Below are 230686 nucleotides of genomic sequence, written 5' to 3' on the forward strand. Positions count from 1 at the left end.
TAAAACGCTTCAAGATTACATCTTCGGGCAAAGTGCTTCGCAGAAGCCCCGGCAAACGCCACCTTCTCAGCGCAAAGTCCATCAAGCAGAAGCGCGCGATGGGGCACGACAAAGAGGTAACTCCCGGCGTCGCCGCCAACGTCAAAAAGGCAATGCCTTTCGCGTAGTAATCTAAAAAGCACAGACAATAACTCGCCGCAAGGGTGAAGGCGACCCCCAGGCAATCAAAAATATAAGGAAATACAAACATGCCAAAAGTGACAACTTCGGTTGCGTCCCGCAAACGCAGACAACGCACATTGAAGGCGGCAAGAGGCTATTTCGGCAATAAGTCCAGACTCTTCCGCTACGCAAAAGACGCCGTGCAACATGCCGGCAAATACGCATATCGCGACAGACGCGTGCGCCGTCGCGAATTCCGCAGCCTCTGGATTACCCGCATCAACGCGGCGTGCCGCGCGGCTGGGCTTAAATACAGCGTATTCATGGCGGGTCTGAAAGCCCTCAATGTCGAGCTTGACAGAAAGCAGCTTTCGGAACTTGCAATTAACGACGAAGCGGCTTTCGCGGTTCTCGTTAAGAAGGTTATCGACTCCGTCAAGAAATAAGTCTTGTAAAAACTTTTTCGAAAAACTCCGAACGATTTGTTCGGAGTTTTTTTGTCGGCTAATTCCACGCCCATTAAACAGTTTACCAAGTTTCAATATTTGGAGGCTTGCGTGCGCCCCCAAGCGACGCCATTATTTAAGCATGAGATTTTTCCTTGCAATGCTCGCCGCGACAACGCTCGCGCAGGCGGCCTCCGTCCGCCCGTGGGACTACCCTCTTTACCTCGACTTCGGCACGCCCGCCGCAAAGCGCGTGAAAGTCGAAATCGAAAATAAAACCGACGCGGATTTTAAAGCCGAACCAGTCCGAATTTCGGCAAAAAAGCTCGGACTCGTCGGCGAAAAAACAAACGCAATAAGGGTCGTCCAAAAAAACGGCAGGGAACTGCTATTCGCGGTCTCGTCGAACGCCGAAAAATTTTCGGGAGAAACGTCCCTCGTACTGCCCGTCGATTGCCCCGCAAAAGGCTCAGCCGAACTCTGGGTATATTACAGCAACCACGACGCGCTCGAAGTGCCCGACTTCTTCATAGAGCCGCGCATGGACGAAAACTTCGACGCCGACGACGGCGCGGCAAACCGCTGGACATACCTGAACAAGCCGAACAAAACAGCCGTCGGAATCTCGACAAAATACTCGCGCAGCGGCAAAAACTCCCTGCGCGCGGCGAGCTGCAAAAAAAGCCCCTACGCGCATAAAATGCCCCTGCGCTTCGACACAAAACGGGCAATAGAAAAACGCGGATTCCCGCGCGAGGGAAGCTTTGCGGCAAACGACACCCTGAAAATTTCGGCATATGTAAAAACCGACGCGCTTAAAGCGGCGAAAAACGGCGGCGCGGGAATCGGCGTCGTCTACACGTTCGGGGACGGGAAATACAAAATAGAAGAATCCGAACTGCTGTCGGACGCGTCGGACTGGACAAAAATTTCGTTCACCTCAAAAATCCCCGCCGACGCGACTTCGGCGTCGCTTGCGGCGGTCGCCAAAATCGGCGCGGGCGAAGCGTTTTTCGACGACATAAAAGTCTCGAAAATCGTCCCCAAAAACAACTACGCCGTAAAAGTTTCGGAGCGCGAAACGCTCGAACTGGCAAAGACGATTCCGCCGAAAAATGGGAAACGGACGACAAAAATTTCAACCTCCGCATAAAAACGTCGTTCTTCAACTTCGGCGAAAAACCGACGGGCGAGGCGGTCGGGATAATCCCGATAAGCATTGCCGCCCGCGGCAATTTCAGACCGTCCGACTACAAAGTATACAAAAACGGAACTGAAGTTCCTCACGCGCTCCTCAACGGCGAAATGCTGGTTTTGCTCGACGGAATCGCGCCGAAAACGGAGGCGGTCTACAACGTCTACATCGCCGAAAACAGGAAGAATATAGAGCCGAAAATCGCGGTTTCAAAACAGGCAAGCTACATTCTTAGCGACCTCGTCTCCGAAATCGACAACGGCTGCGACGCCGCGGGGCTTGCCAAATTGACGGCGTCAAGCGCAAACAAAATCGAGAACGCAAACTTCGAAAAGGGCTTCGACGGCTGGAATTTCCGCTCGCACAAGGGAAGGGAAAACACGGGCGAAATTTCGCTTGTTGACGGCGGCGTTTTCGGCGGCAAGGCGCTTTCGATAAAATTCAACAAAGACATCGCGATTGAGCAAAGCAGGGAGTTCAAATTCCCAGGGGGCGCGTCGTCGGGAAAACACAAATACGCCCGCCAAAAATTCCCCAACCACTGGTTCGGAATCAGGCGGAAAATCGAAACCGAAGCTGGGCGCAAATACATAAACATCGCGTGGGTTAAGGGGCTTGAAGAGTCCGTCTATCAGTCGATTCCGCGAATGGCGGTTTTCAGCGGAGGCAAAAATTCCTACGCCCGCGCGGCAATAAAACCGACCTCCGAATGGAAAGTCAAAAGCTGCACCTACACGGCAAAAGACGGCGACGAAATTTGGATTGACGCATTCGGCGTGAACAAAGCCGACATTCTAATCGACGGGCTTTTCGCTGCGGAATGCATCGACGCCACAAAATTCGAATACCAAGCCCGCGCCGACTTCGAAAAGCCGCGCACAATCGCGTGGAGCGTAAGCCCGATAGTCAAGGTATTCGACTTTTTTGCGCCGCCCGCCGAAAGCGGGGAAGCCGCAATTTCGCTCGCAAAAAACGAACAGGAAAACCTGCAATTTGCCCTGCGCTCTAACGAGCCGTTGCGGCGGCTCGAAATATCGGCGACCACCCCGAAACTCGTCGGCGGAAGCGCGACGCTCGAAGCCCCGACCGTCTCCGTGGCGCGGAATGTCGTGTGCGACGCGCCGAGCCGCTACCAAATCTTCAACGGCGTAAAATTCAACGAACGCTGCGTCCCCCGAAATTCGATGATACAACTCTACCCCGACCCGCTCGTAAGGCAGAATTTCGTCGAACTTTCGCCGAACAAAACGGAGTCGGTGTGGCTGAAATTCGGCGCGGACGAATCCGCGGCAGCAGGCGAATACGAGGGAAAAGTCGAGTTCAAAGACGGCGGCAAAACCGTGCTCGCAGTGCCCTACCGCGTAAGGGTGCGCAACTTCGCAATCCCGAAATCGCCGAGCCTCGGCGCAATTTTCGACTCGCGCGGAAGCGGCTTCAACGGCGGCTGGCGGCAGCCGTTGAAAGCCGCGGGCATAACAAGCAAATTCTACGACATCTCGCAGCTTCAAGAATTCATGGCGCAATACAGAACGTCGATAAACAAGCCGCCGCGAATCAAATTCTACACGAAAGACAGCAAGCTGTCCGCCGATTTTTCGGACTTTGACAAGTTCTGCGAAAACGCGTTCGGCAAACTCGGCACGCGCCTCATGTACCTGCCCAATCCGATGGGTGGTTTCGGCTTCGCAAACCCGATAAACAGGATAAAGCGCGACGACCCCGACGCCAAGCCGATTGCCCCCTACGACGGCGAATACCCCTACGCCGAAGCCGACAAAAAAATCCTGCGCCCCGAATTTGTCGCCGAATTGCAGGCGCAGGCAAAACTCGTCTACAAGCACCTCGACGAAAAGGGGTGGCGCGACCGCTTCCTCTGGTACGTCTGCGACGAACCTCACTGCGACGCCGACGGAATCGCCGACATGACAAAAGCCTATTGCGCGGCGGTCAAGGCGGCCGACCCGAAAGCGCGTCTGTATTCGAGCACTTGGGCGTACATTCCCATGCTCGAAGGCGGAATCAGCGTATGGGGCATAGACATGTCGTCCGACAGAACGCCCGCCGACATCGAAAAAATCGAAAAGCGCGGAGAGGAAAAAGCGTTCACCACCGACGGCAACTACTGCATCAACACGCCCTACTGCGCACAGGAGCGGCTCATTCCGCTCTACTGCTTCGCTGGCGGATTCATCGCGCACGAGTACTGGGGCGTTGACTGGTACACGCGCGACCCGTTCAAATGGGGCTTCCACTACGACAGAATCAGCTCGCCGTCGCCTACCGTGCGCAACAGAACGCGCTACCCCAACGGCGACGGATACTTTGTGTATTCGGGCGAAATCGTCGGGCGCAGCGAAATCTTCCCGTCGGTGAGGTTCGAATCGGTTCGCGACGGACAGGAAGACTACGAATACTTCAAGATTCTCGAAAAGCTCGCCGCAAAAACGGGCGACGCTTCCGCGCAAAAAACGCTCGAAAAAGTGAAGTCGCTCGCGGTCTACCCCAACGCGCGGGGCACGCGCTCGACGGAACTTCTGCCCGACCCCGCAAAGCTCGAAAATTTGCGCGAAGAAGTTGCCGGGCAAATCGAAAGGCTGAACGCCGAAAGCCCGCAAAAGTAGGCGCAAACGCCGCAAAAAAATTCCGTTTCGAAAGTCCGCGGTTTTTCCGCAGACTTTCCCTTTTTATGCGCTCAAAAAATGCTTGCCAAATTCCGCGCTTGAAATTGAATTTACCGCTAATTTGCAAGCATTCGCGCCGAATTTTTCGGACGCGCTAAATATCAATTTATGGAAAACAAAATCAACGAAATTTTGGCGAAGGCGAAAACGTCGCTGCCCGCCGCAAAAACAAAAACGGAAGTCGCAAACATAGGCGCGGCAATCACGGGTCCGAACGGGGAGCTTACGGCTCTGATGAAGCTCATTCCCACGCTCGACAAGGCGGAACGCCCCGCAATGGGCAAGCTCATCAACGCCGCAAAGCGCGAAATTGAACCGTTGATTACCGACGCCTACGCGAGAATCGAAAGCATGGAAATGGTGTCCGCGCTCGGCGAAAAGCCCGACATCTCCCTGCCGAATATCGACACACCGCGCGGGACAATCCACCCGCTCTCGCTGACAATCCGCAAAATTTGCGACATCTTCAAACGCGCGGGCTTCACCGTCGCCGAGGCTACGAACCTCGAAACCGAATGGTTCTGCTTCGACGCGCTCAACACGCCCGCCGACCACCCCGCGCGCGACGCGCAGGACACGCTTTTCATGCCGCGCGAAACGGTCGCAAGCAACGTCGAAAAACACGCCGACGAGCTTTACCTTCTGCGCAGCCACACGTCGTCGGTGCAAATCCGCGCGATGGTAAAGGAGGGCGCACCGATAAGAATCCTAGCCCCCGGCCGCGCGTTCCGCCGCGACACGGTAGACGCGACCCACTCGGCGAACTTCCACCAAATCGAGGGGCTGTACGTAGACAAAAACGTAAAGCTTACCGACCTCAAAGCCGCGCTCGACTACCTCTTCAAAAACCTGTTCGGCTCGTCGGCTAAAACGCGCCTGCGCCCAAGCTTCTTCCCGTTCACAGAACCGAGCTTCGAAGTTGACTTCATGAGCGCGGACATGGGCAAGCTCAGCAACCGCTGGATTGAAATTCTCGGCTGCGGCATGGTAGACCCCAACGTAATCGCGAACGTCGGTCTCGATCCGAAAGTGTACAGCGGCTACGCGTTCGGGCTGGGCGTCGAAAGAATCGCAATGCTCATGCACTCTATAGACGACATACGCCACTTCTACTCGAACGATACGCGTTTCCTCAAACAGTTCGCGTCAAGATAAACAAAGAAAAATTTTCCGAAAATGAAAGTCAGCTTAAAATGGTTAAATAATTACGTCGATCTCTCGGACGTGTCGGCGGAAGCTATTGCGGAGGCTCTGCCGATGCTGGGTCTGGAAGTCGAAAGCGTGGAAACGACGGGCTTGAAGCCGCTCGAACACGTGGTCGTGGGCGAAATTCTCAGCCGCGAACAGCACCCGAACGCCGACAAACTCGGCGTGTGCATGGTAAAAATCGCGCCAGACAAAGAGCCTATCCAGATTGTCTGCGGCGCAAAAAACTACAAAGTGGGAGACAGAGTTCCCGTGGCTCTCGAAGGCGCAAAACTTCCCGCTCCCGACGGCGGAATTTTCGAAATCAAGATTTCGCAACTGCGCGGAATCACAAGCAACGGCATGATGTGCTCGGCGAGGGAGCTTGGGCTTGGCTGCGACCACAGCGGGCTGCTTATCCTCGAAATGCGCCCCGAAGTCGGCACGCCCATCAACGACGTGTTTACAGACTCCGACACGGTATTCGAAATCGAGCTTACAGCAAACCGCGGCGACTGCCTCAGCCATATCGGCGTTGCCCGCGAGCTTGCCGCAAAGTTCGGCAAAAAACTCAAAAAGCCCGAACTCAAATACGTCCCCGAATACGCCGACAAGCCCGACGGCACGCTTCTCGACTCGGTGGAATCGCACACAAAGAACTGCCCGCTCTACACGGCTGTTTCAATCAAGGGCGTAAAAATTGCCCCCAGCCCCGAATGGCTTCGCCGCGACTTGGAGGCGGTCGGTCTGCGCTCAATCAACAACGTCGTGGACGTCACAAACTTCGTCCTCATGGAATACGGACAGCCCCTGCACTCTTTCGACGCGTCGAAAATTCGCGGCAGGAAAATCGTAGTGCGTCAGGCGGCGGACGGAGAGGAAATCCAGACGCTCGACGAAAAGAAATACAAGCTCACTCCGGAAGCAACCCTTATTTGCGACGGCGAGGGCGCGACCGCGCTCGCGGGCGTCATGGGCGGGCTTGACTCGGAAGTGAGCGACTCCACTGCCGACGTCGTGATTGAATCGGCATATTTCAACCCCGGAAACGTCCGCGCGACAAGCCGCAAATACGGAATCAACACCGATTCCTCGTACAGGTTCGCCCGCGACGTAGACCCGCAGTCTACGCTCGACGCCTCGCGCCGCGCGGTGGATTTGATTCTCGAAACGGCCGGCGGCACGGTCTGCGGCGCAACCTGCAAAATCGGCGAAGCCCCGCGCGGAGACCGCACGGTTGAAATCGACATGCCCTACATTGTGGACAGGCTCGGCTTCGAAGTCTCGCAGGCGGACGTTGTCGGCGTGTTCGAATCGCTCGGCTTTTCGGTCGAGGAAAACGGAAACGCGATGAAAGTAAACGTGCCGTCGTTCAGAAGCGAAGTAGACAGACCCGTAGACTTGGTCGAAGAGTTCGTGAGAATCTACGGAACGGACAAAATTCCCGAAACGGAAATGACCGCCGTTGCGCACCTGCGCGACGACGACCCGCTTTTCAAATACAACCGCGCGGTTTCGGATTTCCTTGCCTCGCGCGGCATGAACGAGTGCCAAAACTACTCGCTTAAAGACAGCGCAAAGCTCGCAAAGGTGCACGCAAACGTGGACGCGCTCAAACTTGCGAACCCGCTTACGTCCGACCAAGACTGCCTGAGACCCTCGCTCGTAGACGGGCTGCTCGACGTCGTGCGCCTGAACATCTCGAACGGAAACGACTTCTTCGGATTCTTCGAAAACGGAAAAATCTTCCGCGCCGACCCGAAGGGCAAAATCTGCGAACTTGCCTCAACCGCGTTCGTTATCGCGCCCGACCCCGCAAAACGGCTCTGGAAAAAGCGCGAAGCCCCCGACTTCTTCACTGCAAAGGAATTCGCCTCCGACATTTTGGGAATACTCGGCGTCGACGCGTCGCGCCTGAACTTCGCCGAAACCGACGAGCCGCTCTGGCAGAACGGTTTTGCGGCGGCATGCGGCTCGGAAAAGCGCGAGGGCTTTGTAATCCGCTTCGGGGCAATCAGCGCGGCGCACCTGCGCGAACGCGGAATCGAACGCGTTGTCTACGCGGGCGAAATCATGTTCAAGCCCGACGTCGCCGCCCGCAAGAAGAGCGCGGAAAAATTCAAGGCGTTCAGCCTGTTCCCCGCCGCGCCGCGCGACATCGCGGTAATCGCGAAGGAATCGGAAAGCGCGGAATCGGTTGCGTCGGAAATCAAGAAAGTCGCCAAGCAGAAACTCAAAGGCGCGGACTTCGACATAGAGTCAATCGAGCTGTTCGACTCGTACAGCGGCAAGGGCGTCGACGAAGGCTGCAAAAGCCTTGCGTTCGCCCTCTCCTTCCGCTCGCAGGACAGAACGCTGCCGACCGAAGACGTAAACAAGGTCTTCGACGCAATCTGCGCCGAACTCGGCAAAAAGCGCAAGCTCAGAATCTCGTAATATGGCGAAGAAAAAGACAAACAGCGACGGAGAAATGACGTTCCTCGAACATCTCGAAGAGATGAGGGGCGTGATGTTGAAGTCGCTGCTTGTGTTCGTAATCGCGCTAATCGGGGTCGGGGCGGGATTCTCGTATTTCAATACGGTCATGCTCTACCCGCTCAACGCGGCGAAGAAAATAATCTCGACGACCTCGTTTTTAAGCGGCGGGAAATCGGAGGACGCGGCGGCGGAAAAAGTCGGCCCCGTCTACCTTGTGGACGAAAGCGCGCCCGACAAAAAATCAGGCCCCTACTTCATCGTCGCAAAGGACGAAAACTCCGTGCTGCTCGGCGGGAAAAAGGGAAACTGGTACGACTCGATAAAACTCAGGTCGATGTCGTTTGTGACGCCCATTGTCGTCTGGTTCTATGTGAGCTTTTTGGGCGCACTCTGCATCTCCCTGCCCGCCATTGTGTACTTCGTAATTCAGTTCGTAGCCCCTGGACTTACGGCGGAGGAAAGGAAACTGCTAAGGCCGGGAATGTTTGCGGCGGTCATACTGTTTTGCGTGGGGGCGGCGTTCGCGTTCTCGTTCATGCTGCCGATGGGCATAGCGTTCATGTCGAGTATGTCGGAATCCATGCAGATGGAGATGTTCCCCGACGCGCAGTCGTATTACAGCATGGTGCTTTTCCTGACGCTCGCGGTGGGCGTGGTGTTTGAAGTGCCGCTTATCGAGGTTATTCTAATCTACCTCGGCGTGCTGAATGTCGAGTGGTTGAAGAAGAACAGAAGAATCGTCTTCATGGTGATTCTGATTTTCGCGACTGTCATTACGCCGCCCGACTTCATCACGCAGGTAACGCTTACAATCCCCCTCTACATGATGTACGAGCTTGCCCTGCGGATAGGCTCGCGCATGCGCAAAAACAAGCTCCGCCGCGAGGCGGAGCGCGAAAAGCGCGAAGAGGAGGAGGACGAAAAGGAACGCCGCGAATACGCCCGCATGGTTGCAAAGGAAAGAATCGCCGAAGAGGAGGCGGAAAAAGCCGAGGAAAAAGCGGAGGAATTCGAAATCGACAAATCGCACTACGGCGAGGAAGGCTCAATTCCCGACGACTACGACCCAAACAAAATCGACGGCGACGACTACGACCTCTACGGATACAACGAAGAATTCAACGAAGACGAATACGGGCTTGAACCCTATGTGGACTACGGCAGGCTTTCGCGCCCCGTGCCCGACTTCCAGCCCGATTGGGATTTAAACCGCCCCGACACAAGCTTCATGCAGCCCGACTGGAACCTTAATTCCGACGAGCCGCAGAACGATAATAAACCGTAATGAAATGCTTTGGCACAATTTCGCGGGCGGCGGCGGCGTGCGCGCTTCTGTCCGCCCTTTTGTGCGCGTGTTCCGAACCGCCGAAAATCGAACGCGGGCAGTTCCCGCTTCCGAAAGGCGCGGAAACGGCGGAATGCGAAGTCGGCAAATACGGCGGCATCTTCGTTTTGTCCGATGCGCAGGAGCCTAAAACATTCAACCTGTTGATGGCGTCCGACGCGTACTCGGCGCAGTCGATTTCGCTAATGCTCTCGCCGCTCGTGAACTACGACCCCATGAAAGAGGAGGTCGTGCCCGCGCTCGCGGAATCGTGGACGGTTTCGGAGGACGGCAAAACCTACGTCTTCAAACTGCGCGAGGGTGTGAAATTTTCGGACGGCGCGGAGCTAACCGCAGACGATGTGGTTTTTACGTTCGACGCAATCTTCGCACCGCAGCTCGACGCCGACGGCAAGCCCGTCTTGGACAAAGCCACAAAACGCCCGTTGCTCCGCTATCCGTCGCGCTACGCGGGGCAGTACACAATCGGCGGCGAGCCAATCAAATACAGGAAAATCGACAAGTACACGGTCGAATTCAAGACGAACAAAGTGTACGCGCCGTTTCTAAACGACATCGGGTTCATCGAAATTCTGCCGAAACACAAGCTGCAAAAAGCGGCGGACGACGGCTCGCTTCAACAGGCGTGGTCTACGCAAACGGCGATAAACTCGCCGTCGGAAATAGTGTCGTCGGGGCCCTTCATGCTGTTTTCGTACAAGCCGGGAGAAAGGCTCGTCATGCAGCCCAACCCGCACTACTGGCGGGCAGACAAAAGCGGGCAACGCCTGCCCTACATAGACTTCCTAGTCTACAAATTCGTAGCCGACGTTAACACCGCGACAATCCTCTTCGCCACGGGGCAATGCGACGCCTCCGCCGTCGGCGCAAACGACTACGCGTGGGTGGCAAAATACGCAAAAACCTACGCGTTCAAAATCTACGAGCGCGGGCCGGAAGCCAGCATCTCATTCCTCTGGTTCAACCAAAACGGCGGCAAAAACGAAAGGGGCGAGCCGTTCGTAAAACCCTACAAATTCAAGTGGTTCTCGAACAAAAAATTCAGGCAGGCGGTAATGCGGGCAATCGACCGCGACGGACTGATTAAAAGCGTGTGGTTCTCGCGGGCGAGAAAGCTCGATACAATCATAAGCCCCGCAAACAAAAAATGGCACAACCCCGACACGCCCAAATACGAATACTCGCCCGAAAGCTCGCGGGAAATCCTGCTCTCGGAGGGCTTCAAATACGACGCGTCGGGCGCGCTGCTCGACCCGGAGGGCAACCGCGTGGAATTCGAATTCGTCGTTGCCGACGGCTCGCAAAACTCTTCGGTAATCGCGACGACGTTCGTCGAAAACATGAAATCCATAGGCATTTCCGTGAAGCTTAAATTTCTGGACTTCGGCACGATTATCTCGAAAATCGACAACACTTTCGACTACGAGGCCGCCATGATGGGCTTCACGGGCGGCGGCGACCCCTCCGGCGGCAAGGCAATATACCGCTCCAACGGCTTTCTGCACGTCTGGAACCCGCGCCAAAAATCTCCCGCAACAGACTGGGAAAAACGCATAGACGAAATCATGGACGCGCAGGAAATCGAGATGAACCCCGAAGCACGCAAACGCCTGATTTTCGAAATGCAGAAAATCTTTTCGGACGAGCTTCCCCTGCTCTACCTAATCACGCCGACGGGGTATTCGGGAATCGCGGAAAAATGGCGCAACGTGAAAATTCCGCCATTAGGCTCAATCATCTGGAACATCGACGAACTGTACGAATCGGACGAAAACTAAAACATGTTAAAATTTATCACAAGACGGGTATTTTCATTGATTCCGCTTCTGCTCGGAATCAGCCTGCTTGTGTTCCTTTTGATGTACCTTGCCCCCGGAGATTTTCTGAGCGAGGCGCGAAACTCGAAGGATATTTCGCCCGAAATCGTCAAGCAGGAGGAGGCTCGGCTCGGCCTCGACAAACCGTGGTATGTACAGTACGGACGCTGGCTCAACGGCGTCTCGCCGATTAAAACTTCGCTGCTTCTGCCCGAAAACATGCGCAAGGGCAAAGCTCCGATATATTTCGGCGCGCCGGATTTCGGATATTCGTGGAGCTATAAAATCCCCGTGTCGGAGCTTGTGGGACAGCGGTTTTTCCCGACGCTCTGGCTTGCGCTTGCAAGCACGCTGCTGACGTACGCGGTCGCAATTCCCTTGGGCGTTCTGGCGGCGGTGAAGCGCGATTCGCTCTTCGATAAAATTTCGTCGTTTGCAGCGTACGGCGCGCTCAGCGTGCCCTACTTTTTCCTCGCGCTTCTGGCGGTTCTCTTTGCGGCGACCACGGGCGTTTTCCCGACGGGCGGGCAGGTGTCAATCATGCACGACTTCATGTCGCCGCCCGCACAGCTCGCCGACTACCTCGACCACCTCGTTCTGCCGACGCTCGTTTTGTCGCTCGGAGGAATGGCGTCGGTAATGCGCGTAATGCGCGGGAATTTTCTGGACTATTCAAAGGCGGAATTCGTTACAACCGCGCGGGCAAAGGGGCTTTCCGAAAACGCGATAATGTTCAGGCACGTCTTGCGGAACGCGGTAAACCCGATAATTACATCGTTCGGCTTCGCGTTCGCGGGGCTGCTATCGGGCGCGTTGCTTGTCGAAAACGTCATGAACTACCCTGGGCTCGGGCAGCTGATTTATTCGGCGATAGTAAAGCAGGACCAGTACGTTGTAATGGCGGGCGTGGTGATTGGCTGCGCCATGCTCGTGGCGGGGCAGACGCTCGCCGACGTTTTGCTTGCGCTCGCCGACCCGCGAATCAGGCTCGACAACGAGAAAATCCCGCACGTGAAACTTGCGGCGTTTTTCGGTGCGGCACTCGCGGCGACTGCGCTTTTGACGTGGATTTCGGAGGCGCACCCGCAGGTTTTCGACGCTCTGAAAACTGCGGCAAAATGGATTCTGTTCGCAATGCTCGCAATCCTCTGCGCGGTAATCGCGGCGGGACTTGCGCGGGCGGCGGCGTACTTCGCAAAAAACCTGCTTCGGGCAACGCTCAAACGCCCGCGCGGGGCGGTCGCGCTCTGCGCCCTTGCTGCGATGTACATTGCCGCGGCGCTCGCGCCGTTCATCGCGCCCTACGAGCCAACGCGCCAGTGCCTCGACAAATCGTTCCACCCGCCGACGGGCTTCTTTTTCAAGGACGGCTCGCTCTACGCAAAAGTCTACCGAAACGCCGACCCGAGCATCGCCAAATACGAAGCGGTCGAGGGCGAAGGCGTGCGCGTAAAATTCTTCGCGCGGGCGGCGGATTCCGACTACAAAATTTTCGGGCTTGTTCCCTTCCCCTACAAGCTTTTTGCGGCGGATTCGCAACAGGCGGACGCGCGTATTTTCCTGCTTGGATCCGACTCCACTGGGCGCGACGTTTTCTCGCGCCTGCTCTACGGGGCGCGGGTGTCGCTTAGCATAGGCTTTGTGGGAATTGCAATCACGCTCGCGGTGGGATTCGTGGTCGGCGGGCTGTCGGGATACTTCGGCGGCACGTTCGACTTCGTTTCGATGAGGCTTGTCGAATTTCTCATGGCAATCCCAGGTCTGTACCTGCTTCTTGCAATGCGCTCGGCGCTTGCGCCGCATTTCGACAGTGCGCAGATGTACCTGATGATTGTCGTGATTCTCTCGTTCGTGGGCTGGGCGGGAACTGCGAGGGTAATACGCGGAATGTCGCTTTCGCTCGCAAAAAGCCAGTACGTTCAGGCGGCGAAAGCCATGGGCGAACCGCCTCTTAAAATAATAACGAAGCATTTTCTACCCAACGTGCTCGGCTACCTGATTGTGGGAGCCACGCTCTCGATTCCCGCGTACATTCTGGGCGAGGCGGCGCTGTCGTTTTTGGGGCTGGGCATTCAGGAGCCGTCGGCGTCGTGGGGGCTTATGCTCGCGCAGGCGCAGAACGACACAAAGGTGCTCATGCTCGGCTTCTGGTGGCTGCTGTCTCCCGGGGTCGCGATTTTTGCGACGGTGCTTGCCTTCAACATGCTCGGCGACGTTCTCAGAGACATCGCCGACCCGAAACAAAACAAATGAAAAAATCGCTTTTAATCACATTTCTTGCGCTGTTTTCCCTGTCCGCATTGGCCGATATTGCGCCCGATTTTACGCTGCGCATGCGCGCTCCGAAACCGTTTTTCGAAAAAATCTCCTCGCTCTACCGCAGAATCCACCCCGACCCGAAGCTTGAAATGCAGGCGGCGTTCGCGCTCATGCCCTTCGGGTATCCCGACTTCGGCGGAATCTCGAAGCGCGAAAACGCGGTAGTCTGCGGGTTCGCGACGGAGACCGAAAACCCCGTCTACGTCCTCGGATTCAAGTCGGACGGCAACTCGCGCATGGAAAAAACGCTCGCCGCGCGGAACATCAAACCCGTCAAAAAAGGCGGCTACACGTTCTTTTCGCTTCCGACCGACGCCGATGCGCGGTACATCGACGCGGCCTTCGGAGAGTTTTCAAAAGTCGGGCACTCGCTCGCGGAAATCGACGCGACCCCCGAAGCGTTCAACCGCCTTGCAAAAGGCGCGTTCGGTAAATACACAGCGGACACCGAAAGCGCGAACGTGAAAATCGACGCCGACGCGCGGACAATAAAACTCTGCGCAACCGTGAAGCTCAAAAAAGGCTCGCCGCTTTGCAATGCGGTAAACGAAGTGCGCCGCGTAAAGGAGGCGGAGGAAGCCGAATTCCTGCCGCGCGACGCCGAAATTTTCGCGATAACAAAGGCGTATCTCCCCGACGGAATTTTCGACACGCAGGCGGCAAGGGGCGTCCTGCCGCAAAGGCTCGCCGAACGCATAGATTCGCTCCGCTCGAAAAACGCGGGCACATACGCGGCGGCGGTCTACCTCGGCGGCACCCCGAAATCGCTGGGAATCGGCGCGACGGAAATGACGGAGCGCGAGCTTCTCGCCCTCGCGGAATCCGAACCCGAAGTTTCCGTCTTGGGGCTTAGCGCAAAAAACCGCGCCGAAAAAATCGGCGGCACCGCGTGCCTCGCAACAGAATGCCCCAACGGAAGCACCGTCTATTCGGCGGTCGTAAACGGGCTTTCAGTTTCGTCGGACGACAAAAACCTGTTTGCGGAAGCCGTCGCCAAAATCAAGTCGGCGCGCGGGCAGGCCTACCCGCTGAAAAAATACGCGCGGGACGACTCCGACTTCGTGGCGGTACTCAACAACAACGCGCTCTTGAAGTCCATGCTCGGAAGAATCGGCGCAAGCCTTGACAAGGCGGCGTTCGAAAACACCGTTATTTCCGCCGACGTCGGCTTGGGGAAAATCGAAATCACGGCGTCGATTGACATAGACTCCCTCAACCTTTACTGCGACTTCCTGCGGCTTTCGAAAAATGGACGAACAAGGTAAAATAGCCTCCATAACGCTTTTCAGCGGCATCGACAGGGAGCTTTCGTACATCGCGCCCGACTCCGTCGAAGTCGGCTCGATGGTGCGCGTGCCCCTGCGCGGCGGCTCGGCGGCGGGGGTCGTCACAAAATTGACCGACGCAAAAGACTTCGACTCGTCGGGCTTCAAGCTCAAAAAAATCTACTCGAAAGTTCAGGACGAACCCGTGCTCACGCCCGACCTCGTGCAGCTCGCCCGCTGGATTCGCGACTACTACGGCTGCGGAATCCAAACCGTGCTCGAAACGATGATTCCCGCCGTCGTCCGCGCGGGGAAGTCGGCACTCGAAGCCTTGGAGGTTGCGCCGCTCGCCCTCCCCGACGCCGACGCCCTCGAAAAGCTACGCCGACGCGCCCCCCAACAGGCGGCGGTTTGCGCGTTTCTTGCCGACAACCCCGAACCGCTTTTGAAAACCGCCCTCATGAAACTTTCGGGCGCGCCGTCTCAGGCGATTGACGCGCTCGCAAAAAAGGGAATTCTGGAAATCCGCAAGAGGGTCGTCCAACGCTCGGCATACGACGACGAGCTTTCGGGCGCGGAGGCGGTTTCCTCCGAGCCGCACAAGCTAAACGGCGAACAGCAGGCGGCATTCGACGCAATAATCTCCGACACAAAATCGGGCGGATTCAAAACGCGCCTGCTCTACGGCGTGACGGGTTCGGGCAAAACGGAAGTGTACATGAGGGCAATGCGCGAAGTGCTCGACGCGGGGCGCTCGTGCATATTCCTCGTGCCCGAAATCGCGCTGACGCCGCAGACTGTGGGACGCCTCAGAAGCAGGCTCGGCGAATACCAGCTTGTGGTCTGGCACAGCAACCTTACCGACGGGCAGCGGCTCGACGCGTGGAGAATGCTCGCGTCGGGAAAGGCGAGAGTAGTTGTAGGGGCGCGGAGCTGCATTTTCGCGCCGCTCGAAAATATCGGGCTTATAATAGTTGACGAAGAGCACGACGGCGCGTACAAGCAGGACAAAAACCCGCGCTACAACGGCAGGGACGTCGCCGTTCTGCGGGCTAAAACCTGCGGCGCGGTCTGCGTCTTGGGCTCGGCGACGCCGTCGCTCGAAACGCTCAACAACGCAAAAACGGGCAAATACGAGCTGTCGAGAATTTCGAAGAGAATCGACGGCTGCAAGCTTCCGCTCGTGCACATAGCCGATATGAAGCGCGAAAAGCCCGGCGCGTTGGTGTCGGGAATACTCCGCGAAAAGCTCGCCGACAGGCTCGACAAGGGCGAACAGACGATATTATTTTTAAACAGGCGCGGATACTCAAAGGTGTTCGAATGCCCCGATTGCGGATACGTCGAGGAATGCCCCCACTGTTCTGTCAGCATGACATGGCATAAGAGGGAAAATATAATAAAATGCCACATTTGCGGATATACTGCAAAAGCCCCCGACGCGTGCAAAAAATGCGGCTCGCCGAAGGCCAAATGGCGCGGGCACGGCACGCAGAAGCTCGAAGACGCAATCGCTGCGATGTTCCCGTCGGCGCGAATCGGGCGCATGGACAGGGACGCCATGAAGCGCAGGGACAACTACCGCAAGGTGCTCGGCGACTTCCGCACGGGCAGGCTCGACATACTCATAGGCACGCAGATGATTGCCAAGGGGCTTGACTTCCCGCGCGTCACGCTCGTTGGAATCGTAGACGCCGACATTTCGCTCCACATGCCCGACTTCCGCGCGGGCGAAAAAACCTACCAGCTTGTAGTGCAGGTCGCGGGTCGCGCCGGGCGCGGCGACGGCGAGGGCGAAGTCGTAATCCAGACAATGCAGCCCGAAGCCGCGCCGATTCAGTACGCCAAGCGCGACGACATGGAATCGTTTTTGGAGGAGGAGCTGGCGAACAGAAACGAGTATTCCTACCCGCCGTCGATGAGGCTTATCAGGCACATTTTCCGCTCTCGCAGCGAGCAGAAGCTCGAATTCTACACGGAGGAATGGGCGAAACGCGCGGTCGAGGAATTCGGCGACATATGCCAAGTGCGCGGCCCCGCCCCCGCCCCGCTCGAACGCAGCGAAGACTTTTATAGGTGGCACATCTGGTACTTCTGCAAGAGCGTAAAGCCCGTGGTTTCGGCAATCCGCAGGCTCAAAGACGACTTCAAATTCGACGAGGACGTAGATGACGTTCTCGACGTAGACCCGATGTCGCTCATGTAGGCGCATTTTTTCGGGAATATATGTTTGCGTTTTTGCGGCGGATTTTCAGATAATGCCGAAATGAAATTATTGTCCAAATTCGGCGGCTTTGCAAAACGCGAGCCGCTCGGTTGCTGTTTTGCGGCGGCGTTTTCGCTCGCGCTCGTGGGCGTGTTCGCGACGGCGTTCGCGTTCGTCTTCTACGCGGTCTTCGCGCCAGCGCTCATGCGCAACGCGGTGAAATCCGCAACAGGCTTCGACGCAACCGCCCAGCGCGTCTACGCAAACCTCTTCACGGGCTACTGCGAAATCGAAAACCTCTCAATCGACAACGGCGAAATCTACAACCTCGGCGACGCCCTGCCCGACAAAAATTTTATCACGGCGAAGAAAATCGAGATGGAGCTTTCGCCGCTCGCGCTCCTGCGCGGCAAACTGCGCGTCTCCGAATTCCGCGCCGACGTTCCGCACATCAACTGCATAAGGCTCAACAACTACACCTGCAACGTGGACGAATTTGTCGGCGGAATGAGGGAAATCACGGAAGCCGCCGCGGGGCTGTCGTTCTCGCTCCGCCTCGAAACCGCCGTGTACACCGACTGCTCCGCATCGGCGAAACCCATTTCAAAAAAACAAAACATCGATATGTCTTTCGAAAGAAACGGCGTCTCCGACACCGCAAAAATGCTCGGAGAACTGGCGGCTGCGTTCGACGCCGCCGACGCCATGTTCATTTCAAACGCACTCCTGAAACAATGAAAGCCGTAATACTTGCAAGCGGACGCGGTTCGAACGCGGAAACGCTTTTTTTGAAAACGCAAAACGGGGAGATTCCGAACACGGAATTTACCGAGCTAATCAGCGACAAGCCCGACGCGCCCGCGCTGGGCGTAGCAAAAAAATTCGGGATAAAGTCGCGCTATATCGACACGCAAAAGGCGGGCGCAAGGTTCTCGCCCGACGGCGCGCAAAGCTACATTTCCGCAATCAGGGAATCGGGCGCGGAGCTTGTCGTGCTTGCGGGCTTCATGAAAATACTTCCGCCCGAATTCGTGGCGGCGTTTCCGTCGCGCATAATCAACCTGCACCCCAGCCTGCTGCCGTCGTTCAGGGGCAGGGACGCAATCAAGCAGGCATTCGACTTCGGCGTAAAAATCTGCGGCTGCACCGTCCACTTCGTAAACGACGTGCTCGACGGCGGCGAAATCATCGCGCAAAAGGCGGTGGAAATCCCGCCCGAATACGACTTGGAAAAACTCGAAGAAAAAGTCCACGAAGCCGAGCACATTCTGCTTCCGCGGGTGGTGGCGGACATCGCGCAGGGGAAAATCAAAATCGGATAGAAAATGCCGCTCGAAATCAAAGAGTATCAAGGCAAAAACCTGAGCTGTTTCAGGACGTTCAACCGCGTTCCGCGCTACGCGGAAATCGGCTCGGCAGACGACGCGGCGGAGGCGTTCGAATACGCGGCGAAAAACGGGCTGAAAGCCTTTGTGCTCGGCGGCGGCTCGAACGTGTTTTTCAGGCGCACAAACATAAAATCTTTTGTGATGAAAAATGCGCTGCCCAAGAAAATCGAGAATCTCGGCGGCGGACGCTACGAGGTTTCCTCGTCGGTGCGCATGCTCGAAATGCTCAAAACCGCGTACGCCGACGGGCGCGACGCCTGCTATTACTTGGCGAGCGCGCCGTGCGAAGTGGGCGGGGCAATCGCGATGAATGCGGGCACCGGCCCGCGCGAGGGACGCGCGATTTTCGACTTCGTGGAGTCGGTAAAATTCGTCCGCAACGGAAAAGTCGAGGAGCGGAAAGCATGCGAAATAGAGCACTCGCACCGCCGCACGGAGCTTTCCGAAAACGCCTTTATACTCTCGGCAATCTTCAATTTCCCGAAAGCGGAAATCGCCGACGACCCGATAAAGGCACGCCTCGACTGGGCGAGGGAAAATCAGGATTTGTCCGTTCCGAACTGCGGGTCGCTCTGCAACAAATACGACGCGCGGATTATGAAATTCACCCGCGCCCTATTCTCGCCCCTCCCCGCGGGAATGAGCAAAAAAAAGCTCAACTGGACTTACAACAAGGCGGACAACCCCGTTTTTCTCGGGGCGTTTTTGTTCGTGCTGAAAGCCCTGCACAGGCTCTTCGGCAGGGAGATAAAATTCGAGATAAAATCGGTCGATTGATTTGCAAAAAAATCGGACGGCACCTTTCGATGCCGTCCTTTTTTTGTAATAGCAAGTACCGCGCGGCGCGTTGCGCCCGCGCGTGGAGCGCCGACTACGACCAGCGGCGGTCGTTCGACCATTCCTTGTCCCATTGCGAAGTATCGCCCCAAGCTTCGGGGAAATCTTCGTGCAGCTTTTCCTGAATGAGTTCCTCGTTCAAAGATTCGATGCCCAAGCCGGGGGCTGTCGGAACGTCGATGTAGCCGTCCTTGATGAGCGGCTTCGGGAGTCCGTTTACGAGGCTGTCCCACCACGGAACGTCCACGGAGTGGACTTCGAGAGCCGTGAAGTTGCGCGTAGCCGCCGCGACGTGAACCGCGCCCATGCACGCAATCGGGCTTTCCGCCATGTGGATTGCCATCGCGGTGTGGTAGTATTCGGCGAGGTCGCCGATTTTCTTCGTTTCGAGAATGCCGCCCGCCGTGAGAATGTCGGGGTGGACAACCGCCAACGCGCCCGATTTCAGCAGGGGCATGAAGTTTTCTTTAAGGTAGATGTCTTCGCCCGTGCCGAGGGGAGTTGTGGTGGCGTTCGCCATTCTGACGTACTGGTCGGTGTACTGCCACGGAACGGGGTCTTCCATCCACGCGAGGTTGAACTTTTCGAGCCTCTTGCCGAGCTTTATGCAGTCCTCGACGGGAATGTGCCCGAGGTGGTCGATTGCGAGCGGAATTTCGTAGCCGACTTCCGCGCGGCACTCCGCCATGTACTGTTCGAGGTAGTCCAGACCCGTTTCCGTGATGTGGATACCCGTGAACGGGTGCGCCGTGTTGAAGAGGTCGTACGCCTCTCCGCGCATTGCGCGGGGGTCGATGGAGCCGTGGGGGGTTGTGAATACTGTCTTTTTGTATTCGCGCATTTTTTCGAGGAATCCGAGCGGAGCGGAAAGCGCGCCGGGGACGTCCATGAGCAGCTCGATACCCAAGTCCATTTTCAGGAATGTGTATCCCTGCGCCTTGCGTTCGCGGAGAGCCTTGCCCATGTCGCGGCCGCCGCCCTCGCTGTCGGTGTCGCAGTAAATGCGGATTTTGTCGCGGTATTTGCCGCCGAGGAGCTGCCACACGGGAACGCCCCAAGCCTTGCCCGCCAAGTCCCAAAGGGCTACTTCAATGCCGCATACGCCGCCCGCCTGACGCGAGTCGCCGCCGAACTGCTTGATGCGGTTGAAGATTTTTTCTACGTTGCAGGGGTTTTCGCCGAGGATTCTGCTTTTGAGCATCGCAGCATACGTTCTGCTTGACGCGTCGCGGACTTCGCCGTAGCCGACGATTCCCTGATTGGTGTAGAGTTTAATCAGCGTGCAGCGTTTCGGAGCGCCGTCGATGTCGGCGAAACGCATGTCGGTGATTTTAAGTGTCGAAGGGTCGATTTTCATATTCGTTCCTTATTTGTGTCAAAATTTACGGTTTAGAAATAGCCGCCTTTCTTGGTAATCGAGTCGATTGATTCGCCCGCGTTTACCCATGAGAAAATCTTTTTCTCGTTCTCGCGGATTTCCTCGGCGCGTACGAGAACGTCCCAAGCGATTTCGCGGGGAACGCAAAGCACGCCGTCGATGTCGCCCATGATGATGTCTCCGGGCTTGATTGTGACCTTGCCGATTTTAATCGGAATCTGGTAGTGCGTGATGAGGCAGCGGCCAAGACTTCCGTTGGAGACGCGGTAGCGGTAGAATACGGGGAAGTCCTTTTCGAGGATTTGGTGCGTGTCGCGGATACCGCCGTCGATGCAGGCGGCGCGGACTTTCTTGCCGGCGGCGGTCGCGGTCATGACGCCGCCCCAGAGAGTCGCCTCTTCGTCGAGGCTCGTGTCCCAGACGACGAACGCGTCTTCGTGCATGGCGTCGAGCATTTCGGTGCGGAATGTCATTTCGCCGGTGATTTTAACGTTCGGCGCGCTCTTGACGGTGAACGCCAAGCCCGCGACGGTGCGTTCGGGGCGCAGGGGAATGATGTTGTGCGGCAGAGCCTGATCGAGCAGGCAGAACTCGCGCATGACGTCGTTGATTGCGCCCGTGTAGAGGGCTTCGTAGCGGGCGAGAACCTCCTTGACGGGAACGGGGAACTCTTTCTTGCAGATTCCCTCGCGCGTGCGAATGAGGTTTTCGAGCTTCATCATTTTCGCTTCCTTTTGAAGCATGTTTTCTTCTTGATTGTCGGACATAATTTTTGTCTTTTGGTTATTGGTTTTTAATTGAAATTATTTGAGAATGGGAATCAACCGGGGAGGCGCAGGCCGCCGTCGATTACGATGTTCGTTCCCGTGATGTACCTGCCCGCATTCGAGCACAGCAGCACCGCAGCTCCCGCGGCGTCGGCGGGTTCGGCGTAGGTGTGCGACGGAATGCAGTCGGTAACGCGCTTTGCGTAGACGGGGTTCGAAAGGGCTTCGTCGTTTCGGTCGGTCGCAAAAACTCCGGGGGCGATGTTGTTTACGGTAATACCCTCGCAGGCAACCTGTCTTGCGATGTTGCGCACGAGGTTTTCCTGCGCCGACTTGCTCGCCGCGTAGACCGCCATTTCGGGGTGCGGGCGGAACTCCTGAACGCTCCCGATTGTTACGATTCGTCCCCATTTTTGCGCCTTCATCACGGGGAAGAAAAGCTGGGCGAGCATGAGCGTTGAATGGAAGTTCACCTGCATTTGGAGCAGCGACTCTTCGAGCGGAATTTTATTCCACGGAGTTCTGAACTGCACGGAGGCGTTGGCGATGAAAATGTCGGGAAGTTCGGATTTCGCCGAAATTTGGTCGGCAATTTTGCGCGGCGCGTCGGGGTCGCCCAAGTCGCCGACGACCGAGAAACTTGCGGGGCTGAGTTTGCGGACCGATTCGAGCGCGGATTCGAGTTTCGCGCTTTCCTTCACGCCGTGAACAATCACCTGCGCCCCATATTCCGCCAAGCCCAATGCGATTGCCCTGCCGATTCCGCGCGCGGAACCCGTGATGAACGCCCTGTGCCCCGAAAGGTCGAAGCGTTCGCGAAGTTTGATGTCGTCTGAATATTCCATATTGTCTTATTTGTTAAATTTCCTCGTAGTCGCGTTTGAAGAAGAGATTGCGGCCGAGCAGGATTATCACGCCGCCCGCCAGATAGAACGCCGCAAGCGACGCTATGCCGTAGTTCATTCCGAAATTGTCGCGAATCCAGCCAAGAACCATCGGCGCGGAAGAGCCGATAATGAACGCAAAACAGAGCATAAGCCCCGAAGCCGACGCGCGGTAGCGCGGCGCAACGACGTCGAAAAGGGACGCGAACAAGTTGGAGTCGTACACGCCCCTGAACAGCCCGAACACCAGCATGCCGAGGCAGCAGAGGGTCTCCGAGGACGTGTTCGCCATGAAATAGATGAACGGCGCGCCGCAGAGAAGCCCGATAATATTCGCCTCGAAGCGCACGGTTTTGCGTTTCGCCGCAAGCTTGTCGGTAATGCGCCCGCCGAGCATCACGCCGAAGAACGCGCCCGCATAGTGCCAAACCACGGCGTTTGTGGCGGCAACCGCCGCGTCCATGTGGAAGTGCTCTTGGAGGAATGTGGGCATCCAAGTTTTGAAGCCGCAGTCGACGTAAATCATCATGCCGAAGCCGAGCGCAAGCGACATCGCCGCGGGCTTGCGGAACATTACCATGAACGCGTCCTTAAACGACGCCTTTTTGATTTCGCCCTCGGTGTGCGTGTGGGTAATCGGCTTGGTGTCGCGCATGAGGAATATGAGCATAAACGCCCAGACAATGCCGATTCCCCCGAAAAGTATAAACGGAATGCGCCAGCCGTCGAGCGAGCCGACCGACGGAATGTCGGCGAACATTCCCGACACGCAGCTGCAAATTACAATGCCCGCGTAGAGCGCGGTCTGGTGGATTGCCAACGCCGTCGCGCGGGTCTTTTCGTGGAGCTGCCCCAGAAGCGAGCACGCCGCGGGATAGTAGAACGCCTGCCCCGCCCCGTTGAGAAGCCCGTAGAAAACAATCATCATGCCTATGCACGAAACCCAGCCCGAAAGGAAAATGCCCGTGCAGAAAACCCCCAAGCCGACGATTACCATGTATTTTCTTTTGAGGAAGTCGCTCGCAAAGCCCGAAAGCGGAGCGCAAATGCCGTATGTCAGCGTGAAAATAGTGCCGACAATCCCCATCTTGACCGAGTCGACCCCGAATGTTCCCTGAATTTGAGGCAGAATTGCGTTGTAGATTTGCCTCGTTCCCTGGTGCAGAAAAAACGCCACCCACAGGAAAAGCAGAAGAAACCATTTGTAGTAGTCTTTCGAGCTGTCGTTTGTCATATAGTGTTTGTCCCCCGTTGTTATGTTTTTTAATTAAAAGGAAAAATGCGGCGCGTTCAATAGCGTTGATTGCCAAATTTGGAAAACTGTTTACCTCGCGTAAAATCGGGCTTTCGCGGGCGGTTTCGGGCGTCAGTCTCCGACGGGGTTGTTCCATTTGGGAAGCACGATTGTCGCCGTCCGCACGTCGGCGTCTTTCAGATAGACCGGCGCGTTGAGGGCGGTGAAAAGCTTGCGAACCGCTATGCGCCCGACCATTTCGTAGTTCTGGTCTATCCCCACCCAGTCGTTCTTGCCGCATTTGCGTTCGAGGTGTATCACGGGCAAATCCTGCGGAACGGCGGTGGCGCGTTCGGAAAACCATTCGCTTGTGGAGTTCGAAATCGAGAAAATCACGTCGGGCTTGCGCTCGGAAAGCCAGTCGTAGAGAATTTGCGGGTTCTTTTCGGCTGCGGCGATGTCCAAAAACGGCGGAATCCTGTCCTCTTCGGGAAGCTCCAGCTGGGCGCGGAGAAAGCCGCCGACAAAACGGCCCTCGACAAGCTCGTCGATGTGCTCGGCAAGAATCAGCGCGGGACGTCGGTAGCCAAGCTCTATAATTCTCTGCGTGGCGTAGTGGGCGATGAGGAATTTGTCGGCGGAAATGAAGTCGAGAATGGGATTGAAGGTTTTAAGCCCCGCGGAGACGAATTTGAAATTCTGCCAAATGGGCGCAAATTTGTCGGGCAAGATGTTGTCGTCGACGTGCCCTATGATGATTCCGCCGCGGATTCCGCGCGACTCCAAAATGCGCTGGAGCTTCGTGGGGTTGAGGCGTTTGTCGTGCAGCCAGATTTCGTAGACGGCGTAGCCGAGCTCTTTTGCCTCGTCGCGTATGCCCGCAATGTATTTCGAAAAAATCGGATACTTGTGCGGCGCGTCCTGCGATTTGTTCGCGTTGATGAGGACAATCGTTTCCAGAAAGCGGTTTTCCTTCGAGCCTTTCAGCCCCGCCATGACGCTCGAAACGAGGGCGTTCCTGCGGTAGCCGAGCGTTTGCGCCGCCTTGCGGACTTTGGCTTTCGTCTTTTCGGAAATTTTTTTCGAATCGTTCAGCGCGAGCGAAACCGACCCTTTCGAAATGCCGAGTTCCTCCGCGATGTCCTGCATGCTGACGGTTTTTTTCATGATTAGCTCCGAACTTGGCGCAACTTTACGGCTCTTGTTTTGCCGTTTGCCGCGCTTTCTGGGGTCAATTAAATTGCGGAACGCAAAAGAATCAAATTAAAAATCCCTAAAAATAGGTAAACAGTTTACCTCTTCTGTTTTTCGGGCATTGCGGGGGTATGAACCCCACCCCGCTGACGGAAAAAACGAGGAACGCTCCTACGCGCCCCGCGATAAAAAAACCGTTAGTTTTCAGAATCTTCCCCGCCGGCGCGGAGGCAAGCGCAACAATGCGGTTGCGGATTCGGCAAACGCCTATTTTCCGCCCTGCCGCTCGACTTCCTCGGCAATTTTCAGCTGTTCGGGCGTGCGCGGAGAAGTCGTTACAATGTAGACGCCCGCGAAGACGAGGAACGACGCAAACAGCTTGCTCCACGAAAACGCGTCCTGCCCCACGAAAACCGCTATCGCCGACGACACCACTGGCTGCACGTAAATGTACATCGCAACCGTCGCGGGGCGAATGCGCTTGATGCCCATGTTTTGGAAAAGATAGGCAAGGAAGGTCGCCCCGCCTACGACGTACGCCAAGCCCGCGATTTCGCAGACGCCCAGCGTCGCCTTAATCGAATCCTCCGACGCAAACGCCTTCGGCATGAGCGGCACGAACATGAGCGTCGAAAAAAGGAACATCCACTTCATGATTGTAATAGGCGAATATTTGAGCGTCAGCGGCTTTGCCGTTACGAAGTAGATTGCCGCGCACACCGTCGCCAGAAACACGAGCCCGTCGCCGGACGCCGAACCCGAACCCAGTCCGCCGCCGGACGCCGAAAGCAAAAGCCAAACCGCGCCCGCCGCGCCCACTCCCGCGCCGAAGAGCTTGCGCTTTGTGACGGGGTCGCCGACGAGAATCGCGGCAACCGCCATCGCCGAAAACGGGGTCGCAGTGAGGATTACCGAAGCGTCCACGGGGGACGTCATTCCGAGCGCGAAAATGAACACGCCCTGATTGAAGACAATTCCCATGAGCGCGAAGAAGAAAAACCACAGCAAGTCTTTCGGCTCGACTTTTCTGTCTTTTATAAACAGCGACGCCGTCCAAAACAGAACGGTCGCGCCGATGAATCTGCAAGTGGTTACAAACAGCGGCGACATAAAGCCGTGCATGAGGTATTTCGATATCGGAATGAACACCCCGAACATCAGGTTTGTAGTCAGCACGCAGATGTGCCCTTTTGCTCTCTCGGAAATTGCCATGTTTGGAAATAAAAAATCGACGCACCGATTCCGATACGTCGGACACAAGCCAACGCCCTGTTCGGACGTTTCGCAAGACTATTTTTTCGGAAATCCCGCAAGGCGGCTTGCGTTTTTTGCCCGCGCCGCGCGGCGTCAGAGCGAGGCAAGCAGACTCCTGCACGCCGCGGACACGTCGCGCCAAGTTTCCTCGAAATCTCCCGAATACCACGGGTCGGCAACTTCCGCATGCGGTTTGCCGGCGTACTCCATGAGCATTTTGATTTTTCCTTTCGGGTCGCTTCCGACAATGCGCATGATGTTGCGCATGTTCGAATTGTCCATGACGAGAATGAGGTCGAACCTGTCGTAGTCTGCGCGGGACATTTTCCGCGCGGTTTTGCCCTTGCACGAAATTCCGCGCTTTGCGAGAAGCTCGCGCGCGGGCGGATAGACGGGGTTTCCAAGCTCCTCCGAGCTTACCGCCGCCGACTCCACAAGAAATTCGTCAGCCCTGCCCGCCTTTGCGGCCAGGTCTTTCATGGCGAACTCCGCCATCGGGCTTCTGCAAATGTTGCCGTGGCAGACAAAGAGTATCGATTTTTTCTCCATTACGCGACATTGAATGCAATCGCCCCGACAAATCAAGCCTTTCCAGATTCCCCCGTTTTTACTAATTGACACGGGCTTCCGTTTCCGTTTTTAATTCAAGACGTTTGCATGCCGCAATATTTGCGGCGCACAGACACCATACAACACGCAACAAAAGAAAAGGAAATCAATATGATGAAGGGAAAAACAATACTCGCCGTTTCGGCGGCAACGCTTGCGTCGGTGCTGTACGCAGAAAATTTGGACGTTAAAATAGACACTTCCAAAACATACCAGACAATCGACAACTTCGCCGCCGCGGACGCATGGTGCGGAAACCTTGTCGGACGCTATTTCGACGACGCGCAAAAAGGGCAAATCGCAAAATGGCTGTTCTCGCAGAAGCTCGGCGCGGACGGAAATCCCGAAGGCATCGGGCTTTCGCTTTGGAGGGTGAACCTCGGCGGCGGCACGGCGGAACAGGACGGCGCGGACATCTCGCGCTTCCACTACCGCGAAGAGGCGTTCCTCACAAAAGACGGCAGAAACTACGACTGGGGCAAATGCGCAGGCCAGCAGTATTTCATGAAAAAGGCAAAGGAATACGGGTGCGATAAATTCCTGCTGTTTTCAAACACCCCGCCCGTTCACTGGACGCGCAACGGCAAGGGCTACGGACAACCCGGAGACCCCAAGGCAAACATCAAACCCGACTGCTACGGAAAATTCGCAGACTACATGGCGGACGTCGCAAAACATTTCCAGGACGGCGGCTACAACATAGCCTACATCAGCCCCATCAACGAGCCGCAAGTCAACTGGGACAGCAACCGTCAGGAAGGCTCTACGTGGGAATGCTCGCAAATGAAAAAAGTCTTCGTCGAGCTTGACCGCGCAATCACCCAAAAGGGCGTCAAGACGAAAATCCTCATCGGCGAAACCGCCGCCCCCGCCTACAACTACGCCGAAAGCAGGGCGGGCATGCCCGCGCACTTCAAGAAATCCGCGCCCGAAGAACGCCCGAATTTCATAATCAAAAAATTCTTCGACCCCAAGAGCAAGTTCTATGTGGGCGACCTCAAAAACATGCCGAAATTCCTCGCGGGGCACAGCTACCACTCGCACAACAAAAACGCCGACATGCGCAAGACAAACAGGCTGCTCCGTGCGGAGGCCGAAAAATACGGAATCGGCTTCCAGCAGTCGGAATGGTGCATGCTCGGCTACTTCACGCCGAAAACCCACGAGGGCCTCACGCCCGACTGGTACAGCGACAACAAAGTGGACGACCAAGTCGCGCTCGTGATGGGCAGGGTCATCTGCTCCGACTTCATCGACTCCAACGCCCTCGCGTGGGGCTACTGGAAAGGCATGGAGCTTAAAGGCGATAACGCCCTCGTAGGCGTCTATCCCTTCGACGGAATCTTCGAAAAAGGCGGCGTTGCGCGCGCAAACAAGCTCCTCTGGGCTTTGGGCAATTTCAGCTTCTTCGTGCGCCCCGAATTTAAGAGAATCGAAATGTCGGGCGCGGACAACCTCGACAAGACGGTAGGCGTCGCGTTCGTTTCGCCAGACGGAAAGCGGATAGTGGCGGTGTTCGTCAACTCCTCTTTCGAATGCGACGACGCCGCACTCTCGCTGCCCGCAGGCTTCAAAAACGCCCGCGCGGGCGCGTTCCGCACCGACAGAAACTCGGACTTGACAAACCTGAGAATAGACGAGTCCGCACGGAAAATCAAGCTCGCGCCGCGCTCGATTACGACCGTCGTTTTCGACAGGTAAAAATGCGCATTCCAAACGCGCCGAACGGCGGGAGGCGGGACAGCCCCCCGCCCTTTTTGTCTTGACGCCCGCGGGCGTTTCAAAAAAATCCGAATCCGCATCTTGTACCCGCTTATGAATAAAACAGTATTTGCATTCGCAGCCGCAGTCGGAGCGTTCGCGCTCTCGTGCCGCGCAGCCAATTTAACGGAAATCGCCAACGCCGACTTTGAAAGCGGCGACGAAGCCGCCGTGCTTGCCGCGGGCATCGCGCCGTCGCCGAACGTGAAAATAGTCGGCGGTTCGGACGCAATCGACGGCAAGTATTCCGTAATGGTCTCCGCCCCCGAAAAATCCCACCACCTGGCGATTAAATTCCCCGTGAAAAACGGCGCGGTCTACCTCTACGAGCTGAGATACAAGGTCAGGAAAACCGGCAAATACTCGCCGTTTTCGGTGCGGCTTTGCAACCCGAACGGAACGTCAGTAAAATACTCGGGCGAAGCGCGAGGAGTGAAAATCAAAAACGTCAAGCTCACCGCAAAGGAGGGCTTCAAAGTTCCGTCCGACGGCAAAAGCTACTATTTCAGGCTCAACGTGCCCTGCGGTTCGGAGGTCGTTTTCGACAACATCAAAATCTACGAAATAATCCCCGACGAAACGAACTCATACCTCTTCGTCGAAAACCACGACAAATACGACATCTTTTTCGACAAGACTTTCCCGGGAATGTACTACTCGCCTACGGCGTTCTCGTTCCTCGACCCGCACAGCCCGATTCTCGACATGCCGAAGGAAAAATTCTTCCCGTTCATCGACAAGTGGGGACAGTACAAATACGCCGACTGGCCGAACAAAATAAAGTCGGACGAAGACCTTGCGAAAGCCCACGACGAAGAGGTTGCGCGGTACAAAAAGTTCGGGAAAATTCCGAACCGCGACAAGTACGGCGCGCTCGAAAACTCGTGCGGAGACTTCAAGCCCACGGGGCGTTTCTGCATCGATAAAGTCGGCGGCAAGTGGATTCTCCGCGCCCCCAACGGCAACCTATTCTGGGCGTTCGGGCTGAACTCGGTCGGCAACTTCGCATCGACCGTCGTAGACGGCAGGGAGCACTTCTTCGAAGACATCGACCCGAACAACTGCCCAGCAAAAGACATAAAACTCCTCCGCAAAACGACGCGCCCGATTCTCCACTATCCGCCCGAAGAACGCCCGAACGTCTTTATCCATTCGATACGCACTTACGCATGGAAATACGGGCTGAAATCGCGCAACGAAATCTTGGCGAAAATCAAGGAAATTTCCGACTGGCGCATGAAAAACTGGGGCGTATCGACCTACGGCTGCTGGGCGTTCCCGACCATTCTGGACAACCCTACACACCCCTACATTCTCAATACCGACGCCCCCAAGCTTACCTGCGCGTCGCAGAAAATCTGCATTCAGCCCGACCCAGAACAGCGCAAGCTTTTCAGAATGGTTCCCGACGTGTGCGACCCGCGTTTCAGAAAAATCGTTGCGGGGGGAGTGGCACGGCTCGCGAAAAAGCTAGACAACGAATTTTGCGTCGGGATTTTCATCGACAACGAAATCACCTGGGAAACAAAGGAGGGATACACGACGGAGGCAATCCTCACAAGCCCCGCGACGCAGGCGGCGAAAATCTCGTTCCGCGAATTCCTCAAAAAACGCTACCCCGAAATCGCCGAGCTTAACGCCGCATGGAACGCAAAATACGCCGACTGGGACGCATTCCTTTCCGAGCGCAAATTCATTCCCGCGACCGAAAAAGGCAAAAAGGACATCGACGACTTCGACGCCGTCTTCCACGAAAAATACTACAAAATTTGCAGGGAGGAATTGAAAAAAGTATCCCCCGACACGCTCTACCTCGGCTCGCGCTTCGCATGGCGCAACAAACACGCGCTCAGAGCCGCCGAAAAATACTGCGATGTCGTAAGCTTTAACCTCTACCGCGACACCGTAGAGAACTTCGACGAAATCAAGGACAAGCCGATAATCGTGGGCGAGTTCAGCTTCTCGCGCTCCGACTATGGGCACTTCTGGAAAGGACCGCGTCAGGTTGCCAACGGCAAAGACCAAGCCGCCATGTTCGACCACTACATGCGCGGCGCGCTCAAACACCCCAACTTCGTCGGCGCGTGCTGGTTCACCTACGGCGACCAACCCACCGCCGCCCGTCCCGACGGCGAAAACGCAGCTTTCGGAGTGGTCGATATTTGCGACACCCCGCACTACGACCTCGTAAGGGCGTTCCGCAAAATTTCCAAAAAAATGTTCGACATCAGGTTCGGCGACACGGCAAACGCGGGCAAATAGCCCGCTCCCTGCCTCTGAAACAAAGCGCGAACATTTCGTCAGCCCCGCAAAACGCCGCGCTTTCCTGCGGCGTTTTTTGTTTTCCGCAAAGAAAAATCTTGCAACGCAAGAAAAGACTACCATTTTAGTATTCATATGAATCAAAAAATTGAAATAGTCGATTACCGCCCCGAATATAAAGACGATTTCGTAAGACTCAACTAAGACTGGATTTCCGAATATTTCAAAATCGAGGAAGCCGACATAAAAACTTTCGACGACCCCGAAGCATATATAATCGGGAACGGCGGATTCATATTCTGCGCCCTGCTCGACGGAAAAGTCGCCGGAGTCTGCGCGCTGATGAAAATGGAAAACAACCCCGTCTACGGCTACGAACTCGCAAAACTCGCCGTCGATAAAAGCGCGCGCGGGCTGGGGCTTGGCGAAAAACTCTGCCGCGCGGCAATAGCAAAAGCGAAGTCGCTTGGCAAAAAGCAGATATACATTGAAAGCAACACCCGCCTGAAACCCGCAATCACCCTTTATAAGAAACTCGGATTCCGCGAAATAAAAGACGGCAAACCTATTTTCGAGCGCGTCGATATTTAGCTGGCGTTGTAAAAGCGCAAAAACGCGCTACAAGCCGACAATTCCCAAATGTCAATCGATTGAGGTGTTGTAAAATTTTTTAAAATCGGCAAAAAAAACTTGCATATCGCCCCGCAGAGGCTATCTCTTGAAACAATAAGGTAGCAGAAAAGGCAATTCGGACAAACGCTTTTCGTCCTCTTTTGTTATTTATTCGATTATTTCCCCGAATCACACAAAATTCACAACTATTTAATAGTTAAAAAAATAAAATGAATATTCACGAATATCAAGCAAAGGCATTGTTCAAGGAATTCGGTGTTCCGATTCAGGACGGTGTTGCAGTAAAATCCGCCGACGAATTCGAATCGGCAATCGCGTCTCTCCCCGGCGACCACATCGTCGTAAAGAGCCAAATCCACGCGGGCGGACGCGGCAAGGGCGTCTTCGCGGACGGCTTTCAGGGCGGCGTAAAATACGTTGCGAAGTCGGAAGCTGCGGACATCGCAAAGAAGATGCTCGGCAACACGCTCATCACAAAACAGACCGGCCCGCAGGGCAGAACGGTCGGCACGCTTTTCTTCGCGGAAGCCGTCGACATCGACAAGGAGTACTACCTCTCGATTCTCGTCGACAGAGCTTCGAGCAAAATCGCAATCGTGGCGTCGGTCGCGGGCGGCATGGACATCGAAAAAGTCGCGGAGGAAACTCCCGAACAAATCATGACAATGCTCGTAGACCCCGACATCGGTCTGCAACCCTTCCAAGTGCGCAAACTCGGCTATTTCTTCGGCTTCGGCGCAAAGGAAATGATGAAACAGTGGTCGGCGGTAATCAAGGGGCTCTACAAGCTCTTCTGGACGAAAGACTGCTCGATGGTCGAAGTCAACCCGCTGGTTCTCACAAAGGACGGCAGAATCGTTTGCCTCGACGCGAAAGTCGCTTTCGACGACAACGGACTTTTCCGCCACCCCGAAGTTCAGGCTCTCCGCGACCCCCACGAAGAAGACCCCAAGGAAATCGAAGCCGGCAAGTACGGCCTCAACTACATCGCGCTCGACGGCAACATCGCGTGCATGGTTAACGGCGCGGGCTTGGCAATGTCCACGATGGACATCATCAAATTCTTCGGCGGCAACCCCGCGAACTTCCTCGACGTTGGCGGCGGCGCGAACGAAGAGGCTATCACGCAGGCGTTCAACATTCTCCTCAAAGACAAAAACGTCAAGGGCATACTCGTGAACATCTTCGGCGGAATCATGAAGTGCGACGTAATCGCCGCGGGCGTAATCGCGGCGGTAAAGAACGTCGGGCTGAAACTCCCGCTGGTCGTAAGACTCGAAGGCACGAATGTCGAAACGGGCCGCAAGATGCTCGCCGAAAGCGGCATCAAGCTCACCACGGCTGATTCGCTCGCGGACGCGGCGGAAAAGATTGTAAAAATCGTCGCAGCCGAAAACAAATAACCCCTAAATTTATACAACAATGAGCGTACTCGTAAACAAAGATACAAGAGTAGTCGTCAGCGGTATTACCGGCAACACGGGCGCATTCCACACCCGCCAGTGCATGGAATACGGCACAAACATCGTTGCGGGCGTGACCCCCGGAAAAGGCGGCCAGCTCTTCGACGAAAAGGTTCCCGTTTTCAACACAATCGCGGAATCGGTAAGCAAGGAAGGCGCAAACGCATGCGTTATCTACGTTCCGCCGCCGTTCGCAGCCGACGCAATTATCGAGGCTATCGACTCGAAAATCCCGCTTATCATCTGCATTACGGAAGGCATTCCGGTTAAGGACATGGCGGTTGTAAAGTCGCGCCTGATGCAGAAAGACTGCGTTTCGCGCCTCATCGGCCCGAACTGCCCCGGCATCATCACCCCCGGAGAATGCAAAATCGGCATCATGCCCGGCTACATTCATAAACCCGGCACTGTCGGCGTAGTAAGCCGTTCGGGAACTCTCACATACGAAGCCGTTTGGCAGCTCACATGCCTCGGATACGGTCAGAGCACCGTTATCGGCATCGGCGGCGACCCCATCAACGGAACGAGCCACCTCGACGCAGTAAAGATGTTCAACGACGACCCGCAGACGGAAGCAATCGTCATGATTGGCGAAATCGGCGGCAACGGCGAACAAATCGCGGCGGAATGGCTGAAAGAAAACTGCAAAAAGCCCACGGCTGCGTTCATCGCGGGACGCACGGCACCCAAAGGCCGCAGAATGGGGCACGCAGGCGCAATCGTTTCGGGCAAGTCTGGCGGCGCGGAAGACAAAATCAACGCGCTGAAAGCTGCGGGCATCGCGGTTGCGGACACCCCGTCGGTCATCGGCGAAACGCTCCTCAAACACTGGGGCAAAATGTAGCATACCCAAAGCGCGGCGGAACTCCGCCACGCGCTTTTGCAAAAAAACGGCATTCACGCGAATGCCGTTTTTTTTGCGCATGCGCGCCGCGCAGCTTAGCCTCTTGCAAAGAAGCCAAAAAACGACAAAATACAGCAGTCCCGCCCCGCGATACCGCAACCAGACCCAACTGCCGCGCGCCCCGATCCGCGGCGCGCGCCGAATGTGGATTCGTCCGCCCTCTACGGAAAAAACTACGCCGCCCTATTCCGCAAAATTCCTTTCAAGTTCCGACAAAGCGGCGAATATACTTGAAAAATTTTTCGGGCGCGGACTTAATTTCGATATATAAATTTACGGTTTACAAAATGGATTTCATGAAAAGATTTTTCGCATTGCTGACGTTCACCGCAGCCGCGCTCGCGTGCGCGGCGCAACAGGGCGCGACCGCCCAAGCCGCCCAAACCAACGCCGCGCCGCAGGCGGCGCAAGCGGCGGCTCCGCAACCGCAGGCCGCGGCGAAACCCGCGCAAACCGCCCAAGAGACGCCGAGCGAGCAGCTGCTCGAAAAGCTGAAATCGGACAGCATGACCGATTCGAAAAACCTGCACATGTTCATGCGCGGCATCGTAAAATTTACCCGCAACAACATCTCGGAAAAGGCGGCGGACTTCCTCTTGACCAAAGTTTGCGGAATAAGGGTTGTGTCTGTCGTCGCGATTTCCGCTACAATAGCGTTTGCGTGGATTTTACAGCACTACATAATAGCTTTTGCGTTCAGCCTGTTCCTGCGAGAGAAAAACGGCAGGACGGTTCGCGACAGCAGGCGGATTCTTGCGCGTCTGCGCTCGCCCGTATCGTGGTTCGTGATTTTGGTCGCGGGCGATTCCGCCGTTTTGCTTTTGACGAAAAACCCCGACGTGGCGTTCCTCACCCGCAGGGTTTCGACGGTGCTTTTCTTCTTCCTGCTAAGCTGGGCGTTGAAGATTTTTAGCGACGCCGTGTTCAAAATGCTCGAAGAAAACATGGCAAAAAAATACGTTGCCGCGAAAAACCTGCTGACGCTCGGCAACCAAATCACGAAATACACAATCTACACGATTTCGTTCCTCGTGATTCTCGACACGCTGGGGGCAAACATCACGGCGGTGGTCGCGTCTCTGGGTATCGGCGGCGCGGCGTTGGCGTTCGCCTCGAAAGACACAATCGCAAACTTCTTCGGCTCGGTCTCGCTGATTGTGGACAGACCCTTCATTGTGGGCGACTGGATTACCGCCGCGGGCGTCGAGGGCGTTGTGGAGTTCATCGGCTTCCGTTCCACGCGAATCAGGACATTCCCGCGTACGGTGGTTTCCATTCCGAACTCGGTTTTGGCGAACGCGACGGTCGAAAACTGGTCGAAGCGCAACAAACGCCGCTACTCGGCGACGCTCGGAATGACGTACTCGGCGACGCCCGAACAGATGGAGGCGATTGTGGAGGACATCAAAACGATTCTGCGCAATAATTCGCGCGTGGACCAGTCGGACATTCGCGTTAGCTTCTCGGGCTTCGGGGATTCGTCGCTCGACATATCCGTGCTCTACTACCTTTTCGACATTTCGCCGATTCCGTTTGCGGAGGACGTGCAGAAAATCAATCTGGACATCATGCGGGCGGTGCAAAAGCGCGGGCTGTCTTTCGCGTTCCCGTCGAGGTCGATTTACGTCGAATCCGTCCCGCCGAGCTTCGGCAAATAAGCGGGTCGCACTTCCCGCCGAACGGCAAATCACGAACGCGGACAAAACGTCCGCGTTTTTTGTCGGCGCGGCTGGCTAGTAAACAGTTAACTAAAAAAGCTTCAAAAAACGCTTCCGTCCGAGCCGAAAGTTTAGGACAATGGGTTTTCGCAAAACAAGACAATTATACTGTGATGGACAAACTGAAAAAAATACTTGCAACCGCAATTCTGTGCGCAATGCCGGCGGCATTCGCCCAGCAAAAATACGAACTTACGCCCGCCGATTCGCCCGTAGAAAGGCTGACGTCGAAACGTTCGCAAATGGTGCTCAACGGCGTGTGGGAATGCGCCCCGATGGCGGTTCGCGGCGAGCCTATGCCGGCGGACGGCGAATGGGGCAAAATGCTCGTCCCCGGCTTCTACTTCGCGGACATCGAAAAGAAGCCCACGCTTCCGTGCATTGCCGAAAGGGGAAAAACGCAACGCTGGAAGGCGGACAACAAATACGAACGCTGCTGGATAAGGCGCGACGTGAAAATCCCCGAAAACTGGCGCGGGGAAATTGTGCTGAAAGTAGAGCACGTCATGACCGTCGCGCGGGTTTTCGTAAACGGCAAAGACGCGGGAATAGTCTCCTACATGGACGACAGCCTCGACATCTCGAAATTCGCGAAAGCGGGCGAAACGGTTTCAATCGCGCTTTTGGTAGGCGCACACAGCAAGCCCTCCGACATCTACTACAACAAGCCCGCCTCCAAAAAGGAAAAGCCCGACCCCTACGGCGGCATCAACGGCGACGTCTTCCTGATTTCGCGCCCCGCGGGCGTGCAGATTTCCGACGCATTCGTAAAGACGAGCGTCGAGCTTAAAAAAATCGACATCGACCTTAAATTCGAAAACCTCCGCCCCGCCGACTACGAAGTGTCGGTGAAAATTTCGGACGCCGACGGCAACGTCGCAAAGACATTCTCGCGCAAGGCGAAAATCGAAAGCCCCTTCACGACGGTGTCGGACACTTGGGAAAATCCGAAACTTTGGGACGTCAAAGAGCCGAATCTGTACTGGGCGGAAATCTCCGTAAAAAAGAACGGCAAGACGCTCGATACAATCAAACAGCGTTTCGGATTCAGGGAATTCAGGGTTGTCGGAAAATACTTTTTCCTCAACGGCAAAAAAGTGCGACTGATACCCCTGCACAATTTCTACGAAGACCAATCGGGCGGCGTAAGGGAGGCTATTTCGAACGTGCTCGACTCGATGGCGGAATGCAACTTCAACGCGCTCGAACTCTGGCCGTGGGTGCACTCGGCAAAGGCGAGGGAGTCGCGCAAGGTGTGGGCGGAAATCGCCGACGAAAAGGGCTTTCTTATTCTCTACCCCGCAAACGCGGGCAACGCAGACCTAAAATGGGACTGGGACGACATCGACGCCCGCGACAGATGGCTCGCGCGCTTCAAGCACGACTGGAACGAAATCAAAAACAATCCGTCGGTAATCGCGCTTATGACGATTTCGAACACCTTCAACAACCACGACAGCGCAAACCCGATGAAGCTCGGAAACTCGCTCCGCTACAAGCTTGTTGAAGACATGCTTCCGCAGTCGGCGCAGGGTAAAAGGCTTGTCGCCGCAATGAAAATGTACGACCAAACCCGCCCCGTTTCGGGACACCATTCCTGCGTTGCCGGCGACTTCGAATCCACAAACAACTACCTCGACTACACGCCCCTGCAAGAGCGCGAGGAATGGCTCAGCGAATGGGCGAAAAACGGCAATGTGCCCTACTGCGCAATCGAGTTCGGAACGCCGTTTTTCGGCAACTTCACGCGCGACAGGCGCGGCCCGTATTCGTCGTATGTGTCCGAACCGCTGCTTACCGAATTCGTCGTGCCCTACCTCGGCACGGCGGCGTACGCGGACGAATCGGACGCCTACCGCAAAATGGTCTCGGACGACTACGTCGAAAAGAGCAAGCAGTGGAAGCCGATGAACGAAACCGACGCAATCCGCTACGCAAAAACGATGTCGGACTTTCAGGCAATGTTCAACAAGAACACTTGGCGCTCGTGGAGGGCGTGGGGAATCCCCGGCGGAATGGTTCCGTGGCGCGACGCCTACGGCTGGCCGTCGGTAAACGGCAACGTCGATTTGCCGTTCAAGCACGGCGCGCTCGGCTGGCAGCCGAAGCAGGCGACCCGCAGGGGCTTCTACGGAATGTCGAAAAACGGGGCGACCCCCAACGCGTCGGGCAAGGCTCTCATCGAAAACCAAAAGCACGGCCTTGCGTGGATAGGCGGCAAGCCATTCACCGACAAAGCCCACCACTTCTACGGCGGCGACAAAATCGAAAAGAGCGCGGTCATAACAAACGACCTCCGCAAGGACGCCGAATACTCGCTTGAATGGACGGCGACGTTCGGCGGCAAAAAAATAGCATCTGGCAAGCTGGAGGGCGTCGCTCCCGTCGGCGAAACGGCGTTCGCGCAGTTCGCCTTCGGCGCGCCACAAACCGACGCAAAGGCAAAGGGCAAAATTACGCTGAACGGCAAGGTCGGCGGAATCGAAAACTCCGACGAATTAGAATTCACCGTCTACCCGCAGACAAAATTCCCCTCGGCAACCGTCAAGGTATTCGACCCCGACGGCAAGACCGCAAAATACCTCGAAAGCCTCGGCGTAAAAACCGTTCCGTGGGACGGCTCGTCCGACGGCGGACTCCTTGTGATAGGCGAAAACGCATTCGCCGAAAAGCCCGCGGGCAAAATACAGGCTTTCGTCAAGGACGGCGGAAGCGTGCTCGTGCTCTCGCAGCCGGAGGAAATTCTCGAAAAAAGCTGCGGACTGCGGCTCTCGCAATTCGTCTCGCGCAGAATGTTCGTAGTGCCGACGGTGAAAGACCACCCCGTTGTGGCGGGGCTCGACTCGGAGGACTTCCGCGACTGGCGCGGTGCGGGCACGTTCGCGCCCGAACGCAAAATGGTCGATACGCTCGGCGACCCAAGCCCGAAATACGGCTGGCACTGGGGCAACCGCGGCAGCGTGGCGTCGCAGTCATTCGAAAAGCCGCACAGGTCGGGCTGGCGTCCGCTCTTGGAAGGCGAATTCGACCTGTCGTTCTCGCCGCTTATGGAACGCGAAATCGGAAAGGGCGTGGCGGTCTTCTGCGGGCTCGACCTCATCGGGCGCACGCAGCGCGACCCCGTGGCGGACATCGTGCTTTCGCGCCTGATTTCCACGCTTTCCGACCGCAAACCCGCGCAGAAAGCCGAACGACCGACATTCTACATCGGCGGCAAACGCGGCGAACAATTCCTTTCGAGCCTCGGAATCAAATTCGAAAAGACCGACAAAATTCCGCAGTCGGGCTTGGTAATAGTCGGCGAAGACTCGAACGCCTCCGACGCCGAAATGCTCGCGGCAATGGAAAACGGCGCAAACTTCGTGCTCATCGAACGCGCAAACGCCGCCCCGCGCTTCGGAATAGCAAAGAAAGACGGCAGGGTTTCGAAAGTGCTCGACCTCCCCGACTGGCGCGAATTCCGCGGCGTGTCGCTAAGCGACGCCCACACGCGCGCAGACATTCCCGCAAAGATTTTCGACACAAAGGATTCGGCTTTCGGCGGAATCTGGGCGGTTTACAGGCACGGCAAGGGCGCGGCGTTCATGGCGTCGCTCCTGCCCGACGAATTCGACCTCGACAAACAGCCCTACCTCAAATACACGTCGTGGAGAATGTACCGCACGTTCTCGCAGCTGGCGGGCAACCTCGGCGCGAAGTTCGACTTCGACGGCACGCTGTTTGCCAAAAACGCAAACACGAACGACATTCCGCTCGACGGCGAAAAGAACGCGTGGAAATGCCTCCCCGCAAAATACGTCAAGGGCGACGCGTCTAAGGCGGACTTCGACGACTCAAAGTGGAAATCGCTCTTCCTGCCTTCAAACACCGACCAAATGGGAACGCCGCTTTACCCGCAAAAACGCCCCTACTGGGCGCGCAAGCAGGTATTCGTTCCAAAGAGCTGGAAGAACGACAAGCTTGCAATCAAGCTCGGTAAAATCGTGGGCTGCGACGAAATCTACTTCAACGGCGTAAAGCTCGGCGAATATACGGGCGACCCGTGGAAGGGCTGGCTGTTTGAACGCAGCTTCGAGCTGCCGTCGGACATCGTGAAATTCGGCGACTACAACACGGTTTCGATATTCGTAAAACAGCCCGTCTCGACGGGCAGAATATCGGGCGGCCCGCTTAAAATCACGCGCGGCGCAAGCGAAAACCAGTACATGCCCAACTACTCCGACGACCAGCACTACGGCGACAGCCCGTTTAGATTCCTCGGCTGGTAAAACGCGGAAAAAACTTCCGAGAGGACGCCCTCAACGGGCGTCCTTTTTTTTGCGCAAAACCGCCAAAAACCTCGCCCGAAAACGCCAAAAAGGAGCCAGCGCGAAAAAAGTTGAAAAAAAAGCTTTTCAAAAAGAAATATATGGTATTTCTTTCATGCTTTTCTCATCAGGAAATGGGCGAGTTTTTCGAATTTAAAAATATTGAAAAATACTACGGAGACACGCACGTCGTAAAAAACGTGAGCTTCGGCGTCCGTTGCGGCGAAGTGTTCTCCCTGCTTGGGCCGAGCGGCTGCGGTAAAACCACAATGCTCAGAATCGCGGGCGGCTTCGAAGACCCAGAAAGCGGCGAAGTTTATTTGGACTCCACCAATATTACAGACCTCGCGCCCAACAAGCGCAAAATCAACACGGTTTTCCAAAACTACGCCCTCTTCCCCCACATGAGCATTTGGGACAACATCGCGTTCGGCCCGCGCACGGCGGGGCTGCCGGAAAAGGAAGTCTCGAAAAAAGTCGAGAGAATGCTCGAAATCATCCGCCTCGAAGGGCACGGCGACCGCATGCCCAACACAATCAGCGGCGGGCAAAAACAGCGCGTGGCGATAGCGCGCGCGCTCATAAACAACCCCAAACTGCTTCTTCTCGACGAACCGCTCGCCGCGCTCGACCTCAAACTCCGCCAGTACATGCTGCTTGAGCTTGACCGTATCCACGACGAAGTGGGCACAACCTTTATATACGTCACGCACGACCAGGGCGAGGCAATGAGCCTTAGCGACAGAATCGCCGTCATGAACAACGGCGTGATAGAGCAAATTGGCACTCCCGCCGAAATCTACGAAAACCCGCGCACAAAGTTCGTGGCGTCGTTCATCGGCGACACAAACTTCTTCGACGGGAAAATCGTCGGGCAAATCGACGGCGAAAACTGCAAAATCGCGATGGAAGGCTTGGGCGAATTTCCGTCGTTCAACGAGCACAGGCTCCTCAACGGCGCGAACGTCACGGTCAGCATACGCCCCGAAAAATTCAGGATTTTCGGAAGCCGCGCCGAAGCCGAAAACCTCAACGCGGTAGAGGCGGAAGTAATCGACATCGTCTATCAGGGCGCGCAAACGCGCTACTGGGTTCGCGTGAACGACCACCGCATCAACGTGCTTTCGCAGCACAACCGCTGCTATCTCGACTACAAACAACCCACTTGGGGCGACAAAGTTTGGCTCGCGTGGCACCGCGACGACGTAACAACCATCCCCGCGGAAAATCCCCATTAGGTTATAGGAAATGAGCCACGGAATTTCGCATACGGGCGCGAGAAACGCCAACTCCAAACTATCGGAATACTTTCTGACCGCGCCGTCCCTCCTTTGGTTGTGCCTGTTTTTCGTAATTCCGTCGATTCTGGTGTTCGCGATTGCGTTCCGCACGGCGGACCCGTCGGGCGGCATAGATTCGGGCTGGACGCTTTCGACAATAGAAAACGTGCTCAAAAACACGTATCTGGGCGTGCTGTGGCGGACGGTCTGGGTAAGCTGCGCGGTGACGGCAATCTGCCTGTTTTTGGGCATTCCCGTCGGCTACTGGATTGCCCAGCAAAACCCGAAATACCGCTACTGGTTTTTGCTGGTGATAATTATCCCGCTGTGGACGAACTTCCTGATTAGAATCTTCGCGTGGCGCGTGCTGCTGCACCCCGACGGATTCCTGCGCCACACGCTGATTTGGCTCGGAATAATCCCCGAAGACTTTTTCCTGCTCAACAACGTGGGGGCTGTGATAATCGTTACGGTCTACACCTGCCTCCCGTTCGCGATTCTGCCGATTTACGCGGCGGCGGAAAAGTTCGACTTCTCCCTGCTCGAAGCCGCGCGGGACTTGGGCGCGTCGAGGTTCAAGGCGTTCAGGCAGATTTTCATTCCCGGAATCAAACGCGGAATTTTCACGGCGATTCTCGTGGTGCTAATTCCCGCGCTCGGCTCGTACGCGATTCCCGACCTCGTCGGCGGCGTAGACGGCGAAATGCTCGGCAACAAAATAGCAATCAAGGCGTCGGCATACCGCAACCTGCCCGAAGCGGCGGCGTTGGCGGCGTTCCTTTCAATCATCATAACGATACCCGTCTTACTGTTCCTTGTTAAACAGAAACGGCTTATAAAGAGCATTATCTCAACAAGACGCTCCGCGGGAGACTCCACAAAATGAGGACGCGCTACACATCGCTGCTCGTCACGCTGTTCGTGATGGCGTTCATGTATTTGCCGATTGTAATGCTCGTGGCGCAGTCGTTCAACGCGTCGCGCTACGGCGGCAAATGGCTGGGCTTCTCGCTGAAATGGTACGAGGCGTTGTTTCGGGACTCGGCGGTAATCAACGCAACGCTCAACACGCTTGTAATCGCCTGCATAGCGACGCTGTTTTCCACGGCAATCGGAACGTGCGCGGCGTGGGTGCTCAACAAATACAAAAACTCGCGCATGCAGACAATCCACTACGGGATAGTCTACGCGCCGCTGATTGTGCCCGACGTCCTGATGGGCATAAGCCTGTTGCTGATGTTCGTGAGCCTGAAAATCCAGCTCGGAATGTTCACGGTTATACTCGCGCACATAACGTTCTGCGTAAGCTTTGTTACGTTCACGGTGCTGGCAAGATTGCAGGATTTCGACTTCAACATTATCCAAGCTGCGCAGGACTTGGGCGCGGGGAATTTCAGAATATTCGTGAAAATCCTCATGCCCCTGCTCGGACCGGGGATTGCGGCGGGCGCAATGATGGCGTTCACGCTTTCGATGGACGACTTCGTTGTGACGTTTTTCGTCGGCGGCCCGGGAAGCACGACGCTTCCCGTCAAGGTGTACAGCATGATGAAACACGGCGCGCCCGCGATAATCAACGCGCTGTCGGTAGTGTTCATGGCGCTGACGTTCACGGTGGCGATACTCGGACAGTTCTTTACAAAAAAGAAATTTTAGGACAATTTTTCGACCCTTTTTTAACCCCTAAACAAAGAACAAATAGAGGAAAAAATAAAAGGAAATGAAGAAATACATAACAGCATCTGCGGTTGCGATTGCAACAATCGCGTGCGCGTTAATCTCGGGCTGCGGGCCCGCAAAGCCCGCGCTCAACGTCTATATGTGGTCGGACTATATAGACATGGACTTGGTTCGGGAGTTCGAAAAGCAGAACGACTGTAAAGTCGTCATCGACATTTTCGACTCGAACGAATTTATGTATTCGAAACTCAAAGCGGGCGGCACGGGCTACGACGTAATCCTGCCTACCACCTACATGGCGAAGGTTATGTTCGACCAGAACATGCTCGAAAAGCTCGACCATTCCAAGCTTCCCAATTTGAAGTATATCAACCCCAAGTACCTTGCAGACTTGGCGTTGGACAAAAAGATGGAGTACAGCGTGCCATACATGCTCGGCTTCACCTGCGTTGCCTACAACAAGGAAAAATGCGGCACGCTCCCCGAAACTTGGGACGTGTTCTCGAACGAAAAATTCGCGGGCAAAATGACGCTGCTCAACGACCACCGCGAAACAATCGGCGCCGCCCTCTTCTTCCTCGGCAAAAGCATGAACGACACAAACGACGCCGACCTGGCGAAGGCGAAGGAAGTTCTGCTCAAATGGAAAAAGAACCTCGCGAAATTCGACAACGAGCTGTATAAAGTCGGAATCCAGTCGGGCGAATTTCTCGTCGTACAGGGATACAGCGGCGACCTCTTCCAAGTGTTCGCCGAAGCCCCGAACCTCACCTACATGTGCCCGAAGGAAGGCATTTCCATGAGCTGCGACGACTGGGTTATCCCCGCGACGGCAAAGAACAAGGAGCTTGCCTACAAGTTCATCAACTTTATATGCGACCCCAAGAACGCCGCCAAGAATATGGAATTCACCTGTTATAGCGCGCCCATTCCCGAAGCCCGCAAATACGTCTCCGAGGAAAACAAAAACCACCCCGGAATGTTCCTCCCCGACGATCTCTACAAACGCGGCGAACTTATCCGCGACTTGGGCGAGGACAACGCCAAATTCAACGCCCTTTGGGACGCAGTAAAAGGCAACTAAGCTTCACACAAAGCCAAACGCGGAGCGCAACAACGCCCCGCGTTTTTTTTTGCGGGCAATAAATTCCGCAAAAAATTTTCATATAGACTTGCCAAGCCCGAACACTTGGCGAAAATAGGAAAGATAATCGATAACCAATCTTTATGAGCGATTCTATCAAACACGAATGCGGCATTGCTTTAATCAGGCTTTTGAAGCCCCTAAAATACTATAAAGACAAATACGACGACCCGATTTACGGATTCCACAAGCTGTTTCTGCTCATGGAAAAACAGCATAACCGCGGGCAGGACGGCGCGGGCATCGGCGCGGTGAAAATCGGCGTAGAACCCGGTCAGAACTACATCTACCGCGAAAGAAACGCAAAGCCCAACGGCCTCTCCGAAATCTTTACGGACCAGTTCGAGAAATACGCCGAAAACATCAAGAAAGGGATAATCCACCCCGAATTTATCGACACCGTCAAGGCGAATTTCGACTACGCCGCGGAACTGCTTATCGGACACCTCCGCTACGGAACAAGCGGATCGTACCACAAAAGCAGCTGCCACCCCTTCTTCCGCAAAAGCACGTGGCCGGCGCGAAACCTCATGCTCGTGGGCAACTTCAACATCACGAACACGGAAGAGCTTAACAACGACCTTATCGAACGCGGAATCCACCCCGTTTTCAGCACAGACACTCAGGCGATTTTGGAGGAAATCTGCTTCCAGCTCGACATCGAACACGCCGAAATCTACCGCGAACTCCGCGACGAGGGAATCGCGGGCGAGGACATTCTGCGCATGATGAACGAACGCCTAAACCCGCTGAGAATCGTAAGCAACGCAGCAAAGACGTGGGACGGCGGCTACACAATCGCGGGGGCAATCGGCAACGGAGACGCTTTTGTTTTGCGCGACGCAAACGGCATACGCCCGTGCTTCTACTATAAAAACGACGAACTCATAGCTTTCGCCTCGGAAAGAGTCCCGCTGATGACGGTCTTCGAAGCGGAGGAGGAGGACATCAAGGAAGTCGCCCCGGGAAACGTTTTCGTTATGAAATGCGACGGCACATGCTACGAACACTCGTACCGCAAGGCGGGCGAAAGGAAGTCGTGCACGTTCGAGCGCATTTATTTCTCGCGCGGCAACGACCCCCAAATTTATCGGGAAAGAAAGGCTCTCGGCGCAGCTCTCTGCCCGAAACTCATAGAGTCAATCGACAACGATTTCAAACACGCGGTGTTCAGCTATATCCCGAACACGGCGGAAACCGCATACTACGGAATGATGAGCGGGCTTAGGGTAATCCGCCGGCAGGAAGTCAGGGACGAACTCCTCGAACTCGCGAAATCGGACAGACCGCTCACGCCCGAAATCATCGAAAAACTGGTGATGGACAACTGGCCGCGCGGCGAGAAAATCGCGCATAAAGACATCAAACTGCGCACGTTCATATCGCAGGAGAAAGACCGCACGCAGCTGGCGTCGCACGTCTACGACATCACCTACGGCGTGGTCTCGCCCAAAGACGTGCTCGTCTGCCTTGACGACTCCATCGTGCGCGGCACAACCCTCAAACGCCAAATTTTGAGGATTCTCAGCCGCACGAACCCGAAGAAAATCGTCATCGCCTCCACCGCTCCGCAAATCAGATACCCCGACTGCTACGGCATCGACATGAGCGAAATAGGCAAGTTCATCGCATTTCAGGCGGCGATTAAACTGCTCAAAGAAACGGGCAATTCGGAGGTCGTAAAAGAGGTTTACAGGCTCTGCGTGGAGCAGAAAGACAAGCCCGCAAACGAAATGGTAAACCACGTCCGCAAAATCTACGACAGATTTACCGACGACGAAATCACCAAAAAGGTAAGCGAACTCGTCTACCCGAAAAACGTGGAATGGAACGGCGAAGTGGAAATCGTCTTCCAGACTATCGAAGACCTCCACAAGTCGATTACATCGTGCACGGGCGACTGGTATTTCACGGGAGACTACCCCACCCCCGGCGGATACAAAGTGCTCAACAACGCTTTCATAAACTACTACGAAAATCGGGAAGGCCGCAGCTACTAACACGGCGGCGGCTCGCGCCGACAGCGTAAATAAGATGAAAAGCGACAGTAAAATCGCCGATTTTTCGTGGCACGGCGGACGGGCTTCGGGCGTGTTTCTACACATATCGTCGCTGCCGTCCGAATACGGAATCGGAAACATCGGAAGCGCGGCCGACGCGTTTTTGGACTTCCTCGAAAAATCGGGAATGACGTGGTGGCAGATTTGCCCCTTGGGCCCTACGGGCTACGGAGACTCGCCCTACCAGTCGTTCTCGACATTCGCGGGCAACCCGTATTTTATCGACCTTTCGGAGCTTGTCGAAAAGGGATTGCTTGAAGAGTCGGAACTCGAACCGCTCAAAAAACTCCCGCGCGACAGGTGCGACTACGGCGCAATCTACAACAACGTGCCCGCCCTGCTGCGCCGCGCCGCATCGCGCTGGAAGGCGTCGAAACCCGACGGAAAAAAGTTCGAAAAATTCTGCGCCGAAAACGCCGACTGGCTCGACGCCTACGCGCTTTTCACCGCCCTCAAACGCGAATTCGGCGGCAAGCCGTGGTACGGGTGGGGCAAAAAATCCGCAAACTACCACTCGGCAAAAAACGCGGAAATCTCCGATGGGGCGCGGGAGGAGGAGTTCGCCGCAAAATTCGCGCAGTGGGTGTTCTTCGACCAGTTCGAACGCTTCAAGGCAAAGGCGAAAAAGGCGGGAATAGGCATTTTCGGAGACCTGCCGATTTTCGTCGCCCACGACAGCGCGGACGTATGGGGCAACGCCGAAATTTTCGAGCTTAACAAAGACGGCACGGCGCGGAACGTCGCGGGGGTAGGCCCCGACTATTTTTCGGCGGACGGACAGCTCTGGGGCAACCCGCTCTACGACTGGAAAAACAAAAAGGCGGAAGTCTACGAATTTTGGCGCAGGCGCGTGGCTGCCGCGGCGAATATGTACGACGCAATCAGGTTCGACCATTTCAGGGGTTTTGCAGACTACTGGTCGATTCCCGCAAAAGCCGCCGACGCCCGCAAGGGTTCGTGGAAAATCGGGCCCGGGGTCGATTTCTTCAACTTTCTGAAAAGGCATTTCCCCGACGAAAAGTTCGTCGCCGAAGACCTCGGGCTGCTCTCGGAACGCGCATGCAATTTGCGCGACAGCCTGAAAATTCCAGCAATGGCGGTAATGCAGTTCGCGTTCGGAAGCGACGCGTCGAACCCGTATTTTCCGCACAACGTCAAGCGCGACTGCGTGTACTACACTGGCACGCACGACAACGACACCGCGTGCGGCTGGTACGCGTCGGCGGACGAAAAGGCGAAAGACCAGCTGCGCCGCTACTTCCGCTCGGCGGGCGACGTTCCCAACTGGGACATGATACACGCGGTAATGCTGAGCGTGGCGCGCCTTGCGGTAGTCCCGATGCAGGACATTCTGGGGCTGCCGTCAAGCTGCCGCTTTAATACCCCCGGGAATCCCGACGGCAACTGGCAGTGGCGCATGACCGCCGAAAGCTTGGAGCTTGCAAAATCCCAAAACTCGCCCTATTTGAAATCGCTGGCTGTTTTGGGAGGCAGATTTGCCGAAAATAATGTTGAAAAATAGAACCGTCGAAAAAAAATAAAGACAATGAGCGAAAAACATCAACAGGCGGAACGCGAGTTAAAGGGATTGCCCGTGTCGAAAGGCATAGCGCAGGGCGAGGCGTTCGTTATGTTGAGACGCGAACTCGATACGCCCGTATACGAAATCCGCGACTCCGACAAACCCGCGGAAATCGAACGCTTCCAAAACGCAATCCTCAAAACCCGCGCCGACATACAGCAGATAAAATCGGAGCTGTCCGAAACGGTCGGCGACGCGGAATCGGGAATTTTCGACGCGCACCTGCTTGTGCTCGAAGACGTGGCAATCATGCAGGAAACGCTCGCGACGTTCCAAAAGGAGCATTTCAACATCGAGTACTGCTACTCGAACGTAATCAACAAATTCATCGACGCGTTTGAGAAAATAGACGACTCGTTTATCCGCGAAAGAATCTGCGACCTCAAAGACGTGTCGCGGCGCGTGATAGCAAACATGCTGGGAATCGAGACGTCGAAAATCGGCGCGCTTTCCGACCCGCTGATTCTTGTAAGCTCCGACTTCGCGCCGTCGGACTTCGCGCTCGTAGACAAGAGCAAAATCCTTGCAATCGTTACGGAAAAAGGCTCGCAGACAAGCCACACGGCGATTCTCTCGCGCTCGCTCGGCATTCCGTGCATTGTGGGCGTGGACGGCGTTGCCGACAAAATTTCGTCGGGCGAATTCCTGCTGGTTGACGGCTACAACGGAAACGTCGTTGTGAACCCGTCGCGCGACACGCTCTGCCACTTCACGGAAATAGAGTCGGTGCACCGCGAAATCCAAAAGGTTTTCGACACGTCGCTGCCCTACCCCTCGATAACCTCCGACGGCAAGGAATTCAAAATAGAGCTTAACATAAGCTCCGCAGCCGACATTCCCGAAGGCGCAATGAGCTACTGCGACGGCGTCGGGCTTCTGCGCACCGAAAACTTTTTCCTCGACAGCGGCTCGTTCCCCGACGAGGACGCGCAGTTCGAGGTCTACAAAAACGCGGCGGTCGCCGCATGCGGCAAACCTATAACAATCCGCACGCTCGACCTCGGCGGAGACAAAAACCTGAACCTCATGAAAATGGTAAACAAAGAGGAAAATCCGTTCATGGGGTACAGGGCAATCAGGTTCTGCCTCGACCACAAGGACATTTTCCTCACGCAGCTGAAAGCAATACTCAGGGCGAGCGCGTTCGGCAAAGTGAAAATCATGCTGCCGATGATAAACTCGATTCGCGAGGTCGAACGCTCGCGCGTGCTGATTGAGCAGGCGAAGGACGAGCTTGCGGCGGCGGGAATAGCCTTCGACAAAAACATTCAAGTCGGCGCAATGATTGAAGTTCCGAGCGCGGCAATTACAGCCGACATCATCTGCGACGTCTGCGATTTCATAAGCATCGGCACGAACGACCTTATCCAATACATTCTGGCGGTTGACCGCGTTAACGACATGGTAGCCTACCTCTACGAGCCTACCCACCCCGCGGTAATCCGCACGCTCGACATGGTTGTATCGGCGGCGCAAAGGGCGAACATTCCCGTATGCGTCTGCGGAGAGCTTGCGGCAGACCCGATTTTCGCGCCGCTTCTGCTCGGCATGGGCGTTAGCGAGTTCAGCATGAGTCCGAAGGCGGTCAACGAAATCAAATTTTTGCTGAGAAAAACGAAATATGAAACCGCCCGCGCGCTCAGAAACGAAATACTTTCGCTCAAACGCGCGCGGCACATCGTAAGCAGGCTGCGCACGTTCCACTACGAATCAATGCAGCCGTATCTTAAATAGCATGCCCGATTTATGCGAAATGCTCCGCAGACTCAAAGAATGCGGAATTGCTTGCGCGACGGACAAACACTCGCGCTTTGCGGCGTCGCTCGACCAAATGCGGTACAGCTTTTTGCCCGACGCCGTGGTCTACGCAAAGTCGGAGGCCGACGTTTCGGAAACGATGAAGGCGGCGTCGGACTGCGGCGTTCCGATTACCGTAAGAGGCTCGGGAACGGGCTGCGCGGGCGGCTGTGTGCCGACATGCGGGGGCGTTGTGCTCGACATGTCGGGAATCGACTTCATCGAAATCGACGCGGTCTCGCGCATGGCGCACGTCGGCGCGGGCGCAATCACGGCAAATGTGGACGAGGCGGCAAACAAATTCGGGCTGTTCTACGCGCCCGACCCGTCCTCGCACAAATTCTCGTCGATAGGCGGAAACATCGCGTGCAACGCGGGCGGACTGCGCGCGCTCAAATACGGCACGACGCGCGAAAACGTGCTCGCACTGAAAGCGGTGCTCGCCGACGGCCGCGCGGTATCGGGGGCATTGCCGCTGAAAAAATATTCTGTGGGAATCAACCTGCGCGACATTTTCATAGGCTCGGAGGGCACGCTCGGAATCGTAACGGAGGCGTGGCTGAAACTGCTTCCGCTCCCGAAGTCGCGCACGGCGGCGCTTGCGTTTTTCAAAAGCGATACAGAGGCGTTCAAGGGCGTCGGGAAAATCATGCGGGCAAACCTCTCGCCCTGCGTGCTCGAATTCATGGACGTCGAAACGGTCTCGTGCATTCGGGCAAGACACCCCGACTTCGGCGTGCCCGCAAACTCGGCGGCAATCCTCGCGGAATTCGACGACGACGACAGCGCGGAACAGGCGCGGAAATTCGCGCAAACGCTCTCGCCCGAAGCCGACGCAAAATACGCCGCCGACAACGCCGAAACCGAAAGGCTTTGGGAAATCCGCCGCAAGGCGTCGCAATCTATGTTCGAGCTTGGCGACGGAAAAATAAATCAGGACATCGTTCTGCCCGCGGAATCGCTCGACGCGTACTTCGAATATTTCAAAAATTTGGGCAGGGAATACAAGCTCGCAACACCCGTATTCGGACACGCGGGCGACGGCAACTACCATATCCACTTCATGTACAAATCGTCGGATCCGACGGGACGCGCCCGCGCGCTCGCGGCGATGGACAAGGCTATTTCAAGGGCTGTGGAAGTGGGCGGCGCGGTGTCGGGCGAACACGGAATAGGCTTTTTGAAGTCGAAATACATGTCCAAACAGCACACGCCGACCGAGCTTGAACTGATGCGCTCAATAAAAAAAATCTTCGACCCTCGGGACATTCTGAACAGGGGGAAAATCCTTGTCCCTGTTGACACGTCGAATCTCCGCCCGCTAAGCGGCGTAAAACTTCCGTGGGACTAAGCGCTCGCCCCGCCGCATTCGATTGAGGCGAGATTTGCGGTTGACAATTACGCCCCTCAAAATAGAGTCTTGCGCATGAAGAAATGTCTTTTGCTTGCGGGATTATTTGCGTGCGCGGCGGAACTGCTCGCGGCGCAGTTTACACTTTTCGACAAAAACGGCACGGCGCAAAAGGGGATTATCCAAAACTTCACGCTGATAAAAAACGCGGCGAAATCTAAAAAAAGCTTTAATAGCTTTGTCGAAAGAGTCAAAACCGACACGGGCAAAGTGAAAAACCGCGACCCTGAAACGGAGCGAATCTGGCGGCAATTTCTCTCCGACATGCACTTCGAAAAGGGAACATTCCCCGAAAGGCTTGCGCACATCTCGAAGCAATCGGCAAATTTCGAAAACGCGGTTGCGGAAATCGAAAAATCGCTTCCAAGCCTGCAAGAACCGTCGCGGAAATTCCTGCGGACAAACCTGCTTTCACACGCGCTGATAATGCGGGCGTGCTCCGACATCTACAAGCATTCGACCTCCTCAGTCATCGCGCTCTCAAAACGCGACTGCGCCGCCGCGCAGGCTGAGCTTGACAAGGCCTTGGAGGCATTCGGATACTTCGACCGCGCAAAGGAAATCAACACCGAGGGCGGGTGGAAAAACTGGTACAGGGGCGAGTTGAAAATGAACTTCGCCGAACTGTTAAAACTTGCGAAATCCGCGCGTGAATCGGCGGATAAAATCAAAAATTCGGATTTTTAAACAAAACGCAACTTTTGAAAAAAATGAAAAAAACAGCATTCGGATTTATCGCAATGGGAATCGCCTCGGCGGTCGCGTCGGCGCAAAGCTACATTGCAAACGAAGATTTTGAAGGGGCAAAACCGACGCTCGAAATCGGGGCGCAATCGCGCATAACCGACGCGAAAGACGAAGCCATCGGCGGCTCGCGCTCGCTTTTGTGCGACGCCGCCAACGGCAAAGACGAGACCGCGTTCGAAGTGTCGAGCGACAAATTCAACGTCTTCGAAGTCTCGTTCAACTACAAAACGCTCAACGGCGCGAAAGGCGCGCCGCAAGTCGGCTTTATCGACCGGAACGGGAAGTACACCGACTTCCGCAGCGAACGCCCGTTTTTTCTGCACAACGACGGCGACATCGAAACGTTCAAGGCGCTCTTCCACGGACGCGCGGAGCAAAAGTGCACTCTGCGCGTTTGCGTGTCGGCGGGCGGTCGCGCCGTGTTCGACAACGTTAAAGTACGCGGCTTCAACGCCCCCGCGAAAAGCGACTGGGCGGTGCACAATGCAAAAGTGTTCGCGTCGTGCCGCAGCAATCCGTTCAAGAACTACTATCTGAAAGCGGACGACAAAATTCTGTCGATGTCGGAAGCCGAATTTTTCCCGTTCATCGACAAATACGGGCAGTACAAGCACCGCGACTGGACCGACAAGGTTCACTCCGACGCCGACTTGAAGGCGCAGGCTGCGCGGGAGAAAACGCTCGCCGACGCCCTGCCCGACTCGCGCCCCGACCGCGACAAGTATTTTGGCTTTGTCTCGCCCGACAAAAAATTCGCGGCGACGGGCAAATTCAGGACGCAGAAAATCGACGGCAAATGGTGGTTCATCACGCCCGACGGCAATCCGTTCTTTGCGGTGGGCGCGTGCAAAGCGGGCTTCGGGTGGAGTCTGAATCCGCCGAAACTCGACGGGCGCGACTGCGAAAAGCGCACGCCGTCAACGCCCATTGAAGGGCGCGAAAAATTCTTCGAAAAACCCATCGGCGAAAAGTACACGCTTGCAACCGCGCCTTTCAAACGCTCATACTTTCAGGGCAAGCCCGCAAAAAGCTTCAACTACTACGCCCGAAATATCGACATAAAATACGGCAACCCCGACGCCGACTTTCTCGCAAAAATCTTGGCGCGGCGCGCAAAGCTTTTCGGCGTAAACCTCGGCGGGCATTTGAGCGAGTACCCGCTTCTCGAAAAGGCGAAAGTGCCCTACACCGTTACGGTTTACTCCGCGCCAGAAGAGTTGATTGACGGCGACTACAAGCTCCACGGCTGGTGGCAGCTGCCGCCCGACTGGTTCTCGCCGAAGTTCGAAAAATCCGTGCGCGAGCGGCTCGCCGAATGCGCCCCATACATAAAGAGCGCGTACTGCTTCGGCGTGTTCGTAGACGGCGAGCTGCCGTGGGTCGAAAAGCGCGCCGAAATTTCGAAAGGCGTGCTCTCGTGCGGAGAAACGCAGAGCGCGAAAATCGCGTTCTGGCAAATGCTCGAAAAAAAATACAAAACGCTCCGAGACCTGAACGACGCGTGGGGCTCAAAGTACGAATCGAAAGCCGGATTCCTCAAAACAAAAAACTTCTTCCCGACCACCGAAAAAGGCATTGCCGACTTGTACGACTTCGAAGAACTCTACACGCGCCAATATTTCAAAGTCTGCCGCGATGCAATCAAGAACATCGACAAAGACGCTATGTACTTGGGGTGCAGCTTCGGAACATACGGCTCGGCGTGGGAATACGCCGCGATGATTTCGGCCGACTACTGCGAAGTCGTTACAGCCAACATCTACCGCTACAATATCTCGAACCTCGCCCTGCCCGCAGGCTCGAAAGACCGGCCGATTCTCATCGGCGAATACCACTTCACGCCCTACGACGGGGGCACGTTCGGCATAACTATGGTTCCCGTCGAAACCGCGGAAAATCAGGCGCGGTGCACGCTCGAATTCATGCGGAGCGCGGCGCACAACCCCGCCGTTGCGGGCATAGAATGGTTCGCGTGGTTCGACCTTCCCGCCACGGGCAGGTACGACAAAGCCGACAGCGGAATCGGGCTTGTCGACATGGCGGACACCCCGCACTACAAGCTTGTGGAAACTTTCAAAAAGTTTTCCGAAGAAGTCTACAAAATGCGCTTCGAAGCAAAGGGCGCGTACGGTAGCGGAGCGCAAAACGACCGCAACTGGCACTAAGCTCCTCCGCAATTTTCATAAGCAAGCGGCACGGCAAAAATGCCATGCCGCTTTTTAGTATCGTCAGGCGTAAGCAACAGAGAGCGGCATTTTACAATAAAAAAGAGAAATCCCATGAACGAGATTTCTCTTTTGATAAAAACCGATAAGCGTTTTTTTAAGCGTTTTCCACCTCATTTTGCGCGGTTTCCCGCTCTTCTCAAAAATTGGGGCAACCCGCTTCGCGTGCTGCCCCTTTTTGCGCGGTTTTCCGCCTTTCTCAAAAATTGGGGCAACCCGCTTCGCGTGCTGCCCCTTTTTGAGGTTTTCCACCTCTATCTCAAATTAGGGCAACCCGCTTCGCGTGCTGCCCCTTTTTGAGACTACGCCTGTCCGATTGCTTTCAGCAATTCGACAAACCAAGCCTGCTTTGTATCGAACGGTTTTCCGCCTTTGATACGCTCAAATTCACAAGCGCGGAGGACGTTGCCGTTGTTTTCGTCGTGCCCGATTACGCCGCTTTCCCTGCGCATTGCGCATTCTACGGCGAGGTCGGTGCAGCTCTTGATGAGGCGCAGGTCGTCGGCGTTTGCCGCAGCCGCGCGGGCAAAATAGCCGCTCTTCTGAACCATAACCTTTTCCGCGCCAATCATTTCGGCGAACTGTTTGCCGAACCATTTGCCGGGGTTTACGGCGTCGAGCTTGACGTGTCCGAAAGCGTCGCGGGGAACCTCCTCGCCCTTTGTCTCCATTTCGGCGACAATCGTCTTAACGCCCGCGCCCTCGGAGATAAAGATGTTTACGCAGTCGTTCTTGTCCATGACTTCTTTGAGGCGTTTCGCTTCCTTGGCGATGTCGATTTCCATTTCGGGAATGAACACTGCGTGGACGTCGCGGCGCGCTTTTGTGAGTCCGAGACCGTCGGCGTATTCGCCGCGGTTGAGCATTTCGCGGTATTTCGCCGCAGTCGCCGCAGTAAGCCAGCCGCAGTTGCGCCCCATTACTTCGTGGATAATAAGCATGCGCGGGTTTGCGCCGCATTCGCCGACGACGTTCTTGAAGAACTTTGCGCCCTCTTCCGCCGCCGTCCACGCGCCGAGGCTCTGGCGAATGGGATAGACGTCGTTGTCAATCGTCTTGGGAAGCCCGATGACGGTGAGTTCGTAGTTATTTTCTTTAAGGAATTTAGCCAAGTCGGCAGCCGCGGTGTTGGTATCGTCTCCGCCGATTGTGTGGAGAATGTCTACGCCGTCCTTGACGAGCTGGTCTGCCGCAACTTTCTGCGGGTCCTGACCTTCTTTGACGAGGCCGCGCTTTACGCAGTCCTTAACGTTTGTAAGCTTCACGCGCGAGTTGCCGATGGGCGAGCCGCCGTAGAGGTGGAGCAAGTGCGCCTGTTCGCGCATTTTTGCGTCTACCTTGATGCTATCGCCGAGCAACAGCCCCTTGTAGCCGTTGATGTAGCATATGATTTCGATGGAGGGGTCGATTTCCGTATAACGTTCAATCAGACCGCCGATTGCGCTTGACAGGCAGGGCGCGAGTCCGCCCGCCGTGAGTATTCCGACTTTTTTAGGTTTCATAATTTTTTCTGAAAGAAATTAAGCCGCCTATCCTACGGGTTCCGACGCGCCGCGCAAGCAAAATGCCGCGCGGTGGCGCAAAAAATGGGCGCGGCTTTCGACGCGCGGGCGCAAAAAAAAATCCGCAAGCCGAATGCCTGCGGATTGCGGAAATTTTTAAACTACGCCTTTTTACACGGTTTCTTTTTCTGCGAGAATGCGATATGTTTGCCGCCGTCGGCGAGCGTTGCGAAAATTTCGCCAGCGTCGGTGATTGTTCCGCGCAGGATTTCCTCGGCAAGGGCGTCTTCAAGCTCGCGTTCGATTGCGCGTTTGAGCGGCCGCGCTCCGTACTTTTCGTCCCACCCTTTCGATATGAGGAAGTCCGTCGCGGGCTTGTCGAGAACAAGCGACATTCCCTTTTCGGCAAGTCTTGCGCGGAGTTTGTCAAGCTCAAGCCCGACGATTTTTTCCATGTCCGCCTTTGTGAGCATGCGGAAGAGGACGATGTCGTTTATGCGGTTGAGAAATTCGGGGCGGAACGATTTTTTCATTTCGTCCATGACTTTCTCTTTGAGCTTGTCGTAATCGTCGTCGAAGCCCGCCGCACCGAAGCCCATCGACGGGTTCTTTTGCAGAATGTTCGCACCGACGTTGCTTGTAAGAATTATAATCGTATTGCGGAAATCGACCGTTCTGCCGAGGCTGTCGGTGAGTCTGCCGTCCTCCAAGACTTGCAGGAGAATCTGCACGACGTCGGGGTGCGCCTTTTCGATTTCGTCGAAGAGTATTACGCTATACGGGCGTCTGCGAACCTGCTCGGTGAGCTGTCCGCCGTCTTCGTGCCCGACGTATCCGGGGGGCGAGCCGATTAGCCGCGAGACCGAGTATTTTTCCATATACTCGGACATGTCGATTTGAATGAGAGCCTCCTGCTTGCCGAACATCTGTTCGGCGAGCATCTTTGCCAAATACGTTTTCCCGACGCCCGTCGGACCCAAGAACAGAAACGAGCCTATCGGGCGTTTCGGATCTTTAAGCGCGGCGCGGGAGCGTCTGAGGGCGCGGGCGATAACCGACGTAGCCTCCTCCTGCCCCACGACGCGTGCGCGCAGGCGGTCTTCGAGTTCGAGCAGTTTTTTGCTCTCCTCTTTTTCCATGCGCGAAAGCGGAATGCCCGTCCACGTCGAAACCACCGCGTAGATGTCGTCCTCGCCGACTTCCACGCGCTTGTCTTCGAGCGACTTCTTCCAGTTTTTGACGATTTCGTCGCGCTCGCGCGAGAGCGATTTTTCGGCGTCTCGCAGTTTTGCGGCGTCCTCGTAGCGTTGGTCGCGGATTGCGTCCTCCTTCGCCTTTTCCGTATCGGCGATTTTCGCGTTGATGTCGAGCACCTCCTGCGGGCGTTCGAGCGTTTTGATTCTCGCGCGGGAGCCTGCCTCGTCGATTACGTCGATTGCCTTGTCGGGCAAAAACCTGCTTGTGATGTAGCGTTCGGAGAGTTTTACGGCGGCTTCGAGCGCGGCGTCGGAGTACACGCAGTGGTGGTGTTTTTCGTAGTTGCCGCGCAGGCCTTTGAGAATCAGAATGGCGTCGTCGCGCGACGGTTCTTCGACTTTGACACTCTGGAAACGCCTGTCGAGCGCGCTGTCCTTTTCGATAAACTTGCGGTATTCTGCGATAGTCGTTGCGCCTATGCACTGCAACGACCCCCGCGAGAGCGCGGGCTTGAAGATGTTGGAGGCGTCCATTGCGCCCTCCGCCGCGCCCGCGCCGACTATCGTGTGGAGTTCGTCGATGAAAAGAATGACGTCGCCCGCCTTTTCGATTTCGTCCATGACCGCCTTGATTCGCTCTTCGAACTGTCCGCGGTATTTTGTTCCCGCGACCATCAGAGCCATGTCGAGCGTGATTACGCGTTTTGAGGCAATCAGTTCGGGGACTTCGCCTTTTGCGATTTCCTGCGCCAAGCCCTCGACTATCGCGGTTTTGCCGACGCCCGCCTCTCCCACGAGAACCGGGTTGTTCTTTGTGCGGCGGCACAGAATTTGAATTACGCGCATGATTTCGTTTGCGCGTCCCACGACGGGGTCGAGCTTGCCGTTGCGGGCAAGTTCGGTGAGGTCGCGACCGAACGCTTTAAGCGCGCTCTGTTTGCCGTGTTCGGAGCGTTCGCCGCCCTCGGACTGGGGAATGTCGGAGTCGGGGTCGTCGGGAGTGTCGCCCACAAACTTTGGGTCTAGCTCGGCAAGAATCTGGTTGCGGCAGGCGTCGATATTCACGCCCAGCTTGCGCAGAACTTCCGCCGCGACTCCCTCGCCCTCGCGAAGAAGCCCAAGCAAAATGTGTTCCGTGCCTATATAGTTGTGGTTGAGTCTGCCCGCCTCGTTCGACGCCAGCGAGAGCACTTTCTGCACTCTCTGTGTGTATTTGAGGTCGTTTGCCGCCTGCATCATGGCATCTCCCCCGCCGACTTGGCGCATGATTTCCGCGCTCACGTTTTCGAGGTTTATCCCCATTTTGCGCAGGACGTTCACGGCAACCCCCTGCCCCAAGCGGATTATGCCGAGCAAGATGTGTTCCGTGCCTATGTAGTTGTGCCCCAGACGCGCCGCTTCTTTGCGCGCCAGCGTTATTACCTGTTGGGCTCTCGGTGTAAAGTGCTGCATTTTATGATAATTCCTTCCGTGTTGCGCGTTGTTTATCGGACGCAACATGCCGATATTAACTTATTTTGCGGCGAATTCGGGAAGTCCCGCGGCGAACGTGTTAAGATACGCCGCCCTCACCGCGTCGCGCTCGGACGCCTCGGATTCCCTGATATTGAATTTGTCCTGCAAATGCGCGGGCTGAATGTCGAGAATTGCGTTGTCGACATCTTCTATGACGTCTCCCGCCGACTTGCAGAAGCCCATGTCCGCCGCCATGCGAATGTTCGAAAGCAGCGAGACCGCCTCGGCTGTGTCTATAAGTTTGCAGTTTTTCAATATCGCGACCGACCGCGCTATCTTATCGACAATCACAACGGGCGTTTGTTGCATCGTTTTCAGCCGCGCGTTTGTTTCGAACTCGACGAGCTTGTCGGTAAATTTTGCGATTTTTGCTATGATTTCCTCTTCGGAAATTCCAAGCGTCTGCTGGTTCGACAGCTGGAAGAACGCCCCGTAAGAGTCGCTGCCTTCGCCGTTCGCGCCCCTGACTACCATTCCCAGCTGGTTAAGCCCGCGCACTATTTTCTCTATCTGGCCGCCGAGCGAAAGCGCGGGAAGGTGCAACATGACCGACGCCCGCATTCCCGTTCCGACGTTTGTCGGGCACGCCGTGAGGTAGCCGAAGTTGGGGCTGAACGCGTATTCGAGCCGCTCCTCGACGGCGTCGTCTATGGAATTTACCGTGCGCCACAGCGCGTTGAGCCGCTGCCCCTTTGCGACAGCCTGAATGCGGAGGTGGTCTTCCTCGTTAATCATTGCGCTTGCCGCGCCGTCTTTTGAAATGTACACGCCCGCGTTTTCGGTTGCGCCCGCGAGTTCGCGGGTTGCGTGGCGTTCCTCGACGAGCATGCTCTTTCCGAAGTCGGAGATTTCGGACATCTTTACGAGCCTGCCGCCCTTGAATTTCCCCGTCTTTGAGAGCGCGTCGGCGCATTTTTCGAACACCTCTGCAAGCTCCCCGCAAGACGCCGCGTTCGAGAAGCGCGTGTGCGCCAAGTTCCGCGCAAGCCTTATGCGCGAAGTCATCACGATTGCGGAGTTTTTTCTGTGGATTTTCAAGACCATTATTTGTTCTTTTCGGACAGTTTTTTGAGCTTGTCGCGCAGGTCGGCGGCGTCTTCGTACCGCTCCTCGGCGACGGCTTCGTCGAGCATTTTCTGCAAGAGTCCGGGAGTCTCCTCCGCGGGTTGGGCGTCGGGCTGCGAATCCTCCACAACCTCGGCGTTGAGCTTTACGGGCTGCGTTTCCGACAGGAACGCGTCGAGCGTGTTTTCGAGCGTTTCGTCGAACAGCTCGCCGCCCGCGATTTCCTCGAAATCGCGCAGTTTTTTGGAGTTGTCTATCGACGCAAAGCAGTTTGCGCCGTGCGTTTTCGGCGTCTTGCCCTTGTGCTCCGTCGCTGCGTGCATTTGGGCGAAAAGCTCGAAGAGCCTGTTGCCCAGCGCGACGTAGCAGTCGGGACACGAGAACCTCGCGCCCTTTTCGATTTCCGAAAGCGACGCCCCGCAAGTCGGGCACGAATCCGGGTTTGCCGCCTTTGCCGACACTATTTTCTCTTCCAGTTCCTTCAATTTCGGAAAAAGGTCGAGCGGCAGATTTGCGGCGTCGAGCGACGCCTTTTCAGCGCACTCGGAGCACAAATGCACCTTCACCTTTTTACCGTTTACGATTTTGGTGATGTGGAATGTTGCGGGCTTGCCGCATATGTCGCATTTATATTCCGTAGCCATTTTACGATTCCGCGCGCGCCGCGCGTTTTGCGGAGCGGCGGCGCAAGTGTGTGCGTGTTATACGAGTTTTAGAAGTTCGTCGGTCGAAGGTATGTCTCTTATGATTTGGGACTGCATCGGCCCGACACCGATATATCGCAAATTCGGCTTGTTGTTTAAGCCCGACTTCGACGCGACTTCCACGACGCTTTTCAGGCAGAACGCGACGTATTTTTTCGCGTTTTCGGGGAGGTCGGCAAACGAGCGGACTTTCGAAATGTCTTCGCTCCAGCCCGCAAGTTTTGCGTACACGGGGCGCAGTTTTTTGCGGAGCGCGTCGCAGCGCGGAACGCCGTGGTATACTTCGCCCGTGGAGTCGTCCACATACGAAGTGCACACAAGCAGGTCGCCGTTCCAATCGCCGGAGTACGACAGCGCGTCGAGCTTGTTTATTACGATGTCTTCGTAGCCGCCGTAGCGGAGCGCGTCGCCCTTTTCGACGGCGTCGAACCAGCCGACCATGCGCTGGCGGCCGGTGCTTGTGCCGTATTCGAGCTTTTTGAGCTTCTGGGCGAGCGGGTGGGCGTCGTCCATTTGCGTGAGGAAGACGTGCGTGCCTACTTTCGTGTCGTAAGCCTTGCAGCAGCCGAGCGTGTGGACCGCGCGGAGCGGAATGCACGCGCTTTCGAAAAATTCGGGAACGCCCGTGTGCGACGCCGTTACATTGGGCGCAAAGCCGTGGCGTTTGTCGAGCCAGTACGACTGCCCGTATTCGCCGACGATATACCTGCCCTCCGACAGCGCTTTCAGGCAGATTTCGCGCACGTCGCCGATGTTCTTTGCAAGTTTCCGTCCAGCCGACCAATATTCTTCCACAACCGCGTCGATATTGATTTCGAAGGGATTTGCGCCCATGAATTTTTTGAAGTCGAAGTCCGACTCCGCAAACACGCCGTCTTTGATTGCGTCGGCGTTTGCCCTAAGTTCCGCGTTTGTGAGCTTTTCGAAAAACTGCGCCCACTTTTCGGGCGACACTTTGCAGACGTATTTTATTGTGTCGCAGGCGCGGGTGAGTTTTGCGGAAAGTTTGCGGGCAAAGTCTTCTTTGTGTCCGAGAAATTCGGCGTAGCAAATTTGGAACTGGCTGACTTCGTCGGCGTAGGACGGCGTGATGCCCCTGCCCGTCGAGCCGCGCGGCTCGTCTTTGAGGACGTTTACGCGGTAGTCTTCCCACGCGAGGTCGAGAAGTCTGTGTCCGAGGTCGGACATCATTGTGCGTTCGTCGATTACGAGTCTGTCGAAAATTTTGTATCCGCGTTTTTCGAGCGGCGCGCCCTCCCAGATGAATTTGCGGGGGTCGGCAACAACGCCCGCGCCGATTGCCAGCGTTTCGACGTCGTTTTCTATCACGCCTGCGGGGAGGAGGTTGAGTTTGACGCCGCCGGCGGTGTGTCCCGAATTTGCGCCGCCGTTTACTTTGATTACGATGGCGGCGATATTTTTCCGTCCCGTTTTCGATTTGAGTTCGTCTATGACTTCGTAGACGAGGCGTCCCTTACCTTCGTCGCCCATGCTGATTCCGACATCGGCGATAATCTGACTTTTAAATTCCGTAAGCATTGCGTTTCCTGTTTAATAAATCAATCCGACAAGATTGAAGTTTTACGGGCATTTTACAACCCCATTTTTCAAAAAATTTCCGCTTTTTGCGCGAAAAGTCGGAAAATCGGGCGGAGGGGGCGGGCTATCTTGACAAAAGCGGAGGGAGGGGACGGAGGAGGCTTTTTCGCACAAGGGGTGCGAGGGAGGGCAAAAAAGAGGAGGAAGGGAAATTTTCCATTTGACAAATCATAATTCAAACTCAATATCACATTATAATTTCCATTCAACTTTTCCCGCGCCCTTCAAATGAAAGTGAGAGTTTGGTACAGCCAAATCGAACGCTCGGACGAAAACTCCTCGGTGCTTCTCGTCGGCGGAAAGCGCGTCGAGCTTCCGAACGACGCCTTCAAGACGGGCGCGCGCAACTCGGTGATTCTCGAAAAGTCTATAGCCGAAAAGCACGGGCTCAGGTGGAAGCTGCTTTTCCACATTCCGCCGAAAATCGCTCCCGTCTACAACCAGATTTGCATAGATGAACTTAGAATCAAACCAACGGTCGGCTGTTGAAAAGCTGTCGAAGCTTCGCGCGGGCGCGTTGTTCATGAAGATGGGTTCGGGCAAAACAAAGGTTGCGTGCGACCTCGTAAGGCTCAGGCTCGGAAACATCGACGCCGTTATCTGGATTGCCCCCGCCTCGCTCTTGAAGTCGGCAAGGTATCTGTCGGAAATAGAAAAGTGGTCTGCGGGCTTTTTCGGACTGATTTTCTTCTTTTCCACGGAAAGCGTTTCGCAGAGCGACTCGAAATACCTCGAAATGCGCAAAATTGCGGAGTCGCGCCGCGTCTTCTGCATTGTGGACGAAAGCATTTTCATAAAAAATACAAAGGCCCTGCGCACGCGCCGCCTTTTGGGAGACTACCACCTTTTCGATTTCAGGATTATCCTAAACGGCACGCCAATCACGAAAAGCCTGCTCGACCTCTACGCGCAGATTTCGTTCCTCTCGCCCAACATTCTCAAAATGACCGAGCGGCAGTTCGCCGACAATTTCCTCGTCTATTTCTTCGACGGAATCGACCCCTTCCCGTGGCGCAGGTGGTCGAAACCCGCGAATGTGGAGGCTCTCGCCGAAATCATCAAGCCCTACGTTTTCGACGCAGACTTCGACAACGAGTGCCGCATTAGAGTCTATAACCGCGAGTTCGACCTCGATTCCGCCGAGCGCAGACGCTATTCCGACTTCAAGCGGAAATACCTCAACGGCAAATTCTACGTCTGCTTTTTTTCGGTCGCGCAGGCGTTCCAGCACGCGTACACGGTATCGTGCAAGGCTAAGTTTTGCGCGGCGATAGAAATCGTCAACAGGATACTCGACCGCGGCGAGAAAGTCGTGATTTTCGCGAAGTTCGTGGCGGAGGCGCAAATGCTGAACAGGACATTCGGCGGGCTTGTCTACATGGGCGGCAGAAAGGACGACCTCTCGCTTTTCGAAACAGAAGAAAGCGTGCTCGTCTGCACCTACGGAGTCGGAAGCATGGGACTGAACCTCCAATGCGCAAACAACGTCGTCTTCTATTCGCAGACTTTCGACTACAAGGAAAAGGAACAGGCGACGCACAGAATTTTCAGGACGGGACAGACAAAAACCGTCAACGTCTACAACCTCTGGATTAACACGGGGCTTGAAGACATCATAAAGTACAGTCTCGACAGAAAACGCGACCTGCTCGAAATGTTCGAGCGCGTAATCACCGCGCAGGAGGCGCAAAAACTTTGAAGCAATATCTCGACAAAAACGTTTACGAAGCCGCAACGGAGCGCATGGAATTCATCTTCGACAATTTCGAGCGCGTCTACGTCTCGTTTTCGGGCGGAAAAGACAGCTCGGTTGTGCTCAACCTCGCGCTCGACTGCATGCGGCGGAAAAAAATCAAAAAAAAGCTCGGCGTGCTCTTCATAGACTTGGAGGGACAGTACCTTACAACGATAGACTACATCAGGGAGACGCTTCTCGAAAACGCCGACATGCTCGACGTCTACTGGTGCTGCCTGCCGCTCACCCTCCGCAACGCCGTCAGCGTCTTTTCGCCGTTCTGGACTTGCTGGGACTTGGACGAGCGCGACAAGTGGATTCGCGAATACCCCGACTATCCCAATCTCGCCACAGAGCAAAACAATCCATTCCCGTTTTTCCAAAAGAAAATGGAGTTCGAAGAGTTCGTCCCCGCTTTCGGCAAATGGTACTCCAACGGGCAAAAGACCGCGTGCCTTGTCGGAATCCGCTCCGACGAGAGCCTAAACCGATACCGCACTATCCGCAACTATGTAAAGGAAACCCTCGACGGCAAAAACTGGACGACGAAAATTACCGACACCCTCTACAACGCCTACCCCATCTACGACTGGAACGTCCGCGACGTGTGGGTCGCCAACGGCAGGCTCGGCTGGAAGTACAACAGGCTCTACGACCTCTTCTACAAGGCGGGCGTGCCGCTCGCCTCCCAGCGCATTTGCCAGCCCTACGGCGACGACCAGCGCAAGGGGCTTAACCTCTACCGCGTCATAGAGCCTGACACTTGGGCGAAAGTCGTCAACCGCGTAAGCGGCGCGAATTTCGGCAACATCTACTGCGGAAACCGAATCATGGGCTATCGCAATGTCAAACTGCCGCAGGGGCACACTTGGAAAAGCTACTGCAAGCTGCTTCTTGCAACCCTCCCGCCCGAACTTGCCGCCCACTACAAGGCGAAGTTCAAACGCTTCATCTGGTGGTGGCACAAAAAAGGCTCGCCCGTCGGCGGCGAATTTATCGGCGACCTCCCGCCCGAAGCGAAAATTACCGACAGAAAATCGCCCTCGAACGAGCCTATCGTGCGCTACTCCAAAATTCCCGACCACATCGACAACGGCTTCGAGCAGAAAAAGCTCGCCCCGTCTTGGCGGCGCATGTGCATTTGCATTCTCAAAAACGACCACCTCTGTTCGGGGCTGAGTTTCTCGCAGACAAAGCACCAACAGGAAAAAATGAGAAACCTTCTGGAAAAATATAAAAATTTATGACAGACAAACCGAAAAGTCCCGTGTACGGCGTCCGCGCCGTGCCGGTAGAGAAAATCAGGGCGAACTGCTACAACCCCAACAAGGTAGCCCCGCCCGAAATGAAGCTCCTTTACGACTCAATCAAAGAGGACGGCTACACCCAGCCCATCGTCTGCTACTACCTGAAAGACGAGGACGTTTACGAAGTCGTGGACGGTTTCCACCGCTTCCGAATCATACAAATCCACCCCGACATCTACGAGCGCGAAAACGGCATGCTACCCGTGGTAGTCATCGACCGCCCAATCGACGACCGCATGGCGTCAACTATCCGCCACAACCGCGCCCGAGGCTCGCACGACGTTGACCTTATGAGCAACATCGTAGCCGAACTCACCGAAATGGGTAAGTCGAACGCGTGGATTTCAAAACACCTCGGCATGAGCGCAGACGAAATCCTCCGCCTTAAACAAATTACTGGCATCGCCGCCCTCTTCAAAGATACCCCCTTCTCCAAATCTTGGCTCTAGGCAGGCTGCAGCCTGCACGGCGCAGATGGGGGCTTGCCCCCATGAGGCGGATTTTGCTTTGCAAAATTCCTCCGCCTCCGCCCCCAATCGCGAGCCGCGCCACTCGTCGGAACTTCGGGTGCGGGTCGCACCTCCCTACAGAGCTTCGCTCCTTTCTGTGATTAAACGGCGCGGCTATAACCGACAGGCTGGCAGCCTGTACGGCAACGGAACTTCGTTCCTTATAGTTATAATACGGCGCGGCTATAACCGCGCCTTTTCTATATCAGTCCGTATTGGCTTCGCCAATTACTACGCTTGGGATATACTTAATATTTTAAAGAAACAGAGATAAAACAGATGCGCTTTGCGCGGAGAAATAAAAAAAAGCGGATTTCCGCAAACACAGATTCTCCGCTTACCAATCAACTCTACTTTTCTCCCAGCGCACTCTAAAAACCTTTGTGCGTTAGCACTGTAATTTTAGGCGCGTCAAAGTGCTTTCATAAGGGTGGCTTTCCTGTGCACGCAGGGCGCGTGGCGTACTTATCGTACGCGAGCGGTCTGCGGGTACAGGGAAACGCCCTTAGGGAAGTGCTTTCACGCGCCGTTAAAGAATCATGGATATGAAGTCCTGATTTGTTTTCGACTGGCTCATTCTTTTTATAAGCGTTTCCGCCGAATCTTCCGGCTTGGCCCCCGCCATTGCTCGTCTCAAAAACGACGCCGCCTCCAGCTCGTCCGCCGACAGCAAAAGTTCCTCGCGCCGCGTCCCCGACGCCGAAATGTTTATCGCAGGCCAAATCCTCAGTTCCGCGACTTTCCTGTCCAGAACCATTTCCATGTTGCCCGTGCCCTTGAACTCCTGAAAAATCAGGTCGTCCATTCGCGAGCCTGTCTCAATCAACGCCGACGCTATAATCGTCAGGCTTCCGCCCTCCTCCGTGTTTCGCGCCGCCGAGAAAATCTGCCTCGGACGCTCCAACGCCCGAATGTCGAGGCCGCCGCTCATCGTGCGTCCGCCGTTTGCCTTTGCCGAATTGTGCGCGCGAGAGAGCCGCGTGAGTGAGTCCATCAAAAGCACAACGTCTTTGCCCGTTTCGACCAAATGCTTTGCGCGCTCTATTGCGAGGTCGGCAATTCTGATGTGGGTTTCGATATTTTCGTCGTTCGACGACGCGTAGATTTCGGCTTCGGGCAAGTCCATGCGGAAGTCGGTGACCTCTTCGGGGCGTTCGTCGACGAGCAGAATCATGAGTTTGCATTCGGGGTGGTTTTGTATTACCCCATAGGCGATGTCTTTAAGCAGCGTCGTTTTCCCCGTCCGCGGGGGAGCTACAATCAGCCCGCGTGTGCCCTTGCCTATCGGGCAGAATATGTCGATTACGCGGTTTGTCATGCGCTCGTCTTTTGTTTCGAGGCGGAGCTTTTTGTTAGGCGCGATAGTCGTCAGCTGTTGGAATGACGGCAGTTTGCGGCGTTCGGTGCACGGCACGCCGTCGATTGTTTCGATAAACCGCACTTTCGGGTTTTGATGCCCGTTTGCCTGATGCGCCTTTGCGGTGATGTACTGCCCCTTTTTGACGTTGAACCTGCGCACAAGCTCCTTCGGAACGTAGGGGTCGGTACGGCGGGTTTTGCCGCCGCGCTTCGGGTCGAGAAGCACGCCGTTGTTGTTTGTTGTGGGCGCGAAAATTCCGCCCACTTCGACTATTTCAAGGTTGTCCATGATTGTTAAATTTTGATGTTTGCTGCGATTCCCGCGCACTCCGTCCCAAACGAAAAAATCGGCAAAATTGCGAGCGGAAAGAAAACCGCAAACGGCAAGCCCATGAAGAAAAAACGAAAATCGCGGACGCCGTTTTAACAAGAGACATTCAAGCGCGTTTTGCCCGCAAGACAAGCATATTTTGCGAAAAAATCAGCGCGTTGCAACCGCGCGGGCTTCGCGCATTATGCGCGGAGGCGACGCCGCAAAAAGTCAGCCGCAAAGAAAACGCGCGGAGTTTTCGGCGGAGGCGGAAGTTATTTGTCGGTTTGCAGGCTGAGCTTTTTGATTTTCGCGACCTTCACGGAGTCGATAACGGAAGTCACGAAATGAAGAGGCGTCTGTTTGTCGGCAAGCAGAATGAGCGACGCGTCTTTGGGCAGCTCGCGTATCGTTTTTTCGAGGGCTTCGAAAGAGACTTCGCCCGCGTTGAAGTAGTAGCGTCCGTCCCTGTCAATCGCGATTGTGTCGGGCTTTTGTTTCGACGTCCCGACGGAGCTTTCCATGTTGGGCGGCGTGATGTCAACCGCGTAGATGTTTTTAAACTGCATCGTCAGAAGAAAGAAAAAGATAAGCGCGGTGAGAACGTCCACCATCGGGACGATGTTCACTTCCGCCTTTCTTCTGCGCCTGTTCTTCCTGATGTCCACGGACTATTTTCCGCTTTTTTGCTGAATGTCGATAAGGCTTTCAACGCAGATGTTCAGACGCGCGCAAAGCTTGTCTATGCGTCTGTTGAGGTAGGAATTTCCGACGATGGCGGGAATCGCAATCGTAAGCCCCAAGATTGTGGTCGAAAGCGCAAGACCCACGCCGCGCGAGATTGTTTCGGGTGTCGGCAGGGAAGAAGAATCTACCGAGAACACCGCGACCAAGCCCGCGACCGTTCCCAACAGCCCCAAGAGCGGAGCGGCGGAAATCACGATGTCGAGCCAGAACATGCCGCGTTCGAGGCGCGTCATTTCAAGCTGGGCGAAAGCTTTGAGGGCTTCGGGATCGGGCTTGGAGGTGTTGAAATAGTACAGAATTCTTCCGACGGACGACGCGGGCGAAGCCGACGGCAGCACGCCCGAGACAAGCATGCCCGCGATTTCGCGCGGAACTACCTTTGAGTCGCGCAAAGAAATCAGCCTCTCTATGATTATAAAGAGAGCCAGAAACGAGCAAAAACCGAGCGGATAAATGAATATCCCCGCGCCTTCCAGAATGAATTTCATGACTATTTAAAGTAAGGCAGAGACGCCGCCTTTTCCCTGATTGCCGACTCCGCGTCGAGTAGTTCCGCAATCGGGTCCCAAGTGCCAGAAACGAGAGCCGCGCGGGCGGTGTCGGGCATGGAGCACTTGCACGAGAAATCTCCGCAGGAGACCGTCATTGCGTCGAGGTTGACGTCCACGGGGGCGTCGGGGTTCTTCTCGATGAGTTCGCCGATTTTTTCGATGTCGGCGTGCGAGGCGCAGACGCAGGGAATGCCGAGTGTCGTCGAGTTGCCGAAGAAAATTTCGGCGAAGCTTTCGGCGACAATCGCCCTGAACCCGTAGTGCCAGAGCGACTGCGGCGCGTGCTCGCGCGACGAGCCGCAACCGAAGTTCGCGCCCGAAAGCAGGATTTTCGCGTTCTGTTTGCGCGGGTCGGTAAGCGGGTGGATCTTGTCCGTGCCGTCGGCGTTCTTGCGTTCGTCGTAAAATGCGTATTTGCCCAAGCCTTCGAAAGTCACGCAAACCATGAAGCGGGCGGGAATGATTCTGTCGGTGTCGATGTCGTTTCCGGGAATGAAAACGGCCTTGCCTTTAACGTCGTTGATTTTTTCGAGTGCCATAATTTTTTACAATCCCTCCATTAGAACGATTTTAATTTTTTCGACAACAATTTTTTCCGCCCCGCCGAAAATACGCGCGATTTTTCCGAACGCCCGCCGCCGAACGCTGTCTTAATAATAAAAGGAAAGCGCGGGACGGAAAAATGAAAGTCCGCTGCAATTTCCGCGAAAGAATACTCCTATTTTTACGATATGCAAAACATGAACGGATTAAAAAAACTTGTCTACCTGTTTTTCGCGTGCGCGTCGCTTGCGGCGTGCAACACCCAGCCTCCCGCGCAGAAAAGCCCCGAATGCACGGCGATTGAAACGGTCTATGCAATCGACAAACAAATAGTCTCGACGTCGAACACGGTTTCGGAAGTCGCGGCAAAGTCGCAGTCGGTGGCGCTGACTGGCTGCCCTCCCGAATTTATCGACGCGTATAGGGCGAACGTCAAGGCGTGGCAGAAACTCGCCGACATCGAAAAAAAGATGTACACGGTCAACATGACGAAGGCGCAAACCGACATCGCGAACTTCCTCTCCGAATACCAGTCGAACCCGTCGAAAGCTGCGGTGGAACTGAAACGCCGCTGGCCGTCGCAGGCAAAAGCAATCGACGAATGCACCGCGCAAATCGCATCGACCCGCGCCGACTACATCGCAATAGGCGTGAAGTACGACGCCGTCTACAACCAAAATTCGGGGCTGTTCTAAGCTCCGCAACGCAAAAATTCGGACATTTCGGCGGATTTTCGGAACAAGCCGCCCTATTCGCAACGCGCGCCCGTTTTCGGCGCGCGCTTTTTGCGCATTCGATTGATTTTGTATTTCGCTTGACTTTGCAAACGCCCGCGGTAGGGTAAAAAAAAATCGAATTGGGCGCAACCGCCCGAATTTTTGACGTATGAAAATCGACAACCTGAAAATCTTCACCGGCAGAACGCACCCCGCTCTCGCCGAAGCAATCTGCAAACAGCTGTCGCTGCCCCTTGGAAACGCATTGGTCGAATCCTTCCCCGACAGCGAAACTTTTGTCAAGATTATCGACCATATCCGCGGCGACGACGTTTTTATTATCCAGCCCACGAGCCGTCCCACAAACGACAGCTTCATGGAATTGCTCATCATGATTGACGCCGCCCGCAGGGCTTCGGCAAAGCGCATCACGGCGGTTCTGCCCTTCTTCGGCTACGCCCGTCAGGACAGAAAAGACCAGCCGCGCGTTCCGATTACCGCAAAGCTTGTCGCAAACCTCCTGGTCGCAGCGGGCGCAAACCGCGTGCTTACGCTCGACCTCCACGCCAACCAGATTCAGGGCTTCTTCGATATTCCCTGCGACCACCTCTACGCGTCGCCGGTCATCTACGAATATCTGAAAAACCAGCCCGCAGACAACCTCACGATTTTCGCGCCCGACGTCGGCGGACTGAAACGCGCGCAGGCATACGCAACGCTTTTCAACTGCCAGCTCGGATTCATCGCAAAGCGCAGAATCAGCGCGGAAGTTGTCGAGGCGACAAGCCTTGTCGGCGAAGTCGAAGGCCGCGACATTCTGATTGTTGACGACATGACGGAAACCGCGGGCACGCTTACCGCCGCCGCGAAAATCCTCAAAGACAAGGGCGCAAAAACAGTCAGAGCAGCAGTCACACACGCAGTGCTTACCGACAGCGCGTACGACAGACTTTCGGAAAAGTGGCTCGACGAACTCATTATTACAGACTCCACCCCGCCAGACCCGCGCTATGCCGACTACCCCATCACGGTACTCAGCGTCGCGAACCTGCTCACGGAGGCGATTCTGCGAATCCACAACAATATGTCGGTCACATCGCTCTTCAAAGTCAAGGGCTTCTAAGCGGAAGACAGCTTGCAAAACAGAAAACGCCGTCGAATTTCGACGGCGTTTTTTTGCCGGAGGAGACAATTACGGCGGAGAAAAATCGCCCTCCTATGCGCGAAGTTTTCAGTGAAAAAATAGACAAAAAAGCGGGCGCCTGTGGCGTCCGTTTCGAGGCGGGGTTGTTGCAGCTATGAGTTTGCGACGCTGTCGTAAAAGTCGGCAAGGCTTGGGCGCGGCTGCGTTTTGCCGTACTCCATAGCCGCCGACGGGTGTTTGCCGAAAAGCCCCGTCGCCATGTACGCGTGGTCGAAGCCCCACGAGTATTTTCCGCGCAGGGGTTCGATGAAGTTTTGCGCGCACTCCAAAATCGGGCGCATGTCAAGGCGTTTCAAATATCCCGCCAAAAGCTCCGTTCGACAGTTGCCCGCGCCGCGCCCAAGCCCGCAGAGCGTGCAGTCTACGATGTCCGCGCCGTTTTCGACCGCCTCAATCGTGTTGGCGAAGGCAAGTTGCAGGTTGTTGTGAATGTGCACGCCTGCGCGCTTTTCCGTACAGATATATTTGCACTTTGCGAGAATGTAGCGCAGGCGGTGTCCGTCAAGACCGCCGAAGCTGTCCATCATGTAGACAATGTCGGCGCGGCTTTCGGCGGCGGCTTCGAACGACAGGTTCAGCTCGCGCTCGGAAAGCGTCGAAGTCGCCATGATGTTCACGCTCGTTTCGTAGCCGAGGTCGGCTGCGTATTTTACGATGTCGAGGGCTGCGGGCAAGTCTTTCGCGTATGTTGCAACCCTTATCAAATCGACGGGGCTGTCCGATTTTTTCGGCAGCTTCGGCTCGCATTTGCCGACGTCGAACATTGCAGCGATTTTAATCGGGCGCGGATTGTCGCCCACGATTTTCTTTACGGAATCCTCGTCGCAGAACCGCCACTTTCCGTATTTTTCGGGGTCGAAAAACTTGCGGCCGTTCTTGTAGCCGATTTCCATGTAGTCTATGCCGGCGTCGGCGCAGGCGTCGTAGACGGCGCGAACGGTTTTGTCGTCGAAGCGGCTGTTTGTGATTGCTCCGCCGTCGCGGATTGTGCAGTCGAGCACGGCGACCCCCTCGTTCGGGAATGTGCGTTCCGCCTCGATTTTCTTTTTGTCGAACGTTTCCATTTCAAAAAAAAGCCGCGCGCACGCGGCGCACGGCTTTTCCCCATTCCGCGTGTTATTTCATCATTTCGTCGTAGAAATTGACAATCTGTCCGCGCTTGTCGGACTCGTTGTATTCCATTGCGCTTTTCGGGTGGCGGTTGAGGAAACCCGTCGTCATGTACGGGTAGTCGAAGCCCCAGCCGAGCTTTGCGCGCATCGGCTCGATTTCCGTTTCGACGCATTCGAGCAGCGGGCGGATTCTATAACGCGGGTTGTGGAGGAAGCCCACGAGCAGTTCCAGCGGGCAGTTCCCCGCGCCGCGCCCGAGGCCTGCGAGCGTTCCGTCTACCATGTTCGCGCCGCAGACAATCGCCTCAATCGTGTTTGCGAACGCGAGTTGCAGGTTGTTGTGGGCGTGAATGCCGATTTCCTTGCCGAATTCGTGTGCGATGCGCATGTATTTAGCCATCATGTAGCGGATTTGTTCGCTGTACAGCGAGCCGAAGCTGTCAACGAGGTAGATTGACTCAGCTTCGCTTTCGCCGAGCATTTCAAGACCTTCGTCGAGTTCGCTTTCGCGCACGGTCGAAACCGCCATGATGTTGACGGTCGTTTCGTAGCCGAGATCGTGGCAATGTTTAATCATGTCGAGCGCGAGCGGAATTTGGTGAATGTAGGTCGCGATTCGAACCATGTCGATGAGGCTTTCGGACTTTTGGGAGAGGTCGGTTTTGTAGTCGCTCTTTTCGGCGTCCGCCATGACGGAGATTTTGATGTCGCGCTTGTTGTCGCCGATTACGCGCTTGATTGACTCTTCCTTGCAGAAACGCCAGTCGCCGAATTCGGCGGGGGCGTAAATGCTGCTGCTGTTCTTGTATCCGATTTCCATGTAGTCGATACCGGCGTCGGCGCAGGCGTCGTAGACGGCGCGAACGGTTTTGTCGTCGAAGCGGCTGGCGTTCATAAGCCCGCCGTCTCTGATTGTGCAGTCGAGCACTTTTAACTCCTTCCTGAAACCGACCCATCTGCCTGACGATTTCGAGGAACTGTTCATTGATTTCTGATTCATTGTCTTTCTTTCGTGTTAAAAAAATTTTTTTTTTGAAAATCGGGGAAATAAAAAAACCCGACCGCCTTGGGCGTTCGGGTTAAACTTTTCTGCATACAACAACGGTCAAGCCGCCTACCGAACGCCTCTGTTTGGAAAGGTAAAGTAAAAGTAGTAGCTGAACCAACTGTTTTGCATATTGCCGCTGTATTAGATACCCATTTTTTCAAAAATCAAGTTTTTTTTGAAAAATTTTTCCGCGACGACGCCCTATTTTCCGAGCGTCTTTTTGACAAGCTCGTGGAAGTTTTCGAAGAGCGGGTCGGCATCGTTCGGCCCGGGAGCCGCTTCGGGGTGGTATTGCACCGAGAACACGGGATAGTCTTTCAGGCGCAGACCCTCTACGGTTTCGTCGTTGAGGTTGATTTCGGTTACGATGCCGCCCGCGTTTTCGATGGACTTTGCGTCCGCCGCAAAGCCGTGGTTTTGCGAAGTGATGGAGACAATCCCAGTTTCGAGATTCTTGACGGGCTGGTTGCCGCCGCGGTGTCCGAATTTGAGCTTGTACGTCTTTGCGCCGATTGCGTGCGTGATAATCTGGTGTCCCAGACAAATGCCGAACGTGGGATATTTCTTTATCAGGCGCGACACGCATTTGTGCGCGTATGAAACCGCGGAGGGGTCGCCGGGGCCGTTCGAGAGGAAGACCGCGTCGGGCGCAAATTCCTCAATCTGTTCGGCGGGCGCGTCGGCGGGGAAAATCGTCACGTCGAAGCCGTGGAACGCGAGCTTTTTGAAAATCGACGTTTTCGCGCCGTAGTCTATCGCCGCGCATTTGAAGACGGGCGTTGTGCGCTCGAACTTGTAGAGGCTTGTGCCCTCGACCGTAAAGGGTTTGAGCATTTCGTCGGACCAGTCGAACTTGCAAGGAGTTTTGCGGCTTACTTCGCGGACGTAGTCTACGCCGACAAGCCCAGCCCAGCCGCGGGCTTTTGCCACAGCCTCTTCCGCCGAGATTCCCTCGGTAGAAAGGCACGCCTTCATTGCGCCGACGCTTCTGAGTTTTTTTGTAATCGCGCGGGTATCGACGCCGCTGATTGCGGGCACTCCGCCCTGTTCGAGGTATTCCTGAATGGTTTGCTCGGCGCGCCAGCTGCTTGAAACCGGGCTGACTTCGCGCACGACAAAGCCCCTGACCTTGATTCCGTCGGATTCTTCGTCCGCCTTGTTGACGCCGTAGTTTCCGATTTCGACGGCGGTCATTGTGACGATTTGCCCGAAATAGGACGGGTCGGTAAGAACCTCCTGATAGCCCGTCATGGAAGTGTTGAAGACCGCCTCGCCGACGACCGTTTTCTTTGCGCCGAATGCGCGGCCTTTGTATACGCTGCCGTCTTCGAGTGCCAAAATAGCTGTTTGGAAATCGCTCATAATATTTTTCGCGGTAATTGCATAGACTTTTAAAATTCTTGCAAGCCTTTAAATTTAAAAGCCCGATTTTAGACGGGCAAAAAGCCCGAAAACTTCAAAAAAGTTCCGCCTGCATTTCGGTTTTTTCGGACTCCGCGCGGAGTTTTTTGAGGAAGCTCGGCCTGTGAATGTCGGTCGCGCCGAAGAGCAGCAGGCTTTGCAGGTGCGCCGCGGTGCCGTAGCCCTTGTGGACGTCGAAGCCGAAGCGCGGGTATTTTGCGGATATGTCGCGCATGAATTTGTCGCGCGTGAATTTTGCGACAATCGACGCGGCCGCGACCGCCAAGCTCGACGCGTCGCCCTTGACTACCGCCGTATGCGCGTACGGAACTTTTTTCATCGGCTTTCCGTCGATTAGCAGGCACGCAATCGACGTGTCGAGAGCCGCCTCCCCGAAGAGCGTCGCGGGCGAGGACGACTTGCGAAGCCCCAAATGCAGGCGTTCGTCGAGCTTTTCGGCGGCGCGGGTCATCGCCATTTGGGTGGCGGAAAGAATGTTGAATTTTTCGATTTCCGCGACGGAGGCGAACGCCGCCTCGAAGTCTATTTCGCCCGATTTTTTCAGCATGCAGAGCGTTGAATACAATTCCTCTCTGCGGGCTTCGGAAAGTTTTTTGGAGTCGTCGAGAAGCGCGAGCGCGTCCAAAAACGCGGGGTTTGCGTACGCCTTCGCGCTGACGGCAACCGCCCCCGCGCACACGGGACCCGCAAGACAGCCCCTGCCCGCTTCGTCGATTCCCACAAGCCAGCTGCGCCCCGAAATGTATTCGGAGTCGAACGCGGCGAGCGCGTTTATTGCCGAGTGTTTTTTTGAAGCCATTTTATTTTTCCGCTTCCGAAATCGCCTCCGACGCGGTTTTGAAGTGCATTTTCGCAAAGCGTTTCAGATCCTCCGCGCCGAACTTTTTGACGATTTCAACCGCCTGTTTGCGGACGTCCGCGCTTGCGCCTTTTTTGAGTTTTATGCCGCATTCGTCGGAGAGTTTGCGCATTGCGTAGATGTAGGTTGCGCGCGCGATAATCGACGCCGCCGCGACGACGGGGTCTTCTTCCGCCTTTGTCCGCATTTTAAGCTCGAAGTCGGGAATGTCGAGCTGGCGTTGGACAAGCGGCTGTTTCGTGAACTGGTCGAGCATACCCCACGGCGCGTGCCTTTCGTTCAGGGCCGACGTAATCGCCGTCGCGTGGAACCACGCCAAAAGCCTGTTGAGATTTCGCCCGAATTTTATGTAGAGGGCGTTGTATTTTTCCATGCCCGCGTAGGACACTTTCACGGCGACGTTTTTTGTGGCCTTGATTTTCCGCGCCATGTTGAGAACCGCTTCGTCGCTCGAAACTTTTTTGGATTCGCGCAGGTCTGCGGCGACCCACTCGCGCACGGCGTCCCCGTCGGCGACAACGCACGCCGAAACGAGCGGCCCGAAGAGGTCGCCCTTGCCGCTTTCGTCTACGCCCGCGTGGAGCTCGTACCATTCGGGGTGGAGGGCTTCGTCGTAGCCGAGCTGCGCAAAGCCCGTGATTTCGGGTTCGAGGACGAACTGGACGAAGTCTTCCGTGCCCTTGCCCTGAATCACGACCTTCCCCGACGAATACGCCACAACGTTCACGTCGGGGCCCTTGTACGCGAACTTCGCGTAGTTGACCGAAAACGGCGCCCAGAGGTGCTTGTCGAGCCACGCATCGAGCTTTTCCGCCTGTTCGTCGGTAATCGAGACGGTGTGGAGGGTTTTCTTTTTGGGGGAGTCGTCGGTTGTCTTTTTGCGGTTTGGCTGCATTTTGAAAAAAATTTCTGCCGCAATATTTGCCGAATTTCGCGCGGGCTTCAAGACATTAATATTTAAAAGAGCTTGCAGTCGGGCGTTTAATTATATTGACTGCGCGGAAAATCACGGAGGAATTTTATGAGCAAATCAATAATGATAGTCATTTGCGACTTCCTGCTTCTGAGCCTTATAAGCCTTGCCAATTTCGATTCGCCGCCGTCGGGCGCGGCTGCCGAACAGCTCGAATTGCAGGCGGCCGCCGAACAGCGCAACTTCGCCGATTCGCAAATGCTCGAACTTTTGAAAATGTCGCTCGACGCCGAACGCGACAGGCGCGAATCGCTCGATTCGGACGTGTCGAAACTCGCAAAGGCTGCGGAGGAAAACAAGTCGCTTGCGGAAAGCCGCAAGAAGTCGCTCGACGAGCGCGAGCGCGAGCTCGCAGAAATCGCAAAAGCCCGCGACGAACTCGCGAGGGCGAAAGCGGAACTTGAACGCGAACGCGCGGCAATTCTCAAAAAAAGCGGCGAATTGCAGTCGCGCGCGGAGTCGAGCGAAAAGCGCAACGAAAAGCTCAAAAACGAAATCATAGCCGCGGGCGAAAAGCTCGAAAAATCCGCGCGCGAAAGAATAGACCTCGAACGCAGACTCGGCGACGTAAAACAGTCCGACTCCGCCGCAAGGCAGAAGCTCGAATCCGTCCAGCTAGAGCTCAAACAAAGCAGGGAAAATCTCGAAAGGCTCGCCGCCGAGGGCGATGCCCTCAAATCGGAAAACCGCGCCATCGAAGCCGAAAAGCAGGCTCTGGCAACGCGCCTCGAAGTGGCGTCTGCAAAAGAGCAAATCTACCGCGAAAACATCAAACGCTACGAGACTCTTGTAAACATCGAAAAGAACGAAAAGGAGAAAATCCGCGAACACGCCGAAACGCTCGCCGTCGGCGTCGGCGAGCTTGCCGCGCAGCAGGAAAAAATGACCCGAAGCGTCGGCGAACTCCGCCCCAAAACGTCGTCGGAAATTTTCGCCGGAATCAAGCCGCGCCTCGCCACCGCCACGTTAACCTACGTCGAAAGCGGCATTTTCGGCAAGAACCAGACTACTGTTTCGCGCAGGCTTGTGCCGATTGAAATGGGCGGCAAAATCTGGCTTGTGGCAAACTCGGAGGGCACGCCCTTTGCGCCGTTCTTGAAAAAGGACAGGCAGTATTCCGAGCCCGAATCCATGTCGGTTTCGGTGCGCGGAAAGAGCTTCGAATTCAAGCCCGATGCCGTTGTGTCGCTCGCGGAAGACCCGCGCCTGATTGCAATAGCCGTTCCCCGCGAATTTGTGGAAAAGGAGAAAATCGAGCCGCTCAAAATTCCAAAAAACACATTCGCGTTTCCCGACTGCGTCGTGGTGGACGCGCAGAACTCGAAATACGGGCAGGTGCCGTTCCGCGCCGACTTCAAAAACGCGGACTACGCAAGGCTCGACGTCGGACTTATGCAGTCGGTCTTCGGCGAATTTTCGCCGTCGGCGGGCGACATCGCAATTTCGCGCAACGGCGATTTCGCGGGAATCGTGCTCGGCGGCGACCTCGCCGTTCTGCTCCGCGCCGCGACTCCCCTTAAAAGCGCGGGCGTTGGCGCTGCGTATTCGAAAAAATCTGCGCGAGAGCTTGTCGAAAACGCGTCGTCGCGCTTCGCAAAAATCCCCTACGGGCTGCGCTAAAAATCGCTCGGCGGCGGTCTCAATTTGCTTGCATTTTTTACGCGCCCGCGCAAAACTGTTTTCCGATTCGGAAAACATAACGCAAAGGAAAGGAAAAAATGGAAAAGCATTTGTATCTATCCCTCATTCCCGAAGCCCTCGTGGCGTCGAACCTACCGCCGCAGGAATTCGGCGCGTACTTCGCAACGGGCGTTTTCCGCAGAAACTGCGACCAAGCCGTTTTCTTCGAAATCGACCCGAACTTCGAGTCCGACTACCTGCCGATTGACAAATTCGACAAGCTCTGCGAACCGCACCCCGACGGCTCGCCGCACAAGTCGGTTTACCTTTCGGTCTACCGCGTGCTCGAACACGTCCCGATGTCGGCGTTCAAAAACCTGTATGTTGTGACCTCCGACGGCAAGACGCTAGAGCTCTCCCCCGCCCCGTTCGTCCCCGATTTGAAGCCGCACCTCTATTTGTACCAGGACCTCGCTCCGTGCAAGCCCAGAGTTGTAAGCATTCTCAACCCGGCCGAATACATCGCGCGGCTGACTTCGAAAGACAGGCTCGTGCACGTCGATAAAATCGCCTTTTGCGACTTGAAACTCGGCGCGCTCGAATCCGACCCCGAAAACGGAGATCTCGGCAACCTGCCCTACATCAACAGCTACCACCTGCGCTACTGCCTCATGCAGGTTCGCAACAAGGGCGGCAAAAACAACAAGGTCGTAGCCCGCTCCGCCTCCGACTTTCTATACAGGACAATCAAAAACGGCTTCTATGTAGGAGTAGGCGACGACATGCTCTACTACCCCATGCCGTCGAAAGAGGAGCTTGAAAACAAGCACTACAACTGGTGGCGCTCGGCGCAGTCGGCATTCGGCTCGTAAGCCGAATCGCACGCCAGAAAAAGGCAAAAGCCGCGCGGAAACCCGTGCGGCTTTTTGAATGCAAACGCTGCGTCTATTTAACGAAAACGCCCGCGCCTTTGAGCTTCTGGATAAACGACTCGTCCGCGGAGGAATCCGTCAAGACCTTGTCAATCATGTCGAAATCGGCAAAGAAGCGCGCGCTGCGGACGCCGAACTTGGAGGCGTCGCACATGAGGATTTTCTCGCGGCAGTATTGAAGCACGTTTTCCTTGAATTCTGCGTGGATTTCCGCAACTTCGCTCGCCCCGCGGTCGAGGTCGAGGCCGTTGCACGAGAAAAACGCCTTGTCTACCGAAATCTTGCGCACCGTAGACCACGCAATAGCCCCGCCGTAGCTTAGGCTTACGCGGTCGAGCTTGCCGCCAGTGGCGACAACGTTGATTTTGCTCTTTCCCATTAAGGGAACAACAGTATCGTGCGCGTTCGTGATTACCGTAAGCTCCATATCGGGGAGGATTTCCGCCAGAGCCAAAACCGTCGAGCTTGCGTCGAGCAAAATAGTGTCGCCCTCCTTGATGAATTCGAGAGCCTTTTTTGCAATCTCCTGCTTTGCGGCGCGATGCTCTTTGAGGCGCTTTTGAAGCGGGAGGTCAATCGCTCGCTTTTCGATGCGCAACGCGCCGCCGTGCGTACGGATAAGCTTGTTCTCGGAATCGAGAAACTCCAAGTCGCGGCGGATTGTTTCGTCGGTGACGTCGAACTGCTTTGCCAGTTCGATTGTTCGCAGGCTCGGTTGGGTTTCGAGCATTGAAAGAATTACCCTTTGGCGTTGTCTTGCTAACATAATACGGAAACTATTAAAGCGGCTTTTTTCATAGTCAAGAAGATTAATTTTTTGTCCGGCGCGGCGACCGGCGTTTTTTATCGCATAAAAACATTTTTCAAGAAAAACAATCAACATTCAAAAAAAAGCTTGCGCCTATCGGGAGTTGCATTTTTATAGTGTTATGAACACATGGAATTCTTTTAGGTATCTTTTGGTTTCAATGGGTGCATTTCTTGCGGCTGAAAATCTTTTTTCCTCGCCCGTGTTGATCAGGGAAACGCACAACGACGGAAGCGTTTCGGAAAAGCGCGTCGAAAGCCAGGAGCTCGGCGGCGGGCTGGAGCGAATCACTATAAAAAAGGAATCGCTCGGCGGTGTCGCGTATGTAGATATAATACCCGACTTCGCCCGCGCGGAAAAAGGCGACGAAGGCTACTGGGTTGACGGCCGCGGCTGGTTCGGCAAGTTCGACCGCGACAACGGGGAGTTCTGTTATGTCAGAAGTTTTATGCCCATTTTCGGCATGAAGAAAGCCGGCAAGACATTCTGGGCTGTCGTCAAAACATACCGCTTCAACTACGATTTCAGGGTCGATGTAAAGGACGGCAAATACGCGGTTTATCCGCGCTTCAGAATCGACAACGTGCGCAAGTTTTTCGACCCTTACGACGACATTGTTGTGGAATACCGCGCGCTCGAAGGCAAAGACGCGAACTATTCGGGAATGGCGCGCGGATACAGAAACTACCGAATTGCCCGCGGCGAAATCACGCCGATAAAAGAGCGCGTAAAAAAATACCCCGAGCTCGACTACCTATGCGATTCGATTGTCGTGCGAATCCAGACGCACGGAGCAAAGCCGATACCCGAAACCGACATCACCTACACAAAGGAAACCGAGCAGCCGATTATCGCGCACATGCCGTTCGGCGTGTCGGAAGAATTCGTGCAGGCAATCAAAGATTCCGGCGTTGACAAATGCACGATAGTTTCGGCGGGCTGGAACAACGGCGGCTACGACGGCAGAACGCCATCGCACTTCCCCGTGGAAATTACGTTTGGGGGTGAAGACGCCTTCCGCAGGCTAATCAAAAAAACGCAGGATTTGGGCTTCCAATTCACCCTGCACGCAACGAATACCGACGCGTATCCCGTCTCGCCCATGTGGTCGCCTAGCTACATCTCGAAATGGCGCGACGGCTCGCTCGTCAAGGGAGGCGTCTGGGCGGGCGGGCAGTGTTTTATGGTCTGCCAGCGCGCCGCGTGGAACGGCTGGACACCGAAAGAACTCGAGCAAATGCGCGACCTCGGCGCAAGGGGCCCGCACTACATCGACGTGTTCTCGTCGCTCTACCCGACTCCGTGCGCCGACCCGAACCATTTGGCGACGCCCGAAATCACGGCGGAATATCAAAACAAAATCCTCGCGCGCTCGAAAGAGCTTTTCGGTTCGGCGGCATCGGAGGCTGGCTTCGACCACGTTGCGGGAAATATCGACTATATCAACTACATCGGCGGAGCGTTGAAAGTTCTGCGCGAGCACCGCGAGAACAAGCTTATCGACGGGCTTTTTCCGCTTTGGGAAATTGTCTACCACGGAATAGTCATGTACAACTCCGACCGCGAAACGCAAAACCACACGAGGGGAAAGTGTCCGTACAAGCTCGACAAGAGCGGCGACCCGCGCTGGATGGAGGGCGACGGCAAGGTAGATCCGTTCGTTTCGCTGAAAATCGTCGAATTCGGCGGCAAGCCTATTTTCTACACATACAAGTTCGCCGACGTTCCCCGAATCAAAAAGGCTTGGGACGAATTCGTACCCGTGCGCCGACTCCAGCGCGAGCTTATGCAGTCTCACGAGGAAATCGCAAAAGACGTGTTCCTTGTGAAATACGAAGACGGAAGCAGAATCGTTGCGAACTACCGCAAGACTCCGTTCGAGTTCGAGGGGACGGAAATTCCCCCAATCGGCTACAAACTTTTTGAGCCAAATAAAAAATAGAAAAAACACACAGCACGCATATGAAAAAATATCTAACAACGCTGTTTTCAATGACGGCGGCGCTTGCCGCATATGCCGCATACGACGTCGCCGCCGTCGTATGGCCCGCATACCACCCCGAACCGCGCTGGCGGGAACTGGGAATCTTCGGACACGGAAACGGAGAATGGCAGAACGTCTACGAAGCCGTACCGAAATTCGAGGGGCACAACCAACCGCTCGTCCCGCTCTGGGGCTACGAAAAGGAAAACGACCCTATCGCCGTCGCGCGTAAAATCGACGCCGCCCTCGCCGCCGGCGTAAACGTTTTCATGTACGACTGGTACTGGTACGGCGGCAGGCCGTTCCTCGAAGGCGCGCTCAACGACGGCTTCCTGAAAGCCCCCAACAACGAACGCATGAAGTTTTTTATAATGTGGGCAAACCACGATGTCGATTCTCTCTGGAACAACAAAGTTCACGGAATGAAGAAGCTCGAAACAGTCTGGAGCGCCGACGTGTCGCCCGACGAATTCAAGAGCGTTCTCGTCCCACGATTCATCGAATATTTCAAAAAAGCCAACTACTACAAGATTGACGGCAAGCCCGTCTTTGCAATGTACCTCATGCGAAACCTCATCAGGGGCATGGGCGGCGCGGAAAACGCAAAAGAAGCCCTGGACTATTTCCGCGCGGAATGCAAAAAGGCAGGCTTTGCGGGGCTGCACTTGATGTCGCTGACAGCCGGAAACAGGAATGTTCCGATTGCCGGCAACGCCACTCCCGAGCCCGATGAAGCCGCAAAATACTACGGCTACGACTCGATGTCCACCTACAACTGGACAGGCTCTATGAAAGGCGACTACAAAACTTGGCGCGATACCGCAATGCCGAAATGGAATGTGTATAAAAAGGAGGTCGGAACATTCTTCCCGATTGTTTCGACAGGCTGGGACAACAATCCGCGCTGGCCCAGGGAAAAAACAACCCCGCTGGTAACGGGCAAATCGCCGATAGAATACGAAAAGTCGCTGCGCATGGCGAAAGAATGGGCGGACAAAAACATTCCAGCCGGCATGCCTAAACTGATTCTGATAAACGCTTGGAACGAATGGACCGAAGGCGAATATCTCGAGCCCGACAAAACATACGGCTACGAATTTCTAAACGCCACCGCGCGGGTATTCGGCGGAAGCGGCCAAGCGAAAGAATAGCCTTTGCCAAAAACTGCGGATGCCGAATGAAAATTCGGCGTCCTTTTTTTTGCGCCCATATAAAACGGGCAGGGAAATCGACTACACATTTGTATCGAAAACCGCCGAAATAAAATGCACAAATTTGTAGGAAACGCTTGTTTTTTCATTTGCCAACTTGACGCACTGCCGAATAATACGAGAATTGCGGCAGTTTTTACATTAAAACCCAATCAAAGGAAAAAAATGAACAAATATGTAGCAAAGGTACTCGAAGACCTCAAAGCGAAACAGCCGTGGGAAAAAGAATTCTTGCAGGCTGCGGAAGAGGTTCTCTCGTCGTTGAGCTCGGTTCTCGACAGCGACTCCAAATATGAAAAGAACAAGATTCTCGAAAGAATGGTGGTTCCGGAAAGAATCATCATGTTCCAAGTTCCGTGGGCGGACGACAAGGGCGAAATTCAGGTAAACCAGGGCTACCGCGTCCAGTTCAACAGCGCAATCGGCCCCTACAAGGGCGGTCTGCGTTTCCACCCCTCGGTAAACCTCGGCATTCTCAAATTCCTCGGTTTCGAGCAGGTATTTAAGAACTCGCTCACGACCCTCCCCATGGGCGGCGGCAAGGGCGGTTCGAACTTCGATCCCAAGGGCAAGTCTGACAACGAAGTGCGCAACTTCTGCAACAGCTTCATGCGCGAACTCTACCGCCACATCGGTCCCAATACCGACGTTCCCGCAGGCGACATCGGCGTAGGCGGCAGAGAAATCGGCTACCTCTTCGGCCAGTACAAGCGTTGCAGAAACTCCTACGACAGCGTTCTGACGGGCAAGGCGCTCGAATGGGGCGGCAGCCTTATCAGACCCGAAGCGACGGGCTACGGCAACGTCTACTTCGCGCAGGAAATGCTCGCTACAAAGGGCGACACGCTCGAAGGCAAAACGGCGCTCGTATCGGGTTCGGGCAACGTCGCGCAGTACACGATTGAAAAGCTCATTCAGCTCGGCGCAAAGCCAATCTCGGCTTCCGACTCGAACGGCTGCATAATCGACCCCGACGGCATCGACGAAGAAAAACTCGCGTTCATTCTCGACCTTAAAAACAACAAGCGCGGCAGAATCAGCGAATACGCAAAGAAATTCCCGACCGCAAAGTACTACGAAGGCAAGAGACCGTGGGGACTGGCGAAAGCCGAACTCGCTCTGCCCTCGGCGACGCAAAACGAAATCAACGAAGACAACGCAAAAGCTCTCATCGAAAACGGCTGCATACTCGTTTCCGAAGGCGCGAACATGCCCTCGACCCCCGGCGCAATCGAAGTCTACAAGGCGGCGAAGATTCTCTACGCTCCCGGCAAGGCTTCCAACGCTGGCGGCGTGGCGACGTCGGGCTTGGAAATGTCGCAGAACGCAATCCGCCTCAGCTGGACGCGCGAAGAAGTGGACGAAAGACTCCACAACATCATGCGCAGCATTCACAAGAACGCCCTCGAAGCGGCGGCGGAATTCGGAACACCCGGCGACTATATGAACGGCGCGAACATCGCGGGCTTCAAGAAGGTCGCAAACGCAATGATTGCGCAGGGTTTCTAATTTGCTACTCAAGAAAAAACAAACGGCGCGCCCGCAAGGGTGCGCTTTTTTTGTATAAACCTTCGGCGCGCCATGCCCGCCCCGCATGTAGAACGGCAAAATAAGCGCAAAGAAAAACGCAGTGTGCCTGCGCTGCGTTTCGGGCGCACTGCCGCATTCGGGAAAACCGCCGAAGAGCGTGAAAGCGTCTCGGAGGAAAGCCTCAACATGGGTTGGCGCGACGGTGCGCGATAGGATTTTGCGCGGAGAGGCTAGCGGGCTTTTTGCATTTCGGCGGCGACGCGCTTCTTGAAATCCTCCCACCCGTTGCGTTCGAGAATCCTGTGCGGGCAGTATTTCCCCGACCAGTCGCGGTGCATTCGCAGGGAGTCTACCGTCAGATTGTACTGATTTAGCAGGTGGGCGGCGAGAATCACGGCGTTCGCCTCCGACCTCTCGTAGGCGTCGCCGTCGCGGCAAAGGCTGCGGCAGATTTCAATGCTTATGCTGTACAGGTTGCCCTCGCCCTTGTCGCCGTCGCCCGCGTGCCACGCGTGCATGTTGAGCGGTATGAGCTGAACCGCCCAGTTTTCGTCAACGGCGTAGTGGAAAGACACGGAAACGTTGTCGCGCTTGGAGTTTATTCTGTCGCGCTCCTCCTTTGCGGAAATGTAGCCGGCGGTGTTGTGTATTGTAACCGTCCTGATTTCCCTGAACGGCGCGGGAACGGCGCGGCGGCGGTTGTATTCGTTGTCGTCGAGAAAATCGTGGCTGATTCGCAACCCGTTGACGACCGACACGTTCGCCGGCGTTTTCGGCGCGGAAATGTCGGTTCCCACGCAGCCGAACTGCGTCAAAATTGCAAAAAGCGCAAAAAAATTCGCAAAGCGTTTCATGTGAGAATTTTTCAAAGAAAACGCCGGAAATGTCAAAATATTTATGCGGTTTTGCTTGCCATTTGCAATTTTCACGGCAGAGTTTCTCAACGTTGCGCAAAAAAACGCAACGCCGAACATTCCGCCGACGGGGAGGAAGATTTCGGCGCAACACCAAACACTAATATATAAAAAGGAAAAATATGTTGAATCGCAGAAGTTTTATCAAAGCTTCGGCGGCGGCGGGCGCAATGATGTTCCTGCCCTCATGCCAAACATCGAAGGTTAAAAACGCAAACGGCAAGCTCAACGTGGCTTTCGTCGGCGTCGGCGGACGCGGCTACAACGCGCTTGAAAGCCTCGAAAAGCACCCCGACCTCGTGAACATCGTAGCGTTCTGCGAAGTTCAGGACGAAGTTGCAAAAAAGCCGTGGAGCGGCTACAAGAGCGCGGTTGTCGCATACAAAAAACACCCGAACGTTAAAATTTTCCGCGACTTCCGCGTTATGCTCGACGAAATGGACGCCGACATCGACGCTGTTGTCGTCGCCACTCCCGACCACATGCACTACCCGATTGCCTCGTGGGCGATTTCCAAGGGCAAGCACGTCTACTGCGAAAAGCCCCTCACCCGCACGATTTGGGAAGCGAACGAACTCAAACGCCTCGCAAAGAAGGCGGGCGTCATTACCCAAATGGGCAATCAGGGACACACCAACGAGGGCTGGCGCGCAATCCGCGAATGGTACAACGCGGGGCTTCTGGGCGACATCAAAGACATCTACATGTGGACAAACAGACCCATTTGGCCGCAGGGCGGCTTGAAAATGCCCAAGGGCGAAAAAGTGCCGTCGAATGTGGACTACAAGCTTTGGCTCGGCGTCGCGCCATACCAGCCTTACAGCCCCGAAGTTCTGCCCTTCAACTGGCGCGGACTCCGCAACTACGGCACGGGCGCCGCGGGCGACATGGCATGCCACTTCTTCGACGTTCCCTACTCGGCGTTCGAACTCGGCACTCCCGAAACGGTACAGGGCTGGTCGACGCCTTTTGACGACTACAACTGGCCCGCGGCTTCGAAAGTCGAAATGGTCTTCAAAAACAAGTGCGGACTCGGCGGCAAAATCAACCTCCACTGGTGCGACGCAGGCGCGCGCCCGAAGGAAATCGAAAGAGTAGAACCCAGCTTCCTCGTTCCCGACCCGAAGAATCCGTGGCACAACGGCAACTGCACGTTCATCGTCGGCACAAAGGAAACGGTGCTCACAAACGAATACGGTCTCAACTCGATGATTTACCCGCGCGAAAGAATGCGCGAGCTTGCGAAGTCGAAAGCGCTTCCCGCAAAGAGAATCACGCGTTCGATTACCCCCGGCAACCCGCACCTCGAATGGGCGAAAAACTGCATCGCGGGAACTCTGCCGCCCGCGAACTTCGACTACGCCGCGCCGTTCACGGAAATGTGCCTGCTTAGCATGATTTCGCTCAGCTTCCCCGAACAGAAGCTCCGCTACAATCCCGCAAAGATGGCGTTCGACAACTGCAAAGAGGCGGACGCGCAAATCAAGAGTCTGTACGCATACAACAAAGAGTTCATTGCCGACAGCTCTTTCTTCTCGAAAATCTTCGGATAATCGGGGCTTCCGCCGACGCGCAAACGGCGGCGGAATTTCGAAAGGCAAAATTTGCAAAAACAATCGCGAGTCGAAAGACCCGCGATTTTTTTGCGCCCCGCCCTCCGCACCGCAAAAGGTCGGGCAGAATTTAACAAATCGGCGCGAGGCATTCAATCAAGTCGATTCCCGCAATGCTTCTGCACGAACCCTTCGCGAAGCCCTCGTCTACTTCGCCGAACCGCCCGCACAGCGCGCCGCCGAAATTGCCCAAACCGCCAGTGCGGGATTTTCGGCACACAAAGCCGCGCCGCGTCCGCAAGAAAAAAAGAATCCGACGCTACGCGACGAACTCGCGGTACGCCTTGCGCGACTTTTCCGCGCACTGCGAAAGCCTCTTCAAATTGGATTCCGACTCGTTTTTGTTCAGCAGAATTTCGCGCAAAATTTTTCCCTCTTCGGCAATCGATTCAGAATGGTCGGGGAAATAGTGGAGAAAAAGGAAGTACGCAAAGCGAACGAATCTGTCCTCGCCGAACGCCAGCCGCGCGGGTCTGCCGAAATCCTTTTGCGTTTTGTCCATGTACCCGAACTCGGCGACGGCAACCGAGCGGCGCGACATAATTGCCTCCTTGATGTCGTCCATGGAATTTGACTTCGCAAAAACCACCGTGTACGATGACCCTTGGTCCTCGACCCTGTGCGCGTCGGAATTGCCGATTATCGGGTAGTGAATCCCCTGCGCCCGAAGCTCCGCGTAATTGATTGCCGCGCGAGCAATCGACATGTCGCCGCAACCGTAGTTTACAAACTCGTAGACGTCGAAAAACTTTCGGCGGCAGATTTCGTCCCAAATTATTTTCGGCGACTGGTTGTAATAGGGCACGCCCATAATCTCCTTCTGCCAATACGGGTGGTTGTAGACGGCAAGCCCGCCGAGCTTGCGGATAACCTCGCATTCCGCCTGAATCTTTGCGATGTCCTTTCGGGCGCGGAAAGAGAAGGTTTCGGGAATGTCTTTCATAATCTCGTTCACGCGGCGGTAGTACTGCGGAATGTGCGCTTTCAGGTAGTCCGAAAGGCTTTCCCTCGCGCCCAGACTGTGGATATGCGGGAGGGCGTAGTGGCACTCCTCGGCGTTGTAGAACGCCATGGAGGTGTCGAATTTCCCGAAAAGTTTTTGCATGTCCGCCGACGGCCGGTAGCGGCCGTGGTCGGAAATTGACTGGAAGTCGAAGCCGCATTCGTAGCAGCGGAGCGCGACTTCCTCAGGCGGATTCCTGCCGTCGGAACGTGTCGAGTGAATGTGAAAATCGCCCCTAAACGGCGCGAGCGAAAGCAGGTCTTTTTCGAGCGCGTAGACGTGGACTATCGAAATCGGGCGCGGCATTTTGTGCGCCTCGGTTTCCTGAGGAATTTCCCTTTCGAACAGGCGAATGCAGTAGCCCTGCTCGCGCCCGAACTTGACGTCGAAGCGCGATGTAGAACCCGACACTTCGAATTTAAGCGGCGTGCCTACGGGCTTGTTGAAAAGCGAGCCGTCGAGGTCGCTTGCGCCGTCGTCGCCGACAACCGTAAGGAAGCCGTTTTCCACCTTTTTACGCATGCTTTCGGGAAATTTTACGACGACCGAATAAAGCTTTCCCGCCTCGAAGACGCGCTGTTTCATCTCGAATTTTGTAAACGGCAGCGAACCGCCCTTCCCCGCCGCGCGCGAAATCGGCGACAACGCCGCGAAAATCCCGCCCGCGGAAAAACGCTTTCCTGTCCATATCACAAATATCTTATAGACAAACTATTTTCGGTCGCAATCAAAATATGCGCAACAAAGCCGAACAATAAGCCGAAACGCGTAAATGGTGCAAGCAAGCGCAAAATGCGTGCAAAACAGCGGCTATTCGAAAACGGTTTTCGCGTAGATTGAAAGCGGGAGGTCGAAGCCGTTTGATGCTGGCAGCACAAGCTCTCCGCACGAAGTTTTTGCGCCGCGCCGCCCGCCGAAATATTCGTCGAGCATGTTTGCCGCCATTATCGACGACGCCTCTATCGAATAGAGCGTCATAAGGACGAACAGCGGCGTGTCCGACAAAATCGAGGCGCAGGCGTCGAGCAGTTCGGGCAGCATTTTTTCAAGCTTCCAAAGCTCGTTTTTCGGGCCGCGGCCGAACGCGGGAGGGTCGAGCACGATTGCCTCGTACGAAACGCCCCTGCGGGCTTCGCGCCGCGCGAATTTCAGGGCGTCGTCCACAATCCAGCGAATCGGGGCGTCGGCAAGCCCGCTTTCCGACTGGTTTTTCCGCGCCCAGTCCACCGACGGTTTCGACGCGTCAACGTGCGCCACGGCAAAGCCGCCCTTTGCCGCCGCGAGAGTCGCCGCGCCCGTGTATCCGAAGAGGTTTAGGAGTTTCGGCTTGCGCCCGCCTGCAAACTTTGCGCCGCTTTCGGCAATGAATTTCCAGTGCGGCGACTGTTCGGGGAAAACGCCCAAATGTTTTGTGCCGTCCATGAATTTTGTGCGGAATTTGATTCCGTTCCAGTCCATTACGGGCGCGGAAATTTTTTTGTTGAAGACCCAGCGGGCGTCCTTTTTTTCGTCGTCGAAATAGCGGGCGTCGGCGGATTTCCAGAGGTCTGGGCGCGAGGGCTTCCACCACGCTTTCGGCTCGCTGCGGACGACGACGGCGTCGCCGAAGCGTTCGAGTTTCAGCCTGTCGCCGCTGTCGAGAAGCTCGTAGCCGCGCCAGTCGGATTTCAAGACGTCGATGTTCATTTAGGCTTCGGCGATTTTAATGATGTCGGCAAGGTTCACGCGCTTTTCGTAAATCGCCTTTCCGACAATCGCGCCCTCCAAGTTGGCGTATTTTTGCGAAAGTTTTTTGAGGTTTACGATGTCGGCGTCCGACGAAACCCCGCCGGAGGCAATCAGCTTTGCGCCCGCAGGGGCGAGTGTTTGGAGCATTTTTTCCTGCGCGGGAATGTTTGCGCCCGACAGCATTCCGTCGGTGTCGATGTCCGTGTAGATGAAAGTTTTTACGCCGCCTTTCGAAAGTTTTTCGGCAAGACCGCAGGCGGAGAATTTTGCGACCTCCACCCAGCCTTTTATTGCGACTTTCCCTCCCTTTGCGTCGACGCCCACCGCGATTTTTTCGCCGTATTTTTCGGCAAGCTCGACTGCGAATTCGGGGTTCGTGCACGCCTTTGTGCCGATAATCGCGCGGGAAACGCCCGCGTCGAAAGCCGCGCGGACGGCGGATTCGTCGCGCATGCCGCCGCCGAGTTCCACGAACATGCCCAAGCCCGCGATTTTCGAAATCGCGTCGAGGTTGCGCATTGCGCCCCCGAATGCGCCGTCCAAATCGACGACGTGTATCACTTTCGAGCCTGCGTCGGCAAAAGCCTTTGCGGCGTCCACGGGGTTTTCAAAATAGACCGTGCTGTCGTCGGCGACCCCTTTGCGGAGCCTTACGCACTTTCCGTCCTTGATGTCTACTGCGGGATAGATTTTCATATAATTTGATTATTTGTCGGATACTACAATACGGAATCCCACCATTCTGTTGCGCTGCTTCGGGTCGAAATCCGACACGGGAATGTCCTTGATGGCGTCGGGGGCGGTCTGGGCGTTTCCGCCGATTACCCTTGCCGAATCGGCGTCCGAGGGTTGCGCGAGGTATTCGGCGACATTTCCCAAGAGGTCGTAAAAGCCCCTGTCGTTGGGTTTCTTTGTGGCAATCGGGTGGGTTGTTCCGCTGCTGTTAAAATAGTTCCAAGAGATTTCGCCGATGTCGGCATAGCGCAGAGAGCCAATCGCGCTTCGGTAGGTCTGCTCGTCCGGGAGCGAAATCTTTTTGCCCAAGGCCCAGCCCGCGCGGGTGCAAAAGCTGGCCGCCTCCTCGACCGTCGCCGAATCTACGGGGCGGTCTGGATTGTCCGAAAACCTGCTCGGATTCTCCTGCATGACGAGCGCGTAGAGCCTTTGCGAAACCTCGGTGCGCAGCATTTTCACGCCGTTCCCCGCGTCGGCGAGGTTCGGGATAATAAGCGCGCGGATTTTCACGATGTCGCGCGAGATAAAGTTGATGTAGCGCGCCCGCATAAGCGTTTCGTCGGAGAGCAGGCGGCTCTGGGGGAACGCCTGCACGAAGTGCTCTATTTTTCTAATCAGGTTTTCGGAAACCTGCGCGACCGCGTCGAGGTTTCCGTCGGAGAGCGACTTTTTCAGAAGCTCCGACTGCGCCTCGATTTCGCCCGCATATTTGCGGCTGTACGTTTCGGCTTTAAGCCTGTCGAACTCCCTCGCTTTTTCCTCGGAGGCGTGCTTGCTTTTCGGGTAGAGAGAGTTTATGGAGCGCTGGTTTTCGAGCGCGTCGGAGTAGGCGTCGGCTGCGGCGATGTAGTCTTTCTTTGCGATGAGTTCGGACGCCTTTTTTTCGTCGTCTGCGATTTTCTGCGCGAATCCGCCAGACCTCAGCGACTGCAAGTCGGATTCCAGTTTGAGAAGCCGCGCGAAGTCGGTATAAATCGACGACGGGTGTTCCGAGTGAAGCTTTGTGATGGCGTCTATTGCCGACTCGAAAAATTTTTCCGCCGCAAGGAGGTCGTTTGCTTCGAGAGCCGCCCCCGCCTTGCGCTCCAATTCGAGCGTTTCGAGGTACAGCGGCTTTGCCTGCAACATTTTAATCTGCCTGTCGAAAACAACGCGCCTTTCGATGTTCTTGTATTTCGAAAGCGGATATTCGGCATTGATTTTCGATTGGAGGTCGTACGCCTGCTTGTAGAATTCGACCGCCTGCGCGTAGTCGGACTCTGCGGCGGATTCCGCTTTTTTTTCGAGAAGCGCGACGGTTTCGGCAAGCGGCGCCGCCTCTACGTCGTGCAAACGCGTGCGGAGCGCGGTGAGCCTCTGCGCGGGGGCGCGGTTGAGGGTCTTCGCCTTGTCGATGTACTGCTCCTGATATGCGATGGATTTTTTGAGAAGCGCGACCGCCTCTTCCGAGCGTTCGTTTGCGGCGGCGGCGGCTTCGAACTCCTTTTCGTAGCGTTCCGACGCCTTCAAAATTTCCTCTCCCTCAACGTTTGGGTCTACATATTCGTAAGTGTCGGGCGCGGCGCGTCCGGGACCCAAAATCGCCATGAGATAAAAGCCGCCGAGAACCGCGGCGGAAAGAAGTGCTACCGATACAAATTTTACTACGCTCATAATCTTGAAATCCATTTTTTAAAACGCGCCGCAAATGTCAAATTATATAATCCCGCAAACGGGAAAATCGGCGGGCGCGGAAGTTTGCGGCGGGGCGACGTAGGCGCGGGGCGCGCCGATTGCGGAAATCCGCGCGACTGCGGAATCGGCGCGGTTGCGGCTATTTCGAAATCCATTTTTCGAAAAGCGGAAATTTGCGCAGGGGAATGCGGGCTGAAATCTCCGCGCCGTCGTCAGTGTCGCGGCGCGAGAGCACGGGACCGGAGGCGTACAGCTCCGCCACGGCGCGATACTCCGAATGCGGCACGAGCAGTTTTACCAGCTTCGACGCGCCAGCGATTGCGTCCTCCATTTTCGCGAGAAGCCCGCCAAGCCCCTCCCCCGTTTTCGCGCTGACCCAAACGGCGTCGGGAAATTCGATTTCGAGGGCGCGGGCGGAAACGTCGTCGGAGAGCGCGTCGATTTTGTTCATGACAACTATGATTTTCTTTGAGTCCGCGCCAAGCTCGCGCAGGACGGAGGCCGTTGTCTTGATGTGCTCGGCGGCGTCGGGGCTTGACGAATCTACGACATGCAAAAGGAAGTCGGAAACGACTGCCTCTTCGAGCGTCGATTTGAACGCCTCGACGAACCTGTGCGGGAGCTTGCGGACAAAGCCCACGGTGTCGGTCAAAAGCAGCTCGGAAGAGTCGGGCAGAACGAGCCTGCGCGTGGTTGGGTCGAGGGTGGCAAAAAGCTTGTCCTGCGCCAAGAGCGAAGATTTCGCCAGCGCATTTATCAGCGAAGATTTCCCCGCGTTCGTATAGCCCACGACCGCCGCAGTCGGCACGGGCACGCGCATTCTGCGCTTGCGCTGCGTTCCCCTGACAACCCTCACGCGCTCCAATTCGTCGCGGAGTTTTGCGATTCTCGCGCCGATGAAACGCCTGTCGAGTTCGAGCTGGCTCTCGCCGCCGCCGCGCTGGGTTATGCCGCCGCCGCGCTGTCTGTCGAGGTGCGACCACGCCTTGCGCAGGCGCGGAAGCGAGTATTCCAAACGCGCAAGCTCGACCTGCAAAACCGCCTCGCGAGTCTGCGCCCGCGCCGCAAAAATGTCTAGAATAACCTCCTGCCTGTTGACGATGTCCAAGCCCGATTCCGACTCCCAGTTGCGCTGTTGCGCGGGGGAAAGCTCGTCGTCGAAAATAATGCAGTCGGCGTCGAGAGCGCGGGCGGCGGCGGCGATTTCCGAAAACTTGCCCGCCCCAACAAAGTAGTGCGCCGACGGCTCGCGCAGCAAAACAACCTCGCGCCCGACGACGTCTATTTCGAGGTTTTTGGCAAGTTCGGCAAGCTCGTCAAGCAGCCCTTCCGTCTCCGACGCCGAAACGTCTGGGCGGCGTATGCCCACAAGCATTGCGCGGCGTTTTTCGGCGGCTTCGGCGTTCAAATCAATCAATTCCGACATGCCCGAAAATCTATCCGCAAAACGCCTCCCGCCGCAAGATAAATCGTTTTATCGTTGACAAATTTTAACGCGCGGGAAAAAATATTTTTCCGATGAAAAGAAGGACTTTTGCAAAAACTGCGGCGACCCTTGCCGCGGCGTTCATCGGAGGAAAGGCGGCGGCGCAAACGGAGGCAAAAAAGCCCTGCGCGTGCACGTTCAGGCAGTCGGGCAACAACATCACGCTGTACGTCGAAGGCGCGAAAAAGACGAAGGTCATGTTTGTTGCCGACACACACATTTCGTACTCCGACGGGCTTGTCGAGCCGTACCTCGACTACGCCTACCGCATGCACAGGGCGTTCGCAAGCGAGCCGAAAATGGAGGCTCTCTCGATGTCGCTTAAAAGCGCGAAAAAGAGCGGCTGCGAACTCGCGATTCTCGGCGGCGATATAATCAACTTTCCGTCGGAATACAACGTCAAAAAGCTCGCCGAATGCATGGCGAATTCCGAAATTCCGTGCCGCTACATCGCGGGCAACCACGACTGGCATTTCGAGGGCAGCGGCCCCGACATTCCCCAGCCCGAGCTCCGCCGCAGGTGGATTAAAAAGCTCGCGCCGCTCTACGCGGGAGAAAATCCCGACGGATACTCGGTGCAGGCGGGCGGCGTGAACTTCGTGCTTATCGACAACTCCGCAAACGAAATTTCGAAAGAGCAGCTTTCGTTTTTCAAAAGCGAGCTTGCGCGGGGAATGCCGACAATTCTCTGCGCCCACATTCCGCTTTACGTTCGGGGCGGCAGCCTCGGATTCTCGTGCGGCAATCCGAATTTCTGCGCCGCGACCGACCGCTCGTTCCGCGTGGAAAGACGCCACAAACGCCCCGAACGCGAAACTCCCGAAACTTTCGAATTCAGGGACGCCGCGTTCGCCGCACACAACCTGCTCGGCGTGTTCGCGGGGCACACGCACAGGCCGTCCACCGATTTCGAATGCGGAAAATTTCAGGTGGTCACCTCAAAATACCTGCCGAAGTTCGACTACCTCACAATCGCAATCGAGCCCAAATAGCGCGACCGACCGCAACGCGCAAAACGCAAAAACTCCGCCGCGAACGGTTGTTCGACATGCGGAGTTTTTTGCCGGTTCGAAACGCGCGAAACTTTGCGGCAAGCACGCAGTAAAACCGCATGGCGGGTTCGGTCGTAAACACGGTGAAGACGCCCCTCCGCCGCAGCACCAAGCTCCGCCCGAATGCGTCCCGCTGTCCGACGCAAAAAATTTTCTTTCAATGCGACGCCGCCGCGCTACAATCGCGCCTTTTTATGAATTACGAAATTTCATTTCCGGTAATCGCCGCCGCGCTTTACAGCCTCAGCGTGATTCTCGTAAAACTCGCCACGAGCGACGAAAAACTTTCGCCGACTTCCATTCTCGTTTTCAACAACGTCTCGCTGTGGATTCTTTTCATGCCGTCGCTTTTTACCGAAGGCGGCGTGAAAGACTTTGCGCTCGTGTGGCAGCCCCTGCTTGTGGGCGTGTTTTTTGCGATGGGAAATTTCGCCACGTTCCTCTGCGCCCACAAGGGCGAAGTCAGCCTTATGACGCCGATTATGGGGCTGAAAATCCTCGCGGTTCTGCTGTTTTCGCGGATAATAATCGGCATGGAGCTTCCCCATACAATGATTGCAGCAGGCATTATTTGTTGCGCGGCGGTATTTATTATGGGCTACTCGAAACGCCGAATTTCGTCAAAAAAAGAGTGGATAACCTTTGCGCTTGCGCTCTGGGCGTGCACGTCCTACGCGGCGTGCGACGTTTTCATTCAAAAATTTTCGCCCAATTTCTCGCCGCTCTCCCTGCTTTGCCTCTGCAATTTTGTGTTGATTCTCTCCACCCTGCCCTACTTCGGGCGATGCTGGCGTGAAATCCGGAGCGCGGGGCGGAAAAACCTCGCGCTCGGCGGCGCGGCGGCGGCTTTGATGGTTGCGGAATCGCTGTTTATGTTCTTTGCGCTCGCGGGCAGGGTAAGCGCGCCGCTTTGCAACATTCTCTACAACACGCGCGGAATAATGTCGGTCGTATTCGTGTTCGCAATCGGCAAATACGTGTCTGGCTTGGAGACGCTGACTCAGGGAACGGCTGCGCGGCGAGCGGTTGGCTCGCTCATGATTTTGGGCGCGGTTGCGCTTGTGCTTTTCGGATAAACTCCCCGCGCGGATTTCCGCCGCATGCGCGGAGTCGGGGCGAAAAAAAACGCGCACCGCAAAAGCGCGATGCGCACAGGAAAATTCGGCGTGGTCTACTGCGACTCGCGCCAGTCAATCAGGGTGGCCTGCGGGGTTTTGCGCTTGTTCCACCTGTTCCAGCCGAGTTTTACCGCCAAGTCAATCGGCTTGCCGACGGGCGGAAGCTTGCCGCCGCCCTTCCACGCCACCGCGCTAATCCAGCCGCCGTCGCCGAGCGGAATTTGGAAGCGGTAGTTTTGCGCCGCCCCGAAGACTTCCACGGGCTTCGTCAACACGATTTTCTTCAACGCGAAAGTCGGCTCGCGGTTGCCCTCGCCGTAGGGGTGCAGAAGTTCAAGCTCGTCGAGAAGCTCTATGCCGACGTCGGAGGAATCGAGGGTAAGGTTGATGTTGACGCTCGGCGAGAAGTCGATGTCTTCGCCGTATTTTTTGATGATAGTTTCGGATAGTTTTTCCCTGAAAATATCAACACAGCCCTCCCTGACCGAAACGCCGACCGCCATGGGGTGTCCGCCCCAGCTGCCGAGAATGTCGCCGCACGGCGCAAGGCATTCGACCAAGTCGATTCCCGCAATGCTTCTGCCCGACCCCTTCGTGAAGCCCTCGTCCACTTCGCCGAAAACGATTACGGGCTTGTGGAATTCGCGGCTGAGTTTGCCCGCGATGATTCCGACAACCCCGGGGTGCCAGCTTGGGTCGTAGACTACGATGCACGGATATTTGTCGAGCTGCCTGCCTTCGACCTGTTTCATTGCGTCCTCCAAGACGCCGCGCTCAATTTCCTGACGCTCCTTGTTGATGTCGTTGAGTTCGCACGCGGCGCGGTAGCATGTTGTGAAGTCGTCGCCCAAAAGCATTTCGAGCGGCAGGGACGCGTCAGCCAAGCGTCCGCTCGCGTTGATTCGCGGGCCGAGCTTGAACGAGATGTCAATCGGCGTGATGTCTTCGCCGAGGGCGATTCCGCTTGCCTGAATAAGAGCCTGAATGCCCGTGCGGCGCGTCGATTTCAGACGCTTGATTCCGTAGCGCGACATTATGCGGTTTTCGTCCACGAGCGGCACGAGGTCGGCGACAGTTCCGAGCGCAACCAAATCGAGGTAGTCTTTCAGGTTGATTTCCCACGAGCGGCGGTCGTTGCGCTGGCGCATTTCCTTTATCAGTCCGTGCGCGAGCTTGAAGACAAGCCCCACGGTGCACAGCTGGCTCCACGGTGTCGCGCCGATATTGTGCACGTGCGGGTTTATGAGAATGTGGTCGTCTACGGAAACGTCCTTCGCCTGGTGGTGGTCTACGACAATCAAATCTATGCCCTTGTCGCGAATGTATTTGATTGCTTCGACCGCGTTTGTGCCGCAGTCGAGCGCAATCAGAAGCGACGGCTTGCCGTTCGAAAGCGCGCGTTCCAACGCCGCCTCGCTGAGCCCGTAGCCCTCCTCCATTCGGCGCGGAACGAAGTACGACGGCGACAGCCCGAAGTGGCGCAAAATGCCGACAAGAAGCGTTGTGCTTGTTATGCCGTCTACGTCGTAGTCGCCGAAAACCAGAATGCTTTCCTTTTTCTCTATCGCCTCTATTATTCTGAGAACCGCTCGGCGCAGGTTCTTGACCCTGAACGGGTCGTCCAAGTCGGCAAGTTTCGGGCGCATGAACATTTTTGCCCGCAGTAAGTCGCTGTACCCGCGTTGCAGAATGAGTGCGCCGAGAATCGGGCTAACGCCCAGATACGCGCCTAAATCTTCCGCCAGCTTTCTGTCGAAATTAACTTCGTTCCATTTCATTGTTTTCTAAAATATACACGCGCCGATTTAAAATCCATAAAATTTTTGCGGCGCACTCAATTTTGCGCGCGAAATTTTTTGCGACGCACGCGCGAAGTTTCCGCAATGCGCCGCTCCGCCGAAAAATCGGCAAAAAATCAACCGACGGCGCGGCTTAAAAAAACAGCCAAACGGGCGAAAAAGCATTCCGCAGGGAAAAGCCGCTGGGAAGTCCGCCGATAACGAAGAAGTCTCTCGGATTTTCTGCCGTTGCGGGGGTTTCGGCGGCGCACAAAAACAAAAAAGCGAACCCTTTGCGGATTCGCTTTTTTGCGATTTTCGAGCCGTTCGGACTACGCTTCCCATTCCTTGGGCTTTGCGTTGTTGTCGTCGCGCTCCTTGTCGACGCGCGCGCGGCTTCCCTTGTTCCACCAATAGAACACGGGACTTGCGATAAATATCGACGAGAACGTGCCGACCGCAACGCCCAGCATGAACACCAGCGAGAAGTCAACTATAATGCCCGTGGAGAACACGAACAGCGCGACCGAAACGCCGAATGTTGTCGCGCTTGTAAGCAATGTTCTAGACAGCGTGCGGTTGATTGAGAAGTTGATGATGTCGCGCAAAGTCATTGTCGGTTTCAGGACAAGCTCTTCGCGGATACGGTCGAAAATAACGATTTTGTCGTTGATTGAATAGCCCATGACCATCAGGATTGCCGCGACCATCGGGGCTGAAAACTGTCCCGAACCCACGCCGAGCAGACCGAAGATGACGTACAAGCCGATTGTCATGACTACGTCGTGCGCGGTTGCTACCAGCGCGCCGATACCGTAGCTGAATTCGAATCTTACCGCTATGTACACGAGCATCGCCAAGAGCGAAAGGGCAACCGCGATGAATGCGTCGCGCGTGATTTCGCCGCTTACTGTAGCGCCCACGCTCTGCTGGGAAACGAGCTTCAAGTCCGCTTGCGGGAATTTATGCGAGAGCATGTCGAACACGCGCTGGCCCTTTTCGCTTTCGACCTGCAAGACGAGGCGTTCCGCCTTCGACGAAAGGTCGGTCTGGTACGCCGCCTGAATTTCTCCGATACCCGTGTCGCTTGTCGATTCGCTGAGTTTCGTGATTTCGCCAATCGGTATTTTGTGCGCTTCGTTGAACGACATTGTTACGATGTCGCCGCCCGTAAAGTCGATGCTCAGCGACTTGTCGCCGCGCGAAATTACCGTCGCGACGCCGATGAACACTATCACCCACGACACTATAAACGAAGTCTTGGCGTGGTCGAGGAACTTGAATTTGAGGTCGTTTGAAATCAGCGAGCGCATGAGCGCGTTGCGGATTACCCCGTATTTTACGGAGAGTTCGAGCATTGCGCGGCTGAAAACGAGCACCGCAAACAGGGTCGTGAAAATACCGATTGCCAGTGTCACGCCGAAGCCCTTGACGGGACCCGTGCCGAATTTCCAAAGGATTATCGCCGAAATCAGGGTCGTGATGTTTGCGTCGACGATTGTCGAAAACGCCTTTTCGTAGCCCAGTTGCAGGCACGTCCAAAGGCTCTTGCCGAGCTTCGCCTCTTCGCGCATACGCTCGAACACGAGAATGTTGGAGTCTACCGCCATGCCGACCGTAAGCACCAACGCCGCGATGCCCGGCAGCGTCATTGTCGCGCCGAAGCTTGCAAGCACGCCCACCAGAATCAGAATGTTGATGAACACCGAAACCACCGCGATAACGCCCATTCCGTAGTATACGAAAATCATGAACGCTATGATGAACGCCGTGCCGATTCCCGCCGCCAAGAACGAGCTGTCGCGAGCCTCCGACGCGAGCGAAGGCCCTACTTCGTTGAGCGACGTGCGCTTCAAGCCGACCGCCAGCGGGTTGTTGAGCGCGTTGGCAAGTTCGATTGCCTCGCGGCGCGTGAAGTTGCCCGTGATTGAGCCTCTGTCGCTGATGACGCTCTGAATGTGCGGCGCGCTCATCAGACGGCCGTCGAGAACGATTGCCAGCGACTGTTTTGTGCCCGTGTTGCGGTCGCCTTCAAGAATTTCCGTCGTGATTCTTTCGAAAACTTTTGCTCCCGACGGCGTAAATTCCATTGCAACGCTGAAACGGTTTGCGTCTTCCATTGCGGGATACGCGCGTTTGATGATGTCGCCCTTTGCCTCCGCGCGGCGGCGTACGAACATGGGTTCTTCGACGACTTTACCGAGGCGTTCGGTTTCCATAATCAGCACTTCGTAGCCCGCGGGAATTTCCGAGGGAAGCGGCTTCGCCGAGGACGGGCGCAGGTTGCGGTGGACGAGTCTGAATTCGAGCTTTGCGGGGCGCGAAAGTTCTTCGATTGCTTCGGGATTGTCTTTGAGCGAAACGCCCGGCATCTGGACTTCGATTGCCTTGCCGCCGACGACGCGGATTGTGGGTTCGGTAATGCCCAAGCCGTTGATACGGTTGTTCATGACCGTCAAAACGTCGTCGAGCTGTCCCTTGCGTGTGAGTTCGTCGGAATTGAGGTTGGTGTCGTCGATTTCGAGCGTGAACGACACGCCGCCCTGCAAGTCGAGACCCTTTTTGAGCGCGCCCTTGCTCTGGCGGTAGAGTTCCTTCAAAAGAATGTCGTTTTTCTTTTTGAGGACTTTTATGTCCGAAACGTTGATGTCGGAGAAATATTTGGAGAGGTCAAGCTCTTTTGCCTCGGCATAGTCGCGCAGAGCGATGTACAAAGTGGGCGACTTCGACTTGTCCGTCCTGTAATTGTTTGCGTCGACGCGCTTGCCCGCCTCTTCGAGAACCTGCGCAAATTCGGACTGATTTGCCGTCGCGCGGGTTTTAATGTAGTCTTCGAACGGAGTGTCGCCGAACGGGAACATGGACGATACCGCCCATATTACCACGAGTGCCGTGATGACGAGTTTCCATACTATTCCGCTGTTCGAGGTGTTTCCCGACATATTCGTATCTTTCCTGTATAGTTGTATATTATAAATATGCAAAACGCGCCCGCCTACGGGTGGACGCGTCGAGTTGAAAATTTAGTTTTTGCGCTCTTCGGGAACTTCGTCGGGCGAATCCGCCTTGCTCTGGATTGCCGATTTGATGAATTCCACTTTGTTGTTGTCGCCCAAACGGACAATGAACGTCTTTTCCTTGACGTTTGCGATTGTGCCAATCATGCCGCCGATTGTGAGAATGCGGTCTCCCGTTTTGAGTTCCGAAAGCATTTTAGCGTGCGCCTTCTGGCGTTTGCGCTGGGGGGCAATCATCAAAAAGTACATTGCCGCGAACATGAGAACCACGAAAATGAGCATGGACGAACCGCCGCCCTGCTGCGCGTTTTCGGCGGGAGCAGCCGCCTGTGCGAAAAAGGATATAAAATTATTCATACTGATACTTTCGATTTTTGGAAATTAAGCATTAAATTCACACTCTTTCCGACTTGCAAGAAAAAAAGCTCTTTTTTTAAGCCCAATCGCCACTCAAAGGCGGAGCGCGGGTAGCGCGGACAAAAAAGACGCCGACACGAAGTCGGCGTCCAAGCGTCCAAAAATGAAAAAAACGATTAAATTACTTAATCTTTTTCTTGGCTTCTGCAACCGTGAGCTGCTCTCTTGCCAAGTTCTGCAACGTGTTCGCGATGAAGTTCGAACGGTTGCGGTTGTCCATTTTTGCAAGCTCGTCAATCTGCTGGACGAGGCTTTCGGGGAGGCTGATCGAAATTTGAGTCATTCCAACCATTTTACCAGAACCTTTTTTGCGTGCCATTGTTATTTTCCTTTTGGGTTTGTTTGATATTATAATTGTTAATTCCCTTGTCTTCCTCCGCCCGCTATCCGACGTTTCATTTTTATCGGACGGAACTTCGGTTGATTTAGAAATATACACTATATTCTCTATAACTAAACCGTATAATCAACGCGTTTTACATAATGTCAACTTTTTTTCGCCGTTTTTAGCTAAAAAGTCAAAATTCTTCGATTTTAACAATATGATATTCAATTGAATTCAACTCACCGCATTATATTTTAACGCCAAGCGTACTAATAGTTATGAACAAATAAATTTTTACAACATCCTAAATGCGATACACATAAGCAAAACAATCCGCACCAAAAAAACAAAAAGCGGATTCGCAGCAAGGGCGAATCCGCCGGCGCAGGGGGTTGCGCCTACAAAATCAACGCGGCATCAAATATCTGAAAAATATTTTACAATACGTCTCTTTGCCGATTGTGGCGAAAAGATAGTCATAGGGAATCATTCCCATCTCCGTCGCGTTTTTCGTGCTGCTGTTTGTGCTCTTCCAGTCGGCGAGCCTCTGCACGTTTTTGACGCGGGTTGTCGCCTTGCAAATGGCGTCGGCATAGGCGCGTTCCTTCGACTTCCCGAAGCCCGTTACCATTTCGGTTTCGAGAAACCACGTTTCGGGCATTTCGTCGGAATAGTTGAAGCGCACCATGCAGATGAATTTGGGAGAGTCGGAAACGAAAACCGAATCCTTGACCCTGAAATTCGCCTTGCGGCCGACGAATTTGCGGATAGCCTCCGACGCGTACATTTCGGCGTCCTCGGCAGTGCGCCCCCAAACGCAGACCTTGCCGTCGATAACCTGCTTGCGCATTCTGACGGGCTTTTTCTTTTTCGACTGGTTCTTGCCCTTTTCAAGCTCTTTGAGCTGCTCTGAAAACGACTTCGCGGAAGCTATGGACTTCCCCTTGTCGGGAGTTTTTATGGCTTTAGAATCGGGCGAAACAACGTCTCTTACGCCCGCCATGGCGGGGGCGGTAAGCTCCAACGGCTTCGTCGGTTTCGGCGGAGCCTTCTTTTGCGGAGCGGCTGGCTTTGAGGCGGCATTCTTCTTCGCGCCGACAGCACCCGCAGGAGCGGCTTTCGCGGCGGCGGTTTTGCTCGCCACCTTGTCGGGCGCGGCAAAAGACTCCGTACATAAAACCGAAACCGAGCATACGGCAAACACCGACGCAACAAACAAACGCAAACCAGAGGACAGACAAACGCCCATCATTTTTGATTCACCCGAAAAACAGCCCGCAAGCCGACGGGACATTGCGGACAACGACCGCCGCAAGCCCATGGAGAACGATTCGCCGAGCTTGCAAAAACTCCGCCCGCCCTCCTTATTAAAACAGTCGGAGCCGCCGAACAACACGCGCCCGCGCTTCGGGCGACAGCGTTTTCCGCTTCCCCTTAAAAAACAATTTGTTAGACCCTCCCTGAACATGTTCCTACCTCCAAAGTCATATAGAAGGATATAAGTATAATAATGTCAATGAAAAAATTTGTACTTTTTTAGAGTTTTTTTGTTTATAGGCAAATTTTATATTGCCTTGACGAAAACATAAAAAATGCAATCATACCGCACTTTAACGCATTAAATTTTTTATGGCTACCAAGAACGCAGAATACAATTTTTCCGAAATAGAAAAATACTGGCAAAAGAAATGGGACGACGAAAAAACATTCCACGCCGAAACCGCGGCCGCCGCTCCCAAATACTACATTTTGGACATGTTCCCCTACCCGTCGGGCGCGGGTCTGCACATCGGACACCCCGAAGGCTACACGGCGTCGGACATCTTGGCGCGCTATAAATGGGCAAACGGCTTCAACGTCCTGCACCCGATGGGCTGGGACGCTTTCGGACTTCCCGCCGAACAGTACGCGGTAAAAACGGGCACACACCCATCGATTACGACCGCCGCAAATATCGACAACTTCCGCAAACAGATAAAGTCGATAGGCTTCGCAATAGACTGGCAGAGGGAAATAAACACGACAGACCCGTCGTACTTCAAATGGACGCAGTGGATTTTCCTGCAACTCTTCAAAATGGGGCTTGCGTATGTGGACGAAAAACCCGTGTGGTGGTGTCCGCAACTCGGAACGGTGCTCGCAAACGAGGAAGTCATAGACGGCAAGAGCGAGGTGGGCAAATTCCCCGTGGAACGCAGAAAGCTCCGCCAGTGGGTGCTGAAAATCACGGCATACGCCGACAAACTCATCAAGGGGCTGGACAAGCTCGACTGGCCCGACTCTACAAAACGCCTGCAACGCAACTGGATTGGACGCTCGGAAGGCGCGGAAGTCGATTTCGAAATAGCCGACTCCTACGCAAAGGGTCAAAAACTGCGCGTGTTCACAACCCGCCCCGACACGCTCTACGGCGCAACCTACATGGTCGTAGCCCCCGAACACCCGCTTGTGGATAAACTCGTTTCGCCCGACCAAAATGCGGCGGTGGAAGCCTACCGCAAGGCGATAGCCTCAAAGAGCGACCTCGACAGAACAGACCTCGCAAAGGAAAAGACGGGCGTGGCGACGGGCGCACACGCAATCAACCCCGTCAACGGAAAACTCATTCCGATTTGGGTTGCCGACTACGTTCTGATGAGCTACGGCACGGGCGCAATCATGGCGGTTCCCGCGCACGACGACCGCGACTTCGACTTCGCAAAACAGTTCGACCTGCCCATTATCCGCGTGATTGAAAAGAAGGACGCCGACGGCAACGACGTTCCCCTGCCCTTCACCGACGTAGGCAAAATGGTAAATTCGGGCGAATTTACGGGCATGGATTCGGCGGAGGTAAAACGCGCGATTATCGGAATGCTCGAAGAGAAAAAGCTCGGCAAAAAATCCGTAAACTACAAACTGCGCGACTGGCTGTTCTCGCGCCAACGCTACTGGGGCGAACCCTTCCCGATTCTCTGGGTATCGAAAGACGCCTACGACGCCGCGTCGAAAAGCAAAGTCTGGGAGGGCAAACTGCCGCCCGAACCCGTGTCTTTCAAGGACGACTCCGGCGAAACGCGCTACGCGCTTCCGCTTCCCGAAAACCAGCTGCCGCTCACATTGCCGCAGGTCGAAAACTACAAGCCGTCGGGCACGGGCGAAAGCCCGCTCGCGCACGCGACGGAATGGCTGAACGTCAAGGTGAACGTCGAAACGGGCGAAGTCAAAAACGCGCCGGAAGCATCGGGCGAAAACTGGTTCGACGCCCGCCGCGAAACAAATACAATGCCCCAGTGGGCTGGCTCGTGCTGGTACTACCTGCGCTACTGCGACCCCCACAACGACTCCGCCCCGATTGGCGAAGAAGCCGAACGCTACTGGCAGTACCCCGATTTCTACATCGGCGGCGCGGAACATGCGGTGCTCCACCTGCTCTACGCCCGCTTCTGGCACAAAGTGCTCTTCGACTGCGGCGTGGTCAAGGGCGACGAACCTTTCAAAAAACTGTTCCACCAAGGGATAATCCTCGGACAGCTCGAATACACAGGCTATAAAAAGGACGGCAAGTGGGTGCCCGCAAGCCAAGCTTCTGAAAACGGAGCCGAGGCAGTGAAACTCGCCGAAAGCGACGTCGAAAAAGTCGGCGCGGCGTACGTGCTCAAAGCCGACAAGTCGATTACCGTAGACGCCCGCAGCTTCAAGATGAGCAAGAGCCGCGGCAATGTCGTCAACCCCGACGACATCATCAAACAGTACGGCGCGGACTCGCTGAGACTCTACGAAATGTTCCTCGGACCGCTCGAAGACCAAAAACCGTGGAATACAAACGGAATCGAGGGCGTGTCGCGCTTCCTCAAAAAGATTTGGCGCGAGTTCGTCGGCAAGGACGGCGGCATAGCCGAAAAAATCGCCGACGGCGCGCAGGACGACCCCGCCCTGCTGAAATCCCTCAACGAGACAATCAAAAAAGTCTCCGCCGACATCGAAACACTGCGCTTCAACACGGCGATTTCGCAGATGATGATTTTCCTCTCGACTTTCCAGAAGACCGAAAAAGTCTCGAAGGAAAGCGCGGAAAAATTCGTCAAACTGCTCGCGCCCTTCGCCCCGCACATCGCGGAGGAACTCTGGGAACGCCTCGGCAATTTTTCGACCGTCGCAAAGGCGGCGTGGCCGAAGCCCGACGAATCGAAAATCGGCGGCGACACCGTGAAAATGGGCGTACAGGTCAACGGCAAACTGCGCGGCGAACTCTCGATTGCAAAAACCGCGTCGAAAGACGAAATGCTCGCGGCGGCGAAAGCCCTGCCCAACGTGCTCGCATTCATCGACGGCAAGACAATCGTCAAGGAAATCTGCGTGCCCGCAAAGATAATCAACATCGTCGTAAAATAATGAAACGAACCGGAATCGCGCTTGCGCTGGCGTTTGCGGCGGCGAACCTGCACGCCGCGGGCGGGCTGCTGTATGTCCACACGGCGCGGGGCGCGTCCGAAATCGGATTCGGCGGAGCGAAAACGGCGGCGGTTGCGGGAACGTCGGGCGCGGCGAAAGACGCAAAAATTTCGGGCGGCAAAGGCGTGTTCGCCGTGCTCTCGAACAAAACGGCGTTTTTGCTCGCCGAAGATTCCGAGCTTGAAATCGGAAAATTCGAGCAGGTTGCGCCGTTTAAAGACGACCTCTCCAACGACTCCGAATCAACAACGTCGGCATGCGAAATGACGCTAAAAAAAGGCGCGTTGCACGTCCGCGCGCCCCAACTTCGCCCGACAAGCTCGCTGAAAATAAAGACGCCAGAAGCCGAACTCGAAGCCGAAAGCCGCGGATTTTCGGTATCGACCAACGGCGGAAAAACCGAAGTTCTGCCCGTCGAAGGCGCGCTGGTCGTAAAAACAAAAAACGGCAAAACCGACATCGTAAAAACGGGGCAACGCGCGGTTGTATGCGGCGGAAAAATAACGATAGACTACGCGCGGGTCTCGGAAGTCGAAGCCGCAAAAAAGAAAATCGCCCAATGCAAATTCGCCGCAGATACAACGCTGTTTAAGTGCGGCGAAAAAATTTCGGCCGAACGCTCCGTGAAAAAATCGTTCTTCGGCTACGGTCAAAATTTCGACTAACATGATTTCAAAATTCCTGCCAACCGACTTCGACAAATCCGCGAAAATCGCAATCCTCGCCGGCAAGGGCGCATACCCGTCGCTCCTGAAAGACAGACTCGACGCGGCGGGAATCCCCAACGCGCTAATGGCGTTCGAAGGCGAAACCGCTCCCGAACTGTGGGAGAGGTTCGACGACTCCCAACGCGCGTGCGCAAACGTCGGACAGCTCGGACACCTGCTGAAAAACCTCAAAAAAGTCGGGGCGCGGTACGCAATAATGGCTGGGCAAATCACGCCCAAAAAGCTCTTTAAGGGTATGAAGCCCGACCTCAAAGCAATTCTCGTGCTCGCAACCCTCAAACGCAAAAACGCCGAAACCATCTTCGGGGCTATCGCCGACCAACTGCAAAAAATCGGCGTAGACATGCTCGACGCACGCGCTTTCCTCGACGACTCCCTCGCGCCGAAAGGCTTTTTCTGCGGGGCGAACATGAAAAACATTCTGCCCGAACACATCGAACACGCAATGCACATCGCCCGCGAATGCGCAAGGCTCGACATCGGACAGGGCTGCGTGGTCTCGCGCGGAACGGTGCTTGCCGTCGAAGCTTTCGAGGGCACCGACGCAATGCTCGAACGCGCCGCGACATTCGGGGCAAAAGACTGCATTTTCGCAAAAACCGTAAAACCGAATCAGGACTACCGCTTCGACGTGCCCGTAATCGGCGAACGCACAATGCGCAAACTCGCGGCGGCGGACATAAAAAACGTGGTCGTCGAGGCAGACAAAGTCATAGTGCTCGAAAAGGACAAAGTAAAGAAACTCGCCGAGGAAAACGGAATAAGAATTTTGGGAATATAAAATGGGTATCATAGACGACAGAAAAAACGCCGTGCGCGAAGAATACGGATATTTCGGAACGCCGCAGGAATTGTTCGAATACATCGTGCTGAAAAACAAGTCGGCAACTCCGCTCGACAAGGAGCTGAAAATCGACGAATTTCTCGTGAAGGGCTGCGTGTCGAGCCTGTGGCTCGTGCCGACTTTCTCGGACGGCAAATGCCATTTCAAGTCGGACGCAGACTCCGTGATTACGCGCGGAATAGCGTCGCTTGTGTGCTCAATGTACGACGGACTTACCCCCGAAGAGGTGCTGCAATTCGACCCGTCGTTCCTCGAAGAGCTTGGCATCACCGCGCACCTGACGCCCAACCGCCGCAACGGGCTGAGCCAGCTCTGCAAGAAAATCGCCGAATTCGCCGAATTCCACAAAGCGCAATCCCGATAAAAACCGCCCTAAAAAAAAATCATAATATGCTTGAAAAGCGCGTTGAATGCGGACAATATTCAATCCCGAAAACGCGCTGTATACCCAACGCAACGCATAAACTTTTTTTACAAAAAACAACACCCTAACATTATAACTAAATGAAAAGAAAAGCACTCTCGATAATGTCAATCGCAGTCCTTCTGCTCGCCGGAGCGGGAGTTTCGTTCGCGCAGGCAGACGCCCCCGCGGCGGACGCCCCCAAAAAGCCCGACGCGCCCCAAGTCGTGGAAAAATCCTTCGCCGACATATGGCGCGCCGGCGGTTGGACAATGTATCCACTCGGCTTCTTCGGCATTTTTGCGACAACGCTTATCGTTTACAATGCAATCGCGCTCCGCAAAAAGAAGTTCCTCAATCCCGACGGCGTAAAGGAAGTGGAAAAGCTTGTAAACCAGCTCAAAATCAGCGACGCTATCGACTATTGCGAAAAACACCCCTCGCCGATTACAAACATCATCGGTTGCGGTCTTTCCCGCGCGGACGAACGCGAAATCGACGTTTCGTCTGTAGAGTCGGCAATGGAGGAAGCTTCGGTGGAAGAATTCGCCTCGCCCTATGTTTTGATTAACTACCTTTCGGTTACGGCATCTCTTGCTCCTATGCTTGGTCTGTACGGTACGGTTTCCGGTATGGTCAAGGCGTTCAACACAATCGCCGCGGAAGGCGCGGGCAGCGCGTCGAAACTTGCCGACAACATCGCCGAAGCCCTCATCACAACTGCAACGGGCATGATTGTAGGTATCCCCTCAATGTTCTTCTTCTTCATGTTCAAGAACAAATACGGCGCGATTATTTCCAGCTCATCGCGCATCATCGGCGACATCATCTACACGATGAAGCTCTCCATCAAGTACGGCCCGCAAGACATCGAAGAAATCGTGGCAGACGCTGCGGAGGCACCCGTCGAACAAGCTCCCGAAACGCCCGAAGAAAACAAGTAATCAAGCCGTTCGGAAAAACTTTTTATGAAAGTTTGGAAACCATCGGAAGATGACGGGAAGTTCGAAATGACGCCAATGATTGACGTCGTGTTCCTTCTCATCACTTTCTTCATGACCGTAACCAGCTACGCTTCGGCGGAGTTGGTGCAGGTTGCCATGCCGATTGCCCCGGAAGCGAAAGTTCCCGAAGACGTCGGCGACAGGCAATTTCTGTCGGTTTCGGAAAACGGAACATTCTTCCTCGGAGCGTTCGCGTCCGACCTGCCCACCATCAAAGAGACACTCATGGCGCGCAACCAACGCGAAGGGTTCAAGGGCGCGTATATCCGCGCCGACGCGCACACGCCGTTCAGGTACGTCAACGACTTGATGAAAACCTGCGCGGAAGCGGGCGTCTACAACATTCTATTCGGAACTTTGAAGGACTAAGCCATGGCGAAAAATTCGGATATTTTGCAATCGGAAGACTCTTTCGACTTGACCTCGATGATTGACGTCGTATTCCTTCTTCTGATTTACTTCATGTACCTGCCGATTCAACAGGAAGCCGACCTGCTTTTCTCGCTTCCCGCCGAATCCGCGCCGCAGGAAAAGAACGTCGCCCTCCCCAGCGAGCAGATTGTCGAAATCGCGCCCGACGGAAGCATATTCCTCAACGGCTCGCCAATCGACCACGCCGGCGAAATCGAACTCAACGAACTTGCCTCCACCCTCCGCAGACTGCGCACAAGCGCGGACAAAAGCGGAATCTCGACGATCGTCACAATTTACCCCGACGCCGACGCTCCGCACCAAGCGGCAATCGCAGTGCTCAACGCCTGCGCGAAATCGGGCGTAAAGCAGGTTTCGTTCGCCGAGGCGGACTAATATTTGAAACCGAAGCGCGGCGTTTTGCACGCCGCGCTTTTTTTGTGCTTAAAAACCGAAAATTTTAATTGTAATAAAATCGGTTTGGAGTAATCTCGACCCCCATAAAATGAAAGCAAGCGACCTCTTCGACCTGCCCAAATCCCTCGAAAGATTTTCCGGATTCTTCACGCCCGACATGGCTCCGTGGGAATGGGTAAAAAATATCAAAAACGCACTCGCAAGCGTGGACTTCTCCTCGCTCGAATCAAAAAAAGACATTCCCGCGGGCGTGTGTATCGAAGGCGACGTGTATATCCACCCGACCGTCTCCTTGCCCCCCTACGCGCATATCAAAGGCCCCGCGTGGATTGGCGCAAATACGGAAATCCGCATAGGCTGCTTCGTCCGCGGAAACGTGATTGTCGGCGAGGGCTGCGTGATGGGAAATTCGTGCGAATACAAAAACAGCATGCTCATGGACAAGGTCGAAACCCCCCACTATAATTACGTGGGAGACTCCGTTCTGGGAACGCGCGCACACCTCGGCGCGGGCGTAATCTGCGCAAACCTCAGGCTCGACCGCAAGAACGTGATTCTTTCGCTCCCCGAAGGCAGGATAGACTCGAACATGCGCAAGCTCGGCGCAATGGTCGCCGAACACGCCGAAGCGGGCTGCAACTCGGTTCTCCAACCGGGGGCGATTCTAATGAAACGCGCAATCGTGCTGTCGTGCGTAGCGTTCAAGGGCTGCCTCGAAGAAAACACGATGACCGGCCCGAAGCTCCAAATGCGCAACCTGCCCAGATTCGGCTTCTAATATCCCCTCCTAATTTACCCCCCTAAAACAAACAAAAATATCATGGACGTATCAGTCGTAATCCCCGTATACAACGAAGAGGGAAACCTCGACCACCTCTTTACCAGACTCTGCAAGGCGATGGACGCGCTCGGCAGGTCGTGGGAAGTAATTTTCGTAAACGACGGCAGCAAGGACAGGTCGGGCGAAATGCTCAGGGGCTTTTGCATGCAGCGCCCCGAAACCGTCAAACTCATAGACTTTAACGGCAACTACGGACAGCACACGGCAATCATCGCCGCGTTCGAACGAGCGCAGGGCGACGTTATCGTAACGCTCGACGCCGACCTCCAAAATCCGCCCGAAGAAATCGGCAAACTGCTCGCGAAAATCGACGAGGGTTGCGACAGCGTCGGCGGCTACCGCAAACAGCGCGAGGACACCGCCCTGCGCCGCTACTGCTCGAAAATCGTGAACTTCGCGCGGGACAAAATGACGAACATCAGAATGAAAGACCAAGGCTGCATGCTCCGCGCGTATAGACGCAACGTGGTCGAGGCGATTCTCAAAACAAACGAACGCTCGCTGTTCATTCCCGCGCTCGCGTACACGTTCTCTTCGAAGCCCGCGGAAATAGAGGTCGAGCACGCCGCGCGCGAGGCGGGAGAATCAAAATACAGCATGTACAAGCTCATCAGGCTGAATTTCGACCTCATCACGGGCTTCACAATCATGCCCCTGCAACTGTTCACGATTTTCGGATTTTTGTCGAGCATAGGCTCGCTCGGTCTTGTCGTGATTCTCCTCTTCCGCAGAATTTTCCTCTTCTCCGAGGGCGAGGCGGAGGGCGTTTTCACCCTCTTTGCAATCCTCTTCTTCCTCATCAGCGTGACGATTGTCGGCATCGGGCTTATCGGCGAATACATCGGGCGAATCTACCAGATTGTGCAGTCGCGCCCGAAGTACGTCATCAAGGAAACAATCGGGTTCGGCGATGGAAAATAAGGACAAGAAAATCCTGTTTTTCGGGTTCAGCGACGTCGGCTACCGCTGCCTGAAATACATGCTCGACGAGGGCTACAACGTAATCGGCGTCTTCACCCACGACACCGACCCGCACGAAGCGCACTGGTTCAAAACGCCGGAATCGCTCGCAAAGGAAAACTTTATCCCCGTCTTCAAGCCCGAAACGCTCAAAACGGAAAAGTGGTACCGCAAAGTCAAATACATGCAGCCCGATTTGATTTTGTCGCTCTACTACCGCAATATTATCCCCGAAGAAATTTTCTCGCAGGCAAAGCTTGGCGCGTACAACATGCACGGCTCCTACCTGCCCGCCTACCGCGGCCGCGCCCCGCTTAACTGGGCGATTATAAACGGCGAATCCTACGGCGGCGTCTCCCTCCACGTGCTCGAAAAAAAGTTCGACACGGGCGCAGTCGTGGACCAAGAAAAAGTCGATTTCGGCGAAAACGAATATGTCGGCGACATTCAGCCGCGCATTTCCGACGCCGCCCTACGCGTCTTCACCCGCTCGCTCGAATCGCTACTCGACGGCAACCCGAAAACCGTCCCGCAAGACTTGTCGAAAGCCTCGTATTTCGGCAAACGCACCCCCGAAGACGGACGCATCGACTTCTCGAAAACCGCCCGCGAAGTCTTCAACCTAATCCGCGGCGTGAGCAAGCCTTTCCCCGGGGCATTCACCGAAATCGACGGACAGAAGACCGTCATTTGGCGAGCGAAAATCGGCGAACCTGCAAACGGAATCCCTGCGGGAACTGTCGCCTCGCGCAATCCACTTAAAATCGCCTGCGCCGACAATTTCATCGAGGCGGAGGAAACGGAGTTCGCGAAAAGCTAGAAAAAACATACAATTAAGTGGTTTTGACTTTACAGCAAAGTGTTCTTTCTTAGATTTAATGTCGCCCGTTGGGTGTTATCTGTCGGGTTTTGACTTTACAGCAAAGTGTTCTTTCTTAGATTTCGCGGTCGTCTATCTGATAGCGCGGAGGCGTTTTGACTTTACAGCAAAGTGTTCTTTCTTAGATTATTTTCGCCACAGACACCAAAGGCGCGTTGGTTTTGACTTTACAGCAAAGTGTTCTTTCTTAGATTCCGCCGTCTGCTACATCGTAAAACGCTACGGTTTTGACTTTACAGCAAAGTGTTCTTTCTTAGATTGAAGTTCGCCGAATACGTCGTAAACGGCGCGTTTTGACTTTACAGCAAAGTGTTCTTTCTTAGATTAAAATATGAAATTATCAAAAAATGCGCTTGGTTTTGACTTTACAGCAAAGTGTTCTTTTTTAGATTAATCTGCATAACGAGGGTACGTTCAAACTTGTTTTGACTTTACAGCAAAGTGTTCTTTCTTAGATTGCATATTCAACAGAGCTTGCCCGAAGACTTGTTTTGACTTTACTGCAAAGTGTTCTTTCTTAGATTTTTTTCTAAAATGGGCTGTAAGCCGTCTCTGTTTTGACTTTACAGCAAAGTGTTCTTTCTTAGATTATGTCTATTCGACGTCCTCGTTTGGTATAAGTTTTGACTTTACAGCAAAGTGTTCTTTCTTAGATTAGGACTGAAATGAAAATAAAGAGCACAAACGTTTTGACTTTACAGCAAAGTGTTCTTTCTTAGATTTGGATTGAGCGGGAAGCCAAGAAACTCGGTGTTTTGACTTTACAGCAAAGTGTTCTTTCTTAGATTTTGCGAATATGCAAGGGCTTTAATCGTTGAGTTTTGACTTTACAGCAAAGTGTTCTTTCTTAGATTCATTGAAGCATATGTGCGATTGCTTGTCAAGTTTTGACTTTACAGCAAAGTGTTCTTTCTTAGATTCACGGTAGAAGTAAGCTATACCGCAGGATTGTTTTGACTTTACAGCAAAGTGTTCTTTCTTAGATTAACCTCGACGCAAAACTTCGGGTGAAAGCAGTTTTGACTTTACAGCAAAGTGTTCTTTCTTAGATTATTATTGGCGACGTATTGTCCGTTCTCGAAGTTTTGACTTTACAGCAAAGTGTTCTTTCTTAGATTATACTTGACATAATTTATGGCGTGCCAAATAATTAGTCCATAATTTTGCTATAAAGTCTTAACTGATTATGCCGAATTTTAAGCTCTACATAGTACCTTAAAATTCGGCATTTTTTTATTCACACCTAAAACAGCAGAAAATTATTATCCGTCTTGTCCAATTCGTACTGTGGCGACGGTTTTGCGAAAAACTCTTCCGCCCCCTCCGAAAAAAATTCAATCTGCTCGGGGACTTTTTCAAGTCGCTTCGGTCGACGGCAAACCAGTTTGCTCGTCGCCCACTGCTTATCCGTAAAAAACAAAAGCCTTATGTCTCCCGTCGTAGGAGCGTAGGATTTAACACGTTCATAATATTTTTTCATGCGCTCCATTGATACGCACGGACGCGAATACACGGAGTATTGAATCATGATAAATCCGTCGTCGAGCAAAGCGTTTCGGAATCGGGTCGCCTCTTTGCGCTCTTCGTCGAGCAACACGGGCAAGTCGAACATCGCCATCAGCCACCCCATTCTATACGGACTCCTTTTTTCGATTTTGCATGCCATTGAAATTTATAATTTCGGCGTCCACAATTCACCAGAATCTTTGCGCCGATATGCGTTTGCAAGTGTTTCGCAAAGATAGTCGGCGGCGTCGCACAATTTCATCGAAACCGAAGCTTTTTTTACGCGCCTGTCGCGCAAAAACTTGCCGAAATACACCGACCAAGCCGCAATCGAAGCCCCGCTTTCGGCAACGAGAAATTGGTAGAGCGCAAAATCCACAAACGCCCTAAACGGTTCAATCACGTCGTGGACAAGCGGCGTATTTTTGTAATACGTTTTGTGGTTTACTCCGAGCAGAAAATTCAAGCCCGCTACGATAACCGCGCGGTGGATTATCGCCGACATAATTCCGTATCCGTAGTTTAGCAGAACGTTTATTTTAGAGTCGCCGTTTTTCGGATCGCGCCCTACTCCGTACTCTCCAAGTTGCGGAAAATAATGTTTCCAATATTCCCGCGCGCAAAGCGATTCGTTCAACAATGCGTTTTGCGATTGCGCCATTGAAAACAGCCGGCATTTTTTGATTCCGATTTGCCTGAGGCACTCGGCGTTGTTGCGGATTTTTGCGGCAAGCAGGCGACGCCAGATTGCTCCGTTCAGATTCTTGTTTCCGGCGGACTGGTTTAAAACCACTTTTGCGTCGTATGTGCGGTTGTTCGGAACGGTGATGCCGACGGGCTTAAAATCCCTGCAATGAACTATCACGGCGTCGAATTCCGACAGCGCGGCAATGACGTCTCCGCTAATCGAAACCGCGCCGTTGAGAAGAATCACCGCGCGCAAATCCTCCAATGCTATTTTGCCCAATATTTTGCCGTCTTTTTTGCATACCAGCAGACCGCGCTCGCGCACGAGCCTGCACCCGTAATCCATGACGTGCAAAATATGATAGCTCATTATATTATATCCAATTTTATGCGTTTCATTCCCGCGGGCATTAGGTACTGAATGGAAATGGGCTTAGACGAAATTCCGTCCGAATTTTCCAAATACCCATACCCATCCGCCCGAATCGAATTAGACTTGTAAATACCCGACTTTAAGAGCATTTTTCCCGATTTATCGACGACATCGTTCGGAATTTCGACAAGGCAGTTCTGTCTAAAAAATCCGCAAACTTCGGCGCAATCGGGATTGTTTTTCAATGAGGCTAAAACTTTCGCCTTCGAGGCGTGCGCATAAACGGGCGCAACCATATACTTACCCTTTTGAGTTTTCCAGATGAACTGCCCTTTGTGTGAATCACCCTTGCGGTACGCGCCGCAGCCGTCCTTCGACAAATCCTTGTATTCTTCGGGACTGCCGACTTCGCACAGCACCCGCAGCAACTTTGTTGGCGCACCGTTTTTGGAGGGAATTGCTGCTTCATATTTGCACCAATCCTCCCATTCGGATTCTTTTAAATCGGGATTAGACAATACAAAATCGGAAATTATGCGTTTTGAAACATCTCCAACGATACTTTCTATGCGTTTAACCAATTTCGTATAATTGTATTTGGGATTTATTCCTTCGTATGCCAAATCGCGGACATTGCACTTTTTCACAATGCGTCCCTTGCGCAAAGAGTAAATCGTCTGTTCAAGTTTTGACTTTTCCACCGCAACCTTATTCGGAATTACTGTTGCCAGATACCTGCCGAAAAACTTGCGGGCTTCGTCGCTTTCAGGGTTGCGCGTGATTTCTTCGGGAAGAATATTTTTGTAGGCGGAGGCTTTCTTTGCGTTCGAAGTCGGCGCAAAGCAAAGACACATGGCGTCGAGCGCGTGGTGCTTTTTGTTTTTGCGGTTCTTTTCCTCGAATTTCTTTTCCATGCAAATTCGGTCGAACAAAGACAAATCCTCCGCAGACTCTTCGTCGTGGAGAAGCCTGTTCAAGCCGTAGCGCCCGCGAATCATGGCGGTGGTATTGCCCGAAACCGTCCAAACCTTTTTTGCGCCCGCAAGTCCGCCGAATTGGAAACCGAAATGCAGGCAGCAAATCCGCTGCGCAAGCTTTGAAATCCATGCGGTTTCGGCAAGAGCCGTGTATTTTTCCACAAGCTCCGCCGCGTTCGGTGAAAGCAAAAGTTTGCAACGTTTTGCGCCGAGTTCTTTTGTCAACTTGCGGACGCGCTCGCAATAGCTCTCCCACTCCGCACCCATTGTCGAACGCCATTCGAAGGGCGTTCGGTCGCCCTTCTCCTTGTTCGTTTTCTCGTCGGTCAATACGTAATTGTACATCGCGTCTGGGCCGCCGCGGCTGCGCGGAACAATGTGCTCAATCTCCAAACTTTCAAGCTCCGAAAGCGGCAGCGCATTTCCCGTGTAAACGCATTCTCCGCCCTGTTTTTTGTACAATTCGAATTTTAACAGCATTTTTTTCGAGGCGTATTTGAAACCGAACTCCTCCCGCTTTGAATCAAGATCTTCGGCAAGCTTTTTCTTCTCATCGAAGCGCGTTTTGATTGCCTTGTTCAGATCGCTTTTTGCCTTTTTGCCGAGAAAATCGTCGCGCACAAATTCGAGCACGATTTTATCGGGAACGCCGAACTTTGCTTCGAGCGATTTTATGCGCTCGTAAAAGAACGAAAGCCTGTGGCGCACAATGGGGTCGTTTTGGCTTCCGATAAGCTTGTTGATTTGCGCCTCGCGGGCGGCTGCGGAAGCATCGGCAAAGTCGGACAAACCGACATCCGGAATGAAAATTCCGCTCCACGGCGCGTCCCCCATGAGTTTCAGAAAGTCCAAATCCCCAGCGACAAGCCCCTTGTTCTTGTCAGTGTTTGCAATATTTTCGATTGCCGTCGCGTAAAATTCCGCGGGCGACTTGCCCGAAAAAATCAGGTCGCGCAATATCCGCATTGCGGGGCGTGAAAACGCCGCCCTGCCTCCGTTCCTCGGCTGTTCGATTTCCGACTGGCTCTCGTCCATCACCTCCGCGCCGATTGTTTTGAAAAACTTTTTCAAAGCCGCCTTGCCCAATTTGAATTTCGAGTTTTTGGCAAGTTCGAAAGCCCGTAAAAATTCGTCGAACGAAAGAGAATCCACACCCGCGCCACGGAAAAAACGCAGATTTAACAATTTTAACGACAATGTAATTGTGTATGACAGAAAGTCGTCGTCGGTTTTGCATTCGTCAAGCGGCTTGATTTTGCAAACGTTTAGCCGCGGAATCAGTTTGCATTTGTCGATTACGCGGTTGTCGAAGCGCGGCGTTTTCTGCCCCAGCGCGGTCCAGTCGGTCGCCGCGCCGCGTTTAAGCCCGAACCGCTTGCGAAGCTCTGGATTGTACGAAGCGTACGGCTCACAAGCCCTGCCGAACATGATGAAATCCGCCTTGCCTTTCAGATTCGGATACTGCAACGCGGCGGCGTTTACGAGCGCGCGGAATTCGCGGACAACCGCCTCTCGCGGCACGACATATCCTTTTGCCTTTTCGGCGGTATTGTCGATTCTGACGCCGACAAAATCGGGATTTTCGGGCGACCACAAGCCCATTTTCGCCGCTTTGAAAAAGCACGGAAATTCGTATTTTTCGCGATTGTCAAGCTCCGCGAGAATACCGTCAAATTCGCGCTCATAGTGAGCAAGCTTTTCGGCATAAGACTCGCCGTCTCCGCTTGCGTCGGAATCGGAAGATTTCCGCGAGATGCCGTCTCCGCCGTCCGCCGCGTCTTCGTCCCCCCACGGAATGTTTGCGTCATAGCCGCGGTTTTGAATCGCCGAATTCAGAGCTTTGAAGACCTGCCAACTTTCGAGTTTTTCGCCGAGCAGTAATTTACAGCGCAAAGCGATTGAATTATAACAGAGATCTTCGCCCGCAGGCGGAAATTCGCGCTCCAAACGCACATCGCCTTTCGAGACAAGCTTCCACGCACCGTCAACAACGCCGACCTTTCTCCGCAAAAGAACCTCAATTCCCGCTTCGGAAAGACATTTTTCAAGCCACAATTCGCGCGCCTTATGGGCTTCGCGCGTGCGCCACGCGCGGCGGGCGGCTGCGGTGGTTTTTGTTTCGGCAAAGTCGGGCGCAATTTCGAGCGACTGCACATGTTTAAATTCGTTCCCCACTCTTACAGCCTCGCCAAGAGAACCCTTGCCAATATCAAAACCCCAAATAATTTCTTTCGTGTACATATTAAATAAAAAACATGTTTATCAGTTAAAACAAAATTATATTATTAGTATAAATACAACAATCAAGCTTTTTTAACGCAAATAAAATCCGCGCGGCACCTCAGAAACCCGCAAAAAGCGAAAATTCCGGCGCGAATTTTACCCTATTCCTGCAGCGAAGCCTGCGCATAATACATTGAAAAATACGATAGCCCCAGCAACAGACGGCCGGGATAAAAAGGAACGCAAAATATTAAGCGCATAATCATGCAACGGAAAAAAGACGATATGAGCTCCGTCGTCTTTGCCCGCTCTTTCGAGTCGTTTTCGTTTGCGCTCGATTGATATTCAATCCTACGGAAGGATAATAATCAGCAAAATGACTATGATTGCGCCGATGATTGTCAAGGCGTCATCGCAGCACTTCATGTCGGTATAGTCGTCTATGCCGATTTTTCCGTCATCAAAGTCGTCGTTTAGCTTGTTTTTGCGTTTCATTGTCTTGCGGGATTGCCCAGCAACCAAAGCCCTAAAAAACGCTTCGGCCGCGGAATGTGTGGCATTGTTTGGAAGGCGGCATTATCCGTTTTCTCGCGCAATAGTACAGATTTGACGGGGAAACGCAAGATTTTTCGATTTGGCGGGCGGTTTTAAGTGAGAAAAAGAGAAATGACAAAAAAACCCGCAAGGGTGAAAATTTGCGGGCTTTTTAAAACAGCGGGCGGTGGGGGTCGAACCCATAACCTCAAGCTTGGGAAGCTCGCGCTCTGCCAATTGAGCTACGCCCGCGATTGTTTTTTAGCAAACACCTTTTACTGCCGTTTGTAAAGTTTTTTATCCGAATTTTTATTGTCGGTGTTTTTGGAGTTGAGCTGCTCTTATTGTTATATTCCGACATGCTCTTTCGATGTTTGGCTTGTTCGTTTGCGCCATGTTCGCAGCGCTGATTGTTTTGCGTCCGCCCTGTTTCAGCACGGTTGGGCTACAATTTCATTTGCATTTGCACGCGGATTGACGAAGAGTCTGCGAAGCCGCCGCCCGAATATTGCAAATAATCGTAGCCGAGTTGGAATTTCAAATTATCGCCGCGCAGATACCAATTAAGTCCGACGTAGAATTCCTGCACGCTATTATACAGTTTGCCTATGTTTTTCGACTGCCGCTGTGCGTCGACTATCCGCAAGCCCCTGCCGTCGGTATTGCCCCACGAGTATCTGAATGTCGGCGCGATTTCCCCGAATTCGCCCGTGGCGAAGCGGTATTCGACCGAAAAGTTCAGTCCGTACGGATTTGCCTGAGTATAGTTGCCGCCGACTTTTTTGCCGTCGGCTACCCCCGATGCAAGGAAGTCGCCCCACAGCCGCAATCCGCCGCACTCTGCGACGAAGTACGGGTTGAGCGAGAGAATCGATGCAGAGCCTGTCGCGCCCATGTTGTAATTTGCGTCGCTCGAATAAGCGGTGTAAACGCCCGTTTTGAAGCTCCAATCGTCGCCCGAAGTCTTATAATGGACGCTTGCCCAATATGCGAAGTGGTTGTCGGTATACTGGTATGAAAGTTCGTCGAGTTCGGTCGGCGAGAGCTGGTAGGCGTTGGTGATTGCGAGCATATACGAGAGTCCGCCGCCGATGTCGCCGTTCCAGCGCACGCCCATGTAGCGGTTGCCGACGCCGAGCCTGCGGTTGTTCGCAGCTCCCGTCCAGTACATTGTTGCCGCGGAGCGTTCGATTGCGTTCAGCCCGAACGACGAAAACATGTCCTCGACCGAAAACCCCGGTTTCATGTAGCCGAGGAAAATGCGGCCGTCGAGCGCGTCGATTTTTTTCGAAACGTATGTGTCGGTCAGAATGCTGTTCATGCGCGAGCGCGCCATATCGACGGAAACGCGGGCGTCCCAGCCTCCGCCGAGGTCGGCGTCCGCCTGAATGAAGAACCTGCGCACGATGAAGCCCTGCGAGCATGCGTAGTCGCGGAATGGATTGTACGATTCGGCGTCAATCCACTCGTATTGAAGCTGGAAGCGCGCGCTCAATTTCAGCGATTTTGTCGATTCAACGGAGCGGACGACTTCCGCCGATTCCTTTGCAAGCACGGACGCCTCCTGCGGCGTCAAAAGCCCTTTTGCGACGAACGCGTCGAGCATTGCCTTGTCGGAGGCATGCGAGACTGAGATGGAAAATGCGGCAAGAAGCGCGCATGCTGCGCATTTTACGAATCTGTGCGGTGCGGAAATCATATTAGTATTTTTGATTTAATAAAAACTAAAATACAAAAAAAATTTTTGCAATCATAAAAGCGGGCGCGACGATTCTTCTTGCGAAAGCGCAAAGCCGCATTTTAATTTCTTCCTAAATTTTCAGGAGGAAAAATGGCAAATATCGACAGACGCAAATTTTTGAAGCTTACCGCAACCGCAGCCGCCGCGACTGCGGTTTCCAACACCTACGCCGCGCCGAAAAGCGGCGCGAAGGCGAAGGTTGTGGTAATCGGCGCGGGTGCTGCGGGAATCGACATTTCGGCGAGACTGCTGCGCATGCTCGAATCGCCAGACATCACGATTATCGACCCAGCCGAAACGCACTACTACCAGCCGGGATTCACGCTAATCGCGGGCGGCGTCTACAAGCCCGACGAAGTGTACAAGCCGCAGAAAGACTGCATTCCCGACGGCGCGAAATGGGTGAAAGACTCGGTCGTTGCGGTTGACCCCGACGCGAAAACGGTTGCGACTCTCGGCGGGCAGAAAATCGGCTACGACTTCCTTGTGCTCACACCCGGCCTTGTCCTGCGTTGGGACTTGATTGACGGCATCGACGAAAAGTCGCTCGGCGTCGGAAACGCGCACTGCATCTACTGCCATTCGGGCGCAATCAAGACGCGGGACGCCGTGCAAAAATTCGCCGAGAAGGGCGGAAAGGGAATTTTCACCGACACCTACACAAAGCACAAATGCGGCGGCGCGCCGAAAAAAATCTGCCTGCTTACGGAGCATTTGTCGCGAAAGAAAAACCGCCGCGACGCGCTCGACATCAACTTCTACACGGCGTCGAAGCAGCTCTACGACGTCCCCTACTTCACGCCGCGCCTGCTCGAAATCTACGCAGAGCGCAACGTAAAGCTGAATCTCTCGACGCGCGTGAAGGCAATCGACACGGCGGCGAAAAAAGTCTGGCTCGACACCGTAAAGGACGGGAAAGTCGTGAAGTCGGTCGCGGAAGACTACGACTTCCTCCACTTCCTGCCGCCGATGACCGCCCCCGTCTTCGTCCCGCAGTCGGGGCTGTCGAAGACCTCGGGCAAGAACGCGGCGGAGGGCTGGGTTGACGCCGACAAATTCACGCTTCTCCACAAAAAATATCCGAACATAATTTCGTGCGGAGACGTCGCGGGAATCCCCACAAGCAAGACTTCCGCCGCGATAAGAAAACAGGCGCCGATTGCCGCCGAGAACCTCGTTTCCCTCATGGAGGGCAAAACGCCGACGCGCCAGTACGACGGCTACGCCGCGTGCCCCATCATCACCGACTACGGGCACATTCTCATGTGCGAGTTCGACTATCGGAAAAACCGCAAAAGCTCGTTCCCGCTTTCGCTCATGGACATGTCGAAAGAAAGCCGCCTTGCGTGGCTGCTTAAAGTGTACGCGCTCAAACCGATGTATTTTTACGGAATGCTCAACGGACTCGTGTAATACTCTTGACCGAACGCGTCCGCGCGTCCATGCTCGCAGATATGAAAAACGCCCTAAAACTTTTTCCGCTTTCGCTGCTCGCGCTGCTCTGCGCGTGCGCGGGAGACGACAAGACGACGGAATCCGCGGAGCAGTCGTATATAATCGGCGCGGGAATGAAGAACGAGCCGAAAATCACATACTGCCTGCCGCGCTACCTGACCGACGCCGAAACACGGACAATTGCGGAAGTATTTTCGGGAGACGAGTTCGCGCACGGACACCTGATTATGCGCAGCCAGCCGAAAAAACGCGCGGGCATGTACTTCTTTGTGATGTTCGGCTTCGAGCCAGACGACATCTCCCTCGCCTGCCGCTTCATTTTGGAAGTCGATTCAACAAAGCACCCGCATGTGCGCAAGTTCGTATTCGACGTGCCCGAAACAAGCTCGGTGCTGCGCGAAGTAAAGCTCGGTCTGACAGGTTCGGACTGGCTTGGGCGCGACGAAAAAGTCAACGCGTGGCGTCTGACGCTCCTTTCGCCGTCGGGGAAAATCCTCACGCAAAAACAGTCGTGGCTGTGGTCGGTAAAACACGGCGATTCAAAAATCAAAAAAAATGCGGTGGACTGATTTTCGCCCGCTCGGCGTGCCGAAATTTACGCCGTCCGACTTCGCCGAAACGCTCGACGGCGGACAGTCGTTCCGCTGGTATGCCGACGCGAACTCCGACGCGCCCCAATTCACGGGGGCATTCGGGAACACCGCGGCAAAGCTGAGGCTCGACGGCGCGGGAGAGGTGCTGTACTCAGTGCCCGAAAACGCAAACCCCGACGCCGCGCGGAAAATCGCCGAATACCTCGACGCCGACCGCGACTACGCCGCGCTCAGACAATCGCTTTTCGATACCGCAGACGCCCACATGCGAGCCGCGCTCAGAATCTACCCGACCCTGCGCATACTCCGCCAGCCGCCAGCCGAAGCGCTGATGTGCTTTATTTGCAGTTCGAGCAAGCGCATTGTGCAGATAAAGCAGTGCGTAAAACTGCTGTCGGAAAATTTCGGGGAAGAGATTGCCGACGGAATCCGCGCGCTGCCGAGCTTCGAAAAAATCGCCGACGCCGACATTTCGAAAATCAGGAAATGCAAGCTCGGATTCCGCGCGGAATACCTGAAAAAATCCGCGCAGAAAATCGTCGCCGACTCTTTCGACCCGAACGGACTTCGCGAAATGCCGTACCGCGAGGCGAAGAAATATTTGACGTCGCTTAGCGGCGTGGGCGAGAAAGTCGCCGACTGCATTCTGCTTTTCGGCGCGGCGAAAATGGACGCCTTCCCCGTCGACACATGGATTCGAAAGGCGATGTCCGAGCTATACGGCACGCCCGACAACCCCGACAAAATCAGGGAATTTGCCGCGCAAAAATTCGGCGCGCACGCGGGATTCGCCCAGCAGCTGATTTTTGCGGCAAAGCGCAAAAACCTGCTCTGACCGCAAAGAAAAGCGCAAACACGCAAAACCGCCTTAAAACACAAAAAGATAAAAACCGCCGCTTTTTATCAAATAAGGATAAAAACAAAAGAGCCGACCGAACGGGACGGCTCTTTTGTTTTGCGCCGCGCAAACCCGCGCGGGCGGCGGGAAAACTACTTTTTTGAAAGCTTCGAAAACGCGTCTCCGAACGAGTTTCCGAAAGGCTCGGACGAACGGCGCGGCGCGAATCCGCCTCCCGAACGCGGCGCGCGCGGACGCCCCTGATTTGCGGCGTCGCCCGCGCTCTTGACGCGCTTCTGGGGGTTCGTCTTCATCGAAAGCCCTATCCGCTTGCGGGCGATGTCCACTTCCATGACGCACACGTTCACCTTCTGTTGCGGCTTCACGACGTCGTTGGGATCTTTCACAAAAGTGTCGGAAAGCTCGCTGATGTGCACAAGCCCGTCCTGATGGACGCCTATATCGACAAACGCGCCGAACGCGGTTACGTTTGTGACGATTCCTGGGAGGCGCATGCCCTCGCGCAAGTCCTCTATTTTGTTGACGCCCTCGGCGAACGAGAAGACCTCGAATTTTTCGCGCGGGTCGCGGCCGGGCTTGCCGAGCTCCTGCATGATGTCTTTGAGGGTCGGCATGCCGAGCTCGCCGTCGACGTATTTTTTGAGGTCGATTTTCGCGCGGACTGCGGGGTCGCGAAGAAGCGTAGCAACGTCCGCGCCGATGTCGGAAGCCATGCGCTCTACGACGGCGTAGCGTTCGGGGTGAACCGCGCTTGCGTCGAGCGGGTTGTCGCCGCCGCGAATGCGCAGAAAGCCCGCCGCCTGCTCGTAGGTTTTTGCGCCAAGCCCCTTGACTTTCAGCAAATCGCGGCGCGACTTGAACGGCCCGTTCGCGTTGCGGTACTCCACGATGTTCGCGGCGGTCGTCGCGTTAAGCCCCGAAACGTAGGAGAGCAGCTGTTTGCTCGCGGTGTTGACCTCTACGCCAACGCTGTTTACGCAGCTGATGACGGTGTCGTCGAGCGAGCGTTTGAGCATGGTCTGGTTGACGTCGTGCTGGTACTGCCCGACGCCGATTGACTGCGGGTCGATTTTCACAAGCTCCGCGAGCGGGTCCATCAGCCTGCGCCCGATGGACACCGCGCCGCGCACGGTGATGTCGAAGTTCGGGAACTCCTCGCGCGCGACTTCCGACGCCGAATAAATCGACGCCCCGCTTTCGTTTACCATCACCACGGGAATCGACGCGGGCAGCCCGAGCGAGCGCACAAACGCCTCGGTTTCGCGCCCCGCCGTGCCGTTGCCGATTGCAATCGCCTCTATTTCGAAACGCTTGCAGAAGGCAAGAACCTTGTTCCGCGCCTCCTCGGCTTTCATCGCGCCCTGTTCGGGATAGATTACGTCGTTGTGGAGGAGGTCGCCCTGACGGTTCAGGCAGACGACTTTGCAGCCCGTGCGGAAGCCTGGGTCTATCGCAAGAACGTTTCGGCGGCCGAGCGGCGACGCCATGAGAAGCTCGCGCAGGTTGTTTGCGAAAATTTTAACGGCGTCCTCGTCGGCGCGTTTCTTGACCTCCAAGCGCATGTAGGTTTCGGAAGTGGAGGCAAGCAGGCGGTTGTACGAGTCCTCCGCGGCGAGCGCAACCTGCTTCGCCGCCTCTCCGCCGCCCTTTACGAACAGCTTTTTAAGAATCGACACCGCCCCCGACGCGTCCTCCGGAATTATGCGCATTATGAGAAAGCCCTCCGCCTCGCCGCGGCGGACTGCGAGGATTCTATGGCTGGGGGCGTCCTTGGCGCGTTCAGTCCACTGGAAGTAGTCGCGGTATTTCGCGCCCTCCTCCTCCTTGCCGAACATGACTTTCGACGACATGTTAGACTCTTTCTCGAAGTACGCGCGGACCGCCGCGCGGGCTTCGGCATCGTCGGCGATGTTCTCGGCGATGATGTCGCGCGCGCCCGCGAGCGCGGCTTCGGCGTCGGGAACTTCCTTTTCCGCTGAGACGTATTCGGCGGCTTTCGACGAGCAGTCGGCGTCCTGATTTTCAAGCAGGAACTGCGCAAGCGGCTCAAGCCCGCGCTCTTTCGCGATTGTCGCGCGGGTGCGGCGTTTGGGTTTGAAAGGCTGGTAGATGTCCTCAATCCGCGCGAGCGTCTCGGCGGCGTCGAGCGACGCGGAGATTTCGGGGGTAAGCAGCTTGCGCTCGTCGAGCGATTTCCTGACGGCGGCGCGGCGTTCGTCGAGCGCGGCAAGGCGTTCGATGTCGTCGCGGATTTTCGTGACGGCTACTTCGTCGAGCGAACCTGTCGCCTCTTTTCTGTACCGCGCGATGAACGGAACGGTCGCGCCCTCCTCCAAAAGTTTTGCGACAGCTCCGACGCCCATAACGGGCAGGTTGAGGTCGCTTGCGATTTTAATGATGTGGTCTTGATTCATTGAAAAATTCTTCGGTTTTAAAGATTCGGATTATCGCAAAAACGCCCCCGATTGCAAAGACATTTCGCAAAATATTATCCGCACAAAACGGCGCGCGCCCGCGGCGGAACGCCCCGATATAATGTTGACATTCGCGCCGCCCGCGCAAATTATTAGAGGATTATACGCATGATGAAAAAACCGATTAAAATTACCGTCACAGGCTCTACGGGGCACATAGGATACTCCCTTTTGTTCAAAATCGCAAACGGCGGAATGTTCGGGCCCGACCAGCCCGTCGATTTGATGATGCTCGGCGTCTACCCAGGGGCTGGCTCGATGCGCGTGGGGCTTGCCATGGAGCTTGAAGACTGCGCCTACCCCACCCTCAATTCGATGTCGTCAACGACCGACCTCGACGAGGGCTTTTCGGGCGCGAACTGGATTATCATGCTCGGCTGCGCCCCGCGCAAAAAGGGAATGGAACGCGCCGACCTCCTTGAAATGAACGGCAGAATGTTCATCGGGCAGGGACACAGCATTGCAAAAAACGCCGACGACGACGTGCGGATTCTCGTTGTCGGCAACCCGTGCAACACAAACGCATGGATTGCCATGAACAACGCCGAGGGCGTGCCCGCCGACAGGTGGTTCGCCCTCACGCGACTCGACGAAAACCGCGCAAAGGCGCAGCTTGCAAAAAAGGCCGGCGTGCATGTCGGCGACGTGAGCAACATGTGCGTTTGGGGCAACCATTCCAACACGCAGTTCCCGGACTTCTTCAACGCGAAAATCTGCGGCAAACCCGCAACCGAAGTTATCGCCGACAGACACTGGCTTGAAAACGACTTCGTGCACATCGTCCGAAACAGGGGCGCGGCGGTGATTGAGGAGCGCGGGGCGTCGAGCGCGGCGAGTGCGGCAAGCGCGATTGTCGATACCGTGCAGTCAATCATCAATCCCACGCCCGACGGCGATTTCCACAGCATAGGCGTCTGCTCCGACGGCTCGTACGGAACGCAAAAAGGGCTGATTACCTCAATGCCTATTCGCAGCGACGGCAAAAACGTGGAAATCGTGCAGGGGCTTGAAATCAACGATTTTTCGCGCAAGGCAATCGACGCGTCGGTGGCGGAACTCGCCGACGAAGCCGAAACATTCAAAAAGCTCGCATTCTAAAAGAATGCGAGCAGACGCAATAACGCGGCATACGGCATAAAAAAGCAGCAGCAACGCGTTTCACCCGCCTTGTACGCGCCGCACAGTTAAGCCCGACTTTCGGACTTGCAACACAAAAAAACGCTTCGGATTTCTCCGAAGCGTTTTTGCGTGCCGAATTTGCTTTTTTACTTGCGGCGGCGGTAAACTGCCAAGCCGAGCGCGATTGCCCCGAAAATCGCCGCCCATGTCGCGGGTTCGGGAATCGACGTCACAGTTGCGAAAATGTAATCTTTGCCGTCGATTGTCGTTTCGCCGATTTCAAAGTTCGAATAAGATTCGTTATTAACCGCGTTTCCGTCCTTGTCTACAAAAGAAAGAAGTTGGAATTTGCCATTCGCAACAAGGGTAATTGTTTTGGCGTCATTGTCGAATGAATCTACCAAAGATTTGATGAAATATATGGAGCCGTCCATGAGGTTTTCGCCAGTAAGCTTCACGATAGAGGTTGGGTATGAAGCAAAACCAGCACCACCCCATCCCTGCACAAACAAGGCAGCGTCATTCGTAATGTTGATTTGGAAAACCGCGGAATTGGGATTGCGAACGTCCCATATTATGCTCTGGTCTGCGCTCATATTGAGCTTGCATACATTCGAGACATAAACGCGCGTGTTGTTGAGAGCATACGCATTATGGAGGTTCATTTCAATGTTACCACGAACCACGCCGATTACGGGAAGTTTTATTGTACCCGCATAGCCCTTTTCAACGTTAAGAACTACATAGCCCGCTGTTGTGCCAGCGTCAGCGGAAGTGGCAAGACCTTTTGATGTAATCAGGCTTGCAGTGGAACCGCTCTTGAAGTTGAGAACAACATTGCCTTTTGTGCCGATTGAATATTTTGCGAACTGGAACATTGCGCCATCGCCGACATTAATTGTAGCGTCGCCCGTGGTATCGAAATCAACCGTCGCGTTATCGAACAAAAGCGCGGTAGTGTCTTGACTTTGTATTTCGGAAGCGGAGCCGCTGCCAGAAATTGTCCAGCCGTTTACGCCATTGAAGTCTGTATCGACTTCGGTAAACGCCGCAAAAGCGCAGCTTGCGGCGAAAAGAGAGAGTATTGTTGCTGTTTTTCTCATGATGGATTTTTGGGGTTGATAAAATATTAAAATGGAAAGGAAGTTTGAATAGTCAACAGAAAATTGTGAAAAAAAATCTCCCCCACCTATCGCAAGCCTCTGGGGCGCAAAAAAAAAGACGCCTCGGATACCCGTCCGAAGCGTCTTGAAAAACAACCTTCCGAATTGCACTATTTGCGGCGGCGGTAGACTGCCAAGCCCAGCGCGATTGCCCCGAAAATCGCCGCCCATGTCGCGGGTTCGGGAATCGACGTCATAGTCGCATAGGTGTATTTAACGCCGTCGATTGTCTTTTCGCCGATTTCAAAATTTGCGTAGGAGTCGCCGTTAACCGCATTGCCGTCCTTGTCTACAAACGAGACTGTGTGCAGGTTTTCAACGCCGTTGTTCATGCCCTTCAATGTGATGGTCTTGGCGTCGTTGTCGAAGCTTGCAACCATGGAGCTTACAAAGTAAATGTAGCCGTCCATGAGGTCGTCGCCCATGAGCATCACGGACGAACCCGACGCATAGTTAATTGCGTAATCGCCCCCAACTACAAAGAGCGACGCGCCGTCGGTAATATTCAGGCCTAAAATGCCTTTATCCTTGGAATTGCGGACGTCCCACCTAATGCTCTGGTCGGCGCTCATGCTGACTGTTGTCTGTTTGCTAACGAACATACGCGTCTGATTGAGTGCGTATGCGCTGTGCAGGTTCATAGTGAGCTTGGCGAAAGTCTGACCGCCATTGTAGGCGCAGCCAAAAACGGGAACGCTCAATTTTCCGAGGTAGCCTTTTTCGACGTTGACTGTCAAATTGCCGCCGATATTGCCGCCGTCGTAGGAGGTCGCAATGCCTTTGCTTGCGGTAAGGCTGGCGTTCGAGCCGCTCTTGAAATTGAGGACTACATCGCCCTTAATGCCGATTGAATATTTTGCGTACTGGAACGCAGCACCGCTGCCGACCTTGATTTCCAAGCCGTCTGTCGAATCGAAATCGATTGTGGCGTTGTCGAGCAAAAGCGCGGTTGTGTTCTGCGCTCCGAGTTCGGAAGCCGAGCCGCTGCCAGAAATTGTCCAGCCGTTTACGCCATTGAAGTCGGTTTCGGTTTCGGTGAATGCCGCAAAAGCGCAGCTTGCGGCAAAAAGAGAGACTATTGTTGCTGTTTTTCTCATGGATGGTTTATTGTTTAGTATAATGAAAAAATGAAGAAGGAGTTTGTAATGTCAATAGAATAAAGCGCGAATTTTAATTTTCCTTCGCCCCTGCCCTACCATTGCGCGCGCAAAAAAAGGCGCTTCGAATTTCTCCGAAGCGTTTTTGCGTGCCGAATTTGCTTTTTTACTTGCGGCGGCGGTAAACTGCCAAGCCGAGCGCGATTGCCCCGAAAATCGCCGCCCGCGCCCCTACTTTTCCGAAAGTTTGAACGCAAGCTCGACCGCCGCCCCGAAGCTCGAAGCCGACGCTATCGACTTGCCAGCAATCGAAAACCCCGTGCCGTGGTCGGGGCTTGTGCGCACCCATTTCAGGTTCATTGAGACGTTTACTGCTTTGTCGAACTCCAAGGCTTTCAGCGGAGCAAGCCCCTGGTCGTGGTACATGGACACAATGCAGTCGAACTCGCCTTTTAGCGCGCGCTCGAAGACGGTATCGGGAGGGAGCGCAACCGACAAATTCGGGTATTTTTCCGAGCGGAGCCTGTCGAGCGCGGGATTGATTACGCGGATTTCCTCTACGCCCAGAATGCCGCCCTCGCCCGCGTGCGGGTTGAGTCCGCAAACGGCAATGCGGGGGTGTTCGATTCCGCGCACTTTACGCGCAAGCGAGCACGCCGCCCCGACCGCGCGGGAGATTTTTTTCGCGTCGAGCGAGTCGGGCACGTCTCGCAGAGGTTCGTGCCAAGTTGCGAGCGCAAGCAGAAGTTTTTCGCCCGCGAACGCCATTACGGGAGTTCCGCCCCAGCGCGACGCAAAAAATTCCGTCTGCCCCGCGAAGTCGAAGCCCACTTTGCGCATTTCGAATTTCGAAATCGGGGCAGTCGCAACCGCCCTGTAAAGCCCGTCGGCGCAGCCTTTCGCCGCCGCTTCGAGAGACTCGAACGCGACCATCGCGCCCTCCGCGCAGGGTTCGCCCGCAACGGCTTCGAACTCAGGCGAGCCTACGGCGCGTTTCGAAACGGTATCGGGCAGCGTTTCGAGAAATTTTGCGTGCGCAATAACCTCCGTCTTCCGCGCCAAATCGGGGTTTTCCACAGCCCACTTGCGGATTATTTCCGCGCCGACCCCCGACGGGTCGCCGATTGTGATTGCAAGTTTTTTTTCGGAAAAATCCATAATTTTTACTTCTCCCTGCCCGTGAACGGCGAGAGGTAATGGCGGCCTTCCGCCGCAAAGAAGTTCAGGAAGTTTTCGCCCGCGGGGGTTTTCGCCGCGCCCGATTCAATCAGCGCAAGGGCGTTTTTGCGGGCGGAGGGGTTGGCGTAGACGCCCGCGTAGAGCGACTTCACCTCCGCGATTTCCGCGCGGGGCATTTTGCGGCGCGTCATGCCGATTAGGTTCAGCCCGCTCAGCCTGTTGCGCGAGTGCGCAATCGTGTACGGGGGAATATCCATCGACGACGCCGAGTTTCCGCTTACAATCACGCCGTCGCCTATTCTCACGCGCTGGTGAATCATTACGCCGCCGCTTACGAAAACGTCTTTGCCCACGTGAACGTGCCCCGCGAGGGCGGAGAAGCAGCCCGCGATGTAATTGTCGCCAACAACGCAGTCGTGCCCGACGTGCGACGACGCCATCATGAGGGCGCATTTGCCGATTTTCGTCGCCGATTCCGCGAAGGTCGCCCTGTGCACCGTCGCGCTTTCGCGTATGACGGAGCCTGCGCCGATTTCGACGTAGGACGGCACGGAGCTGTCGAAATGCAGGTCCTGCGGTTCGCCGCCGACTACCGCAAACGAGCCTATCTTGCAGTTTTCCGCGATTCTCGCCCAGCCGCAGACCCGCGCGTGCGGCTCTATCACGCAGCCGTCGCCTATTTGCGCGCCGCCCTCTATTATTGCGTACGCGCCCACTACGACATTTTCGCCGAGCAGGACGTTTTCTCCCAAAATTGCCGTGGGGTGTATTGTGCTCATATTAGTCCTCGTTTTCCGCCTCTATCAAGAGCTTTCGCCTGTATCCTCTGACGTGCCCGATTTTTATTGTGGCGGTGAAAAGAATGCCGAAAAGCGTCGAGGCGTACGCCGCCATGAGGCTCGCCGTGACGATGCCCATCGTAAGCAGCACCAGCGAAACCACCGTGCCCGCCAAGCCGATGTACAGGCCGAGGTCGAAAAGGTTGTCCTCGTTTTCGAGCAGTTTGAGTTTGAGTTTTGCTGGCGCGACCGTCCGCTTGATTGCCGCAAGGCGAATCAGGCTGACGAGATAGACTGTGAACTGCATGACAAAAAACAGTCCCACCGCCGCCAATGTTGCCGAATCAGATTCGAATTTCATAGTCTCCTCTCCGATTGTGTTTACTACTTTTTCAAATGCAAATTTTAATTCGGGCGCGGGCGTATTTTCCGCGCTCTCGATTTTTATTTTGAACGCGTCGGGCTCGAACGCCAAAAATACGAAAAGCGACACCATTGCGCCCTCCAAAAGTCCGCGTCCGAGCGCGAGCGTCGAGCGCCACGACGGCGTGTCGCGGCGGCGAGAGAATATCCGCACAGCCCCCCTCACCGCCATATATCCGCCTATTATGCTCAGGAAAATTTTTAGCGAAAGCAGCGCAGCTCCGTGCCGCGCCGCAACGCCGCCCAGAAATTCGCGTATCGGCGACAGCGCGGGCGAGAAAATCTTCGCCGCGTACGAATCGCGGTAAATGGGTTTGTCGGCGGACAGCAGGAATTTCGCCGCGCCCTCGCCGTGCATGTAGGCAAAGGCGAAGTCGCGCCTGCGGTCGGGGTCGGAAAGATATTTAATGCTGTCGGCAACTCCGCAGCCCGAAATCGCCGCCGCCGCAAGCAGTTTGAAATCGTCGGGAGAGTCTCCGCAGAGCTTGGCGAAATCGTAGACTTCGCCGATTTCCGAAAACCTCGCGAAAATCGAGCGCAGCAAAACCCAGTCGCACTTTTTCGAAAGCACCAAGACGCCGAGGCAGTATTTTTCAAGGCGTTCCTTTTCGGCAGTGTCGGTCTGCGAGGCGTTGAGGGTTGCCGAAAAGCTTTTGAGGAAGTCGGGCGGAAAGTCCCCCGACTGCGCAAGGAGAGCCGTCGTAAGCAAGGCGGCGTCGAGGGGCGCGCCAGCCGAGCCGAATACGGGCGGCAGCAGCGCGCTCGTCATGCCGCGCAACGCGAGAATCCTTTTAACGAACTCCGACTGCGTTTCCGAGAGAAACTCCAAGAGTTTCGCCCTGTTTTCGCCGAGCGAAAGTATGCCGTAGACCGCCGTGCCCCCGCCGTATTTCGACGCGTCTATTGTCGAAAGGAACGCCGAAAAATACGGAGCGTCGCCGCCGGCAATGCGCCACGACGGGTGCTTTTTGTATGCCTCCGAAACGTCTTTCGAAATCGCGTCTCCCTCCGCCGCGGCGTCCGCCAAAACAACCGCCGCCGAGATTTTCGACGAATCGAGGTACAGCCGCGCCAAATCGACGGGCGTCGGCGTTCCCTTTCCCGCCGCGACCACTGCGGACTTGTCAACCGAAGTGAAGTACGCGGGTATGCCCGCCGCCGCGGACAAGACCGCGAGCCCGACAAGGAGTCTCATGAAGTTGGCGAATATCCGCATATAAAAATTCCCCCGCAATATTTGCAATACCGCCGATTTAGGCGTCGGACGCCCGCGAAGTCAAGTATATTCCCGACTCAGGTATGCTTGCTGTTGGACGACTGCAACGCGTTCGCGATTTCGGGCATGACAATCCCCTTCTTTGCGTAGATTGCCCGCACGCACGAGCGTATTTGCGGTCGGAAGTACTCGAACACGAGCCCGCCCGCAATGCACAGCACGCCGCTTGCGAACACCACGGCCGACATCGGCATCTGCTTCGCAAGCCAGCCCTGAACAAGGCTTCCGACGGGCGGCACTCCGAAAAACACCATCGAATATATGCTCATTATGCGCCCGCGCTTTTCCTCGTCCACAAGAGCCTGCAACATTGTGTTGCTCGACGCGGCTATTGAAATCATCGAAAAGCCTATGCAAAAGCAGAGCGCGCACACCACGGGAACTATCCGCACAAACGAAACCAAAATCAGCGACGTCCCGAAAAGTAGGCTCGCGACAATCACGACGCGCCCAAGCCCGTAGACGCTCTTTCGCGCCGCCAAGTAGAGAGCCGCGCATAAAGTCCCCGCGCCGATGAAGCTCATGAGAGTGCCGAGAAGTTCGCTGTTGCCGCCAAGCTCTCCCTTTGCGAAGGCGGGCAGAAGCAGCTGGAACGGATAGCCGCAAAAGCACACAACCCCCAAGAGCAACACAAGCGCGCGAATCGGGAATGTCCCTATCGCGTATTCCATGCCCTCGCGGACGTCGGCGAGGGCGCGCTTCGCCGAAAACGTCGATTTCACATGCGGGGTTTTGATAATCAGGAGCGAAAACAGAATCGCCAAATACGACAGCGAATTTACCAGAAAGCAGACGCCCTCCCCGACCGCCGCGACCATCACGCCGCCGATTGCCGGCCCCAAAAAGCGCATTCCGTTTATGACCGCCGAATTCATGGCAATCGCGTTGCTTAAATCCTCCTTGGGCACGAGAAAAACGTAGAACGACTGCCTTGCGGGCGCGTCGAAGCTAATCACGACGCCCTGAAACAGGCACAGCGCGAAAATCATCGGCATCGTGATTACGCCCGTGAGCGTCAGCACCGCGAGCGTCGCGCTGTGGAGCATCATCGCCGCCTGCGTGGAGAAGATAATCCAACGTCTGTCGAACCTGTCGCTCACCACTCCCGTAAAGGGCGTCAGGAACAGCGTCGGAATCTGCGACAAAAACACCGCAAGCGACAGCATGAAAACCGAATGCGTCATGGAAAACACGAGCCAGCCCATCGCCAGCTGCTGAATCCACGAGCCGTTCATCGACACGCCCAAGCCCAGAAAATATATCAGAAATTTCCTGTGCCTTAGCGATTTGAACACGCCCAAAACCGCCTTCGGATTCGCGGGCACGAGAACCCCCAAATGAAGCCAGTCGAACAGTCGCGTCGTTTTTTTGAATTTCGTTTCCGGCATTTATATTTGTTAACGGAAAATTCCGCCGTGACGAAACGCAATGCACGCCCTATTTTTGCGGATTGAGGGTTTTCAGAACCGCCGCGTGCATCTCGGCGTTGCATGTGGCGACAAGCCCGTTCGGACCGATGTTTCCGCCGCCGTTCCAGTCGGAATACACCGCGCCGCAGCCGCGCAGGGCGGGCAGGATTGCGGTCAAGTCCCAGACTTCGAGAATGGGGTCGCACATGGCGTGGGCAAGCCCGCGGCAGAGGAGCATGTATCCGTAGCAGTCGCCCCAAGTGCGCGAGATTGCGGCCTCGCGTTCGAGAGCCTCCCAGCCCTCCGCCGAGTGCAGCCAGCGGCATTCGCGCGAGTCCGACGTAAGCAGGGTTATCCCCTTTGTGTCGGTCTTTTTGGAGGGCGCGGTTTGGACTCCGTTGAAAAGGCATGTTTTGCAGTCGCCCACGATTCTCTCCTTCAAAATCGGCTGGTTGACAACCCCAAGCACCGGCTCGCCCTGAAACCTAAGCCCGATGAGCGTCCCGAAAAGCGGCACGCCCGAAATGAAGGATTTTGTGCCGTCGATTGGGTCAATCACCCACTGGAATTCCGCTTCGGCGTTCTCGTTGCCGTACTCCTCGCCGATTATTCCGTGCGAGGGAAATTTTTTCTGGATTGCCTCGCGAATCATTATTTCGGTGTTTTTATCGACCTCCGTCACGGGGGAGTCGTCCTTTTTCAAATCGACGTGGATTTTGCGCCCGAAATTCTTTGCTATGTATTCTCCGCTTTTGTCGGCGAGTTCGTTAATAAAAATCTTGAAACTTTCCGTATCCATGCCCCTAATGTTCGCAAACAGTGCACATTTTCGCAAGATGAAAAACATAAATATTCCGATATTGGCAATCGACTTCGAGGGTTCGCGCAGAATCGGGGTCGTTGAATACGGCGTTGCGAAAATCGAAAACGGCGCGGTCTCGGAACTGCGCACGGGCATTTGCGCCCCGAAGACGAAAATCCCCCAGCGCGACGCCGAATTTTTCGGCATCGACAACGAAGAGGCGTTCAAACACCCGCCGTTTTCGGAGAGTGTCGCGGAGTTTTGCGAAATGCGCAAGACGGGAATTTTCGCCGCGCACAACGCGTCGGTCGAAGACGGGCTTCTGCGCGACGCCGCCCCCGCGCCGGCAATCGTGCCCGACTTCGCGTTCGGAGGAATGCGCGCGTCGTGGTCGCCGTGGATAGACTCCTGCGCGCTGCTTAAAAAGATTTTCCCCACCCTCGACTCCGCAAAGCTTTCCTCGGCGATAGACGCATTCGGGCTGAAAGGAGAGCTTGACGCCCTCGCCGAAAAATTCTGCCCTCCCTCCCGCAAAAAATGGCACTGCGCCCCCTACGACGCCCTCGCCTGCGCCCTGCTCATAATAGGGCTTTGCAGAATGGACGGCTTCGAAAACGCGACGGTAGAATGGCTGGCGAAGCACTCCGCCGCCCCGCGCGACACAACCGCAAGTCTTTTCTGAAATGGCGAAAAATTCAAAGCTGAGATTTCTAAACGCAATGCTCGCCGCAGGCTCGCCGTTTGCAAACGACATCTGCGCCGGCGCCGCCTGCGGCATCGACATGGCGATCGCGCGGGGCGAGGCCGACATACCCCTCGAAACTTTCGCAAAAAGAATCCTCAGGCTCTACGACCCCGACGCGCATGTCGAGGTGCTCGACTTCGAAAACTCGCACTTCGACCCGCTCTTTGCCGTAGCCGCCGTGGCCGACGCCGCCAAGCGACTTTCGGGCTATCGGCGCGGGATTCTCGTTGTGTCGTCGCTCGAACGCGCGGGAGTGCCGTCGAAGGGCAAAATGACGCCCGCGCGGAAGTCGGCTTTTGCCGAAAACATGGAGACCGTCGAAAACTATCTCATGCGCTACGAGCTGCCGAATGTCGAAATTATTTTCGTCTGACGGAAAATTCCGTTTGCATTGTCGGCGGCGGGGGTCTATCTTTTGCCGCATGAAAACCCTATTCGAAAAAATCATAGACGGCGAGATTCCCGCGAAATTCGTTTACCGCGACGACGTGTGCGCGGCGATAAACGACATCAACCCGCAGGCTCCCGTCCACGTTCTTCTGTTTCCGGCAAAGCCGATTGAAAGGCTCGCAAAGGCGGAGGAATCCGACGCGCCGATTCTCGCGCACCTCATGCTCAAAGTACCCGAAATCGCAAAAAAATGCGGGCTTGACGACGGATTCAGAGTGGTTATCAACAACGGGCTTTTGGCGGGCGAAACCGTCCCGCACCTGCACATTCACATTTTGGGCGGACGCCCCCTCCACTGGCCGCCCTGCTGAGCCGTTCCCGCGGCGGGCAACGCCGCGCAGCTTCGCCCCCGCAATACGTAATTCCGTTTTGCGGGGCGCAAAAAAAAGGACAACCTTTCGGTTGTCCTTTTTTTGATATTCCCCGATATTAGGAGAGTCTTTCGAGCAGCGCTTCGCGTTCGACTTTGAGCGAGTGCGGGAGCAGTTCGAAGAGCTCTTCGGAGAGCGGCTGGGCCGAAACCGTGGCGGGGTCGTAGGTCATCAGCTCCTTGAACGTGTCCTTCGAGTATTCCATGCCGTCCCAGTCGAGGTCGTCGTATTCGGGAACGAAGCCGATAGCCGTTTCCTTTGCCTTCGCTTCGCCGTTCTGGCGGTTGACAATCCACGCGAGGACGCGGGCGTTTGCGCCGAATCCGGGCCACATGAAGTTGCCTTCCGCGTCGCGGCGGAACCAGTTGACGTGGTAGAAGCGCGGGGTCTTTTCGAGGTTCTTGCCCATCTTGACGAGGTGGCCGAGGTAGTTTGCCATGTTGTAGCCCGCAAAGGGGAGCATAGCCATCGGGTCGGAACGGAGTTCGCCCTGTTTGCCTTCTGCGGCAGCCGTGCGTTCGGAGCCCATCATTGCGCCGAGGTATACGCCGTGCGTCCAGTTGAAGGATTCGAATACCAGCGGAATGCCCTTCGGGCGGCGTCCGCCGATGACGATTGCCGAAATCGGAACGCCTTCAAGCTTGTCTGCGTTTTCGTCGAGGCAGGGGCAGTTGGCGATGGGAGCCGCAAAACGGCTGTTCGGGTGCGCCGCGGGAGTGCCGCTTTCGGGCGTCCAGTCGTTTCCGTGCCAGTCGATGAGGTGCGCCGGAGGTTCTTTTGTCATGCCTTCCCACCAAACGTCGCCGTCGTCCGTGAGGGCTACGTTCGTGAAGATTGTGTTCTTCGAGCACGAGAGCATCGCGTTCGGGTTCGTCTTCATGCTGGTGCCCGGAGCAACGCCGAAGAAGCCGTTTTCGGGGTTGATGGCATAAAGCTTGCCGTCGGGGCCGGGTTTAATCCAGGCGATGTCGTCGCCGACGCAGGTAATTTGCCAGCCCTTTTTCTGCAAGGCTTCGGGAGCGATGAGCATTGCGAAGTTCGTCTTGCCGCAAGCCGACGGGAACGCGCCCGTTACATAGCTCTTGCGACCCTTCGGGTCTTTCACGCCGAGAATGAGCATGTGTTCAGCCATCCAGCCTTCGTCGCGACCCATTACCGAAGCGATACGGAGCGAGAAGCACTTTTTGCCGAGCAGCGCGTTGCCGCCGTATCCCGAACCGATGCTGATGATTTCGCGCGTTTCGGGGAAGTGTGTAATGTATGTGCTTTCGGGGTTGCACGGCCAAATAACGTCGTCTTCGGGCGAGTTAATGGGTTTGCCAACCGAGTGTACGCAGGGAATGAATCTGCCGTCCGCGCCGAGAACGTCGAGAACTTTGGGCGAAACGCGCGCCATGATGCGCATGCTGACCACAACGTAGGGCGAGTCGGTAATTTCGACGCCGATCTGCGAGATGGGTCCGCCGATGGGACCCATGCTGAACGGGATAACGTACATCGTACGGCCCTTCATGCAGCCCTTGAAAAGTTCGTTGAGTTTTTCCTTCATTTCGACGGGGTCCATCCAGTTGTTGGTCGGGCCTGCGTCCGCTTTCGTCTTCGAGCAGATGAAGGTGCGCGCTTCTACGCGCGCAACGTCGCGCGGGTCGGAGCGGAAGTAGTAGCAACCGGGGCGTTTTTCCTGGTTGAGCTTTGTGCACGCGCCCTTGGCAATCATCTGATTGAAGAGCTCGTCTGCTTCAGCCTGCGAACCGTCGCACCACTGCACCTTGTCGGGAGTCGTATGGGCTGCCCATTTTTCAACCCAAGCGACGAGAGCTTTGTTTTTTACTGTTTTCGGATCTATCATTTTGTTTGTTTCTCCAGTTAGTTATTTGGAAATTTTGTCTGAGGTAAAACTTCCCATAAAAATCATTGTTTGTTTTATGAAACAAAAAATTCTCTTCAATCTTTTTTTCAAAATTTATGCAAAAAAAGTTCCGCTTTCCCGCAAAACATACATTTTTGTGCAAAACGGGTCGATTTACCCCAAGCCCGAGCTTTCGTTTTCGGCGTACCCCCCCCGGAAATTTATCCGCAAACCCTCCCCTTTTTTGCGTCCGACAAATATTTCTTGAAAACGCGCGGCGGCAGGCGGTATTTTTTTCCGAAAATCCGAAAACAGACAAAGCGCATTCACAGACATGGCGGACAAAATCGAAATCAGGGGCGCGCGCGTCCACAACCTCAAAAATATTAATGTAGACATTCCGCTCGGCAAGCTTGTCGGGATAGCGGGAGTGTCGGGTTCGGGAAAGTCGTCGCTTGCGCTCGGCGTGTTGTACGCGGAGGGCTCGCGGCGGTATCTCGACTCGCTCTCGACATACACGCGCAGGCGAATGACGCAGGCCGCCGCCGCGCAGGTGGACGAAGTTCTCTACGTTCCCGCCGCCCTCGCGCTCAGGCAGAGACCAGCGGCGGCGGGCATTCGCAGCACTTTCGGCACGGGGACGGAGCTGCTGAACGTGCTGCGCCTGATGTTTTCGAGGCTCGCAAGCCACAGGTGTCCGAACGGGCACTACCTGCCGCCGACGCTTGCGGTCGCCGCCGAAAAAGAGCTTGTGTGCCCCGTTTGCGGAGCGCGGTTCTACGCGCCGTCGGCGGAGGATTTGGCGTTCAACGGCAGGGGCGCGTGCCGCAAATGCGACGGCACGGGCTTTGTGAGAACCGTAGACAGGTCAACACTCGTGCCCGACGAGTCGCTGACAATCGACGGCGGGGCGGTCGCGCCGTGGAATTCGCTGATGTGGTCGCTCATGACCGACGTCTGCCGCGCGATGGGCGTGCGCACCGACGTTCCATTCCGCGAGCTTACGCAAAAGGAGCGCGAAATCGTCTTCGACGGGCCTCCCGAAAAAAAGCATATTTTCTACAAGGCAAAAAGCTCCAATCAGGCGGGCGAGCTTGATTTTACCTACTACAACGCGGTCTACACGGTCGAAAACGCCCTCGCGAAAGTGAAGGACGAAAAGGGCTTCAAGCGCGTCGAGAAATTCCTCAAAACCGAAGTCTGCCCCGACTGCGGCGGAACTCGGCTTTCCGACGCCGCGCGCGCGCCGAAAATCGGGGGATTGTCGTTAGACGCCGTATGCAAAATGCCGCTTGCGGAGTCGCTCGAATGGGTCGCCGCCGTGCCGAAGTCGCTGGCAGCCGAAATGCGCCCCATGGCGGAAAGCATTTGCGGCGCGTACAAAAACACGGCAAAACGCCTCTCCGACTTGGGGCTTGGATACCTCGAACTCGACCGCGCCGCCGCCACGCTCTCCACGGGCGAACGCCAGCGAATGTACCTTGCCCGCGCCGTCCGCAACCGCACCACGGGCATTCTCTACGTTCTGGACGAGCCGTCGATAGGGCTGCACCCCGCGAATCTCGACGGCTTGAAGGGCGTCGTGCGCGACCTCATCGCCGACGGAAACTCCGTCGTGCTCGTAGACCACGACACCAAGATTTTGGCGGAGTCCGACTGGCTGATAGAAATGGGCCCCGACGCGGGCGCGAAAGGCGGGAGGGTCGTGGCGCAGGGAAGCGTCGCCGACATCGAAAAAAATCCCGATTCGAAAATCGGCAAATTCCTTTCGGGAAAGACCGCCGTGCCGCCGCGCAAACGCGCCGCCAAAGGCGAAGTTTTCGGCATCGGAAAAATCCGCATGGAGACTTCGGCAATCCACACGGTCAAGCCGCTTTCAGTCGAAATTCCCAAAGGCAGGCTGACGGCGATTACGGGCGTTTCGGGTTCGGGGAAAACCACGCTCGTTTTGGAATGCCTCGCCCCCGCGCTCGAAGCGAACGCCAAGGGCAAGCCCCTGCCGCCGCACGTCAAGCGGCTCGACGCGTGCGGAATCGGGAGCGTCAAGCTAATCGACGCATCTCCCATCGGCGTGAACGTGCGCTCGACCGTCGCGACCTACGCGAATGTCCACGACGACCTCAGAAAAATCTTCGCAAAAACCGCCGACGCAAAACGGCTCGGATACACCGCAAGCGACTTCTCGTACAACACGGGCAAACTGCGCTGCCCCACATGCGACGGCACGGGCGAAATTTCGCTCGACGTCCAGTTCCTGCCCGACGTTGACATTCCCTGCCCCGACTGCCGCGGCTCGCGCTACGCCCGCGCGGCGAACGCCGTCAAATGCGCCTGCAAAAACAAGAGCGCCGAGTACTCCCTGCCCGAAATCATGGACATGACCGTAAACGACGCAATCGACGCCTGCTCCGACATGAAGCCCGTCCGCCAGAAGTTGGAGACCCTGCGCGAAATCGGGCTTGGATACCTCACACTCGGCGAGGCAACCCCCGGGCTTTCGGGCGGCGAGGCGCAGCGACTAAAACTCGCGGAGGAAATCGACAAACGGCAGTCGGACGCCATCTTCGTTTTCGACGAGCCCACAATCGGGCTTCACCCGCTCGACGTGCAGACGCTGCTGGGAGTCTTCCAAAAGCTCGTCGAAAACGGCGCGACGGTCGTCGTAATTGAGCACGACCTCGACGTCATAAAAAACGCCGACTACATAATAGACATGGGCCCAGACGGCGGCAAGGCTGGCGGCGAAATCGTCGCCTGCGGCACGCCCGACGACGTAAAGAAATCTCCGCGCAGCCGCACCGCAAAATTTCTGTAAACCGCGCCAAGACACAGCCGCAAGCCGACGCCGGCAGTCATCGCCCAAACGACGCAAAAAAACGCCGCGCGGTGTCGGGATAAAATCCTCCCGACCGCCAAATCACGCCCCCCGCAAAGCCCTCCGAAAAACCGCGCAATCCCTCCAAGATACGGTTGCCGCAATTTCGCAAACCGCAAGCGCGGGCGCAAAAAAAGCGGCGTCCGATTTCCCGAACGCCGCAATTTTCAACGGGTGTTATTTGAAGTACTTCACGCCCGCGCCGAATATCGGCTGGACTTTGTTGCCGACAATGTTTTTGCCGACGTTTTCGCCGAAACGCTCGGTGTGCCCCATCTTGCCGAACACGAGTCCGTCGGGGCTTGTGATGCCCTCGATTGCGTGCAGAGAGCCGTTCGGGTTGAACGGAATCGACGCGCTCGGATTTCCGCTTTCGTCGACATACTGCGTTGCGATTTGCCCGTTGCGCGCAAGGGATTCAACCACCGACTGCGGGGCTATGAATTTGCCCTCGCCGTGCGAGACGGGAATCATGTATTCGTCGCCTACGTTGCAGTCGGCAAGCCACGGCGAGAGCGTGCTTGCCACGCGCGTGCGGACATAGCAGCTGACGTGTCTGCCGATGTTGTTGTATGTGAGCGTGGGGCTGTCGGGCTTCAATTCGCGGACTTCGCCGAAAGGCACAAGACCCAGCTTGATGAGAGCCTGAAAACCGTTGCAAATGCCCAAAATCAAGCCCTTGCGGTCTTTCAGCAGGCGCATAACTGCGTCGGTAAGCGCGGGGTTGCGGAAGACTGCGGCGATGAATTTGCCCGAACCCGCAGGTTCGTCGCCCGCGCTGAATCCGCCCGGAATCATGAGAATTTGCGATTCGTCGATGAGCTTTTTCATCTCGGCAATCGAGAACGCCACGTCCGCGTCGGTCATGTTGCGGAACACGAAAGTTTTTGCGACAGCCCCCGCGCGTTCGAACGCCCGCGCGGTGTCGTATTCGCAGTTCGTTCCGGGGAAGACGGGAATGAACACCTGCGGCTTGGCGCACTTCGACGGCGCAAGGGCGACGTTCTTGTTCGCGAACGAGGGTTTGAGGATTTCCCCGTTTTGAGAGTCCGCCGCAAGCGTCGGGAAGGTGCCTTCAAGCGGCGCGTTCCACGCCTTTTTAAGCTCGGAAATTTCGATTGCCGCCGAGCCGATTTTGATTTCGGGGCGCGATATTGTTTTTCCCACGATTTTCGCGCCGTCGAGCGTCGCGCCGTCGGCAAGTTCCACGAGCATTGCGCCGTAGTCGAGATCGAACGCGTCGCAGTCGGCGTCGAACTCGAAGCCGATTTCGTTGCCGAACGACATCTTTGCGACAGCCTCCGCAAGTCCGCCGAAACGCAGTGTGTGCGCGGCGAGAATTTTCCCCGCCTTGACCGCTTCGTAGACCGCCGCGTATTTTTTCTTGGCGTCGTCCCAGTCGGGCGTGAGGTCGGCGCGTTTTGCGACCTCCAAGAGCGCGACGCGCGAACCCGCCTTTTTAAATTCGGGCGAAAGCGCGTTGCGGACATCGCACGGGCACATAGCAAAGCTTACCAAAGTCGGGGGAACGTCGATGTCGTTGAACGAACCCGACATCGAGTCCTTGCCGCCGATTGCCGCCGACCCCAGCTCCATCTGCGCTTCGAACGCGCCGAGCAACGCCGCAAGCGGTTTGCCCCAGCGCGTCGGATTGTCGCGCAGTTTTTCGAAATATTCCTGAAAAGTGAAGCGTATGCGCGATATGTCTCCGCCCGCCGCCGCGATTTTCGCGACGCTTTCGAGCACTGCGTACTGCGCCCCGTGGAACGGACTCCACTTCGAGATGTTCGGGTTGAAGCCGAAAGAGAACAGCGTGCCCGTGTTTGTGTCGCCTTTGAGAAGCGGAATTTTGGAGCACATCGCCTCCGGCTGCGTTGCGAGTTTCGCGCCGCCGTAGGGGTGCAGAACCGCGCTCGCGCCAATCGAAGAGTCGAAGCGTTCAACAAGCCCGCGCTGCGAGCAGCAGTTGAGCGACGAAAGCATTTCGAGCCACGCGGATTTGTCGGAGGCGCGTTTTTTGTTCGGCGCAAAAGGCGTGTTTTCCGAGGGTTCGGTAATTTCCGCGCGAGCCACCGCGACCGTGCCGTTTGTGTCGAGGAAGTCGCGCCGCAGGTTTACGACGGCGTCGCCCTTCCACTTCATCACGAGTCTGCCGCTGTCGGTGACGTTCGCAACGTGCGTACATTCGAGGTTTTCCTCCGCCGCGTATTCCCTGAATTTTTCGGCGTCCGCGGGCGAAACCACAACCGCCATGCGCTCCTGCGATTCGGAAATGGCAAGCTCGGTGCCGTCGAGTCCGCGGTATTTTTTGGGAACGGCGTCGAGGTTGATTTCGAGCGACGGCGCAAGCTCTCCTATCGCCACCGACACGCCGCCCGCGCCGAAGTCGTTGCAGCGTTTGATGAGCAGGCTCGCCTTGGGATTGCGGAAGAGCCTCTGCAATTTGCGTTCCATCGGGGCGTCGCCCTTCTGGACTTCCGCGGAGTTTTCGAGAGCCTTTTCGGTGTGGTCTTTCGACGAACCCGTCGCGCCGCCGATGCCGTCGCGCCCCGTGCGCCCGCCGACAAGCAGAATTACGTCGCCCTTTTCGGGAGTGCCGCGGTATACCATGTCGCGGGGGGCGGCGGCTACGACCGCGCCGATTTCCATGCGTTTTGCGACGTATCCTTCGTCGTAAATTTCAACAACCTGCCCCGTCGCAAGCCCTATTTGGTTGCCGTAGCTGCTGTATCCGTTAGCCGCGCCCGTTACGATTTTCTTTTGCGGAAGCTTGCCCGCGAGCGTTTTTTCGAACGGCGTGCGGGGGTCTCCCGCGCCCGTAATGCGCATTGCCTGATAGACGTAGCTTCTGCCCGAAAGGGGGTCTCGGATTGCGCCGCCGAGACATGTAGCCGCGCCGCCGAAAGGTTCGATTTCCGTCGGGTGGTTGTGCGTTTCGTTCTTGAACATCACAAGCCACTCCTGCTTTTGCCCGTCTACGTCGACTTCGACGACGATGCTTGCGGCGTTGATTTCCTCGCTTTCTTCAAGGTTGGCAAGCTTGCCCGCCTTGCGGAGAGCGCGCATTCCGATGAGGGCAACGTCCATGAGGCAGACGTGTTTGCCGCGCTCGGCGAGTTTGAGCTCGGCGCGGATTGAAAGGTATTTTTGCCAAGCCGCCTCTATCGGCTTTGCGAATTTTCCGCCGTCGATTTTTACGTCTTCGAGGTGCGTAAGGAATGTCGTGTGGCGGCAGTGGTCGCTCCAATAGGTGTCGAGCACTTTGATTTCGGTAATGGAGGGGTCGCGCTTTTCGGTTTTTGCGAAGTAGTCGCGGCAGAACGCGAGGTCTTTTACCGACATCGCAAGCGACATCTTTTTGTGGAGCGCGGCGATTTCCTCGTCGGACATCGAAACAAAGCCCGCTATTCGCGCGACGCTCGACGGAATCTTCGCCGCCTTTACGAGAGTGTCGGGCTTTTCGAGGGACGCCTCGCGGCTGTCCACCGCGTTTATGAGGTATTTTTTAATACGCGCGACGTCGTTTTCCGACAGACCCTTTCCGAAGACGTAGACTCGGGCGCACGCGACTGTCGGGCGGGTTTTCGCCACAATCTGCACGCACTGTTCCGCCGAGTCTGCGCGCTGGTCGAACTGCCCTGGGAGGTATTCGACGGCGAAGACCGTGTCGCCGTCCGCCGTCGGGAACGTTTCCTCGTAGATATTTTCCACGGGGGCTTCGCAGAAAATCAGGTTTTTGACGGACTCGAACTGCGCGTCGTCAACGCCCTCTATATCGTAGCGTTGGAGCACGCGCGCTGGGGGAATTTCCATGTTAAGGTTGCCCTTCAAATCGTTGAGGAGCGCGGTTGACGAGTGTCCGTTTTTTTCTTCTACAAAAACTCTGCGAATCATTCAAAACAGTTTCGCGAAATCTTGCCCTTTCGCAATTCTTTTCTTGAAAAAAATAAAAATTCGAACGCCGCGCAAAAAAACTTTTACAAGCGGGAGAATTATGGTAGATTCGACGAATGTTGAAAAAATGCGCAATTATAACCGCATGCGCCGCAGCAATGCTCTGCGCCGCGCACGCAAGAATAACGTCTTTCGGAGAACCCGCAAAATACGGGCTTTCCCCCTCGCCCGAAAATTGGTACGACGTAAACCCCTACACTTGGGACGTTTTCACGACTTTCGACGGCGACAAAATCATGGGCGCTGGCACCGAACGCTACACAATGCTCGGCGCGGAATGCTACTCGACGGGAGTCATTGAGGGCAGAAAAGTGGGCGACTTCACTGCGGTTGCCTCCCTCGTAGACAGGGGCGCGTTCTTCGGCGGCGACGGATACCTCGACCTCTACTACTTCGCGCCCGTTGACGCCAACAAATACGCACAGCAAATCAATTTCTTCGGCGGATGGAAGTACAACCTCAACCAGTACCTCGACATCGACATCGGCGGCAACATGATTTATTCCACAAAGCGCGTCGTAGGCCCCGGTCTTGTGGTGGAGGGCATGGGCGGCGAAACCCTGCGCGGCGATATCTACATAGGCTTTACCACAAACAAGCTCTACGTTGCGCCTTTCGTCTTTGCGGGCTACGACCCGACCTACGACGAGCTTCGCCTCACGGCGGGCTTTGCGCCGAGCGTAGACCTCGAACCAATCACGGGAATCCGCGGTCTTGCAATAGAAAGTAAGGCGATTTTCGGATACGTCAGGGCGCAGCGTTTTTCGGGCAGCGAAATAGTCGGCGGCGGCTATTGGCGGACTGAATACAGCTACATTCAGACGGAGGCAAACCTCGTCTACACCTACAAGCACCTGCGCACGTTTGCGGGGGTCGGCTGGGCTATCCACGACGACGGCAAATACGCCCCCAACGGCGCGTATTTAGGCTCGGACAACAACGTTTGGGTAGGCGGCGGCATCGGCTGGATTTTCTAATCCGCCCTCCCCGCGCCTCCCGCTTCTGTCGGGAAAAACCGCGCCGCTTCAAGCGGCGAAAAGCACGCCAATTTTGGGCAACAAAAAACCGCGCCGTTTCGGGCGCGGTTTTGCGTTTTGCGCGTTTCGAATTATTCGAAAGTCTTTTTCACGGTTTCCGCGTCAACCACGACTTTCTTTTTGGAGGAATCGTCGGGCAGTTCGTACATTACGTTTAGCATTATGCTTTCCATAATGGAGCGCAGGGCGCGCGCGCCCGTGCCGAAGTCCATCGCCTTTTGCGCGACCGCTTCGACCGCGTCGGCTGTAAATTCGAGCTTCACGCCGTCGAGCGAAAGCAGCTTGGAATACTGGCGCACGAGCGAGTTTTTCGTCTCGGTGAGAATGTGAACCAAGTCGTCTTTCGTAAGTTCGTTGAGCGTGCAGACAACGGGAAGTCTGCCGATAAACTCCGGAATGAAGCCGAACGACACCAAGTCTTCGGGCTGAACCTTGTCTTTAAAAGACTTCTTTTTGCCGTCGGCCTCCGACGCTTCGCCGCTTTCGTTGAAGCCCATGACCTTTTCGTCGGCGCGTCGGGCGATGATTTTGTCCAAGCCCACGAACGCCCCGCCGCAGATGAAAAGTATGTTGCGGGTGTTTACCCTGATATACTCTTGGTCGGGGTGTTTTCTTCCGCCCTTCGGGGGAATGTTGCAGACCGTGCCTTCGAGTATTTTAAGGAGCGCCTGTTGGACGCCCTCGCCGCCGACGTCGCGCGTAATGGAAACGTTTTCCATTTTGCGGCAGATTTTGTCGATTTCGTCGATGTACACGATTCCGCATTCCGCGCGGGACACGTCGAAATCCGCCGCCCGCAGGAGGTTGAGGACTATGTTTTCGACGTCTTCGCCAACGTAGCCCGCCTCGGTTACATTTGTTGCGTCGCCGATTGCGAACGGCACGTTTAGCATTTTTGCGAGCGTGCGCGCCAAATACGTTTTGCCGCTGCCCGTAGGCCCTATGAGCAGCACATTGCTCTTTTCGATTTCCACGTCCGCGAAATCGCCGTCGGCTTTCTCTTTGAGGATTTCCGATTTCAGGCGTTTGTAGTGGTTGTACACCGCAACGCTCAAAACCTTTTTCGCCTCGTCCTGCCCCACAACGTATTTGTCAAGCTCGGACTTCATTTCGGAGGGCTTGCGCACCTGAAAGTCGAGCGATTCCGCCATGTCTTTGCGCTTCGACTTGGCGTCTCGCAGGGCTATCGCGTTGTGGAGAACCTCGACGCACTGCGGGCAAATTGTCGCGCCGTTCGCGCCGGGGACAAGCTCGCCCACGACGTCAATCGGACGCCCGCAAAAACTGCATTTGTCTTTCATTACTACGCGTCGCGCTTTCTCTCGATTACCTTGTCGACGATGCCGTAAGCAACCGCCTCTTCGGCGGTCATGAAGAAGTCGCGGTCCGAGTCTTTTTCGATTTGCTCGACCGATTTCCCCGTGTCTTTCGAGAGGATTTCGTTAATTTTTTTGCGCCAGCGCAGAATTTCGTTCGCGGCGATTGAAATGTCGCGCGACTGCCCCGTCGCGCCGCCGTAGGGCTGGTGAATCATCACGCGCGAGTTGGGCAGCGAGTACCGTTTGCCCTTTGTACCCGCCGCAAGAAGAATCGTCGCCATGCTCGCCGCCTGACCGACGCAGTAAGTCACCACGTCGCAGTGGAGGAACTTCATGGTGTCGTAAATCGCCATGCCCGCCGTTAGCGAGCCTCCGGGGCTGTTGATGTAGATGTGAATGTCCTTCTTTGCGTCCTCCATTTGGAGAAAGAGCAACTGGGCGATTACGGCATTGGCAACGCCGTCGGTGATAGGCGTGCCGATGAACACGATTCTGTCTTTCAGAAGGCGCGAATAGACGTCCCACGAACGCTCGGTTCTGCCGTCGCGTTCGAAAACCGTAGGTATATAATATTCTCCCATGTTTCCTTTGATGTGAAGTTTTAAATCGGCAAACGCGACTCCCCGTTAAACGGGAAAATCGCGTTTGGCAAAAAAGCGGGCGTTGTCGAACGCCAAATTACGCTTTAATCGAAACTTCCGCCTTGTCGGCGATGAAGTTGATGGCCTTTTGCAGAAGCGCGTCGGAGCGCAGGCGGTTTGCGCGCGCCCTGTCCTTCTGAATCTGCTTGATGAGGTCTTCGGGCTTTGTGTGCGTGCGCATGGATTCCTGCCAGAGCATGCGGCTCATGTCCTCGTTGTCGATTTTAAGGTCGTTTGCCTTTGCGACGCGGTTGAGGAAAATGCGCATTTTAGCCCTGCCTTCGGCTTCCTTGCCAGCGTTGTCGAAGAGGGATTCCTTGTTCTTTTCGATGTCTTCGCGAGAGGCGCCCTGCGAGAGCAGGCGCATCATCATTTCTTCGAGAATTGAGTGGCGTTCGTCTTCGACCGCGCTTTCGGGAAGCTTGAAATCGGTCTTTTCCATCAGCTGTTCGACGGCGAACTGGCGTTTGAGGATTTCGTTGTTCGACTTCTTTTCGTTCTCGATGCTTTCCTTAATCTTTTCGCGGAATTTTTCCTCGGAGTCCACGTCGAAAGACTTGAAGAATTCGGCGTCGAGCTTGGGCATTTCCTTTTCGCGAATGTCGAAGATTTCGACTTCGTACTGCGCGGTCTTGCCCGCGATTTTGTCGTTCTTGACGTCCTTCGGGAACTCGTGCGAGAGCGTTTTCTTTTCGCCCTTCTTCATGCCGACAATGCCCTGGACAACGCCCTGAATTCCGGGGGCTTCCTTGTTGCCCGCTTCCTCCCAAGTCGATTTCTGATCGGCGTAGAGGGGCATTTCGGGGGCGAGTTCGTTTACCGACACGCCGTCGATTTTGCCCGCGTAGGAGAGGCGCACAAAGTCGCCCGCCTTGATTTCGCGGTCGACTTCGTTGTATTTCGCGCGCTGGTTGAGGTGGAATTTTACGGCGTTTTCGATTTCCTCGTCGGTGGCGTCGGTCTTTTCAAGCTCGACTTTCGTCGCGAGCGATTCGGGAAGCTTTACTTCGGGATAGATGTCGGCGGTAAATTCGAGCTGGAAGCCGCCGTCTTTTTCCTCGTTTTTGAGATCGACGACAGCGTATACGTCGAATTCCTTGATGTCGTTGAGCGCGTCGATTGCCTTGCCCGTGAGGGAGCGTTCGAGCTGCTCCTTGATGTCTTTGGCGTAGAGTTTTACGACCATGTTGACGGGAGCTTTTCCGGGGCGGAAGCCGGGGATTTTCGCGCTCTTTACAAAGTCCTTTACGACTTTATCGTTTTCTTCGGCGACCTGTTTTGCGTCGAACGAGAACGTAATCTTTTTGCGTGTATCGTTGATATTTTCTATATTTGTATTCATAATTATAAAATCCGTTTGGCGCAGCTGAAAGCGCGTTTTAAATTAAGGTTTCGATGATGGACTTAAAAAATCGAGCGTCAACAAAAAACACTCGCCCGCCGCCCGAAAAAGTGCCGAAGCCCGCGCCGCCTAATTTTCCACTTCCACAGCCGCGCCGTTTGCGCCCGAAAAATACTTTTTGAACGCAGCCCCCACGATTGGAGCCGCCGTTCTGCCGCCGCCCACGTCCCCAGGCTCTTCGCCCTCCACAATTACCGCCATCGCGACTTCGGGAGACTCCGCGGGGGCGAATGCAATCAGCCACGCGAGCGTCAGCGGGCGTCCGTTCACGCTGACCTGCGCCGTGCCCGACTTCGCCGCGACTTTCACCCCCGCGACGCGCGCGCGTTTCGACGTTCCGCGTTCGGTGGCGGCTACCATGCCCTCCAAGATTTTGTCGTACTGCGATTTTGTCAGCGGAATTTTCTCCGCCCCGTGGTACGCCGCGTCGGTTTTGCGGCGGGAGTCGTGAAGCATGGAGAGCTTTGTGCGGGTCTCGCCGCGCGCGAACGACGCCGCGAACGACGCCACTTGGAGCGGCGTGAAAAGCATGTAGCCCTGCCCTATCGAGGCGTTGGCGGTGTCGCCGTTCGTCCACGGGCCGTCGTATTTGCGGCGTTTGCGCTTGAATTCCGGGGTCGCGACAATCGTCCTGCGCCAAGACTCCTCTTTCAGCTCTATTCCCGTGGACTCGCCGAAGCCGAAGAGTTTTGCGGTGTCGGCTATCGACTCTATTCCCGCGTCGATTCCCGTTTCGTAAAAATAGACGTTGCAGCTGTGCGCGAGCGCGCCGACCAAATCGAGGTTTCCGTGCCCCCACCTGCTGTTGCACGGAAAAATGCGCGAGCCTACGCGGTAGCCGCCCGTGCAGGTTTTCACGGAGTTTTCGTCAATCGCGCCGCTGCGAAGCCCCGCCGTGGCGGTTACAACCTTGAATGTAGACCCGGGGGGGTACAGCCCCGACGTCGCGCGGTTGAGCCACGCGCCGCGCTCGGTGATTTCGCGGTCAACCTTGTGGGTGATATATGGCGTGAGCATGTTCGGGTCGTAGCTCGGCCGCGAAACGAGCGCGAGCACTTCGCCCGAATTTACGTCGAGCATAACCGCCGCGCCCTTCCGCTCGCCGAAAGCCTCTTCTATAACCTGCTGGATTTCGATGTCGAGGGAGGTGAACACGTCGCCGCCCTTTGTGGGGGAAATGTCGAGCACGTTTTCGTACTTGTAGCCCGCGAGGTCGACAACCCAGATTTTCGCGCCGCTCGTGCCTGCAAGCTTGGAGTCGAACGCCGCCTCTATGCCCGAACGCCCGATGGTCGGGACAATCGCATAGGTGCGCAGATCGCTGCCGGGGATTTTCGAAATGTCGTCGTCGAAGTTGTTTGCCACATAGCCCAGCGCGTGCGAGGCGACGTCGCCGTAGGGGTAGTAGCGCGAAGTCCCCGTGTAAATCTGAATGGGCGAATCCACGGGAATGCGCTCCGCAAGAATCGCGTGCTCGCGCTCGGTGAGGTTGCGGACAAGCGGCAGGGGCAGAAGCTGCTTTTGGAGAAAGTGCTTATTGTAGTCGGCAATTCCAAGCGAATAGTTTGTGCCCAAGATTCCGTTAATCTGCGCAAGGTAGCCGTTTAGGACGTTAGAGCGGGCGCGTTCGGTAATTTCCGCGTAGTTCGGGCGGGCGTTCGAACCGACGGAGGCGAGTTTTGCAAGCTCGATTTTTTTCAGCTTGAAGTACTCCTCCCTGAACTCCTTGCGAATGTCGTTGAAATAGACGACGGCGGAAAATATCGGCTTGTTTGTCACAATCAGCCTGCCGTTTCTGTCGTAGATGTCGCCGCGCGTCCCGGGCTCGATAACGCGCCGCATGCTCTGCCGCCCGCCGCGCTCGACGTAGAAGTCGTACAAATAAATCTGCCTGTATCCGAGGGCGAAAATCAGCACGACGAACGCGAACGCAAACGCCCAGTAAAAGAACGGTATGCGCGGGTTCTTCTTCGAATATGTGCGTTCCGCCGCCATCAATCCTCCCCGTCTATCGACATTTCGATTCCCAAAAAGTTCGCAAGCGACACGGGCAAAACCGCGCAGAATTTGCCCGCAAACAGCAGAACCGCCGCCGAAAGCAGCGCGTCCGCCGACACCCTCGACGCGTATTCGAAAAATCCCCCGACGTCGCGCGGGAAAAGCAGCGCGTAGAAAAACACCAGAATTATGTTTGTTATTTCGGCGAGCGCGGTAATCGAAAACCAGTCGCCCGAACGGAAGCGGAAGCGCATTCCGTGGACGGCGAACGCCGCCGAAAGCCACAGCGCGGCGGTCAGCCCCGCGCGGACGCCGGTCGTCGACGAGCACAGAAACGCCGAAACCCCAACGACCGCTAGCATCGGGAGAAAGTCGAGGTAGAGCGCGGCGGGAATTATGAACAGCGCGGGCAGAACGAGGTACGCCGACGGCGCAAGCTCCGAATTGAATGTGGACAGCACGAACAGGTATGCCGCATTCGTCAACAGGATTGTCAGCGCGCGCATGAGCATGGTCAGTCGAGCCTCGCGTCCGAAACGGGTATGAGCACCGCGACTTCCCGCAATGAGGCAAGTCCACGCGGAAGGCGCACTTTGCCCGATTTGAATATGCCGTCGGGTTCGGTTTCAAGCGAGACTATCTCTCCTATGAGCACGCCCTCCGGAAACGAACCCGCAAGCGACGACGTCACGAGTTTCAGCGGCGACGACGCGCTTGCCGACAAGTCCGCGGGCGCGTCGAAAACCTCTCCCTGCGCACTCTGCATCGAGACCGCGCCCGCGCCCTGATAGATTATGGGTCTGTCCTCGCCCGCAACGTGCGCCGCCATGCGGAATTTTCTGCTGCCGACAAGCTCCACGACGGACGTGTACGCGTCCGCCTTGACAACTCTGCCGACAACCCCGCCGCCGTAGACCACCGCGTAGCCCTCGCGGATTCCGTGGCGTTTCCCCTTGCGGATTGTGATGTGCTGCCACCATGCCGAAATGTCGCGGCGGCAGACGCGGGCGACCTCAGCCTTGAATTTCTCCTGCGAGGGCAGATTCAAAATGTTTTCGAGCCGCGAGACGCGGTTGCGCAGGGACTCGTTTTCGAGGAGTTTAAGCTCGTAGGCGGAGTTCAAACGCGCCAAGTCGCGCCCCGCTTCGATAAGCTCGCGCTTAGAGCGCGACGACAAGCTCCAAAACTTCTCCAAATCGCTCAGTTGCGACGGAATTGCGTCTATCGGAGCGCGGAACTCCTCGAACGCGCGTTCGGCGGAATTTCTGACGGCGGTCGGCGCAAACAGGCACGCAAGCACCGCGCAGGCAAAAATCGCGAGATTGCGCACCTCTGTAAACTTACGCAAACGCATTTTCCCCGCCGCCTTTTTTTGCTATGAATTTTCCTTCGTCCAGAAATCGTAGTTTTCGAGCACAGCCCCCGTGCCGTTTACGACCGCCCGAAGAGGGTTGTCGGCGACAAAGCACGGCATGAGCGTGCTCGCCGAAATGCGGAGGTTGAGATTGCGGATTAACGCGCCGCCGCCCGAAAGCACTATGCCGCGCGTTGTAAGGTCTGCGCTAAGCTCCGGCTCTATTCTTTGAAGGACTTCGTGGATAACGTTGGTAATGGCGTTAAAGGGATCGGAAAGCGCCTCGCGGATTTCCTGCGAAGACACGTAGAGCGTCTTCGGAAGCCCCGACTGCGCGTCGCGCCCCTTGACCTCCCAGGTAAGCTCCTTGTCGAGCGGGAACGCCGAGCCTATGTTTATCTTGATTTCCTCCGCAGTGCGTTCGCCTATGATGAGGTTGTAGGCGCGTTTCATGTACTGGATAATGCAGTTGTCGAACTCGTCGCCGCCGATTCTTACGCTGCGCGAGCACACGACATTCGAAAGCGAAATCACCGCGACTTCCGTCGTGCCGCCGCCGATGTCCACAATCATGCTGGCGTTCGGCTCTTCGATGGGAAGCCCCACGCCGATTGCCGCCATCAAAGGCTCTTCTTGGAGGAGCACCGAACGCGCCCCCGCGCGGATTGCAGCCTCCTGCACGGCGCGTCTTTCGACGCCCGTAATGCCCGACGGCACCGCGATTACCACTTTCGGCTGAATGAAACTGAACTGCTTAGACGCCTTCTCGATGAAGTAGCGGAGCATGATTTCGGTAATTTCGTAGTCGGCGATTACGCCCACTTTCATGGGGCGGATTGCGGTGATGTTGCCGGGGGTTTTGCCGAGCATTTTCTTCGCCTTTTCGCCGACGGCAACCACCTTTTTGGAATTGCTGTAAATGGCGACGACGCTCGGCTCGCTCATCACGACGCCCGAATCTTTAAGATAGACGAGCGTATTAGCCGTGCCGAGGTCGATACCTATGCCGTTCGAGAGAAAACCTTTGATGCCTGACATAAAAATTTCCGATTTTTTTGCGATTTAATATAACGGTTGCGGCAATTTTTATATTGCCTATAAAACCTATGTCGCTTAAAAATCGTTATTCTTCTCCGAATTGTCAACATTATATATGAAAAGCCCGTTAATAATTGCGCTGTTTGCGGCGTGCGCGGCGGCGGCGCAGGTCGATTTCAGGGTCGAAACCGTGAAAGCGGAGGCTTCGGCGGAATCGCCCGCGCGTGTCGATTTGGTGCTCGACATCGCCCCGAAGTGGCACATCTACGGCAAAACCGCGTCGGTAGGCGAGCCTACCAAGTTCGAATTTTCGCTTCCCGACGGCATAAAATCGGTCTCGCTCGAATGGCAAAAGGAAAAGACTTTCGAAAGCTTCGGCGAAAAATACGGCGGCTACGACGGCAAAGCGACGGTATCCGCGCTAATCTACCCGAAAGCGGGGGCAAAGGCGGGAACAGAAAAAATCAAGGTTTCCGCAAAGTGGCTCGCCTGCTCCGACACATGCGTGCCGCAGGAAAAATCTGCGGAGTTCGAAGTTGAAATCGCGGGCGGCGCAAAGGCGGCGGACGGCGGACTTCAAAATGCGTCAGAAAGCCCCCGTCTTGCGGCGAACGCGCAAATTTCAAAAAACTCCCCCGCCGCGACACCGCCCGAAGATGTCGGCAAAAACGCGGGCGCGGGCGCAAACGGAGAGCCGCGCGGGGCGCATTCCGGATTTTTTGCGGTTCTTTGCGCCGCGTTCGCGGGCGGGCTTATACTCAACCTCATGCCCTGCGTGTTCCCCGTAATCGGGCTGAAAATAATGTCGTTCGCAAGGGGAGCGGGGGCGTCGGGGAAGTCGGCGGTGCTTGGAGCTGCGGCGTACGCGGGCGGAATTGTCGCGAGCTTCTGCGCCCTTGCTGGCGTGCTGATTGCCCTCCGCGCGGCGGGCGAAAACCTCGGCTGGGGATTCCAGCTTCAAAACCCCGTTTTTGCGGCGGCGATGGCGTTGCTGTTTTTTGCGATGGCGTTGAGCTTCGCGGGGGCGTTCGAAATCGGCGCGGGCTTCGCGGGCGGCTCGGCGGGAACGGACGGGCGGCACAAATACCTTTCGTCGGCGTTGTCGGGAGTTCTTGCGGTGCTTGTGGCAAGCCCTTGCACCGCGCCGTTCATGGGGAGCGCGCTCGGAGCGGCTCTGGCGGGAGGGGCTTCGACGGCCGAGTCGATGTCTGTTTTCGCAATGCTCGGTCTTGGAATGGCGTCGCCGTACGTCGTTTTGGCGGCATTCCCCGCGCTTGCAAAGCGCATGCCGAGGGCGGGCGCGTGGACGGAAACCCTCAAAAACATTCTATCGATTCCGCTTTTTGCGACGGTCGTGTGGCTCGTGTGGCTCTACGGAAAGCAGACGGGCGAGACCGTCCACCTGCTCTCGGCGCTGCTCGTGCTCGGCGTAGGGCTTAGGATTTACGGAATGTTCTCGCTTCCGCATTTTTCGCGGCGGACTCGGATTTTCGCGAAATGCGCGGCGGCGGCGGCGATTGCGGCGGCAATGTACATCGGCGCGGTCGGGGCGGAATTCGCCGAAGAAAATAGAAGCGGCAAAAGCGCGGAAGACGCGTGGAGCGCGGCAAAAGTCGATGCCCTGCGGCGCGACGGCAGGCGCGTTTATGTGGACTTCACGGCGGCGTGGTGTTTGACATGCCAGTACAACAAAAAGGTTTTGCACTCGGAAAAGATAAAAAAACTCTTCGCCGAACGCAAAATCGCGGTGCTCGTCGGAGACTGGACAAACCGCGACGAATCGATAACGGAGGAGCTGAAAAAATACGGACGCGCGGGCGTGCCGCTCAACCTGCTATTTCCTCCGAAAGGGCGGCCGATAGAGCTTCCCGCGGTTCTCACGGAGTCCGCGCTTATCGAAGCGGTTGACAAAACGGAATAATTGTCCACAATTCCCGCTCTATATGAAAATGGAGCAGCCAAAATTTCCCGACGGCAAAACTGCGAAGAAAATAGCCGCAAAATTCGAAACCCCGTGCTACGTCTACGACGAAGCGTCGCTCGTAAAACAGGCGAAGGCCGCCCTCGCCTTCCCCAACGCGTTCGGGCTTACCGTAAGGTACGCGATGAAGGCTGCATCGAACGCGGCGATTCTCAAACTCTTCGACAAGCTCGGGCTGCATATCGACGCGTCCAGCGCATTCGAAGTCGAACGCGCAATCCGCGCGGGAATAGACCCCACCCACATTTCGCTGTCGTCGCAGCAGCTGCCGAAAAACCTGAAAGAGATTGTGAAATCGGGCGTGCTCTACAACGCGTGCTCGCTCCACCAGCTTGAAGCTTTCGGGAAAATCGCCCGCGGCGGAGAGGTCGGCGTGAGAATCAATCCGGGGCTGGGTTCGGGCGGAACGCAGCGCACAAACGTGGGCGGCCCCGCGTCGTCGTTCGGAATATGGCACGAGTACATTCCGCAAATCAAGGCGGTCGCCGAAAAGTACAGGCTTAAAATCGTGAGAATCCACACGCACATAGGCTCCGGTTCAGACCCGCTCGTGTGGCAGAAAGTGGCGAAAATGAGCATCGCCACGGTCGAGCAGTTTGAAGACGTCCACACGCTCGACATGGGCGGCGGCTTCAAAGTGGCGCGCGTCGCGGGCGAAAAATCGACAGACCTCCAAAAGATAGGCAAGCCCGTGGCAAAGGAAATACGCGACTTCGCAAAGCGCACGGGCAGGAAAATCCGCTTCGAAATCGAACCGGGGACATTCCTGCTGGCGAACTGCGCGGCGGTAATCGCGACGGTTCAGGACATGTGCGACACGGGCAAAGACGGATACAAATTCCTCAAACTCGATTCGGGCATGACCGACGTCCTCCGCCCCTCGATTTACGGGGCGCAGCACCCCATTTCGATTGTCCAAAACAGGCCGTCGAAAAAGACCGAAAAATACATAGTCGTGGGGCACTGCTGCGAAAGCGGCGACATTCTCACCCCCGCGCCCGCCGACCCCGAAGCCCTCGCGCCGCGCCTTATGCAAAAGGCGGAAATAGGCGACATTTGCATAATCGGCGGAGCGGGCGCGTATTGCAGCTCGATGAGCCCCTCGAACTACAATTCCTACCCCGCCTCCCCCGAAGTCATGCTGCTTAAAAACGGCAAACTGCGGCTTATCCGCCGCCGCCAGACGCCCGAACAGATAACCGAAAACGAGCTATGATTACCGCCGTCGCACAGGTGCGCGTAAGGTTCGCCGAAACCGACGCAATGGGGGTTGTCTACCACGCAAACTACCTGCCGTGGTGCGAAGTCGCAAGGCTTGCGCTCATCGGGTCGATAGGGCTTAGCTACAAAAAAATGAACGACGAAGGCTACCACCTGCCCGTCGTCGAAGCCCATTTAAACTATAAACACCCCGCAAAATTCGACGATTTAATCGACATCCGCGCGACTATCCGCGAACGCCCGACAGTCAAGGTGAAGATTGAATACGAAATTTTCGCGGCGGGCAAACTGCTCGCCACTGGACACACAATGCACGTTTTCGTCAACCGCGAGGGACTGCCCGTGCGCCCGCCGAAATACGCGCTCGACACTCTCGTGGAGGCTTTCGAAAAACAATGAAATACGCCGCATACATCGCGCTCGCGTTCGCATGCCTGTTCGCGGGCTTCTCCGCAAGAAACGCAAACATCACCCTCCGCGCAACGCACGCCGACGAGGCGGAACAGGCTACGACCGCCCTCAATCTGCGCGATACGGGCAAGTACGAGTACAACCCCAACGGCCCGCACGGCCCCACGCTCTACTATTGGGCGGACTGCGTGAAACTGCCGCCCTCGTCCTGCGCGACTATCGGAGACTTCCGAAAGGCGATGACGCCGATTGCGGTGCTCGCGCTCGTTGCGCTGCTGCTCACGGGAAGATACATCGGGCGCGGCGCGGCGTGGGCGGCTGTGGCGTGCCTTTCGATGTCGGCGGTATTCCAAATATATTCGGGGTATTTTGTGCACGAAATAATCTTCGCGGCGGCAATATTCCTGACAGCTCTTGCCGCGTGGAGGTTCGCGTGCGCGCCGACCGCCGCGGCGGCCCTGCTTGTAGGCGCGCTCGCGGGGCTTTCGCAGGCTACAAAGGAAACGTCGGTGATAGCGTTCGCGGCGATGGGGCTTTCGTTCTGCGTCTGCGCGGCTGCCGAAAAAAACATACGCGAAAACCTTTCGTACATGCTTTTTACGCGCAACTTCTTCAAATTCGCGGCGGCGTTCGCGGTGGGCTTTGCGGCGGTGTTCGCGGCGTTCTACTCGTCGTTCGGGGCGAACTGGGGCGGAATCGCCGACGCGGTGAAATCGTACTCGCACTTTTTGGCGAAGTCGGGTTCGGACGCGCACGCCTCGGGCTTCGCGTACTACCTGCAACTGCTGACGCTCCAAAAGTCGGAGGGCGCGGTCTTCGGAGAGCTGCCGATTGCGATACTCGCCCTCGCGGGAATCGGCTTTGCGATAGCCCGCAGAAAAAAATCGGCGTGGAGGTGCGCGTTCGCAATGTTCGCGTTCTGCAACGGAGCGTTCGCTGTTCTCGTTCTGAGCCTTATAAAATACAAAACGCCGTGGCTTCTGCTCTCGCCCGACATGTTCCTCTGCGCGGCGGCGGGCTTCGGCGCGGCGTCGCTGCTTTCGATGAAAAACGTCTGGGCGCGGACTGCGGCGTTCGCGGCGGTAGCCGCCCTCGCGTTCTGGCAGTACAAACTTTCGGCGAACGCCTCCGAGCGGTACGCGAGCGACCCCCGCAACCCGTTCATCTACTCGCACACAGTGCGCGACTTTTCCAACCTCGAAAAACGGATTCGCGAAGCCGCAAAATTTTCCGAATATAAAAACGACATTCCCGTGGCGTTCGTCATGAGGGAATCGCCGTGGCCCGCGCCGTTCGACCTGCGCGACCTCCGCAACACGGGCTTTTGGAGCGGCGGAAAAATCCCCGAAAACCTGCCGATTTTCGACGTCGTTGTGTGCGACGGCGCGTCCGAGGACGCGCTTTCCGCCGCGCTTCCGCCCGAAAAATACGCGCGGGAATTCTACGGACTGCGCAAAAACTTAGTGCTTACAGCATTCATAAAAAAGGACATTTTCGAAAAAATCGTAAACCAGGACGCGAAATGAAAACCGCAAAAAAACTATTGATAATCTGCGCCGCGCTTGTAGCGGCGGCTGTCGCGTGCATTTGCGCGGCGCTTTTCAGCGCAACCCTGCAAACGAAAATCGCAAACTCAATCAGCCCGGAACTCTCGGTTGAGCGCGCAAAAATTTCGCCGACAAGCGCGGAAATCGACGGGCTTAATTTCGGGGAACAAATTTCGGCAAAGAAAATCGAAATCGAGTTTTCGCCGCTCGCGCTGCTTTCGCGCAACATTAAAATAGACTCGGCGAAAATCGCGGGCTTAAAGGTCTCGACGACGCGCGAAAGCAAAAACGCGCAGGCCGCCCTCCCCGCCGAAACGCAAAAAACAGCCGACGCAAAAAGCGCGAACGCCGAAACAAAAACGCGGGCGGCGGAAAAGAAAGACGCAACCGCAAAAAAATTCGAATTTCCGTGGACTGTGGAAATCGGCGAATTTGCGGGCGACGCCGAAATCGACGGAATGAAATTCGAAGCGTCGGCAAAGAACGTCGAGCTTGAAAAAAACCTCAAACCGAAATGCGGGCGGATTGCGGTCAAGACAAAGGACGCCGAACTTGCCGCGACTGCGGAGACAAAAAACGGCGCAAGGAAAATAGCCGCCCTTCTCTCGGCGGACGGCAAAAAAATCGTCCAGCTCTCGGCGGACGCAAACGCCGACTACTCCGCGTTCGACGCCGAAGCCCGCATAGACGCAAACAGCAAAATCGCCGCAAAATTCGCGCCGCCGTCGCTCGCGCTCCCCGAATTCGAAGTCGCGCTCTACGCGCACGCGAAGGCGGACGCCGCAAACTTTTCGGCTGAGATTATCGGCGACGCCAAGGCGTCGGAGCTTGCAAAAATTTCGGAAGCCCTCAAACCGCTCGGCGCGGTCGGCGCGGACGTGCGCATTACCGCAGCTAAAAACGGCGGCGCGGTCTCGGTAAAAAAATTCGAGGTAAACGTTTCCGAAAGCGGAACGCCGCTGCTCGGCCTCTCAGCAAAACCCTTCGAGGCGAAGTCGCAGGAGGAGCTTGCGAAGGCGGAAATCGAGGCGACACTCGCAGTCCCCGCGCGTCTCGTAAACGCGTTCGCAAATGGAATCGAGCTGGCGTCAGACGACATTCGCGGAAAGTTCGCAATCTCGTTCGCAAACGGCGGCGCGGTCGTGAAATCCGCCGCCCCGCTTTCGCTCACCCGCGCGTACATCAGACGCGGCGGCGAGACGGTCGCCGAAAACCTCAACATTTTCGCGAACGCCGACGCGTTCATAGGCAAAACTTCGACGGCGAAAATATCGCTCGAAGCAGCCGACTCGAAAACCGACAAACTCGGAATTTCCGCCGACGCCGAATACGCAAACGGCGCGGCAAAGGCGAAAATCAAAATCGGCGGAAGCATGAACGCGATTGTGGCGCACATTCGCTCGATTTCGTCGATGGAGTCGCTGGGGCTTAAAATCGACGGCGAAACCGCGCTCGCATACGCCGACGGAACGGCGACGCTCGAATCGCTGGCAATCGGAATTTCCGACGCAAACGGCAAAAAGGCGGCGAATATCTCCACACTTTCGAAAATCTCGTACGACACAAAAAACGGCGAGGTTTCGGCGACGTCTGCGGCTCTTGCGAAAATCTCCGCGCCCGCGTTCCCCTTCTCGCTCGTAAAGCCGTTCGCGCCCGAAATCGACGCGGCAAAGGCGTCGCTGCTCGCCGAAATTTCAATGCCGCAAAAGAACGTCTACGCGTTCGACGCGGGCGTGTCGGTCGCGGCTCTCTCATATAAAAAGGGCGGAAAATTCCTCGCGCGCGGGCTGTCGGTTTCGACAAACGCGAAAGGCTCGTTCGACGGAAAAACGGCGCGGGTCGAAATTCCAAAGTGCGTAATCGGCGAAAACGAAACGCCGTTCTGCACGCTCGGCGCAAAGGCGGAATACGACACGGCGAAATCCGCGCCGTCGGCGGAAATAGATGCGACAGTCGCGCTCGCGCCGCTCTTCAACCAACCCGCGCTGCTCAAATATTCCAACATTTCGCGCGGCACGGCGGATATCAGGGGCGCGTACAAAAACGGCGGGTTCTCGGCGGAAATCGCGGCGCACTCGATAGCAACCCGCACGGCGCAAAACGTGGCGGATTCGGTGGTAGCAAAGCTTTCGGGCGACGCCGAAAACATCGACGCAAAGCTCTCCATAAAAAGCACGCTCGGCGAAACAAAGGCCTCGGCGAAGCTCTCGCTGGGAGATGCAATTTCGCTCGACGCCGACGCGCCGTCGATTGTAGTAGACGACATCGCGCTTCTCGCGGGCGCGTTCAAAAACCCGAACTACACTGAAAAACAGCCCGAAGCGGGGAAATCGCAGCGCGTGGAAAAGCCCGCGCTTGCGGCCGTATCGGAGTCCAAAAAGGCGGACTCCCTCGCGAAGAAAGATGCAAAGGCTTTCTGGAATTTCGGCAAGAATCTTACAGCCTCCGCAAAGGTCGGCAAGGCGGTGTTCGGGGGCAAAACGGTGCTCGAAAAACTAGACGCAAAGGCGTCGGCGACGGAATCCAAACTCGAAGTATCGAAGCTTTCGCTCCGCGCGTTCGGGGCTGATTTCGCGGGCGCGGCGGCGGTGTCGTTCGACACAAAGCGCGAAATCCCCTACGAACTTTCCGCGACAAAACTCTCCATGGCGAACCTCGAAGTTTCGGGATTTTTCGCCGACAAAAACAAGCCGCCGATGTCGGGAATTTTCGACGCTTCGATGGAGCTGAAAGGCTCCGGGAACAACGCCGAACACTTGGCGAAATACCTTACGGGCAACGCCGAAATTAAATCCAAAGGCGGCGGCACAATCCGCATTCTCGACAAAAATTCCGACGCGGGCGCGGCGGCTGCAATCGCAGGAAACGCGCTGTCAATCGCAGGGCAGCTGCTGGGCGGCAAGGTCAAGGAGCTGGGGGGAATCGGCGAGCTGGTGTCGCTGATGACAGAAATGAAATACACCGAGGCCGAAATAAAACTCTCGCGCAACGACGCCGACTTCAACTTCAATTTCGATTCCGTCGAAATGAAGACAGACTCCCTCGTGTTCTCGTCGAAAGGCGGCAGGGTGCTCTTCGACCCGACCGTCGATTTCGCGCAGCAAAAGCTCGACATTCCCGTAAACATCTACGTTGCAAGCTCGACGCGCGGGCTGTTCCAAAGCCTCGGCTACGCGAAGTCCGAATCGCCCATGGCGGGCTACTTCAAAGGTCCCGAATTTACGGTGTCGGGGACGGTCTCGAAGCCCACAAACAACCTCATAAACGTGCTGACCTCCACGAACAACGCGGTCGGAAACGCGCTTGACAAACTCAACATCTTCAAACGCAAATGAAAAAGACAACACGAACAATCGCAAAAATGAAGGGCGTCGAAAAAATCGCGATGCTCACAGCGTACGATACCCCAACCGCCGCGCTCGCCGACGCCGCGGGCGTCGACATCGTTTTGATTGGAGACTCGGTCGGCAACACGGTGCTCGGCTATGCTTCGACAGTCCCCGTGAAAATCGACGACATGGTGCGCCACACCGCCGCGGTGTCGCGCGCAAAGCCCGCCGCGCTAATCGTCGCCGACCTGCCATTTGCCAGCGCGCACCACAACTTCGACAGACTTCTCGACGACTGCGCGCGCCTCGTGCAGGAGGGCGGCGCGGACGCCGTGAAAATCGAGGGCGGCGCGGACATGGCGGAGAAAATTTCGCGCCTGACGAAAGCGGGAATCGCCGTCATGGGGCACATCGGGCTTGAACCCCAGCAGGTCTTGAAGCTCGGCGGATACAGGAAATTCGGGAAGACCGAGGCGGAACGCGCGAAAATTCTCGCCGACGCAAAGGCTCTCGAAGCCGCAGGAGCGTTCGTTGTCCTCATGGAAATGACCGACGCCGACTGCGCAAAGGCGATCACCGAATCGCTGTCCGTGCCCACAATCGGCATAGGCTCCGGCGCGGACTGCGACGGACAGGTGCTTGTCTCCGCAGACGTTTTGGGGCTTTCCGCAACGCCGCCGTCGTTCTCAAAACGCTACGCAAACGTGGGCGGAATAATCGAAAAGGCTTTTCGCGAATACATCGCCGACGTGCGCGGCGGACGCTTCCCGAACAAGTAGATGAAAAAGTACGAAGTAAGAAAATCGCCGATACACGGCAACGGCGTCTTCGCCGCGTGCGACATCGCAGAGGGGGAATGGATTATCGACTACCTCGGCGAAAAAATCGACAAGGAGGAGTCCAACCGCCGCGGGCTTGCGAACGAGGAGGCGGCAAAATCGAGCGGCGGAGGCGCGGTGTACATCTTCGAGCTTGACGACAAATACGACATCGACGGAAACTTCGAATACAACGACGCCCGCTTCATAAACCACGCCTGCCGCACCAACTGCGAAGCCGTAAACGAGGACGGCACAATAAAATTCTACGCCACGCGCGACATCAAAAAAGGCGAGGAGCTTCTCTACAACTACGGCTACGCGCTCGAACACTTTCTCGACCACCCATGCCGCTGCGGATTCCCCGAATGCGTCGGCTACATCGTGGCGGAATGGGACAGGCTGAAACTGCGCAAGCTGCTGAAAGGCAGACGCCCGAAAAAGCATTGACACACCCCGAAGCTTCGGTCATAATCGAATTCCATTATGACAGGAAAACATCTATTGATTGTTGGGGCACTAAGTTTAATATCCGCCATTTCTTTTGCGAATACTGAAAAATATAAATCGATTTCGGGCATCTATCCGCACCTTTCGATGTGGAACAGCGAGGGCGAATGCGGCACGGGGGCGGTCGTTCCGTGGGCGGGCAAACTCTGGGCTATAACCTACGGCCCGCACGTCGTTTTCGAGTCTGACGACAGGCTTTACGAAATCGACCAAAACCTCGACCGCGCAATCCGCCCCGAATCGCTCGGCGGAACGCACGCAAACAGGCTCGTCCACGAGGCCTCGAAACAGCTTGTAATCGGCTGCTATTTCATCGACGAAAAGGGAAACGTCCGCGCAATCGACCGCAAAAAAATGGCGGGCAGGCTCACCGGCACTGCGCGTTCGCAAACCGACGACAAAAACAAAGTCTTCTTCGCGACAATGGAGGAAGGCCTCTACGAAGTTGACGTCAACACCCTCGACGCGCGCGAAATAATCCGCGACGGCAACCTTAAACCGCACCCCGACAACGCCGACGGCAAAAAGCCGAAAAGCTCGAAGCTCCACGGCTACCACGGCAAGGGCTTCTACGCGGGATTCGGCAAGCTGTTCTACTCAAACAACGGCGTGCGGCACAAAAACGTGGACAAAGACCCGACGCTGAAATCGGGCGCGCTCGCAAGCTGGTCGCCCGACGACAAAGACTGGACGCCGATTCGCATTTGCCAATTCACGGAAATCACGGGCAAAGACGGAATCAAAGGCAGCTCCGCGCCCGACAAAACGCCGCTCTGGTCGCTCGGCTTCGACGCGAAATCGGTAATTTTAATGCTCTGCGAAAACGGCAAATGGCTCTCGTACCGCCTGCCGAAAGCATCGCACTCCTACGACGGCTCGCACGGCTGGAACACAGAATGGCCGCGCATTCGCGACATCGGCGAAGACGACTTCCTCATGACAATGCACGGCGCGTTCTGGAAATTCCCGCCTAACTTCGACTCGGAACACGCCAGGGGAATCAGAATGCGCTCGAACTACCTCAAAGTAGTCGGCGACTTCTGCGAATGGAACGGGAAAATCGTCCTCGGCTGCGACGACTCCGCCCAAAAGGAGTTCTACAACAAACGCCCGATGAAAGCCGAAAACTGCTCGCCCGAAAAATCTAACTCGAACCTCGTGTTTATAGACCCCGAACAGCTCGACAAGCTCGGCACGCCAATCGGGCGCGGCAGCGTGTTCCTGCGCGAAGACGCCGTGCGCGGCACGCTATCCGAACCCATGCTTGTGGGCGGTTTTTCGAAACGCGTCCTAACGCTTTCGTGCGCCAACAAAAAACCCGTCAGGGTGGCGGTGGTCTCGATCTCGGCGGACGGCTCGAAAAGCTCGAAGATCGTCGAGATTTCCGAATCCGCGCCGAAGTTCGAAACGCTCGACTCCGACGCCGAATGGGCGCAAATAGAAGCCCTCGACGACGTGTACTCACTCACCGCCCACTTCGACCTATCTTCGCCCGAAAAGCGAAAAAACCAACCCTCCACCGAATTCGACGGAATCGCGCGGATTGAAAACGGCGCGGACTCCGTCGCCCTCATGCGCTCAACCGCCGACAAAACCCTCGCAATCGTCGCCCTCCGCAAAAACAAAAGCGGCGGCTTCGACGAAATCGGCACATACGCGCTCGACACAAACCTGAACCTCAAAGCCGCAAAGCTCGACGCAAAAACCGCGGACGCGGTGCGCTCCACAATGATAAAGCCCGAAGGCGTGAGCTTCGACGGCGGCTCCGTGCTCGTGGTCGAAGACGGCAAGCGGTACAGACTGCCGCTCGACAGGCGTTTCCTGAACATGCCGCCGAACGCGCGGGTCGCCCGCGAAGTGGCGACGGAACGCGACCTCTTCAACTGCGGCGGAACTTTCTACGAACTGCCCGCGCGCAACGCGCAGGGAATGGCGAAAATCCGCCCGATTGCCTCGCACCCCTTCGCCGTGTTCGACTACGCCTCGTTCTGCGGGCTGATGTTCATAAGCGGCATGTCCGACACCGCCGCCGCAAACAACCCGCACGTCATAGTTTCCGACGACGGCAAATTCTCGCTCTGGGCAGGCTCAATCGACGACCTCTGGAAGCTCGGCAAGCCCGTCGGCGAAGGCTGCGCGTGGCAAAACCAGGCGGTCGAAAACGGCTCTGTCTCAGACCCCTTCCTGCTGACGGGCTACGACAAAAAGACGCTGAAAATCTCCTCCGAAAATGACGTGAAAATCGCCGTCGAAATCGACGTAGACGGCACGGGGCTTTGGCTCGAATACGGCGTGATTGACGTTAAGGGCGGCGAAGCATTCGAAAAGCTTATGCCCGAAAATTTCTCCGGCTACTGGGTGCGATTCCGCGCCCTCGGCGAGTCGCCGTCGATAACGGCGTCGCTGCTCTACGAATAGACGGACGAAAATCCGAAAGCAAAAATGCGCGGCAAACAACCGCGCATTTTCATTTTACGGGGAATGCCTCCACCGCCGCGTAGAATTTCGGCGGCTCGCCGTTTTCCGAAATTCCGATTCTGCCGAAATCGTCAACTCCGCACGCAACGCCGTCGATAATCCGCCCGCCGACGTCGAGCCGCATGCGCCTGCCGCGCAGCCAGTCGAAGCGCGAGAATCCGCGCGACAGCCCGTCGGTCGAGACGCGCTCCGCCGCACGCAACGCCGACGCCGCGACAATCCCGCACGCCGCGTTCATCGAAACTCCGCCGGCGCTTGCGGATTCGAGGCTGTCCATCGACGCCCGCACGTCTTCGGGGGCGTCCAAGCTTCCCGAAAAGCAGTTGATGCCCGCGCCGAAAACCGCGCTCCGCGCCCCGCCGCCGACATGCAGCTCGGTTAGCATTCCGCCGATTTTCCCGCCGCGCTTCGAATAGAGGTCGTTGGGCCACTTCAAAAAAAGCTCCGCGCCGAAAGCGCGTTCGAAAGCCGCGCAAAGCTCGACGCCGCACGCCACCGTAAACGAAGACACAAGCCCCGCGTCGCGCGGAAGTTCGACCGCCACAGAAACGCAAAGCGTAGACGCGGCGTCGGAATACCAGCGGCGGTCGAGCCGCCCGCGCCCGCGCGTCTGCGTCTTTGCCGCCACGACAAACGGAGGGCGTTCGCCGCCGCGGAGCATGCGCATGGCGTCGTCGTTCGTGCTTTGCGTGGTATCGAAAAAATACAGTGCGCCGCCGAATCCCGCTTTTTCAAGCTCGGCAAGCAGTTTCGATTTTTCGAGAGTATCGGACATGTTTTGGATTATCGCAGACGCCGCAGAAGTCGGTCAAGGCAAAGGCTAAAAAACAAAAAAACCGACATATTTTAATATGCCGGCTTCGCAAACTTTGCGAGCAAAAAACGCTCTGTGCGCTTTGACGGACGCTTTTGCGCTTAGCACGCCCACGTGCGCTTCTTATGACGATTCGCCTTTGAACGCTTCGAGCGCTTGTGCTTATTCATCTTCAATCTGCGTTTTTTCTTTAAGTTTGCCATTTTACTACCTTATTATTGTTTGAATATAAAGTTCTGTTTTTTTGAAAAGACAAATATAATCCGCAAAAACTCCGTTTTGTAAAGCTTTTTATTAATTTATTTTTGGCGCAAATAATTGCGCAAATAATCATTGCCACGACCTCAAAAAGCGATAGGCTTTTTCTTCTTCACCACAATTCTATATATATGAAAAAACTGCTTACAACATTACTCACGGCAACCGCGCTCTCGCAGGCGCTCTTCGGGGGCGAATCGCCGCGCTCGACGGTCGCGCTCGAAGACGGCTGGAAATTCGCGAAAGGCGACTACCCCGACGCCGAAAAAACATCTTTCGACGACTCCAAGTGGGAGTCCGTCAAAGTCCCACACGACTGGGCAATCGGAAAGCCCTTCGACATGAACATCGACATGCAGTACGTTCAGGTCTTTCAGGACGGCGACAAAAAAGCCATGCTGCGCACGGGGCGCACGGGAGCTCTCCCCTGCTTCGGCGCGGGCTGGTACAGAAACACGCTAGACATTCCCGCCGGCAAAAACGGCTCGCGCGTGTTCGTCGAATTCGACGGCGCAATGAGCAACGCAAAGGTCTTCGTCAACGGCAAATACGTCGGAACGTGGCCCTACGGCTACGCGTCGTTCACGTTCGACATCACCGATTTCGTGAAGTTCGGCAAGCCCAACACGCTCGCGGTAAGCCTCAACAACAAAGAGCTTTCGTCGAGGTGGTATTCGGGCGCGGGGCTTTACCGCAACGTGCGCCTTGTGTACAAGTCGCCGACGCACGTCGCCTACAACGGCACATACATCACGACGCCGAAAATCGCGAAAAACAGGGCGTCGGTGCTCGTGAAAACGGAAGTTGAAAAGCCAGATGGCGCGGCGAAAATCGTCCACAAAATCTTCGCGCCCGACGGCTCGCTGGCGGCTTCGGGAAGCTCGGAAGACATTTCGAAGCCCGTCTACATCGACGTTCCCAACCCGCAGCTCTGGGACGTAAAAACGCCCAACCTCTACCGCGCCGAAACGTCGCTTTTCGACAAAAACGGCAAAGAGCTTGACCGCTACGAAACGCGCTTCGGAATCCGTTCAATCGAAATTTCGCGCGAAAACGGCTTCGTCCTCAACGGCAAAAAAACCGCAATTAACGGCGTCTGCATGCACCACGACCTCGGGCCCATCGGCGCGGCTACAAACGTGCGCGCGCTCAAACGCCAGCTCGAAACGCTCAAAGAAATGGGCTGCAACGCAATCCGCACATCGCATAACCCGCCCTCGCCCGAACTGCTCGACCTCTGCGACGAAATGGGCTTCATCGTCGAAGACGAAGCATTCGACGAATGGCGGCATCAGAAATGCGAAAACGGCTACCACAAGCTTTTCAACGAATGGGCCGAAAAGGATTTGACCGCGTTCGTCAAGCGCGACCGCAACCACCCTTGCGTCGCACTTTGGAGCATAGGCAACGAAGTCAACGACCAACGCTTTCCCGACGGCGGCGCGACGGCGAAATTCCTTGTAGACATCGTCCACCGCGTAGACCCCACGCGCCCCGTGACGGCGGGAATCAACAACATCAAAAGCGCGTTCGAAGTCAGCAAAATTCCGCAGGAGCTTGACGTTGTCGGGCTGAACTACCAGCCCTTCCTCTACGCAAAATATGCCAAGGAATATCCGAACATGATATTCCACGGAAGCGAAACCGCCTCCACAGTAAGCTCGCGCGGAAGCTACCACTTCCCCGTGAAGCGCGACAGCCAGCCATACCACGAAGACTATCAGGTTTCCTCATACGACACCGAAACGCCGCCGTGGGCGCAGATTCCCGACGAGGAATTCGCCGCCCTCGACGACAACCCGACGTTCTTCGGCGAATTCGTATGGACGGGCTACGACTACCTCGGCGAACCCACTCCCTATAACCCCGGAACGCCCGCCCGCAGCTCGTACTTCGGAATCATCGACCTTGCGGGCTTCAAGAAGGACCGCTTCTACGCCTATCAGGCTCGCTGGAACCCCGACGTAAAGGTGCTGCACGTCATGCCTCACTGGAACTGGGAGGACAGGCTCGGACAAAACGTGCCCGTCCACGTCTACACAAACTACCCGAAAGCCGAGCTTTTCGTAAACGGCAAAAGCATGGGAGTCAGGACGAAAAACCCCGAAACAAAAAATGTCATGGAAAGATACCGCATGATTTGGGACGATGTTTCCTATCAGGCGGGAGAAATCAGGGTTGTGGCGTACGGCGACGACGGCAAAGCCGCGGAGGAAAAGACCGTAAAGACCGCGGGCAGAGCCGCGACATTCAAGATGTCCGCCGACCGCGACACCCTTCTGCCCGACCCGAAGGAGCTGATTTTCGTCGAAATCGACATCGTAGACAAGGACGGCACGTTCTGCCCGCGCGCGGCGAATTTCATGTTCGTGAAAGTCGAGGGCGCGGGCAAACTGCGCGCGCTCTGCAACGGCGACGCCACAGACCAGACTGCGTTCTCGTCGAACTACATGAGGGCGTTCAACGGGAAACTGCTGGCGGTGGTAGAACCTACGGGAGAATCGGGCGACGTGAAAATCACGGCGTACGGGCACACGCTCGCGCCAAAGACGCTCACGCTAAAAATACAAAAGCCGATAGAAACAAAATAGCGGCAGCAGCCTGCAAAAACGGCGCAATCCATTTCGGACTGCGCCGTTTTTTGTAGCCTATTTCTGCGATTATTTTTGCGAATCGGAAACGAACTTTTCGAAGTTTTCAAAATAGAACTTCGAGCGGTAGTCGCCGTTGTCCGCACCCAATTTCAGGAGGAATTTAGCGCGGTCGGCGTCGGTTATGAAATTCGTGCCGTTAATGTATTTTGCGGCAAGCCAGCGATAGGCGCGCACTTTCTTTTTAAGCTCGGCAAGCCACTTTTCGGCAAGCTTTTCGTCGCGCGGAACGCCGATTCCCTTGTCGTAGACGTAGGCGAGAAATTCCGCAGCCTCGCTTCTGCCGCGCTCGGAAGATTCCTCCAACAGGGCGATTCCCTGTTTGGCGTCCTTTTCGCAACCCGCGCCCACGACGAGCGAAAGCCCGCGGCGGTACAAGCCCCACGGCGAATGCGGCGCGTACTTTGCGTGCTCGTCGAGAAATTCGTTCGCCTTTTTCCAGTCGCGGAGTTTCGGATTCTTCGTATAGAAATCGTAGAATTCGCGGAGAATCGAAAGCGACGGAAAGTTCTTGCGCGAAAATTCAAGCCAACGCAATTTGCGCTCTGGGTTGTACTCCAAGCCGCCCTTGTTGTAAAGATTGGCGATTGCAACGGCATTCTTCGCGCCAGTTGGATACGTTTGGGCGAGCATAAGCTCCTCGGCCTTTTTGCGCAATTTTGCGGCTTCGGCGGGGTCGGATGGTCGCCCGATTCCCTTTTCGGCGCAGTACGCAAGGGCTTCGAGGGCGGGAACTGTTTTGGTCGAATACGGGCGTTCGGCAGCCTTTTCGAAATACTCCAACGCCTTTGCTACGTCGCGCGCCGTTCCCCTGCCGTTCAAATGGCAAAGAGCCAAATCGAAGTAGGCGTCGCGCGGAACATACGATAATTCCTTTTTGCAATAGTCGAAATAGCGGCTGAGGTTTTCGAAATATTTTTTGTCGTCTTTCAACTTCCAATTATTCTTGTAGACTTCGGCAAGCTTTTTGAAAAACCTGCCGTCGAGAGCCGCCGCCTGTTCGTAAAGCTCGACCGCGCGGGCGAAGTCGGGCGCAAGCCCGTTCGTGCCGCGCAGATAAAGCCGCGCGGCGTTCGCCAACATTCTGCCCGTCTTTGCTCCTGCGATATAGCGTTCGACAAGCGGTTTCAGCGCATCGTCGGGAAGCTTCGGGGCATTCTTGAAAAATGCAAAATTCGGCACGCGATCCGATACATCGATTGAAGCCAAAAGTTTGTCTGCTTTGTCGGGGTCGGCTTTCGTGCCGATTCCGTTTCGGTAGCAATAGGCGAGCCAGAATTGCCCCAGATTGTCGTAGGCGTAATTATTTTTAATGATATTAAAAGCCTTTTCGGGATTCTTTTCGCCGTCCTCGCCGCTCATTAACGAAAACGTATATTCATAATCCAGCTCAATGTTTACCTTTTTATTTTTTGCTTTTTTGGTATCGAGGAATTCACCCGAAGAATTGAAATTGTCCTTGCGCCAAGAGTAGAAAGATTTTGCAAGCTCGAGAATCTTGACCTCGCGCCCCGCTTCTGGATAATCCGACAATACCTGATATTTGTCATAGGCACTGTCTGCAATTCCCGCAAGGTTGCACAAATCAAGAAACTTCCCGTAGACTTCCGACTTCTCGCCGAAAAGCAATGAAATTTGGGATTTAGCATTGGAATATATATAAGAATTAGGATAGGGCTTGAGGGAATTTACGAGTTTTTCCATTTCGGAAAGCGCGACGGCTTTGTCGACCGCCATTCCTCTGCCCTCGTACTTGCAACAGGCGAGAGTAAGCTTCGCGTATTCGCCGCCGAACTGCGCCGATTCTTTGAACGATTCCACTGCGCTGCTCCAGTCGCCGTTTTCGGCTTGATAACACGCCTTCAAATTCTCGGCTGCAGCCCTGTCTTTGAGAGAATCACAAAACTCGAGTGCGTCGAAATAGCCGAACCAGCTGAGCAAATGCTTGGCTGCGTCCTTGTTCCCCAACTCTGCGGAGGTTCTCAAAAACTTTTGCATCTGCTTCGGGGGGATATAATAGTCGGAATAAGACCAAGTAACCCCTAACGCAAGATTTCGATAAAAATCGGCCCTTTCGGTAATCATAAGCCTGTTCAGCAGCGACTGGGCAAGTTTTTCGTCTTTCGGGAAACCGTCGGTTCCCAGAATTAGCCGCTTTGCAATCTGTCTCAAATTCCACTGATTCTGAATCTTCGGAAGGAATTTTTTCAACGCCTGCGAAAGTTTTTCCGAATCTCCGATTTTTGCATAATAACAAATCAACATTACGGTGGTAGTGGAATCGGAAACCTCGGTGTCAACGGGTGCAATTTCCTCCATCAATTTAACCGCCTTGGCACGGTTGGGGCTACTGAAAAAGCTGTCGGGGATGGTATCTCTGTAGACATTTTGGTTTCCGTATAACCAGTACGAAAGAAGGGATTGTTTTTCGTACAAGTTAAGTTTCCCCATTTCGTAAAGCTTTTCGAGCTGCTCGGCGGCAAGCTCTTTCATTCCGAAATTGTCGAAAGCACTTCTCAATTCGCTCGCCCTTCTGTCGGGCGGAAGGGTATCGAGGACTTTTTTCGCAGTTTCAAATTCCTTTGCATATTGCGCATCGTTCATAGTCAGAACATACATCCGCGTAGCCGCGAACGCGTCGAGTTCGTCGGCGAATTTCGAAAGAAACCCGATTAGCCGTTTTTTTGAAATGCCCTCTACTCCCATATTTTTGAGCGTAGAGTAATCAGACACCGCATTCCACGGTTGAAATTCCCGATTCCAATATCCGTCCGAATTCCAGATTTCCTTTGCGATATCCTCCCTGTTTATTTTGCAAAGCCGCGATATGGCACTTCCGAAAACATACCGATTGTCTTTCGTAAGAACCGAATAGGTCTCGGCATCGAGTTCGGGATAAATTTCGTCGGGCGAAGCAAACACAACTTTTGCGAAGTCGGGATTTGCGACTTTCTCGAACTGTTCCCTGTCGCCATCCAGAAAATAGATGTTGGCGAGCCTCTCGCGGGCGTACGAGCTTTTTTCGCTCTTCGACTTCAAGTCGGCAACGAGTTCGTCGAGCTTTTTTCGCGCCGCGGCGTCGGTCTTTGCGAGTTCCACAAGCGGCGAAACGTAGCCGAATTTTTCGTAAGCCGCCGACGCCGCTTTGAGTTTGTCCGAACCGAACATTGCCGAATAGTCGGCGTCCGCTCCGAAAAGCGGCGAGATTAAAAACAATAATGCGGGGTATAACATCGCTCTTTTCATACGGACGAGTTTAAACCTGCCGTTCAAAGTGTAAAGCAAAAAAAACGGCGTCCCGCTATGGAACGCCGCTTCGAAAAAATGCGCTGTCTGCTATCTTCCGCGTATGATGTGCGAAAGCCTTATCGCCGATTCCGCGCGGTTTAGAATATACAAGTGTATGCCCGCAACTTTGCGCTCTTTAAGCTCGGCAATCTGCTCTTTCGCCCAGTCCAAGCCTACCTGCGCCCCGCCGTCTTCGGGCGCGGCGCGGAGGCGTTCCACGAGCGCGTCGGGAATTTGCGTGGAGCACATCGACTTGAAGTTCATCACCTGTTTGAGCGACAGCGCGGGGAGAATGCCCGCAATCACGGGCTTGTCGATTCCCGCCGCGCGGCACTTGTCCACGAAGTTGAAGAAATGCGAGTTTTCGAAAAACATCTGCGTTATGACGAAGTCCGCGCCCGCGTCGATTTTGCGTTTGAGGTTGTCGATGTCGGCGTCGAGCGAAGCCGCTTCGGGGTGCTTTTCGGGATAGCCCGCGCAGCCGATTCCGAAGTGCGGGTGGCGCAACTTCACGAACTCCACAAGCTCGTTCGCATGCTTGAAGCCGTCGGGGTGCGGCACGAACGCCGTTTCGCCCTTCGGAGGGTCGCCGCGCAACGCCATGACATTGCGGAAGCCCGACTTTTCGAAGCGGTCGAGTATGGCGGCGATTTCGTCTTTCGAATGCCCGAGGCATGTGAGGTGCGGCATGATTTCGAAGCCGAAAATGTCGCGCAAAAGCTCGCCGTAGTCGAGCGTGCGCTCGCGCGTGGAGCCGCCCGCGCCGTATGTAATAGACGCATAGTCGGGCGAAAGCTCCTGCAATTTTTTAGCCGTGCGCAGAATCTGGCGCGCGCCCTCCTCGGTTTTCGGCGGGAAAAATTCGACCGAAAACACGGTCCTGCCGTTCGCGAATTTGTCTTTTATATTTCGATTGTTTTCCATGCAAAAATTTCTCCGTATCTTATTTTAATATTCTGTCCACCCTGCGCGGAATGGCGACCATGGTTTCCCACGGAATGCGGCTCGTCCAGCGGCTGTAATCGGCGAGGGAAATTTCCGCGCCGTTCTGCTCGCCGATGAACGAGACTTCGTCGCCGACGTGCGCGTCGACGCCGCTTACGTCGATGTACATTTCGTCGAGACCCACGCAGTCCAAAATCTTGCAGCGTTTGCCGCCCACGAGCACGCGGGCGTCGGAATTGAAGCCCGCGGGGACGCCGTCGGCGTAGCCCGCGCAGACCGAGGCTATTTTCTTTCCGCCGCGCTCGCCCACAGCCAAAATCCGCGCCTTGAACGCGAGCACGGAGCGCAGCCCCAAAGACTCGAAACCGCCGCCGTCGTCGAACGGATTTATGCCGTACTGCACAAGCCCCATGCGGACGGCGTTCAGCGGCGGCTCAATCGGAATATAGCTAAGCCCCGCGCTGTTGTGGATATGCAAAAGCATGTCGGGCGAGCCGTATTTGCACACGACTTTCCTGAAAATTTCGACCTGCCCGAACGTGTAGTCTCTGTCGGTGTCCGCGCTCGAAAGGTGCGAGAATATGCCGTTGATTTTCAGGTGCGGCAGCGAGAGGATTTTCGGAAAAACCTCGTCCGCCTTTTCGTGCCAGACGCCCGCGCGACCCATGCCAGTGTCGAGCTTGATGTGCGCACCGAGGATTTTCCCGCGCTTTGCGGCGAGTTCGTCGAACGCCTGCGCCTCGGCGTACGACGAAACCGCGGGCGTTGCGCCGTAGTCGAAAACCAGCGGGCGCTCCTCTTTGAGAATCGGGCTGAGCACCAGAACCTGCCTGTCTGAGACGACCTCGCGCACGCGCGACGCCTCGTAGAGGTTCGCCACCGCGAACAAGTCAGCCCCGCCGCGCAGAAAGCGGACAAGCGCCTGCGGCATGCAGTGCCCGTAGGCGTCCGCCTTCACGACCGCGACGTATTTCACGCCCTTCGGCAGCGAATTTTTAATGCTCCTGACGTTCGATTCGAGCCTGTCGAAATCGACCTCAATCCACGACCTCAAAATATGCTTGTTCACGATTTTATCAGCGACCATTTTTTTACAATTCTCCCGCGTGTCAAATTCAAATGCCCAAAAAACTTGACCGCCGCCCGTCCGACGCCGATTATCGTCCCATGTTCGAACGCATTTTTGAGATTTTCCGCCGAAACGAAACGCCAGCCGCCCGCATCGGCAGGCTGGGCGAAAACGCCGCCGCAAAATTTCTGGCGGGCGAGGGAATGAAAATCGTCGCCCGAAATTTCAGAAGCGGGCACGGCGAAATCGACATCGTGGCGCGGGACGCCGGCTGCCTCGTGTTCGTGGAGGTCAAGACGCGCTCCGAAAACGCGGTTGTTGACGGATACTACGCGGCGGTGTCGAAAAAGAAGCTCGCCGTTTTGCGCAAATGCGCCCGCGCGTTCATGTCGCGCATGCCGAACAAGCCCGACAACTGGCGTTTCGACGCCGTGGAGGTGCGCCACGACCGCGACGGCAAACCCGTCTCCGTAAGGCATTTTCCGAACGTGGGCTAAGCAGGCGCGGCGGGTCGGCTTCCGCGCGATTTTCGCGCCGCGGAGAAAGCGTAATTTCAAAAAATCCACGCGCCGATTTCGTCGGGGTTGCGCGGCTTTATTTGTACGGAATGTCTTGGAGATTGTCGGACTCTCCGCCCGACAGCGCGGCGAGGACTTCGCCCGCAAGGTAAATCGAGCCTGTCGAAACAATGGTCTCGCCGCGCGAGACCGCCGCGCACGCGTTGCCCGCCCCGAAAACGTCGGAAACTTTCGCCTCTACAATCTCGACGGGGCATTCGCCGAGGCACTTTCTGAGCGCGGCAAAGCCCAATGCGCGGGGCTGGTCGGGAACGAGCAAAATTATTTTCCGCGCGTATTTTTTCACCACTTTGAGCAGCGGCACGGCGCGTTCCTCGCCCAAAACGCCCACCGCGATTACGGGACGCACAGACTTCGGCAGCGACGCCAAGTTGCTTTCGAGAGTCCGCGCCCCCTCCTCGTTGTGCGACGCGTCGAGAATCAGCTCCGCGCCGTTCGCGAGCGGAATTTTCTGCCAACGCGCCGCCCACGAAACGTCGAGCAGCGCGGAACGTGCGGCGGACTCCTCCAAGCGCGAGAATATTTGCGGCGCAACGCCCGCCGCCGCGCGTTCGCGCAAAACCCTTGCGCACAAAACGGCGGTCGCGGCGTTCCTGCGCTGGTAGTAGCCGTAGAGCGAAGTTTCGGGCAGGTCGGAATCGTTCGGGAAAAAGTCCTCCGCCTTGTAGAGCGGCGCGTGTTTTTCCGCCGCGACCTCCTCCGCAACCCGCATTGCCTCTGGCGGCAAAAATCCGCAAACGACGGGCACGCCCTCCTTTATTATCCCCGCCTTTTCCCGCGCGATTTCCGCCACGGTAGAGCCGAGCATTTGAATGTGGTCAAGCCCCACGGAGGTTATCACGGAGAGTTCGGGAAGAATGATGTTTGTGGAGTCGAGCCTGCCGCCCAAGCCGACTTCCACTACGGCGCAATCGACGTTTTTTTCGGAGAAATAAAGGAACGCCGCCGCCGTCATGTATTCGAAAAACGACGGGTATTCGGCGATGTTTGACGGGTCGAAAACCGAGTCCGCAACTCCGCGCAGTTTCGCCGCGTAGCCCACGAGGTCGGGCTTCGAAACGGGAACGCGGTTCACCTGAATGCGCTCGCCCAAATACGTCAGGTGCGGAGAGGTGAACATGCCGACGTTCAGCCCGCGCCCGCGCAAAACGCGTTCGAGCATTGCGCAGACGGAGCCTTTGCCGTTCGTTCCTGCGACGTGGATTTTCGGGTAGCCGTTCTGCGGGTTTCCGAGCGCGGCGCAGAACGCGCGAATGCGGTCGAGCGAATACTTCGAGCCGGCGTTGCGCAGCGCGTAGAGGAAGTCCTCTGTTTTTTCGAAAGCGGAAAAGTCGTTCATTTTAAACGGCGCATTTTGAACCCGACCGCCCGACGCTTCAACGCTAAAATTGCGAAGCGGCGATTTTCACCGCCGCCCCGCCGCGTTTTGCGGACTTTATTTCACCCTGATTTCGTTGTCGCCCGCGCGAAGTTTTGTCTTTGCGCCGCGCCATTCGAATTCGCCCCCGACGGGCGTTTTTATCGAGCCGTCGATTCCGCCTTCGAGGTTCTTTCTGAACATCACCCTGATTTCGCCTTTCGGGTGCGGAATTGTTCCCGAAATTTCCTTCAAGTCGCCCAGATTCGGCGACACGCGGATTTTCGAGAACCCGTAGTCGGCGGGCATCACGCCGCACACAAGCGACAGCAGATGGTAGTTGGGGCTTGAACTCCACGCGTGGCAGTCGGAGCGCGACGGTTCGGGAGTTTCGGCGAAAGTCGTAAGCCCCGCGCCGAGCATGTCGCGCCACTCGCGCAGCTGCGGCAGGTAGAGGTCGCCCATGCCGACCTTGCGGAGAGCCTCCATGAGGTAGAATTTGAAATAGATTGTGCACGGAGTCATCTCGCCGGATTCGAGGACTTTTTTCATCAGCGCGGGCTGTTCCGATTCGTCCAAAACGTCGGCGAGAATCGCCAAAATGTTGACGTGCTGGCTTGTGGATTTCGCGCCCGCGTAGTCGACAAAAATTCCGCGTTCGGCGTCCCAACACTTTTCGCGAACCGCCTTTGCGATTTCCTTGTAGCGGGCGTAAAATTCGTCGGCGTCGTTCGGGTAGCCCATTTTGCGCATGAGAACGGAGGCGTCGCGCATGGCAATCGCAAGCTGGAGGGTTGTTATCGCCGAGCCTTCGTTTTCGCCTTCGGGCGGAACGCCGTGCCACCAGCCCTCGGAATTTGCGCCCTTTGTCTTTTCGCTCCAATCGACGAAATTCCAGAACGGAAGCCTCGGTTTGAGCAGCCCGCCGTCGAGCTGTTTTGTGTACCACGCAAGCACGGAGCGGACGCCGATGAGCTTGTCGGAAAGGAAGTCGAAGTCGCCGCGGAACATGGCGTAGTCGCAAATCATTTCAATCCAGTAGAGGGAAAACGGCGGAATGAACTGCGTGAGGCTCGACGGAAAGCGCGACTGCGTTATGTTCAGGTGCGTGCGCGAATTGTCGAACGCGGTAATCGCCTGACGCATCAGCCTGTCGTCGCCGGAAACGTACAGCGAAATCAGAGCCTGAATGCGGGTGTCGCCCGCGTATTGAAGCTGCTCGTAGTAGGGGCAATCGACGTAGGTTTCGAGGGCGCAGAGACGCGCGGTGCGCCAACCGACCTCCCAAATCTTCGCAAGCGACGCGTCGTCGGAGTCGAACTTGCCGTTTTCCTCGAATGGGTAGCCCGTGAAAATTCCGTACATGTCCTCGATAACGAGCGGCTCGCCCTTTGTCTCGATGTCCAAGCCGACGTACCTGTACGTCCTGAACCACAGGGGCGAAAATTCGCGCGACGCCCCGCCGTCGGGACGGAATATGTCGAAGACTTCCTCGCTTGCGTTGAAGTCGCGCCCCTCGATTTCGTCGCGGTTGCCCTTGATTCCGCTCTTGTCGAACATGCCCTCGGCGTAGTTTACCTTTACAACCGCCCCCGCGCCCTTCGACGTTTTCAGCACGGGATACGCGTTCGTCAAAACGCCGTTGTCCAAAAGCACGCGGCACTTTGTGTTTGCGGGAATTTCGAACTTTTCGCCGGCTATGAAATTCGGGACGGCTTCGACCCCCGAAAAACGGCGCACGCTCTTCATGCGCACGGGCTTTTCCTCCATCTGGGGAATCTCGCGCGGAGTGAGGGCGCGCCCAGCCTCTCCCCAGGCCGAAGCGCAAGTGTACGCCGCGCCGACATACTGGGCGTTGCGCCAAGAGGAGTCGTCAAAGTCAGGCTCAGTCCAGCCCCAGTCGTACTTCGACGCGTCGATATTGTCGCCGGGGCCTGTGTACCAGCGGTTGCGGGTGGGCGAAAACGCCGCCGACTTTTTCATTTTCCACTTGGAGGGCGTTGCCACAAAGTTTTCGGCGTCAGTCGCGCCGTCGAGCACAAACGAAAGCCTCTCGGAAATCTGCGCCTTCGGTGCGTTCTTGCCCGCATGCCAGACGAGCGCGGCTATGACGTTTTTGCCAGACTTCAAATGCGGGGCGATGTCGAGCGTGTCGAAATACCACCTGTCGAGGTCGCCGCGGGCGGGCCCGCGCGCAACGCGCCTGCCGTTGACGTACAGCACAAAACGCTGGTCGGCGCTCACGTTGATTTTGAAGCTTTCGGGCTTTTTGGGCAAATCGAACGAGCGGCGGAAATGCAGCACGCGGTATTCGGGCGTGTAGTAGGCGGGGTCTCCCGCCCATTTTGCCGTCCAAATTTTTGTGTGGATTTTGCGGTCGAAGTCTTGCGGCGTCGCAAAAGCCGCAGCGCAAACCGCAAGCGCGGAAACGGTTAAAAGCAGTTTTCTCATATATAGTATCTTTTCAAATTCGATAAAAACAAACGGCGCATTATTGTCAACATATTCCAACAAAACTGTTATTCATCACACAATTTGCGATTTTGCTTTTCGGCGGCAGGCGCATTTTCCGCGCGGGGACAAAAAAACCGCAGAATCGACTGCGGTTCGAAGGGTAAATTCTGCGCGGGAAATATGCCTACTTTATCGATTTCGGCGCGGGCACGGAAGAGTCGAGCCGCAACTGCTCGTAGTACGCCGCCGCCTCCTTGTCGCCCTTTTTTGCGGCGGCGGCAAAAAGCTCCATGGCGCGTTTCGTGTCCTTCTTCACGCCCGTGCCGTTGGCATAGAGAATGCCGAGATAGCGCATGGCGTCGCGGTTGCCGAAGTCGGCGGCGGCAGTCCAAATCGAGAAGGCTTTTGCGAGGTCGGGCTTTACGCCCTCGCCCGTGAAGTAGCAGAGGGCAAGATATACCTGCGCCTGCAAATGCCCCTGCTCGGCGGCGGCTTTCCAAAGCTCGAACGCCTTTTGAGGGTCGCGCTCGCGCACGCCCTGCCCCTTTGCATAGGCAAAAGCAAGACAAAACTGAGCCTTGGGGTGGTTCTGCTTGGCGGCCTTGTCCCACCAGAAAACGGCAGTGTTGACGTCGGGCAAAACGGAAATTCCGCCACTGTACGCCTGCCCCATGAGGTATTGAGCCTCTGGGTCGCCGCGCTTGGCGGCTTCAAGCCAGTAGGCGACAGCCTTGGGCCCGTTGCGCTTTACGCCGTTTCCTGCGTACCAAGCCGCGCCGATGTTTGTCAAGGCGCGGGCATTGCCGTTTTGGGCGGCTTTCTCCCACCAGGCAAAAGCCGTCATGTAGCGGGGCGAGAACTTGCCGCCGCCGCCGTCGGCATAATATTCGCCGATTTCGTTCTGGGCAACGGCGTCGCCCTTTTCGGCAAGCTTCAACTTGGCGTCGAAATCAAACGCGTCGGCAAACACACACAACGCACACCCAATCGACATCAAACTTACTACTATTTTTTTCATTAACCCCGTATTCTATCGACATACAATATAAACAGTCAATTAGATATTGGAATAGATGAAAAGAAAAGCGGAAATCCACAAACTTGGAATCTCCGCTTACCAATAAGCCCAACTTTTATCCCAACGCATTTTAAAAATCTTCGCGCCGTGCGCTGTAATTTTAGAGGCGTCAAAATGCCCCTATAAGAGTGGCTTTGCGAGTGGCTCAGGGTGCGTGGCGTACGCGGCAATCCCTAAACTACGGTAGCTGTGCGAAACGCCCAACCAAACTTTTATCCCAAAGCATTTTAAAAATCTTCGCGCCGTGCGCTGACTTGTTAGAGGCGTCAAAGTGCCTGTATAAGGGCGGCTTTGCGCGCGGCACAGGGCGCGTAGCATACTTGGCGTATGTAAGCGGTCTGGGTCGCGCGTGAAACGCCCTTAGACTGGTGCTTTCACGCCTCGTCTACGATTTCGAAAAACACCGCCGGTTCTTTCAGCTTGGAGGTGTCGAGGTCTATTATCATCTTGCCGTCCCTTACCTCGAAGTTCACCTCTTCCGCCCTCTTGCCCGTGATTTTCAGCGCGTAAACTTTGTACTTTTTCGGGGCGAAAAGCCGCGCAAAAAAGTTCTGATCGGGCAGTTTGAATTCCGCCGAAAGCCTGCCAGTGCGCACGATAATCGGATACGAACCCACACTTACGAGCGTCATGCGGTCCATCGAAAGCTCGCAGCCGGTGGAGGCGTTGTCGGTGTTATAGACAAGCACCATTCTGCCGCTGTCGGCAAGCGGCCTGCCGTCCACGGACACAACCGCGACCGACGCGGGAACGCTCGACGACTTCACCGAAAGCCTGTCGAGATTGATGTCGCGCGTGTTTTCCTTGACGACGACTGCCTCCGACTTCGGCGTGATAACCTTGACCGTTCCCGCGTTCAAATCGAGCGTGATTTCCTTCGTGTCGGTTTGATAGATGTTTTTTGCGGGGTCGGAGATGTTGTCGGCAGTGAGGATTCTGTCGCGTTTGAGGGTCTTGGCGGCGGCGGCTATGTCGAAGTCCTTTTTCTCCATTGCGGGAGCGGGACCAGAGCCGTTGCCCCAAATGTTTTTCGCCGCGCCCATGGGCTTCCATTTGATGTCGGCGGGCTTTACGGGAATGTTTTTCAGCTCGTCGATTTTCCGCGCTGAGGGGAAATCGATGCCGAAGCCCGTCATGAACGCAAGCTTCGCCTGCTCGTGGTTCATGCCGCGCCCAATCAGCGGCGACGACTCGACATACTCCTTGTTGTAGACGACGTCCACCCTGTGCGGGCTGGGCTTGACGTCGCCGCGGTAGAACAGGAAGCAGCTGAGAAATTCGTTGGCGCGGTAGACGGGCGAGTTGAACACTTCGAAAGAGCCGAGCCTATGCGGAGCCAACGTGGAAACGGCTTCGTCGTGGACGGTGAGGTTGTCGAAATCCTGAAAGGCGGAGTACGCGGGGAAGAGGACGCCCGCCTCGTGCTTGTACTGGTTCCAGTGCGAGTGCTGGTATTCGGTTACGGCGTACGGACGCCCCGCGATTCTCTTGTTTGCGGCGTGCAGCCAGTAGGCGGCGGCGTAGTCGGGCGTAAGCGAGCTGCCCTGCCCCACGCACGAGCCTTCGCTCATGAATGCGCTGGGATGGCAGAAATAGAGGTTGTTCGCCATGTAGCTGCCGGCTTCGGCGCTCAGCATGTAGACGTCGGTGCGGATTACGCAGTTGTGCTGGTGGAGCGGCGCTTTCATGCCGATTTCATTGCGCACGACGTTCTCGCAGAACTGCTGCATTTCGCGCGTGGAGTCGAGCACGAACTGCGGAATGTCCACGGGGTTTCTGTGCTTTTCGAGATTGAACGGGCGCACTTCCGCAAAGCTCTTGAACGACGTTTTCCAAGCCTTGTTGAGCGCGTCGATTTTCCCGTATTTTTTCTGCGCCCATTTCTGGAACGCGGAGTCTCCAAAAGCCCTGCCCTTTGCGGTCATGCCGTGGTGGAAGGGAAGAAGGGTGTCAAGCTCGTTGAAGTATTCGATTGTCGCAATGGAGGGGTCGTCCTTCCAAGCCTTGCCCGTGTAGGGGTTGACGTGGTTGAGCTGCATGTGGACGAACTTGCGCCACGCCTCGCGGACGGTCGGGTCTCCGAAAATGAAGAGCGATTTGGTGTCGAATCGGTCGGACCAGTCGAAGCCGATTTCGCCGACATCGTGGCTTGCGAGCATCCAGTGCGAGTAGACGCCCTCGCGGGCAAGCGCGAAAATCAGGTAGTCGTAGAGGTCGCGGACGTCTTTCTTCATTTTGAAGGGGGCTTCGAATTCGCGCGGATACATCGAAATGCGCCAGCGGAGCATGTTGTAGCCCTGCTTGCGGAATTTTTTGACGTAGTTGTCGATGTCCTCGTGCGTCTTGATTTCCCTGCCGAACCTGTTGCCGGGGCGCGAGTTTGTGCCCTTGAATTTTACACGTTCGTCGGGCTTGCCGGCAAAGGCGAAGTGCCCGTCCTTGTTGACAATCAGCCTGCCGAATTTGCCCGCGGGAGCGGGAGTCATGAGGTTCGACATGTCGAGCGCGGAGCCTGCCTCAATTTCCAAGTCGGACATATCGACCGCCTTCCACTCCTGCCCGCCGAGCCGGCAGACCAAGCCCGTGTTGACTTTCACATTCGAGAGCGTAATGCCGACGATGTTCCACGAAACGAGGTTGCGCGGCTCGAATTCAATCTCTTCGACGCCGCCCGCGCGGATTTGGTTAATAGGCACTACCGAAATGTAGAGGTAAGGCTCGCCGTTTTTGCCGCCGTAGACGGGTTTTGAATTTTCGAGCGTCCGGCTTTTCGACATGCTCGCGGTGTCGAGGAAAAGCTTGGGATAAGTGCGAACTTCGCTGCGCTTGTTGCGGACATAGAGGAATGAAACGTTCTTTTTGGGATTGTCCTTTTTGATTTTGTCGCCGCGGTTCGAAAGAATATAGAGGTACTTGTAGCTGTCCCTGCTTGCGGGAACTTTCAGGACGGTCTTCTTGCGGGCATCGAGGCGCATGACGGAGTCGCCCACTTTAAAATCTATGCCGCCGAAGTTGCGGACTTCTCCCGCTTTCAGCCCGTTAATCGGCATGTAGTCTCCCTCGATGTTTGCCGTAAGCGGCGTGTTGCCCGCAAGCTCCACGAATTTGAATTTTGCCGCCGCCGTCGCCGACAGAGCCGACAGCACGAACACCGCAAGCGACAGCCATAACTTTTTAGATATGCCCATAGTGTATAGTTTTGTAGATTAATAAAACTCCCCCGCATACGTTTGATACGCAATCGGACTAACGTTTGCGCAGGGTATTTTGCGACCAATCCTTTGCAAGAAAATTATTGCGGGCAGCAAGCTACTTGGCGCAATTCTCGCGGATAAATTTGATTTGGTCGCGCAGAACCGCGGCGCGTTCGAAGTCGAGCCTGTCGGCGCAGGAAAGCATTTCCTGTTGAAGCTCGTCGATGAGCCGAGCGACTTCGCTTTTCGATTTTTTGCCGACGTTTGCGAACTTGTTTTCCCTTTTCACAAGCGGCTGCTGAATCGGGCGGCTGACCGATTGCGGGGTAATGCCGAATTCGGCGTTGTGGCGCATTTGCTCTTCGCGGCGGCGGCGGCAGGTGTCGAGGGCGGTTTTGAGCGAGCCCGTGATGTTGTCGGCGTAGAGGATTACGCGCCCGTCAACATGGCGTGCGGCGCGTCCCGCCGTCTGGATAAGGCTTGTTGCGCTGCGCAAAAAGCCCTCCTTGTCGGCGTCGAGAATGCAGACAAGCGACACTTCGGGAACGTCGATTCCCTCGCGCAAAAGGTTGACTCCCACGAGGGCGTCCGACTCTCCCAAGCGCAGACGCCGCAGAATTTCGACGCGCTCGATTGCGTCGATGTCGCTGTGCAGGTACTCTACCTTGACGCCGTTTTCGCGCAGATAGTCCGTAATTTCCTCACTCATGCGCTTTGTGAGGGTTGTGACGAAAACGCGCTCGCCGCGCTCGGCAGCAGCCTTGATTTCGGCGGTGCAGTCCTCCACCTGCCCCTTAATCGGGCGGACAATCATTTCGGGGTCGAGCAGCCCCGTCGGGCGGTTGATTTGCTCTACGACGGTGTCGCTTACGGAAAGCTCGAAGGGTGCGGGGGTTGCGGAGACGAAAATCGTCTGCCCCGTTAGGGCATCAAACTCTTCGGGGCGGAGCGGGCGGTTGTCGAGCGCGCTGGGGAGGCGGAAGCCGTATTCGATGAGCCGCTCCTTGCGCGAGCGGTCGCCGTGGAACATGCCGCGAATCTGCGGGTAAGTTACATGGCTTTCGTCGAGAAACAGCAGGGTGTCTTTCGGAAAAAAGTCGAGCAGACACCACGGGCGCGAGCCTGCGGGACGCCCCGCCAAGTGGCGCGAGTAGTTCTCTATGCCCGTGCAGAAGCCCGTTTCGGCGAGCAAGTCCAAGTCTTGCTCGGTGCGCATTTTTATGCGCTGGGCTTCGAGCAGTTTGTTCTCGCGCTCAAGCTGCGCAACGCGCTCCTCCAACTCGGCGCGGATTGAAACCGCCGCCGCCTCGACCGCGTCTTTGGGAGTTACGAAACCCGTCGCGGGATAGAGGTCGAAGCGGTCGAGCCTGCCCAGATTTTCGCCCGTGAGGGGGTCGATTTTTTTGAGAGAGTCTATTTCGTCGCCGAAAAATTCTACCCTGAGCGCGGTGTCGAGATACGCGGGGTAGATGTCGATGACGTCGCCGCGAACCCTGAAAACCCCGCGCTCGAACGACGTGTCGTTGCGCGAATACCGAATGTCTATCATGCGCTCGGCGAGGCTCTCGCGCGAAATTTCCAAGCCCTTTCGCAGCGGCACCATCATCTTGCGGAAGTCCTCGGGCGAGCCCAAGCCGTATATGCACGAAACCGTCGCAACCACGATTACGTCGCGGCGCGAGACGAGCGAGCTTGCCGTGGAAATCCTCAGTTTTTCGATGTCGTCGTTTATCGACGAATCCTTTTCAATGTAGGTGTCGGTTTGGGGAATGTAGGCTTCGGGCTGGTAGTAGTCGTAATAGCTTACGAAGTATTCGACGGCGTTCTCGGGGAAGAACTCCTTGAACTCGGAATAGAGCTGCGCTGAAAGCGTCTTGTTGTGCGAGATAATCAGCGCGGGTCGGTTCATCTTGGCGATTACGTTCGCCATCGTGAAAGTCTTGCCCGAACCCGTTACGCCGACAAGAGTCGAGTACTTCGAGCCGGACTCTATGCTTTTGCACAGCGCGTCAATCGCCTTGGGCTGGTCGCCCGACGGTGCGTACTTCGACGAAAGTTTGAAAAGGCCCTCCATTTCGGATTATTCGATATCCGACACCGAAAGCGGCGTGAAGTTCTCTATAATAATGTCGGGGAATCCCGCGAAACGGCTTTCCCAGAAGTCGGCGGGGTGCGTAGTGGCGACGGCGACGCTTTTCATGCGGGCGGCAATCGCCGCGTCAATGCCCGCCTCGGAGTCTTCGAAAACGACGCATTTGCGGGGCGGCACGCCGATTTTCTCGGCGGCGCAGAGGAAAACGTCGGGGGCGGGCTTGCCGCGCGCTACGTCCTCCATTGTGGCGGCGGCGGCGAAATATTCGGAAAGACCGAGCTTTTCGAGAGCCTGTTCGAGGTTCTCGCGCGGGGTCGAGCTGCCTATCGCGCACGGGACGCCGGCGTCGCGCAGCTTTGCGAGAAATTCGCGGACGCCCTCGACAGTCGGAATCCCGCGGTCGGCAACGATTTTGCGGTAGTAGACCTCCTTTTCGTCCGACATTTTTTGAACTTCGGAGGGGTCGGAAGTCCACTTCAAGATGTCGGGTATGATTTCGACATTGCGCTTGCCGAAAGTGTCGAGCATGAAATTTTCGGGAATTGTGTGTCCGTGGGCTTTGGCGAGCATGCGCCAGCTGTCCAAATGCTCCTTGCAGGAATCGACGACAACGCCGTCCCAGTCAAATATCGCTCCAATTTTTTTCATATTGACGGGGCATTTTTACAGAGAGCGGATTTTTTAAAAGCGTTTTTTTCGGAAAAAATTGTTGAACGCCCGAAGGTTTTCGGTAGAAACGAACTCAATAATGAGCACTGAACCCGAAAATAGAAAAGTGGTTTTGACCGCCGCGCAGCCGACGGGAAAACTCCATCTCGGCAACTACCTCGGCGCGGTCAAGAACTGGGGCGAATTAGTGGAAAACAACGACTGCTACTTCGGCGTCGCCGACATGCACGCAATCACAATTCCCTACGTTCCCGCCGACCTCAAAAAGAATGTCTACGACTGCGTGGCGCAGTTCATGGCGTGCGGACTCGACGCCGAAAAATGCAACCTTTTCGTGCAAAGCTCGATTGTCGGGCACGCCGAACTTGCGTGGATTCTCGGCTGCATCTGTCCGCTCGGACAGCTCGAAAGAATGACGCAGTTCAAGGACAAGGCGGCAAAGCACAAAGACGCGCTCAACAGCGGCCTGCTCTACTATCCCGTCCTGATGGCGTCCGACATTCTCATCTACAACGCCGACATTATTCCCGTCGGCGAAGACCAAAAACAGCATATCGAGCTTACGAGAGACCTCGCGCAGAAATTCAACTCGAAATACTCCGACACATTCAAAATGCCCGAACCGTTCATTCCGAAATCGGGCGCAAGAATAATGTCGCTACAATCGCCCGACTCCAAGATGTCGAAGTCGGACCCCAACCAGAACGGCACGCTCTACATTGTGGACGAACCGAATGTCCTCGCAAAAAAGATTATGTCGGCGGTTACCGATTCGGGCGGCGAAGTGCGCTTCGACCCCGCGAACAAGGCGGGCGTCTCGAACCTCATGGGCATAATGGCGTCGCTTTCGGGCATGTCGTACACGCAGATTGAGGACGAATTCAGGGGCAAGGGATACGGCGATTTCAAAAAGGCGGTCGCCGACGTCGTGGTCGAAAAGCTCGCGCCCGTGCGCGAAAGATACCTTGAAATCTCCGCCGACAAACGCCTCGTCGAAGCCGCCGTCAAGCGCGGCAACGAAGCCGCGCAACGCCGCGTGAACAAAACGATGGCAAAAGTCTACCGCAAGGTCGGTTTTCTCAGATTCGAATAGCAAGGGCAGAAAATGAAAAATTCCAAAATTCCGCTTTACATCGCCGACGCGCTTCTGGTTTTGCTCGCGCTGACTGTCGCGCTCCGACAGGGGGCGAACCTCGGCGCGGCGCAGGCTCTGCTGTGCTGCCTTGCGGTATTTGCGGGAATGGCACTCGCGCTCGCGCCCTACGTTTTGGAATACAAGCTCGAAGCCTCGAAAAGATTTGAACACACGCAGGAGGCGCGCAAGAATTTCGAAATAGTTTTCGACGACCTCGCGTCTCTCAGGCTTGCGCTCGCCGAACTTGTCGAACGCGTCGAAAACGGCGAGGAGAAACTCTCCGACCTCCCCGCGCTCCAAAAAGGGCTTGTCGATTTGAGGGACGCCGCAAAGCGCAAATTCGGCGAAATTGCCGACTCCGCCGACGACCTCGCCGCCCGCGTCTCGAAAGCCGAAAGCGAGCGCAAGGCGCAAAAAACCGCGCTTGAAGAAATCGGCGCAGACATGGTCGTGATTAAAGAGCTGTTCTCCGCCTCGCAGGAGTCCGACGGCGACGAATTCGCGCAAATCCGCGCCCAAATAACGGAGCTTAAAGACGAAATTCTCAAACTCCGCGAAGCGCAAATCAAACACCGCTCAACCGTAGAGCCTCAAAAACTTTCCGCGCCCGAACCCGACACCGCAACGACCGAAGAACCGCAGTCCGCAACGACCGAAGAACCGCAGTCCGCAACGACCGAAGACGGCGAAGGGAAAGCCGGCAACTCCGTAGAAGACGGCGCAACGCAAAGCGCGGAAGCCGCAGAGGCAAACGCGGAATTTTCGCCCGCAAAAATCCTCGCGGGCGGACTCCTCAAACGCGCGCTCGAACACGCGGAAGACACAAAGGCGTCGGTCGAAAAATTCGTGAACATGGGCGCGAAAAAAGACGCGACCTCCCCGTCCGACGCCGAAAGCTTCGAAGAGCCTTTCGACCAAGACGGCGAAAAGCTCGGAAGCTTCGCGGACGAAGCCCCCGCCTCTCCCGAATTGACGAACGCAGAAGCGCAAGCCATTTCAAGCGGCGCGGAAACTCCGCCCGCGCCCGCCGCCCCCCAAACCGCCCCGATTTCAGAGAAAGCCCCCGAAATCGAAGCCGCAACGGATTCGCCCGAAGACGCGGACGAGGATTTTTTTGAGCGGGCGGATTCGCCGCTGAAAGTCGAATCCGCACAAAAACCGCAACAAGAGACTCCCCCAGCTCCTCCGCCGGCCGACACGCAGAGCGCGGAAGCCGCAAAAAATTCCGAAAACCTGCTTTTCGACGACCTCCCCATTTCGCGCGAATCGCCCGTCAAGCCCAAGAAAGGCGACGCGGTGGTTGTCGTAAACGCGCTAATCGGCATAGGCAACAAGCCGTTCCTGCGCGGAAACGGCGCGGGGCTGTCGCCCGTCAGGGGCACGCCGATGGACTACCTCGAAATCGGGAAATGGCGCTACGTTTTCCCCGCTTTCGACGGCAAAATAAACTTTTCGGTGCTCAAAAACGACGAAGTTCCGCCCAACGGAGAATCGGAATTTTCAATTTCGGCGGGCGAAAAAACGGAGCTTAACCTGTTCTTCCCCCTTGAACAAATCTGACAATTTAACATGCTAAGCGTAAGAATCATACCATGCCTCGACGTACACGCAGGACGCGTAGTCAAGGGCGTAAATTTCGTAAACCTCATCGACGCGGGAGACCCCGTCGAACAAGCGAAAGCCTACGAAGCGCAGGGCGCGGACGAACTCGTGTTTCTCGACATAACGGCGTCGAGCGACAAACGCGCAATCATGCTTGACGTAGTTGAGCGCACGGCGTCGCAGTGCTTCATGCCGCTGACGGTAGGCGGCGGGCTTCGCACGGTTGAGGACATCAGAAAAATGCTAAACGCGGGCGCGGACAAAGTTTCGCTGAACACCGCCGCAATCCTCAACCCCGACTTGGTTTCGGAAGCGTCGGCAAAATTCGGCAACCAGTGCATAGTTGTGGCAATCGACGCAAAAAAAACGGGCGACAACAAGTGGAACGTCTTTACCCACGGCGGCAGAAACAGGACAGAGCTTAACGCGGTGGAATGGGCAAGGGAAGTCGAACGGCGCGGCGCGGGCGAAATTCTGCTCACTTCCATGGACGCCGACGGCACGAAGGACGGCTACGACATTCCCCTTACAAAGGCGGTCTCCGACGCCGTTTCGATTCCCGTGATCGCATCGGGAGGCGCGGGCAACCTGCAACACCTCGTTGACGCAGTGAAGCTCGGCGGGGCAAACGCGGTGCTTGCGGCGTCGATTTTCCACTTCGGGACATACTCGATAGAACAGGCGAAAGACGCTCTCATCGCGGCTGGGCTTCCCGCAAGAAAGATCAAAAAATCCTAATTTCAAGCAAAAAAAACAACACATAAAACGGCAAACGTTTTGCGGCGTTTGCCGAATTTTTATAAATTCGAAAGAAGACAAACATGGAATTCAAAGATTTTGCAGCCCTTCAAGGCGCGCTCGAAATGCCCTCGGCATACAAAAGCATTCGCGAACTATCGCCGCTGTCGGCGGGAACCAAGTTCTGGGCGATTGTCCGCGTTTTGGCGAACGCCCCCAAGCTCGACAAAAACGGCTCTACCTACTACATCTTGGAAATGGGCGACGCCACGGGAACGTGCGCGTCGGCGGTTTTCGGGCGCAACCCCGTTTTCCCGGAAATCACGAACGTCCGCGCGGGCGACATTTTGAGCATTTCGGGAAGCGTTGCCTTCTACAACAACAACTTCCGCCCCGAAATTTCGGAAGTCTATAAAAAGGACGCGGAATTTGCCGAGCACATGGGAAAGCCGCTCGTCCCCGTGTCGCCATACGACCCCGACAAAATGCTCGCCGAGCTTGACGAAATCATAAACGCCGAAATCAAAGACCCCAAGCTCGCCGAGCTTGTGAAGGACATTCTCGGCGAACACGCAAAGGCGTTCAGAGAAAGCACTGCGGCAATCAAGGTGCACCACAACTACAAGTACGGACTGCTTGAACACACGCTGCACGTGGCAAAAAACGCGGTCGCAATGGCGCGGAACTACCCGAATGTAAACGCGTCGCTGGCGGCGGCGGGCGCGATTCTCCACGACATCGGGAAAATCGAGGAATACTCGACGGGGCTTGAAACCGACAAGACCCGCGCGGGCAATTTGCAGTCGCACATGGCTCTCGGCTACGCGATAGTGCGGAACGCGGCGATAAAAGTAGGCGTGCCCGAAAAACTTAGGCAAGAAATTGAGCACATAATTTTAAGCCACCACGGAAAGCTCGAATACGGGGCGGTAGTGCTTCCGCAAACGCCTGAGGCGATGATTGTGCACGCGGCCGACATGGCGGACGCATTTATCGGAATGGTCGCAACTTGCGAGCGCAATTCGAACGGGCGCGAATTCAGCGACTACATTCCCGCATACGGCTGCAACATTCTGCTCGACAGATACCAAGCGCAATAAGTCGCGCCCTCCCCTCCGCGCGTACACCCTCCGCGCGGGGAAAACCCGATTTCCGACGGCAACGCGCAGGCGTCGCCGCCAACGTGCCCCTGCGTACGAATAAAAGCTCCCCTCCGCGCAAAATTCGGCATTTAGCCTAAAATCTCAAAAAATCGGTTTCTTGCGCAATAAAAATCTTGAAAATATGGGCACTCTGCGCCATATAAGGGGGAATATACACTTAAAAAACGGCGGAATAGTCCGTACTTTTCACAAAGAAGAAATTGCCATGTCATCTATAAATAAAGAAGCAGCATTAAGATACCACAGCGAAGGCAAGCGCGGAAAAATAGAAATCGTGCCGACAAAGCCGCACGCCACGCAGGAAGACCTGTCGCTGGCGTACACCCCCGGGGTCGCCGAACCCTGTCTGGAAATCCAGAAAAATCCCGCCGACGCCTACAAATACACGGGCAAGGGAAACCTTGTCGCGGTAATTTCCAACGGAACAGCCGTTTTGGGACTCGGAAACATCGGCGCTCTCGCGGGCAAACCCGTTATGGAGGGGAAGGCGCTGCTCTTCAAAGTATTCTCTGGGTTGGACTCGTTCGACATCGAAGTCGCGGAAACAAACGTCGATAAGTTCGTGGACGCGGTCAAGGCAATCGCGCCGACATTCGGGGGAATCAACCTCGAAGACATCAAAGCGCCCGAATGCTTCGAAATAGAGCGCAGGCTCAAAGAAGAACTCGACATTCCCGTCATGCACGACGACCAGCACGGAACGTCGATAATCACGGGAGCGGCGCTGCTCAACGCGCTCGAAATTGCGGGCAAGAAAATCGGCGAAGTGAAGATAGTCGTAAGCGGCGCGGGGGCGGCGGCGATTTGCTGCGCAAAGATGTACGAATCGCTCGGAGTAAAGCGCGAGAACATTCTTATGTGCGACTCAAAGGGCGTAATATCGAAGTCGCGCTCCGACCTCAACGAGATGAAAAAATACTTCGCCGTCGAGACCGACGCCAAGACCCTCGCCGACGCGTTGAAGGGCGCGGACGTGTTCCTCGGAGTGTCCCGCGCCGACGTTCTCACGCCAGAAATGCTCCTTTCGATGAACGAAAACCCCGCAGTTTTCGCGCTCGCAAACCCGCGCCCCGAAATCTCCTACGAGCTTGCCACGGCGACGCGCAAGGACATCATCTTCGCGACGGGACGTTCCGACTACCCCAACCAAGTCAACAACGTGCTCGGATTTCCCTACATTTTCAGGGGCGCGCTCGACACCGCCGCAACGTGCATTAACGAGGAAATGAAGCACGCGGCAGTCCGCGCCCTCGCCGCCCTCGCGCACGAACCCGCGACGGACGAAGTCAAAAAAATCTTCAACAGGGAAACGCTCGAATTCGGCAGAAACTACATTCTGCCCAAGCCCTTCGACAAACGCCTGATTGTGAAAGTGTCGGCGGCGGTCGCAAAGGCGGCTATGGAATCGGGCGCGGCGCGTTCGCCTATCGCGGATTGGGACGCGTACGAAAAACACCTCGCAAGCCTCATCTAAGGGGCTGCGAAGCCTTAATTTTTGCGGAAGCGGTCGTTGGCCGCTTCCGCTTTTTTTGCGCCGAAATTTTTTGCGCGTTTTGCTTGGGCAAAATTTTTCAATACGCCCGCAGTGGGAGCGTGGTAGGGGCGGCGCGGATTGTCAACGCTTAGCGGGTGGGCGGAAGCCTTGGGTGCGTCGCTTTTATTGAAGCAGGGCGCGCAGCCCGCGGCATTCGCAGGCATTTTACCGGCACACAAAATCCCCGCATTAAAACGGCGCAAGCAACGCGCAAAAACCAACGCGCCGCTTGCCGCGACATCTCCTCGCCATTTGAAACGCGGGAACGGCGCGGCGCAAAATTTTTGCGCAAAAAAAGCAAAAAATCGCTTGACTTGCCGAAAAGCTTTTTTTGAATAAAAAACATATCATCTGATGATATGACGACAAAATGAAGGGCATACTCAAAGTCGAAAAGAAAACGCTCGCCGACGAAGTTTCCGAACAGATACAGAAACGAATCGTCTCGGGCGAGATGTCCGTAGGCTCGAAACTGCCGACGGAAAAGGAGCTTTCCGACATGTACGGAGTGGGACGTTCGACAATCCGCGAAGCCGTGAGCGTGCTCTCAAACATCGGTCTTCTGCGCGTAATGCAGGGCAAGGGAACGTTCGTGGTGTCTCAGTACGCGACGAACGAGCCGATAGCCCAAAGGCTCAAACGCGCCCAAAGTTGCGACTTGGACGAAATCAGGCAGATTCTCGAAATGAAAATCGCCGAAAAGGCGGCGCGAAAACGCACAAAGGCGGACATCGCAAACATCGAAATGCGGCTCGAAGAAATCGCCAAGGCAAACAAAACGGGCGACTTGGAGAAGTCGATAGACGCCGACATAAAATTCCACACGGCAATCGCGCAGGCGTCGCACAACGAAATTCTGCTCGAATTCTACGAGCTTGCGTCGGCGCACCTGCGCAAGTGGTACGCGCAGATTTACAAATCGTCTAAAATTTTCGAATCGGCGTACGGACTGCACGAAAACCTCGTAAAACAGATAGCAGACGGCAACGAACGCGGCGCGTGGAAAGTGGCGGAGGATATCATAAAACACGGAATTGTATAATTTTTTATTACTAAAAATCAAAAACACGAAAGGATAAAAAAACATCATGGCAAATTATTTCAACACATTGCCTCTCAGAGAAAAGCTCATACAGCTCAATCAGGCGCAACTGATGGAGCGTTCGGAATTCGACGGCGGCGTCGAAGCCCTCAAAGGCAAGAAAATCGTAATCGTAGGCTGCGGCGCGCAGGGTCTCAACCAGGGGCTTAACCTCCGCGACAGCGGCCTCGACATCTCCTACGCGCTCCGCCAGTCGGCTATCGACGAAAAGAGGGCTTCGTGGAAAAACGCTACGGGCAACAACTTCAAAGTCGGCACATACGAGGAATTGATTCCCTCCGCCGACCTCGTAATCAACCTCACGCCCGATAAGCAGCACAGCAACGTAATTTCGGCGGTCATGCCCCTGATGAAGCAGGGCTCGGCGCTGTCGTACTCGCACGGCTTCAACATCGTCGAAGAAGGCATGCAAATCCGCAAGGACATCACGGTAATCATGGTAGCCCCCAAAGGCCCCGGCACGGAAGTCAGAGCCGAATACCTCAGAGGCTTCGGCGTTCCCGCGCTCGCGGCGGTTCACCCCGAAAACGATCCCGAAGGCAAGGGCTGGGCATACGCAAAAGCGTACTGCGTGGGGCTCGGCGCGAACAAGGCGGGCGTACTTAAATCGTCGTTCGTCGCGGAAGTGAAGTCGGACCTCATGGGCGAACAGACAATCCTCTGCGGACTTCTCCAAACGGCGACAATCCTCTGCTTCGACAAAATGGTCGAAAACGGAATCAACCCCGCGTATGCCGCAAAGCTCGGACAATACGGCGTTGAAGTCATCACCGAAGCGCTCAAACACGGCGGCATCACGGGCATGCTCGACAGGCTCTCGAACCCCGCGAAAATCAAGGCTTACACGCTCGCCCAGGAATTGAAGGACATCATGCGCCCGCTGTTCCGCAAGCATCAGGACGACATTATGTCGGGCGAATTCAGCTCCACAATGATGGAAGACTGGAAAAACGGCGACGCAAAGCTCCTGAAATGGCGCGAAGAAACCGGCAAAACCGCTTTCGAAAACACCCCCGCGGGCGACATGAAAATCGGCGAACAGGAATACTTCGACAACTACCTGCTCCTCTCGGCATTCGTCACGGCGGGCATCGAACTCGCGTTCGAAACGATGTGCGAAGCGGGAATCCAGCCCCCGTCGGCGTACTATGAATCGCTGCACGAAACCCCGCTTATCGCCAACACGATTGCGAGAAAGAAGCTGTACGAAATGAACCGCGTCATCTCCGACACCGCCGAATACGGCAACTATCTTTTCTACAACGCCTGCAAGCCCCTCCTTGCCGACTTCATGAAAAAGATTACGCCCGACCTCTGCGGCAAAAACTTCAACGAAGGCAAGGACGGCTCGGTCGATAACGTCGCTCTCGTGCGCGTAAACGAAGCAATCCGCAACCACCCCGTCGAAATTGTCGGCATCAAGCTGCGCAAATACATGACGGCGATGCGCCCCATCAAGACCCTTTAATTTAGGGAACTGATAAACTCGCGGCGGGGGATTCGTCCTCCGCCGCAAATTTTTACACTTTAAAGACATGGCACTTGTATCAATAGAATCGCTGAAAATAGCCTACGGAAACAAAACCGTTTTCGACGGGCTGAACTGGAAAATATCGCGAGGCGAAAACTGGGCGATTTCGGGCGAAAGCGGAACGGGAAAATCGAGCCTGATAAAGGCAATCGCGGGAAAGGTCGGCTTCGGCGGGAAAATCGCGATAGACTACGACGAAAACGGACTTCCCCACGAGGCACTGTACGTGGACAACTGGTATAAATTCGCGAACCTTGAAGGCGACAGAAACTTCTACTACCAGCAGAGATACAACTACCATGCCGAACAGGACACACTCACGGTGCTCGGCGAGCTTGAAGTTTACGGACGCGAGCGCGGGCTCGACACCGCGAAAGCGCTGCCGATTCTCGAACGGCTCGGCTTCGCAAAATGCCGCCAAACACAGCTGATAGAGCTTTCGAGCGGCGAACATAAAAAGCTGCAACTCGTTAAGGCACTGTGGCTGAGACCGCAGATTATGCTTTTCGACGACCCCTACACGGGTCTGGACACGGCGTCGCGCAAGGTGCTCAACGACATTCTCGACGAAGAATGCGCGGCGGGCGCGACAGTCGTCATCGCGACTTCCGACACAGAGCTTCCGAAATCCGTAAACAGGTTCGCAAAAATTTCCGACGGAAAAATAGTCGAGACCGACAAAATCGAAACCGCGGCAGACGTCGAGACGGTTCAGAGAGAAGTGCCCGAATTTTTGAAAGCGTCGCCCAAAATCGACGCCGAAACTTTTGTAGACGCACGCAACGTCTGCGTGAGGTACGGCGAAAAAACCGTGCTCGACGGCGTTTCGTGGACGGTCAAGGCGGGCGAAAAATGGCTGCTTGTAGGGCGCAACGGCTCTGGGAAATCGACACTGCTTAGCCTCGTTTGCGGCGACAACCCGCAGGCGTACGGCAACGACATCAGGCTCTTCGGCAACGCCCGCGGAAGCGGCGAGAGCATTTGGGACATCAAGAAAAAAATGGGCATAATCTCGCCCGAAATGCACTGGTACTTCGACGAAAGCGCGACCGTGTGGAACTCGGTCGCGTCGGGGCTGCTCGACACAATGGGCTGGTATCTCGACGTGAGCTACTCGGAGGGCAAAAAAATAGACGACACCCTCGAATTTTTCGACCTCAAAAACGACCGCGACACCCCCCTCTCCGCTTTGCCGCTCGGCAAACAGCGCATGGCGTTGCTCGCGCGGACGGTCGTCAAAAACCCGCCGCTGCTGATTCTCGACGAGCCTTGCCAGGGGCTTGACACCGCGCAGACAAACCGCTTCAACAACGCCCTCGACGACCTTGCTCGATACGGCAAGACAATCATTTACGTCGGGCACTACGAAACCCGCCTGCCCAAATGCCTCACCCGCAAGCTGGAACTCGACAAAGGCAAAGTGGTATCCTGCGCCTAACAAAGACGCGCTTAAAACCGTGCAAATTCACACGCAACGCCGCCGCGCCGCAAAAGCATGCGGCGTTTTTTATGCCGGCGCGGCGCGTTAGATTTTCGCGCCCATTGCGCGGGCTTCGTCGAGCTTCGCCGCGGAAATGTCGCCGATGTCCGTCGCCCCCACGCCGCGAACGACGCCTTTGAGAGAGCATTTTTCGAAGCAGGCAATCCAGCCGCCCAAACCGTTTACCGCGCCGTCAACCGCTTCTTCGTCGTCCTCGGCGGCGGTCGCAAGCAGGTAGATGTCTCTAAACTTGTAGTCGGAGGGGAAGAGCGGGTTCGCGCGGTCGAGCAGCGTTTTCATCTGCCCGCTCATCTCGTAGTAATACACGGGGGTTGCGAACGCCAAAACGTCGGAAGTTTTCATCTTTGCGACAATTTCGCGCGAATCGTCGGCAATCACGCATTTTTCGGTTTTCTGGCACGCGAGACAGCCCACGCAGAAGTTTATTGTCTTTCCCCTAAGCGACACGAATTCGACATCGTTGCCCGCCTTGCGCGCGCCCTCGGCAAACGCCTCCGCAAGCCGCTCGGAGTTTCCCGATTTTCTAAGTGTAGTTGAAATTACAAGTACTTTTTTTGCCATATTTCCAATCAAATTACCCCTCAAAATAAACCCCGCCTAACGCATTTTTCAAGCCGTTTTGCGGAAAAAAACGGCATTTTCAAAACATACCCCCTCTTCCCGAAAAAAAAAGCCTCCATGCGGAGGCTTTTAAGGAAAAGCTGAACGCCGAAGCGCGGTTCGCGCGGCTCACTCGCCGCGCCAAATGCGGAGCACAAACGGTTCGTCGCAGACGTAGCGGGCGTCGCGCAGTTTTTTGCACGCGCGTTTGACTGCCGCTTCGGTCGTGGCGTGGGTCGTCAAAAGCAGCCAAGCCTTGCCCTTTGTGTCGTGTTTGCGCTGTTGCAAAAGCTCTATCGAAATGCCCTCCGACGCCAAGTCGGAAGCTATCGACGCAAGCACGCCCGACTGGTCGGGAACTTCCATTCTCAAATAGAATTCGCCCGAAACTTCGTCGAGCGACGCGAACTTTGCGGGGGTATCGACCGCCGCCGAGGGTCTCACAGGCGCGCCCATGAGATAGCGGACGGCGTCGGCGATGTCGGCGATGACCGCACTTGCGGTGGCGTCCTGCCCCGCCCCGCGCCCGATGTGAACAGTGCGCCCCACTACGTCGCCCGAAAGCGAAACCGCGTTGTAGACTTCGTTGACGTTCGCCACGACGTCGGTCAAAGGCAGAAGCGCGGGGTAGACCGACGCGAAAATCGCGCCGTCGGGGTTGCGCCTTACGGAGGCAATCAGCTTAATGCGGCTGTCGAAATCGCGCGCCCACTGCATGTCTTCAAGCCTGATTCCGCGAATGCCCGAAACCAGCATGTTTTCGGGGTTAATCCACACCCCGTGCGCCAGATACGCCAGAATGCAAATTTTGTGCGCGGCGTCCCATCCGTCGATGTCGAGCGACTCGTCGGCTTCGACGTATCCGAGCCTGCGGGCGTCCTCGATAATCGTTTCGTAGGTCGCGTTTTCGCGCTCCATGCGCGTCAAAATGTAGTTGCAAGTGCCGTTGAGGATTCCGTAGATGAGCGAAAACCTGTTCGCCACAAGACCCTCGCGCAGCACCTTGATAATCGGAATGCCGCCAGCGACGCTCGCCTCGAAAAAGTACGCGCCGCCGAATTTACGCGCCGCCGCGAAAATCTCCGCGCCGCGCTTGCAGATTACCGCCTTGTTTGCGCTGACAACAACCTTGCCGTTTTTCAGCGCCGCCATCGTGATGTCGAACGCGGCGTCGGTGCCGCCCATAAGCTCGCACACGATGTCGATGGACGGGTCGTTTACGATGTCGTACGGGTTTTCAGTGAGCTTTTCGCGCGGGATTTCCACGCCGCGCTTTTTGTTTATGTCGCGGACGGACGCCTTTGCAAGTTCGTAGTCTGCGCCGAGACGCGCCGCCATTTGCCCGCAGTTGTTTTCGAGATGTTTCCAGACGCCCTGCGCGACCGTCCCCATTCCGACAAACCCGATTCTAAAAATTTTCTTTTCCATTGCGCTTAAAATCTGTTTTCAGTTCCTTTAATCAATCGTGCGATGTTGCTCCTGTGTCTTACGACAATCACGACGGCAATCGCCGTCGCTATATAGACCTGCGCACCCGGAAAAGGATACAAAAAAGCGGCGGCGACAGGCAACGCCAACGCCATTGCGATTGACGCAAGCGAAACATAGCGCGTCGAATAAAACACGACAACCCACAACACAAGCCCGATTAAAATCGCCGCCCACATTATTGCGAGAAGCCCGCCGATTGTGACCGCCACGCCTTTGCCGCCCCTGAATTTTACGAATACCGAGAACGAGTGGCCGATTATCGCCGACACAAGTCCGACGTACGCAAGCGTCTGCGGCGCGGAAAACTCCATGCCGAAGCAGCCCGCGTACAGCGGGAACGCAGTCGCGGCGAAGCCCTTTGCGGCGTCGAGAATAAAGCACAGGTTGCCCGCGGTTTTGCCGCAGCTGCGCTTTACGTTCGTCGCGCCGGGGTTGCCGCTGCCGACCTTGAAAATATCGACGCCGCACATGCGGGCGATAATCACGGCAAACGGAATCGACCCCAAGAGGTATCCCGCCGCCGCGACTACGATATAATCGACCCACCCCATATACTACGAGAAGTCGACTACTTTGACGTCCTCAATCTGCGCCAGAGCCTTCAATTCGTCGAGAGCCTGCGTCTGCGGAACGCCGTCAAGCTCGAACGCGCTAAGCGCCTTGCCCGTGCCCTCTTCGCGCGAGAGCGACATGTTGGCGATGTTGCAGCCGTACTTGCCGAGAATCGTGCCGATAAGGCCGACCATTCCGGGGGTGTCCTGATTTTTGAGAATCATTGCGCAGCCGCCGCAGGGGTTGACTTCCATCTGGCGCGAGCCGATTTGCACGATGCGCGGTTTCGCGCTCTTGCCCGTTACCGTGCCAGCCGCGCTGTGAACCGTGCCCTTTTCGCAGGTTGCGACAACTTCGACGAGTTCGGCGTAATCGACGTCGGCATTGCTGTTGATGCTTTCGACTTCGATGCCCAAGTGTTTCATCTTGGCGGGGGCGTTGACGTCGTTTGCGTTTTCGGCAATCTTAGAGAGGTAGCCCTTCTGGACTGCGAGCGTAAGGATTTTATTGTCGATGTTTCCGAGTTTTCCGAAATATTTAATTGTGAGTTTCTGGACTCTTTCGGGGGAAATCTGCTGGATAAACAGGCCGAGCTTTTCGCAGAGCACGATGTACGGGGAAATCTGTTTCATGGATTCCGCGTCGATTGACGGCTTGTTGATTGCGTTGCGGATTGCGCCCGTCGAGAGGGCGTCGGCGATGACTTCCGCAACTTCGATGCCGCAGCTTTCCTGAGCCTCCTTTGTGGACGCGCCCAAGTGCGGAGTGAGAACGAGGTTCGGGAAATCGCGCAGGGGGCTGTCTTTCGCGAGGGGTTCGGATTCGTAGACGTCCAAGCCGGCCGCCGCGACTTTGCCGCTTTTGAGCGCTTCCACGAGCGCGGTTTCCTTGATGATTCCGCCGCGGGCGCAGTTGAAGACGCGCACGCCCTTTTTCATCATTTCGAAAGCCTTTTCGTCAACCATGTATTTGGTTGCGTCGGTGAGGGGCATATGGACCGTAATATAGTCTGCGCGTTTGAAAGCATCTTCGAGGGGTACGATTTCCACTCCCAGAGTTTTTGCGCGGGCTTCCGTCAGGAAGGGGTCGTACGCTACGACTTTCATGCCGAACGCCATTGCGCGTTTTGCGACTTCCGTGCCGATGCGTCCCATGCCGAGAACCGCGAGAACCTTGTTTTTAAGCTCCGTGCCCTTGAAAGATTTTCTGTCCCACACGCCGCTGTGAATCGAGGCGTTTGCCTGCGCAATCGGGCGCGTTCCGCAGAGCATGTGCGTGAACGTAAGTTCCGCCGTCGCGATTGTGTTGCCCGTGGGGGTGTTCATTACCACGACGCCCTTTTCGGAGGCGGCGGGAATGTCGATATTGTCGACGCCCACGCCCGCGCGTCCTACCGCTTTGAGCTTCTTTGCGCACGCAAGGACGTCTGCGGTGATTTTGGTTTCCGAGCGGACGATTACCGCGTCGGCGTCTTTTACAAGCTCCTTGACCTGGTCGGGAGTGGAGCCGTAGGCTTCGACAACGTCGAAACCCTTTTGTTTGAGGAGTTCGACCCCTTTCGGAGAAATGGGGTCGGCTACGAGTACTTTTGATTTTTCCATATTTATAATGTCAATCGCGGGACTGTTTTCCAACTCGATTAACGCCGAAAAACAATGCCACGCCCCGACGCTTTGTCAAGCGCATTTGAAATCCCCCCGTCGCCCCGCCCGCGGGCGCAAAAAAGGCGGATTCGCAACGAATCCGCCCTTTCCGGAAAATTTACCGGCGTTAATTTTTGCGGAGGAATTCCGCGCATTCGGTAATTTCGGGAATGTTGTCGAGCCACTTGTCTTCGTACTCTATCACGTAGTAGCCGTCGAAGCCCTGTCTGTCCAGCTCGGCGAGCATGCCCTTTACGTCGAGAACGCCCTTCCCGAACGGCGCGGGCTGGTTCTTGATGTTGCCGAATTCGCGCTGGTCCTTGAAGTGGATTCCGGCGATTTTGCCTTCCACCTCTTTAAGCGACTTCACGGGGTCTATGCCCGAACGCGCCCAGTGTCCGGGGTCGGGATTGTATTTTATGTGTTTGAAGTTTGCCGAGTGGCGTTTGAAGTATTCGGTGTCCCAATACGGCGCGCCGTTTGTGGCGTGGTGGTGGATTAGCACCGTCATGCCGTATTTTTCGGCAGCCTTGTCGAGTTCGGGGAAGAAGTACACGGCGGATTCGGTTAGAATGCGTTCCGCGCCCATTTCCTTTGCGAATTTGAAGAGCGGGTCGATTTGGCTGAAATCGAGCTTGTTTACGTTGACTACCCCGAAGCTGCGCATTTTGACTCCCGCGTCGGCGAGAAGTTTTTTCATGTAGGCGCGTTCCTCCGCGTTGAGCGTAGGCCCTACTTTCGCCTTGGGATATTTCGCGCTCAGACGCTGTCCGGGGTAGCATTCCACCGTGTCGATTTTCAGCGGTTTGAGTTTTTCGAGAGCCTCTTCCAGCGTGAACCTGTTGAGCGAATACATCTGGACGGCGATTTTGCGCGGCTGCGTTGCGGGCTTTTCGGAAACCGTTGCGCAGCCCGTAAGAACCGCCGCGAATGTCAGTATAATTGCAAGTTTTTTCATACGACGAAAAAAATTCCGCACGAACGCCCGAAACGCAAGCAAAAAACGTTAAGTCAGACCGTCGCGCGGCGGGCGCGGCGCGGTTCGGAGCGTATCCGAATGCGTTGCGGGCTGGATTTTATGCGGGCGCGTTTATTGGGAAATTTCCGCGCACGCTGTGTTTGCATGCGCGTAGCATTCCACCGATTCCGCCGACTTTTCCGCAAGCGCGGGATTCCATTTCAAATTCGCGCTCGGCGGGAATACCGACACCAAGCACGAGCCGCCGAACCTGAACAGCCCCGCCTGCGCCCCACGCGAAACGCGGTCGCCTATTTTGCCGAAATTCACAATGCTTCCGACGTTTGTCGCGCCGATTTCCGCGAACGCGCACAAGCCCAATTCGGGAGAGTCGATGAGGTTGAGCACGCGCTTGTTTTCCCAGAAAATCGAAATGCGCTTTGAGAGCGCAATAGGGCTTACCGAAAACAGCCAGCCGTCTACGTTCCTGCGGGCGGAGATTTCGCCCGACACGGGATAGTGAAAGCGGTGGTAGTCGAGCGGGCTGAGCCTTGAAACGAGCATGTCGCCGCCCTCGAAACGCGCCGCGAGCGACTTGTCGCCTAAAAACTTCGCCATGTCGAAACGCTGTCCCTTTGCGTAGAAAACGTCCGACGCCCCGAAGTTGCGCACAAGCAGGTGTCGGCCGTCGCCCGGAAACGAAACCGTTTTTGCGCCGCCCCCGACGGGCCGCGCGGAGGCTTTGAGTTCGCGCGTAAAAAAGTCGTTGAAAGTTTTGAACGCCGAAAACGGCAGGAGGCTTTCGTCCATGTTTATTCCGTTTTCGCGGGCGAACTTTTCCGCCGATTTCAGGCTTGCGCGGGAATCCGCCCACGCGCCGCACATGCGCGAAAAAAACGCGCGTTTGAACACAAGCGACGTCGCCGCCTGCCCGACGGGGCTTTCGTACATGAAGCGCAGAGAGCCTTCCGCGCACACTTTTTCCTCGGCGTATTCCGCCCTTTCGATATCGTAGATTTTTATGCCCATGACAAGCGTTCCCTCAAATACGTTCTGCGTTTCGACGCTCGCGAGTTTTTCACCGCCGACTTCCACGCCGACTCCTCGCCCACAATAAACACCTTTTTTCTGCCGCGCGTCAACGCCGTATAGAGCAAATTGCGCTGCAACATCATGAAATGCTGGCGCATGAGCGGCAGCACCACCACGGGAAATTCGCTCCCCTGCGACTTGTGTATGCTGATTGCGTAGGCGGGCTGCAAATCCGCCATGTCGGAGCGCGGCACGCCGATTTTCCGCCCGTCGAAATCGACAACAAGCCCCGCGCCGTCGTCCGCCTCGCGGACAATCCTGCCCGTGTCGCCGTTGAAGACGTCCAAGTCGTAGTTGTTGCGCGTCTGCATTACCTTGTCGCCCACCGACAGCCTGCCGCCGAAAATCGGCCTCGCGTTCGGGTTGAGCGCGGCTTTCAGCGACGCGTTGAAATTTTCAATCCCCGCAACGCCCTTGTGCATCGGCGCAAGCACCTGCACGTCGGAAAACGCGTCGCAGCCGTACCACGCGGGAATTTTGTCGCGCACTAGGGCTGTCGTGAGCTTCACGCAGTCGTCGGGAGTATCGGCGCGGATAAAGTTGATGTCGCGGCGGGGGTCGGCGAAGTTGAGCGAATTGGGAGGAAATTCCGCGGTGGAGTCGGAGCCGTGGAGAATGTCGTGGGCTGCCTTTACAATCTGGCTGCGCTCGCCCTGCCTGAAAATGCGCTCCAAGCGTATCACGGGGAATTTTCCCGACGCTATGATGTCCTTCAAAACGTTGCCCGCGCCCACGCTCGGCAGCTGGTCTATGTCGCCCACAAACACGATGTGCGCGGCGTTCGGCACCGCCGAAACCACGGCGGCGGCAAGCTTTGTGTCGAGCATTGACGCCTCGTCAATCACCACGAATTTTGCGGGCAGCGGCTTGAACTCGTTGTGGGCAAACTTGCCGTCCTCGCTGCCCAAAAGCCTGTGGATTGTCTTTGCCTCCACCCCCGCCGACTCTCCCATGCGCTGCGCCGCCCGCCCCGTGGGAGCGGCGAGCACAGGCGTGATTTTCTTCATTTTGAGAATGTCGCAAACCGCGCGTAAAATCGTAGTTTTGCCCGTCCCCGGCCCGCCCGTGATGACCGATACTTTGTTGCGCAGAGCCTCCACAACCGCGCGTGTCTGCTCCGGCGCGAAGTCGAACGCCGCCCTGTCGTTCGCCCACTGCGCGGCGGCTTCGAACTTGATTGGCGGAAGCTCGGACGGCGTTTCGAGTATGCGTTTGAGCGAAGTTGCGATTTTCCTTTCGGCGTAGTCGAGCTGCGGGCTTTGGAGCATGCCCTCGCCCACTTTTTTCAGCGAGCCTTCCTCCACCAGCGCGGAAATTTCCGCCGCGCACTTTTGCGAATCGACCTCGGTCAGCGCGGAGGTTTTCGAGACAAGCTCGCCGAACAGCGCGCAGGTGTCGCCCGCCTCCTCCGATTCCGACAGGCAGTGCAGAATGCCGGCGCGTATGCGTTCGGGGCTTTCGTTGGGAATGCCGATGTTGATTGCAATCATGTCGGCGGTTTTGAAGCCTATGCCGTCTATTTCGCGCATGAGAGTATACGGCTCTTCGCGCACGATACGCGCGGAGTCTGAGCCGAAACGCTTGACGATTTTCACGCATGTGGCAGTCCCTATTCCGTACGAGCGCATGGCGATTATCACGGAGCGCAAGTCCCTGCTTTCGTCCCACGATTTCTTGATTTTCTTTGCGCGAGCCGCGCCGATTCCCCTGACCTCGGTAAGACGCGCGGACTCTGTGTCGATTATTTCGAGAGTCCTCCCGCCGAAGTGCTCGACGATTTTTTTTGCGTACACGGGCCCTATTCCATCGACAAGCCCCGAACCAAGATATTTTTCTATTCCGTAAACCTCCGACGGCAGGCGCGTCGAAAACGACGACACTTTTATCTGGCGTCCGTACGCCGACGTGCGCCATTCGCCCTCGACCTCGACGGTCTCGCCGCAGCGCAGCGAAGGCATTGCGCCCGCGATTGTAATCGGCGCGCCCTTGCCGTTCTTGGGGCGCATGGAGGCAATGCAGAAAAAATTTTCCTCGTTGAAGAAAATTATGCGCTCCACCACGCCCTCGGTTTTGACTTTCGCGCCGTCCATGCGGTTAAAGAGTGATGCCGAAGAGGGATTTTGCCAAGTCTTTAAAGTCGGAAAAAACGCCGACGGCTTCGGGGCACTCCGATTTCAGGAAGTCGGCGGAGTCGCCGCCAGTCGCCACGAGGGCGCTGTCCAAACCGCAGACGCGGGCTGCCTTGTAGTCGTAGGGAGAGTCGCCCACGCCGAGAGTTTCGGAAGCCTCGGTGCCGAGAGTGGCGAGCGCGTAGGCGGTGAAAGCCCTGTCGGGCTTGCGCGGCGAGTGGAGGGTTGTGCCGATTACCGCGTCGAGGTATCCGCGCAGGTTCGTGCGTTCGAGAATCGGCTCCGCGCCCTCCTGCTGTTTGTTTGTAAAGCACGCAATTTTAAGCCCGCGCTTTTTAAGCTCGGCGAGAAATTCGGGGGCGTACGGCATAATCGTAAGCCCGTCGAAAATATGCTTCGGGAAAAGTTCCAGATAGCGCGCGCCGATGTCGGAGGCCTTGTCCTCAAACCCCGTGTCTCTCAGGATTTTTTTTATCGTAATCAGAATCGACCCGCCGACCGTGTGGAAAACGGTGTCGTATGTCGGGTTGGGAATTCCGAATTCGGCGAATGCTTCGCAAAGGCATTTGTGGATTGCCACATAGTTGCCGATTAGCGTTCCGTCCAAGTCGAAAAGTACCGCCTTGTATTTCATTTCAGTTCTCCGAGTTCCAAAAGTTCCGCGCCTTTCCACGACCGCGCAAGCTCCGCCGCGAGGTATTCGCGGGTGGATTTTTCGATTTCCGCGGGCGCTTTCGGGAATGTGTTGTAGACTATCCCCGCAAGTTTTATCCCGCGCGACGCGCAGTATTCGAGCGACATCAGCGCGTGGCTCAAACTGCCGAGCTTCGACGGCACTACAAGCCAGAGCGGCATGGCGTATTTTGCGATGTAGTCCGCCGTGGTAAAACCCTCTTTCAGCGGCACGCCAAGCCCGCCCGCGCCCTCTACGAGAACGACGTCGAAAGCCTCTTCCAGCTTTGCGGTGTCGGAGGCGAGCGCGTCTAAGTCGAGCGTCGCGCCCTCCATTGCCGCCGCAAGGTGGGGCGAGGCGGGGTATTTGAAAACGTACCTGCACGTAGTGAAGTCGGCGTCGCACGGCAGAACGCCGCAGCCCATGATGCGCCTATGCTCCAGAATGTCCTCCGAGATTCCCCCGCAGCCCGTCTGCACGAGCTTCTGCGTGGCGACTTTCAGCCCGCGTTCGGCGTATCGGCGGGCGAGCCAGCCCGTCGCCGCCGTCTTTCCTATGTTTGTATCCGTTCCGCTTACAAAGAATTTCATTTTTCCGCTATGATGTAAATCGGGTTGTATGTCAGGACGACGCCGTTGCCGTCCGAAAAATTGTCGGTGTACGCCTTCGAGAATTCGGCGAATTTTTTCGGCGTCCAAAAGCGCGAAAACCTGCCGTTGACCCCCGTCGATTTGATGTGCCGCAACACGTCTTTGGGCGTCGGGAAAAACGCGTCGAGAATGTCCTCCGCGCAGTAGAGCACAGAGTACCCCGCCGCCGCGAGCGCGTCCCTGATTTCGTAGGGCGTACGGTATTCCAAGCCGCCGCCTACAAGGCTTCGTATCTGCGGGTAGTTTTTCGCTCCGAATGTCGAAAACGCCAAAACCGCGCCGTCCGACGAAACGCGCGATATTTTGCCGAAAAGCCCGCGCAGGTCGGGAATCCACTGGAAGCACGACGACGACAGCACGGCGTCCATCTTTTCGGAAAATTCCGCGTGCATGAAGTCGCCCGCGCGTATTTCGAATTCCCCCGCGACGGACTTCGCCGCGCATTCGCACATCTTCTCCGAGATGTCGTTCAAAAACCACTTCGCCGACGGAAATTTCGGCGAAAGCGCGGAGGTAAGAAAGCCCGTGCCGCAGCCGATTTCGAGCACGTTTGCGGGCGAAAGCGACGGCGGCGCGAACTCCGCGAAAGCGTCCGCGAGAGACTCCGCAACCTCGCGCTGCACGAACGCGTTTTGCGAATACGTTTCAATGCGCCGCTCGAAGCCCCGCGCCGTCGCCGACGCCCGCGCCGAAACTGCGGCGATTGCAAGCCCGAAGAGCGGCGGGCTCAAATGCTCGCCCTCGCAGACGCGCAGGGAGTCTCCCCAGACGCGCCTGAGGTTTTCCACGGGGAAAATTTTGTCCTCGCGCGAAGCGTAGGCGATGTCCCACGGTTTGCGCGGAGTTTTTTCACGGGCGAAAGCGCCGCGCAGAAATTCAAGCTCCTCCCTCAATTCGTCCGCGCCGCGCCGCGCAAAAAGCCCCTCCAACTCGGCGTATTCCGCCGCCCCTCCGCACACGCGCCGCATGAATTTTACGCGCGCCGCCTCGCCGAAATTGTCTACGGTTTTTTCGAACACCGCCGGCGGAATCCCGCGTTCGGCGTCTACGGGGTACGGCGAGCCGTTGATTGCTATGCGGACGAGCGTCCGCCCGATTCTTTCGGAAAGGAAATCCGCAACCCACACTCCGAAAGACCACGCCACGACCCCGACGTTTTTGTACGCTCCGAAATCGAAATCGGTTTCAAGCCCGCGGTAGTCGAAGAACGCCGCAACGTCGCAGTCTTCGGGAATGTATGTGCGCGACAAAATGTTTTCGTCGCAGGCAAAGCCGCCGAAAAACGCCACGAGCGTCTTCGAATTTGCGCGTCTAATCCACCTGAATTTCACGACAGTTCCCCCAATGCCTTTGCCGCCGCAAGCACGTCCGATTCGGAATGCGCGGCGGAAAACGAAAAGCGCAGGCGTTCGGTCGGAACGGTCGGTTTTCTTATCGCGGGCACGCGGAAGCCGCGCGACTCCATCGCCGCGGAAATTTCGAGGGCGCGTCCAGCAGTCGACACGGGCGCGATTTGCGATTCGCCCAAAACGCCCGACACAGCCGACCTGAACGCGGCGGAAATTTTCTGCAAATGTTCGCGCTCGGCGTCCATGCCCAAAATTTTTTCGAACACGAAGCGCGACCAACGCGCGGAAACCGGCGAAAGCGCGGTCGAATAAATGAACGTGCGGCAGCGGTTGACGAGCATTTCGCGCGTCTCGGCGGAGCACAGCGCAAACGCCCCCTCCGACGCCGCCGCCTTGCCGAGCGTGCACATCGCCAAATCGACGTCGAAGCCGACCGACCTGCCCAAGCCGCCCGCGCCGTAAAGCCCGAAGGCGTGGGCTTCGTCTACATACAAAAACGCGCCGAACTCGCGCCTGATTTCCGAGAGCCTGCGCAGGTCGCAGAAGTCGCCGTCCATGCTGAAAACCGATTCGGTTACGATGTAGACGTTCTCGAATTCCGCGCGGCGGCGGCGCAGTATTTCCTCGAGCCTGTCGAGGTCGTTGTGCGGGAAGCGCAGCCATTTTGCGTCGGTGAGTTTGAGGGCGTCGATGAGGCTTGCGTGCGAAAGTTTGTCGGCAAGAACGAGGTCGCGCGAGGTGGCGAGCGCGGGGATTATCCCCGAATTTGCGTGGTAGCCGCAGTTGAAGAGCAGGCACGATTTCTCCGCGTTCCACGCCCGCGAATATTCGTCGGAAACGGTTTTTTCGAAGTCGTCGAACGCCGACGAATTGCAGCCCAACAGGCGCGACGACAGCGAGCCCATCAGGTATTTTTCCGAACCCGAAAGCCCCTTCAAAAACTCGCGCTGCCAGTCAATCCGCCCCGAAATTCCGAGGTAGTCGTTGCTCGAAAAATCAACGAGCCGCCGCCCGTCCTCCTCGATGCGCGCGCCCGACACGTCCGCGCGGCGCACCCTGCGGTACGCGCCCGCGCGCGAGATTGATTCGAGCCTGTCTTCAAAGCCGAACATCTTACCCCAAAGCCTTTCGTTTGCCCGCAAACATTGCCCTATTCCGCGACCTCCGACATCGCGCCGACAATCGCCTCCAACTGCGAATCGGAAGCTACATACGGCGGCATTGTGTATAAAAGTCTGCCGAACGGGCGCAGCCACACGCCGCGGGCGACGAGTTTTTCCTGAACGGCGGGAACGTCGATAGGCTCGCGCATTTCGAGCACGCCTATCGCGCCGAGAACGCGGGCGTCGGCGACGGATTTCCGCTCCGCAAGCGGCAGGAGTCCGCGCTTCAAAGTCTTTTCGATTTCAGCCACGCGCTCCAAAATTCCGCCCGTCCGCGCAATTTCGACCGCCGCGTTCGCCGCCGCGCACGCGAGCGGGTTTGCCATGAAAGTCGGACCATGCATGAATGTTCCCACGCCGAAACCCGAAATTATGTCGGCTATCGAATCGTCGGCGAGGGTTGCGGCGAAGCTCAGGTATCCGCCCGTGAGAGCCTTGCCAAGACACATGATGTCGGGGCGAACGCCGGCCCATTCGTTGGCGAACATTTTGCCAGAACGCCCGAAGCCCGTCGCGATTTCGTCGAGAATCAGCAGCACCGAAAATTCGTCGCAAAGTTTGCGAATTTCGCGCAGATACTGCGGGTGGTAGAAGCGCATGCCGCCCGCGCCCTGCACTATCGGCTCTATTATGAACGCCGCAATTTCGCCCGCGTGGGACTCGAAAAGCCCGCGCACGGCTTCGGCGTCGGACGCGTCCCATTCGCCGTCGAAGCGCGACTCTGGACGCTGCGCAAAAAAGTTTATCGGCAGCCCCCCCGAAAACAGCGAGTGCATGCCGTTGACGGGGTCGCAGACGGACATCGCGTGCCAAGTGTCGCCGTGATATCCGCCGCGGGCGGTCGCGAATTTTGTTTTCTTCGAGTCGCCCTTCGCCCGCCAAAATTGGAGAGCCATTTTCATTGCGACCTCAACCGAAACCGAACCCGAATCGCAGAAGAACACGCGCCCAAGCCCCGTCATGTCGGAGAGCGTTGCGGCAAGCTTCACCGCTCCCCCGTGCGTAAGCCCGCCGAACATCACATGGCTCATTTTCGAAATCTGCGCCCTTACCGCCGCGTCGATTTTCGGGTTGCGGTATCCGTAGGCGACAGCCCACCACGACGACATTCCGTCTACGACTTTCCGCCCGTCGGCAAGCGTGAGTTCCGCGCCCTCCGCCGATTCCACCACATAGGGGCGCGGGGGATTCTTTGTGCTCGCGTAGGGGTGCCAGACGCGGCGGGCGTCGAGGGAGATGATTTCGTCAATATTCATAGCCGAGCCTGTCGAGCATCTTGAAGTCGGAATCGAGCGACGACCCCACCGTTGTGAGCATGTCGCCCATGAGGATCGCGCTTACGCCCGAGCGGAGCGCGCGCTCCTGAACGCCGCGGATTGCAGCCCTCCCGCCAGCAAAGCGGATATGCGCGCGCGGGTTCATCAGCCTGAACACGGCGAACGCAAGCAGGATTTCGTCGGTCGGAAGCGGCGGGGTGTTTTCGAGCGGAGTGCCTTTTATGGGCTGCAAAATGTTCATGGGAATGGAGTCCACATCGAGCTTCGCGAGGGTATCGGCAAGCTCGACTCGCTGGGCGAAAGACTCGCCCATTCCGATGATTCCGCCGCTGCAAATGCTAAGCCCCGCCGAACGCGCCGCGCCGATTGAGGCTATTTTGTCTTCAATCGTGTGCGTCGTGCAGAGTTTGGGAAAGTACGACGGCGCGGTTTCGAGATTGCAGTGGAAGCGCGTCATTCCCGCCGCCGCGAGCCGCTCGAACTGCGGCTTTGTGAGAAGTCCGAACGAGCCGCAAAGCTCTATTCCGCCCATGTCGCGCATTTTTTCGAAAGCGTCGCAGAGCTTTTGCAGGTCGGCGTCCGACACGCTGCGCCCGCTGGTTACGAGCGAAAAGCGGCGCACGCCGCGCTTTTTGAAAAATTCGGCGTGTTCGAGGGCGTCGTCGGCGGAAACGTAGTCGTACACGCCGCAGCCCGTGGAGTAATGCGCCGACTGCGCGCACCACTTGCAGTTCTCGGAGCATCTGCCCGAACGCGCGTTCATTATGGAGCATGTATCGACATAACGGCCGAGAAAATGCGTCCGCACCTCGTCCGCCGCCGCGCAGAGCTCGTCGAGCGCGTATTTTGAGGGAAGCGACTCGGCCTCCTCGCGCGAAAGCCGTCCGCCGTTTATGATTTTTGCGGATAATTCCATATTCAAAATCCGCCATGAAAGCAGATTTTTCGGGCGTGTCAAATAATTCGCGGGGCGCAAAAAAATTCTTGAAATCGGGCGGCGGCAAAGTACAACTTGCACGCATTATGAAATTCTCCAAATACCACGCACTCGGCAACGACTATCTGGTGCTCGACCCGCTCGACTGCCCCGAAATGCCCGAAGGCATCGACGTCGTGAAAATCTGCCACCGCAATTTCGGTCTCGGCTCCGACGGAATACTCTTCGGGCCCGAAAAGTCGGACAAGGCCGACTTCAAGCTGAGAATCCTCAACCCCGACGCCTCCGAAGCCGAAAAAAGCGGCAACGGGCTTCGCATTTTCTCGCGCTACCTCTTCGACACTAAGCGCGTGAAGGAGGACGTTCCCTTTACGGTTGACACCCTCGGCGGCGTCGTAAAATGCGTCGTTTCGAAGGGCGGAAATTCGATTACGGTCGAAATGGGGCATGTGAGCTTCGACGCCGCGAAAATCCCCGTGCTCGGCGCGACGGGCGAAGTGGTGAACAAAGAGTTCGAAATCGACGGGCGGAAATACAAATACTGCTGCGCGACGGTCGGGAATCCCCACTGCGTGCTTCCGATGGACAGCGTTTCGTCGGAAATCGCGCACAGGCTCGGCCCGAAAATCGAAAACATGACATCGCTTTTCCCGAACCGCACAAACGTGCAGTTCTTGCAGGTGCTCGACCGCAACAACATCAAAATCGAAATTTGGGAGCGCGGCGCGGGATACACGCTCGCGTCGGGCAGCAGCTCGAGCGCGGCGGCGTCGGTCGCCCACAAGCTCGGACTTTGCGACGGCGACATCACCGTGCACATGGAGGGCGGCGACCTATCCATTAAAATCGCCCCCGACTTCTCGATTACAATGACCGGCCCCGCAACGCCCGTCGGCGTCTACGAGATGTCGCCCGAAGTGCTCTCGCAGAGCGTTCCGCTTTGAGAGTGCAAAACGCCTTTCGGAAACGGAGGGCGGTTTTTGGAAGCCGCGCGTTTTTCGGAAATTTGCGAAAAATTTAGCTTGAAAGACTCGCGGGCTTTCGGCAATATGCGAAAGATATTTTAAAAATCAGACAGAAAAGGTAAATTTATGCCCAGAGAAATCGTTATCATCGAATGCACAGAAGCACGCAAAGAAGGCAAATCCCCTTCGCGCTATATGACTACGCGCAACCCGCGCAAGCCCGACGGCAAGAAGGTTGAAAAGATGAAGTACAATCCTTCGCTCAAACGCAGAACGCTTCACAAGGAAATCAAGAAATAGTTTTTTTAACCCGCGCTTAAAACGCGGGTTTTTTTGTGCCCGCGCGAAACGCCGCATGCCGGCAAAAACGTTTCCCCCCTACTCCCCCAAAACGCATTCGCGTGTAGACGCGGGAAAATTGCGAAAAGCCGCAAACAGTGCGAAACAAAACAGACTACCAATCCAACGGGAAGGCCGACTTCCGCGCTTTGCCTCGCACGGCAAGCGCAAACAAAAAAACCCGCGCATATGCGCGGGTTTTGAGGAAAAGAAGTTGCGGAGGGATTGCCTATTCAAAGTCGCGGATTTCAGCGAACGAGCGAATCGGGTAGTCTCTGTTTATGCGTTTCATCATGCCCGCAAGAACCCCGCCGGGGCCGCATTCGTAGAACTGCTCCACGCCAAGTTTCGCCGACGCCTCGACGCAGTCAGCCCAGCGCACCGTGCTTGTTATCTGCTTTACGAGGTTCGCCTTGATGTCGGCGGGGTCGCTTACGCGCGAGCCGACGACGTTCGTGAAGACGGCGATTTTCGGCGTCTTGAATTCGAATTTTTCGAGGTATTTTTCGAAGGCGTCCCGCGCGGGCTTCATGAGTCTGCTGTGGTACGCGCCCGCCACTTTCAGCGGAACTACCATTTTGAAATCCTTACGCTCCTTGGCGGCTTCGACCGCGCGGGCGACATTTTCGGCGTCGCCCGAAATCACGATTTGACCGGGGCAGTTGAGGTTAGACATGTCGATGTCGAATTCGCGGCAGTAGCCCTCGACCTTTTCCTGCGTGCCGCCGATGAGGCTCGCCATTGCGCCCTTTGTGGCGTCGCACGCCTCCTGCATGAGGCGTCCGCGTTCGGCGACGATTTTCAGCCCGTCCTCGAACGAATACGTCCCCGCGATTGCGTGCGCGGTAAGCTCGCCGAGCGAAAGACCCAGCGCGGCGACGACGTTGCCCAGCATTCCGCGTTCTTCGAGCACTTTGACCACGGCGATTCCGTGGACATAGAGCGCGGGCTGGCAGACGCTTGTTTTTGTAAGTTCCGCCATCGGACCTTCGAAGCAGATTTGCGAAAGTTTGAAGCCGAGGGTGTCGTCGGCGCAGTTGAACAGCTCCTTGACGGAGGCGTAGTTTTCGTACAGCGATTTCGCCATTCCGACGCTTTGCGCGCCCTGACCAGAGAACAATAATCCTGTTTTCATATTATTTTTCCTTGTTGCTTGAAATTGTCTTTGCGATGTCCGCCGCGAGTTTCGCCGCGCTTTCGTTTATAGACTCCACATACGAGGCGTTTGTTTCGCCGCAGGGCGTTTTAAACGAAAAATCCCGCGCGATTTTAAGCTTCGACGCCGCAGAATCGAGCTGCCACTTGCCCTTGAAAACCAAGTCGCCGCCGAGCGTTCCGATGCAGTCGTGGACTATGATTTTCAGGTTTAGCGCGCCGTGCGAAAGGTTCGGGTATGCGTAGATGTCGAGGTTTTCGGAAGTGGCGGAAATGTCCTCGGCGAGCACGCGCGTAAGCCCGCTCTGCGCGGACTCCGCCCATCTGTCGAACTCCGACATCGACACTATTCCGCCCTTGCCCGCCGACACAATCTGGTTGCGGTTCATGTACGAGGGAATCGTAATGGGCATGAGGTTGATGGGCGTGCGTTCCGCCACGGCGACCTTTTCCACGGGGCGGGCGCGCATTATGTAGAACACGGTTTCGTCCTTTTGCGGTTCGAGGAATCCGCCGAAGCATGACGCAAGCATCGGCAAAAGCAAAAGCGGCAGGGCTTTTCGGAATGTCTTATTCATCTGATTTTCCTTTGTATTTGCCCGTCAAAAGCGAGCTTGGGTTGCGTTCGAGATAGTCGGTAAGGTTTGAAATTGAGTTGAGGGAGTCATTGAGAGTGCGAATCATCACAGCCAGCTCGTAGCGGAGCGGCGACTGCGGCGCGACTATCGTATCCACGTTTTTGAGCACTTTGTCCGCGTTAGAGAAGGTCTCGCGCCCAGCCGCCGACAGCGATTTCATTTCGGTTTCCGCCGATTTTACGAAAGAGTCGGCGTCGCGCATGAGGGTGTTGAGGTGCTTGGGAGCCGCCTTTGTTTCGGGGTCGGATACCACGGCGTCGGCGTTGCGGACAAGCCTGTCGGCGTCGGCAAGCAGCATGCCGAGCGAGCGCGGGGCGTTTTGAATGTGGGGGTCCGACATTAGCGCGTTTGCGCTCGCGGCAACTCCGTTCAAATTTTCGCCCATGCTTTTGAAGTCGATTTCCGAAATCTGCGTGATTGTCTTTTCGACCGCCTTTGCAAGCTCCGCCAAGCCCGACTTCGCGCTCGGAATTTCTATGCGGGCGTTCGGGCCTCTGTATTGCAGGCGGTAGTGTTCGTTCGGCTCGCCGAGGAAGTCAAGCTCAATGTAGAGCATGCCCGTTACGATGCTCTGGTAGTTGAGCTTTGCGCGAAGCCCGTCGGCGATTTGCGCCTGAATCCACGAGTCGAAGTCTCCCACCGCGCTGCCCGCCTTGCGCCTCAGCATGCCGACGTCGATAGAATAGACGACAGCCACAGAGCTTTCGCGAATGCTTTTCGGCGCGTGCCCTATCATTATGCGCTCCACCTTGCCGATGGTAACGCCCTTGTATTTCAACGGCGCGCCGACGTCCAGCCCGTTGACGCTCTCGGAAAAGTACGAGACGAACATTTCGGTCTTGGCAAAGAATTTCGCCGCCCCGAAAATCATCACCGCCGCGACCGCCAGCACCGACGCGGCAATAACAAACATGCCTATCGCCACGGGATTTACGTTGTTTTTCATATTGACTTCCCTTCTTTGGAGCGCGGATCCACGCCCCTGTTCATAAATGTGCGGACATTTGCGTTGTCCGAATTCAAAAGTTCGCGCGGCGAGCCCACCGCCGACTGCGTCTTGGTTGTGGTGTCAAGAAATACCGCCCTGTCGGCGATGTCGAAAATGCTGGCTAGCTCGTGCGAAACGATGATTACCGTAGCCCCCAGCGAGTCTCGCAGCTGGACGATAAGCTCGTCGAGCCTGTGCGACGAAACGGGGTCAAGCCCCGCGCTCGGTTCGTCGAAGAACAGCACCGACGGGTCGAGCGCAATGGCTCTCGCCAAGCCCGCGCGCTTGCACATGCCGCCGCTGATTTCCGACGGGTAGAACGAACCGAAGCCGTTAAGCCCGACAAGCGAAAGTTTCAGATTCACAACGTCGGCGGCGTCGCGCGCGGAAATTCCCGTAAACTCGCGCAGGGGCAGTTCCACGTTTTCGGCGAGCGTCATGGAAGACCACAACGCGCCGCCCTGATACAGCACGCCGAACTGCCTGAGCATTGCGGTTTTTTCGCGTTCGGGGGCGTCGGAAAAATTTTCGCCCCTAAAATAGATAGTGCCCGCGGCGGGCTTTATCAGCCCTATCATGTGGCGCAAAAGCGTGCTCTTGCCGCAGCCGCTTCCGCCCATGATGAAGAAAATTTCGCCGCGCTTGACGGAAAAATTGAGGCCGCGCATGACAACGTAGTCGCCGTACGCCATTGTGAGGTTTTCGATTCTGAAGACTTCGTCGTCTGCAATGTCTGTCGGGCGGCTCATATGTCGAAAATTGTGAAGATTACGGCGAAAATCGCATCGGCGACGATTATCCAAGTTATGCTCTGCACCACGCTCGAAGTAGTCGCCAAGCCGACGCCCGCCGAGCTTTTCTCGCAGTTCATGCCCGCGCGGCAGCCGACGCACGCGACGATTATCCCGAAAACAAAGCTCTTCCCCACGCCCGTGGAAATCTGGACTATGTTGAGGGCCGAAAGCGTCCTGTTGACGTACTGGTCGTAGCTGATGTCGAACATGCCCGCGCCGATTACGAAGCCGCCGAGCATGCCGATTACGTCGGCGAAAATCGTAAGAAGCGGGAACATCAGCACGAGGGCAAGAATTCGCGGGAACACCAAAAATTCGGCGGTAGAAATGCCGAACGTTCTGAACGCCGAAATCTCCTCGTTGACTTTCATCGAGCCGAGTTCGGCGGCAAACGCCGCGCCCGTCCTGCCGCTCATGACAATGCCCACCATGATTGCGCCCATTTCGCGGCACATGGCGATTCCAACCAAGTCCGCCACAAATATTTCCGAGCCGTATTTTGCAAGCTGAATCGCGCCCACGAACGCAAGAATCAGCCCTACCAAAAAGCTAATCAGCGCGACAATCGGCAGAGCTTCGGGACCCGCCGCCTGCATTATGCCGAGCAGGTCGCAGCCCCTGTACCGCGCCTTTCCGAACGCAGCCTTTGTAGCCGCAATCGCGACTTCACCGATGAATCCGCACTGCCCGAAAAACGAGTCCGCGTATTTCATCGCCCGCACGCCGACCCTGTTTATGATGTTGAAGCGCACCCCGCCTTTCGGCGACGCGTCGGCCTCCGGAACGGCTACGGCGAGTTTCAGAAGCTCGCGCGGGCCTTTCGGCAGCGACTGCGAATCGAACTCGATTCCCAGCTGCGCGCACGCCTCGTAGCAGCGGAACAGCATGCCGACAAGCGCGGAGTCGTAGGATTTGAGCGCGCCCGTGTCGAACGAAAGCCTTTTGATGTCGGGCGTTATCATTTGGACGATCTCGTCTACGGGCGTCCGTTTTTTTGAGAGCAGCCACACGCCCGAAAAGCGGAGCACGGCGGTGTCGCCGTCGGCTACAAGCTGGGCGGTGGCGGAGAGTCCGCCGCCGTTTTCGGGCGTCTTTTTTTTGAATATTCCGAACATTTCCCGTAAAAAATCGCACTATCGGCAAATTCCGCTAATCTTTCGAAATGCCCCACTTTTTGCGCAGGCGCGATTCGAGCGGCGAAAACATCACCTTGTCGACAAGCAGGCCTATCGCGATTACCACGCACATTACGCCGATAACCTGATTCATGTCCATGAGTTCGCGCCCATAGTGGAGCAGCTGTCCAAGCCCGAAGCCCGTGAGGATTGTTACATAGATTTCCGCCGCCATCAGCGAACGCCACGCGAACGCCCAGCCCTGCTTCATGCCGCCCAAAATGCTCGGGAACGCCGCGGGAAGTATGACTTTAAGCCATGTGTGAAGCCCATTAGAACCCATTGTGCGGGCGGCTCTGAGGTAAATCGGCGGAATGTTTTTCACCCCGTGCTCCGTCGCCAAAATCATCGACCACACAGTGCCCATGACGACCACGAAAAGCATTGCTGCCTCGTCCTGTCCGAACCACATAATCGCAAGCGGCACCCAGCACACGCTCGGCAATGCCTGCAAGCCCAGCGCGAGCAGCCCGACCGTATCCTGAAAAACGTTGAAGCGCGAGCACAGCATGCCCGCGGGAATGCCGACGCACAATCCGATTGCGTAGCCTAACAGCAGGCGTTTCAATGTGACGACAATCGCCGACGGAAGCGTGCCGTCAGCCGTGGAGTTCCAAATGTATTTCGCGACGTCCGAGGGCGGCGGAAGAGTATATTCGAAAAGCCCGAAGCGTTTTACGGCAAGCTCCCAAAGGGCAATCAGCACCGCGAACGCCGCAAGCGAGACAAGCCAGCGTTTGTAGTTTTTCTTTTTCATTATTCGGCAACAGCCCTTCCAAACTGGTTTTTAAGAAACGACGTTATTTCCAACGCGTACGAGGTAAGCGCGGGGTCGTTGATGTCGCGCGGGCGCGGCAGGTCTATATTGAAAGTCCGCACAATTCTGCCGGGGTGCGGAGAGAACAGCACAACCCTGTCGCCGAGGCACACGGCTTCGCGGATATTGTGGGTTACGAAAAGAATCGTCTTTTTGCGCTTCTCCCAAATCTGCTGGATTTCCCCATAGAGCTGCTCGCGCGTGAGCGCGTCGAGCGCGCCGAAAGTTTCGTCCATCAGAAGAATGCGGGGGTTGGGCGCGAGCGAGCGCGCCAAAGCCACGCGCTGGCGCATGCCTCCGGAAAGCTCGTGCACCGACGCGCGCGCAAACTGCTCCAAACCAACCAAGTGCAGGTAGAATTTGGCGACCTCCCTGCGTTCTGGGTCGGTGAGGTTGGGTTTTAGTTTCAGCCCGAACATGACGTTCCCCATGACGTCGAGCCACGGAAAAAGCGCGTGCTCCTGAAACATCACCATGCGGTCGCGCCCCGGGCCTTTTACGGGAGTGTCCTCCACGAGGATTCTGCCCGAATCGGGTTCGTCCAAGCCCGCTACCATGTTCAACAGCGTCGATTTCCCGCAGCCGCTTGGGCCTACGAGACAGACGAATTCGCCCTCGTTGACGGTAAGGCTCACGTCTTTGAGAGCCTCTACCCGCCCCTGCGCGGAGTCGAACGTCTTGCTCACGCTGTCCACGACGAGCTTGGCCGTGACGTTTTGTAGTTCTGCCTTTACGCTCATTTTTTGTCGGCGTATATCGGGTTCATGTCGATTTTGCGTTTGATAAACCCGCACTGGAATGCGTAGTCGCAAAATTTTTGAAGTTCCTGCCTGTTGATTTTCGAGGTGAAAGTAAGCCGCGGCCACGCCGCTTTTACAAGCTCTTCCGAAATTTTGCCGCCCGTGATTGCCTCAAGCTCCATGCGGGCGAGCTTCTGCGCCTCTTCGGGGTTTTTGTTAATCCAGTCGGTGAGTTCGGCGTGCGCCTTTGTGAATTTTTCCACAAGGTCGGGGTATTTTTTCAACGCCCTGTTGCATGTCGCCAAAACGGTTGTCACCGTATCCTTCTGTTCTAGGAAAACCTTTCCGCCCGCTTCTTTTTCGAGGCGCGTTATCCACGGCTCGACCGTCCAAACCGCGTCGAGATTACCGCGCTTGAAAAGCGGAAGCTGCTCGGGGTTGGGAGTTGCTATAACGTGCGCGTCGCCAGAGGCGATTTTTACCTGAATGCCGTTCGAAATCAGCCACGCCCTGCATGCGACGTCCTGCGTGTTGCCAAGCTGCGGCGTGCCTATTTTCTTGCCCTTGAAGTCGGCGGGCTTTTCTATTTTCGCAGCGGGGTTTACCACCAGCGCCGCGCCGCCGTCCGCCGAACCCGCGAGAATGCGCACATCGCGCCCGCGCGTTTTTGCGAACGCGTTGATTGCGGGGTTAGGCCCGACATAAGTAATATCGACCGCCCCCGCGAACATTGATTCCATCGCGCTCGGCCCCGCGTTGAAAAGACGCCATTTGATTTCCACGCCGTCGCCGAGCCTCGACTCGAACCACCCCTTGCCCTGTCTTGTAAGCTGGTGCGCGACCAGAGCCTGCGCGTGCGAGATATTCGGAAAATAGCCGACTTGTATCGTCCTCTTTTTATCCGCAGCCGAAAGGTTCGATATGGAAGCGAGCGAAAGCGCCGCCGCCGCCGTTAATTTCATCAGACTTTTCAATTCCATCATGCAAAAAAGTAAACCAGATTTATCGGCGTTTTCAAGCTTTAATGAAAAAAGCGGCTGTTAGCGAAAACGCGCGGGCGGAGGAGTCGGAACGAGCAAAACGCCGAGACACGGACGCAAAAAAGCCCCTCTTGCGGAGGGGCTTTTGCGGAAAGTTCCGAGTCGGCTTTTAGAAGTATTTTATGCTTCCGAGGAAGAACAGCAAAATGTAGCCGACCGACAGACCGATTGCGCCGACAAGTATGCCGATTGTCGCCATCTGCCTCTGGGTTGTAAGACCCGCCGAGTGCGCGATTGCGTTCGGGGGCGTACTGATGGGAAGGGCCATCGCAAGGGACGCCGAAAGCGCGACGCCCACAAGCAGCGTGGGTTCGCCGCCGAACGACGCCAGAGCGTCCTTCATGCCTGCCGCAACCGCCGCCAGAACGGGGACGAGAAGCGCGGTAGTCGCCGTGTGCGACATGAACGTCGACATTGCGTAGCACAGCAGACCCGACCCGATAATCGTAGCCGTCGCCGACCATGTTCCGAAGGGGATTGAGTCAATCATGTGCTTTGCCAAGCCCGTTTCCTGCAAGCCGACGCCGAGCGCGAAGCCGCCCGCGACGAGCCAGAGAACGTCCCAACTGATTTGTTTGAGGTCGTTCTTATCCACAATGCCCGTAACCGTGAAGACCGCCATGGGAATCATCGCCACTACGTTAGAGTTGATGCCCGTGAATTTGTCGAACATCCACAGCAGAACCGTAACCGCGAACGTCGCGTAGATGATGTACGCCTTGCGCGACTTTTCGAAAGTGCCTTCGAACGAAATGTCGAGGGTTTTGCGGTTGAACGGGAAAAGCTTGATGAGCAGATACCACGAAACGAGTATCATCAAAATCACGAACGGAACCATCGCGACCATCCACTGCCCGAAGCCGATTCCCAAGTTGAGACCGTCTACGTCGTTGAGGTATTTGAGCGCGATTGCGTTCGGAGGCGTGCCGATGGGCGTGCCGATACCGCCGATATTCGCCGCCACGGGGATAGCCAAGACGAGCGCGATTCTTCCCTTGCCGCTGTTTTCCATCGGCGCGAGAATCGGGGTCATGACCGCGAACATCATCGCGGTCGTCGCCGTGTTGCTCATGAACATCGAGAACACCGCCGAAACGAACATCAAGCCCAAGAGCACCGTCTGCGACTTGTTTCCGAAGGGGCTGAAAAGCACCCTCGCCAAATTTTTGTCCAAGCCGCACTTGCCCGCGCCGATTGCGAGGAAAAAGCCGCCCATGAACAGCATGATGATAGGGTCGGCAAACGTCGCCATCAGCGACTTGTATTTTATGAGTTTGCCGAACGCGCGCGCGCCCTCGACGTCTTCGCCGCGGAGGAACGAAAACGAGCTGTCGGAGACAGTCAGGAGCATGAGCACGATTGTGAGAACCGAAGTTGTCCAAATCGGGACGGCCTCGGTAATCCACATAAGCGCGGCGAATATAAAAAGCGCAATAACGCGCTGTTCTACAACGCTGAGATTGGCAATGTGGTAGTTTTCGGGCGACATCAACAGCGCGATGAGTCCCGCCGAGATTGATATCGTCAATGCTATTATTTGTTTCGGTTTCATTTAGTGTTTCCTTAAAATAGAACTTGAACCTGTGTTCTGAACCAGTTTACGTCCAGCCCGTGCGCCCCGCCGACGCCTCCGTCGAAATGCGCGTATTCGTAGCCGCTTTGGACTTTCAGATTGTCCCCGCGAATGTACCAATTCAGACCGAAGTAAAAGCTTTTCACGCGCAGGTACGGGGTGTCGCCCGAAACGTTCACGCTCTGCCTGATTACGTCCGACGGCGACACGCCGCGCCCGTCGGTGTCGAGGTACGAAAACCTGAACGCGGGGCCGATTTTCCCGAATTCGCCGATGTCGAACTTGTACTCAACCATGTAGTTCAGACCGAACGGCAGCTGCGAGTCGTACGAGCCGTCGAGGCATTTTGCGCCGTCCGCCTGCGTGATTATGAATTCCGCGTATGTGCGGAGCGCGCCCCAGTCGAGGGTGATGTACGGGTTTGCGCCGTACATTGCCGTTGCGCAATAGCGGCCCGTCTTATTCGCCGCCGAGCCCCAGCCGAGGTTCAGTCCGAACGTGGTTTTGACTCCGCCGATGTCCGTCGCGTAGGACGAGCTTGCCCAGACGTTGGGCGCGTTGTCGGAGCCGTCGGAAATGGACTCGTAGCCGACCTTGTAGTTGTCGGAGTTCGTTGCGGCAAAGGCGTATTTCAAGCCCCTGATTTCGCGCGATTCGCCGTACCAGAACGCGCCCGTCATGAACGACGCAAAGCCGAGCTTGCGCGCGCTGCCCTTGCGCGGGCCGCCCCAGTAGTAGGTAGCCACGGAACGCTCAACGCAATAGAGCTTGAACGGCGACATGTTTTCCTCGAAGCAGAAATTCGGCTTGACGTATCCGAACCTGAATTCGCCCTTCACAAAATTGCAGTCAACGCGCTTCCAAAGATAGGTGATGGACATTTGGTTGGGCAGAATGAAGTCGAAGGAAAGCTGGGTGCCCCAGTCGCGCTTGTTGTCCGAATTGAACGTGAGAATCATTCGGCGGATTATGAATTTGCCGACGCTCGCGGAAGAGTCGGCAACCGCGCCGTCGGTGCAGTCGGCGTAGATGTATTCGTACTGCGACTGCATCTTGCCGGAAATTCTCAGGAACGTGTCGGTCGGCGTTTCCACTACGGGGATTTCCGCCATGCCCTTTTTCAAATCGTCCGCCTCCGCCTTTTCGAGAAGCCCCTTCGAGACGAGCGCGTCGAGGATTCGGACGTCGCTCTGCGCCGTCGCAAATTGCGGAACAAACGCCGCAGCCATTGCCGCGGCCGCCGTTGCCAGTGTTTTGTATTTTCCGATTTTAAACATATGCCCGTTTAGAGATAAAAGAATGCCGCGCACGCAAGGAGCGTAGGGACAATCGACCATTCGAGCAACAGTTTCGGGGACACGCCGTTTCTAAACTCCTCCTTTAAAACCGAAAGACCCACGAGATTCGGCGCGTTCGCAATTACAGTCAAACCGCCTCCGCTTATCGCGGCGGCTACTATCAAATATTTCGTTTCGTCGACGAAGCTCGGCACGAGCGACGCCAAATAGGTTATCGCGGCGTTGTCGTTAAACGACGTCAGCAGAACGCTCCCCGCAAAAAGCGCACCGCTGTCGAGCCGCTCCAAAATGGGTTCGAGCCACCACGTTTGCAGGCTGCCGTGCGTTACAAGCGCGCCCAAAAAAATCGCCACAAGCATCGGGCTGCGGAACTTCATCTCCCACTGGAATCTCTGCGTTATGTCCACAAACGCGATGAACGCAAGCAGCAGGAACATTTCCAAAACCAGATAGTGCATTACCGCGACCGCCGCAATCAAAAACAGCAGGTGCATGCCGATTATCCAGTTCGGCGGCGGCTTTTCGATTGACGACTCCGCCCCGCGCATTATGCGGTTGTTTTCAAGCGAAACAAACTCGCGCCTGAAAAGGAACGCGTAGACGAACGTGGACGCAAAAATCACAAGCACAGACTTCCACCCGAAGTGCGCAATCATGAACGGCGTATCCCAGCCCCACGAACGCGCGACCATGATAATCGGGGGCGCGGAAAAATGCGTCAACGCGCCGCCGAGCGACACCGAAACGAAAAGCAGCCCGATAGTCGCGTACTTGAATTTGATCGACGGCGTGTAGTCGAAAAAGTGGCGCAAAAGCAGAATCGCGCAGATTGTAATCGCCGCCGGCTCGGTTATGAAAGAGCCCAAAATAGGGCCGACGCACATTATGGAAATCCACCACGCGCGGACGGTTTTGCCACCCAACGCCGCAAACAGGCTCACGAACTTCGCCGCAACGTAAATCACGGGGCGCGTCGCCGCCATGCACATGACGACCATCACGAAAACAGGCTCGGAATATTTGTCCTGCGCGTACGCGAGGTTGTTGAGGTAGTCGGTCAGCGAATGCCAGCCGCACTCGTAATAGAAAATCGCAAACAGCGGAACAAGCCAGAGCGCGAAAACTATTTCGACCTCTCCCAAGAGCGAGAGAATGCGCTTTGCAATGTCCACGCTCGAATCGCGCAACTTGAAGCGTTTTTGCTGTTTTTTAACGGTATCGGCGAATTTCAGAAACATCTGGTAGCTGAAAGTGTGGACTACCGCGCACGCGAAAATTATAGTGGCGTACAGATTCATGTGCGACATTTTCACGCGGCTTACGAGCGTCCGCCAAAGCCCGTCGCACTTGGGATACGCGTCCTGCGGAAGCGGGAACTGCGCCGCGCAGGCGTCGGGCGACGACAAAAGCAGCCCCGCAAAGACCAGTGCGGCGCAAAAAACACAAGTATTTATTTTCGAGTGCATTTAAAATTCAAAAAACCGAACAACGCCCCGCGTTGCGGTTTGGCGGCGGCGGAACAAAAATTCCGCCCGATGCTTTCGGCTAATTAGTGGAAGTCTCGCTGATTCGGCATAAAAAATCAAGTTTTTAATACTTTCCCAATGAATCAAACTTTATGCAAATTTTGCATTAAATTAGGGTTGAAATTGCGCAAGGAACTAATAGGGATAAAAGAAAGACAATGGACTCCACCCAAATAAAATGCTTTATAGCCGCCGCCGAAACCCTCCACTTTTCGCGCGCTGCGGACAAACTCGGAATGGGACAGTCGGTTTTGAGCAGGCAGATAATGTCGCTCGAAAGCGAAGTCGGCTGCCGCCTTTTCGACAGGGCAAACAAGTGGCGGCTGTCGCTCACCGACGCGGGCAGGGCCTTTCTGCCGAACGCCGAAAAAATCGCCGACTTGGAGTCGGCGGCAAAGCTCGGCGCAAAAAAGGCGGCAAAGGGAGAATGCGGTTCGCTTTCAATGGAGGTGATTCCCTCGTTTTTCACGTCGGAAAAATTCTTCGCCTCGTTGAAGCAAATGCGGGCGGACTACCCCGAAGTGTTTCTTAAACTCGGCAAACACTCGTCGGCGAGCATTCTCGCAAAGGTGGAAAAGGGAGAGCTTGACTTCGGGATAATCCGCGTGTCGCAGAGAAAAACCCTCGACGTGAAATCGATAGAGCTTGGGCGCGAGAAAATCCTGCTCGCCCTGCCCGCAAGCCACAGGCTCGCAAAGAAAAGCGGCGCGGTCGAGATGTCGGAGCTGAAAAACGAAAAGTTCGCAATGCTCCCCTACGAGGAGTCGCCCTTCTTCCGCAGGACAATCGACGAAGCCCTGCGGCGCGGCGGAATACTCACGCCGAACGTCGCCGAGGAAATCTACAATTTCGACGCCGTTCTGCGCCTGCTTCCGCACTCCGACATCATAACTTTCGTGCCCGCGCTCATGAAGCCGCTCGACTACGCGGACGTCGTCTACAAAACCCTTAGGGGGCTGGACGAACCCGTAGTCTACGCGGGCATCTGGAAGGCGGACAACCACTCGAAAACGCTCGGAAATTTCGTCTCCATTCTAAAAAAATCGTTCCGCATTTAATGCGTATTTTGCATTAAAATGGCATTTTTCATGCGTTGAATGAAAAATCCAAGCGCGGTATAATCGCGCCTGTTCCGATATGGAAGAGGCAAAAAACAGGTCAGACGAAATACTCGCACTGGTCGCCGAATACGCGGCGACGCTCACGGGCTGCGGCGCGTACGCGTCGCGCACGGCGCGCAGCGCAAAAAGAATAGCCGAGGCAGTCGGGGCAACCGCGGAAATCGCGATGACGCATACAAGCCTGATAGTCTCGGTGGAGTGCGACGGCATAATTTCAACGAAAGTCGCCCGCATTCCGCAAAGCCCCATTTCGTTCGAGCGCAACGCCGACCTCTGCCGACTTTCGTGGCGCGCGATTGACAAAAAAATGCCGCTTGGGGAAATCAGGTCCGAGTTCGAAGCAATACTTGCAAAGCCGAAAATCGACCCCGTGTTCGTGCTGTTCTATGTGGGCTTTGCAAACGCGTCGTTTTGCAGGCTCTTCGGCGGCGACTTCCTCGCAATGGCGATTGTCTTTACCGCGACGCTCGTCGGCTTTTCAACAAAACAGTACATGCTGAAAAAGGGCGTCAACAACTACCTTACGATAATGGCGTCGTCGTTCGCGGCGTCGATTTGCGCGTCGGTGTCGCTCTCGTTCGAATGCACGTCGCAGACGGCGCTGGCGACAAGCCCGCTGTTTCTTATTCCGGGGGTGCCGCTCATCAACGGGGTAATCGACATTCTCGACGGCTACACGACGACGGGCATAAGCCGCCTCGCAAAGGAAATGCTGATTATCGCGTGCATAGGCGTCGGACTTTTCGCGACTCTCGCGCTTGTGAAAGGACAATTTCTATGAGCATTTGGGACATACTCTTCGACGGATTCTTCGCGGCGGTCGCGGGAACGGGCTTCGGCGCGATTTCCGACCCTCCCGTAAAGGCGTTTCCGAGAATCGCGCTGCTGGCGGCGGTCGGACACGCGCTGAGGTTCGCAATGATGAAATGCGGTACGGACATCGGAACGGCGTCGTTCGTCGCGGCGTTCGCAATCGGAAGCGGAAGCCTGATTCTGGCGCGTCAAATCCGCGTGCCAATGACCATTCTCTACATACCCGCGCTGCTCCCGATGATTCCGGGGATTTACGCGTACAAAACGCTGTTCTCGCTGATAATGTTCATGCAGTCGGTTAACGGCAACGACGGCGGCATGGAGTACATGCAGAGCTTTTTGCTGAACGCCACAGTCTCCGGAACGGTGATAATACTGCTCGCAACGGGGGCGGCACTGCCGACTTTCGTCTTTAAAAATATGTCGCACGCGCTTTCGAGGGAGGGCAAAAAATAACATGGATACATTTTGGCAGACAATTTCCGAATACAATTCGGAGACATGGAATTTCCAGATAACGCTTACAATCGTCGGCGCGATACTCGCCGCCCTGCTCTACGCCGCGCCCGAAAAGGCGGCGTGCCGCGTCGCGGTAAAAATCTACACCGCGCTTCTGTGCTTCTGGATTGCCGGCGTCTACTACCTGATATACTGCAATACAAGAAGCTATAACGAAAGCATGGCGGTCTTCTGGGCAATCATGGGGCTTGCGTGGCTCTACGACATCCGCGCGGGGCGCGACGAAACGCCGAAAGCGTCGAAAAACCCCGCAGCGGCGGCTCTGCTTTGCGCGCCCGCCATTTACCCCGCGCTGTCGCTCGCGCTGGGGCGGAGCTTCCCCGAAATAGTTTCGCCGATAATGCCGTGCTCTGTGGCGGTGTTTTCGATAGGGCTGATTTTCGCGTTCGGGAATACGATAAACCTCATATTGGCAATGCTTGTTTTGCACTGGTCGATAATCGCGATACCGAAAGTTAGCCTTTACGGAATTACGGAAGATTATTTTCTGTCATTGTGCATTATCCCTGCACTGTATATATTTTTCAAAAACTACATAGAAAAAGTTGCAAAGCAGCCGACAAAGCCGTCGGCAAAGACGCTCGACCTATCGCTGAAAATCCTCTGCGCGACGCTCGGAATATTCTTCACATACATGATATTCAAGCAATTCGGAATTTTGTAAATTTTCTTCTCAATGCGTAATTGCAAGGCGGTCGGCACAATGTCGACCGCCTTTTCACATGCAGAAGTTCGGACGAAAAAAAAAAACGCGGCGTTTGCTCGCCGCGTTCATCGGAAAAATCCGCAAAAAAGAAGACGATAATAGGAAGAGGACGGCGGCTATTCGTCGTCGTCCTGAATGTAGTTTTTGTTGCGGGTGGTCGGGCCGCCCGCGCGCAGCCACGCGTTGATGAAAAGGTCTATGTCGCCGTCCATCACCGCCTGCAAATTGCCCGTTTCCGCGCCCGTCCGCAGGTCTTTCACCATCTGGTAGGGCTGGAAAACGTAGCTTCTGATTTGGTTGCCCCACGAAATTTCGCCCTTTTCGCCGTAGAATCTGTCCATCTCGGCGCGTTTTTGGTCGAGCAGTTTTTCGTAGAGCCGGCTTTTGAGGATTTTCATTGCGCTCGCCTTGTTCTTGAACTGCGACCGCTCGTTCTGGCACGCCACGACTATCCCCGACGGTATGTGCGTTATGCGCACCGCGCTCTCGGTTTTGTTGACGTGCTGGCCGCCCTTGCCGCTGGAACGGTAGGTGTCTATCTTCAAGTCTTCCTCCTTGATATCCATGTCGATGTCGTCCTCGATTTCCGCGATTACATCGACCGACGCAAACGACGTGTGCCTGCGCTTGTTCGCGTCGAACGGGCTGATGCGCACAAGCCTGTGCACCCCGCGCTCCGCCTTGGAGTATCCGTACGCGTTAGGCCCCACAATTCTGAACGTGATTTTCGAAACGCCCGCCTCTTCGCCGTCCTGAACGTCCTCAATCTCGACCTTGAAGCCGCGGCGTTCCGCCCAGCGCATGTACATTCTGAAAAGCATTTCCGCCCAGTCGCAACTTTCAGTGCCGCCCGCGCCAGCGTGGATTGTCATGATTGCGTTCGAAGAGTCGAGCGGCCCGCTGAGGAAAGACTCTATCTCGATTTTGTCCAATTCCGAGTGAAGCTTGGTTGTCTCTGCGGCAAGCTCTGCGGCGAGCGATTCGTCGTTGTCGGACTCCTCCGCAAGCTCGAAAAGCGCGTTGAGGTCGTCCACGCGGCGTTTCAAAGCCGTCTGCGGCGCGACAAGCCCCTTCAAGCGGGTGAGTTCGGACACGATTTTCTGCGCCTCGGCCTGATTGTCCCAAAAATCCTGCCGAGCCATCTGGGCTTCGAGTTCCTCTATTTTTGCGCACTTCGACGGTACGTCAAAGAAACCTCCATAAATACCCCGCCCTTTTCGAGATGTCCTCGGCGGCGGCCTTGATTTCCATGTCTACTATCATGAATTGCATTTTCGGAAAATTGCGCCCGCATATCAACACAAAAAAGCTTGAAAAGAAAAATCCGCTCGCGATACTTAATTACAAATGCGTTCGCGTGGAACGCCGAACTTTCAACAAAAATCTATATGTCAGACGAACAAACACCCCCCCCATTCCCCGAAAACACGGCTCCCAAGCCCGTAGCTCCCGCGCAGGAAGCACCCAAAGCCGCACCCGCGGCGACTCCCGTGGCGCAAGTCTCCCCCGCTCCCGCGGCAACCGCGCCGACGGTTTCGGCAACACCCGTAGCTCCCGCGCCGGCGGCGGCACGCCCCGCGGCGGCAGCCCCCAAATTCGACCTTCCCAAAGCGAAATACGGAATCGCGAATAAAGCGGGGGCACCCGTACAGGTTCAGGTTAAGAAATCCGACAATCCGTCGATATTGTCGGTGGCGATTGACGGTCTCGCCGCGGCGGTCGCGGTGGCATTCGCCGTTTTAATTATTTTGGACATCTAAATTATGTCGGGAAAAGTAATACACTTAAATTCGAATAACTTCGATAAAACGGTAAACTCGGACAAGCCCGTGCTTGTCGATTTCTGGGCGACATGGTGCGGCCCGTGCCGCATGCTTGGCCCTACAATAGAAGCCCTCGCAGAGGAGATGGGCGATAACGCGCTCGTCTGCAAGCTCGACGTCGACCAAGCGCCCGAAATTGCCGATAAATTCGGAATCACCGCAGTCCCCACCCTCATCTTCTTCCGCAAGGGACAGAAAATCGGCACAAGCCCGATGGCGTCGAAAGACGAACTCAAAGCGAGGCTCGAACAACTCGCATAACCCCCCAAAAAAAACTCCAAAAGGCGGACTCCAACAAGTTCGCCTTTTTTGCGTGTAAAATCAGTAGAACGTTGTGGAATGGGAAAGGCAAATAATCGTAAGCAACCGCAAGCGGTTTAAAAGGGAATACATTCCCAGAAGTGCCTTATCGACGGCGACAAAAAAGCCCGCAAGGGTGTAAATTTGCGGGCTTTTAAATGGTGGAGGTGAGGGGAGTTGAACCCCTGTCCTTATCGCCTTCGGGCATACTGTCTACATGTGTAGCCGTACTTTGTGCTTTATTCGGGCTTGGGATACGGCTACCGTCCCGAATGCATTGTCCGCAATGTGGCGGCCGTTAATCCGGACAAGTACCAACGACCCCTGTTCCCAATGTCGACGCCGGATTCCGCTTATTGGGAGTCGGCGGGCCGACGTGCCGCGTTAATTAAGCAGCAATAGCGTATTCTTCGCCATTTATTGTTTTGTGTGATACATTTTTACGGAGCCAAGTATCATCTCCGACATGCAAGCATGGCCTACAACCATAAGTCGAATTCCGGAACACCCCCGAATCTGTTTACGGCTTTCGCTATTTTGTTTTTTTCTTTCTCGGCATTTTTTCCGATTTTTCAAGTTTTTTTTTCGCCCTGCTCTAAATCGCTTGACTTTTACGCGCCCCGCGCCCATCTTCGATTTTTTAATCAATATTAACTTACATTTCCCTCGATGCTGAATTTTTCCGAGCAATGCATGGATATGGCCCGCTCCATTTTGGGCAAAAACATTGACGCTATCAACGCTGACGGTTCGATTATTCCCGTCGAAAACGAATCGTCCCTCGATTTCGAACCCGGCCATGCCGCCCTCGCCTTGGGCGAATTCTACCGTGCGACGGGGCTTACGGAAATTGAAGGCCGCGACATTGTAGACCTTTGCGCGCGCTGCATCACCGCCCAGACAAACGACAAGGAGTACACCGAAGACGGCCTCGCCTACTCCTCGCTCGGACTCCTCTCTTTCGGCCCGTCGAAAGACCGCAATGCCGTTTGGGACAGGCTTCTCGAAGAAACCCAGAAGAACCTCGACAAGCGTCTGCTCTCGCGCACCGACTATGACGACCATTTCCAGATTTTCAACATCGCGAAAGCCGTTGCGCGTTTCAGCATGGGGCTTAGCAAGAAAGACGAAACCGGCAAGCTCATAGACAGATTCCTCGAACGCATTCAGCAGACGTCGTCGGGCAAGTATTTCGACGACAAGCCGCAAGGCTCGCTCGACGGCGTGTTCGACCTGTGCGGCGTGGTGTCGTTCGTGTTCATCAGGCAGTCGTTGCAGCTCCACGCGAACATGCATTTGCGCGACAGAAAAATTCCGTCGCTGCGCACGTTTGCGGAAAAGTATTTGAGGCTTCTGCCCGACATCGTGCGCTCGGACGGCCTCGGCTGGGCGTTCGGCAGAAATCTTGGCGCGTACGGGCAAATGCACTGCATTTCGATGATTCTGCAAGCCATGCGCGACGGCTGGATTGCCGAAGACAAAATGCCCGAATACATGGACATTCTCCGCCGCCTCTTCCAGTTCTTCTTCATGACATACCTCAACCAGGAGCACGGCTACCTCGTAATTCGCGACGCCGAGCGTTCCGCCGCGGCGGGCTGCACAACGCGCATGGCGAATTTCGACGCCGC

Annotated in this window: 183 protein-coding genes, 1 tRNA gene, 1 other RNA gene, 1 pseudogene and 1 CRISPR repeat array (2 of these 187 cut by a window edge); of the genes and pseudogenes, 93 read left to right on the top strand and 93 right to left on the bottom strand. The window is 55.8% G+C overall.

Features of this window, described 5'->3' with window-relative positions; all coding sequences use genetic code 11:
• The 14 genes from rpmI to P3B99_001030 all read left to right on the top strand — a co-directional run.
• Positions 1–167: the 3' portion of a 50S ribosomal protein L35 gene (gene rpmI / locus P3B99_000965; protein ID WYJ07699.1), read on the top strand. 25 nt of this gene lie to the left of the window's left edge; the window shows 167 of its 192 coding nt (coding positions 26–192); its start codon lies off the left edge, out of view; its stop codon occupies positions 165–167.
• Positions 168–248: 81 nt separating this feature from the next.
• Entirely contained in the window at positions 249–608 is a 360-nt protein-coding gene (gene rplT / locus P3B99_000970) for a 50S ribosomal protein L20 (GenBank protein WYJ07700.1), read from the top strand.
• 142 nt (positions 609–750) lie between these two features.
• Positions 751–1761, top strand: a complete 1011-nt coding sequence (locus P3B99_000975) for a hypothetical protein (protein WYJ07701.1) — start codon at positions 751–753, stop codon at positions 1759–1761.
• Positions 1762–1913: 152 nt separating this feature from the next.
• Positions 1914–4424, top strand: coding sequence for a glycoside hydrolase domain-containing protein (locus P3B99_000980; GenBank protein WYJ07702.1), 2511 nt, complete (start codon positions 1914–1916; stop codon positions 4422–4424).
• Positions 4425–4592: 168 nt separating this feature from the next.
• The gene (gene pheS / locus P3B99_000985) at positions 4593–5639 is read left to right on the top strand and encodes a phenylalanine--tRNA ligase subunit alpha (GenBank protein ID WYJ07703.1); all 1047 of its coding nucleotides are present in this window, start codon (positions 4593–4595) and stop codon (positions 5637–5639) included.
• Between the two features lie 21 nt (positions 5640–5660).
• Positions 5661–8105: a phenylalanine--tRNA ligase subunit beta gene (gene pheT / locus P3B99_000990; GenBank protein ID WYJ07704.1), complete on the top strand. Its 2445-nt coding sequence runs from the start codon at positions 5661–5663 to the stop codon at positions 8103–8105.
• 1 nt (position 8106) lies between these two features.
• On the top strand, positions 8107–9432 hold the full coding sequence (locus tag P3B99_000995) for a twin-arginine translocase subunit TatC (GenBank protein WYJ07705.1): 1326 nt from the start codon (positions 8107–8109) through the stop codon (positions 9430–9432).
• Positions 9432–11270, top strand: a complete 1839-nt coding sequence (locus P3B99_001000; GenBank protein WYJ07706.1) for an ABC transporter substrate-binding protein — start codon at positions 9432–9434, stop codon at positions 11268–11270. The genes P3B99_000995 and P3B99_001000 overlap by 1 nt, the downstream gene beginning before the upstream one ends.
• A 3-nt stretch (positions 11271–11273) precedes the next feature.
• On the top strand, positions 11274–13562 hold the full coding sequence (locus P3B99_001005) for an ABC transporter permease subunit (protein ID WYJ07707.1): 2289 nt from the start codon (positions 11274–11276) through the stop codon (positions 13560–13562).
• Positions 13559–14893: a hypothetical protein gene (locus P3B99_001010; protein ID WYJ07708.1), complete on the top strand. Its 1335-nt coding sequence runs from the start codon at positions 13559–13561 to the stop codon at positions 14891–14893. Before P3B99_001005 ends, P3B99_001010 begins: the two co-directional genes overlap by 4 nt.
• On the top strand, positions 14877–17099 hold the full coding sequence (priA, locus tag P3B99_001015; protein WYJ07709.1) for a primosomal protein N': 2223 nt from the start codon (positions 14877–14879) through the stop codon (positions 17097–17099). Before P3B99_001010 ends, priA begins: the two co-directional genes overlap by 17 nt.
• A 60-nt stretch (positions 17100–17159) precedes the next feature.
• On the top strand, positions 17160–17837 hold the full coding sequence (locus P3B99_001020; GenBank protein WYJ07710.1) for a hypothetical protein: 678 nt from the start codon (positions 17160–17162) through the stop codon (positions 17835–17837).
• Positions 17834–18421 carry a phosphoribosylglycinamide formyltransferase gene (gene purN / locus P3B99_001025; protein WYJ07711.1) on the top strand — a complete coding sequence of 196 codons (588 nt, stop codon included), beginning with the start codon at positions 17834–17836 and terminating at the stop codon, positions 18419–18421. The genes P3B99_001020 and purN overlap by 4 nt, the downstream gene beginning before the upstream one ends.
• Positions 18422–18424: 3 nt before the next feature.
• Complete coding sequence (locus P3B99_001030; protein WYJ07712.1) at positions 18425–19264, top strand: FAD-binding protein; 840 nt, start codon at positions 18425–18427, stop codon at positions 19262–19264.
• A 94-nt stretch (positions 19265–19358) separates the two neighbouring features.
• On the opposite strand, the gene P3B99_001035 is transcribed toward P3B99_001030, so the two are convergent.
• The 7 genes from P3B99_001035 to P3B99_001065 form a co-directional block, all read right to left on the bottom strand.
• On the bottom strand, positions 19359–20681 hold the full coding sequence (locus P3B99_001035; protein WYJ07713.1) for a mandelate racemase/muconate lactonizing enzyme family protein: 1323 nt from the start codon (positions 20679–20681) through the stop codon (positions 19359–19361).
• Positions 20682–20713: 32 nt separating this feature from the next.
• Positions 20714–21469 carry an RraA family protein gene (locus tag P3B99_001040; GenBank protein ID WYJ07714.1) on the bottom strand — a complete coding sequence of 252 codons (756 nt, stop codon included), beginning with the start codon at positions 21467–21469 and terminating at the stop codon, positions 20714–20716.
• Positions 21470–21522: 53 nt separating this feature from the next.
• Complete coding sequence (locus P3B99_001045; GenBank protein ID WYJ07715.1) at positions 21523–22314, bottom strand: SDR family oxidoreductase; 792 nt, start codon at positions 22312–22314, stop codon at positions 21523–21525.
• Between the two features lie 13 nt (positions 22315–22327).
• A complete protein-coding gene (locus P3B99_001050) occupies positions 22328–23587 on the bottom strand; it encodes an MFS transporter (protein ID WYJ07716.1) in 1260 nt (419 codons plus the stop codon).
• 132 nt (positions 23588–23719) lie between these two features.
• The gene (locus P3B99_001055) at positions 23720–24754 is read right to left on the bottom strand and encodes a LacI family DNA-binding transcriptional regulator (GenBank protein WYJ07717.1); all 1035 of its coding nucleotides are present in this window, start codon (positions 24752–24754) and stop codon (positions 23720–23722) included.
• Positions 24755–25048: 294 nt separating this feature from the next.
• Complete coding sequence (locus P3B99_001060) at positions 25049–25993, bottom strand: DMT family transporter (GenBank protein WYJ07718.1); 945 nt, start codon at positions 25991–25993, stop codon at positions 25049–25051.
• 135 nt (positions 25994–26128) lie between these two features.
• Positions 26129–26584, bottom strand: a complete 456-nt coding sequence (locus P3B99_001065) for a low molecular weight protein-tyrosine-phosphatase (GenBank protein WYJ07719.1) — start codon at positions 26582–26584, stop codon at positions 26129–26131.
• A gap of 171 nt (positions 26585–26755) precedes the next feature.
• Between P3B99_001065 and P3B99_001070 the strand changes: the two genes are divergently transcribed.
• The 18 genes from P3B99_001070 to P3B99_001155 all read left to right on the top strand — a co-directional run bounded on the left by P3B99_001070 (position 26756) and on the right by P3B99_001155 (position 53918).
• A complete protein-coding gene (locus tag P3B99_001070; protein WYJ07720.1) occupies positions 26756–28345 on the top strand; it encodes a glycoside hydrolase in 1590 nt (529 codons plus the stop codon).
• 114 nt (positions 28346–28459) lie between these two features.
• Entirely contained in the window at positions 28460–30667 is a 2208-nt protein-coding gene (locus P3B99_001075) for a beta-galactosidase (protein ID WYJ07721.1), read from the top strand.
• Between the two features lie 276 nt (positions 30668–30943).
• Positions 30944–31258, top strand: a complete 315-nt coding sequence (locus tag P3B99_001080) for a GNAT family N-acetyltransferase (protein WYJ08434.1) — start codon at positions 30944–30946, stop codon at positions 31256–31258.
• 251 nt (positions 31259–31509) lie between these two features.
• Positions 31510–32703: an ADP-forming succinate--CoA ligase subunit beta gene (sucC, locus tag P3B99_001085; protein WYJ07722.1), complete on the top strand. Its 1194-nt coding sequence runs from the start codon at positions 31510–31512 to the stop codon at positions 32701–32703.
• 19 nt (positions 32704–32722) lie between these two features.
• Positions 32723–33607 carry a succinate--CoA ligase subunit alpha gene (gene sucD / locus P3B99_001090; protein ID WYJ07723.1) on the top strand — a complete coding sequence of 295 codons (885 nt, stop codon included), beginning with the start codon at positions 32723–32725 and terminating at the stop codon, positions 33605–33607.
• A gap of 356 nt (positions 33608–33963) precedes the next feature.
• Positions 33964–35325, top strand: a complete 1362-nt coding sequence (locus tag P3B99_001095; protein ID WYJ07724.1) for a mechanosensitive ion channel family protein — start codon at positions 33964–33966, stop codon at positions 35323–35325.
• Between the two features lie 173 nt (positions 35326–35498).
• The gene (locus P3B99_001100; protein WYJ07725.1) at positions 35499–39653 is read left to right on the top strand and encodes a hypothetical protein; all 4155 of its coding nucleotides are present in this window, start codon (positions 35499–35501) and stop codon (positions 39651–39653) included.
• A gap of 140 nt (positions 39654–39793) precedes the next feature.
• On the top strand, positions 39794–40930 hold the full coding sequence (locus P3B99_001105; GenBank protein ID WYJ07726.1) for an ABC transporter ATP-binding protein: 1137 nt from the start codon (positions 39794–39796) through the stop codon (positions 40928–40930).
• 10 nt (positions 40931–40940) lie between these two features.
• On the top strand, positions 40941–41858 hold the full coding sequence (locus tag P3B99_001110; protein WYJ07727.1) for an ABC transporter permease: 918 nt from the start codon (positions 40941–40943) through the stop codon (positions 41856–41858).
• On the top strand, positions 41855–42628 hold the full coding sequence (locus tag P3B99_001115) for an ABC transporter permease (GenBank protein ID WYJ07728.1): 774 nt from the start codon (positions 41855–41857) through the stop codon (positions 42626–42628). Before P3B99_001110 ends, P3B99_001115 begins: the two co-directional genes overlap by 4 nt.
• A gap of 64 nt (positions 42629–42692) precedes the next feature.
• Positions 42693–43736, top strand: coding sequence for a spermidine/putrescine ABC transporter substrate-binding protein (locus tag P3B99_001120; GenBank protein ID WYJ07729.1), 1044 nt, complete (start codon positions 42693–42695; stop codon positions 43734–43736).
• Positions 43737–43879: 143 nt separating this feature from the next.
• Complete coding sequence (locus tag P3B99_001125) at positions 43880–45796, top strand: amidophosphoribosyltransferase (protein ID WYJ07730.1); 1917 nt, start codon at positions 43880–43882, stop codon at positions 45794–45796.
• Between the two features lie 34 nt (positions 45797–45830).
• Positions 45831–47378, top strand: a complete 1548-nt coding sequence (malQ, locus tag P3B99_001130) for a 4-alpha-glucanotransferase (protein WYJ07731.1) — start codon at positions 45831–45833, stop codon at positions 47376–47378.
• A gap of 24 nt (positions 47379–47402) precedes the next feature.
• Complete coding sequence (gene ptsP, locus P3B99_001135; protein ID WYJ07732.1) at positions 47403–49172, top strand: phosphoenolpyruvate--protein phosphotransferase; 1770 nt, start codon at positions 47403–47405, stop codon at positions 49170–49172.
• Between the two features lies 1 nt (position 49173).
• Positions 49174–50586, top strand: coding sequence for an FAD-linked oxidase C-terminal domain-containing protein (locus tag P3B99_001140; GenBank protein ID WYJ07733.1), 1413 nt, complete (start codon positions 49174–49176; stop codon positions 50584–50586).
• Between the two features lie 75 nt (positions 50587–50661).
• Positions 50662–51333 (top strand): hypothetical protein, encoded by a 672-nt coding sequence (locus tag P3B99_001145; GenBank protein WYJ07734.1) that lies wholly within the window; start codon positions 50662–50664, stop codon positions 51331–51333.
• 23 nt (positions 51334–51356) lie between these two features.
• Entirely contained in the window at positions 51357–53558 is a 2202-nt protein-coding gene (locus P3B99_001150; protein WYJ07735.1) for a hypothetical protein, read from the top strand.
• Positions 53559–53672: 114 nt separating this feature from the next.
• Complete coding sequence (locus tag P3B99_001155) at positions 53673–53918, top strand: hypothetical protein (protein ID WYJ07736.1); 246 nt, start codon at positions 53673–53675, stop codon at positions 53916–53918.
• A gap of 2 nt (positions 53919–53920) precedes the next feature.
• On the opposite strand, the gene P3B99_001160 is transcribed toward P3B99_001155, so the two are convergent.
• From P3B99_001160 to P3B99_001180, 5 genes are all read right to left on the bottom strand, one after another.
• Positions 53921–55120, bottom strand: a complete 1200-nt coding sequence (locus P3B99_001160) for a pyrophosphate--fructose-6-phosphate 1-phosphotransferase (GenBank protein ID WYJ07737.1) — start codon at positions 55118–55120, stop codon at positions 53921–53923.
• A gap of 161 nt (positions 55121–55281) precedes the next feature.
• Entirely contained in the window at positions 55282–57768 is a 2487-nt protein-coding gene (locus P3B99_001165; protein ID WYJ07738.1) for an ATP-dependent Clp protease ATP-binding subunit, read from the bottom strand.
• Between the two features lie 60 nt (positions 57769–57828).
• Positions 57829–58875 (bottom strand): ATP--guanido phosphotransferase, encoded by a 1047-nt coding sequence (locus P3B99_001170; GenBank protein ID WYJ07739.1) that lies wholly within the window; start codon positions 58873–58875, stop codon positions 57829–57831.
• The gene (locus P3B99_001175; protein ID WYJ07740.1) at positions 58875–59540 is read right to left on the bottom strand and encodes a UvrB/UvrC motif-containing protein; all 666 of its coding nucleotides are present in this window, start codon (positions 59538–59540) and stop codon (positions 58875–58877) included. The genes P3B99_001170 and P3B99_001175 overlap by 1 nt, the downstream gene beginning before the upstream one ends.
• Positions 59541–59597: 57 nt before the next feature.
• Positions 59598–61139: an adenylosuccinate synthetase gene (locus P3B99_001180; GenBank protein WYJ07741.1), complete on the bottom strand. Its 1542-nt coding sequence runs from the start codon at positions 61137–61139 to the stop codon at positions 59598–59600.
• Positions 61140–61427: 288 nt separating this feature from the next.
• Between P3B99_001180 and P3B99_001185 the strand changes: the two genes are divergently transcribed.
• Genes P3B99_001185 through P3B99_001200 form a run of 4 tightly spaced genes read left to right on the top strand, consistent with a single transcriptional unit; the run spans position 61428 to position 64690 of the window.
• A complete protein-coding gene (locus tag P3B99_001185) occupies positions 61428–61688 on the top strand; it encodes a hypothetical protein (protein WYJ07742.1) in 261 nt (86 codons plus the stop codon).
• On the top strand, positions 61654–62898 hold the full coding sequence (locus P3B99_001190; GenBank protein ID WYJ07743.1) for a DEAD/DEAH box helicase: 1245 nt from the start codon (positions 61654–61656) through the stop codon (positions 62896–62898). The genes P3B99_001185 and P3B99_001190 overlap by 35 nt, the downstream gene beginning before the upstream one ends.
• On the top strand, positions 62895–64181 hold the full coding sequence (locus tag P3B99_001195; protein WYJ07744.1) for a DUF3440 domain-containing protein: 1287 nt from the start codon (positions 62895–62897) through the stop codon (positions 64179–64181). The genes P3B99_001190 and P3B99_001195 overlap by 4 nt, the downstream gene beginning before the upstream one ends.
• On the top strand, positions 64178–64690 hold the full coding sequence (locus P3B99_001200; protein WYJ07745.1) for a ParB/RepB/Spo0J family partition protein: 513 nt from the start codon (positions 64178–64180) through the stop codon (positions 64688–64690). The genes P3B99_001195 and P3B99_001200 overlap by 4 nt, the downstream gene beginning before the upstream one ends.
• A 589-nt stretch (positions 64691–65279) precedes the next feature.
• On the opposite strand, the gene rho is transcribed toward P3B99_001200, so the two are convergent.
• The 4 genes from rho to leuD form a co-directional block, all read right to left on the bottom strand.
• Entirely contained in the window at positions 65280–66398 is a 1119-nt protein-coding gene (rho, locus tag P3B99_001205; GenBank protein ID WYJ07746.1) for a transcription termination factor Rho, read from the bottom strand.
• Positions 66399–66694: 296 nt separating this feature from the next.
• Positions 66695–67087: a biopolymer transporter ExbD gene (locus tag P3B99_001210; GenBank protein WYJ07747.1), complete on the bottom strand. Its 393-nt coding sequence runs from the start codon at positions 67085–67087 to the stop codon at positions 66695–66697.
• Positions 67088–67090: 3 nt separating this feature from the next.
• Positions 67091–67654, bottom strand: a complete 564-nt coding sequence (locus P3B99_001215) for a MotA/TolQ/ExbB proton channel family protein (GenBank protein ID WYJ07748.1) — start codon at positions 67652–67654, stop codon at positions 67091–67093.
• Positions 67655–67656: 2 nt separating this feature from the next.
• Positions 67657–68256: a 3-isopropylmalate dehydratase small subunit gene (gene leuD, locus P3B99_001220; protein WYJ07749.1), complete on the bottom strand. Its 600-nt coding sequence runs from the start codon at positions 68254–68256 to the stop codon at positions 67657–67659.
• 201 nt (positions 68257–68457) lie between these two features.
• Here leuD and P3B99_001225 point away from each other — a divergent pair, with 201 nt between their 5' ends.
• Together P3B99_001225 and P3B99_001230 are read left to right on the top strand one after the other, a co-directional pair.
• The gene (locus tag P3B99_001225; GenBank protein WYJ07750.1) at positions 68458–68955 is read left to right on the top strand and encodes a hypothetical protein; all 498 of its coding nucleotides are present in this window, start codon (positions 68458–68460) and stop codon (positions 68953–68955) included.
• 190 nt (positions 68956–69145) lie between these two features.
• On the top strand, positions 69146–70099 hold the full coding sequence (locus P3B99_001230; protein ID WYJ07751.1) for a ribose-phosphate pyrophosphokinase: 954 nt from the start codon (positions 69146–69148) through the stop codon (positions 70097–70099).
• Between the two features lie 173 nt (positions 70100–70272).
• On the opposite strand, the gene P3B99_001235 is transcribed toward P3B99_001230, so the two are convergent.
• The 5 genes from P3B99_001235 to rnhC form a co-directional block, all read right to left on the bottom strand.
• Positions 70273–71244, bottom strand: coding sequence for an aldolase catalytic domain-containing protein (locus P3B99_001235; protein ID WYJ07752.1), 972 nt, complete (start codon positions 71242–71244; stop codon positions 70273–70275).
• Positions 71245–71296: 52 nt separating this feature from the next.
• The gene (locus tag P3B99_001240; protein WYJ07753.1) at positions 71297–72292 is read right to left on the bottom strand and encodes an aldolase catalytic domain-containing protein; all 996 of its coding nucleotides are present in this window, start codon (positions 72290–72292) and stop codon (positions 71297–71299) included.
• 249 nt (positions 72293–72541) lie between these two features.
• Positions 72542–73702 (bottom strand): glutamine-hydrolyzing carbamoyl-phosphate synthase small subunit, encoded by a 1161-nt coding sequence (carA, locus tag P3B99_001245; protein WYJ07754.1) that lies wholly within the window; start codon positions 73700–73702, stop codon positions 72542–72544.
• A 94-nt stretch (positions 73703–73796) separates the two neighbouring features.
• Complete coding sequence (locus P3B99_001250; protein ID WYJ07755.1) at positions 73797–74561, bottom strand: ribonuclease HII; 765 nt, start codon at positions 74559–74561, stop codon at positions 73797–73799.
• A gap of 1 nt (position 74562) precedes the next feature.
• Entirely contained in the window at positions 74563–75516 is a 954-nt protein-coding gene (rnhC, locus tag P3B99_001255; GenBank protein WYJ07756.1) for a ribonuclease HIII, read from the bottom strand.
• A 126-nt stretch (positions 75517–75642) separates the two neighbouring features.
• Between rnhC and P3B99_001260 the strand changes: the two genes are divergently transcribed.
• Both P3B99_001260 and P3B99_001265 read left to right on the top strand, forming a co-directional pair.
• Positions 75643–77214 (top strand): hypothetical protein, encoded by a 1572-nt coding sequence (locus tag P3B99_001260; protein WYJ07757.1) that lies wholly within the window; start codon positions 75643–75645, stop codon positions 77212–77214.
• Positions 77215–77312: 98 nt separating this feature from the next.
• On the top strand, positions 77313–78086 hold the full coding sequence (locus P3B99_001265; protein WYJ07758.1) for a hypothetical protein: 774 nt from the start codon (positions 77313–77315) through the stop codon (positions 78084–78086).
• 73 nt (positions 78087–78159) lie between these two features.
• Here the strand turns inward: P3B99_001265 and P3B99_001270 are convergent, their stop codons facing one another.
• Positions 78160–79029, bottom strand: coding sequence for a DeoR/GlpR family DNA-binding transcription regulator (locus P3B99_001270; protein WYJ07759.1), 870 nt, complete (start codon positions 79027–79029; stop codon positions 78160–78162).
• A gap of 85 nt (positions 79030–79114) precedes the next feature.
• Between P3B99_001270 and P3B99_001275 the strand changes: the two genes are divergently transcribed.
• From P3B99_001275 to gdhA, 3 genes are all read left to right on the top strand, one after another.
• Positions 79115–80896: a DUF5696 domain-containing protein gene (locus tag P3B99_001275; protein ID WYJ07760.1), complete on the top strand. Its 1782-nt coding sequence runs from the start codon at positions 79115–79117 to the stop codon at positions 80894–80896.
• Positions 80897–80916: 20 nt separating this feature from the next.
• On the top strand, positions 80917–82089 hold the full coding sequence (locus P3B99_001280) for a glycoside hydrolase family 99-like domain-containing protein (GenBank protein ID WYJ07761.1): 1173 nt from the start codon (positions 80917–80919) through the stop codon (positions 82087–82089).
• Positions 82090–82314: 225 nt separating this feature from the next.
• Complete coding sequence (gene gdhA / locus P3B99_001285; GenBank protein WYJ07762.1) at positions 82315–83658, top strand: NADP-specific glutamate dehydrogenase; 1344 nt, start codon at positions 82315–82317, stop codon at positions 83656–83658.
• Between the two features lie 251 nt (positions 83659–83909).
• Here the strand turns inward: gdhA and P3B99_001290 are convergent, their stop codons facing one another.
• Complete coding sequence (locus P3B99_001290; GenBank protein WYJ07763.1) at positions 83910–84533, bottom strand: N-acetylmuramoyl-L-alanine amidase; 624 nt, start codon at positions 84531–84533, stop codon at positions 83910–83912.
• A 182-nt stretch (positions 84534–84715) separates the two neighbouring features.
• Here P3B99_001290 and P3B99_001295 point away from each other — a divergent pair, with 182 nt between their 5' ends.
• On the top strand, positions 84716–86146 hold the full coding sequence (locus P3B99_001295) for a Gfo/Idh/MocA family oxidoreductase (GenBank protein ID WYJ07764.1): 1431 nt from the start codon (positions 84716–84718) through the stop codon (positions 86144–86146).
• 130 nt (positions 86147–86276) lie between these two features.
• On the opposite strand, the gene P3B99_001300 is transcribed toward P3B99_001295, so the two are convergent.
• The 6 genes from P3B99_001300 to hflX form a co-directional block, all read right to left on the bottom strand.
• Positions 86277–86426: a hypothetical protein gene (locus P3B99_001300; GenBank protein WYJ07765.1), complete on the bottom strand. Its 150-nt coding sequence runs from the start codon at positions 86424–86426 to the stop codon at positions 86277–86279.
• A gap of 39 nt (positions 86427–86465) precedes the next feature.
• Entirely contained in the window at positions 86466–87902 is a 1437-nt protein-coding gene (locus P3B99_001305) for a CehA/McbA family metallohydrolase (GenBank protein ID WYJ07766.1), read from the bottom strand.
• A 117-nt stretch (positions 87903–88019) separates the two neighbouring features.
• The gene (locus P3B99_001310; GenBank protein WYJ07767.1) at positions 88020–88895 is read right to left on the bottom strand and encodes a class I SAM-dependent methyltransferase; all 876 of its coding nucleotides are present in this window, start codon (positions 88893–88895) and stop codon (positions 88020–88022) included.
• The gene (gene hisA, locus P3B99_001315; GenBank protein ID WYJ07768.1) at positions 88896–89633 is read right to left on the bottom strand and encodes a 1-(5-phosphoribosyl)-5-[(5-phosphoribosylamino)methylideneamino]imidazole-4-carboxamide isomerase; all 738 of its coding nucleotides are present in this window, start codon (positions 89631–89633) and stop codon (positions 88896–88898) included.
• Positions 89634–89642: 9 nt separating this feature from the next.
• Positions 89643–91340 (bottom strand): SUMF1/EgtB/PvdO family nonheme iron enzyme, encoded by a 1698-nt coding sequence (locus tag P3B99_001320; protein ID WYJ07769.1) that lies wholly within the window; start codon positions 91338–91340, stop codon positions 89643–89645.
• Positions 91341–91485: 145 nt separating this feature from the next.
• A complete protein-coding gene (gene hflX, locus P3B99_001325) occupies positions 91486–92772 on the bottom strand; it encodes a GTPase HflX (protein WYJ07770.1) in 1287 nt (428 codons plus the stop codon).
• A 92-nt stretch (positions 92773–92864) separates the two neighbouring features.
• Between hflX and P3B99_001330 the strand changes: the two genes are divergently transcribed.
• A complete protein-coding gene (locus tag P3B99_001330) occupies positions 92865–93824 on the top strand; it encodes a metallophosphoesterase (GenBank protein ID WYJ07771.1) in 960 nt (319 codons plus the stop codon).
• 254 nt (positions 93825–94078) lie between these two features.
• Positions 94079–94960, top strand: a complete 882-nt coding sequence (locus tag P3B99_001335) for a hypothetical protein (protein ID WYJ07772.1) — start codon at positions 94079–94081, stop codon at positions 94958–94960.
• 95 nt (positions 94961–95055) lie between these two features.
• On the opposite strand, the gene recJ is transcribed toward P3B99_001335, so the two are convergent.
• The 5 genes from recJ to P3B99_001360 all read right to left on the bottom strand — a co-directional run bounded on the left by recJ (position 95056) and on the right by P3B99_001360 (position 101791).
• A complete protein-coding gene (gene recJ / locus P3B99_001340; GenBank protein WYJ07773.1) occupies positions 95056–96780 on the bottom strand; it encodes a single-stranded-DNA-specific exonuclease RecJ in 1725 nt (574 codons plus the stop codon).
• Between the two features lie 332 nt (positions 96781–97112).
• The gene (gene secD, locus P3B99_001345) at positions 97113–99722 is read right to left on the bottom strand and encodes a protein translocase subunit SecD (GenBank protein ID WYJ07774.1); all 2610 of its coding nucleotides are present in this window, start codon (positions 99720–99722) and stop codon (positions 97113–97115) included.
• 81 nt (positions 99723–99803) lie between these two features.
• Positions 99804–100154, bottom strand: a complete 351-nt coding sequence (yajC, locus tag P3B99_001350) for a preprotein translocase subunit YajC (protein WYJ07775.1) — start codon at positions 100152–100154, stop codon at positions 99804–99806.
• A gap of 181 nt (positions 100155–100335) precedes the next feature.
• Positions 100336–100497 carry a ribbon-helix-helix domain-containing protein gene (locus P3B99_001355; protein WYJ07776.1) on the bottom strand — a complete coding sequence of 54 codons (162 nt, stop codon included), beginning with the start codon at positions 100495–100497 and terminating at the stop codon, positions 100336–100338.
• 448 nt (positions 100498–100945) lie between these two features.
• Positions 100946–101791, bottom strand: a complete 846-nt coding sequence (locus tag P3B99_001360) for a hypothetical protein (GenBank protein ID WYJ07777.1) — start codon at positions 101789–101791, stop codon at positions 100946–100948.
• A 377-nt stretch (positions 101792–102168) separates the two neighbouring features.
• Between P3B99_001360 and leuS the strand changes: the two genes are divergently transcribed.
• The 10 genes from leuS (at position 102169) to P3B99_001410 (ending at position 111401) form a co-directional block, all read left to right on the top strand.
• Positions 102169–104913 carry a leucine--tRNA ligase gene (gene leuS / locus P3B99_001365; protein ID WYJ07778.1) on the top strand — a complete coding sequence of 915 codons (2745 nt, stop codon included), beginning with the start codon at positions 102169–102171 and terminating at the stop codon, positions 104911–104913.
• Complete coding sequence (locus P3B99_001370) at positions 104913–105638, top strand: hypothetical protein (protein ID WYJ07779.1); 726 nt, start codon at positions 104913–104915, stop codon at positions 105636–105638. Before leuS ends, P3B99_001370 begins: the two co-directional genes overlap by 1 nt.
• A 1-nt stretch (position 105639) precedes the next feature.
• Positions 105640–106482, top strand: coding sequence for a UDP-2,3-diacylglucosamine diphosphatase LpxI (gene lpxI, locus P3B99_001375; protein ID WYJ07780.1), 843 nt, complete (start codon positions 105640–105642; stop codon positions 106480–106482).
• A 1-nt stretch (position 106483) separates the two neighbouring features.
• Positions 106484–106909: a SufE family protein gene (locus P3B99_001380; protein ID WYJ07781.1), complete on the top strand. Its 426-nt coding sequence runs from the start codon at positions 106484–106486 to the stop codon at positions 106907–106909.
• 140 nt (positions 106910–107049) lie between these two features.
• Positions 107050–107892 carry a MotA/TolQ/ExbB proton channel family protein gene (locus P3B99_001385; GenBank protein ID WYJ07782.1) on the top strand — a complete coding sequence of 281 codons (843 nt, stop codon included), beginning with the start codon at positions 107050–107052 and terminating at the stop codon, positions 107890–107892.
• Positions 107893–107916: 24 nt separating this feature from the next.
• A complete protein-coding gene (locus P3B99_001390; protein ID WYJ07783.1) occupies positions 107917–108321 on the top strand; it encodes a biopolymer transporter ExbD in 405 nt (134 codons plus the stop codon).
• A 3-nt stretch (positions 108322–108324) separates the two neighbouring features.
• The gene (locus P3B99_001395) at positions 108325–108759 is read left to right on the top strand and encodes a biopolymer transporter ExbD (protein ID WYJ07784.1); all 435 of its coding nucleotides are present in this window, start codon (positions 108325–108327) and stop codon (positions 108757–108759) included.
• 109 nt (positions 108760–108868) lie between these two features.
• The gene (locus P3B99_001400) at positions 108869–109558 is read left to right on the top strand and encodes a UDP-N-acetylglucosamine diphosphorylase (protein WYJ07785.1); all 690 of its coding nucleotides are present in this window, start codon (positions 108869–108871) and stop codon (positions 109556–109558) included.
• 42 nt (positions 109559–109600) lie between these two features.
• Positions 109601–110542: a glycosyltransferase gene (locus P3B99_001405; protein ID WYJ07786.1), complete on the top strand. Its 942-nt coding sequence runs from the start codon at positions 109601–109603 to the stop codon at positions 110540–110542.
• Positions 110532–111401: a formyltransferase gene (locus P3B99_001410; GenBank protein ID WYJ07787.1), complete on the top strand. Its 870-nt coding sequence runs from the start codon at positions 110532–110534 to the stop codon at positions 111399–111401. The genes P3B99_001405 and P3B99_001410 overlap by 11 nt, the downstream gene beginning before the upstream one ends.
• A gap of 20 nt (positions 111402–111421) precedes the next feature.
• Positions 111422–112579: direct repeats of the CRISPR family, unit length 36 nt; unit sequence GTTTTGACTTTACAGCAAAGTGTTCTTTCTTAGATT.
• 125 nt (positions 112580–112704) lie between these two features.
• Here the strand turns inward: P3B99_001410 and cas2 are convergent.
• The 6 genes from cas2 to P3B99_001440 form a co-directional block, all read right to left on the bottom strand.
• Complete coding sequence (gene cas2, locus P3B99_001415) at positions 112705–113127, bottom strand: CRISPR-associated endonuclease Cas2 (GenBank protein WYJ07788.1); 423 nt, start codon at positions 113125–113127, stop codon at positions 112705–112707.
• A gap of 6 nt (positions 113128–113133) precedes the next feature.
• The gene (cas1, locus tag P3B99_001420; GenBank protein ID WYJ07789.1) at positions 113134–114024 is read right to left on the bottom strand and encodes a type II CRISPR-associated endonuclease Cas1; all 891 of its coding nucleotides are present in this window, start codon (positions 114022–114024) and stop codon (positions 113134–113136) included.
• On the bottom strand, positions 114024–117245 hold the full coding sequence (gene cas9 / locus P3B99_001425; GenBank protein WYJ07790.1) for a type II CRISPR RNA-guided endonuclease Cas9: 3222 nt from the start codon (positions 117243–117245) through the stop codon (positions 114024–114026). The genes cas1 and cas9 overlap by 1 nt, the downstream gene beginning before the upstream one ends.
• Positions 117246–117578: 333 nt before the next feature.
• Complete coding sequence (locus P3B99_001430; GenBank protein ID WYJ07791.1) at positions 117579–117722, bottom strand: hypothetical protein; 144 nt, start codon at positions 117720–117722, stop codon at positions 117579–117581.
• 218 nt (positions 117723–117940) lie between these two features.
• Positions 117941–118013 (bottom strand) — tRNA-Gly (locus tag P3B99_001435).
• A 193-nt stretch (positions 118014–118206) separates the two neighbouring features.
• Positions 118207–119460 carry a porin gene (locus P3B99_001440; protein WYJ07792.1) on the bottom strand — a complete coding sequence of 418 codons (1254 nt, stop codon included), beginning with the start codon at positions 119458–119460 and terminating at the stop codon, positions 118207–118209.
• Between the two features lie 132 nt (positions 119461–119592).
• Here P3B99_001440 and P3B99_001445 point away from each other — a divergent pair, with 132 nt between their 5' ends.
• From P3B99_001445 to P3B99_001455, 3 genes are read left to right on the top strand one after another with little or no spacing between them, the layout of a single operon-like run.
• Positions 119593–120915 carry an FAD/NAD(P)-binding oxidoreductase gene (locus tag P3B99_001445; GenBank protein ID WYJ07793.1) on the top strand — a complete coding sequence of 441 codons (1323 nt, stop codon included), beginning with the start codon at positions 119593–119595 and terminating at the stop codon, positions 120913–120915.
• 41 nt (positions 120916–120956) lie between these two features.
• Positions 120957–121526 (top strand): hypothetical protein, encoded by a 570-nt coding sequence (locus P3B99_001450; GenBank protein WYJ07794.1) that lies wholly within the window; start codon positions 120957–120959, stop codon positions 121524–121526.
• Entirely contained in the window at positions 121513–122385 is an 873-nt protein-coding gene (locus P3B99_001455) for a DNA glycosylase (GenBank protein ID WYJ07795.1), read from the top strand. Before P3B99_001450 ends, P3B99_001455 begins: the two co-directional genes overlap by 14 nt.
• A 155-nt stretch (positions 122386–122540) precedes the next feature.
• On the opposite strand, the gene P3B99_001460 is transcribed toward P3B99_001455, so the two are convergent.
• On the bottom strand, positions 122541–124823 hold the full coding sequence (locus tag P3B99_001460) for a Tex family protein (protein WYJ07796.1): 2283 nt from the start codon (positions 124821–124823) through the stop codon (positions 122541–122543).
• Between the two features lie 168 nt (positions 124824–124991).
• Here P3B99_001460 and P3B99_001465 point away from each other — a divergent pair, with 168 nt between their 5' ends.
• Positions 124992–125981 carry a malate dehydrogenase gene (locus P3B99_001465; protein WYJ07797.1) on the top strand — a complete coding sequence of 330 codons (990 nt, stop codon included), beginning with the start codon at positions 124992–124994 and terminating at the stop codon, positions 125979–125981.
• Between the two features lie 167 nt (positions 125982–126148).
• On the opposite strand, the gene P3B99_001470 is transcribed toward P3B99_001465, so the two are convergent.
• The 7 genes from P3B99_001470 to P3B99_001500 all read right to left on the bottom strand — a co-directional run bounded on the left by P3B99_001470 (position 126149) and on the right by P3B99_001500 (position 134127).
• Positions 126149–127336, bottom strand: coding sequence for a PEP-CTERM sorting domain-containing protein (locus P3B99_001470; GenBank protein WYJ07798.1), 1188 nt, complete (start codon positions 127334–127336; stop codon positions 126149–126151).
• Positions 127276–128262 carry a PEP-CTERM sorting domain-containing protein gene (locus tag P3B99_001475; GenBank protein WYJ07799.1) on the bottom strand — a complete coding sequence of 329 codons (987 nt, stop codon included), beginning with the start codon at positions 128260–128262 and terminating at the stop codon, positions 127276–127278. Before P3B99_001475 ends, P3B99_001470 begins: the two co-directional genes overlap by 61 nt.
• Before the next feature lie 231 nt (positions 128263–128493).
• Positions 128494–129420 carry a 4-hydroxythreonine-4-phosphate dehydrogenase PdxA gene (gene pdxA, locus P3B99_001480; GenBank protein ID WYJ07800.1) on the bottom strand — a complete coding sequence of 309 codons (927 nt, stop codon included), beginning with the start codon at positions 129418–129420 and terminating at the stop codon, positions 128494–128496.
• 5 nt (positions 129421–129425) lie between these two features.
• Complete coding sequence (gene lpxA, locus P3B99_001485; GenBank protein ID WYJ07801.1) at positions 129426–130220, bottom strand: acyl-ACP--UDP-N-acetylglucosamine O-acyltransferase; 795 nt, start codon at positions 130218–130220, stop codon at positions 129426–129428.
• A gap of 1 nt (position 130221) precedes the next feature.
• A complete protein-coding gene (locus tag P3B99_001490; GenBank protein WYJ07802.1) occupies positions 130222–131859 on the bottom strand; it encodes a hypothetical protein in 1638 nt (545 codons plus the stop codon).
• Between the two features lie 77 nt (positions 131860–131936).
• Complete coding sequence (locus tag P3B99_001495) at positions 131937–133307, bottom strand: MFS transporter (GenBank protein ID WYJ07803.1); 1371 nt, start codon at positions 133305–133307, stop codon at positions 131937–131939.
• 49 nt (positions 133308–133356) lie between these two features.
• On the bottom strand, positions 133357–134127 hold the full coding sequence (locus P3B99_001500) for an inositol monophosphatase family protein (GenBank protein ID WYJ07804.1): 771 nt from the start codon (positions 134125–134127) through the stop codon (positions 133357–133359).
• 37 nt (positions 134128–134164) lie between these two features.
• Here P3B99_001500 and P3B99_001505 point away from each other — a divergent pair, with 37 nt between their 5' ends.
• Genes P3B99_001505 through P3B99_001515 form a run of 3 tightly spaced genes read left to right on the top strand, consistent with a single transcriptional unit; the run spans position 134165 to position 135636 of the window.
• On the top strand, positions 134165–134812 hold the full coding sequence (locus P3B99_001505; GenBank protein ID WYJ07805.1) for a 3'-5' exonuclease: 648 nt from the start codon (positions 134165–134167) through the stop codon (positions 134810–134812).
• A gap of 1 nt (position 134813) precedes the next feature.
• Positions 134814–135248 (top strand): hypothetical protein, encoded by a 435-nt coding sequence (locus tag P3B99_001510; GenBank protein WYJ07806.1) that lies wholly within the window; start codon positions 134814–134816, stop codon positions 135246–135248.
• A gap of 49 nt (positions 135249–135297) precedes the next feature.
• Complete coding sequence (locus tag P3B99_001515) at positions 135298–135636, top strand: histidine triad nucleotide-binding protein (GenBank protein ID WYJ07807.1); 339 nt, start codon at positions 135298–135300, stop codon at positions 135634–135636.
• A gap of 118 nt (positions 135637–135754) precedes the next feature.
• On the opposite strand, the gene P3B99_001520 is transcribed toward P3B99_001515, so the two are convergent.
• Positions 135755–137545, bottom strand: coding sequence for a phosphoenolpyruvate carboxykinase (GTP) (locus P3B99_001520; protein WYJ07808.1), 1791 nt, complete (start codon positions 137543–137545; stop codon positions 135755–135757).
• Between the two features lie 334 nt (positions 137546–137879).
• Between P3B99_001520 and P3B99_001525 the strand changes: the two genes are divergently transcribed.
• A complete protein-coding gene (locus P3B99_001525) occupies positions 137880–140360 on the top strand; it encodes an excinuclease ABC subunit UvrA (protein WYJ07809.1) in 2481 nt (826 codons plus the stop codon).
• Positions 140361–140597: 237 nt separating this feature from the next.
• Here the strand turns inward: P3B99_001525 and P3B99_001530 are convergent, their stop codons facing one another.
• Positions 140598–144314: a phosphoribosylformylglycinamidine synthase gene (locus tag P3B99_001530; protein ID WYJ07810.1), complete on the bottom strand. Its 3717-nt coding sequence runs from the start codon at positions 144312–144314 to the stop codon at positions 140598–140600.
• 116 nt (positions 144315–144430) lie between these two features.
• On the opposite strand from P3B99_001530, the gene P3B99_001535 reads away from it, so the two are divergent.
• On the top strand, positions 144431–145351 hold the full coding sequence (locus tag P3B99_001535; protein WYJ07811.1) for a hypothetical protein: 921 nt from the start codon (positions 144431–144433) through the stop codon (positions 145349–145351).
• Positions 145352–145482: 131 nt separating this feature from the next.
• Here the strand turns inward: P3B99_001535 and clpX are convergent, their stop codons facing one another.
• The 7 genes from clpX to P3B99_001570 all read right to left on the bottom strand — a co-directional run bounded on the left by clpX (position 145483) and on the right by P3B99_001570 (position 153163).
• A complete protein-coding gene (gene clpX, locus P3B99_001540; protein WYJ07812.1) occupies positions 145483–146712 on the bottom strand; it encodes an ATP-dependent Clp protease ATP-binding subunit ClpX in 1230 nt (409 codons plus the stop codon).
• Positions 146713–146714: 2 nt separating this feature from the next.
• Entirely contained in the window at positions 146715–147311 is a 597-nt protein-coding gene (locus tag P3B99_001545) for an ATP-dependent Clp protease proteolytic subunit (protein ID WYJ07813.1), read from the bottom strand.
• Between the two features lie 97 nt (positions 147312–147408).
• The gene (gene tig / locus P3B99_001550) at positions 147409–148713 is read right to left on the bottom strand and encodes a trigger factor (protein WYJ07814.1); all 1305 of its coding nucleotides are present in this window, start codon (positions 148711–148713) and stop codon (positions 147409–147411) included.
• A 129-nt stretch (positions 148714–148842) separates the two neighbouring features.
• Positions 148843–150768, bottom strand: a complete 1926-nt coding sequence (locus tag P3B99_001555) for a penicillin-binding transpeptidase domain-containing protein (GenBank protein WYJ07815.1) — start codon at positions 150766–150768, stop codon at positions 148843–148845.
• The gene (locus P3B99_001560) at positions 150768–151283 is read right to left on the bottom strand and encodes a hypothetical protein (protein ID WYJ07816.1); all 516 of its coding nucleotides are present in this window, start codon (positions 151281–151283) and stop codon (positions 150768–150770) included. The genes P3B99_001555 and P3B99_001560 overlap by 1 nt, the downstream gene beginning before the upstream one ends.
• A gap of 2 nt (positions 151284–151285) precedes the next feature.
• Positions 151286–152119: a rod shape-determining protein MreC gene (gene mreC, locus P3B99_001565; protein WYJ07817.1), complete on the bottom strand. Its 834-nt coding sequence runs from the start codon at positions 152117–152119 to the stop codon at positions 151286–151288.
• A gap of 27 nt (positions 152120–152146) precedes the next feature.
• Positions 152147–153163 (bottom strand): rod shape-determining protein, encoded by a 1017-nt coding sequence (locus P3B99_001570; GenBank protein ID WYJ07818.1) that lies wholly within the window; start codon positions 153161–153163, stop codon positions 152147–152149.
• A gap of 115 nt (positions 153164–153278) precedes the next feature.
• On the opposite strand from P3B99_001570, the gene P3B99_001575 reads away from it, so the two are divergent.
• Genes P3B99_001575 through P3B99_001610 form a run of 8 tightly spaced genes read left to right on the top strand, consistent with a single transcriptional unit; the run spans position 153279 to position 165398 of the window.
• Positions 153279–155084 carry a thioredoxin family protein gene (locus tag P3B99_001575; GenBank protein ID WYJ07819.1) on the top strand — a complete coding sequence of 602 codons (1806 nt, stop codon included), beginning with the start codon at positions 153279–153281 and terminating at the stop codon, positions 155082–155084.
• Between the two features lie 28 nt (positions 155085–155112).
• A complete protein-coding gene (locus tag P3B99_001580; protein WYJ07820.1) occupies positions 155113–156360 on the top strand; it encodes a diaminopimelate decarboxylase in 1248 nt (415 codons plus the stop codon).
• Positions 156357–156764 carry a thioesterase family protein gene (locus P3B99_001585; protein ID WYJ07821.1) on the top strand — a complete coding sequence of 136 codons (408 nt, stop codon included), beginning with the start codon at positions 156357–156359 and terminating at the stop codon, positions 156762–156764. Before P3B99_001580 ends, P3B99_001585 begins: the two co-directional genes overlap by 4 nt.
• Positions 156761–158302, top strand: a complete 1542-nt coding sequence (locus P3B99_001590) for a hypothetical protein (protein WYJ07822.1) — start codon at positions 156761–156763, stop codon at positions 158300–158302. The genes P3B99_001585 and P3B99_001590 overlap by 4 nt, the downstream gene beginning before the upstream one ends.
• Complete coding sequence (locus P3B99_001595; GenBank protein WYJ07823.1) at positions 158299–161658, top strand: hypothetical protein; 3360 nt, start codon at positions 158299–158301, stop codon at positions 161656–161658. The genes P3B99_001590 and P3B99_001595 overlap by 4 nt, the downstream gene beginning before the upstream one ends.
• Positions 161655–162431 carry a 3-methyl-2-oxobutanoate hydroxymethyltransferase gene (panB, locus tag P3B99_001600; GenBank protein ID WYJ07824.1) on the top strand — a complete coding sequence of 259 codons (777 nt, stop codon included), beginning with the start codon at positions 161655–161657 and terminating at the stop codon, positions 162429–162431. Before P3B99_001595 ends, panB begins: the two co-directional genes overlap by 4 nt.
• Positions 162432–162920, top strand: coding sequence for an SET domain-containing protein-lysine N-methyltransferase (locus P3B99_001605; GenBank protein ID WYJ07825.1), 489 nt, complete (start codon positions 162432–162434; stop codon positions 162918–162920).
• Between the two features lie 36 nt (positions 162921–162956).
• Complete coding sequence (locus tag P3B99_001610) at positions 162957–165398, top strand: hypothetical protein (protein ID WYJ07826.1); 2442 nt, start codon at positions 162957–162959, stop codon at positions 165396–165398.
• Positions 165399–165447: 49 nt separating this feature from the next.
• On the opposite strand, the gene P3B99_001615 is transcribed toward P3B99_001610, so the two are convergent.
• Positions 165448–166233, bottom strand: coding sequence for a biotin--[acetyl-CoA-carboxylase] ligase (locus P3B99_001615; protein WYJ07827.1), 786 nt, complete (start codon positions 166231–166233; stop codon positions 165448–165450).
• Positions 166234–166661: 428 nt separating this feature from the next.
• On the opposite strand from P3B99_001615, the gene galB reads away from it, so the two are divergent.
• Complete coding sequence (gene galB / locus P3B99_001620; protein WYJ07828.1) at positions 166662–169121, top strand: beta-galactosidase GalB; 2460 nt, start codon at positions 166662–166664, stop codon at positions 169119–169121.
• A 69-nt stretch (positions 169122–169190) separates the two neighbouring features.
• Here the strand turns inward: galB and P3B99_001625 are convergent, their stop codons facing one another.
• From P3B99_001625 to alr, 3 genes are all read right to left on the bottom strand, one after another.
• Positions 169191–172427, bottom strand: coding sequence for an SEL1-like repeat protein (locus P3B99_001625; GenBank protein WYJ07829.1), 3237 nt, complete (start codon positions 172425–172427; stop codon positions 169191–169193).
• 90 nt (positions 172428–172517) lie between these two features.
• Positions 172518–173393: a methylenetetrahydrofolate reductase [NAD(P)H] gene (metF, locus tag P3B99_001630; GenBank protein WYJ07830.1), complete on the bottom strand. Its 876-nt coding sequence runs from the start codon at positions 173391–173393 to the stop codon at positions 172518–172520.
• 19 nt (positions 173394–173412) lie between these two features.
• On the bottom strand, positions 173413–174501 hold the full coding sequence (gene alr, locus P3B99_001635) for an alanine racemase (GenBank protein WYJ07831.1): 1089 nt from the start codon (positions 174499–174501) through the stop codon (positions 173413–173415).
• Between the two features lie 80 nt (positions 174502–174581).
• Here alr and P3B99_001640 point away from each other — a divergent pair, with 80 nt between their 5' ends.
• Positions 174582–174980, top strand: coding sequence for a YraN family protein (locus P3B99_001640; protein WYJ07832.1), 399 nt, complete (start codon positions 174582–174584; stop codon positions 174978–174980).
• A 97-nt stretch (positions 174981–175077) separates the two neighbouring features.
• Here the strand turns inward: P3B99_001640 and P3B99_001645 are convergent, their stop codons facing one another.
• The 6 genes from P3B99_001645 to P3B99_001670 all read right to left on the bottom strand — a co-directional run bounded on the left by P3B99_001645 (position 175078) and on the right by P3B99_001670 (position 185884).
• Entirely contained in the window at positions 175078–176400 is a 1323-nt protein-coding gene (locus P3B99_001645) for a folylpolyglutamate synthase/dihydrofolate synthase family protein (protein WYJ07833.1), read from the bottom strand.
• A 96-nt stretch (positions 176401–176496) separates the two neighbouring features.
• A complete protein-coding gene (locus tag P3B99_001650; GenBank protein WYJ07834.1) occupies positions 176497–178869 on the bottom strand; it encodes an alpha-L-rhamnosidase N-terminal domain-containing protein in 2373 nt (790 codons plus the stop codon).
• A gap of 187 nt (positions 178870–179056) precedes the next feature.
• On the bottom strand, positions 179057–179890 hold the full coding sequence (locus tag P3B99_001655; protein ID WYJ07835.1) for a tetratricopeptide repeat protein: 834 nt from the start codon (positions 179888–179890) through the stop codon (positions 179057–179059).
• Between the two features lie 434 nt (positions 179891–180324).
• Positions 180325–183138, bottom strand: coding sequence for a beta-galactosidase (locus tag P3B99_001660; protein ID WYJ07836.1), 2814 nt, complete (start codon positions 183136–183138; stop codon positions 180325–180327).
• 121 nt (positions 183139–183259) lie between these two features.
• Positions 183260–185218 (bottom strand): excinuclease ABC subunit UvrB, encoded by a 1959-nt coding sequence (gene uvrB, locus P3B99_001665; protein ID WYJ07837.1) that lies wholly within the window; start codon positions 185216–185218, stop codon positions 183260–183262.
• 6 nt (positions 185219–185224) lie between these two features.
• On the bottom strand, positions 185225–185884 hold the full coding sequence (locus P3B99_001670) for an HAD family phosphatase (protein WYJ07838.1): 660 nt from the start codon (positions 185882–185884) through the stop codon (positions 185225–185227).
• Positions 185885–185984: 100 nt separating this feature from the next.
• Here P3B99_001670 and trpS point away from each other — a divergent pair, with 100 nt between their 5' ends.
• The 9 genes and pseudogenes from trpS (at position 185985) to P3B99_001715 (ending at position 196148) form a co-directional block, all read left to right on the top strand.
• Positions 185985–186998: a tryptophan--tRNA ligase gene (gene trpS, locus P3B99_001675; protein WYJ07839.1), complete on the top strand. Its 1014-nt coding sequence runs from the start codon at positions 185985–185987 to the stop codon at positions 186996–186998.
• A gap of 12 nt (positions 186999–187010) precedes the next feature.
• On the top strand, positions 187011–188600 hold the full coding sequence (locus tag P3B99_001680; GenBank protein ID WYJ07840.1) for a hypothetical protein: 1590 nt from the start codon (positions 187011–187013) through the stop codon (positions 188598–188600).
• Between the two features lie 9 nt (positions 188601–188609).
• Positions 188610–189380, top strand: coding sequence for an imidazole glycerol phosphate synthase subunit HisF (gene hisF / locus P3B99_001685; protein WYJ07841.1), 771 nt, complete (start codon positions 188610–188612; stop codon positions 189378–189380).
• A gap of 83 nt (positions 189381–189463) precedes the next feature.
• Complete coding sequence (locus P3B99_001690) at positions 189464–190480, top strand: HD domain-containing protein (GenBank protein WYJ07842.1); 1017 nt, start codon at positions 189464–189466, stop codon at positions 190478–190480.
• Between the two features lie 268 nt (positions 190481–190748).
• A pseudogene (locus tag P3B99_001695) lies at positions 190749–192014 on the top strand (malic enzyme-like NAD(P)-binding protein).
• Between the two features lie 171 nt (positions 192015–192185).
• A complete protein-coding gene (locus P3B99_001700; protein WYJ07843.1) occupies positions 192186–192416 on the top strand; it encodes a hypothetical protein in 231 nt (76 codons plus the stop codon).
• Between the two features lie 31 nt (positions 192417–192447).
• Positions 192448–193119, top strand: coding sequence for a FadR/GntR family transcriptional regulator (locus tag P3B99_001705; protein WYJ07844.1), 672 nt, complete (start codon positions 192448–192450; stop codon positions 193117–193119).
• A gap of 46 nt (positions 193120–193165) precedes the next feature.
• On the top strand, positions 193166–194647 hold the full coding sequence (gene ilvC / locus P3B99_001710; GenBank protein ID WYJ07845.1) for a ketol-acid reductoisomerase: 1482 nt from the start codon (positions 193166–193168) through the stop codon (positions 194645–194647).
• Positions 194648–194714: 67 nt separating this feature from the next.
• On the top strand, positions 194715–196148 hold the full coding sequence (locus P3B99_001715; protein WYJ07846.1) for an ATP-binding cassette domain-containing protein: 1434 nt from the start codon (positions 194715–194717) through the stop codon (positions 196146–196148).
• A gap of 87 nt (positions 196149–196235) precedes the next feature.
• On the opposite strand, the gene P3B99_001720 is transcribed toward P3B99_001715, so the two are convergent.
• The 13 genes from P3B99_001720 to bioB all read right to left on the bottom strand — a co-directional run bounded on the left by P3B99_001720 (position 196236) and on the right by bioB (position 210704).
• On the bottom strand, positions 196236–196772 hold the full coding sequence (locus P3B99_001720; GenBank protein ID WYJ07847.1) for a flavodoxin family protein: 537 nt from the start codon (positions 196770–196772) through the stop codon (positions 196236–196238).
• Positions 196773–196940: 168 nt separating this feature from the next.
• Complete coding sequence (locus tag P3B99_001725) at positions 196941–198239, bottom strand: homoserine dehydrogenase (GenBank protein WYJ07848.1); 1299 nt, start codon at positions 198237–198239, stop codon at positions 196941–196943.
• Positions 198240–198244: 5 nt separating this feature from the next.
• Positions 198245–198853, bottom strand: coding sequence for a glycerol-3-phosphate 1-O-acyltransferase PlsY (gene plsY / locus P3B99_001730; protein WYJ07849.1), 609 nt, complete (start codon positions 198851–198853; stop codon positions 198245–198247).
• Positions 198854–198856: 3 nt separating this feature from the next.
• Positions 198857–200455 (bottom strand): phosphoglycerate dehydrogenase, encoded by a 1599-nt coding sequence (gene serA / locus P3B99_001735; protein ID WYJ07850.1) that lies wholly within the window; start codon positions 200453–200455, stop codon positions 198857–198859.
• 169 nt (positions 200456–200624) lie between these two features.
• Entirely contained in the window at positions 200625–201455 is an 831-nt protein-coding gene (locus tag P3B99_001740) for a sugar phosphate isomerase/epimerase (GenBank protein ID WYJ07851.1), read from the bottom strand.
• 132 nt (positions 201456–201587) lie between these two features.
• Positions 201588–202550 carry a phosphatidylserine decarboxylase gene (locus tag P3B99_001745; GenBank protein WYJ07852.1) on the bottom strand — a complete coding sequence of 321 codons (963 nt, stop codon included), beginning with the start codon at positions 202548–202550 and terminating at the stop codon, positions 201588–201590.
• Positions 202475–204637, bottom strand: coding sequence for an ATP-dependent RecD-like DNA helicase (locus P3B99_001750; protein WYJ07853.1), 2163 nt, complete (start codon positions 204635–204637; stop codon positions 202475–202477). Before P3B99_001750 ends, P3B99_001745 begins: the two co-directional genes overlap by 76 nt.
• A 4-nt stretch (positions 204638–204641) precedes the next feature.
• Positions 204642–205310: an HAD family hydrolase gene (locus tag P3B99_001755; GenBank protein ID WYJ07854.1), complete on the bottom strand. Its 669-nt coding sequence runs from the start codon at positions 205308–205310 to the stop codon at positions 204642–204644.
• Positions 205307–205939 carry a dethiobiotin synthase gene (gene bioD, locus P3B99_001760; protein WYJ07855.1) on the bottom strand — a complete coding sequence of 211 codons (633 nt, stop codon included), beginning with the start codon at positions 205937–205939 and terminating at the stop codon, positions 205307–205309. The genes P3B99_001755 and bioD overlap by 4 nt, the downstream gene beginning before the upstream one ends.
• Positions 205936–207330 carry a malonyl-ACP O-methyltransferase BioC gene (gene bioC, locus P3B99_001765; protein ID WYJ07856.1) on the bottom strand — a complete coding sequence of 465 codons (1395 nt, stop codon included), beginning with the start codon at positions 207328–207330 and terminating at the stop codon, positions 205936–205938. The genes bioD and bioC overlap by 4 nt, the downstream gene beginning before the upstream one ends.
• A complete protein-coding gene (locus tag P3B99_001770) occupies positions 207327–208460 on the bottom strand; it encodes an 8-amino-7-oxononanoate synthase (protein WYJ07857.1) in 1134 nt (377 codons plus the stop codon). Before P3B99_001770 ends, bioC begins: the two co-directional genes overlap by 4 nt.
• A gap of 38 nt (positions 208461–208498) precedes the next feature.
• The gene (bioA, locus tag P3B99_001775; GenBank protein ID WYJ07858.1) at positions 208499–209767 is read right to left on the bottom strand and encodes an adenosylmethionine--8-amino-7-oxononanoate transaminase; all 1269 of its coding nucleotides are present in this window, start codon (positions 209765–209767) and stop codon (positions 208499–208501) included.
• A complete protein-coding gene (gene bioB, locus P3B99_001780; GenBank protein ID WYJ07859.1) occupies positions 209757–210704 on the bottom strand; it encodes a biotin synthase BioB in 948 nt (315 codons plus the stop codon). Before bioB ends, bioA begins: the two co-directional genes overlap by 11 nt.
• A 107-nt stretch (positions 210705–210811) precedes the next feature.
• Here bioB and dapF point away from each other — a divergent pair, with 107 nt between their 5' ends.
• Together dapF and rpmG are read left to right on the top strand one after the other, a co-directional pair.
• Positions 210812–211669 (top strand): diaminopimelate epimerase, encoded by an 858-nt coding sequence (dapF, locus tag P3B99_001785; GenBank protein WYJ07860.1) that lies wholly within the window; start codon positions 210812–210814, stop codon positions 211667–211669.
• A 147-nt stretch (positions 211670–211816) separates the two neighbouring features.
• Positions 211817–211990 carry a 50S ribosomal protein L33 gene (gene rpmG / locus P3B99_001790; protein WYJ07861.1) on the top strand — a complete coding sequence of 58 codons (174 nt, stop codon included), beginning with the start codon at positions 211817–211819 and terminating at the stop codon, positions 211988–211990.
• Positions 211991–212258: 268 nt separating this feature from the next.
• On the opposite strand, the gene fabD is transcribed toward rpmG, so the two are convergent.
• The 11 genes from fabD to P3B99_001845 form a co-directional block, all read right to left on the bottom strand.
• Positions 212259–213164: an ACP S-malonyltransferase gene (fabD, locus tag P3B99_001795; GenBank protein ID WYJ07862.1), complete on the bottom strand. Its 906-nt coding sequence runs from the start codon at positions 213162–213164 to the stop codon at positions 212259–212261.
• Position 213165: 1 nt separating this feature from the next.
• Entirely contained in the window at positions 213166–213762 is a 597-nt protein-coding gene (locus P3B99_001800; protein ID WYJ07863.1) for a PqiC family protein, read from the bottom strand.
• On the bottom strand, positions 213755–214768 hold the full coding sequence (locus tag P3B99_001805; GenBank protein ID WYJ07864.1) for an MlaD family protein: 1014 nt from the start codon (positions 214766–214768) through the stop codon (positions 213755–213757). The genes P3B99_001800 and P3B99_001805 overlap by 8 nt, the downstream gene beginning before the upstream one ends.
• Positions 214765–215559, bottom strand: a complete 795-nt coding sequence (locus tag P3B99_001810) for an ATP-binding cassette domain-containing protein (protein ID WYJ07865.1) — start codon at positions 215557–215559, stop codon at positions 214765–214767. The genes P3B99_001805 and P3B99_001810 overlap by 4 nt, the downstream gene beginning before the upstream one ends.
• Positions 215556–216719 carry an ABC transporter permease gene (locus P3B99_001815; GenBank protein ID WYJ07866.1) on the bottom strand — a complete coding sequence of 388 codons (1164 nt, stop codon included), beginning with the start codon at positions 216717–216719 and terminating at the stop codon, positions 215556–215558. The genes P3B99_001810 and P3B99_001815 overlap by 4 nt, the downstream gene beginning before the upstream one ends.
• Positions 216720–216753: 34 nt before the next feature.
• The gene (locus tag P3B99_001820) at positions 216754–217536 is read right to left on the bottom strand and encodes an ABC transporter permease (protein WYJ07867.1); all 783 of its coding nucleotides are present in this window, start codon (positions 217534–217536) and stop codon (positions 216754–216756) included.
• Positions 217536–218336 (bottom strand): ABC transporter ATP-binding protein, encoded by an 801-nt coding sequence (locus P3B99_001825; protein ID WYJ07868.1) that lies wholly within the window; start codon positions 218334–218336, stop codon positions 217536–217538. The genes P3B99_001820 and P3B99_001825 overlap by 1 nt, the downstream gene beginning before the upstream one ends.
• The gene (locus P3B99_001830) at positions 218333–219319 is read right to left on the bottom strand and encodes an ABC transporter substrate-binding protein (protein ID WYJ07869.1); all 987 of its coding nucleotides are present in this window, start codon (positions 219317–219319) and stop codon (positions 218333–218335) included. The genes P3B99_001825 and P3B99_001830 overlap by 4 nt, the downstream gene beginning before the upstream one ends.
• A 166-nt stretch (positions 219320–219485) precedes the next feature.
• Complete coding sequence (locus tag P3B99_001835; protein ID WYJ07870.1) at positions 219486–220928, bottom strand: SLC13 family permease; 1443 nt, start codon at positions 220926–220928, stop codon at positions 219486–219488.
• An 11-nt stretch (positions 220929–220939) separates the two neighbouring features.
• A complete protein-coding gene (locus P3B99_001840; protein WYJ07871.1) occupies positions 220940–222226 on the bottom strand; it encodes a hypothetical protein in 1287 nt (428 codons plus the stop codon).
• Positions 222227–222234: 8 nt separating this feature from the next.
• Positions 222235–223713, bottom strand: a complete 1479-nt coding sequence (locus tag P3B99_001845) for a putative Na+/H+ antiporter (protein WYJ07872.1) — start codon at positions 223711–223713, stop codon at positions 222235–222237.
• Positions 223714–223931: 218 nt separating this feature from the next.
• On the opposite strand from P3B99_001845, the gene P3B99_001850 reads away from it, so the two are divergent.
• From P3B99_001850 to P3B99_001865, 4 genes are all read left to right on the top strand, one after another.
• Positions 223932–224831, top strand: a complete 900-nt coding sequence (locus P3B99_001850) for a LysR family transcriptional regulator (protein WYJ07873.1) — start codon at positions 223932–223934, stop codon at positions 224829–224831.
• 79 nt (positions 224832–224910) lie between these two features.
• The gene (locus P3B99_001855; GenBank protein WYJ07874.1) at positions 224911–225675 is read left to right on the top strand and encodes a threonine/serine exporter family protein; all 765 of its coding nucleotides are present in this window, start codon (positions 224911–224913) and stop codon (positions 225673–225675) included.
• Entirely contained in the window at positions 225672–226163 is a 492-nt protein-coding gene (locus P3B99_001860) for a threonine/serine exporter family protein (protein ID WYJ07875.1), read from the top strand. Before P3B99_001855 ends, P3B99_001860 begins: the two co-directional genes overlap by 4 nt.
• A 1-nt stretch (position 226164) precedes the next feature.
• Positions 226165–226890, top strand: coding sequence for a DUF6064 family protein (locus P3B99_001865; protein WYJ07876.1), 726 nt, complete (start codon positions 226165–226167; stop codon positions 226888–226890).
• Between the two features lie 158 nt (positions 226891–227048).
• Here the strand turns inward: P3B99_001865 and prfB are convergent.
• Positions 227049–228195, bottom strand: a protein-coding gene (gene prfB, locus P3B99_001870) for a peptide chain release factor 2 (protein ID WYJ08435.1) whose coding sequence is annotated in 2 segments (ribosomal slippage) — positions 227049–228119 and positions 228121–228195 — 1146 coding nt in all. Because the reading frame shifts where the segments join, the coding sequence is not laid out codon by codon here.
• A gap of 125 nt (positions 228196–228320) precedes the next feature.
• Between prfB and P3B99_001875 the strand changes: the two genes are divergently transcribed.
• Together P3B99_001875 and trxA are read left to right on the top strand one after the other, a co-directional pair.
• Entirely contained in the window at positions 228321–228692 is a 372-nt protein-coding gene (locus tag P3B99_001875) for a hypothetical protein (GenBank protein ID WYJ07877.1), read from the top strand.
• A gap of 3 nt (positions 228693–228695) precedes the next feature.
• Positions 228696–229016 (top strand): thioredoxin, encoded by a 321-nt coding sequence (gene trxA, locus P3B99_001880; GenBank protein ID WYJ07878.1) that lies wholly within the window; start codon positions 228696–228698, stop codon positions 229014–229016.
• 198 nt (positions 229017–229214) lie between these two features.
• Here the strand turns inward: trxA and ssrA are convergent.
• Positions 229215–229567: a transfer-messenger RNA gene (gene ssrA / locus P3B99_001885) on the bottom strand.
• Between the two features lie 181 nt (positions 229568–229748).
• Between ssrA and P3B99_001890 the strand changes: the two genes are divergently transcribed.
• On the top strand, positions 229749–230686 hold the 5' portion of the coding sequence (locus tag P3B99_001890; GenBank protein ID WYJ07879.1) for a hypothetical protein. Its footprint extends 796 nt past the window's final position; 938 of the gene's 1734 nt are visible here — the first part of the coding sequence; it begins with the start codon at positions 229749–229751; the stop codon falls past the right edge of the window.

Source organism: Opitutia bacterium KCR 482, assembly GCA_029269845.2.
Classification (GTDB): Bacteria; Verrucomicrobiota; Verrucomicrobiia; order Opitutales; family Intestinicryptomonadaceae; genus Merdousia.

Excerpts from the sequence above, each read along its gene's own strand:
- P3B99_001175 (WYJ07740.1), bottom strand. The coding sequence starts at position 59,540 with ATGGCTACGGAATATAAATGCGACATATGCGGCAAGCCCGCAACATTC.
- P3B99_001810 (WYJ07865.1), bottom strand. The coding sequence starts at position 215,559 with ATGAGCCGCCCGACAGACATTGCAGACGACGAAGTCTTCAGAATCGAA.
- carA (WYJ07754.1), bottom strand. The coding sequence starts at position 73,702 with ATGAGCGATTTCCAAACAGCTATTTTGGCACTCGAAGACGGCAGCGTA.
- P3B99_001200 (WYJ07745.1), top strand. The coding sequence starts at position 64,178 with ATGACAGACAAACCGAAAAGTCCCGTGTACGGCGTCCGCGCCGTGCCG.
- metF (WYJ07830.1), bottom strand. The coding sequence starts at position 173,393 with ATGGAAAACAATCGAAATATAAAAGACAAATTCGCGAACGGCAGGACC.
- hisF (WYJ07841.1), top strand. The coding sequence starts at position 188,610 with ATGCTAAGCGTAAGAATCATACCATGCCTCGACGTACACGCAGGACGC.
- P3B99_001095 (WYJ07724.1), top strand. The coding sequence starts at position 33,964 with ATGAAAAGATTTTTCGCATTGCTGACGTTCACCGCAGCCGCGCTCGCG.
- P3B99_001005 (WYJ07707.1), top strand. The coding sequence starts at position 11,274 with ATGTTAAAATTTATCACAAGACGGGTATTTTCATTGATTCCGCTTCTG.
- P3B99_001720 (WYJ07847.1), bottom strand. The coding sequence starts at position 196,772 with ATGGCAAAAAAAGTACTTGTAATTTCAACTACACTTAGAAAATCGGGA.
- P3B99_001595 (WYJ07823.1), top strand. The coding sequence starts at position 158,299 with ATGAAAACCGCAAAAAAACTATTGATAATCTGCGCCGCGCTTGTAGCG.
- P3B99_001140 (WYJ07733.1), top strand. The coding sequence starts at position 49,174 with ATGCCCGATTTATGCGAAATGCTCCGCAGACTCAAAGAATGCGGAATT.
- dapF (WYJ07860.1), top strand. The coding sequence starts at position 210,812 with ATGAAATTCTCCAAATACCACGCACTCGGCAACGACTATCTGGTGCTC.
- rpmG (WYJ07861.1), top strand. The coding sequence starts at position 211,817 with ATGCCCAGAGAAATCGTTATCATCGAATGCACAGAAGCACGCAAAGAA.
- P3B99_001660 (WYJ07836.1), bottom strand. The coding sequence starts at position 183,138 with ATGGGCATATCTAAAAAGTTATGGCTGTCGCTTGCGGTGTTCGTGCTG.
- sucC (WYJ07722.1), top strand. The coding sequence starts at position 31,510 with ATGAATATTCACGAATATCAAGCAAAGGCATTGTTCAAGGAATTCGGT.
- P3B99_001555 (WYJ07815.1), bottom strand. The coding sequence starts at position 150,768 with ATGGCGGCGGAACGCACATATTCGAAGAAGAACCCGCGCATACCGTTC.
- P3B99_001145 (WYJ07734.1), top strand. The coding sequence starts at position 50,662 with ATGAAGAAATGTCTTTTGCTTGCGGGATTATTTGCGTGCGCGGCGGAA.
- P3B99_001230 (WYJ07751.1), top strand. The coding sequence starts at position 69,146 with ATGAAAATCGACAACCTGAAAATCTTCACCGGCAGAACGCACCCCGCT.
- pdxA (WYJ07800.1), bottom strand. The coding sequence starts at position 129,420 with ATGGATTTTTCCGAAAAAAAACTTGCAATCACAATCGGCGACCCGTCG.
- P3B99_001580 (WYJ07820.1), top strand. The coding sequence starts at position 155,113 with ATGGAGCAGCCAAAATTTCCCGACGGCAAAACTGCGAAGAAAATAGCC.
- P3B99_001360 (WYJ07777.1), bottom strand. The coding sequence starts at position 101,791 with ATGATGGGCGTTTGTCTGTCCTCTGGTTTGCGTTTGTTTGTTGCGTCG.
- P3B99_001495 (WYJ07803.1), bottom strand. The coding sequence starts at position 133,307 with ATGCCGGAAACGAAATTCAAAAAAACGACGCGACTGTTCGACTGGCTT.
- P3B99_001805 (WYJ07864.1), bottom strand. The coding sequence starts at position 214,768 with ATGAAAAACAACGTAAATCCCGTGGCGATAGGCATGTTTGTTATTGCC.
- panB (WYJ07824.1), top strand. The coding sequence starts at position 161,655 with ATGAAAAAGACAACACGAACAATCGCAAAAATGAAGGGCGTCGAAAAA.
- P3B99_001875 (WYJ07877.1), top strand. The coding sequence starts at position 228,321 with ATGTCAGACGAACAAACACCCCCCCCATTCCCCGAAAACACGGCTCCC.
- P3B99_001855 (WYJ07874.1), top strand. The coding sequence starts at position 224,911 with ATGGAAGAGGCAAAAAACAGGTCAGACGAAATACTCGCACTGGTCGCC.
- P3B99_001275 (WYJ07760.1), top strand. The coding sequence starts at position 79,115 with ATGGGTGCATTTCTTGCGGCTGAAAATCTTTTTTCCTCGCCCGTGTTG.
- pheT (WYJ07704.1), top strand. The coding sequence starts at position 5,661 with ATGAAAGTCAGCTTAAAATGGTTAAATAATTACGTCGATCTCTCGGAC.
- P3B99_001380 (WYJ07781.1), top strand. The coding sequence starts at position 106,484 with ATGGGTATCATAGACGACAGAAAAAACGCCGTGCGCGAAGAATACGGA.
- P3B99_001515 (WYJ07807.1), top strand. The coding sequence starts at position 135,298 with ATGAAAACCCTATTCGAAAAAATCATAGACGGCGAGATTCCCGCGAAA.
- P3B99_001355 (WYJ07776.1), bottom strand. The coding sequence starts at position 100,497 with ATGACTCAAATTTCGATCAGCCTCCCCGAAAGCCTCGTCCAGCAGATT.
- P3B99_001605 (WYJ07825.1), top strand. The coding sequence starts at position 162,432 with ATGAAAAAGTACGAAGTAAGAAAATCGCCGATACACGGCAACGGCGTC.
- P3B99_001395 (WYJ07784.1), top strand. The coding sequence starts at position 108,325 with ATGGCGAAAAATTCGGATATTTTGCAATCGGAAGACTCTTTCGACTTG.
- P3B99_001845 (WYJ07872.1), bottom strand. The coding sequence starts at position 223,713 with ATGCACTCGAAAATAAATACTTGTGTTTTTTGCGCCGCACTGGTCTTT.
- P3B99_001455 (WYJ07795.1), top strand. The coding sequence starts at position 121,513 with ATGCGGTGGACTGATTTTCGCCCGCTCGGCGTGCCGAAATTTACGCCG.
- P3B99_001460 (WYJ07796.1), bottom strand. The coding sequence starts at position 124,823 with ATGAATCAAGACCACATCATTAAAATCGCAAGCGACCTCAACCTGCCC.
- P3B99_001115 (WYJ07728.1), top strand. The coding sequence starts at position 41,855 with ATGAGGACGCGCTACACATCGCTGCTCGTCACGCTGTTCGTGATGGCG.
- P3B99_001750 (WYJ07853.1), bottom strand. The coding sequence starts at position 204,637 with ATGGACGGCGCGAAAGTCAAAACCGAGGGCGTGGTGGAGCGCATAATT.
- P3B99_001500 (WYJ07804.1), bottom strand. The coding sequence starts at position 134,127 with ATGGATACGGAAAGTTTCAAGATTTTTATTAACGAACTCGCCGACAAA.
- P3B99_001150 (WYJ07735.1), top strand. The coding sequence starts at position 51,357 with ATGAAAAAAACAGCATTCGGATTTATCGCAATGGGAATCGCCTCGGCG.
- P3B99_001530 (WYJ07810.1), bottom strand. The coding sequence starts at position 144,314 with ATGATTCGCAGAGTTTTTGTAGAAGAAAAAAACGGACACTCGTCAACC.
- P3B99_001645 (WYJ07833.1), bottom strand. The coding sequence starts at position 176,400 with ATGAACGACTTTTCCGCTTTCGAAAAAACAGAGGACTTCCTCTACGCG.
- P3B99_001110 (WYJ07727.1), top strand. The coding sequence starts at position 40,941 with ATGAGCCACGGAATTTCGCATACGGGCGCGAGAAACGCCAACTCCAAA.
- leuS (WYJ07778.1), top strand. The coding sequence starts at position 102,169 with ATGGCTACCAAGAACGCAGAATACAATTTTTCCGAAATAGAAAAATAC.
- P3B99_001010 (WYJ07708.1), top strand. The coding sequence starts at position 13,559 with ATGAAAAAATCGCTTTTAATCACATTTCTTGCGCTGTTTTCCCTGTCC.
- P3B99_001160 (WYJ07737.1), bottom strand. The coding sequence starts at position 55,120 with ATGAAACCTAAAAAAGTCGGAATACTCACGGCGGGCGGACTCGCGCCC.
- secD (WYJ07774.1), bottom strand. The coding sequence starts at position 99,722 with ATGTCGGGAAACACCTCGAACAGCGGAATAGTATGGAAACTCGTCATC.
- bioD (WYJ07855.1), bottom strand. The coding sequence starts at position 205,939 with ATGAAATTCTTTGTAAGCGGAACGGATACAAACATAGGAAAGACGGCG.
- fabD (WYJ07862.1), bottom strand. The coding sequence starts at position 213,164 with ATGAAAACAGGATTATTGTTCTCTGGTCAGGGCGCGCAAAGCGTCGGA.
- P3B99_001000 (WYJ07706.1), top strand. The coding sequence starts at position 9,432 with ATGAAATGCTTTGGCACAATTTCGCGGGCGGCGGCGGCGTGCGCGCTT.
- P3B99_001185 (WYJ07742.1), top strand. The coding sequence starts at position 61,428 with ATGAAAGTGAGAGTTTGGTACAGCCAAATCGAACGCTCGGACGAAAAC.
- P3B99_001020 (WYJ07710.1), top strand. The coding sequence starts at position 17,160 with ATGAAATTATTGTCCAAATTCGGCGGCTTTGCAAAACGCGAGCCGCTC.
- tig (WYJ07814.1), bottom strand. The coding sequence starts at position 148,713 with ATGAATACAAATATAGAAAATATCAACGATACACGCAAAAAGATTACG.
- P3B99_001335 (WYJ07772.1), top strand. The coding sequence starts at position 94,079 with ATGAATTACGAAATTTCATTTCCGGTAATCGCCGCCGCGCTTTACAGC.
- P3B99_001240 (WYJ07753.1), bottom strand. The coding sequence starts at position 72,292 with ATGAATCAGAAATCAATGAACAGTTCCTCGAAATCGTCAGGCAGATGG.
- plsY (WYJ07849.1), bottom strand. The coding sequence starts at position 198,853 with ATGGGGTGGGTCGATTATATCGTAGTCGCGGCGGCGGGATACCTCTTG.
- hflX (WYJ07770.1), bottom strand. The coding sequence starts at position 92,772 with ATGTCGGAATTGATTGATTTGAACGCCGAAGCCGCCGAAAAACGCCGC.
- recJ (WYJ07773.1), bottom strand. The coding sequence starts at position 96,780 with ATGAAATGGAACGAAGTTAATTTCGACAGAAAGCTGGCGGAAGATTTA.
- P3B99_001825 (WYJ07868.1), bottom strand. The coding sequence starts at position 218,336 with ATGAGCGTAAAGGCAGAACTACAAAACGTCACGGCCAAGCTCGTCGTG.
- galB (WYJ07828.1), top strand. The coding sequence starts at position 166,662 with ATGAAAAAACTGCTTACAACATTACTCACGGCAACCGCGCTCTCGCAG.
- P3B99_001650 (WYJ07834.1), bottom strand. The coding sequence starts at position 178,869 with ATGAGAAAACTGCTTTTAACCGTTTCCGCGCTTGCGGTTTGCGCTGCG.
- P3B99_000995 (WYJ07705.1), top strand. The coding sequence starts at position 8,107 with ATGGCGAAGAAAAAGACAAACAGCGACGGAGAAATGACGTTCCTCGAA.
- P3B99_000980 (WYJ07702.1), top strand. The coding sequence starts at position 1,914 with ATGCTGGTTTTGCTCGACGGAATCGCGCCGAAAACGGAGGCGGTCTAC.
- P3B99_001800 (WYJ07863.1), bottom strand. The coding sequence starts at position 213,762 with ATGAATAAGACATTCCGAAAAGCCCTGCCGCTTTTGCTTTTGCCGATG.
- P3B99_001295 (WYJ07764.1), top strand. The coding sequence starts at position 84,716 with ATGTTGAATCGCAGAAGTTTTATCAAAGCTTCGGCGGCGGCGGGCGCA.
- P3B99_001850 (WYJ07873.1), top strand. The coding sequence starts at position 223,932 with ATGGACTCCACCCAAATAAAATGCTTTATAGCCGCCGCCGAAACCCTC.
- P3B99_001215 (WYJ07748.1), bottom strand. The coding sequence starts at position 67,654 with ATGAAATTCATTCTGGAAGGCGCGGGGATATTCATTTATCCGCTCGGT.
- P3B99_001390 (WYJ07783.1), top strand. The coding sequence starts at position 107,917 with ATGAAAGTTTGGAAACCATCGGAAGATGACGGGAAGTTCGAAATGACG.
- P3B99_001545 (WYJ07813.1), bottom strand. The coding sequence starts at position 147,311 with ATGGGAGAATATTATATACCTACGGTTTTCGAACGCGACGGCAGAACC.
- rnhC (WYJ07756.1), bottom strand. The coding sequence starts at position 75,516 with ATGCAGCCAAACCGCAAAAAGACAACCGACGACTCCCCCAAAAAGAAA.
- P3B99_001040 (WYJ07714.1), bottom strand. The coding sequence starts at position 21,469 with ATGTCCGACAATCAAGAAGAAAACATGCTTCAAAAGGAAGCGAAAATG.
- gdhA (WYJ07762.1), top strand. The coding sequence starts at position 82,315 with ATGAACAAATATGTAGCAAAGGTACTCGAAGACCTCAAAGCGAAACAG.
- P3B99_001525 (WYJ07809.1), top strand. The coding sequence starts at position 137,880 with ATGGCGGACAAAATCGAAATCAGGGGCGCGCGCGTCCACAACCTCAAA.
- P3B99_001030 (WYJ07712.1), top strand. The coding sequence starts at position 18,425 with ATGCCGCTCGAAATCAAAGAGTATCAAGGCAAAAACCTGAGCTGTTTC.
- P3B99_001770 (WYJ07857.1), bottom strand. The coding sequence starts at position 208,460 with ATGTTCGGCTTTGAAGACAGGCTCGAATCAATCTCGCGCGCGGGCGCG.
- bioB (WYJ07859.1), bottom strand. The coding sequence starts at position 210,704 with ATGGAATTATCCGCAAAAATCATAAACGGCGGACGGCTTTCGCGCGAG.
- sucD (WYJ07723.1), top strand. The coding sequence starts at position 32,723 with ATGAGCGTACTCGTAAACAAAGATACAAGAGTAGTCGTCAGCGGTATT.
- cas1 (WYJ07789.1), bottom strand. The coding sequence starts at position 114,024 with ATGAGCTATCATATTTTGCACGTCATGGATTACGGGTGCAGGCTCGTG.
- P3B99_001520 (WYJ07808.1), bottom strand. The coding sequence starts at position 137,545 with ATGATAGATCCGAAAACAGTAAAAAACAAAGCTCTCGTCGCTTGGGTT.
- P3B99_001450 (WYJ07794.1), top strand. The coding sequence starts at position 120,957 with ATGAAAAACGCCCTAAAACTTTTTCCGCTTTCGCTGCTCGCGCTGCTC.
- P3B99_001330 (WYJ07771.1), top strand. The coding sequence starts at position 92,865 with ATGAAAAGAAGGACTTTTGCAAAAACTGCGGCGACCCTTGCCGCGGCG.
- P3B99_001050 (WYJ07716.1), bottom strand. The coding sequence starts at position 23,587 with ATGACAAACGACAGCTCGAAAGACTACTACAAATGGTTTCTTCTGCTT.
- ilvC (WYJ07845.1), top strand. The coding sequence starts at position 193,166 with ATGGCAAATTATTTCAACACATTGCCTCTCAGAGAAAAGCTCATACAG.
- P3B99_001560 (WYJ07816.1), bottom strand. The coding sequence starts at position 151,283 with ATGCTCATGCGCGCGCTGACAATCCTGTTGACGAATGCGGCATACCTG.
- P3B99_001585 (WYJ07821.1), top strand. The coding sequence starts at position 156,357 with ATGATTACCGCCGTCGCACAGGTGCGCGTAAGGTTCGCCGAAACCGAC.
- P3B99_001475 (WYJ07799.1), bottom strand. The coding sequence starts at position 128,262 with ATGAGAAAAACAGCAACAATAGTCTCTCTTTTTGCCGCAAGCTGCGCT.
- P3B99_001610 (WYJ07826.1), top strand. The coding sequence starts at position 162,957 with ATGACAGGAAAACATCTATTGATTGTTGGGGCACTAAGTTTAATATCC.
- P3B99_001045 (WYJ07715.1), bottom strand. The coding sequence starts at position 22,314 with ATGGAATATTCAGACGACATCAAACTTCGCGAACGCTTCGACCTTTCG.
- P3B99_001470 (WYJ07798.1), bottom strand. The coding sequence starts at position 127,336 with ATGGGCGGCGATTTTCGGGGCAATCGCGCTGGGCTTGGCAGTCTACCG.
- lpxI (WYJ07780.1), top strand. The coding sequence starts at position 105,640 with ATGATTTCAAAATTCCTGCCAACCGACTTCGACAAATCCGCGAAAATC.
- P3B99_001670 (WYJ07838.1), bottom strand. The coding sequence starts at position 185,884 with ATGAAAAAAATTGGAGCGATATTTGACTGGGACGGCGTTGTCGTCGAT.
- P3B99_001655 (WYJ07835.1), bottom strand. The coding sequence starts at position 179,890 with ATGAAAAAAATAGTAGTAAGTTTGATGTCGATTGGGTGTGCGTTGTGT.
- P3B99_001440 (WYJ07792.1), bottom strand. The coding sequence starts at position 119,460 with ATGATTTCCGCACCGCACAGATTCGTAAAATGCGCAGCATGCGCGCTT.
- P3B99_001840 (WYJ07871.1), bottom strand. The coding sequence starts at position 222,226 with ATGTTTAAAATCGGAAAATACAAAACACTGGCAACGGCGGCCGCGGCA.
- hisA (WYJ07768.1), bottom strand. The coding sequence starts at position 89,633 with ATGAAAATCTATCCCGCAGTAGACATCAAGGACGGAAAGTGCGTAAGG.
- P3B99_001060 (WYJ07718.1), bottom strand. The coding sequence starts at position 25,993 with ATGGCAATTTCCGAGAGAGCAAAAGGGCACATCTGCGTGCTGACTACA.
- bioA (WYJ07858.1), bottom strand. The coding sequence starts at position 209,767 with ATGAATATTGACGAAATCATCTCCCTCGACGCCCGCCGCGTCTGGCAC.
- trxA (WYJ07878.1), top strand. The coding sequence starts at position 228,696 with ATGTCGGGAAAAGTAATACACTTAAATTCGAATAACTTCGATAAAACG.
- P3B99_001310 (WYJ07767.1), bottom strand. The coding sequence starts at position 88,895 with ATGAACATCGACGTCTTGAAATCCGACTGGCGCGGCTACGAGCTTCTC.
- P3B99_001615 (WYJ07827.1), bottom strand. The coding sequence starts at position 166,233 with ATGTCCGATACTCTCGAAAAATCGAAACTGCTTGCCGAGCTTGAAAAA.
- P3B99_001190 (WYJ07743.1), top strand. The coding sequence starts at position 61,654 with ATGAACTTAGAATCAAACCAACGGTCGGCTGTTGAAAAGCTGTCGAAG.
- P3B99_001155 (WYJ07736.1), top strand. The coding sequence starts at position 53,673 with ATGAACGAGATTTCTCTTTTGATAAAAACCGATAAGCGTTTTTTTAAG.
- P3B99_001125 (WYJ07730.1), top strand. The coding sequence starts at position 43,880 with ATGAGCGATTCTATCAAACACGAATGCGGCATTGCTTTAATCAGGCTT.
- purN (WYJ07711.1), top strand. The coding sequence starts at position 17,834 with ATGAAAGCCGTAATACTTGCAAGCGGACGCGGTTCGAACGCGGAAACG.
- P3B99_001280 (WYJ07761.1), top strand. The coding sequence starts at position 80,917 with ATGAAAAAATATCTAACAACGCTGTTTTCAATGACGGCGGCGCTTGCC.
- alr (WYJ07831.1), bottom strand. The coding sequence starts at position 174,501 with ATGGTCGCTGATAAAATCGTGAACAAGCATATTTTGAGGTCGTGGATT.
- P3B99_001260 (WYJ07757.1), top strand. The coding sequence starts at position 75,643 with ATGAGCAAATCAATAATGATAGTCATTTGCGACTTCCTGCTTCTGAGC.
- P3B99_001705 (WYJ07844.1), top strand. The coding sequence starts at position 192,448 with ATGAAGGGCATACTCAAAGTCGAAAAGAAAACGCTCGCCGACGAAGTT.
- P3B99_001590 (WYJ07822.1), top strand. The coding sequence starts at position 156,761 with ATGAAATACGCCGCATACATCGCGCTCGCGTTCGCATGCCTGTTCGCG.
- pheS (WYJ07703.1), top strand. The coding sequence starts at position 4,593 with ATGGAAAACAAAATCAACGAAATTTTGGCGAAGGCGAAAACGTCGCTG.
- serA (WYJ07850.1), bottom strand. The coding sequence starts at position 200,455 with ATGGAAAAATCAAAAGTACTCGTAGCCGACCCCATTTCTCCGAAAGGG.
- P3B99_001290 (WYJ07763.1), bottom strand. The coding sequence starts at position 84,533 with ATGAAACGCTTTGCGAATTTTTTTGCGCTTTTTGCAATTTTGACGCAG.
- P3B99_001075 (WYJ07721.1), top strand. The coding sequence starts at position 28,460 with ATGAATAAAACAGTATTTGCATTCGCAGCCGCAGTCGGAGCGTTCGCG.
- malQ (WYJ07731.1), top strand. The coding sequence starts at position 45,831 with ATGAAAAGCGACAGTAAAATCGCCGATTTTTCGTGGCACGGCGGACGG.
- P3B99_001535 (WYJ07811.1), top strand. The coding sequence starts at position 144,431 with ATGTTGAAAAAATGCGCAATTATAACCGCATGCGCCGCAGCAATGCTC.
- P3B99_001465 (WYJ07797.1), top strand. The coding sequence starts at position 124,992 with ATGATGAAAAAACCGATTAAAATTACCGTCACAGGCTCTACGGGGCAC.
- P3B99_001105 (WYJ07726.1), top strand. The coding sequence starts at position 39,794 with ATGGTATTTCTTTCATGCTTTTCTCATCAGGAAATGGGCGAGTTTTTC.
- P3B99_001755 (WYJ07854.1), bottom strand. The coding sequence starts at position 205,310 with ATGAAATACAAGGCGGTACTTTTCGACTTGGACGGAACGCTAATCGGC.
- P3B99_000975 (WYJ07701.1), top strand. The coding sequence starts at position 751 with ATGAGATTTTTCCTTGCAATGCTCGCCGCGACAACGCTCGCGCAGGCG.
- P3B99_001575 (WYJ07819.1), top strand. The coding sequence starts at position 153,279 with ATGAAAAGCCCGTTAATAATTGCGCTGTTTGCGGCGTGCGCGGCGGCG.
- P3B99_001265 (WYJ07758.1), top strand. The coding sequence starts at position 77,313 with ATGGAAAAGCATTTGTATCTATCCCTCATTCCCGAAGCCCTCGTGGCG.
- P3B99_001820 (WYJ07867.1), bottom strand. The coding sequence starts at position 217,536 with ATGAAAAAGAAAAACTACAAACGCTGGCTTGTCTCGCTTGCGGCGTTC.
- P3B99_001100 (WYJ07725.1), top strand. The coding sequence starts at position 35,499 with ATGGACAAACTGAAAAAAATACTTGCAACCGCAATTCTGTGCGCAATG.
- P3B99_001410 (WYJ07787.1), top strand. The coding sequence starts at position 110,532 with ATGGAAAATAAGGACAAGAAAATCCTGTTTTTCGGGTTCAGCGACGTC.
- P3B99_001490 (WYJ07802.1), bottom strand. The coding sequence starts at position 131,859 with ATGCGGATATTCGCCAACTTCATGAGACTCCTTGTCGGGCTCGCGGTC.
- P3B99_001510 (WYJ07806.1), top strand. The coding sequence starts at position 134,814 with ATGGCGAAAAATTCAAAGCTGAGATTTCTAAACGCAATGCTCGCCGCA.
- P3B99_001570 (WYJ07818.1), bottom strand. The coding sequence starts at position 153,163 with ATGTCAGGCATCAAAGGTTTTCTCTCGAACGGCATAGGTATCGACCTC.
- P3B99_001725 (WYJ07848.1), bottom strand. The coding sequence starts at position 198,239 with ATGGAAAAGAAAATTTTTAGAATCGGGTTTGTCGGAATGGGGACGGTC.
- clpX (WYJ07812.1), bottom strand. The coding sequence starts at position 146,712 with ATGAAAGACAAATGCAGTTTTTGCGGGCGTCCGATTGACGTCGTGGGC.
- P3B99_001170 (WYJ07739.1), bottom strand. The coding sequence starts at position 58,875 with ATGGTCTTGAAAATCCACAGAAAAAACTCCGCAATCGTGATGACTTCG.
- P3B99_001055 (WYJ07717.1), bottom strand. The coding sequence starts at position 24,754 with ATGAAAAAAACCGTCAGCATGCAGGACATCGCGGAGGAACTCGGCATT.
- P3B99_001445 (WYJ07793.1), top strand. The coding sequence starts at position 119,593 with ATGGCAAATATCGACAGACGCAAATTTTTGAAGCTTACCGCAACCGCA.
- P3B99_001505 (WYJ07805.1), top strand. The coding sequence starts at position 134,165 with ATGAAAAACATAAATATTCCGATATTGGCAATCGACTTCGAGGGTTCG.
- lpxA (WYJ07801.1), bottom strand. The coding sequence starts at position 130,220 with ATGAGCACAATACACCCCACGGCAATTTTGGGAGAAAACGTCCTGCTC.
- P3B99_001270 (WYJ07759.1), bottom strand. The coding sequence starts at position 79,029 with ATGTTGATTGTTTTTCTTGAAAAATGTTTTTATGCGATAAAAAACGCC.
- P3B99_001120 (WYJ07729.1), top strand. The coding sequence starts at position 42,693 with ATGAAGAAATACATAACAGCATCTGCGGTTGCGATTGCAACAATCGCG.
- P3B99_001640 (WYJ07832.1), top strand. The coding sequence starts at position 174,582 with ATGTTCGAACGCATTTTTGAGATTTTCCGCCGAAACGAAACGCCAGCC.
- P3B99_001815 (WYJ07866.1), bottom strand. The coding sequence starts at position 216,719 with ATGTTCGGAATATTCAAAAAAAAGACGCCCGAAAACGGCGGCGGACTC.
- P3B99_001320 (WYJ07769.1), bottom strand. The coding sequence starts at position 91,340 with ATGGATTTCAAGATTATGAGCGTAGTAAAATTTGTATCGGTAGCACTT.
- priA (WYJ07709.1), top strand. The coding sequence starts at position 14,877 with ATGGACGAACAAGGTAAAATAGCCTCCATAACGCTTTTCAGCGGCATC.
- P3B99_001680 (WYJ07840.1), top strand. The coding sequence starts at position 187,011 with ATGAAAAATTCCAAAATTCCGCTTTACATCGCCGACGCGCTTCTGGTT.
- P3B99_001690 (WYJ07842.1), top strand. The coding sequence starts at position 189,464 with ATGGAATTCAAAGATTTTGCAGCCCTTCAAGGCGCGCTCGAAATGCCC.
- P3B99_001165 (WYJ07738.1), bottom strand. The coding sequence starts at position 57,768 with ATGCAGCACTTTACACCGAGAGCCCAACAGGTAATAACGCTGGCGCGC.
- ptsP (WYJ07732.1), top strand. The coding sequence starts at position 47,403 with ATGAGCGAAAAACATCAACAGGCGGAACGCGAGTTAAAGGGATTGCCC.
- P3B99_001830 (WYJ07869.1), bottom strand. The coding sequence starts at position 219,319 with ATGATGGAATTGAAAAGTCTGATGAAATTAACGGCGGCGGCGGCGCTT.
- P3B99_001250 (WYJ07755.1), bottom strand. The coding sequence starts at position 74,561 with ATGGCTTCAAAAAAACACTCGGCAATAAACGCGCTCGCCGCGTTCGAC.
- P3B99_001370 (WYJ07779.1), top strand. The coding sequence starts at position 104,913 with ATGAAACGAACCGGAATCGCGCTTGCGCTGGCGTTTGCGGCGGCGAAC.
- P3B99_001835 (WYJ07870.1), bottom strand. The coding sequence starts at position 220,928 with ATGAAACCGAAACAAATAATAGCATTGACGATATCAATCTCGGCGGGA.
- cas9 (WYJ07790.1), bottom strand. The coding sequence starts at position 117,245 with ATGTACACGAAAGAAATTATTTGGGGTTTTGATATTGGCAAGGGTTCT.
- yajC (WYJ07775.1), bottom strand. The coding sequence starts at position 100,154 with ATGAATAATTTTATATCCTTTTTCGCACAGGCGGCTGCTCCCGCCGAA.
- uvrB (WYJ07837.1), bottom strand. The coding sequence starts at position 185,218 with ATGGAGGGCCTTTTCAAACTTTCGTCGAAGTACGCACCGTCGGGCGAC.
- leuD (WYJ07749.1), bottom strand. The coding sequence starts at position 68,256 with ATGGCACTCGAAAAAATCAACGACGTTAAAGGCAAGGCCGTTTTCATT.
- P3B99_001385 (WYJ07782.1), top strand. The coding sequence starts at position 107,050 with ATGAAAAGAAAAGCACTCTCGATAATGTCAATCGCAGTCCTTCTGCTC.
- rho (WYJ07746.1), bottom strand. The coding sequence starts at position 66,398 with ATGGACAACCTTGAAATAGTCGAAGTGGGCGGAATTTTCGCGCCCACA.
- trpS (WYJ07839.1), top strand. The coding sequence starts at position 185,985 with ATGAGCACTGAACCCGAAAATAGAAAAGTGGTTTTGACCGCCGCGCAG.
- P3B99_001070 (WYJ07720.1), top strand. The coding sequence starts at position 26,756 with ATGATGAAGGGAAAAACAATACTCGCCGTTTCGGCGGCAACGCTTGCG.
- P3B99_001065 (WYJ07719.1), bottom strand. The coding sequence starts at position 26,584 with ATGGAGAAAAAATCGATACTCTTTGTCTGCCACGGCAACATTTGCAGA.
- P3B99_001405 (WYJ07786.1), top strand. The coding sequence starts at position 109,601 with ATGGACGTATCAGTCGTAATCCCCGTATACAACGAAGAGGGAAACCTC.
- rplT (WYJ07700.1), top strand. The coding sequence starts at position 249 with ATGCCAAAAGTGACAACTTCGGTTGCGTCCCGCAAACGCAGACAACGC.
- P3B99_001860 (WYJ07875.1), top strand. The coding sequence starts at position 225,672 with ATGAGCATTTGGGACATACTCTTCGACGGATTCTTCGCGGCGGTCGCG.
- P3B99_001625 (WYJ07829.1), bottom strand. The coding sequence starts at position 172,427 with ATGAAAAGAGCGATGTTATACCCCGCATTATTGTTTTTAATCTCGCCG.
- P3B99_001035 (WYJ07713.1), bottom strand. The coding sequence starts at position 20,681 with ATGAAAATCGACCCTTCGACACTTAAAATCACCGACATGCGTTTCGCC.
- P3B99_001865 (WYJ07876.1), top strand. The coding sequence starts at position 226,165 with ATGGATACATTTTGGCAGACAATTTCCGAATACAATTCGGAGACATGG.
- cas2 (WYJ07788.1), bottom strand. The coding sequence starts at position 113,127 with ATGGCATGCAAAATCGAAAAAAGGAGTCCGTATAGAATGGGGTGGCTG.
- P3B99_001180 (WYJ07741.1), bottom strand. The coding sequence starts at position 61,139 with ATGCTTACGGAATTTAAAAGTCAGATTATCGCCGATGTCGGAATCAGC.
- P3B99_001715 (WYJ07846.1), top strand. The coding sequence starts at position 194,715 with ATGGCACTTGTATCAATAGAATCGCTGAAAATAGCCTACGGAAACAAA.
- P3B99_001740 (WYJ07851.1), bottom strand. The coding sequence starts at position 201,455 with ATGAAAAAACTTGCAATTATACTGACATTCGCGGCGGTTCTTACGGGC.
- P3B99_001430 (WYJ07791.1), bottom strand. The coding sequence starts at position 117,722 with ATGAAACGCAAAAACAAGCTAAACGACGACTTTGATGACGGAAAAATC.
- P3B99_001400 (WYJ07785.1), top strand. The coding sequence starts at position 108,869 with ATGAAAGCAAGCGACCTCTTCGACCTGCCCAAATCCCTCGAAAGATTT.
- P3B99_001235 (WYJ07752.1), bottom strand. The coding sequence starts at position 71,244 with ATGGAAACGTTCGACAAAAAGAAAATCGAGGCGGAACGCACATTCCCG.
- P3B99_001225 (WYJ07750.1), top strand. The coding sequence starts at position 68,458 with ATGAACGGATTAAAAAAACTTGTCTACCTGTTTTTCGCGTGCGCGTCG.